The organism is Blastococcus carthaginiensis, from assembly GCF_030731085.1.
Classification (GTDB): Bacteria; Actinomycetota; Actinomycetes; order Mycobacteriales; family Geodermatophilaceae; genus Blastococcus; species Blastococcus carthaginiensis.
In genome coordinates, this window is the sequence record NZ_JASNFN010000001.1 from 57,672 (window position 1) to 282,812 (window position 225,141).

A 225,141-nucleotide genomic window follows, 5' to 3' on the forward strand; every position below is an offset into this window, starting at 1 on the left:
ACGTCGCCACCGCCGGGGGCGCCGTCGAGGGCATCACCTTCCCCGAGGCGGCGCGGGCGGTGAACCACTACCCGATCTGCGTGCTGGCGGACGCACCCGCCCCCGAGGCGGCCCGCGCCTTCGTCGACCTGGTCCTCTCCGACGAGGGGCGGGCCGCGCTGGCCGACGCCGGGTTCCAGCAGCCGTGAGCCGCGCCCGCGAGGGCACGCGGGTACCGGCGCCGCTGCTCGTCCCCGCCGCCCTCGGCGTCGCCTTCCTGGTGCTGCCGCTGCTCGGCCTGCTGGTGCGCACCCCGTGGTCGCAGCTGGCCACCCAGCTCGCCGACCCGGCGGTGGGGGAGGCGCTGCGGTTGTCGCTGGTGTCGGCCACGCTCGCCACCGCGCTGTCGCTGGTGCTCGGCGTCCCGCTGGCCTGGGTGCTCGCCCGCTCCCGTGCCCGTGGCCGCTCGGTGCTCCGGGCGCTGGTCACCGTGCCCCTGGTGCTGCCGCCGGTCGTGGGCGGTGTCGCGCTGTTCCTCGTGCTGGGGCGGCAGGGGATCGTCGGCTCCTGGCTGGACGACGCCTTCGGGATCACCATCCCGTTCACCACCACCGCCGTCGTCATCGCCGAGACGTTCGTGGCGATGCCCTTCCTGGTGGTCAGCGTCGAGGGTGCGCTGCGGGCGGCCGACGCCCGCTTCGAGGACGTCGCCGCCACGCTCGGCGCCGGTCGCTGGACGACGTTCCGCCGCGTCACCCTGCCCCTGGTCGCGCCGGGCGTCGCCGCCGGCGCGGTGCTCTGCTGGGCCCGGGCGCTGGGCGAGTTCGGCGCCACCATCACCTTCGCCGGCAACTTCCCGGGCACCACGCAGACGATGCCGCTGGCGGTCTACCTGGCCCTGCAGCGCGACCCCGACGCGGCGATCGTGCTCTCGGTGGTGCTCCTGGCCGTCTCGCTGGCCACCCTGCTGCTCCTCCGCGACCGCTGGCTGGGCCGGACGGGCGCCGCGTGAGCCTGGCCGCGAGCGTCGACACCCGCCGGGGCGAGCTCCACCTGCGGCTCGACGTCGAGGTGGCCGACGGCGAGGTGCTGGCCCTCCTCGGCCCCAACGGGGCGGGCAAGTCGACGTTCGTGCGGGTGCTGGCCGGCCTGCTGCGCCCCGACCGCGGGCGGGTGGTGGTCGACGGCGAGGTCTGGGACGACGAAGGCACGTCGCGCCCGGCCCACCGGCGGGCGCTGGGCATGGTGTTCCAGGACGCCCTGCTCTTCCCGCACCTGAGCGTGGCCGACAACGTCGCCTTCGGCCTGCGCACCCGGGGCGTGCGCCGGGCGGAGGCGCGGGCGACCGCGGCGGGGTGGCTGACCCGCGTGGGGCTCGACGGGCTGGGCGACCGGCGACCCGCCGAGCTCTCCGGAGGTCAGGCGCAGCGGGCGGCGCTGGCCCGGGCGCTGGTCGGCGACCCGGCGCTGCTGCTGCTCGACGAGCCCTTGTCGGCGCTGGACGCGCGCACCCGGCTGACCGTGCGCGCCGAGCTGCGCCGGCACCTGGCCGGCTTCCGCGGCAGCACCGTGCTCGTCACCCACGATCCGGTGGACGCGATGGCGCTGGCCGACCGCGTCGTCGTCCTGGAGGAGGGACGGGTCGTGCAGGCCGGCACCCCCGCCGAGGTGGCCCGCCGGCCGCGCACCGACTACGTGGCCCGGCTGGTGGGGCTGTCGCTGCTGCCGGGCGCCGGTGAGGGCCGTCTGGTGCGGCTCGACGGCGGGGCGGCCGTGACGGTGGCCGAGGACGCCCGCGGCCCGGTGTTCGCGGCGGTCCGCCCGGAGTCGGTGGCCCTGTACGCCACGCGGCCCGACGGCAGCACCCGCAACCTGTGGCGGGAGCGGGTGGTGGGGGCGACCCCGCACGGCGCCACGGTGCGCTGCGAGCTCGACGGCGAGGTGCCGCTGGTCGCCGACGTCACCGCCACCTCGTTCGCCGAGATGGGGCTCGCCCCCGGCGCGGAGGTGTGGGCGGGCGTGAAGGCCTCCGAGATCGCCGTCTACGCCCGCTGAGGCCGGGAACGCGCCTGGGAGAGTGGCGGCATGACCACAGCCGCCGTCGTCCTGGCCGCCGGGGGCGGCCGTCGCTACGGGATGCCCAAGGCGCTGGTCGAGTACGAGGGCAGCCTGCTGGTCGAGCGTGCGGTGCGGACGGCGCGCGCGGCCTGCGACGTCGTCCTCGTCGTGCTGGGCGCCCGGGCGGTCGACGTCTGGCGCACCGCGGACCTCGCGGGGGCGACGGTGCTGGCCAACGCGGACTGGGAATCGGGCATGGCCTCCTCGCTGCGCACCGGCCTGGACGGGCTGCGCGCCTTCCCGGGGACGGTGGACGCCGCGCTGGTCACCCTGGTCGACATGCCGGGCCTGACCCCCGAGGCGCTCGCCGCCGTCGCCGCCCACGCGGCCCCGGATGTGCTGGCGACCGCCACCTACGAGGGCGTCCGCGGCCACCCGGTGCTGCTGGGGCGCGACCACTGGGCCGGCGTCGCGGAGTCGGCCACCGGCGACGAGGGCGCCCGCCGCTACCTGGCCGCGCACGACGTCGTCGAGGTCGACTGCACCGGCCTCGCCGATCCGGTGGACCTCGACGTCCCGCCGCCGGGGGTAGCGTCGGCGCCGTGATCGCCAGGGTCGTGGACGCGCCGCTGTCCGTCGCCGAGCACGAGGACGCCGTCTCCGTCGCGGCCGCCGGCGCGGTCGTGTCCTTCGCCGGGGTCGTCCGTGACCACGACGGCGGCCGCACGGTGACCGAGCTCGAGTACGTCGGCCACCCGAGCGCGCCCGACGTCCTCACCGAGCTGGCCGAGGAGTTCGCCGCCCGCCCCGAGGTGCACGCCGTGGCGGTCAGCCACCGCATCGGGCTGCTCGGCATCGGCGACGTCGCGCTCGCCTGCGCGGTCAGCGCCTCCCACCGCGGCCAGGCCTTCACCGCCTGCGCCGAGCTCGTCGACGAGGTGAAGAAGCGGCTGCCCATCTGGAAGCGGCAGGTCTTCGGCGACGGCGAGCAGGAGTGGGTCGCCTGCCCGTAGGCGGCCTCCGTCAGCCGGCGAACGCGCGGGCCGGCTGCCCGCGCACGCCGACGTCCACGGTGAACAGCGACCCCGCCACGCCGTCGTCCAGCCCACCCTCGGCCGACGTGGTGACGAACAGCCGATCCAGCCCGGGCCCGCCGAGGGTGCAGGCGGTCACCTGGGGCGTGGGCAGCTCGACCACGGCGTCCCGCCGGCCGTCGGCGTCGTAGCGGTGCACCTCGCCGCTGCCGTAGAGGGCGACCCAGATGCCGCCCTCGGCGTCGACGGTCAGGCCGTCGGGGTTGCCGTCGACGGGGAAGCGCACGAACGGGCGGCGCCCGGTCAGCCCGGCGTCCCGGTCGTAGTCGAGGACGTCGATGCGGTGGGTGGCCGTGTCGGCGTAGTAGGCCAGCGACCCGTCGGGGCTCCACGCCAGCCCGTTGGAGACGGTGACGCCGCCGACGACCTCGTGCACGCCGCCGTCGGGGTCCAGCCGGTACAGCGCCGCGGCGCCCGGCGTCTGGTCGTAGGCCATGGAGCCGCACCAGAAGCGGCCGTCGGGGTCGCAGTCCCCGTCGTTCATGCGCACGCCGGGGTCGGTCCACACCGGGTCCAGCGCGCTGACCGCGCCGTCGGGATCCTCCAGCGCGAACCCGCGCTCCAGGGCGATGACGGCGCCGCCCCCGCGACGCGGGCGGAGCGCGGCCGCGACCGCACCGACGTGCCGGCGCACCACCGCGCCGTCCTCACCCACCGTGAGGACGTCGCCGGCGAGCATGTCCACGCAGCGCAGGCCGCCCCACGCCGGCGACCACACGGGCCCCTCGCCGTGGTGCGTCACCGCGTCGGTCAGCCGCCGGGCCTTCACCGGAGGTCCGTCCGGGTGGGCGCGGGCAGATCGGTGGCCAGCAGGGTGTTCAGCATCCGCGCAGTGTGCTCGACGACCGGCAGCTCGCGGCTGGCGCTGCGCGGCTTGGCGCGGAAGGCGATGCCGCAGAGGGTGCCGAACAGCTCGAGGTCCCGCGTCACCAGGGGGACGCCCACGTAGGCGGCGATGTCGCGGATGGAGCCGTAGGACCGGGAGGCGTAGGCCGGCACGGCGGCGGTCACGGTGGCCACCCGCGGTGCGTTGCCCTCGATCATCTGGCGGCAGAAGCTCTGCGCCCACGGCAGCTCGGTGCCCGGCCGCACGAGCGACTCGGGGAAGGAGCGCACGATGATCTGCCGGTCGTCCTCGACGTGGGTGACCACCCACAGGTCCCAGCCGACGTACCCGTGGAGGAAGCGCAGCGCCCCCTCCGCCGCGGAGAGCCAGTCGCCCCACGGCGCCACGTCGGCGACCCCCGACGGAACCATGTCGGACGGATTCCCACCCGGCGGGCCGGTCAACCGTCGGCGCGGGGGTCAGCGGGCCCCGGCGAGCCCGTCGTCGTCGGTCCGCTCGTCGTGCTCCAGCTCGGCCTCCTCGGCCTCGGCCTCCAGCCGGTGGGCCTCCCCGTCGACCTTCGCCGCGGCGTCGCCGTGCGACTCCCCGTACAGCTCCTCGGCCCGGCCGTACAGCTCCTCGGCCTTCGCCTTCGCCTTGTCGAAGATGCTCATGACTCCATCCTGGTGGGCGGGGCACCCCGCGGCAAAGCGCGGTTCACCCTCCGGCGAAGGGCGGGAGGACGTCGACGACCGCGCCGGCGGGCAGCGGGGCCGCCCGGTCGCGGGGCTGGGCACCGTCGACCAGGAAGGAGCAGGCGGTGAGCACCCGCTCCAGCCGCTCGCCGTGGGCGCCGGAGACCCGCACGACGAGCTCGTCGAGGGTGTCGGCCTCGCAGGGCTCGGTGTCGACGCCGGCCGCGGCGCGGGCGCCGGCGAAGTAGCGGACGATCACGGCGGGCATCTCAACCCCCGATCGCCGACATGGGACGGCTCGGCTGCAGGAAGCTCGGGTCGTCGATGCCGTGGCCGGGCAGCTTCCCCAGGGTGGCGATCCGCCAGCGGTCGGCCAGCTCGGCGTCGGTGGCGCCCTCGCGCAGCGCCGTGCGCAGGTCGGACTCCTCGCGGGCGAACAGGCAGTTGCGGATCTGCCCGTCGGCGGTGATCCGGGTGCGGTCGCAGCTGCCGCAGAACGACCGGGTCACCGAGGCGATCACCCCGACCGTGGCCGGGCCGCCGTCGACCAGCCAGCGCTCGGCCGGCGCGGAACCCCGCTCCTCGCTGTCGGGTGTGAGCTCGTGTGCCCCCGTCAGCCGCTCCAGGATGTCCTCGGCGGTGACCATGCGACCGCGGGTCCAGGCGTGGTGGGCGTCGAGCGGCATCTGCTCGATGAAGCGCAGCTCGTAGCCCTGCTCCAGGCAGTAGTCGAGCAGCGGCACCGCGTCGACGTCGTTGATCCCGTGCAGCAGGACGGCGTTGACCTTCACCGGCGTGAGCCCGGCGTCGCGCGCGGCGGCCAGCCCGGCGAGGACGTCGTCCAGCCGGTCGCGGTGGGTGAGCTGCTTGAAGCGCTCGCGGTCCAGCGTGTCCAGGCTGACGTTGATGCGGTCCAGCCCCGCCTCGGCCAGCGCCGGCGCCGTCCGGGACAGCCCGATGGCGTTGGTGGTGAGGCTGACCTCGGGCCGCGGGTGGAGCGCCGTGGCGGCGGCGACGATGCCCACCAGGCCCGGGCGCAGCAGCGGCTCGCCCCCGGTGAAGCGCACCTCGCGGATGCCCAGCTGCTCCACCCCGATGCGCACCAGGCGGGCGACCTCGTCGTCGGTGAGCTGCTCGACCTTGGGCAGCCACTGCAGGCCCTCGGGCGGCATGCAGTACGTGCAGCGCAGGTTGCACCGGTCGGTCAGCGACACCCGCAGGTCGGTGGCGGTGCGCCCGTACCGGTCGACCAGGCCGCCGGACCCGGGGGCCACCGCGCCCACGGCGCGGCGGACCGCGGGATCGGGGAGGTCGGCGCCGGTCATGGCCCGAATGTAGCCGCGACCGGCGACACGTGGCCGGGTGGAAATGCCCGGGCGTCGCCGGGGAGCCGTTGCTACCGTGCCCTCGCCACCCGAGAGACCGGCGGAGGACGTCCCGCACTCGCCTGTGGCCAGGAAGCGCGAGAGAACCGTGTCGGCCCGCACCGTCTTCAGCCCCTACAGCCGCCTGTTCGCCGTCCCCGGCTCCGTGGCCTTCTCCCTGGCCGGGTGGGTGGGGCGGCTCCCCGCACCCATGCTCGGCCTGGGGGCGGTGCTGCTCGTCTCGCAGGAGACCGGCAGCTACGGCCTCGCCGGCGCCGTCTCCGGCGCCCTCGCCCTCAGCTACGGCGTCGCCGGGCCCCAGTGGGCGCGGGCCATGGACCGCCGCGGCCAGGGGCCGGTGCTCCGCCTGGCGATGGTCGTCTTCGCGCTCTCGGGCGTCGCCTTCGTCGCCGCGGTGGTCGGCGGGGCGCCCCGCTGGAGCTGGTTCGTGCTCGCGGCGGCGGTCGGGGGCAGCAGCCCCAACATCGGCTCGCTGGTTCGCGCGCGGTGGGCCGCGGTGCTCGACCGCGCCGGCCGGCAGACCGCGTTCGCCTTCGAGGCCGTGGCCGACGAGGTGGTCTTCGTCGTCGGCCCGCCGCTGGTGACGCTCCTGGCCACCCTCCTGGCCCCGCCCGTCGGCTTCCTGACCGGGGTCGTGCTGGGGGCGGTCGGCGGGCTCTGGCTGGCCGCGCTGCGCGACACCGATCCGCCGCCGCACCCCGTCGCCGGACCCTCCACCGCCCGGTGGTGGGCGGTGCTGACGCCGACCCTGCTGGTCGTCACGGTCACCTACCTGGCGGTGGGCACCGTGTTCGGCGCGATCGACGTCGTGGTGGCCGGCTTCGCCGAGGCCGAGGGCGCACCGGCGCTCTCCGGGGTGGCCCTCGCCGTCTTCGCCGCGGGCAGCCTGCTGGCCGGCCTGGTCTACGGGCTCGCGCGGCTGCCCGGCACGCTGGCCACGCGGTTCGTGGCGACGGCGGTCGCCTTCGGCCTGGCCGCGCAGCTGCTGTGGGGCGTCGGGTCGCTGGCCGTGCTGGTCGGCGTCGGCTTCCTCGCGGGGCTGACGATCGCGCCGGTGCTGGTCTCGGGCACCTCGCTGGTGGAGTCCCGCACGGCGCCCGGCCTGCTCACCGAGTCGCTGGCCTGGACCATCTCCGGACTCACCCTCGGCGTCACCGTCGGCTCGGCGGTGGCGGGGGCCGCGGTGGACGCCTGGGGCGCCGAGACGGCGTTCGCCGTGCCCGCGGTCGCGGCCGCCTTCGTGGCGCTGCTCGGGCTCGGCGGCGCGGCGCTGGTCGCCGACCGGCCGGCGCCCGCGGGGTTGGTTGACGACCGCACCACCGGGTAGGCGGGGTGCGGGCCGATCGCGCACGACCGATCGTGCGGCTCGCGGCCCTCCCCCGAACCGGAAGGATCAGCCTGTGGCCACCGTGCCCTCTCTCGCACTCAACAACGGCGTCCAGATCCCGCAGCTGGGGTTCGGCGTGTACCAGGTCCCGCCCGAGGAGACCGCCGACACCGTGGCGACCGCGCTGGAGGTCGGCTACCGGCACATCGACACCGCCGAGATGTACGGCAACGAGAAGGGCGTCGGCGAGGCCGTCGCCCGCTCCGGCATCGACCGCGGCGAGATCTTCGTGACCAGCAAGCTGAACAACGGCTTCCACAGCCGCGACGACGCGCTGCGCGCCTTCGACCGGACGCTGGCCGAGCTCGGCTTCGACCAGCTCGACCTGTTCCTCATCCACTGGCCGCTGCCGGGCATCGACGTCGACTACGTCGAGACCTGGAAGGCCCTGGAGGAGATCTACCGCGACGGCCGCTGCCGCGCGATCGGCGTCTCGAACTTCAAGCCGCACCACCTGCAGCGGCTGTTCGACGAGACCGAGATCGTCCCGGCCGTCAACCAGATCGAGGTGCACCCCTACCTCGCGCAGGACGACGTGCGCGCGTTCGACGCCGAGCACGAGATCGTGACCGAGGCCTGGTCGCCGATCGCCCAGGGCAAGGTGCTGGACGACCCGGCCATCACCGCGATCGCCGAGCGCCTCGGCCGCACCCCGGCCCAGGTGGTGCTGCGCTGGCACGTGCAGCGCGGCGACGTCGTCTTCCCCAAGTCCTCCTCGCGCGAGCGGATGGCGGAGAACTTCGCGCTGTTCGACTTCGAGCTCGAGACCGGCGACCTGGCGACGCTGACCGGCCTCGACCGCGGCGAGCGCACCGGCCCCGACCCGGACAGCTTCAACTACATCCCGGGCTGAGCCGCCCGTCCTGGCTCACCGCACGGGGTCCTGGCTCGCCGTCGACCGTGAGCCAGGATCCCTGGTGATCAGGTCACCTGATCATCGGCCGGGAGCCGACACGGAACCGGGGGGTCTTGCCTGGGCCATACCGCGTATGCATACTCCGTATCCATGTCCATCCGACACGGTCTGCTCGCCCTCCTCCAGCGCGGGCCCAGCCACGGGTACCAGCTGCGCGCCGAGTTCGATGCCGCGACCGGGGCGACCTGGCCGCTGAACGTCGGGCAGGTCTACTCGACCCTCGACCGGCTCGAGCGGGACGGCCTGGTCGTCCAGGACGGTGCCCCGGACGCCGACGGCCGGATCGCCTACCGCCTCACCGACGCCGGCCGGGCCGAGGTGAGCGGCTGGTTCGGCTCGCCGGTCAGCCCGAAGGGGGCGCCGCGGGACGAGCTGGCGATCAAGCTGGCGCTCGCGGTCACCACGCCGGGGGTCGACGTGCTCGCCGTCGTCCAGACCCAGCGGACCGCGACCATGACCGGCCTCCAGCAGCTCACCCGGCTCAAGGCCCGGGCGGGCGACGGTGCCGAGGACCTCGCCTGGTCGCTGGTGCTCGACTCGCTCGTCTTCCGCGCCGAGGCGGAGAGCCGCTGGCTGGACCACTGCGAGGCCCGCGTGGCCCGCGCCGCGACCCGTCGCCCCGCCCCCGGGCCGGCCACCGCGGCGACCGAGGCCCCAGCGGTCGAGCGGAGCCGGCGATGAGCGCGCCGCTGCTCGAGCTGTCGGGCGTGACCCGCGAGCACCGCCAGGGCGACGTCGTCGTCCAGGCGCTGCGCGGGGTGGACCTGTCCGTCTCGCCGGGTGAGTTCGTCGCGGTCATGGGCCCGTCGGGGTCCGGCAAGTCCACGCTCCTGCAGCTGGCTGGCGGGCTGGACTCGCCGACCGGCGGCCGGGTGTGCGTCGAGGGGCGGGATCTCGCCGGCCTCTCCCCCGCCCAGGTGGCGGCCGTCCGACGGCGCAGCGTGGGCTACGTCTTCCAGGACCTGAACCTGCTGCCCTCGCTGACCGCGGTCGAGAACGTGGCGCTACCGCTGGAGCTCGACGGCGTCCGCGGCGGCGTGGCCCGCCGAACCGCGCGGGCGGCGCTGGAGGAGGTCGGCGTCGGTGCTCTGGCCGGGCGCTTCCCCGACGAGATGTCCGGCGGGCAGCAGCAGCGGGTGGCCATCGCCCGGGCGCTGGTCGGGCCGCGCCGGCTGCTGCTCGCCGACGAACCCACCGGCGCGCTGGACTCCACGACCGGCGAGGAGGTGCTGCGGGTGCTGCGAGCCCGCTGCGAGGCCGGGGCGGCGGGCGTGCTGGTCACCCATGAGGCCCGGCACGCCGCCTGGGCCGACCGGGTCGTGTTCCTGCGGGACGGTGTGATCGTCGACCAGAGCGGTCCGGTCGCGCCGGCCGAGTCGCTGCTCGCCGCCGGCGGGGCGTGATGGGCCGCTGGCTCACCCGCTGGCGCCTCGCTGTCCGGATCGCCCGTCGCGACGCCCGCCGGGCGCGGGGCCGCACCGCCCTGGTCCTGCTCATGATCGGGCTGCCGGTGCTCGCGGTCTCGGCGGCCGACACCTTCGCCCGGACCGTGGACGTCAGCGCGGAGGAGGCGCGGCCCGCGCTTCTGGGTGGCGCGGACGCGCGGATCACCGCCGCCTTCCGCAGTCCCGTCTGGGTCGACCCAGCCAGCGGCCAGCTGGTGGGCAGCGACGGGCCCCCGGCCCAGGAGCCGTGGAGCCGCGCGGAGGTCGCCGCCGCCCTGCCAGAGGGGTCGCGCGTCGTGGAGGCGGTCAGCGGGCGCACCCGGTACCGGACCGACTCCGGCTACGCCCGCGTGAACGCGCTGGCCGCCGATCCGGGCGACCCGCTGCTCGCCGGCACGCTGGAGCTGGTCGAGGGCCGGCTGCCCAGCCGCGCCGGGGAGGTGGCGATCAGCCCGCAGCTGGCCGAGCGCGGCCTGGTGGTCGGCCAGGAGCTGGCGCTGACCCGCGACGACGTGCCGGCGCGGATCGTCGGCGTCGTCCGGCAGCCGCGCCAGTTCACCGGCGTGCTGATGCTGCTACGCGCCGAGCGGGCCGACCTGCTGGTGCGCACCGGCGCCACCTTCTACGCCGACGTCCCCGGCGGCCTGGAATGGGCGGCCGTGCAGGACCTGAACGAGCAGGGGCTCGCCGTCCTCTCCCGGGAGGTCGCCGAGGACCCGCCGCCGGCGGAGGCGTGGCAGCCGGGCGGTGGGTGGGGGACCGGTCCGGACGCGGGGGTCGCCGTCCTCGCCCTGATCGGGGTCTCGATCCTCCTGGAGGTGGTGCTGCTGGCCGGGCCGGCCTTCGCCGTGGGGGTGCGCCGGCAACGGCGCGACCTCGCGCTGCTGGCCGCCGGGGGCGGCGCCCCCGGGGACCTGCGCCGGGTGGTGCTGGCCTCCGGCCTGGTCCTCGGCGGGGTCGGCGCCCTGCTCGGCGTCGGTCTCGGCACCGGGCTGGGGCTGGTGCTCGTGCCGGTGATCGGCGCGTTCGTCGAACTCGGCGCCGGCCCGGCGGAGGTGCCGGTGCTCGACCTGGTCGGCCTGGTCGCCGTCGCGGTGCTGGCCGGGCTGGCCGCAGCTGCCGTCCCGGCCCGGCAGGCGGCACGCATGCCGGTCGTCGACGCGCTGGCCGGGCGGCGGGGGCAGGCCCGCACCTCGTGGCGCTCACCCGTGCTGGGGCTGGTGCTGGCGGCGGTCGGCCTGGCGCTCGTCGTCCTCGGCACCCGGGGCACCGAGCTCGGGATCGCCGGGGGCGCCGTGCTGCTGGTCCTCGGGGTGGTGGCCGCGACCCCGTGGCTGCTGGGCCTGCTGGCCCCGCTGGCCCGGCGGCTGCCCATCTCCGGTCGGATCGCCGTGCGTGACGCGACCCGCAACCGGGGCCGCACCGCACCGGCGCTGGCGGCGGTCATGGCGACCGTCGCCGGGATCACCGCGCTGCTGGTCGGCAGCGCCAGCGACAGCGCCCAGGACCGGCGGGACTACCAGCCAGCGGCCGTCGAGGGCGCCGGCATCGCCTACCTGGGCGGCCTGGACGAGCAGAGCCGCGCCCAGGTGGCCGAGGCGCTCCGCGATCAGGTCCCCGGCCGCGACGTGCACCTGGTCCGGGTGGCCGACACCGGGGGCGCGGACGGCTGGCGGGAGCTCGCGCCCGTGACCCCGGGGTGCACGACCGGGCCGGTCGACTGCACCTGGTTTCCCGACGTCTCGGGGGCCGTCTCTGCCGGCGGCTCGCTCCTCGTGGTCGAGGCCGGCGGGGCCGAGGCGCTGACTCCCCGCGGACTGCCGGAGACGGCATCCCGTGCGCTGGCGGAGGGCACGGCGGTCGTGTTCGGCTCGGGGGCCGTGGACGAGCGCGGCGAGGTGCAGCTCGCCGCGGTGGCCTACGACGAGAACGGGGAGAGGCGGGTCACCTCGACGGCGGCGCTGCCCGCCGTCGAGGTCCCGATCCCACCGCCGAACGACGGCGGGCTGACCAGGATCCCTGCCGCCGTGCTCGTGCCGCCGTCCCTGGCCGACCGGCTGCCGGTCGAGTTCACGCCGATCGAGCTGGTCGTCGGCGGGCCGGGGGACCCGGTCACCCCCGAGCAGGAGCGGCGGGCCGACCGGCTGCTGAGCGCCCTGGGCGCTGGTGAGCTCCGGGTCGAGCGGGGGTGGAGCGACGACCTCGCGTTGCCGCGGTTGGTGCTGCTCGCGCTCGGTTCGGTCCTGGTCCTGGTGGCCACCGGCACCGCGACCGGGCTGGCGCTGTCCGACGCGCGGCCGGACTTCGCCACCCTCGCGGCCCTGGGGGCCGCCCCGCGCACCCGCCGGTTCGTGGCGATGGGCTCGGCGGCGGTGATCGCCGGCGGGGGAGCGCTGCTCGGGACCCTGGTGGGGCTCGCGCCGGGGATCGCGGTCGCCTACCCGCTCACCAGCACCGACTACGGGGCCGGGGTGAACCCGGTGGTCGACGTCCCGTGGCTGCTGCTGGCGGCGGTCGCCTTCGCCGTCCCCCTGATGGCGGTGGCCGTCACCGGGCTGGTCGTCCGGTCCCGCCTGCCGATGGTGTCGCGCCTGCCGGGGTGACCGCGGTCGGCGTCCTCCCTCGCGGCGCGGCGTCCTCCCTCACCGCACACCGTGGGGGAGGACACACCATGATCAGGTTCCCTGATCGTGGCCGGGGTCAGTCGGTGGTGACGAAGTCGATGAGCTCCTCGACGCGGCCGATGAGGGTGGGCTCCAGGTCGGTCCAGACCTTCACGCGGGCCAGGATGCGCTGCGCCCAGACGTAGCCGGTGTCGTCCTCCCAGCCCAGCCGGCGGCAGACGCCGGTCTTCCAGTCCTCACCCTTCGGCACGGTCGGCCAGGCCTTGATGCCGACGACGGAGGGCTTCACCGCCTGCCAGATGTCGATGAACGGGTGGCCGACCACGAGCGCGTGGTCACCGGTGATCTGCCCGGCGATGCGCGACTCCTTGGACCCGGTGACCAGGTGGTCGACCAGCACGCCGAGGCGCCGCCCCGACGCCGGGCGGAACTCGCGCACGATGCCCGGGAGGTCGTCGACGCCGTGCAGCGGCTCCACGACGACGCCCTCGATGCGCAGATCGTGGCCCCAGACCTTCTCCACCAGCTCGGCGTCGTGCTTGCCCTCCACGTAGATGCGCCCCTCGCGGGCCACCCGTGCGCGGGCGTTGGCGACGTAGGTCGAGCCGGAGGCGCTGCGGGCGGGCCCGGCCGGCGCGGCCGGCTTCGGCCGCACCAGCACGACCGGCCGCCCGTCGACCCAGAAGCCGGGCCCGAGCGGGTAGGCGCGCACCTTCCCGAACCGGTCCTCCAGGTGGACGACGTCCTTCTCGCAGCGCACCACGGCGCCCACGAACCCGGAGCTCGGGTCCTCCACCACGAGGTCGCGCTCGGCCTCGACCTGCGGCACCGGCTTCTTGACGGTGCGGGGGTGGACCAGGTCGTCGTACGGCGAACGGGGAGGCACGCGACGACGCTAGGCAGGTCGGGCGCGCGGTCGTGGACGACGCGCCGGGGAGGGTGTGCCGGACCGATCCCGCATGACACGCCCGAGCGGCCGCACAACACGGAGAGTCACGGCCGATACCGCTGGTCACGCGTGCGGCCGGGCAGTGCCGGTACGCCCGGGACAGCAGGTGTGACCTGCGCAGACGCGTGCCGGGAGGCCCGGAGCGGCTCGGCGCCGGCTCTGGCGGGCGGTGGCGGCGCCGGATCCGGCCGCTGTTGATCTCGGCTCGGTCGTTTCGCGGCCACCGTGCCGGTCACCCATCCCAGCGACGAACATCCCCCGAGCTCAGTTGGGAGCGACAACGACGATGATCGGCACCGAGACCATCAGCCGCGTGATCGGCCAGGACGTCTACGACACCGAGGGTCAGAAGATCGGGTCCGCCTCCGAGGTCTACCTCGACGACGAGACCGGCCAGCCGGAGTGGGTGACCGTCCGCACCGGGCTGTTCGGGACCAAGGAGTCCTTCGTCCCGATCCGCGACGCCGACCTGACCGACGACGGCGTGCGGGTAGCGGTCAGCAAGGACCGCGTCAAGGACGCACCCAAGATCGACACCGACGGTCACCTCTCCCCGCAGGAGGAAGAGGAGCTGTACCGGTACTACGGCCTGGGCACCGGGACGACCGGCCGCACGGAGACCGTCACCACGACCGAGACCACGGGCATGGCCGGGACCGCCGGGATGGTCGACACCGACCGCACCGACACCGCGCGCACCGACACCCGGGGCACGGTGGGCCACGACACCTCGGGCCCGACCACCGACAACGCCATGACCCGCTCGGAGGAGCGGCTGGACGTCGGCACCCGCTCCGAGGAGACCGGTCGCGCCCGGCTGCGCAAGTACGTCGTGAGCGAGAACGTCAGCGAGACCGTTCCCGTGTCCCACGAGGAGGTCCGGGTCGAGCGCGAGCCGATCACGGACGCCAACGTCGGCGACGCCATGGATGGGCCGGCGATCAGCGAGGAGGAGCACGAGGTCACCCTCCGCGCCGAGAAGCCGGTGGTCTCCAAGGAGGCCACGCCGGTCGAGCGCGTCCGCCTCGACAAGGAGACCGTCAGCGACAACGTGCAGGTCGACGAGACCCTCCGCAAGGAGGAGATCGAGGTCGACGGCGCGGACGACGCCAACCGGCGCATGTGAGCGCGCCCCGGCTCCGGGCCGGGGGCACCTGACGCGCGGCGGCCGACCGAGACCAGACTCCGGTCGGCCGCCGTCGTCGTGCGCTGCGGGCGGCTCAGTCGCCCAGGCAGGCGGTGAGGGCGCCGACCATCAGCGGGACGTCGTGGGCCGAGGCCAGCTCGCGGCAGGAGTGCATGGCGAGCATCGGGGCGCCGACGTCGACCGTGGTGACGCCCAGCCGCGTCGCCGTCAGCGGCCCGATCGTGCTGCCGCAGGGCAGGTCCGCCCGGGTGACGAAGGTCTGCACGGGAACCCCCGCCTCGTCGCAGCGCTCGGTGAACCAGCCGCCCGACGCCGCGTCGGTGGCGTAGGCCTGGTTGGCGTTCACCTTGAGCACCGGACCGCCACCGAGCTCGGGCCGGTGCGCGGGCTCGTGCCGCTCGGCACGGGTCGGGTGCACGGCGTGGGCCATGTCGGCCGACACGAGCACCGAGCGGGCGAGCGCCCGGTGCGCCGCCTGCGGGTCACCGGGGTCGGTCGCGGCGGCCAGCCGGCGGACGACGTCCTCGAGGAAGCTGCCTCGGGCGCCGGACATCGAGCCGCTGCCCACCTCCTCGTGGTCGTTGCAGACCAGCACCTGCGTGCGCGCCCCGGCCGGTGCGGCCAGCAGCGCGAGCAGCCCGGAGTGGCAGCAGGCGAGGTCGTCCAGCCGCGGCGCGGCCACCCAGGTGCCGTCCGCGCCGGCGCGCGCCGAGGGCTGGGTGTCGGCCAGCACCAGGTCGGTGCCGACGACGTCCCGCAGGTCCACGCCGGCGGCGTCGGCCAGGGCATCGGCGAGGCCCGGACCGGTGCCGAGGTCGCGGTCCCACACCGGCACCAGGTGCTGCTGCGGGTCGAGGGTCAGCCCCTCCCGGACGCTGCGGTCGAGGTGGATCGCCAGCGATGGCAGCCGCAGCGGGGCGCCCGGCAGCCGGACCAGGGCGGTGCGCCCGCCTCGGAGGACGAGCCGGCCGGCCACGGTGAGCTCTCGGTCCAGCCAGGTGTGCCACAGGCCGCCGCCGTAGGGCTCCACGCCCACGAGGCGGTAGCCGGACTGCCGCACCTCCCAGCGCGGGCGCACCTTGAACGTGGGGGAGTCGGTGTGCGCGCCGACCAGCCGCAGCCCGGTCTCGGCGAGCGGGCCGCTGCCCAGGCGGAACGCGATCACGCTGCCGTGCCGGACGACGAAGTGCCGGCCGCCCGGGGCCGGTGCCCAGGCGTCGGCCTCCGCGAGCTCGGTGAAGCCGGCGGCACCCAGCCGGCGCACCAGCTCGGCGACCGTGTGGGCGGGGGACGGCGAGGCGTCGACGAAGGCGCGCAGGTCGTCGCCCAGGGCCAGCGGATCGGGAGCGGCGGTCGGCATGCGGTCATCGTGCCCGACGCCGGGACCCGGTGCGGGCGCGGTCGCCGGCGGCGGGGTGGGATGCTGCTGCGTGTGAGCGAGCGCACGGTGCCCGGGAGCCCCGACCAGCTGTCCGCCGCGCTCGAGGGCACCGGCTACCTCGCCGACGAGGGGCTGGCCACCGCCGCGCACCTGGCGCTGGCCATGCACCGGCCGCTGTTCCTCGAGGGCGAGGCCGGCGTCGGGAAGACGGCGTTGGCCCAGGCGCTGGCGCAGATCACCGACCGGCCGCTCTACCGGCTGCAGTGCTACGAGGGGCTGGAGGCCAGCCAGGCGCTGTACGACTGGGACTTCGGCCGCCAGCTGCTACACCTGCGCGCCGCCGAGGCCGCGCACGCCGCCGACGACCCCGCCCGGCTGGAGGCGTCCCTCTACGACCGCCGCTTCCTGCTCGCGCGGCCGCTGCTGCAGGCGCTGGAGGACGCCCCGAGCGTGCTGCTCGTCGACGAGGTGGACCGCGCCGACGACGAGTTCGAGGCGTTCCTGCTGGAGATCCTCTCCGACTTCACGATCTCCATCCCCGAGCTCGGCACCGTGCGGGCGGAGATCCCGCCGCTGGTCGTCCTCACCTCCAACCGCACCCGCGAGGTGCACGACGCCCTTAAGCGCCGCTGCCTCTACCACTGGCTCGCGCACCCCGACTTCGACCGCGAGGTGGCGATCCTGCGCCGCCGGCTGCCGCAGGTCACGGAGCAGCTGGCCCGGCAGGTGGCCCGGGCGACGGCGACGCTGCGCACCCTCGACCTGCTCAAGCCGCCCGGGGTCGCCGAGGCCATGGACTGGGCGACCGCGCTGCACACCCTCGGCGCGCGGGACCTGGACCCCGACCTGGCGGCGCGGACCCTCGGCGCGGTGCTGAAGTACCGGGAGGACACCGAGCGGGTGCGGTCGCTGACCCCGGAGGCGCTGCTCGGTGGCTGAACTCGGCGGCGCCCCAGGCGCTGAACTCGGCGGCGCCCCAGGCATAGGAAGCTTTACCCCCGCTCACGGGGCTCGGGACGTAGGTAAAGCTTCCTATGCCTCGAAGGAGCCGGCGCGGGACGTTGTCGACACGGTGCTGGGTTTCGCCCGGACGCTGCGGCACGCGGGTGTGACCGCCTCCCCGGACCGGGTGCAGGCCATGCTCGGCGCGCTCGGCTACCTCGACGTCCTGCGCCCCTCGGCGGTCTACTGGGCCGGCCGGCTCACCCTCTGCGCCGGGCCCGACGACCTCGACCGCTACGACGTCGCGTTCCTGGCCTGGTTCTCCGGACGCCGCCCGCGCCCCGCCCCCGCGGCGCAGGCGCGGCCGCGGCTGGCCGCGAGCGCGCCGCTGGACGCCGGCACCGGCGAGGGCGACGAGGACACCGACGCCCCCGACCTCGCGGCCCGGGCCAGCGCGGACGAGGTGCTGCGGCACCGCGACGTCGCCGGGCTGACCGACGCCGAGCGGGCCCACCTCCGGCGGCTGTTCGCCCTGCTGGTCCCCGCCGCGCCGATGCGCCCGGCCCGGCGGCGGCGCCCGGCCGCCCACGGCTCGGTGGACCCCGCGCGCACGGTGCGGCGGGCGCTGCGCGACGGAGGGGAGGTCAGCCGCCTGGTGCACCGCCGGGCGCGGCCACGCCCGCGGCGGGTGGTGCTGCTGGTCGACGTCTCCGGGTCGATGACCCCCTACGCCGACGCGCTGCTGCGCTTCGCGCACGCGGCGGTCCGGGCCCGGCCGGCCTCGACCGAGGTGTTCACGATCGGCACCCGGCTCACCCGCGTCACCCGCGAGCTGCGGCTGCGCGATCCCGACCGGGCGCTCGCCGCCGGGGGCGAGGCGATCCCCGACTGGTCGGGCGGCACGCGGCTGGGCGAGGTGCTCAAGGCATTCCTCGACCGGTGGGGCCAGCGCGGCACCGCGCGCGGGGCGGTCGTCGTCGTCTGCAGCGACGGCTGGGAGCGCGGGGACACCGCGCTGCTGGCCGAGCAGATGGCGCGGCTCAAGCGGCTGGCGCACACCGTGGTCTGGGTCAACCCGCACAAGGGCCGCACGGGGTACGAGCCGCTCACCGGCGGGATGCAGGCCGCGCTGCCGTCGGTCGACAACTTCGTGGCCGGGCACAGCATGGCCGCGTTCGAGGAGCTATCAGGAGTGATCCAGCGTGCCTGAGTCGTTGCACGTGGAACAACGCGGACCGGAGGAGTGGTCGAATGCGTGACGTCCTGGACGACCTCGTCGGCTGGTGGCAGGCGGGGGAGACCGTCGGCGTGGGCACGGTGGTGGGGACATGGCGCTCGGCGCCGCGGCCGGCCGGCGCCTCGATGCTGGTCGGGCCGGACGGCACGGCGGTCGGCAGCGTGTCGGGTGGCTGCGTCGAGGGCGCGGTGTACGAGGAGGCCAAGGACGCGGTCGAGACCGGCGAGCCGGTGCTGCGCCGCTACGGCGTCAGCGACGACGACGCGTTCGCCGTCGGGCTGACCTGCGGCGGCATCCTCGACGTCTTCGTCGAGCCGGTGTCCCGCGAGTCCTTCCCCGAGCTGGGCGAGGTCGCGGAGTCGGTGGGGCGGCACGAGCCGGTCGCCGTCGTCACCGTGGTGGCCGGGCCGGAGGACCGGCTGGGCCGCCGGCTGGTGCTCTGGCCCGACCGGTCCTCGGGCACGCTGGGTTCCCAGCGGTTGGACGACGCCGTCGCCGACGACGCCCGCGGCATGCTGGCCGCCGGCCGCACCGCACTGCTGCACGTCGGCCACGACGGCGAACGCCGCGGCGACGACCTCACCCTGTTCGTGAACTCCTTCGCCCCGGCGGCCCGGATGGTGGTGTTCGGGGCCATCGACTTCGCCGCCGCCGTCGCGCGGGTCGGGGCGTTCCTCGGCTACCGGGTGACCGTCTGCGACGCCCGGCCGGTGTTCGCGACGCCGAAGCGCTTCCCGGAGGCGCACGAGGTCGTCGTCGAGTGGCCGCACCGCTACCTGCAGGCCGAGGTCGACGCCGGGCGGATCGACGAGCGCACCGTGCTGTGCGTGCTCACCCACGACCCGAAGTTCGACGTCCCCCTGCTGGAGGTCGCGCTGCGCAGCCCCGTCGCCTACGTCGGGGCGATGGGCTCGCGGCGCACGCACGACGAGCGCCTCGCCCGGCTGCGCGAGGCCGGGCTGACCGACGGTGAGCTGGACCGGCTCGCCTCGCCGATCGGCCTGGACCTCGGCGCCCGCACCCCCGAGGAGACGGCGGTGTCGATCGCCGCGGAGATCATCCAGGGCCGGTGGGGTGGGACCGGCCGACGGCTGGCCGAGGTGGAGGGCCCCATCCACGAGACGGCCGACCGCTGAGCCACCGCTACGACGTCGAGGTGGTGGGGATGCTCGCCTCGCCGGTGCACCGGTACGACGGGCGGCCGGGGATGGCGGTGCCCGCGCAGGCGGCCGACCGGCGCGAACGGCTGGGAGTGCGGGCCGGCGTGGGGATCGTCGGCGACCGTTACGCCGGGAAGCCCGCCCACCGGGACGCGCAGGTGACCGTGCTGGCGGTGGAATCGCTGGAGGAACTTGCCGCCGAGCTGGGCGCCGGGCCGTTCGACCCGCTGCTGGCGCGGCGGAACGTCGTGCTGCGCGGCGCGGAGGTGGAGGCGCTGCGGGGCCGGGAGTTCTCCCTCGACTGCGGGGAAGGGCCGGTGCTGCTGCGCGGAGGGCGTGCCGCCAACCCGTGCGCGTGGATGGACCTGGTGCTGGCGCCGGGCGCGCACCGCGGTCTGCGCGGGCGCGGGGGCGTGCGCTGCGCGGCGCTCTCCGACGGCGCGCTGCGGCTGGGCCCCGCCGTGCTGCACAGCCCCGTGCCGCTGGATCCCGCGGCCGCCGGGCGGGCCCGGCCGCTGCTCCCCCGGCGGTCGCCCGGCCCCTGAGCGGTGGGCACGCCCACCCGGTGGCGGCCGCGCGCGCCGGCGCCCGGCACGATGGTGCCCGGCGGGGCCGTCCGGCGCCGCCGGACACGAGGGGAACCATGCGCATCCGACGTCTCGCCACGGTGGGCGCCGCCGCCCTGCTGCTCGCCGGTTGCGGCGGCTCCGAGGACGCCGGCACCGCATCGCCGGCCACCACCAGCGCCGCCGAGACTGGGAGCTCGCTGGCCGAGCAGGACGCCGCCGGGGTGGTCGACGCCGCCTTCAGCGCCCTCGAGGAGGCCGGCGCCGCGCACGTCGTCGGCTCGATGCAGGAGAGCGGCTCGACCCAGGAGCTCGACCTTCAGCTTCAGGGCGAGGACGCCCAGGGCACCATCACGATGGACGGCACGCTCGTCGAGCTCGTCTACACCGCCGGCGGCGCCTACGTCCGGGCCCCGGCCGACTTCTGGGCCGCCTTCGGCATGCCCGCCGAGTTCGCCGGGCAGCTCGAGGGCCAGTGGGTGCTCATGCCCGAGGAGGCGGCGGGCTCGTTCAGCACGCTGACCCTCTCCGGGCTCGTGGACGAGCTGCGCGCCTCGGGTGGGGACGAGATCACCGGCGAGGTCACCAGCGAGGAGGTGGACGGCGAGCCCGTCGTCGTCGTCACGCAGGAGGACGGCAGCACCCTCACCGTCGCCGACGGCGAGGGCGCCCCGTACCCGCTGCGGATCGAGGACAAGGGCGACGCCCCGGCCACCGTCGAGTTCAGCGAGTTCGGCGAGACGGTCGAGATCACGGCCCCGGAGAACCCGGTCGACCTGAACACCCTCGGCGGCTGATCTGCCGTAGCGTCCGGCCGGGGCCCGCTGAGGGTTCCCGGCCGGACGCGCGGCCCCGGTGGGGTCGTGGCGCAGAGGGTCGTGGCGCAGGAGAGGAGCCCGGTGAACGACGGTCCCCCGGTCCCCGCCCCGGTCGTCGGGCTGCGGCGCGAGCGCGAGGTGCTCACCGTCGCACTGCAGACCCACCGGCACGTCGTCCTGGAGGGGCCGCCCGGCACGGGCAAGTCCACCCTGCTGCGGGCGGTCGCCGGCGAGGTGGGCCGCGACGTCGTCTTCGTCGAGGGCAACGCCGAGCTGACCCCGGCCCGGCTGGTCGGCTCCTACGACCCGGCTGCGGTGATGGCCGAGGGGTACGTGCCCGGCAGCTTCACCGACGGCCCGCTGCTCACCGCGATGCGCGGCTCGGGGCTGCTCTACCTGGAGGAGCTCAACCGCATCCCGGAGGAGACCCTCAACGTCCTCATCACGGTGCTGACCGAGGGCGAGATCGCCGTCCCCCGGCTGGGCACGGTGCGGGCGGCCGCGGGCTTCCGGCTGATCGCGGCGATGAACCCGTTCGACGCGATCGGCACCGCGCGGGTGGGCCAGGCGATCGCCGACCGCATGTGCCGGGTGGTGCTCGGCTACCAGGACGAGGCCGCCGAGCGGGAGATCGTCGCCTCGGTGACCGGGGCGCGGTCCCGGCCGGTCGCCCTGGCCGTGGCCCTGGTGCGGGCCACCCGCGAGCACCGCGACCTGCGCACCGGTTCCTCCGTGCGCGGGGCGATCGACCTGGTGCTGCTGCTGGACGGGCTGCTGCGGCTCCGCGGGCTGGCCCAGCTCGAGGCCGCCGGTGCCCGCGAGGCGGCGCGCGACGCCCTGCACGCGGCGCTCTCCGGCCGCATCCGGGTCACCGAGGGAGTGGAGCGGACCCCGGAGGCCGTGCTCGACGAGATCCTGGAGCAGGTCTGGCCGGCCGAGGCCGGACCGCCACCGGACCCGTCACCCGGGGCGCCGCCGTCGCCCGCCGGGGACGGCCCGGGAAAAGCGGGGGGCCTGCCGCCTGAGGCGGCAGGCCCGGATGCCGGGGCTGCCCGGCGTGAGCGGCCGGCCCGACGGGGCCCGCGGCAGACCGCGCGCCGGGAGCTGCAGCTGCGGCACGCCGCCTTCGACGAGATCAGCCCCGAGGTGGGGGAGCTCGACGAGGAGGCGTTCGCCGGGCTGATGGGCGCCGACCCCGACGCGGCGGCGGCGCTGCTCGCCGACCTGGCGCTGGCCACCGACCGGGAGCTCCGCGCGGCCGCGCGCCGACTGGCGGCCCGGGTATTCGTGCAGGTGGGCCGGGTGGGCGCTGCCCGGGCGCGGGGCACCCGGCGGCTGGTCACCGCCCGCGGCGGGGACGGCGAGCTGGACCTGGACCGCACGCTGGAGCGGTGGAGCGGGCCGTGGCCGCCGGCCCCCGAGGACGTCGCGACCCGGCGGTGGACCGGCTCCCGGCGGGCGGTGTGCCTGGTGGTCGACCGGTCGGGCTCGATGAGCGGGCTGGGGGTGGCGATCGCCGCGGTGGCCGCCGCCGGCGTCGTCCTGGCGGCCGGGGAGCGGCTGGGCACCAGCGTGCTGGCGTTCGCCGACCGCGTGGAGGTGCTGCAGCAGCACGGCAGGCACCGGTCGGCGGAGGACCTGGTGCTCGCGCTCGTGGGCCTGCGGGGGCACGGCACCACCGACCTCGCGGCGGCGCTGCGGGCGGCGGCCGCGCAGCTGCGGACGGCGGCGCACGCCGACGAGCGGCTCGTCGTCCTCCTCTCGGACTGCCTGGCCACCGCCGGGGACGACGCCGCCTCGGCGCTGGGCGGCATCGACCGGCTCGACGTCTTGTGCCCGTTGCCCGGGGGGACGGCGGAGGAGGAGGCGCTGGCGGCGTCGCGGGCGCTGGCGGCGCGCGGCGGGGGCTCGGTCGCCCCGGTGCGCTCGCTGGCCGACCTGGGCCCGGCGCTCACCCGTCTGCTCGCCTGAGGGCCCGCGCGGCCGGGCGGGGGGTCGCGACCGGGGACGTCAGCTGCTCCCCCGGGGGGAGGTCGCTCTCTGCCCACTCCTGCGGGGCAGAGGCGAGGCGGGCGGAGACCGTGGCTCCGGCGCAGTCCGTCTCTGCCCACTCGGGGTGGGCAGAGACGGACTGTCACGGGAGACCTACCGGGGCCGGTCGTCCCGCGAGCTCAGCGGTCGGCGTCGGTGTAGACGATCATGCCGCGGATGTTCTTGCCGTCCCGCATGTCCTGGTACCCCTGGTTGATGTCCTCGAGGGCGTACTTGGTGGTCACGAGCTCGTCGAGTTTGAGCTGGCCCTCCTGGTAGAGCGAGAGCAGCTCGGGGATGGCGTTGCGCGGGGCGAGGCCGCCGAAGATGGCACCCTGCAGGTCCTTCTGCAGCAGGGTGAGCTCGAACAGGCTGAGCTTGACGTCGATGTTCATCGCGTTGCCCATGCCGGTGACGACGGCGCGGCCGCCCTTGCCCGTGACGCTGAGCGCGGCGGCGATGTCCTCGCCCTGGATGTCGCCGACGGTGATGATCGTCTTCTCCGCCATGCGGCCCCAGGTGAGCTCGTTGATCGCCGGGGTGGCCTCCTCGATGTTCGCGAACGCGTGGGTGGCGCCCATCTCCATGGCCCACTCGCGCTTCTGGGCGACCGGCTCGATGACCATGACCCGCTTCGCGCCGGCCGCGGCGGCGCCCTGGACGGCGTTCATCCCGACACCGCCGACGCCCATGACGACGACGTTCTCGCCGGGGCGGACGTCGGCGACCCTGGTGGCCGATCCCCAGCCGGTGGTGACACCGCAGCCGACGAGGGCGGCGACCTCGAGCGGGATGTCCGGCTCGATCTTCACGACCGAGGCCTGGTGCACCGTCATGTACGGGGAGAAGGTGCCCAGCAGGCACATCGGGATGACGTCCTTGCCGCGGGCCTGGACCCGGTAGCTGCCGTCGGAGATCGCCGTGCCGGCCAGCAGGTTGGCGCCGAGGTCGCAGAGGTTCTGCTGCCCGCGCGAACAGGGCGGGCACGTGCCGCAGGCCGGGATGAAGGCGGTGACGACGTGGTCGCCCTCCTTCAGCCCGGTGACGCCGGGACCGACCTTGGTGACGACGCCGGAGCCTTCGTGGCCGCCGATGACGGGGTAGGAGGCCACCGGGGTGCCGCCGGTGACCAGGTGCTCGTCGCTGTGGCACAGACCCGAGGCCGTGAGCTGGACCTGGACCTCGCCCTCCCGCGGATCACCGAGCTCGATCTCCTCGACCGACCACTCCTCGCCCACGCCCCACAGGACCGCGCCCTTGGTCTTCACCCGGCATTTCCTTCCGTCTGCCCGCGTCGTCGCGGGTGGCCCGCGCACACGTCGGTACGTCGTGTGCAGTGCATCACAGACTGCTGAGCGGCGACCCGCCGCGTCAAGGCACTCGGTGCCGCGTGCAACGTGCTGCACCCCGCGGCGCGCCGTCGGTAAGACTGGCGCCATGACGGGTGGGCCGGTGGTCGTGGTGGGCGCCGGTCCCGTGGGGTTGACCGCGGCGCTGCTGCTGGCCCGCCGCGGGCTGGAGGTCGTCGTCCTGGAGCGGCACGCCGCGCCCTACCCGCTGCCCCGGGCGGTGCACCTCGACGACGAGGTGTTCCGGGTGCTGCAGGCAGCCGGCGTGGCCGACGACGTCGCCGCGCGGTGCCGGCCCATGGCCGGGCTGCGGCTCCTGGACGGTGCGCACCGCGTGCTCGCGGAGTTCCGCCGGGCCCCGGACGCCGGCACGCACGGCTGGCCGCAGGGGTCGTTCGTGCACCAGCCCGACCTCGAGGAGGTGCTGGCCGGCGCCGCGGCGGCGACGTCCGGCATCGCGCTGCACCGGGGCTGCGAGGTGACCGGGCTGACGCGGGACCGCGCCGGGGTGACCGTGCGGCTGACCGACCGGGCGACGGGTGCGGAACGGTCCGTCCGGGCGGCGGCCGTGCTGGGGTGCGACGGCGCCAACAGCACCGTGCGGGAGCTGATCGGGGCGCGGATGGTCGACCTCGGCCCCGCCGACCGCTGGCTCGTGGTCGATGCGCGGGCGCCGGCACCCCTGCCCGTCTGGCCCGGAGTGCACCAGGTGTGCGACCCCCGCCGGGCGGCGACCTTTCTGCCGGTCACCGGCGACCGCTACCGCTGGGAGTTCCGCCTGGCGCCGGGGGAGACGGCCGAGGAGCTCTCCGCCCCGGAGCGGCTGGCCGCGCTGCTGGCGCCGGTCGCGCGCGCGGCCGACGTCGAGGTGCTGCGCGCGGTCGAGTACACGTTCCGGGCCCAGGTCGCCGACCGCTGGCGCGACGGGCGGGTGCTGCTGGCCGGCGACGCCGCCCACCTGACCCCGCCGTTCGTCGGCCAGGGGCTGGGCCTGGGGCTGCGCGACGTCCACCAGCTGGTCTGGAAGCTCGCCGCCGTCCTCCGCGGGGAGGCGCCGGAGGCGCTGCTGGACACCTACCGCGCCGAGCGCGAGCCGCACGCCCGCGCGCTGATCCGGGTGGCTCTCCTGCTGGGGCGGCTCATGACCGGTGGTGGACGCGGGGGAGCGGTCGCCCGGCGGGTCGTGCTGACGGCGGTCCGCCGCATCCCCGCCGTCGCCCGGCTGGCCACCGACAGCCGCACCCCGCCGCTGCGCCGCGGCCCCCTGGTGGCGCGCCGGGGCCGGGCCGGCCGCCGGCTGGCCGGGACGCTCCTCCCGCAGCCGGAGGTGCTCGTCGACGGGCGCCCCCGCCGGCTGGACGACGTCCTCGGCGACGGCTACGTCGAGATCACCGCGGACCTGCGGATCCGCCGGCCCGACGGGACCGCCGTGCCGATCGAGGACCCGACCGGCACCCTCCGGCGCTGGCTGGGCGGCGCCGCCCTGGTGCGCGTGCGCCCCGACCGCATCGTCCGCTCCGTGCGGGTGTGAGCGTTCGTCAGCCGCGGCCCGGCCGGCCGATGCCGATCGCGTAGAGCGTGCCCAGCACGGCGCCCGGAGGCAGCGCCACGTAGAGCCACCACGGGTGGATCCCGCCCACGGTGCCCTCGAGGATCCCCCAGACGGCGAGGTTCACCAGGCCCAGGCAGAGCCAGATGGTGGTGAGCACCTTCATCGCGGTGCCGGCGTCGTCGTCGCCGAACACCCGGCGTGGGCCGGGCGGCGGCGGCAGCGCCGGCAGGTCGGCGGTCACCCGGGCCAGGTCGCCGCGGGTGCGCGCCGCCCACACGGCCCGCACCCGCTCGTCGAACTCCGCGAGGTCGAGCTGGCCGGCGTCGTGGGCGCGCTGCAGCCCCGCCGCGACGGCCGCGCGCTCGGCGTCGGAGATGCGGAGGTCCTCGGACCGGACCGGCTCGCTCACGCCGGTCATCCTCGCAGGACGACCGGCGGGCGTGGCCGCTCCGGCGTGCGGGCGGGTCAGGCCTCGCGCCGCCGGCGGGCGGGCGAGGTGGCCAGCAGCGCGTTCTCCACGGCGGTGTCGCCCAGCGCCCGCTCGAAGCCTGGCGGGACGACGAGGTCGTCGCGGCAGAGCCCGGAGACGTCGGGCCGGCCCAGGCCGACCATCGCCGAGCCGAGCCCGTCGCGCAGCAGGTCCAGCACGTTCTCCACGCCGGCCTGGCCGTTGGCCGCGAGGCCCCACAGGTAGGCGCGGCCGATCATGACGGCCTTGGCGCCCAGAGCCAGGGCCTTGGCGACGTCGCCGCCCCGCCGGATGCCGCCGTCGAGCAGCACCTCGATCTGGTCGCCCACCGCGTCGGCCACCGCGGGGAGCGCGCGCACCGAGGCCGGCGTCCCGTCGAGGTTGTTGCCACCGTGGTTGGAGACCGAGATGGCGGTGACGCCGGCGTCGACCGCGCGCTGGGCGTCGTCGACCCGCATGACGCCCTTGAGCATGAACGGGCCGTCCCACTGCTCGCGCAGCCAGGCGACGTCCTCCCAGGTGGGCATGGGCGACTGCTGCCACATGCCGTAGGCGCCGAAGAAGGTCGGCGCCGGGTCGCCCGGCGTCGCCACCATGTTGGGCACCGTCAGGTCGGGGAGCTTGCGGGTCCGGGCGAAGTCGAGCAGCCAGCGCGGCTTGACCAGCACCTGGGGCGCGTACTTCCGGGCGGCGTCGAGGTCGATCTTCTCGGGGATGAAGGGGCTGCCCCAGTCGCGGCCGTACGCGAACGACCAGTCCAGCGTGGCGATCATGCCGACGGCGCCGGCCCGCCGGGCCCGGTCCATGCGGGCGAGCATCTCCTCGCGGGTGCCCACCCAGTACATCTGGAAGAAGGTCTGCGGGTTGGCCGCCGTGACCTCCTCGATCGGCTTGCTGGCGAACGAGGAGAGCCCCATGGCCACCCCGCGGGCGGCGGCGGCCCGCGCGACGGCGACCTCGCCGTCGGGGTGCACCGCCTGCACGCCGGTGGGGCTGATCAGCACCGGCATCGACATCGGCTGGCCCATGACGGTGACGGTCATGTTCCGCTCGTTCGCCAGCCCCGCCGTGTGCGGGGAGAAGCCGAGCTCGGCGAAGGCGGCGAGGTTGTCCTCGAGGGTCAGCCCGCGCTCGGAGCCGGCGACCAGCGCGCCGTAGACGCCCTTGGGCAGCCGCTTCTTCGCCCGGCGCTGGGCCTCGGCGACCGACTCGAACCACGCGTTGGCCATGGGGATCTCCTTCGTCCGGCCCGGTCGACCGGGCGGTGGGCCGGCGCGGCGGCCGGTGGCACTGAGTGCCAGGCTAGCGCCGCAGGTGAGACGGCGACCACACCGGTCGCCCCTCCGGGTCAGCCGCGGAGGCTGGGGAAGCCCGCCGCCATCTCGTCGAACGCCAGGTGCAGGTGCCGGGTCAGGGACGAACCCGCCTCGGCGAGCCACGCCTCGAACGCCGTCGTCGCGGCGGCGCGGGTGCTCGCCGCGACCAGGCGCGGCAGCAATCCCGCGGGCGCCCCGCCGGTCCGCGCCGCGACGTGCCGGGCGACCACGCGGTCGACCTCGGCGAAGCGCAGCTGGCTGTGCGCCAGCAGGGCCGGCTCGGTGAGGATCAGCCGCATGCGCTCGCGCAGCAGCGGCAGCTCGGTGTCCGGGTAGTCGTTGACCTCGACGTAGGCGGCGCAGACCGAGGTGAGCACCGGCTGGGCCGGGTCCGCGTCGGCGAGCAGCCGCTCCAGCCGGGCGACGTGTCCGGCGAAGTCGCCCCAGACGGCGTCGGCCTTGGTCGGGAAGTAGCGGAAGAAGGTCCGGCGGCTGATGCCCGCGGAGTCGGCGACCTCGTCGCTGGTGACCTGTTCGAACCCGCGCGTCGCGAAGAGGTCGAGCGCCGCGCGCTCCACGCGGGCCCGCCCGTCGGGGACGACCGGGGCCGCCGTCCTCGTCTCCGCCACGCGGGCATTGTGCCGGTCCGCCGGGCGCCGGCGAACCCGCTGTTGCTCCTGGCACCGGGTGTCACTAACGTCCGGCAGGTCCATGTGACCGCGTTCACGGAGGCTGCCATGCCCGAGACCACCCAGCCCGACGTCCCCGCCGTGGAGTTCCGGGCCCCGGAGGCTCCCGCGACCGAGGAGGCCCTCGTCGAGGAGTCGCTCGTCGAGGAGGTCTCCATCGACGGCATGTGCGGCGTCTACTGAGCTGCCCGCCCCGATGACCGCTCCGGCCGGGCCCGACGTGACAGCCGTGTTCGACCCCGCGCTGCCGTGGCAGAAGGCCCGGTCGGTCGCGCTCCGGCCGGAGCCGTTCGGTGCGCTCGTCTACCACTTCGGCAACCGGAAGCTCTCGTTCCTGAAGTCGAGGACGCTGGTCGCCGTCGTCGAGGCGCTGGCCGACCACCCCAGCGCCGAGGCGACGCTCGTCGCGTGCGGCGTCCCCGAGGCCCAGCGGCCCGCCTACGTGAAGGCGCTGGCCGATCTCGCCCGCTCCCAGATGATCGAGGTGCGCGCATGACCGCCGTCCTGCCGTCCCGCCCCCAGCGCCCCACCGGTGGCCGGTTGGTCGACCAGTTCGAGTACGGGCTGGATGCGCCGATCTGCCTCACCTGGGAGCTCACCTACGCCTGCAACCTGGCGTGCGTCCACTGCCTGTCCTCCTCCGGACGGCGCGATCCGCGCGAGCTCTCCACCGCCGAGGCCGAGGCGGTGATCGACGAGCTGCAGCGGATGCAGGTGTTCTACGTCAACGTCGGCGGCGGCGAGCCCACGGTCCGGCCGGACTTCTGGCACCTGCTCGACTACGCCATCGGCCACGACGTCGGGGTCAAGTTCTCCACCAACGGCGTGAAGCTGGACAAGGCCCGCGCCGCCCAGCTGGCGGCCACCGACTACGTCGACGTGCAGATCTCCCTGGACGGCGCGACCGCCGAGGTCAACGACCGGGTGCGCGGCACCGGCTCGTTCGCCACCGCGACCCGGGCCCTGGAGAACCTGGCCGAGGCCGGGATGAAGGACTTCAAGGTCTCGGTCGTCGTCACGCGGGAGAACGCCGGGCAGCTCGACGCCTTCAAGGCGCTGACCGACTCCTTCGGCGCCCAGCTGCGGATCACCCGGCTGCGCCCGTCGGGCCGCGGGGCCGACGTCTGGGACGAGCTCCACCCCACGCAGGCCCAGCAGCGCGAGCTCTACTCCTGGCTGCTGGCGAACGGCGAGCAGGTGCTCACCGGCGACTCGTTCTTCCACCTGTCCGCGTTCGGCGAGGCGCTGCCGGGGCTGAACCTCTGCGGCGCCGGCCGGGTGGTCTGCCTGATCGACCCGGTGGGCGACGTCTACGCCTGCCCGTTCGCCATCCACGAGAACTTCCTCGCCGGCAACGTGCGCGACGAGGGCGGCTTCCAGCGGGTGTGGCAGCAGAGCGAGCTGTTCGCCGACCTGCGCAGCCCGCAGACCGGTGGCGCCTGCACGAAGTGCGCCCACTTCGACGCCTGCCGCGGCGGCTGCATGGCGGCGAAGTTCTTCACGGGCCTGCCGCTGGACGGCCCCGACCCGGAGTGCGTGCAGGGCTACGGCGAGACGGCGCTGGCCGCCCGCGACGCCGCGACGGTGAAGCCGAAGAGCCACCTGGACCACTCGCACACCGGGCCGGTCCGCGGGCAGCCCACGCTGCTCGGCATCCCCGCGATCCCGAGCAAGATCTGCGACGAGTCACCGCTGGCGGGCCTCGACCTGCGCTGATGGCCCGGCTCGGCGTGCCGGTCCGCTAGAGGTCGACCTTCTCGTTCTCCCCGGCGTCGATGCGCTCACCGGTGGCCTTGGCCTTGACGAAGCTGAAGGCGGTGGCCAGCCGGCCGCCCGGGCTGTCCCAGTACTCCGCCGAGTCCCCCTCGACCTTGACGAGGACGACGTCGGGGTCCTCGGGGCCGTTCGGGAACCACGCCTCGACGCCGCCGTTCCAGAGCTCCTTCTTCTTCGCGAGGTCGTCCACGACGCGCGCGTGGCCGGTCAGCGACACCCAGGTGCCGCCGGAACCGATGCCGACGTTCACCTGGGGCTGCGCGGCGATGTGGGCGACCGGGTGGGAACCGCGCTCGGCGTAGAACCACAGGTCGCCGTCGAACTCGACCTCCTGCAGCGTCATCGGCCGGCTGGTCAGCTTGCCGCCGGGGGCGATGGTGGTGAGGAAGCCGAAGCGCTCCCCCTTGATCAGCTCGGCGACCTTGCGGGTGTCCTCTGCACTCATGCCCGGCTCGTGCCCAGCGGGCCGGCCCGCGACACGCGTCAGCGGCCGTCGACGTATCGCCAGGCGCCGTCCTCCCGGGCGAAGCGGCTCACCTCGTGCTGCTCGCCGTCCGCACCGCCGGACCGGAACCGGGCGACGAACTCGACGGTCCCCTCGGCGGCGAGCAGCCCGCCGCCGGTGGTGGCGAGCACCTCGAGGCCGGTCCAGCGCACCGCGGGGTCGAGGTCGAGCGCCGGCGGCCGGGTGGCGGGGTGCCAGGTGCGCAGCAGGTAGCCGGTGTCGCCGACGGCGAAGGCGCTGTAGCGGGAGCGCATGAGCTGCTCGGCGGTCGCCGCGGGCGCCGAGCCGTCGTGGCGCGGGCCGCAGCACTCCACGTAGGGCAGACCGGTCCCGCAGAAGCAGCGACGTGGGGGCACGCCCGGATCCTGCCCGAGCCGCTGCCGCGGGCGGACTCGGCTCACGCCGGCCGGTCCGCTGCCGATGACTGTGCTGGACGGCGGCGCCGTGGGTGCCGCGGAGCGGAGCGCCGGTGCGGTGCGGACGAGGCAGGAGGACGCCGTGGCGAAGGTGCTCGTGGTCGAGGACGAGGTCTCCGCCGGCTGACCGGGGCCTAGGGTGCGGCGGTGACCTCCCTCGGCGCCGTGACCTGGCCGGAGCTGCCCGAGCGCCCGCTGCTGGTCGTCCCGCTGGGTGCCGTGGAGCAGCACGGCCCCCACCTGCCGCTGACGACCGACACCGCGGTCGCGACGGCGGCCGCCGGGGCTGCCGTCGACCGGCTGCCCGGGGCGCTGCTGGCCCCCGCGCTCGCCTACGGGGCCAGCGGTGAGCACGAGGACTTCCCCGGCACGGTCTCGCTGGGCACCGAGGCGCTGACCGGGCTGCTCGTCGAGTACGGGCGCTCGGCCTGCCGGTGGGCCGGGCGGGTGCTGATCGTCAACGGGCACGGCGGCAACCTCGACGCGCTGCGGACGGCGGTGCCGCGGGTGCGCGCCGAGGGCCGCGACGTGGCGTGGTTCCCGTGCGGCTTCCCGGGCGGCGACGCGCACGCCGGCCGCACCGAGACGTCGCTGATGTTGCACGTGGAACCGGAGCAGGTCCGGCGAGACCGCGCCGTGACCGGCGAGACCGCGCCGATCGGGGAGCTGCTGCCGCGGCTGCGGGCTGAGGGCGTGCGCGCCGTCAGCCCGAACGGGGTGCTCGGGGATCCCGGCGGTGCCAGCGGCGCGGAAGGCGAGGCCCTGCTGGCGGGCCTGGTCGGGCGGCTGGTCCCGGGCGTTGCCGCCTGGCGGGTGGACGACGACGGACGGCTCCGGAGCTGACTCCGGAACCGCCCGTCGGACGTGCTGGTGATCAGCCGCCGAGCGCGTCCGCGAACTGCGGCACGGTGGCGTCGATCGCGTACAGCAGACCCGGGGCCGACGCGCTGGAGAACGCGTTCAGCACCGTGAGGTCCTCCAGGACGACGGCGCGCCCTTCCTGGACGGCGGGCAGCGCCTGCCACAGCGGGTTGCCGGTAAACTCCGAGGCCTCCACGAAGATGGGGAAGACCACGGTGAGCTCGGCGTCGAGCAGGGAGAGCTGCTCCTCGCTGACCGGCACGAAGAAGTTCTCGGTCGCCAGGGCCTCGATCTCGGCCTTGTTCTCGAAGCCGAGCTGCTCCATGAACTGGACCCGCGAGTCCCCGCTCACGTAGGCCCCGAAGCCCTCGGAGGTGTACGCGCCGACGGCGACCTCGGTGCCGTCGAACTCCGGGTGCTCGGCGGCGGCGTCGGCGAACGCCTGCTCGACCTGCGCCGCGAGCTCCTCGGCCTCCTCGGTCTTGCCGAGCGCCCGGCCGACCATCTCCAGCTGCTGCTGCCAGGTGGTCTGGTACGGGCCCACGCCCTCGGGCTGGCCGATCGTCGGGGCGATCTGGCTCAGCAGCTCGTAGCGGCTCTCCTCGCCCGACGAGCGGGTGTCGAGGATGAGGTCCGGCTCGAGGGCGGCGATCGCCTCGAAGCTGGGCTCGAGGGTCTCGATGAGCACCGGCGGCTCGTCGTAGCCCTGCTCGACCCAGTCGCCGAGGCCGTCCTCCCCGCCGACGGCGAGCCAGTCGCTGGCGCCGACCGGCTCCACGCCGAGCGCGAGCGCCGTCTCGGCGTCGGACCAGCCGAGCGCGACCACGCGGGTGGGCTCCTCCTCGACGGTGACCTCGCTGAAGGCGGTCTCCACCGTCACGGGGAAAGCCGACGACGACGAGCCACCGGTCGCCTCGCTCTCGGCGGGGGCGGGTTCGTCGCCCGCTCCGCAGCCGGTGGCGACGAGTGCGGTGGCCGCGAGCGCGACGGCGCCGCGGAGGGCAGGACGGACGAGCATGGGATCTCCTCGGACGATCAGGTAAGGCTGACCTAAGCAGAGCACACGGACCTGGGAAGCCGGCGGCCGGGACCGGATCGTTACTGTCGGAGGCCCCGCGGGCCGCGGGCGGGACGCACGAGGGAGCCGGGCATGGACGGGGCGAGCGCGGGGCACGAGGGCTGGCTGGTCGTGGTCGACCTGCAGCACGTCTTCGGCGAGCAGGACTCGCCCTGGACCGCGCCGCGGTTCGAGGAGGTCCGCCCGCGCATCCGCCGGCTGGTCGAGGCCTTCGGCGAGCGCGTGGTCTTCACCCGTTTCGTGGCGCCTGCCGAGCCGGTCGGGGCGTGGAAGGAGTACTACGCGAAGTACGACTTCGCGCTTCAGCCGCCCGACGCGCACTGCTACCAGCTCGTCGAGGACCCGGGCGGACGGCCGGTCGTGGACGCCACCACGTTCGGCAAGTGGGGGCCGGAGCTGGCCGCGGTGGTCGGCGAGGGGCCGCTCACCGTCGTCGGCGTCGCCACCGACTGCTGCGTCGTCTCCACCGTCCTGCCGGCCGCCGACGCCGGCGTGGCCGTGCGCGTGGTCACCGACGCGTGCGCCGGGGCGGGCGACGAGGAGCACGAGCGGGCGCTGCAGGTTATGGCCGGTTACGCGCCGCTGGTGTCCTTCGCGACGACCGACGAGGTCCTGGCGGAGGGGTGATCCCCGCCCCGCCGGAGCGCCGCCTGCCCGACGGGTTCGCCGTCCGGCTCGACCCGCGCACCCGCCGCCGCGACGGCGGCGCCACCCTGCTCGGCGGGTCGCCGCTGCGGCTGCTCCGGCTCGCCCCCCGCGCCGCCGGCCTGCTCGCCACCGATCGGCTGGCGGTCCGCGACGCGACGAGCGCCGCGCTGGCCGCCCGGCTGCTGGACGCCGGCCTCGCCCACCCCGACGTGCCGGCCCACCCCGACCTGCCCGCGGACGCCGACCCGGCCGGCGTGACCGTCGTCGTCCCCGTGAAGGACCGCCCGGCCGGGCTGGCCCGGCTGCTCGCCGCGCTGCGCGCCGACCCCGCCACCGCCGGCCTGCCGGTCGTCGTCGTCGACGACGGGTCGGCGGTGCCGGTGATGGCGCCGGAGGGCGTCCGGGTGCTGCGGCACCCGAGCGCCCGGGGGCCGGCCGCCGCGCGCAACGCCGGGCTGGCGGCCGCGATGACGGACCTCGTCGCCTTCCTCGACTCCGACTGCGTGCCGCTGCCCGGGTGGCTGGCCCGGCTGCGCCCGCACCTGGCCGATCCGCGGCTGGCCGTCGTGGGTCCCCGCATCGTGCCGCTGGCCGGCGCGGCGCGCGGCTGGACGAGCCCCTACGAGGAGGTCGCCGGCGCGCTCGGCATGGGCCCGCACCCGGCGGCGGTGCGGCCGCTGTCGGCGGTCTCCTACCTGCCCAGTGCGGCGCTGCTGGTGCGCCGGGCGGCGATGGGGGCGGGGTTCGACGAGGCGATGCGGGTGGCCGAGGACGTCGACCTGGTCTGGCGGCTGACCGCCGCGGGCTGGCGAGTGCGGTACGAGCCGGCGGCCGCGGTCGCCCACGAGCACCCGGCGCGCACCGCCGACTGGCTGCGCCGCCGCGCCTTCTACGGCACCGGCGCCGCGCTGCTGGCCGCCCGGCACGGCCCGGCCGTGTCGCCGCTGGTGATCGCGCCGGAGACGGCGGCCACCTGGGCACTGCTGGTGGCCGGGGGGCGCTGGGGGAGGGGTGCCGGCATCGGCCTGCTCGGGTGGACCACCGCCCGCCTCGCCCGCCGGCTGGCCCGCCCCGGAGAGCCCGCCCCGGCCGCGCTCGCCGCCGGCCTGGCGGTGCGGGGCCTGGCCGCGTCGGGGCAGGCGCTGGCCCGGGCGGTCACCCGGCACCACTGGCCGCTGGCCGCGGCGGCGGCCGTGGGGTCGCGGCGGGCCCGCCGGGGGCTGCTGGCCATCGCCGTGGCCGACGCGCTGGTGAGCTGGTGGCCGCACCGGGGCCGGACCGGACCGGTCCGTCACGGCCTGGCCCGGCGGCTGGACGACCTCGCCTACGGCACCGGGCTGTGGGCCGGCGCGGTGCGCGCCCGCGACGCCCGCGCCCTCCTGCCGGTGCGCCCGCCGCGGTGACGGACCGCCCGGTCGCGGAATGCCCGGCGGCCCCGGCGCCTTGAGAGGCGTCGTACCGCGGTCCGACCAGCGTGGGTCCCGCTCAGCACCGATCGACGGGGAAGCCGTGACCCCCACCCAGGAACGCACCGCGCCCGCAGCCGCCGCATCCGCCCCCGACCGCCCGGGGGCCGCGCGCACCGCGCTGACGCTGGGCGCCTTCGTCGCGCTCGGCCCGCTGACCATCGACATGTACCTGCCGGCGCTGCCGAGCATCACCGACGACCTGCTGACGACGTCGGCGACGGTGCAGCTCACGCTCACCGGCACCCTGGTCGGCCTCGCCTTCGGCCAGCTGGTCATCGGCCCGCTGTCGGACGCCTGGGGCCGGCGCCGCCCGCTGATCGCCGGGACGGCGCTGCACGTGCTGGCCTCGCTGCTGGTGCTGCTCGCCCCGACCATCGCCGTGCTCGGCGCGCTGCGCTTCCTGCAGGGCGTCGGCGCGGCTGCCGGCTCGGTGATCGCGCTGGCCGTGGTGCGCGACCTCTACGACGGCCGGGCCGCGGCGACGATGCTCTCCCGGCTGTTCCTCGTGCTGGGCGCCGCGCCGGTGCTGGCGCCCACCATCGGCGGGGAGCTCCTGCGCTTCACCAGCTGGCGCGGCGTCTTCGCCGCCCTCGCCGCCTACGGGCTGGTCATGGTGGTCGTCGGCTGGCTGACGCTGCGCGAGACACTGCCGCCGGAGCGGCGGCGCAGCAACGGGGTGCGGGGCACGCTGCGGATCTACGGCGGCCTGCTGCACGACCGCGTCTACGTCGGCCTCGTGCTCGTCGCGGGGCTGACGATGGCCGGGCTGTTCAGCTACGTGTCGGGCTCCTCGTTCGTCTACCAGGAGGAGTTCGGCCTCGACGAGCAGCAGTTCGGCCTGCTGTTCGGCGCGGGGGCGTTCTGGCTGATCGCGGCCACCCAGCTCAACCCGCTGCTGCTGCGCCGCTGGTCCCCGCAGCGGCTGCTCGTCGCCGGCACGGTGCTCGGCGCGCTCGCCGGGGCGGGGCTGGCCGGGCTCGCCGCCACCGGCACCGGCGGCCTCCCGGCGGTCACCGGCGCGCTGTGGGTCGTGCTGTTCGCCTGCGGCCTCGCGTTGCCCAACGCCCCCGCGCTGGCGCTCTCCCGGCACGGCGAGGCCGCGGGCAGCGCCGCCGCCCTGCTCGGCGCGGTGCAGTTCGGCGTGGGGGCGGTCGTCTCCCCGGTGGTGGGGCTGCTCGGCAACGACTCGGTGGCGATCGGGCTGGTGGTCGTCGCGGCCCTGTCGCTCGCCCTCGTCGTCCTGGGCACCGTCGTGCGGCCGTGGCAGCTGCGCTGACCCGCGATTCCCGCTCTGGTGGAAACCGCCGCTAGCGGCCACGATGACCGGGAGATGAGCGACTTCCCGTGGCCCGGCCGGTGACGACCGCCGTCAACCCGTGGCTGGCGCTGCCGGACGGGCCGCCGTCCGCCGCCCGCACGCGTCGGCTGCGCGCGGCGCACGAGCGCCTCGTCACCGCCAGCGCGCTGCCCGCCGACGACGCGGTCCGCCCGGTCGTGCGCGACTCGTGGCGGCGCTCCCTCGGCAGCGGCGTGGACCCCGACGGCGGGCTGCCCCCGGTCGAGCTCCTCGACGCCGAGCTGCGGGCCTACCGGGCCGCCCACCCGCTGGCCCCGGTGCTGCCGGTGATCCGCCGGCTGCTGGTGCAGGACGCCGAGGCCGACCGGATGATCGTGGCGGTCAGCGACGCCGCCGGCCGGATGCTGTGGGTCGAGGGCGACCGCGGGCTGCGCGCGCGGGCGGGGGCGATGAACTTCGTCGAGGGCGCCCGGTGGTCGGAGGAGGTCGCCGGCACCAACGCCCCGGGGACGGCGCTGGCGGTCGACGCCGCCGTGCAGATCTACGGCAGCGAGCACTTCCGCCGGTCGGTGCAGCCCTGGAGCTGCTCCGCCGCCCCGGTGCACGACCCGGTGACAGGGGCGCTGCTCGGCGCGATCGACGTCACCGGCGGCGACCACGTGGCCAGCCCGCACGTGTTCACCCTCGTCCGCGCGACGGTGGCCGCCGTGGAGTCCGAGCTCCGCTGGCTGCACCGGGAGCGGCTCGCCGTCGGCCCGGTGGCGGCCGGGCCGGCGCCGGCGGAGGCCCGGCTGGAGGTGCTGGGCCGGGAGCGGGCCCGGCTGACGCTGCCGGGCGGGCCGCTGGAGCTCTCGGTCCGGCACTCGGAGCTGCTGTTCCTGCTCGCGGAGGCCGCCGCCGCGGGGCAGGGGCGCGACGCCGCCCAGCTCGCCGCCGAGGTCCACGCGGGCGCGGCGGCCACGGTCACCGTCCGGGCCGAGCTGTCCCGGCTGCGGCGGCTGGTCGGGGGTGACCTGCTCGAGTCCCGCCCGTACCGCCTGGTCGGCCGGGTGCGCACCGACGCCGAGCAGGTGCGCGGGCTCGTCGCGCGGGGCGAGCTCGCCGCCGCGCTCGAGCACTACGCGGGGCCGGTGCTGCCCGGTTCGCAGGCGCCGGGGGTCCGGCAGGCCCGCGACCGGCTGCTCGGCCTGCTCCGGCGGGCGGTGCTCACCACGCGCCGCCCCGACCTGCTGCTGCGCCTGGCGCAGCTGCCCGAGCTGCGGGAGGACGCCGGCGTCTGGCAGGCGTTGTGCGAGGTCCTGCCCGCCGGCTCACCGCGCCGGGCGGCCGTGACGGCGCACCTGCACCGCCTGCGGCTGGCCGGCCGGGTGCGCTGACCCGCCCGGCGCGGGAATGCTGAGGGCGGCTCACGACTTCGCAGCTGGAGTGATCGCCCCGCCCCTCGCCGACCGCCCACCCCTGTCCACCGGGAGGCTGGTCGCCGCGGTCGTGGCCCTCGGGCTCGGCGGGTTCGCCATCGGCACCACCGAGTTCGTCACCATGGGGCTGCTGCCCGACCTGGCCGAGGGCGTGGGCATCACCATCCCCACCGCCGGCCACCTCATCTCCGCCTACGCGCTCGGCGTCGTCGTCGGGGCGCCGGTGATCGCCGCCCTGGCCACCAAGCTGCCGCGCCGGGCGGTGCTGCTCGGGCTCATGGCGGCCTTCATCGCGGGCAACGTCCTCACCGCGCTGGCCCCGGGGTACGGGTCGCTGCTGGCCTCGCGGTTCCTCTCCGGGCTGCCGCACGGGGCCTACTTCGGCGTCGCCTCCCTGGTGGCCGCCTCGCTCGTGGCGCCGCGCCTGCGCGGCCGGGCGGTGAGCTCGGTGATGCTGGGCCTCGCCGTGGCCAACGTCGCGGGCGTGCCCTCGGCGACCTGGCTCGGGCAGCAGTTCGGCTGGCGCACCGCCTACTGGGCGGTCGCGGTGCTCGCGCTGCTCACCATCGCCGCCACCGCCTTCGTGGTGCCCGCCGCGCCGGGCAACCGCGGGGCCACGGTGCGCACCGAGCTCGGGGCGCTGCGCCGCCCGCAGGTGCTGCTCACGTTGCTGGTCGGCGTCGTCGGCTTCGGCGGCATGTTCGCCGTGTACAGCTACATCGCGCCGCTGGTCACCGAGGTCACCGGCATGTCCCGCGGCGCCATCCCCCTGGTGCTGCTCGCGTTCGGCGTGGGTGGCGTGCTCGGGACGGCGGTGGGCGGCCGGCTCGCCGACCTGGCGCTGTTCCCCTCGCTGGTCGGCGCCAACGTCGTCACCGGCGTGCTGCTGGCGCTGGTGCCGGTGGCCGCCCGCACCCCCGCCACGATCGTCCTCGCGATCTTCCTGTTCGCCGCCAGCGCGTCGGTCCTGGTGGTCTGCCTGCAGCTGCGGCTGATGGAGGTCGCCGGGGAGGCGCAGATGCTGGGGGCGGCGCTGAACCACTCGGCGCTGAACGCGGCCAACGCGCTCGGCGCGTGGCTCGGCGGGCTGGTCATCGCCGCCGGCCTGGGCTACACCGCGCCGGGCTGGGTCGGGGCGGGGCTCGCCGTGCTCGGTCTGCTGGCGCTCACCGCCTCGGCGCTGCTGCGGCGCCGCGAGCTGCGCGCGGCCGCCGCGGGGGACATGGTGCCGGGCCTCAGGGCGGAGCCGGCCGGCGTGCGCTGACCGCGAGGCGCCGGTCAGCGCAGCAGGGCGGCCAACTGCTCGGCGTGGTCCCGCTGGTGGCCGGGCAGGAAGTCCAGGACGTCGCCGAGCGTCAGCGCGCCGTCGGTGGCGTGCCGCCCGGTGCGCGCCCGCTCGGCGTCCGGCACGCCGCGGACGGCCGCCAGCAGACCGGCCTGGGCCTCGCGCAGCTCGTCGAGCAGGCGGGACGTCGGGACGGCGGCGTACCCGGCCACCCGGTCGGCCGCGGTGGGGTCGAAGTCGGGCAGCAGCGGGTCGTCCTCGGTGCGCAGGCGCGCGACGCGGGCGGTGAAGACCCGGGCGCTGTCACGCAGATGACCCGCCACCTCGTGCGGCGTCCAGGCCAGCTCCGCGGCGTAGGCGGGGAAGTGGCCGGAGCCGACCAGTCGCACGTGCTCGGCGTCCGGCAGGCGCCGGGAGCGGAGCGCGGCGGCCGGGGCGGCGGTCAGCAGCTCGGCCACCCGCTGCTGCTGGGCGGCCAGGGCGTCGGCGGGGCTGCGGGGCGGGGCGGTGGTGAGCACCCGGGAACCGTCGCCCACCGCCGGTCGGGGCACCAGACCCCCGGCTGCCAGGAAGCGCGGCGATCCCGCCTGCAACGGCCGTGCAACGTGCCGGGACCCTGCTCACCAGGGCCTTCACGAGGCCCGGACGGAGAAATCGCGCAGGTAAGCGTGGCCTAAGTCACACCTTTCGGGTCAGACTCCGCTCGGGCCCGCGGCCGACCGCGGGCGCAGCGACCCCTGCAACGAGGCGGAGGACTGATGACCCGGATCAGCGTGCGGGTGGACGGGGCGTCCTACCAGGACGACGTCGAACCGCGGACCCTGCTCGTCCACTACCTGCGCGAGCAGCTCGGCAAGGTCGGGACCGTGGTCGGGTGCGACACCAGCAACTGCGGCGCCTGCACCGTGCACCTCGACGGCGAGGCCGTGAAGAGCTGCACCGTGCTGGCGGTCCAGGCCGACGGCGCCGAGGTCACCACCATCGAGGGCGTGGCCCGCGGCGGCGAGCTGCACCCGGTGCAGAAGGCCTTCCACGAGATGCACGGGCTCCAGTGCGGCTTCTGCACCCCCGGCATGATCATGGCCTCGATCGACCTGCTGCAGGACAACCCCGACCCCAGCGAGGACGAGGTGCGCGAGGGCATCGAGGGCAACCTCTGCCGCTGCACCGGCTACCAGAACATCGTCCGCGCCGTGCAGCAGGCGGCCGGCGAGCTGCGGGGCGATGGCTCCGGCCCACCCGCCAACGGCTCCGCGTCGCCCGCCGCCGTCGACACCGCCGCCGCGCCGCACGTGGTGGGGCAGTCGTGACCGCCGTCGAGGACCGCACCGGGGCCCCGTCCCCCGAGATCGGCAAGGCGCGGAAGCGCAAGGAGGACGCGCGGCTCATCACCGGCCGCACCACCTGGACCGACAACATGGTGCTGCCGGGGATGCTGCACCTCGCCGTCGTCCGCAGCCCGGTCGCGCACGCCCGCATCACGAACGTCGACGTCACCGCGGCCCGCGAGGCGCCGGGCGTCGTCGCCGTCTACACCGGTGCCGACCTGGCCGAGGAGCAGGGGTCGCTGCCCTGCGCCTGGCCGGTGACGCCGGAGATGGTCAACCCCGGCCACCCCTCGATCGCCGTCGACCGGGTCAACCACGTCGGCGAGGCGGTCGCGGTGATCGTCGCCCGCAGCAAGACCGCGGCCCAGGACGCCGTCGAGCTGGTCGACGTCGACTACGACTCCCTGCCGGTCGTGCTCGACATGGAGGAGGCGGTCAAGGACGGCGCCGACCTCGTGCACGACCACCTCGAGTCCAACACCAGCTACCACTTCGTCTTCGATGCCGGCGAGATGGGCACCGGGTCGGACACCGACCAGGCGTTCGCCGACGCCGACGTCGTGGTCAGCCGGCGGCTGATCCAGCAGCGGCTGATCCCGGCGTTCATGGAGCCGCGCTCGGTCGTCGTCCAGCCGCAGGGCGAGAACTACACGATGTGGTCGGCGACCCAGATCCCGCACATCCTGCGGGTGATGGCGGCGATGGTCACCGGCATCCCCGAGCACAAGCTGCGGGTGGTGGCCCCCGACGTCGGCGGCGGGTTCGGCGGCAAGCTGCAGGTGAACCCGGAGGAGATCCTCTGCCTGTTGATCGCCCGCCGGCTCGGCAAGCCGGTGAAGTGGACCGAGACGCGCAGCGAGTCGCTGATGACCGCCCACCACGGCCGCGACCAGATCCAGTACGTGGACATCGCCGCCGACCGCGAGGGCAACGTCAAGGGCCTGCGGGTGCGGCTGCTGGCCGACATGGGCGCCTACCTGCGGCTGATCACGCCCGGCGTCCCGGCGCTCGGGGCCTTCATGTACCCCGGCATCTACAAGTTCCCGGCCTACCGTTTCGAGTGCGACGGGGTGTTCACCAACAAGGTGCCCACCGACGCCTACCGCGGCGCCGGGCGCCCGGAGGCCACGTTCGCCATCGAGCGGATCATGGACGAGCTCGCCGTCGAGCTGGGCATGGACCCGATGGAGCTGCGGCGGAAGAACTGGATCAACGCCGACGAGTTCCCGTTCACCACGGTGGCCGGGCTCGCCTACGACAGCGGCGACTACGAGACGGCGACGCAGCAGGCGCTGGAGCTGCTCGGCTACGACGAGCTGCGCGCCGAGCAGCAGCGGCGGCGGGAGTCCGGCGACCGCGTCCAGCTGGGCATCGGCATCTCCACCTTCACCGAGATGTGCGGCCTGGCCCCTTCGCGGGTGCTCGGCTCGCTCTCCTTCGGCGCCGGTGGCTGGGAGCACGCCGCGATCCGCATGCTGCCCACCGGCAAGGTGGAGGTCGTCACCGGCTCGACGCCGCACGGGCAGGGCCACGAGACGGCGTGGAGCCAGCTGGTCGCCGACTCCCTCGGGGTGCCCTTCGAGGACGTCGAGGTGCTGCACGGGGACACCGCCATCTCCTCCCGCGGGCTGGACACCTACGGCTCCCGGTCGCTGGTCGTCGGCGGCTCGGCGGTCGTGAAGGCGGCGGACAAGGTGATCGCCAAGGCCCGGAAGATCGCCGCGCACCTGCTGGAGGCCAGCGAGGACGACCTGGAGTTCAGCGGCGGGCGGTTCTCGGTGCGCGGCACGCCCGGCGCCGGGCTCGGCATCCAGGAGATCGCGCTGGCGATCTTCGCGGCGCACGACTACCCGGAGGGGGTCGAGCCGTCCATCGACGCCGAGGCGACCTTCGACCCGGAGAACTTCTCCTTCCCGCACGGCACGCACCTCTGCGCCATGGAGGTCGACACCGAGACCGGGTTCGTGAAGATCCGCAAGTACGCCTGCGTGGACGACGTCGGCACGATCGTGAACCCGCTGATCGTCGAGGGCCAGGTGCACGGCGGCCTGGCCCAGGGCATCGCGCAGGCGCTCTACGAGGAGGCCGTCTACGACGCCGACGGCAACCTCACCACCGGCACCTTCGTCGACTACCTGGTGCCCTCGGCCGCGGACCTGCCGCACTTCGACACGGGCAACACGGTGCACACCGCGCCGGGGAACCCGATCGGCGCCAAGGGTGTGGGCGAGGCCGGCTGCATCGCCTCGACGCCCGCGGTGGTCAACGCCGCGCTGGACGCCGTCCGTCACCTGGGCGTCACCGACATCCGCATGCCGCTGACGCCCGAGCGCGTCTGGCGGGCCATCCACGCCGGCGGGGACGGCGGAGATCGCGCCACCGCCGGCTCCAACGCCTACGGCGGGGCGCAGACCGAGACCACCACCGGGGTGTCCACCGAGGCTTCGTCGCTGGGAGGGGACCGATGATTCCCGCACCGTTCGAGTACGCCCGCCCGACCACGGTCGACGAGGCGCTTCAGGCGATCGCCGCCGGCGGCGAGGACGTGAAGGTCCTCGCCGGCGGGCAGTCGCTCATCCCGGTCATGCGGCTGCGGCTGGCCGCGCCGGAGACCGTCGTCGACCTGGGCCGGGTCACCGAGCTGCGGGGCGTGCGGGAGGACGGCGACGCGCTGGTCATCGGCGCGATGACCACGCACTCCGACGTCCTCGCCGACCCGCTGATCGGGCAGCACGCGCCGCTGATCGCCGAGGCCACCGCCACGGTGGCCGACCGGCAGGTGCGCCACCGGGGCACCTTCGGCGGCGCGCTGGTGCACGCCGACCCCGCGGGTGACCTGCCCGCGGTGGCGCTGGCGCTGGACGCGGAGTTCGTCATCGCGGGAACCGGCGGGCGCCGCACCGTGCCGGCGAGCGAGTTCTTCGTCGACTACCTCACCACCGCCGTCGGCGAGGAAGAGCTGCTCGTGGAGGTGCGGGTCCCGAAGCTCGACGGGCAGTGGGGCATGCGGTACGAGAAGTTCAACCGCGTCGCCCAGGCGTGGTCGATCGTCGCGGTGGCCGCCGCGGTACGCCGCGAGAACGGGCACATCGCCGAGGCGCGGATCGGGCTGACCAACATGGGGCCGACGCCGCTGCGCGCCGGCGCGGTGGAGGCGGCGCTCGCCGGTGCGGAGGCGACGCCCGAGGCGATCGCCGCGGCCGCCGCGCACGCCGCCGAGGGCACCGAGCCCAGCAGCGACCTGAACGCCCAGGCCGACTACCGGCAGCACCTGGCGACCGTCCTCACGCGCCGGGCGGTGACGGCCGCCGCCGGGCTGTAGCGCGATCAGGACCCGGTCCGTACGCATGTCCGGCACCGGTACGTGCGTACGGACCGGGGTCCCTCCTCGGGCTGAAGATCAGCCGATCACCGCTGTGGCCTCGACCTCCACCAGTGCTCCGGGCGCGGCCAGCGCAGGCACGCCGATACCCGTGAGCGGCGGGGTGGGAGTGAGGCCGAGCGCGGCGGACGCCCGCGCGACGCCCTCGACGATGGCACCCATCTTCTCCGGCGCGTAGTCGACGATGTACACGGTGAGCTTCGCGACGTCGGCGAACGATGCCCCGACGCCGGCCAGCGCGGTGGCCACATTGAGGTAGCACTGCTCCACCTGCGTAGCCAGGTCTCCTTCCCCGACCAGGTGGCCGCTCGCGTCCCACGCCACCTGCCCGGCGACGAAGACGAGCCTGGAGCCGGTGGCGACGGAGACCTGTCGATGGCTGTCCACCACCGGCAGTCCGTGCGGGTTGACCAGATCGAGCGGCATGCGGCTTTCCCTTCGGCGGCTGATCCCCGGAGTTGTGCGCGGGAACCGTGAACATGAATACAGATTCAGAGTAGCGGGCCCGGTGTCCGGCGGTCGGGCGTTCCACTTCCGCCCTGGTGCCGCGCGGGGGCCGCCTGTCGCAACAGCTATCGTCGGTCCCGACGTCACGACCAGGAAGGCTTAGATGGCGAGCGCCGACACGTCCGGCAGCGCCGGCGCGGCGTCGGAGCGCCAGCTGCCGAAGACCGCCCGCGGGGCGAGGACGCGGGCTCGTCTGGTGGCGGCCGCGCGCCAGGTGTTCGAGCGCGACGGCTACCTGGACTCCCGGATCGCCGACATCACCAAGGAGGCGGATTCGGCCGCGGGGTCGTTCTACTCCTACTTCGACAGCAAGGACGAGATCTTCCGAGCCGTCCTCGACGAGGTGCAGGAGGAGATGCTCCACCCGCACCTCGATGGCATGTCCTCGTCGAACGACCCGCTGGCGGTCATCGAGGCGAGCAATCGGGCATACCTGGTGGCGTACCAGCGCAACGCAAAGCTCATGCGCCTGCTCGAGCAGGTCGCCACCATCGACGACGACTTCCGGGAGTTGCGCAAGCGTCGCTCGGACACCTTCATGCGCCGCAATGCGCGGGTCGTCAGGGAGCTGCAGGCGAGAGGGCTCGCCGACCCGTCGCTGAACCCTCTGCTCGCGGCCGGGGCGCTGTCCGGCATGGTGTCGCGGATGGCCTACACCAACTGGGTGCTGGGCGAGAACTGGGAGCTCGAGGAGCTGGCCGACACGCTCACCCGGATCTGGGCGAATGCGCTGCGGATCCCGCAGGGCGCTCCGGGGTCGCCCCCCGGAGGAAGCCGGTCCTAGCGTTCCTCGCCCCCCGCTTCTCGGCACCCGCGGCGGGATCGAGCCGCCGCCGTCGGAACTGTACTTGAATCCGGTTTCGGATCAGCCTACGGTCGGTCGGTCGCGTCCGCTGCGACGGCCCGTCGTGGCCACGTCGGGCCCGTGCCGGGCCGTGGTAGCGCGCCGGCGTCGCTCCGCCGTCGGCAGACGAGGAGGCATCGTGGACGCGATTCCCCGCGGCACCGCCGATCGGGCACGGGCCGACCTACTGCCGGCGGGGCGACCCGCTGCGCAACTGATCCAGATCTGCTTCGTCGTGTCAGACCTCGACGCGTCGCTGAGGCGCTTCTCCGCCACCTTCGGGGCAGGTCCCTGGTTCCTCGCGACGACGCCGGCCGGTCGGGCCGACCCGACGGTGTACCGGGGGCGACCGACTCCGCTCGATGCCGAGATCGCCCTCGCGTATGGCGGGGACGTCATGTACGAGCTGGTGCGGCCTCGGCCGGGATCGGTGTCAGTCTTCCGTGAGGGGGTCGACCGGAGCGGCCTGGGGATCCACCACCTCGGCTTCGCGACGGAGGACTTCGACGCGACGCTGAGCCGTCTCGGCTCCGAGGGCCGCGAGCTGCTGTGCACGTCCGTCACCCCGAGGGGCGCCCGGGTCGCCATCGTCGGAGGCGGGCCACCGCTCGGCGTGCTCGAGGAGTACATCGAGCTCACCCCCGCCACGCGGGAGTTCTACGCCCACATGCGGGCCCGCGCGGCGGAGTGGGACGGTCGCGAGCTGGTCTGTCAGGGGTGACAGTCAGCGGGGTGCGGGTTGCCGCCGCCAAGTATTGAATCCGGATTCGGATTCGCTTACTCTGCTTTGCTAGAGGCCGGTAGGCGGCTGAACTAGGAGGAGCGCGCATGAGCCAGCCGTTGCAGGGGCGAGTCGCGATCATCACCGGCTCCAGCCGCGGAATAGGGCGCGAGTTCGCGCTCCGGTTGGCGAAGGAAGGCGCTCACGTCGTCATCACCGGCAAGAGCGACACGGACTCGCCGCGCCTGCCCGGCACGATCCACTCCGTGGCACGGGAGGTCGAGGATCTCGGCGGACAGGCGCTCGCACTGCGTGTCGACGTCCGTGACGAACAGAGCGTCGAGGAGATGGTCGAGCGCACCGTGCAGCGCTTCGGGCGCCTCGACATCCTGCTGAACAACGCCGGCGCCCTCTGGTGGGAGCGCGTCTTCGACACGCCACCGAGCCGGGTCGCGTTGATGTTCGAGGTCAACCTGCGCGCCTCGTACCTCGCGACTTACCACGCGCTGCCGCACATGATCGCCGGCGGCTGGGGGCACATCGTCATGAACTCCCCGCCCATCAGCACGGTCGCGACACCGGGTCACGCGATGTACTACTGCATGAAGATGGGCATGACGCGGCTGGCCATCGGCGTCGCCGCAGAGCACGCCGCTGACAACGTCGCCGCCAACAGCCTGTGGCCGGCCACCCCCATCGAGTCCTACGCGACGTTGAACTGGTCCGCGGACAAGATGGGCCGCCCGGACCAGTGGCGGCACCCGTCCATCATGTGCGACGCGCTGATGGAGATCCTGCGGAGCGACCCCGGCGACCTCACGGGCCGTCAGCTCATCGACGAGGTGCTGCTGCGGGAGAGGGGCTGGACCGACGCCGACATCGACAGCTACTGGCTCGCCGGCAAGGCGCCGGACGACCCGATGTGGATCGACGAGCGCTCCTACCTCGCGGGGACCGGCCGGTCGTGACCGTCGGCGGGAGTGCTTGCACGCCGAATCCGGATCCGAATCCCGTCGGATCCACGTCCTGCGGCCCCGAAGGGAATCCGATGAACCAGTCACCCGTCCGCACCGTGCAGGCGCCGGCGTGCGCCGTCCGGTCGCCGCGTCGCGAGGCCCGCGTCGCCGGCGCCCCGGGGCGGCAGCAGTGAGCGCCGAGCTGTTCGTGGCCGACAGCGGCGAGGCCGAGCTGCCGGTGATGCTCTGCCTGCACTCGCTGTTCATCGACCACACCATGTTCGACGAGCTGGCCGCTGCGGCTGCCGGGCGTTTCCGGGTCGTCCGGCCGGACTTCAGGGGACAGGGGCGCAACCCCGACGTCACCGGCATCGTGACGATGGACCAGTGCGCCGACGACATCGTCGAGCTCGTCGACCGGATGCACCTCGGCACCGTGCACATCGTCGCCCAGTCGATGGGCGGCGACGTCGCTGTCCGCGTCGCCGCACGCCGGCCCGAGCAGGTCGAGCGCATGGTGCTGCTCGGCTCGTCGGCGCGGGAAGAGCCGGCCGAGCACCTGGAGGCGTTCCGGCCCATCGCCGACGAGGTGGCTCGCAAGGGATTCGTCGACGACCTGCTCGACACGACGACGCACATCATGTTCGGGGAGACCTGCCGCAACGATCCGGCGCGTGCTCATGTCGTCGACCACTGGCGAGCCCACTTCGCGGGGCTGTCGAAAGGTCTGGCAGCGCCCATCCGCGGCGTCGTCGAGCGGCCCAGCGCCGTGGACCTCCTTCCGTCGATCAGGGCAAGGACGCTCGTCGTCAGCGGCGGCGAGGACGCGGCGCGCCCGCCGGCCTGGTCCGCCGAGCTGGTCGCCGGAGTACCGGACGCGGAGCTCTGGAGCCTTCCCACCACCGGTCACAGCGTCATTCTCGAGTCGCCCGACGTCGTGATCCCACGAGTCATGGCGTTTCTCGAGGGCGACAACGAGCGGCGGTGACGTCCGCGCCGCCGGTCATGCCGCACCGGCTCGGGAGAGGCCGGGCGAGCCGGGGCGGGCAACGCGGCGCCCCGGGTTCCCAGCGACCGCTCAAGCCCGTGCGCGTGATCTCCGCAGCCGGGCGTCCAGGGCCGGGACGAGGACGGGCGGCTGAGCAGGCGACGTCGGCGGCCTGCGGGCTGTAGCGTCCAGAGGGACCCGGGATCGCCCCGCGCCCGCACGTGTGGGCGGTGTCGTGAACGGGGCCGCAGGGTCCGCAATCGTCCGTTCCCGGACGGCCCGCCCCTCCGGGGTGGGCCGGCCGAGCGTCCCTCCAGGAGGTCCCGTGCAGCTGGAGAACTCGTTCACCGTGCCCGTACCGATCGACGAGGCATGGCGGGTGCTCCTCGACATCGAGCGGATCGCCCCGTGCATGCCCGGCGCTGCGCTGGATTCCGTCGACGGCGACGACTTCACCGGTCGGGTGAAGGTCAAGCTCGGGCCGATCAACCTGACCTACCAGGGCAAGGCGTCGTTCATCGAGAAGGACGAGGCGGCGCACCGGGCGGTCATCGACGCCCGGGGCAAGGACCAGCGGGGCAACGGGACGGCGGCGGCGACGGTCACCGCGAAGCTCCGCGCCGAGGGGTCGGTGACGCGGGTCGACGTCCTCACCGACCTGAACATCACCGGCCGGCCGGCGCAGTTCGGGCGCGGCGTGATGACCGACGTCGGCAACAAGCTGCTCGGGCAGTTCGCCGACAAGCTCGCGGCCCAGCTTGGCGAGGGCGACGCGCAGGGCGACGCGGACCGGGCGGCCGCCTCGGCGGACGCCGGTCCCGCGGCGAAGGCGGCGGCGACGGCCACCGGCGTCGTCGAGGAGGTCGCCGCCTCGGCGGAGCAGGCCGCCGGTGAGGGCACCGCGGCCAAGAAGGCGGCGGCGGCGACGAAGAAGGCCGCCGCCTCGGCCACCGACAAGGTGAGCGAGCCGGCCGACGCATCCCCGGCGAAGAAGGCGGCGCCCGCGAAGGCAGCGCCCGCCAAGGCCACCCCGGCGAAGAAGGCGGCCCCGGCGAAGGCCGCCTCCGGCAAGGAGACGGCGACCACGGAGACCCCGGCCAAGGAGACCGCGGCCAAGGTCACCGCCGAGAAGGCCGCCGACACCGCCCCCGCCGGCAAGGCGCCGAGCTCGCCGCCCAGCGGCAACACCGCCCCGCCCGGACGGCCCTCCACCGGCGCTCCGCTGCGCAGCGTGCCCGGCAGCGGCCCGGCGGAGCGGCCGCGTCCCGCGCAGTCCGAGCCCGAGCCGATCGACCTGCTCGAGGTGGCCGGCGGGGCGGCGCTGACCCGCTACGCCGCGCCCGCCGCGGGGGTCGCCGCGCTGGTGCTGGTCGTCGCACTCGTGGTCAGGCGCCGCCGCCGGCGCTGAGGCGTGCAGGACCGATCCGTCACGGTGCCGGGTCCATCCTCTGGGCCGGCGCCTGGTCGCTGGTCTCGCGCGCTTCTTCGCGCCCTGAGCAGTGCCGCTAGGGGTGACGCGCTGGAGTCATGTCCGCACCGGGTTGGACGTCCGCGGGAGCTCGGGCCGTGAGCGCGTCACCTGGGGTGACGGAGCGGGTGGGGGGCGCAGGACAGCTTCGCCGGTACGCCCGCCGTGGGACCCTGACTCTCGTGCCCCGGCCGAAACCCGTGACGTGGCGCCGCCGCAGCCGGTGGGGTTGGCCGGCATCGCCACCACCGACGGTGCCGCCCGAAGGCCCGCCTCGGTTCAAGTGCCCGAACTGCGGTGCGCCGCTGGGGACGGAAGGTCACTGCGGTGCCTGCGGCGCCGACCCGCGGGAACTGTTCACGAGCCACTAGAAGCGGGATGTTGATCTGACGTGCTCGTCCCGCCCTGATCTGCAGAAACTGTCACACCCCCCGCCTAGCCTGCGGTCATGTCGGTGGTGGGCGGGTTCGCGGTCGGGGTGACGGTGTCACCGGTCGGCCCGTTCCCCTCGCCGTGGGAGCTGGCCGATCCCGATCCGCAGCGGTGGGACGAGCCGTTGTCCGCGTGGCTGCCCGCGCGGCGCGGGGCGGTGGAGGCCGCCGACCTGCTCGGCCAGATCGTGGTCGCGGAGGCGAAGCTGGCCGCGTTGCGGGTGGAGCTGGTGATGGACCTCGCGGCCGCCCGGCCGGCGCCTTCCGATCCGCCACCTGGGGGTGAGCGGGCCGGGGACCGCGGCCCGGCGGGGGCGAGTGAGTTCGTGCCCGACGAGTTGGCCATGGTGCACAACTGCAGCCGGACGGCGGCGGTGACCCTGCTGGAGCACGCCGATGTGCTCGCCACCCGGCTGCCGGGCACCTTCGCGGCGCTGCGGCTGGGGTTGCTGGACTGGCCGCGGGCCCGGGCGATCGCCGCCGAGGTCGCCGCCGCCGGGTCCGACACCGACCCGGGAGTGATCGCCGGGGTGGAGGCCGCGGTGCTGCCCGGCGCGACCGGCCTGGGGGTGGGCAAGCTGCGCGAAGCGGTGCGCGCGGAGCTGCTGGCCCGCGACGCCGAGGCCGCCGAGCGGCGGCGGGAGACCCGGCAGCGTGGGGCGGATGTGACGGTGCGCCCGGTCGGGGACGGGATGAGTGAGCTGCGCGCCCTGCTGCCCCATCCCGAGGCCCGCGCCTGCCGCGACGCCGTGGATCGGCATGCCCGGGCGGCGAAGGAGGCCGGCGACGAGCGGCCGATCGGCATGTTGCGCGCCGGCGCGATCGCCGATCTGCTGCTGCGGCCCTGGCAGGAGCGCCCGGCGGTGACCGCGCAGCTGACCGTGGTGGCCCCGCTGACCGCCCTCACCCCCGCGGGGTTCCTCGCCGCCGGCGCGCCGACCCCGGCCGCCTTCACCCCACCCGGCACCTCACCCGGCACCCGGCCGGGGGTTGCCGAGCCGGTCGGGGAGGACGACGGGGAGCCGATCACCGCCGCCCACCTGCGCGAACTGCTCGCCCAACTGGGCGCCTGCAACCTGCAGGCACCACCGGCGGGCAGCCTGCAGATCGCGATCACCGACGCCACCGGCGCGCTGCAGGCGGTCACCGGCCGGGCGGAGCTGGCCCGGCTGGCCCGCACCGGCTGCCCCGACCACCCCACCGACCCCGACCACCCCACCGACCCCGACCACCCCGACCGTCCGGACTCATCGTGCGGCTGCCCGCTGCTGGGCCGCCCCGACCCGGTGGATGGCTACCGACCCTCGGCCGGCCAGCAGCAGTTCCTCCGCCTGCGCGACCGCACCTGCCGCCACCCCGGCTGCACCGTGCCCGCCGGCTGGGCCGACCTGGACCACGTCATCGCCCACGCCGCCGGTGGGGCGACCGCCTGCGAGAACCTCTGCTGCCGGTGCCGCCGCCATCACCGGCTCAGGACCTTCGCCCCCGGCTGGACCCACACCCTCGACCCCGACGGCGTGCTCACCGTCATCACCCCCACCGGCGTCACCCGCACCAGCCGACCACCCGGCTTCCGCGTCCTCACCGCACCACCGCAACCACCACCGGACCCGGACCCGGACTCGAACCCGGACCGGCAGCTCGACCTGGACGACGACCCACCACCGTTCTGACCGCTCCGGTCAGCCGGGGAGCACCTCGGCCAGCCAGGAGGCGGCGGCCGCCCCGACGAGGTCGGGGTTCTTCTTCAGCGAGTGGTCACCGGGCACGGCGTACACGGAGGCGTGCGCCCGCCCGGCCAGCACCGCGGCCACCGCGGCCGGTGCACCGAATGCGTCCGTCTCCCCCTGCACGACCACGACCGGCACGGTGACGGACGTGAGCTCCGCGGCGCGGCTCTTCTCGGGCCGGCCGGGCGGGTGCAGCGGGAACGCCAGCGTCAGCACGCCGTCCGCCCCCACCTGCGCGGCGGTGCGGCAGGCGACCCGCGCACCGGCGCTGCGCCCGCCGACGACGAGCGCCCCGGTCAGGTGGCCGGTGCCCGACAGGTGCGCCACGACCGCCCGCCAGCCCTCGTCCAGGCGGGCCGGCGCGGGGGCGATCCTCTTCCCCGCCACCCGCCAGGGCTGCTCGACCCGCAGCACGCGCCACCCGCCCTCAGCGGCGTCCCGGGCCACCGCCAGCAGGTCCGCGGACTCCACCCCGCCACCGGCCCCGTGCCCGAGCAGCAGCGTCCCGCGGGACCCGCCGTCGGTGAGGTGGGCGCGGGCCGGGCCGTGCGGCGTCTCGATGTCGAGCGCGGTCACCGGGGCGGGAGGGCCAGCAGGGCGTCGACCGCGCCGGCGAGGTCGGCCCCGGCCACGTCGGGCTCGCCGTACACCGCCGGGAACACCCGCTCGCGGCGCGGGAACCACGCGCCGGTGAGGCCCGCCCGCCCCGCGCCCAGCACGTCCCAGCCGTGCGACGCGACCAGCGCCATCCGCTCCGGGGCCACGTCGCAGAGGCCGGCCGCCCACAGGTAGACCTCGCGCGAGGGCTTCCAGGCGCGGATCGTCTCGCTGGTCATGCTGCGCTCCACCAGCGGCGTGATCCCGCCCCGCTCCAGGCCCGCCTCGGCCACGCCGGGGGAGCCGTGCGACAGGGTGACCACCCGGACCCCGGCCTCGGTCAGCCGGCGCAGCGCCGGCTCCACGTCGGGGTGGGGCGACAGCTCGCCGAAGGCGTCGGCCACGCTCGCGCGCTGGTCGGCCGAGAACCCGGTCTCCTGGGCGAGCGCGGCGTCGAAGGCGTCCCGGAAGCGGCACCACGAGCCGACGGCGGCCGCCGCGAAGCCGGTGAGCAGCGTGCGGGCGAAGACCGTGCCCAGCAGCGGCGCCGGCTCGCCGAGCTCCACCAGGGTGGCGCGGACGGGCGCGAGGTCCAGCAGCGTCTCGTCGACGTCGAACGCCACCACCTCGGGGCGGCGCCGGGTCACGACGTCGGGTCCCAGTCCTCGTCCAGGTGCTTGCCCGCGTCCGGCGGCCGGCGCAGCTTGCCGGTGGCCTTCTTGTAGACGAACCACCCCACGCCCAGCACGACGGCGACGACGAGGGCGTAGTCCAGGTAGCGCAGGTTGTCCTGGATGAAGTCACCGGCCACGACGCCCAGGGTGATCAGGACGGTGTTCCAGATCAGGCTGCCGGCGGCGGTGAACAGCAGGAACTGCCAGAACGGCATCCGCACGACCCCGGCCGGCACCGAGATGAAGCTCCGCACGATCGGCACCATCCGGCCGAAGAACACCGCGGCGCGGCCGTGCCGCTCGAACCAGGCGAAGGTCTTGTCGACGTCCTCGGTCTCCACCAGGGGCAGCCGGTCGAGGAAGGCGTGCGACCGGCGAGGGCCGAGGGCCATCCCGACGTAGTAGAAGAAGATCGCCCCCAGCAGCGAGCCGAGGGTGGCGAAGACGATGACCGGGACGATCGACATCCGGCCGTCGTTGATCAGCACGCCGGCGAGCCCGAGAACCGCCTCGCTGGGGATCGGCGGGATGACGGTCTCGAGCAGGATCGACAGCCCGACCCCGACGGGGCCGAGCGTCTCGACCAGGTCGAGCAGGAAACCGGTGATGCCCCCCTCGTCGGAGGATGCGGCGGCGAGGAAGGACATGGGCTCCACGGTATCGGCGCCCCCAGCCCGCCGCCGCGCCCCCGGGCCGGGGCGGAGCTAGGTTCGGGAACCATGCGGCAGCGCTTCACCGCCCGGGCCCTCGTCGTCGGCGACCGCGCCGGGACGGTCGTCCCCGACGGCGTCCTCGACGTCGTCGACGGCGCGATCGCCTGGGTGGGCCCGGCCGCGGAGGCGCCCCCGCAGGGGGACGCCGAGGTCGTCGCGCTGCCCGGCGTCCTCACCCCCGGCCTGGTCAACGCCCACTCGCACGCCCCGATGGTGCTGTTCCGCGGCCAGGGGGAGGGGCTGCCGCTGGACCGCTGGCTGCAGGAGGTCATGTGGCCGCGCGAGGCCCGCCTCACGCCCGAGGACGTCGAGGTCGCCATGACCGCGGCGTCGGCGGAGATGCTCGGCAACGGCATCACCACCAGCGTCGAGATGTACTTCCACCCCGAGCGGATCGCCGCCGCCGTCACCACCACCGGCGCGCGCGCGGTGATCGCCACCCCGCTGCTGCCCCTGCCGGGCATGCCGCCGATGGCCGAGCAGCTCGACGCCGCCGTCGCCCTGGCCGCCGGTGCGCCCGCCGACGGCACGGTCGAGTACGGCATCGGCCCGCACGCGGCCTACACCGTGCCGCTCCCGGTGCTCGCCGACGCGGCCCGCGCCGCCCGCGAGCACGACCTGCTGCTGCACCTGCACGTCGCCGAGACCGCGACCGAGGGCGCCGACCTGCTGGCGGCGCACGGGCTGTCGGTGCCGGCGCTGCTCGCCTCCTACGACGTCCTCGGCGGGCGCGTGCTGGCCGCGCACTGCGTGCACCTGGACGACGGGGACCTCGAGCTGTGGCAGGAGTTCGACGTGGCGGTCGCGCACTGCCCGGCGAGCAACGCCAAGCTGGCCAGCGGGGTGGCGCCGCTGCGGCCGATGCTCGACCGCGGTGTCCGGGTCGGCCTGGGCACCGACGGGCCGGCGTCCAACGACTCGCTCGACCTCCTCGCCGACCTGCGGCTGGCCGCGGGCCTGGCGCGGCTGCGCGAGCGCTCGGCGACCGCGCTGACCGCGGCGGAGGCGTTCTGGCTGGCCACCGGCGGCGCGGCCGAGGCGCTGGGGCGCACCGACCTCGGCCACCTCGTCGCCGGGCGGCGGGCCGACCTGGTGCACGTCGACACCCGCGACCTGGTCTTCGAGCCGGTCGGCGACCCCGCGGACGTGCTGGCCCACCTGGTCTGGTCCGGCGCCGGGCGGCACGTGCGCGACGTCTGGGTGGGCGGCCGCGCCGTCGTCCGCGAGGGCGCCTCGACCACGGTCGACGCCGCGGCCCTGCGCGCCGACGTCGCCGAGCGGGCCGCGCGGCTCGCCGCGGGCTGACTCGGCCGGCCTCGGGGCCGGGGACGATGGGCTCGATGAGCGAGCAGCCGACGGCGGTCGACGTCCTCGTGGTCGGGGCCGGGCAGGCCGGGCTGGGCACGGCCCACCACCTGCTCCGCGTCGGCGTGACCGACGTGCTGGTGGTGGAGGCCGCCGGCGCGATCGGCCAGGTGTGGCGGGACCGCTGGGAGAGCCTCCGGTTGTTCACCCCGCGCCGGTTCAGCTCGCTGCCGGGCATGCCCTTCCCGCCCGGACCGACGCGGACGCCGTCCCGGCTCGAGATGGCGGACTACCTGGCGGCCTACACCCGCCGGTCCGGGCTGCCGGTGCGCACGTCGGCGCCGGTGGTGCGGCTCGGGCGCGACGGCGGGGCGTTCGCGGTGCGCACCCCGGACGGCGTCGTCCGCGCGCGCCACGTGGTGGTCGCGACGGGGGCCTACCGCCGGCCGCTGGTGCCGGCCGCCGCCGAGGACCTGGACGGCTCGGTGCACCAGGTGCACTCGTCGTCCTACCGGCGGCCCGGTGAGCTGCCGGAAGGGCCGGTCCTGGTGGTGGGCGGCGGCAACTCGGCCGCCCAGCTGGCGCTGGAGCTGGCCGGGCGGCACGAGGTCACCGTGGCCGCACCGACGGAGCCGCGCTTCCTGCCCGAGCGCGTGCTCGGCGTGAGCATCTACTGGTGGCTGCTGCTCGGCGGCGTGCTGAACGCGGGGGCGTCGACGCCGGTGGGCCGGTTCCTGCGCGCGCGCCCCGAGGCGGTGCTGGGCCGCCGGCTCCGGCGAGCGGTGCGGGAGGGGGCCGTGCGGCTGATCGCCTCGCCGGTGGTCGCCGCGGACGGGCCGCGGGTACGCCTGGCCGACGGCACGGAGCTCCGGCCGCGGACGGTGCTGTGGTGCACCGGTTTCGCCCCCGACACCGGGTGGGTCGACGTCCCGGGTGCGCTGGCGGAGGACGGGTCACCCCGCCACGCGCGCGGGGCCTCGCCGGTGGCGGGCCTGCACTGGATGGGCCTGCCGTGGCAGACGCGGGTGAACAGCTCGCTGATCGACGGCGTCGACCGGGACGCCCGGCGCACGGCGCGCCGCATCGCGGCGGAGCTGCGCGTCAGGCGCGCAGGCTGATCGTCTCGCCCCGGTGGGCGGGGCGCAGTTCACCCGGCAGCTCGCGGCGGGCGACCTCGGTCACGAAGTCCCCCAGCGGGCTCTTGAACAGGCTGTAGTCGTCGTAGTGCACCGGCACGGTGACCGGCGGCTTCAACAGCTCTACCAGGTCCGCACCCTGCCGGCCGTCCATGGTGACCGTCAGGCCCAGCACCTTGGTGCCGCCCAGGTGCGGGATGACGACGTCCAGCGGCCCGCAGCGCTCCAGCACCTCGCCCAGGAACGGCCGGTAGAGGGTGTCGCCGCTGATGTAGCCCCGCCAGCTCACCTCGCCGTCGCGCACCAGCTCCAGCACGCTGCCCATCACCTGCGGCAGCACCCGGGCCAGGGGACCCGGGCCGTGGACGCCCGGCACCGACGTCACCCGCAGCTCCTCGGCGTCGCGGGTGAAGGTGTGCGTCTGCCACGGGCGCAGGTCGGCGGTACCGGTGAAGCCGCGGTCGGCCAGGCACTTCGAGGCCTCCGGCGTGGTGACGACGGGCGTCTCCTTCGGCAGCTCGCGGGTGGCGATCCGGTCCCAGTGGTCGCCGTGCATGTGCGAGAGCAGGATGCCGTCGAGCTCGGGCAGCTGGGCCGGCAGCAGCGCCGGATCGGTCAGCCGTTTGCTGCGCAGCCCGTAGCCCAGGTGTGCGCGCTGGCCGCGGTGCAGGAAGTTCGGGTCGGTGAGCAGCGTGAAGCCCCCGATGCGCAGCAGCATCGTCGCGGTGCCGCCGAAGGTCATGGTCACGTCGTCCGCCGCCGGTTCCATGCGGAGGCGCTTACCCCGGGCTTCCCCGCTCACCCGTGGGCGCGCTGGTGGGCGGCAGGTTGGAACGTCTCCCGCAAAGGGGTTCAGCTGGGAATCTGGATTGCCGATGGGACGCTAAGCGTGTGTACAGTGTCCACACTGACTAGGGAGGTCAACGGTGGCAGCCGCAGAGGTCATCAACATGCGCACGGAGCCAGAGGTCAAGGAGCAGCTCCGTGTCGCAGCCGAGCTCAGCAAGGTCTCGCTGTCGAAGTTCGTGCTCGACGCTGCAAGCGCACGCGCTGATGAGGTCCTTGCAGATCTGCGATCCACGGCGTTGCCGGAGGAGTTCTTCGACGAGTTCTTCGCGGCGATCAACGAGCCGGCGCCCGAAGCGCTCGCTGCGCTGACGGAGCGTCAGCGGCCTTACCGGCGACGGTGAGTGCGCCGGGGACTGGGTACGAGTCACAACGGTTCGATCCCGACAACCATCAGGTCGAAGGCTTCTGCTGCGGTGGTGACGAGAGCCTCGATAGATGGCTTCGTGAGTCAGCCGCCAATGAGGCTGCGAGAGGGATGTCCTCGACGTTCGTCTGGACGCCAGACGGCAGCGACCAGGCGGTCGGGTACTACTCTCTCGTGGCTCACACCGTCACGCGAGGCAGCCTGCCCAGCAAGCTGCGAAGCGGGCGACGGGACCCAATCCCCGCTGCGCTGATCGGCAAGCTTGCCCTCGCTGGCGAACTGCACGGCGAAGGTCTCGGCGGGCAACTCCTGCGGGATGCTCTGGAGCGTCTCGTCGTCGCCAGTCGCTCGGGGCCTGCTTTCAGGGTCATCGTCGTTGATGCGGTCGACAAGGCGGCGGAAGGGTTCTACCAGCACTACGGGTTCCAGCCGGTGCCGGATCGACCCTCGCGCCTCGTCATCCATGTGGGTCGGGTGGCCGAAGCACTGGGAATGAACGCGGCCAGGCAGTAGCCGCTCAGGCAAAGGGCGCGGGGCGCTTCCCTTGCCTGAATGCGCTCGGAAGCCGCGAATGTCAGCAGATCACGGCGTGGCGTACTGGTCCGCCGGAACGGCTGTCCTGGGCTGGTAGACAGGCGGCGTGCCAGGAACCCGCACGATCGACGAGACCTTCCTCGCGCTCCCGCTGTCCGCGCTGACCGACGCCGCGCTGACCCGCGCGGTCGACCTGGGCTGCTCGCACGCCGACCTGCGGGTCGAGCGCATCCGCACCCAGACGATCAGCCTGCGCGACGCCCGGCCCGAGGCGTTCACCGACGGCGAGGACCTCGGGCTGGCCGTCCGCGTGGTGTTCGAGGGCACCTGGGGGTTCGCCGCCGGCGTCGTCCTCACGGCGGCCGAGGCCGTCCGGCTCGCCGAGGAGGCCGTGGCCGTGGCCCGGGTGGCGGCGGCCCTCAACTCCGACCGCGTGGAGCTGGCGCCGGAGCCGGTGCACCCCGAAGCCGAGTACGTCTCCGCCTACGACGTCGACCCGTTCACCGTGCCGGACGCCGAGAAGACGGCGCTGCTCACCGAGCTGTCCGAGCAGCTGCTGGCCGGGGACGGCGTCGAGCACGTGCAGGCCACCTGCATGCTGGTCAAGGAGCAGAAGTACTACGCCGACACCTCCGGCACCCGCACCCGGCAGCAGCGGGTGCGGGTCAACCCGGACCTGACCGCGCTCGCCGTGGACCGGGTCACCGGCTCCTTCGAGAGCATGCGCACCCTCGCCCCGCCGGCCGGCCGCGGCTGGGAGTACCTCACCGGCACCGGCTGGGACTGGCCCGCCGAGCTCGCGGAGATCCCCGAGCTGCTGCGCGAGAAGACCAAGGCGCCCTCCGTGCAGGCCGGCCGGTACGACCTCGTCGTCGACCCCTCGAACCTGTGGCTGACCATCCACGAGTCGATCGGGCACGCCACCGAGCTGGACCGGGCGCTGGGCTACGAGGCGGCCTACGCGGGGACGTCGTTCGCCACGCCCGACAAGCTGGGCTCGCTGCGGTACGGCTCGCCGATCATGGACGTGACCGGTGACCGCACCGCGCTGCACGGCCTGGCCACCGTCGGCTGGGACGACGAGGGCGTCGCCGGCCAGCAGTGGGACATCGTCCGCGACGGCGTGCTGGTGGGCTACCAGGTGGACCGGAACATGGCCCGGCTGCAGGGCATGGAGCGCTCCAACGGCTGCGCCTACGCCGACTCGCCCGGCCACGTCCCGGTGCAGCGCATGGCCAACGTGTCGCTGCGCCCCAGCCCGGACGGGCCCTCCACGCAGGAGATCATCGGCGGGGTCGAGCGCGGCATCTACGTCGTCGGCGACAAGAGCTGGTCGATCGACATGCAGCGCTACAACTTCCAGTTCACCGGCCAGCGCTTCTACCGGATCGAGGGCGGCCGGCTCGCCGGGCAGGTCCGCGACGTCGCCTACCAGGCGACGACGACGGACTTCTGGGGCTCCATGCGCGTGGTCGGCGGCCCGCAGACCTACGTCCTGGGCGGGGCGTTCAACTGCGGCAAGGCGCAACCCGGCCAGACCGCGGCGGTCAGCCACGGCTGCCCCACCGCCCTGTTCGAGGGCGTGACCATCCTCAACACCGTCGAGGAGGCCGGGCGATGAGCCGGTTCCAGCGCCCGCAGGAGATCGTCGAGCAGGCGCTGGCCGCCTCGACCGCCGACGGGCAGGTCGCGTTCGTCGTCGAGGGCGCCGAGGCGAACCTGCGGTGGGCCGCCAACAGCCTGACCACGAACGGGGCGATGCGGTCGCGCTCGGTCGTCGTGATCTCCTTCGTCGACGGCGGCGCCGGGATGGCCGCGGGCACCGTGAGCCGCTCCGGCGCGCCCGACGTCGCCGCACTGGTGGCGGCCAGCGAGCAGGCAGCCCGCGACGCCGGGCCCGCCGAGGACGCGATGCCGCTGATCGCCGACGCCCCGCCCGGGGCCGGGGACTGGGACGCCGACCCCGCGGAGACCTCCATCGAGGTGTTCGCGGAGTTCGCGCCGGCGCTGGGCCAGGCCTTCGGGGAGGCCCGCGACCGCGGTGAGCTGCTGTTCGGCTTCGCCGAGCACTCGATGCGCACCACCTACCTGGGCAGCTCCACGGGCCTGCGGCTGCGGCACGACCAGCCGTCCGGGCGCGTGGAGCTCAACGGCAAGACACCGGATTTCGGCCGGTCGGTCTGGGCGGGCACGGGCACCCGCGACTTCGGCGACGTCTCGGTCGCCGACCTCGCCGCCGACGTCCGGCGGAAGCTGGCCTGGTCCCAGCGGCGGGTGGACCTGCCGGCCGGGCGCTACGAGACGCTGCTGACGCCGTCGGCCGTCGCCGACCTGATGATCTACCTCTACTGGACGATGGAGGCGCGCGACGCCGACGAGGGCCGCAACGTCTTCGCCCGCACCGGCGGGGGCAACCGCACGGGGGACCGGCTGGCGACCCTCCCGCTGACGCTGCGCAGCGACCCGCACGCCCCGGGCCTGGAGGCGGCACCGTTCCAGGTGGTGGGCGCGTCGTCGGGCGCGGCCTCGGTCTTCGACAACGGCATGGCGACGCCGGCGGTGGACTGGATCTCCGGCGGGGTCCTCGCCAACCTGGTCCGGCCGCGGGCGTGGGCGCTGAAGACCACGGCGCCGACCACGGCCGCCGTGGACAACCTCATCCTCGAGGACCCGGCCGCCACCGCGTCGCAGGCCGAGATGGTGGCCGCGACCGACCGGGGCCTCCTGCTCACCACGCTCTGGTACATCCGCGAGGTCGATCCGCAGACGCTGCTGCTCACCGGTCTGACCCGGGACGGGGTCTTCCTGGTGGAGGGCGGCGAGGTGACCGGCGCGGTGAACAACTTCCGGTTCAACGAGTCCCCGGTCGACCTGCTCGGCCGGGCGGTGCAGGCCGGGGTCACCGAGCGCACCCTCCCGCGGGAGTGGAACGACTGGTTCACCCGCACGGCGATGCCGACCGTGCGGGTGCCGGACTTCAACATGAGCAGCGTCAGCCCCGCGAGCTGAGGCCTCCCCGGCGGGTCGGGGCCGTTCCGTCACAGTTCCGCCAAGTCGATCTCCCGCACCCTGGCGGAAACTGACGGCGACGACCTGTATCCGTCGCACTACGCTCGGTTGCGGTACCAGAGCCGATGGAGCGCTTTACCCAGCCGCGGGTTCTGCCGAAACATCTGCTGGCCCGAGAACCGGGTACCGCACGCGAGCCCCGCTTCCCACGGGGCTGTCGAGGGGAGGACTCCGTGACCAGGAGTCGCAAGCCGTCCGTCTTCCAGGTGGGCAAGGTCCGCGACGACGGGCACACCGTCGTCATCTCCGGCTGGGGCCTGGGCCTCTGCGCCGCCGGGTGCACCTGCCACCGCCATCCGTCCGCCGGTCACCTCGCCATCGCCGAGGACCAGGCAGGAGGCTCCATCGGCCTGGTCAGCTTCCGCGAGGGCGGCTGCGACTGCTGCGAGCCGTGGACCTCCGAGGAGCTCTCCAGCATCCTGCGCGACTTCCAGGCGCTCGCCGGCCTCGAGGTGCAGGAGCCCCTCGCCGGTTGAGGCCCCTCACCCCGGCCCGCTCCGCTCGGGCCGGGGCCCGGCGAGCGGGCCGTTCCACCACGTCACCTGCCGGTCCGTGTGGGACGGCGCTGCGCTGCGGGGCGTCCTGGCCGGCTCGCCAGCGTCGTCGCGATGCCACTCGACGGGTAGAAGGACCCCCTGCCCCCGCCCTTCGCGCGCTCGCGGCGGCGCCGCGCGCGGCATCTGGGCCGCCAGCGGCCTGCGCGGCGTCTGCTCCCCGCGCGTGGGCGATCCCGTGCCGTCACCGGCCGACGATGTGCGCTGGCGCCCGCTGCTGGTCCTTGGAAGTGTGCGTCGGCGCCCATCATCCGATGCGTGATCGCCCGACCGGCTGCCCGACGGCGCCGCGGCCGGGCCCCGCCGGCGCTGATCCTCCCGTCGGGACGGCGGCGCGCTCCCGGGACGCGTGTGACGGACGGGGTGAACCCGCGACCGCCCACCCGCGCGCCCCCCACTACTTGTCGATACCGAATCCCTACGTTCCGTGCTGACGCGCATGGTTGCGGCCCCTTCCCCGGGCCCGGCGCAGGTGATCGGAGGCCAGGGTGCACGCGCAGCGCACGACCACCCGACGCCGCTCGCGTGCCGTCCTCGCGGTCGGCGCCGCGGTGGTGGCGGCGGCGACGGCGGTTCTCCCCCCGACCGCGGCCTCCGCCGACCCCGGCTCGGTGGCCGAGGCGGCGGAGCTGATGGCGGAGGCCGCCCAGCAGCTGACCGCCATCGAGGCGCAGGTGCACGAGGCCGAGGAGATCGTCGCCTCGCACCAGCAGGCCGCCGCGGCCGCCGCAGACCAGGCCCGCGCGGCCCGGGAGGCGCTCGCCGTCCACGAGCCGCAGATCCGGGCCATCGTGCAGAGCAGCTTCACCGGCCAGGCGCAGTCCCGGGTCGCCGTCTTCCTCACCAGCGACTCCGCGGACGAGCTCGTCCAGCAGATGACGACGCTGGACATGATCGCCACGCACACCAACTCGGTCATCACCACCGTGGCCGCCGCCCGCGCGGCCGCCGACGAGGCGCAGGCGGTCGCCGACCAGGCCGCCGCCACCGCCCAGGCGGGCCTCGCCGAGCTGCAGGCCCAGCAGGCCGAGGTGGAGCGGCGGGCCGCCGAGTACCAGTCGGACTACGCCCGGCTCTCCGCGGCCGAGCAGGACCGGGTCTCCACCATGGTCGCCGGGCCGAAGCTGGCGGCGCCGACGGTCGCCGAGCTGCCGGTCGCGCCGGGCAGCGCGGCGGCGACCGCGATCCAGGTGGCGCTGTCCCAGGTGGGCGCCCCCTACCGGCGCGGCGCCACCGGCCCCGACGCCTTCGACTGCTCGGGGCTGACCTCCTACGCGTACGCCGCCGCCGGCATCACCCTGCCGCGCACCAGCAGCGGCCAGTCGAAGATCGGCCCGCAGCTCTCCCGCGGGGAGCTCCAGCCCGGCGACCTGGTCTTCTACTACTCGCCGATCAGCCACGTCGCGCTCTACATCGGCAACGGGATGATCGTGCACGCCCGCACGTACGGGACGCCGCTGTCGGTGACCACCGTCGACCAGGGTGGGTTCCGCTTCGGCGTCCGTCCCACCGCCTGACCGCCCGGCCGCAGGGCTGTCTCAGGCACACCCCCCGGAGCCGCCACTCCGCCGCCCCGTACGTTGCTCCCCGTCGGTGACGCACGGTCGGAGGAGGTCGGCATGAGCGGCGAGGTTCCCGCCAAGGTCCAGGGCATCTACGAGGAGGTCCTGCGCCGCAACCCCGGCGAGACGGAGTTCCACCAGGCGGTCCGAGAGGTGCTGGAGTCGCTGGCCGTCGTCCTGGACCGGCACCGCGAGTACACCGAGATGAAGACGGTGGAGCGGATCTGCGAGCCGGAGCGGCAGATCATCTTCCGTGTGCCGTGGCAGGACGACCGCGGCGAGGTCTGGATCAACCGCGGATTCCGGGTGGAGTTCAACTCCGCGCTGGGGCCCTACAAGGGCGGCCTGCGGTTCCACCCCTCGGTGAACCTGGGCATCGTCAAGTTCCTCGGCTTCGAGCAGATCTTCAAGAACGCGCTCACCGGCATGCCGATCGGCGGCGGCAAGGGCGGCTCGGACTTCGACCCCAAGGGGCGGTCCGACGCCGAGGTGATGCGCTTCTGCCAGTCGTTCATGACCGAGCTGTACCGCCACCTGGGCGAGTACACCGACGTCCCGGCCGGGGACATCGGCGTCGGCGCCCGGGAGATCGGCTACCTGTTCGGGCAGTACAAGCGGATCACCAACCGCTACGAGTCCGGCGTCCTGACCGGCAAGGGCCTGGGCTGGGGCGGTGCCCTCGTGCGCACCGAGGCCACCGGCTACGGCGCTGCGTTCTTCGCCGAGGCGATGATGGCCGTGCGCGGGGAGACCTTCGAGGGCAAGCGGGTCGTCATCAGCGGCTCGGGCAACGTCGCCGTCTACGGCATCGAGAAGGTGCACCAGCTCGGCGGGACGGCGGTGGCCTGCTCCGACTCCAGCGGCTACGTCGTCGACGAGAAGGGGATCGACCTCGACCTGCTCAAGCAGGTCAAGGAGGTCGAGCGCGGGCGGGTGGACACCTACGCGCAGCGGCGCGACTCCGCCACCTTCGTCGCCGGCGGCAGCGTCTGGGACGTCCCCTGCGACGTCGCGATCCCCAGCGCCACGCAGAACGAGCTGGACGGCGACGCCGCGGCCGTCCTCGCCCGCAACGGCTGCCGCTACGTCGTCGAGGGTGCCAACATGCCTGCCACGCCGGCCGCGGTGAAGGTCTTCCGCGACACCGGGATCGGCTTCGCCCCCGGCAAGGCGGCCAACGCCGGCGGCGTGGCGACCTCGGCGCTGGAGATGCAGCAGAACGCCTCCCGCGACCGCTGGACGTTCGAGCACAGCGAGGCCCGGCTGGCCGAGATCATGCGGGACATCCACGCCCGGTGCCACGAGACCGCCGAGGAGTACGGCTCACCGGGGGACCTCGTCCTGGGGGCGAACGTGGCGGGCTTCCTGCAGGTGGCCGAGGCGGTGCACGCGCACGGCCTCATCTGAGGCTCAGAGCTCGGCGCGCAGGATCTCGGCGGCCAGCGCGAGCGACCGCATCTTGCCCGCCGCGGACTCCCGGGGCAGGTACTTCAGCCCGCAGTCGCTGGTGAGCACCAGCCGGTCGACGTCCACGTCGTCCAGCGCCCGGCGCACCCGGTCGGCCACGACCTCGGGCGTCTCCACCTCGGGCGTGGACAGGTCCAGGACGCCGAGCGCGATGCCCTTGCCGCGGAGCGGGCGCAGCGTGGCCGGGTCGAGGTGGGACTGCGCGGTCTCCACGGCGACCGTGTCCACGGGGGTGTCGGCCAGCTCCGGCAGGAAGGAGTAGCCCTCGGGCCGCTCGGAGACCATCGCCGCGTAGCCGAAGCAGAGGTGCAGGTGCACCGGCCCGGGAGCGCCCTCCACCGCGCGGGTCACGGCCTCCGCGCCGTACTCCCGGGCCACCTCGGGGCGGGCCTGCAGCCAGGGCTCGTCGATCTGGACGACGTCGGCGCCCGCGGCGAACAGGTCGGCGATCTCCGCCCGGACGACGTCGGCGTAGGCCAGGGCCAGCGCGCGGCCGTCGCGGTAGTGCTCGTCCTGCGCCTGCTGCGCCATCGTGAACGGGCCGGGGACGGTCATCTTGACCGTGCGGTCGGTGTGCGCCCGCAGGAACCGGACGTCGTCGGCCTGGACCGGGGCCGGCCGGCCGATGTCGCCGACCACGCGGGGCACCGGGATCGGCTTGCCGGACCGGTTGAGGATGCTGCCGGGCTGGTCGACGTCGACGCCGCTGAGCGCCGTCGCGAAGTGGTTGGAGTAGGACTCCCGCCGGATCTCGCCGTCGGTGACGACGTCGAGCCCCGCCTCCTCCTGCGACCGGATCGCCAGCAGGGTCGCGTCGTCCTGCGCCCCGGCGAGGAGCTCCGGCGGGATCCGCCACAGCTCCGCGGCCCGCACCCGCGGCGGGAACTGGTGGGCGAGGCGGTCGCGGTCGATGAGCCAGTCCGGCTGGGGCAGGCTGCCGACGATCGACGTGGGCAGCGGCGGCAGGGGTGCGGCGGGCATGCAGGGGAGTCTGCCGAGCATCCGGCCCGTGCGCCGCGTCCGGGGCTGTGCTGTGCTGACGGGCGTGGCAGACAACTACATCGCGGAACTGCCCTTCGGGGCCCCGGCGATCGACGACGCGGCCTTCGTGGCGCCGACCGCCGTGGTGGTGGGGGCGGTCAGCATGGGGCCGCGGTCGAGCATCTGGTACGGCGCCGTGGCCCGGGCCGATCAGGAGACGATCGAGATCGGGGCGGGGTCCAACGTCCAGGACGGGTGCACCCTGCACTCCGACCCCGGGTTCCCGCTGGTGGTGGGCCGGGACGTGACGGTCGGGCACCGCGTCGTGCTGCACGGCGCCCGGATCGACGACGAGGTGCTGGTCGGCATGGGCAGCGTCGTGATGAACGGGGCGCACATCGGCAGCGGCTCGATCGTGGCCGCCGGGGCCGTGGTCACCCAGGGCAAGCAGTTCCCACCGCGGTCGGTGATCGCCGGCGTCCCGGCCACGGTCGTGCGCGAGGCCACCGACGACGACCTGCTGCACATCCGCGGGAACGCGGCCGCCTACTCGGAGCGGCTGCCCGAGGCGCGCAAGGTGCGGCCCGTCGTGCGCCGCGCCCTGCCGTCCGCCGGGCACCTCCCCGGCGACGACATGCCGTAGGAGTCAGCGGACGGCGAGCCACTCCCGGAGGCCGGTGAGCAGCCGGTCGACGTCGTCGGCGTCGCTGTAGGGGGCCAGGCCCACCCGCAGGCCACCGGTGTCGCCGAGCCCGAGCCGCCGGCTGGCCTCGATCGCGTAGAAGGAGCCCGCCGGCGCGTTGACGCCCCGCTCGGCGAGGAAGCGGTAGGCGTCGGCGGCGTCGCGCCCCTCGAAGGTCAGCAGCAGCGTCGGCGTGCGGTGCGCCGCCCGCGACCGCAGCCGCACGCCGGGCAGCTCGGCCAGCCCCGCCTCCAGCCGCTCGCGCAGCCGGTCCTCGTGCTCCTCGATCGCGGTCATCGCCGCGACCAGCCGCTCCCGGCGGGAGCTGCCGTCGCCCAGCGCGGCGAGGAAGTCCACGGCGGCCGTCGTCCCGGCCAGCAGTTCGTAGGGCAGCGTACCGAGCTCGTAGCGCTCGGGCACGGCGTCGGAGCTCGGCAGCAGCTTCGCCGGGCGCAGCGTGGTCAGCAGCGCCGGGTCGGCGGCCATGACCCCGCAGTGCGGGCCGAGGAACTTGTACGGCGAGCAGGTGAAGACGTCGGCGCCGAGCGCGGGGACGTCGACCGGCGCGTGGGCGGTGAGGTGCACGCCGTCGACGACGAGCAGGGCGCCCGCCGCGTGCACCCGCGCGGCGATCTCCTCGATCGGCGGCCGGGTGCCGATCAGGTTCGACGCGCCGGTGACCGCGACCAGCCGCGTGCGGTCGGAGAGCACGGCGGCGACGTCGTCGGCGGTCAGCTCGCCGCTGTCCGGGTCGAACGCCGCCCACCGCACCGTCGCACCCACGGCTTCCGCGGCCACCACCCACGGCCGGATGTTGGCGTCGTGGTCGAGCCGGGTGACCACCACCTCGTCACCGGGGCCCCAGCCGGCGGCGAGCGTGCGGGCCAGGTCGAAGGTGAGCGCGGTGGCGCTGCGCCCGAACACGATGCCGCCGGGGTCGACCCCGAGCAGGTCGGCCATCGCCGAGCGCGCGGCCAGCACCGTCTCGTCGGCGAACCGCTCGGCGGCGGTGACCGAGCCGCGGTTGCTGATCGGCGCGGTCAGCGTCGCGGCGACCGCCCGGCCCACCGCCTCGGGCACCTGGGTGCCGCCCGGCCCGTCGAAGTGCGCGGTGCCGCTGGCCAGCGACGGGAAGCAGGAGCGGAGCGCGGCGACGTCGAGACCCATGGTCGCCGACGCTAGCCGCCGCCCGTCAGGCCTCCCCGGCCAGGGCGGCGACGGCCGCCCGTGCCTCCTCCACCGGCAGCGCCAGCGTCGCGTCGCCCACCGGCAGCTCCACCCGCACGGCGCCCGGGTCGCCCGTGACCGCCGCCTGCGACCAGGTCCACAGGCCCTCGTCGGCGGCCAGCCGGCGGGCGACCGCGGTGAACGCCTCCGGGGTGGTGCGCAGCAGCAGGTGCAGCATCGGCGTCTGCGGCGGGTCGGGGACGACGGTGACGCCGGGCAGGTCGCGCACCGCGGCGGCGATCTCGCGGGCGCGCGCCAGGTAGGCGGGCATCAGCGGCAGCCGCCGGCGCAGGCAGGCCAGCGCCGACGCCGCCCCCGGCCAGAGGCCGAACAGCGTGCCGCCCAGGCGGCGGCGCCACTCGCGGACCTCGCCCACGACGTCGGCCGGGCCGGCCAGGCAGCACCCGGCGAGCGCCCCGATGCCCTTGTAGAAGCTGACGTAGGCGGTGTCGAACAACCCCGCGATCTCGGCCGGCGTGCGGTCGTAGCCGGCCGCGGCCTCCCACAGCCGGGCGCCGTCCAGGTGCGCGGCCGCACCGCGTTCCCGTGCCCAGGTCACCTGCGCGACGAGGTCGTCCCACGGCGGCATGGGGCCGCCGAGGTCGCGCTGCGGCAGCTCCACCAGCAACGCGGCGGGCTGCTCGGCCACGGCATCGAGGTCGGCGCGCAGCAGCAGCCGGTAGCGGTTGCCCGCCGGGCGGAGCAGCATGCCGTGCAGCCGCTCGAACGCCTGCTCCTCGTGCCGGATCAGGTGGCTCTCGGGGTGGCAGACGACGGTGCGCCGGCCGCGCCGCTCCGCGTGCACCCGCAGCGCCGCCTGCTGGGCCATGACGCCGCTGGGCAGGTACACCGCCGCGGGCACCCCGAGCAGCTGCGCGACCTCGGCCTCCAGCTCGGCCACCACCCCGCCGTCGCCGTACCGGTCGGGCGCGGTGCCGGGCGGGACCGTCGCCAGCAGGTCGGCCGGCCGCCACGCGCCGTGCCCGGTCAGCGAGCGGGTGCAGCCCTCGCGCAGGGCGAGGAGGTCGTCGTCCACCCGGCCAGTCTCGCCCGCGGGCTGCTCAGTGGTGGCGCCGCCCCTCGGCAAGCATCTGTACGGCGGCGGCGATGCGCTTCGCCCGGCCGGCCGGGGTGACGGCGGTGTGCACCCGCCACAGGACGGCGTAGCGGTTCTGCCCGTCGAGGGCGTCGAACGCGGCGCGCGCCCCCGGCTCGGCGTCCAGCGCCGCGGCGAGGTCGTCGGGCACGGTGATGGTCGCCGCACCCGGGTAGGCGCGTTCCCACCGGCCGTCGGCCCTCGCCGCCTCCACCGCCGCCAGGCCGGCCGGGCGCATCCGCCCCTCGGCGGTCAGCCGTTCCACGGTGGCGACGTTCTTCTGCGACCAGACGCTGCGCGGGCGGCGCGGGGTGAGCCGCAGCAGGTGGTAGGAGTCGTCCAGCCGCAGGCCCCGCCCGTCGATCCAGCCGAAGCACAGCGCCGACTCGACCACCTCCGCCGAGGTGATCGAGGCGATGCCCGAGCTCTTGCGCGCGATCTGCACGTAGAGGCCGGGCGCGGTGGCGTGCTCGGCCTCCAGCCAGGCCTCGAAGGCGGGCTGGTCGCGGAACGGCAGCATCGGCAGGTCCGTCGGCACGGGCACGCCACCATCCTGGACCCGGGGTACGACGTTCCCGGCGCCGTCAGCCCGCGAGCAGCTCGCGCAGCAGCGCGTCGACCACCGCCGTCTCGACGAGGAAGCCGTCGTGCCCGTAGGGGGAGCGGATCAGCCGCAGCGGGACGCCGAGGGCGTCGGCCACCCGCTGCTGCTGCTCGACCGGGTACAGCCGGTCGCTGTCCACGCCGGCGACCAGTGCGCGGGCGGTCACCCGGCCGAGCGCCGCCTCCACGCCGCCGCGGCCCCGGCCGACGTCCCAGGTGTTCATCGCCTCGGTCAGCACCACGTAGCTGCCGGCGTCGAACCGGCCGGCGAGCTTCGCCCCGTGGTGCTGCAGGTAGGAGGCGACGGCGAAGCGGCCGTCCTCCTGCAGGCGCGGCCCGAAGCGCGCCTCCAGCTCCGCGGCGCTGCGGTAGGTGAGATGGGCGATCCGGCGGGCGACGTCGAGGCCGTCCACCGGGGGGGCGTCCAGCGGGTAGTCGCCGTCCCGCCAGCGCGGGTCGCCCCGCACGGCGGCCTGCTGCGTGGTCTGGGTGCCGATCTGGTCGGCCGAGGCGACGGCGGTCGAGGCGAGGAAGAACAGCCCCGCCACCCGGCCGGGGAACCGGACCGCCCACTCCAGCGCCCGCATGCCGCCCATCGAGCCCCCGGCCACGGCGGCGAAGCGCTGGACGCCCAGCGCGTCGGCCAGCGCCGCCTCGGCCCGCACCTGGTCGCCGACGGTCACCTCGGGGAAGCGCGCGCCCCAGGGCCGGCCGTCCGGCGCCGCCGACGACGGCCCGGTCGTCCCCTGGCAGCCGCCGAGGACGTTCGCGCAGACGACGAAGAAGCGGTCGGTGTCCAGCGCGGCGCCGGGGCCGACGACGCCGCCCCACCAGCCCGGCGTCGGGTGGCCCGGGCCGGCCGCGCCCACGACGTGGCTGTCGCCCGTGAGCGCGTGCTCGACCAGCACGGCGTTGCCGCCGTCCGGGGCGAGCGTCCCCCGGGTCTCGTAGGCGATCCGGATCCCGGGCAGGCTCCCGCCGCGCTCCAGCTCGAACGGGGCGGGCAGGTCGAGGAACCGCCGGTCGCCCGCCGGATCCCCCTCGACCCACCCGCCCATGTCAGGCGGACTTGGCGGCGCGGAACCCGGCCTCCAGGTCGGCGAGGATGTCCTCGATCCCCTCCAGGCCGACGGCGAGGCGCACCAGGCCCGGCGTGACGCCGGCGGTGAGCTGCTCCTCCGGGGTCAGCTGCGAGTGCGTCGTCGAGGCCGGGTGGATGACCAGGCTGCGCACGTCGCCGATGTTGGCGACGTGGCTGTGCAGCTCGAGGGCCTCCACGAACCGCTTCCCGGCCTCCACGCCGCCGTGCAGCTCGAAGGTGAGCACGGCGCCGGCGCCCTTCGGGGCGTACTTCTGCTGGGCCGCGTGCCACGGGGAGGAGGGCAGGCCGGGGTAGTTGACCCGCTCGACGGCGTCGTGGGCCTCGAGGAACTCGGCCACCCGCTGGGCGTTCTGCACGTGCCGCTCCATGCGCAGCGACAGCGTCTCGATTCCCTGCACCACCAGGAAGGCGTTGAACGGGGAGACCGCCGGCCCGAGGTCGCGCAGCAGTTGCACCCGCGCCTTGAGCGCGAACGCCGGCGCGCCGAGGTCGGCGTAGACGACACCGTGGTACGTGGGGTCGGCGGTGGTGAACATCGGGTGCCGGCCGCCGGTCCAGTCGAACGAGCCGCCGTCGACGATCAGCCCGGCGACGACCGTGCCGTGGCCGCCGAGGTACTTGGTGGCCGAGTGGACGACGACGTCGGCGCCGAACTCCAGGGGCCGCACCAGGTACGGCGTGGCGATGGTGTTGTCGACGATCAGCGGGACGCCGTTGCGGTGGGCGACCCCGGCGACGGCCTCGATGTCGAGGATGTCGCCCTTGGGGTTGCCGATCGACTCGGCGAAGAACGCGCGGGTGTTCTCCTGGACGAGCGACTGCCAGTTCTCCGGGTCGTCGGGGTCCTCGACGAAGGAGACGGTGATGCCCATCTTCGGCAGCGAGTGGTGCAGCAGGTTGTAGGTGCCGCCGTACAGCGACGCGGAGGCCACGATGTGGTCGCCGGCCTCGGCGAGGTTGAGGATGGCGAGGGTCTCCGCGGCCTGGCCGGAGGCGACGGCGAGCGCGGCGACGCCGCCCTCCAGCGACGCCACGCGCTGCTCGAGCGCGTCCTGCGTCGGGTTCATGATCCGCGTGTAGATGTTGCCCATCTCGGCCAGCGCGAAGAGGTCCGCGGCGTGCTGGGTGTCGCGGAACTGGTAGGCGGTGGTCGCGTAGATCGGCAGCGCGCGGGCGCCGGTCGTGGGGTCGGGGCTCGTGCCGGCGTGGATCTGCCGGGTCTCGAAGCTCCAGCTCTGCGGGTCGGTCATGCGCCGTCTCCTTCGCTCGCGGGAGATCCCGCGGCGCACGGGAACTCCGTCCTTGCCGGTGGCGGGACGCCGGCCGGCCGGCTCTTCCCCTGGAGCACCTCAGACGGAGTTGAGGTTGCCGGGCAGCCAGCCAGGTGCTTCGCGCTGCCTCTCAGGAGCCGACGTGATCGTAGGACGCGCCGCAGAGCACCGCACACCCGCCCCGGCCGGCGCAGCGATGTCCCACGTGGAACACCGGCCCCAGCGGCCTACGAGCCGGGCGCCGTCTCCCCGCCCGCGCCGCCGGTCGGCGCGGGGGCGGTCGTCTCCGGTGCCGTCGTGGTGGCGCCCGGCGAGGAGGGGGCGGTGGTGGTCGGTCGAGGCGTCGGCTCGGACTGCTGCGTCGTCGTCGCCGGCTCCTCCGTCGGCTCCGCCTCCTCCGTCTGCGTCGGCTCGGTGGTGCCCGCCGGGTCGGTGGGCTCGGTGACGCCGGTGTCCTCGGCCGGCGGGGTGGCCCCGGGCACCGGCGGCTTGACGTTGAGCCAGAGCGCGAAGACCGCGACGAAGAGCACGGCGAGCACGACGGTGGAGGTGCGGGCGCGGCCCAGCCGGCGGGGGATCGCCGCCCACCAGCCGTGCCGCGGCGCCGGCGACGCGCTGTCGGCGGGCGAGCCGGGCGCGGCGGCGGGGGCGGTGCTGACCGTGGGCTCCTCGGAGGCCCGGGCGGTGGGGTCGCGACGCTCGTCGGACGGGGTCACCGGGCTCCCTCCTGGACGGCCGTCGCGCCGTCCTGCGCCATGACCGCGGTCGTGGGCTGCGGCACCTGCATGCCCTGGTTGCGGAAGGCCTGGACGATGCGGGCGCGCAGGTCGCGCCCGACCTCGAACTGCTTGCCGGGCAGCGTGCGGGCGACCACCCGGACGTTCACCTCGTCCAGGCCGAGGGTCTCGACGCCCATCACGGTGGGCGGGTCGAGCAGCAGCGGCCGCATCGCCGGGTCGCGGAACGCCTCCCGGCCCACCCCGCGCAGGATCTCGTTGGCCCGGGTCACGTCCACGGTGGTCGGCACGGGGACGTCGACGACGGCGCGCGCCCAGTCGCGGGACAGGTTGACGACCTTGACGATCTGGCCGTTGGGCACGGTCACCACCTCGCCGTCGGGGGAGCGCACGCGGGTGACCCGCAGGGTGACGTCCTCGACCGTGCCGTTGGCCGGGTCGCCGCCGCCGACCACCTGGATGGAGACGACGTCGCCGAACCCGTACTGGCGCTCGGTGATGATGAAGAAGCCGGCCAGCACGTCGCCGACGATGCGCTGCGCGCCGAAGCCCAGGCCCACGCCCAGCACGGTCGCCGGCGCGACGAGGCCGGTCACCGGGATGCCGAGGCGGTCGAGGATGAAGAACACCGAGATCGAGTAGATGAGCACGACCAGGGCCCAGGTGAGCACCTGGGTCAGCGAGTGGCGGTGCTTGGCCGCCTCCGACCGGACCAGCGCGTCGCCGCCGGTGGAGTTGCGGTCGATCCGGTCGGTGATCCTGCCGCCGACCCAGCCCACGAAGCGGGCCAGCAGGACCGAGCCGAGGACGATGAGCACGACCTCGAGACCCCGCCCGGACAGCCAGTCGAGCACGTCTCTCAGCGCGTCCACGGGGCAGCACTCCGATCGTCGGGGGAAGCGACCCTCCCACCTTGCGCACCGCCGGGCGGCGATGCCAACCGGATCCGGAGCGTACCGCCGCGCCGACCGGCGGACGCGCCGCTGACCTGCGGCACAGCGCCCGTGGAGAGATCCCTCACGGCCCGCTCACCGCGGCTCGACGAACAGCGACTGGCTGGACCGGCCGATGGGCCCGTCGGCGTCGAAGAGGAGGGCGTTGCACTGCGCGGCGCCCGCGCCGCCGTGCACGGTCGCGGCGTCCATCCCCAGCCACTCCCCGCGCGGCGGCCGCTGCAGGGCCACCGAGAGGTCGACGTTGGCGAACGTCGCCCGCGTCCAGTCCAGGGTGGCCGAGATGCCGCTCGCGGCGTCGGTCATGACCAGCAGGTGCTGCAGCGGCGTCATCGGCTCCCCGGCGACGAGCGCGCACTCCGCGCGGGTCCACGCCGTGGCCGGGCCGGGCCCGTTGAACGTCCCCGCGGCGAACCGCCAGTCCAGCGCCCGGTGGTAGGCCACCTCGCTGGTGAAGAACGCCGCGCGCTCGGGGCGGCTCTCCTCCGGCCCGGCCGGCGCCGGGTGCGGCAGCGGGGTCTCGGGCGCGGCGTCGTCGCGGGAGCGCATCCGCCAGGCGGACAGCCGCATGAGCGGCGGGCCCCCGGCGTCGAGGACCGCCTCCACCAGCTCGATCCGCCGGCCGGGCCGGACGACCGACGTGCGCACCCGCACCGGGCCGACCGGTACCGGCGCCAGGATGTCGTAGGCCATCCGGACCGTCTGCCCGCCCTCGATGCCGCCGGCCTCCTCGGCGGCGCGGAGCAGCAACGCGGCCGGGGGGCCGGCGTGCTGGTACCCGTTGTCCCACGGGCCGATGGTCAGGGCGGTGGCGGTGAAGCCGTCGCCGTCGGGCAGGTAGAGGGCCTCCGGAACGTCCACGGGAGGAGTCTGCCGCCCCCGGTCGCCGCCCGGTCGGGCCGGTAGGTGTCTCGGTCGCCGTTGCCCGCTACCGTGCGCGCGTGCCCCGCACCGTCCGCCCTGCCCTCGGCTACGCCTTCACCCTGGGCGCGGCGGCCTTCTTCGCCGTCAACGGCACGGTCTCCACGCTGGCCCTCCAGGCGGGCGTGTCGCCGACCCGGCTGACCGCGCTGCGCTGCACCGGCGCCGCGCTCGTGCTGCTGGCGGTGCTCGCGCTCGCCGCCCCGGGCCGGCTGCGGGTGCGGCCCCGCGAGCTGCCGCTGCTCGCCGTCTTCGGCGTCGTGGGCGTCGCGCTGACCCAGTTCCTGTACTACGTCGCCATCGGGCGGCTGCCGGTCGGCATCGCGCTGGTGTTCGAGATGACCGCGCCGGTCTTCATCGCGCTCTACGTCTGGCTGGTGCGCCGCGAGCGGGTGCGCAGCCGGCTGTGGGCGGCGCTGCTGCTCTCGTTGTCCGGGCTGGTGCTCGTCGCGCAGGTGTGGGAGGGCGGCGGGTCGCTGGACGCGCTGGGGGTGGCGGCGGCATTCGGCGCGGCGCTCTGCCTGGCCACCTACTACCTGGTGGGCGAGCGCGGGACCGCGAGCCGCGACCCGGTCACCCTCACCTGCTGGAGCTTCGTGGCGGCGGCGCTGTTCTGGGCGGTCGCCGCGCCGTGGTGGGAGTTCGACGCCGGGGTGCTCGCCGAGCCGGTGCCGGTCTCGCTGGGCGACCTTCGGGTGCCGCTGTGGCTGCTCGTCGGGTGGATCGTCGTGCTGGGTGCGGCGGTGCCGTTCTGGTTGTCGGTCGCGGCGCTGCCGCACCTGGCGCCTACCACGGCCGGCTTGGTGGCGACGGTCGAGCCGGTGTTCGCCTCCGTCGTCGCCTGGCTGTGGGTGGAGCAGGTGCTCACCGGCTGGCAGGTCGCGGGGGGCCTCGTCGTGCTCACCGGGATCGCGCTGGCCCAGACCGCGCGCACCGGCCGGACGCCGTCGGCTCCCCCGGTGCCGGAGACCCCGGCCCCGCTGTCGACGTGACGCGGGGCCGGGGTCCCGGGGGGCGCGCTACGGGGTGACGTCCTCGGCGTCGGCGAGCCAGCCGGCCAGCTCCTCCATGTACTCGGCCTGCGCGACGTAGTCCATGCCGATGTACTTCCACGGGTGCACCTGGCCGGCCTGGACGGCGGGCAGCAGGCCGTACGTGGGCTGCGTGGCCATCTCCTCGGGGGTCATGGCGCCGCGCAGCGAGTACAGCAGGACGTCGCTCGGGTGCTGGGGCACGTTCTCCCAGCTCGCCGTCTCCCAGTAGTAGCCCTCACCGCCCGGGTCGACGAACCGGACGCCGAGGTCGGCGTACATGCGCAGCGAGGGCTCGTCCCGCGCCTTGGCCATGTAGAAGCCCTCGTCGGCGTAGGCGGCGACGGGCAGCACGGTCACGCCGCCGGCCGCGGCCTCGGTGAGCTCGGCGGAGGCCGCCTCGAACTCCTCGCGGGCCCGCGCCACCTCCCCGCCCTCCAGGTCGGCGCCCAGCGCCCCGGCGAGCTCGGCGGTGCGGTCGATGACGTCGGCGGCCGAGCCCTTCCAGGCGATGGCGATGATCGGCGCGATCTCGGCGACCTGCTCCTGCTGCTCCAGGCTCTCGAAGCCGTAGAACGGCTGGGTCTGGTCGATCGTCCCCTCGCGGTCGGTGGGGTAGACGCTGGTGACGATGACGTCCGGGGCCGCCGCGGCCAGCTGCTCGAGGTCGATCTGGCCGTAGCTCTCGCCCACGATCTCCACCTCGGAGAGGTCCTTGCCCTCGAAGGCGACGTCGTCGGCCGTGGCGGTCTGGCCGAAGGTGGCCACCGGCTCCACGCCGTAGTTCCACAGCGAGGAGACGACGTCGTTGAGGCCGGCGACGCGCTCGGGAGCGGCGTCGAGCTCGACGGTGTTGCCCAGGTCATCGGTGAACTGCCAGCCGCCCACGGCGGCGGCCGGGGCGGTGCCCTCGGTGGCGACGTCGTCCCCGCAGGCGCTGACGCCGACGGTCACGACCAGGGCCAGGAGGCCGCCCAGCAGGCGGCGAGAGGTGCGGTGCAACGGAACTCCCTCGGGTGAGGGGATGCGTGATCATCCCCGGTCGACGAGGAAGGTTAGCCTGTCCTAAGTTGGCGCGCCGAGAGGGGCCCGCTCAGCGGAGCCGGCGCACCGGGACCACCATCGGCGTCCCGGTGACCGGGTCGGCCAGCACCCGGGCCTCGAGGTCGAAGACGCCGGCGAGCAGCTCCTCGGTCAGCACCTCGGCGGGGGTGCCCGAGGCCACCAGGGCGCCGTCCTTCATCGCCACCAGCCGCTGGGCGTAGCGGGCGGCCAGGTTCAGGTCGTGCAGCACCAGGACCACGGTGCGGCCGCGCTCGGCGTGCAGCCGGGCCACCAGGTCCAGCACGTCGATCTGGTGGGAGAGGTCCAGGTAGGTCGTCGGCTCGTCCAGCAGGAGCAGGTCGGTGCCCTGGGCCAGCGCCATCGAGATCCAGGCCCGCTGCCGCTGGCCGCCGGAGAGCGCGTCGACCGGCCGGCCCGCGAGGTCGGACATGTCCGTCCAGGCCAGCGCCTCGGCGACCACGGCCTCGTCGTCGCGGGACCACTGCCGCAGCCAGCTCTGGTGCGGGTGCCGGCCCCGGACGACGAGGTCGCCGACGGTGAGCCCCTCCGGCGCGACCGGGGTCTGCGGCAGCAGCCCGAGCACCTTGGCGACCTCCCGGGTGGACGTGCGCGCGATGGCCCGCCCGTCCAGCAGCACCTGCCCGCTCGTCGGCCGCAGCAGCCGGCCGAGCGCGCGCAGCAGCGTCGACTTGCCGCAGCCGTTCGGCCCGACGATCGCGGTGAACGAGCCCTCGGTCAGCTCGAGGTCGAGGTCGTCGACCACCACCTGCTCGTCGTAGGCCAGCCGGACGTGCTCGGCGGCGAGCCGGACCCGCCGGGGCTCGGCGGGGGCGACGGCGTGGTGCAGCAGTTCGGTGCCGATGTCGAGGGTCACAGCGTCGCTCGCCGCCTTCCACGGACCAGGAGCCAGAGCAGGTAGGGGGCGCCGAAGACGGCGGTCAGGATGCCGACGGGCAACGCCTGGGGCAGCGCGGTGCGGGTGATCAGGTCGGCGGTCACCACGAGGAGGGCGCCGAGGATGCCCGAGGCCAGCAGCGGTGGCCGCGAGCCGCCGGTGAGCCGGACGGCGATCTGCGGGACCACGAGGGCGACGAAGGTGATCGGCCCGGCGGCCGAGACTGCGAAGGCCACGAGGAACACGGCGAGCAGGACGACGGCGGCCTGCGCCCCGGCTACCCGCACGCCCAGCCCCCGGGCGGTGTCGTCGCCGAACTGGAGGACGGCGAGCACGCGCCCGGCGGCCAGGGTGAGCGGCAGCAGCACGGCGACAGCGACGCCCAGCGGCAGGGCGTTCTCCCACGTGCGGGCGTTGAGCGAGCCGGTGATCCAGACGTAGGCCGACGCGGCGTCGTAGATCTCGGCGTTGGTGAGCAACCAGTCGGTGAGCGCGGTGCCGGCCGACCACAGGGCGATGCCGATGAGGACCAGCCGGTACCCGTCGACCCCGGCCCGCCAGGTGAGGGCGAACAGCAGCACCCCGGTGACCAGCGCGCCCAGGAGGGCGGCCAGCGGGACGCCCAGCCCGCCGAGGATCGCGCCGGTCGAGGAGCTGCCGCTGAGCACGATCGCGGCCACGGCGCCCACCGAGGCGCCCATGGTGATGCCGAGGGTGTCGGGGGAGGCCAGCGGGTTGCGGGCGAAGGTCTGGAACAGCGCGCCGGCGACGCCGAGGGCCAGCCCGACGAGCGCGCCGACCACCACCCGCGGGGCCCGCAGCTCCAGGATGATGAACGGCTGCGGCCCCTCACCGAGGCCGACCAGCGTGCGCAGCACGTCGCCGACGCCGATCGGGAAGTCGCCGCGGCCCATGCTCAGGGCCGCCGCCAGCACCAGCACGGCGAACCCGGCCACCGGCACGACGACCTGCCGCCAGTGCAGCCGCCCCGAGACGGGGCCCGCGCGGAAGGCGCGCCCCTGGCGGAGCCGGGGAGGCGGCGCGCTCGTCGGGCGGGCCGGGGCGTCGACGCTCACAGCCCCACCGTCCGGCTGCGGCGCACGAGCGCGATGAAGAAGGGGGCGCCGACCAGCGCGAGCACGATGCCCACCTGCAGCTCGCCGGGGCGCGCCAGGACGCGGCCGAGCACGTCGGCGACCAGCAGCAGCGCAGCGCCGGCGAGCGCGGAGCAGGGCAGCAGCCACCGGTGGTCGGGGCCGGTGAGCGCGCGGACGGCGTGCGGCACGACCAGCCCCACGAAGGCGATGGGCCCGGCGGCGGCGGTGGCGGCGCCGCAGAGCAGCGTGATCGCGGCCAGCCCGACGGAGCGGGCCAGCCAGATGCGCTGGCCCAGCCCGCGGGCGACGTCCTCGCCGAGCCCCAGCAGGTTCAGCGCGGGCGCGTTGACGAGGGCCAGCACCAGCCCGACGGCGAGGAAGGGGGCCACCTGGGCGGCGACGGTGGCGTCCCGCCCGGCCAGCGAGCCGACGACCCAGAACCGGAAGCTGTCCAGCGTCTGCTGGTCGCTCACCAGGATGGCGCGGACCAGGCCGTAGAGCAGGGCCGACAGCGCCGCGCCGGCGAGGGCCAGGGTGACCGGCGTCGCCCCGCCCCGCCCGGCCGAGCCGATCGCGTACACCAGCACGGTGCCGATCAGCGCGCCGGCGAAGGCGAACCAGACGTAGCCGCCGGGGGTGCCGACGCCCAGCAGCGTGATCGCCAGGACGACGGCGAGGCTCGCGCCCGCGGTCACGCCGAGGAGCCCGGGATCGCCGAGCGGGTTGCGGGTGTGGCCCTGCATCAGCGCCCCGGCCAGGCCCAGCGCCGCACCCACCATGAGGCCCAGCACCGTGCGCGGGACGCGCAGCTGCCGGACGATCACCGCTTCCTCGCCGGACAGGGAGGAGTCGAGCAGCGAGCGCCAGACCTCGCCGAGGCCGATGGCGCGGGTGCCGATCGCGATGCTGGCCAGCGCGGCGGCGACGACGAGCACCAGCAGCAGGACCAGCGTGCCCAGCCGCCGGGCGCGCAGCGGGGGTGCCGGAGGTCGTGCCGAGCCCCGTGCCGGGACGTCGACCGTGGTGGCCACGAGCAGCTCCCGGGACGGACGGCAGATCAGATAAGGCTTACCTTAGCCCGCTCTGCCGCTCCCGTCAGGGGCGCGCTGCGCACGGCCCCCCTCCCGGGAGCTCAGCGCTCCTGCCGGCGGCTGCCGCCGTGCCAGTCCTCCTGCTGCCCGACCTCGCCGGGCTGCACGCCGAACGCGGGCAGCTGCGGGCGCTCCCGCAGGCTGCGCTTGAGCTCGGCGAACCCGGGGAACGAGGCCAGCCCGACGACGTGGTCCCAGAGCGCGACGGCCTCGTCGTCGGCCGGCAGTCGGCTGATGACCGGCCCGAAGAAGGCGACGCCCTCCGGCGGCTGGAAGTGCAGGATCGGCGTTCCGACGTCCTTGCCGGCCAGGCCGAGCGCCTCGTCGGTCTCGGCCTGGATCTGGGCGTCGCGACCGCCGTCCTCCAGCGCGTCGGCGAGCCCGGCTGGCAACCCGGCGTCGGCGAGCACGGGGGCGGCGAACTCCGCCGTCCCCCGCTCCGCCCGGTCGCCCTCCGGGCCGCGCTCGAAGACGTGCTGCCCGCACGCCTCGTAGAACCGGGCGACGCCCTCGTTCCCGTGCTGGTCGCGCACGTGGGCGGCCACCCGGAGCAGCCGCAGGCCGGCGGTGTGCCCGGCCTCGTACTCGGGCGGGAAGTGGGTGGCGTAGTCGACGTGGGCGTTGAGCAGCCGCAGCGAGATGAACCGCCACTCGACGGCGTACTCCCGCTGCGCGCTCACCTGCCGGACCCACGTGCTGGTCATCCAGGCGAAGGGGCAGACCGGGTCGAACCAGAAGCGCAGATCGGCCATGCCGCGAACCTAGGTGCTGGTGCCCGACCCCGCCGGGCGACGTCGTCCCTGCCCCGACGACGTCGACCGCGCCTGGTGACGTCGACCGCGGCGCGCGTCCGCCGGCCACGCCGTGTGCCGCGGGGTCAGCTCCCACACCGCGAGGTCGGCCGCCTGGCGTCAGGCCGGGAGGACCGACTCGATCGCCGCGCGCACCTCGGAGGCGTCGGGTCCGGTCCGCGGGCGGAACCCGGCGACGACGCGGCCGGTCTCGTCGAGCACCCACTTCTCGGAGTTCCAGGGCCGATCACATCTTCGGTAGGGGCCAGGCGCGCAGCTTGAGTTCGACTAACGGGTTTGCTGTGACCAGGTGAACGCGATCTCGTTCGGTAGGCGCGGCCTACGGCCGATGGTGTCGCTCCAGTGCAGATCGACCGCAGGCACCTCTGGCGGCGCAAGAGCTGCTGCGAGCGCCAACGCGCCCTCTGCTGGCCAGGTCACATCGGGCGGGATAACGAGAGTCCGAGCCAGCCCTCCTCAAGATCTCCGTCGGTCTCGCACACGATGTCCACGGTCATGATCGCCGTGCCGGCGTCTCCAGGCTGCACGGATGCCACGAAGTCCTTGCGAACCTCGTCGCCGGGGAAGGCGCGGGCTTCTCCTAGCAGCTGAGGCGCGAGTTCGCGAAGGGCGTCAATCAGGGTGCTCGGCGTCTCGCTGAGCAGGTTCTCGAAGTCGTCCGCAGTCGGGGCGAGTCGGTCGGCGCCGTCCAAGCGCTTGAAGTACTCGTAGACGTCCTTGCGATCACCTGCGGCGTGGTACTCGTGATACCCCACCAGCCAGCACGTCTCGAACTCCTCGTCCCAGTACGTGGCACCGCGACCGCGACCGGTATGCAGGCTTCGATACGCGCCGAAGGGGACAAGAGACTGGATCGTCTCGCCCGTGTCCGGAGCCGTTTCGCGCAGGTCAACAAACTTGCCCACAGCTGGATGCCGGGTGCAGTACTCCCGGGCGTCTCGCATGGCGAAGAGCTCTGGGCTAAGCCCAAGGTCCTCTTGAAGGCAGCGCAGAGTCACCCGTAGGTGTCGGGCGCGCACTCCTGCTCAGGCGGGGCGGAAACGTGCGGCAGCGCGCTCTGCGCGCTCGCGGCGTGAGAGCCGCTGGCGTTCGACGATCTCGGCGGAGGACGACTTCCGGGCTCGATCGATCTGCTCCGCGATCTGAACCCGATCCATGCCCCGGACCTCCTCGACGATACCTGCGCCGGGAGAGCCGTTCGTGGACTGCACGCGCTGAAGCGTGGCCAACGTCCTCCCCTTCCTTTGCTAGGCCAGCAGAGCTGAACCTGCGACGGATGTACCACCATGTTGTCTAACGGCAGATCCGTCAACTTGTTCCACCCCACTGTGGGATGAAGTTGCACGGAGCATGACACAGGCCCGTAGGCCTGGCCGTAGTGGCTACAGCCCCGCGCCAGGCTACGCGCCCGCCGCAGCGGTTAGGCTCCGACGGCTGCTCAGGGCTTTGGTCGGAGCCAAACCGCTGCGGCGGACAGTCCGGCAAACCTGCAGGTCAGAGCCGTGTTGCGCGAGACGAGTTCTACTCAGTCGCCCCTTCGCCCGCGAGCAGACTCTCGATCGCCGCGCGCACCTCGGGGGCGTCGGGCTCGGTCCGCGGGCGGAAGCGGGCGACGACCCGGCCGGTCCCGTCGACGACCCACTTCTCGAAGTTCCACTGCACGTCGCCGGCGGCGCCGTCGAGGTCGGGCACCGCCGTCAGCCGCTGGAAGAGGGGGTGCGCGCCGGGGCCGTTGACCTCGGTCTTCTCCGTCAGCGGGAAGGTGACGCCGTAGGTGGCCGAGCAGAACTGCTCGATCTCCTCGGCGGTGCCGGGCTCCTGGCCCATGAACTGGTTGCACGGCACGCCGACGACGGTGAAGCCGCGGGGGCCGTACTCCTCGTGCAGCGCCTCCAGCGCGGTGTACTGCGGGGTGAGCCCGCACCGGCTGGCCACGTTCACCAGCAGCGCCGGCGTCCCACCGGTGAGCTCCCGCAGCGTCGTGGCGGTTCCCTGCAGCGTGGTCACGGGCGTGTCGAGGAGGTCCTCCATGCCGCCCGCAGCGCCCCGGGCCGGGCGTTCATTCCGGCGGGCCTACTCCAGGCCGCTGGCGTCGTCGGGCACGTCGACGGCGTACTGGCGCAGCGCCTCGAGCGGCACCACCTCCAGGGCGCGGGCGTTGGTGGCGGCCAGCACCACGCCCGCCGCGGCCCCGGCCTGGTAGGCCTGCAGCCAGCGGGTGGCGACGACGCACCAGCGGTCACCCGGCCGCAGCCCCGGGAAGCCGTACTCGGGACGCGGGGTGGAGAGGTCGTTGCCCAGCTCCCGCTGCAGCGCCAGGAACTCGGTGGAGACGACGGCGCAGACGGTGTGCCGGCCGAGGTCGTCGGGCCCGGAGGTGCAGTGCCCGTCGCGGTAGAAGCCGGTCACCGGGTCGGTCGAGCACGGTTGCAGCGGTCCACCGAGCACGTTCCGCTCGTCGGCGGGGTCGGGCAGCACGGGCGCTCCTCGAGTGGGCGTGGTCGGCGCGGGCCCAGGATGGCATGGTGCGGGCGTGACCGAGAGCACCGAGATCCTCTGGCGCCCCACCGCCGCGTCGATCGCCGGCACCCGCGTGGCTGCCTTCGCCGACCACGTGGCCGCCCGCCGGGGCGTGTCCTTCGGCGACCCCGTCGACTACGACGCGCTGTGGCGCTGGTCGATCGGGCACCTCGACCAGTTCTGGGGTGACCTCGCGCGCTGGACCGGCGTGCTCGACGTCCCCGACGACCGGGTGCTCACCTCCCGCGAGATGCCCGGCGCCGTCTGGTTCCCGGGGACGACGGTCAACTACGCGGAGCAGGTGTTCCGCCAGGCCGCCGACGACCGGCCCGCGCTGATCGCCGTCGCCGAGGACACCGAGCCGGTCGAGATCCCGTGGGCGGACCTCCGTGCCCAGGTGGGCGCGTTCGCCGCGACCCTGCGCCGGCTGGGCGTGCGCCCCGGCGACCGGGTGGCCGGCTACCTGCCCAACGTGCCCGAGACCGTCGTCGCCTTCCTCGGGGCGGCCGCGATCGGCGCGGTCTGGTCCTCGTGCGCCCCCGACTTCGGCACCCGCGCCGTCCTCGACCGGTTCGCGCAGATCGAGCCGACCGTGCTGGTCGCCGTCGACGGGTACCGGTTCAACGGGCGTGCGCACGACCGGCGCGAGGTCGTGGCGCAGCTGCGCGAGGCGCTGCCGACGGTGCGGACGACGGTCGCCGTCCCGCGGCTGTTCCCCGACGAGGTGCCCGACGGCGCGCTGGCCTGGGCGGACGCCGTCGCCGATGCCCAGGACCCGGTGTTCGAGCCGACGCCGTTCGACCACCCGCTGTGGATCGTCTACTCGTCGGGCACCACCGGCCTGCCCAAGGGCATCGTGCACGGGCACGGCGGCGTGGTGCTGGAGCACCTCAAGTGGGGGCTGCTGCACCAGGACCTGGGCCCGGGCGCGCGCTTCTACTGGTACACCTCCACCGCCTGGATGATGTGGAACGTCGTGGCCTCCTCGCTGCTGTCGGGCGCGACGGCGGTGCTCCACGACGGGGCGCCCGCCTACCCGACGGCGGACGCGCAGTTCGCCCTCGCCGCGAAGGTCGGGATCACCCTGCTGGGCACGAGCCCGGGGTACCTGGCCGCCTGCCAGAAGGCCGGCGTCCGCCCCGGCGACGACCACGACCTCTCCGCGTTGCGCGTGCTCGGCTGCACCGGCTCCCCGCTGCCCGACGCCTCCTACCACTGGGTCTACGACGCCGTCGGCAGGGACCTGCAGCTGGTCTCCGCGTCGGGCGGCACCGACGTCGCGACCGGCTTCATCGGGAGCTCGCCGCTGCTCCCGGTCACGGTGGGCGAGCTGCAGCGGCCCATGCTGGCCGTGGCCGTGCAGTCGTGGGACGAGCAGGGCCAGCCCGTGGTGGGCGAGCTCGGGGAGCTGGTGGTCACCGAGCCGATGCCCTCGATGCCCCTGTACTTCTGGAACGACCCGGACGGTGACCGCTACCGCGCGGCCTACTTCGAGCCGTGGCCCGGGGTGTGGCGGCATGGCGACTGGCTGGAGATCACCGGGCGCGGCACCTGCATCATCACCGGCCGGTCGGACTCCACGCTCAACCGCGGCGGGGTGCGGATGGGCACCGCCGACATCTACGCCGCCGTCGAGGCCTTCCCCGAGGTGCTCGACTGCGTCGTCCTCGGGGTCGAGCTGCCCGAGGGCGGCTACTGGATGCCGCTGTTCGTCCAGCTCGCACCGGGGGAGGAACTCACCGACGAGCTGGTCGGGCGGTTGCGGGCGGCCATCCGGGAACAGGCCAGCCCGCGGCACGTGCCCGACGAGGTGATCGCCGTCCCCGGGGTGCCGCACACGCGCACCGGCAAGCGGCTGGAGGTGCCGCTCAAGCGGCTGTTCCAGGGCGTCGACCCGGCGAAGGCGGTCAACACCGGCACCGTCGACGACGCCTCGCTGGTCGAGCACTACGTCCAGCTCGCCCGGCAGCGCGGCTCCAGCCGCGCCGGCTGACGTCTGGCCGCGCCGCGGCACGGCCAGACGTCCTCCGACCCGGCCCGATGGGGAAGTGAGACCGGTCACCTCCACGGGTGGGGGCGGCGCCCAGGGGGAACAGGCCGTGATCATCCGCTGACCGAGGAGGGCGACAGTGCCGTCGACCGAGACCGAGATCCTCGAGCCGCAGCCGCCCGTGCTGCTGCCCCCGTGGCACACCCCCGAGCGGGAGGCGCTGCAGGAGCAGGCCCGGCGGTTCGCGATGGACCAGGTGCTGCCGGTCGCGAACGAGCTCGACCCGCAGAAGGGCCTGATCCCGGCGTCGCTCCTCTCCGGCATGGCCGAGCGAGGCTGGTTCGGCATCACCGTCCCCGCCGAGCAGGGCGGGTTGGGCCTCGGCGTCTTCGAGTACTGCATGGTCAGCGAGGAGCTCGCCCGCGCCTGGATGTCGACGGCGAGCATCCTGGCCCGCGCCCAGGGGCTGGGGACGGCGGTGCCCGACGCCGACCGCCGGCACGAGCTGATGGCCCGCAGTGCCCGCGGCGAGTGGATCGGCGCCATCGCGCTGTCCGAGCCCGACGCCGGCTCCGACCTCGCCGGTGTCTCCACCCGCGCGGTCCTCGACGGCGACGAGTGGGTCGTGACGGGGCGCAAGCGCTGGTGCGGCAACGCCGAGGCCGCGGACTTCATCCAGGTGCTGGTGCGCGAGCGCGGCCCGGAGCCCGGGGAGTCGCGGTCGGCCGGGCTGCTCAACCTGCTGCTGGAGAAGGAGCGCGGGGAGTTCCCCGAGGGTCTCTCCGGCTCCCCGATCGACAAGATCGGCTACCACGGCTTCCTCACCTGGGACCTCGCCTTCGACGGCGTCCGCATCCCGGAGGGCAACGTGATCGACCAGGCCAAGGCCGCGCGCGAGGACAGCGACGCCGAGGGCGAGGAGGCGGAGCAGGCCGGGTTCGCCGAGGCGCAGAAGTTCCTCAACACCGCCCGCGTGCACACCGCGGCGCGGGCGGTCGGGCTGGCGCGGGCGGCGCTGGAGGACTCGATCCGCTACCTGCAGGAGCGCGAGCAGTTCGGCCACCCGATCGGCGACTTCCAGGCGCTGCGGTTCGCCGTCGCCGAGATGGCGTCGCAGATCGAGCAGTCGCGGGCCTTCTACCGGCAGGTCGCGCACCTGCTCGACCTCGGGATGCCGGTCGCCAAGGAGGCGTCGATGGCGAAGCTCGAGGCCACCGAGATGTCGGTGCGGGTGACCAACCAGGCCATGCAGCTGCACGGCGGCAACGGCTACACCACCGAGCGGCAGGTCGAGCGGCACTGGCGCGACGCCCGGCTGACCACGATCTTCGAGGGCACCAGCGAGATCCAGAAGCGGATCATCAGCGACCGCCTGCTGCCACGGAGCCCGCTGGCCTGAGGAGTTTCCCGGGCGCTGACCCCGTACCGGCCATTCCGGGGGGCGGAATGGCCCACTGGGGGACAACGCTCGGGGAGTCGGGCTGGCTCCGCCGGGTAGGGCTCGGCGATGAAGCTTTCCGCGCACCGCGCTGGCTCCGGCCCACCCCTCGTCCTCGTCCACGGTCTCGGGGGATCGTGGCGCACGTGGGAGCCCGTGCTCCCGGGGCTGAGCGCGCACCGCAGCGTCGTCGCCGTCGACCTCCCGGGCTTCGCCGGGGACTCCCCGTCGCTGCCCGACCCGTCTCTCGCCGGGCTCAACGATGCGCTCCAGGAGTGGCTGGTCGAGGAGGGCTTGGCCGACGTCCCGCTGGTCGGGAGCTCCCTGGGCGCCCGGATGGTGCTGGAGCTCAGCCGCCGCGGGATCGGCCGGGACAACGTCGCGCTCGACCCCGGCGGGTTCTGGACCGACCGCGAAGCAACCGTCTTCCGCGCCAGCATCGCCGCCTCGGTCGCCCTGCTCCGCCGGATCCGCCCCGTCCTGCCCGCCCTGCTGGGCAGCGCGGCCGGCCGGACCGCCCTGCTGGCCCAGTTCTCCGCCCGCCCCTGGGCCCTGGACGGCGACGTCGTCCGCACCGAGCTCGAGGGCTACCTCGACTCGCCGTCCTTCGACCCGGTGCTGGACGACCTGGCCCGGGCCCCCCGGCAGCAGGGCGCGCCGGCCGGCACCGTGCCCGGGCGCCTGACCATCGGCTGGGGCCGCCGCGACCGGGTCACCCTGGCCCGCCAGGCGGCCCGTGCCGCCGAGGCGTTCCCCGATGCCGAGCTGCACTGGTTCGCGCGGTCCGGCCACTTCCCGCTGTGGGACGAGCCCGAGGAGACCATCCGGCTGGTGCTGGACCGCACGTCCTGACCGGGCTGAGCTCGGCCGGGTCGTGCCGGTGCGCCACGGCCCGGCGGATCTCGGCCAGCGGCATGCCCACCCGCCGGAGCCGGGCCACCAGCCGGGCGACGACGACCTGCTCGTCGCTGTACCGACGGTCGGGCCTCGACCGGGTCGAGGGTCGAGGGTCGAGGGTCACGCGTCGTCCCGGTGCTCCGCCGGCTCCCGCGGGCGCACGGCGGTCAGCGAGCGGCGGACGTTCTCGATGATGTTCCCGGCCTCGAACAGGTCGTCGTCGGTGGTGGCCCGCGACCGGCGCAGCTCGGTGGCGAACGCGGCGACGGCGGCGTCGGCCCGGCGGACGACCTCGGGGTCGGCCGCCGCCCCGTCGACCGAGCGGAGCACCTCGGCCAGCGCGGCCAGTGCCCCGGACGCCGAGGGGCGCAGAGTCGGCCCGAGGGCGACCCGCTCGTTCTCCGCGATCTCGGTCTCGGCGATGACGAGGGTGAGGTCCTCGACCAGGAGGGTGAGCCGCTCCAGCGCACGGGCCTGCTCGTACAGCCGGTCGGCGGCCGGCCGGAAGCGGGCGGCCCGGCGGTTGCCGCGGCGGGCTTCGTCGGCCTCCTGGACCGCCGCTCGCATCTGGGCGAGCAGCGGGTCGATGGTGTGCATCCGGCCCCGCCACTCGTCCTGCGTCGGCGGGTGCTCCTGGCGCAGCCCGCCGACGAGGTCGTCCAGCTGCCCGGCGAGCGTCTCGCGCAGCTCTCCCAGCGTGGCGTCGGCGGGGGCGAGCGGCAGCGGTGGGAAGGCCGCGGCCACGAGGATGCCGACGAGCGCACCGGCGAAGGTGAGCCCGGCGAAGCCGAGGACGTAACCGGTGGGGTTGCCCTGCCCGAGGATGAGCGTGAACAGGGCCGCCGTCGGCAGCCAGCTGCTGCCGCTGCCCAGCCGCCGCCAGCCGGCCAGGAGCACCGCGGTGGCGACGACCAGCGCCAGGGCCAGCAGCTGCGGGCCGACCAGCGCGTCACCGGCGAAGGCGACCGCGGCGCCCAGGGCGATCGAGGCCACCGTCTGCATCGACTGGCGCACCGAGCTGGCCAGCGTGGAAGCCGTCGTCGCGACGACCGCGCCGAGCGGTGCGTAGTAGGGGTAGTCGGCGAACGGGCCGGGGATCAGCAGGGCCAGCGCCCAGGCCGCCGTCGCCGCCACGGCCGCCCGCAGGGCGAGGCCGATCCGGGGGTGGCGCGCCCAGGTGCGCCGCACCGCTCCGGGCCGGTGGGTGCGGCGGCCGGGCCCGGGGGCGGTGCGGGTGGTGCCCTGCTGCATCGTCGTCCGTCCGTTCCCCGTGGCTGCCCGACCTGGCATTGCACCACGGTCAGCCCGCGGGGGGCACGTCCTCGTCGGCGTGCGCGATGTGCGCCAGCTGCTTCCAGATGAGCACGAGGATGACCGCCGACCCCGCGAAGGCGAACCAGAACGGGCCGGTGATGCCCCAGGCCCGCGCGATCAGCCCGCCCGCCGCCTGCCCGACGACGATCCCGCCGAAGACCCCGAGGTAGTAGAGGCTGCCCACCCGCCCCTGCAGGTGCGCGGGGACGGCACGCATGCGCACGGTGCGCGACGTCGTCCCCCACACGAACGCGTGCGCGCCGAACACGAACAGGATCGCCGCCGCCACCCAGGGGGTCGTGGTCAGCGCCAGCCCGAGGTGCGTGAAGGTCTCGATGACCAGGCCGATGCGCATGAGCAGGGCCAGGCCGGCGCGCCGGGCCAGCCAGTCGTAGGACGCCGTGCCGAGCAGGCCGCCCACCGCCGTCACGGTGCTGAGCAGCCCGAACCCGATGGCGCCGAGGTCGAGCCGGTCGGTCGCGTAGAGCACCAGCACCGACCACGCGGCGCCGTAGGTGACGTTGAAGGTGACGATCGTGATCGTGAGCGTGCGCACCGGCCCGCTGCCCCAGGTCCAGCGCAGCCCCTCGACGATCTCCCGGCCGACGTGCCGTTCGCCTGGGGTGCGGGGGAGCGGGGGCAGCGCCATGCGCACGAGCAGCAGCGCGCCGAGCGCCACGCACAGCCCCTGCACCAGGAACGGCCACGCCGAACCCGCCGCGAACAGCACCGCGCCCAGGGCCGGGCCGGCCATCTGGTTCATGGTGAGCGCGCCGGCCATCAGCCGGGCGTTGCCGACGCCGAGATCGGCGCGGCCGACGACCATCGGCAGCAGCGTCCCGGAGGTGGTGTCGGCGAAGACCTCGGCGGTGCCCAGCAGGAACATCGCGGCCAGGACCACCCCGACGGTCACCTGCCCGGTGACGAGGGCGAGCGTCAGGACGCCGAGGACGACGGCGCGCGCCACGTCGACGGCGATCACCAGCAGCCGGCGGTCGACGCGGTCGGCCAGCACCCCGGCGTAGAGGCCGAACAGCAGCCAGGGCAGCCGCTGCAGCAGGGCGGCGAGCGCGACGAGGAAGGGGTCGCTGGTCTGCGAGGCCACCAACAGCGGCCCGGCGGCCAGCGCGATCCCGTCGCCGAGGTTGGTCACCCAGGAGGAGCCGACCAGCCAGCGGAACGGCGTCCCCATGCGCGCCGGGAGCACTGCTTCGACGACCCGGCCCACGGGGAGAGGAGCTTAGGCGGGCCGGGGAGGTCGGTGGCGGGGGCGGGCTGGTCCCGCCGCCCGGTCAGCGGGCTGCTGCCTGCCCGCCGTGGTGCTCCAGGACGGCGTCGATCCAGAAGCGCAGCTCGTCGTCCTCCGCGAGCGCCTCCCGGTCGACGGCGATCCACCCCTCACCCATGGAGCGCCCCGCGCCCATCTCCGCCCGGCGGGCTCCCGCCACCCCGAGGTACTCGGCGTCGCGGTCGCGGGACACCCGCACCAGCAGGGCGCCGCCTCCGGCCGAGACGCAGGCCACCATCTTGTCGTCGACCATGAAAGCGAGGCCGCCGAACATCTTCACCTCGCGAACGGCCTTCTCCCCGGGAAGCGCGTCGCGGACGCGCTCTGCGAGCTCGGCGTCGTAGGCCATGTGCGGTCCTCTCATCGGCGAGGTCGGCAGCGTAGGGCCTGCGGTCACCGTTCGGACGGGCTGCGCTCCTCCCGGCCCCGGCCCCGGCCCCGGCCCCGGCGCCGAGCCGGTCGCGCCAGCCGTGCGCGTACGACCGGGACGCCGTCGCCGTCGAGGTGGTCGAGCGCGGTGGTGCGGCCGGTCAGCGCCAGCAGGAGCGCGTCGGCGTCCCCGCGGACGGCCGGACCGCTGCCGTGCGCCCAGTCGAGGTCGGCCGCCTCGAACCGGAGCCCGTCCAGCGCGCCCTTGGGGACGAAGCCACCGCCGGTCAGGAAGGTCAGCGACGTGCGCAGGCGCGCCTCGGGGATGTCGCGCAGGATGCCGAGCGGCCGGCGGATGTCCAGGCCGTGGACCAGGAGGTCGGTGAGGGGCGCCTCGGGGCCCGCACCGGGTGGGGTGAACCGCGAGCCGGCCTTGCGGTGCAGCACCTCGACGAGCTCGCCGAAGGGCCGGCGTGCCTGCTCGCGGGCCACCCGGACGTTCGCCCGGTCGAAGTTCCCGCGGCACGCCAGCATCGCCAGCAGGAACGTCGGCGTGCTCACCTCCAGGGGCACCACCAGGTGCGCGACCACGTCGTGCACAATCCACTCGCTGCACAGGCTCTGCGTCGCCCGCTGCTCGGCGGTCAGGCCCGACAGGAGCGCGGCCAGCTCGCGGCGCTCGTCGGCGATCTCCGCGAACGTCTCCTCCACGTGATCATCCTGGCAGGGACGGGCCCGGACCGGGGGCCTGTCCTCGCCCGGGACGGCCGCCACGCGCGCACCAGGAGCCGCAACGCGAGCAGCACCTCGCCGAGGAAGTCCGCCGGAACCGCCTCGACGACGATCGAGTACTCGTCCTCGCGCGTGTGCAGGTGCGCCGACACGTAGGCGCCCACCGCGAACGGGTGCTCGACCACGGCCAGCGAGGCGCCGGTATCCGCACCCCACAGCTTGAAGGCGACGCCGACGCCGTCCCCCAGGTCGGCCGTGCGCCCCTCACCCGGGCGCACCACGGTGAGCGGTGGCGGCTCGTCGTCCATGGCCCCTCCCGGGTCGCACCGACGATGCTGGCTCGACCGCGGCGGCGTGTCGAGGGCTTGCCGCACCGCCGACGCGAACCGGGGCGTTGCCCCTCCCGGGGCGTTGCCCCTCAGGAGGACAGCCGCGGGCCACGAATGTCCTCCTCCGGGCCGATGCCGGCCCGAAGGCGCCGCTGGGTCCGCGCCACCGGGTCGGCGCCGGCCGGGTCACGGCAGGCGCAGGACGCGGGCCTCCCAGGGGCGCAGCTCCGCCGGCTCGTCGTCGGGCAGGTTGCCGAGCACCAGCTCGGCGGCCGGGGCCTCGGGCAGCAGCTCGGCCAGCCGGTACGGCGTCCGCGACAGGTTGCAGACGACGAGCAGCTCGGCCCCGTCCAGCGAGCGGGTGAACGCGTACACCTCGTCGTGGTCGGGCAGCAGCATGGTGAAGTCGCCCAGTGCCACGACGTCGTCGGTGTGCCGCAGCGCGATCAGCCGCCGGTAGTGGGCGAGCACCGAGTGCTCGTCGTCCCGCTGCGCCGCTGCGTTCCACTCCACGTGGTCGGGGTGGACCGCGAGCCACGGCGTCCCGGTGGTGAACCCGGCGTTCGGCGACCCGTCCCACTGCACCGGCGTGCGGGCGTTGTCCCGGCTCATGCAGCGCAGCGCGGTCATCACCTCCGCCGGATCGTGGCCGGCGGAGACCGCGTGCACGTGGTGGTTGAGCGACTCGACGTCGGCGAACTCCTCGAGCGAGGTGAACGGGTAGTTCGCCATCCCGAGCTCCTCGCCCTGGTAGACGTACGGCGTCCCCCGGTGCAGGTGCAGCAGCGTGGCCAGGCAGGTCGCGGAGTCGCGCCGGTACCGGGGTGAGTCGTCGCCGAAGCGGGAGACGGCGCGCGGCTGGTCGTGGTTGTCCCAGTAGAGGGAGTTCCAGCCGACGTCGGCCAGGCCGGCCTGCCAGCGCCCGAACGAGGCCTTGAGGTCGCGCATCCGCAGCGGGTGGATGTCCCACTTCGAGGTGCCGTGGTCCAGCCCCACGTGCTCGAACTGGAACACCATGTCCACCTCACCCCGCGCCGGGTCGGTGAACAGCCGGGCCTGCTCCACGGTCACGCCCGGCATCTCGCCGACCGTCAGCAACGCGCCGTCCCGCCCGGCGAAGACCTCGCGGTGCATCTCCTGCAGGAACTCGTGGATCCGCGGTCCGCACAGGTAGGACGCCGAGCCGTCACCCAGCGCGGAGCCCGCCAGTGGCGGACCGTCGTGCAGGTGCCCGTCCGGGCCGACGTCCTTGCTGATCATGTTGATGACGTCCATGCGGAAGCCGTCGACCCCGCGGTCGAGCCACCACCGCATCATCGCGTGCACCGCCTGCCGGACCTCCGGGTTCTCCCAGTTGAGGTCGGGTTGCCGGCGGTCGAACAGGTGGAGGTAGTACTCGCCGGAGGCCTCGTCGAGCTCCCAGGTCGGGCCGGAGAAGAACGACTGCCAGTTCGTCGGCTCGGCGCCGGGGTCGCCGGGCGCCATGCCCTCCCGCGGTGGGCGCCACCAGTACCAGTCGCGCTTGGGGTCGTCGGTCGACGAACGGGACTCCAGGAACCAGGGGTGCTGGTCGCTGGTGTGGTTGACGACCAGGTCCATGACCAGCTTCATGCCGCGGGCGTGCAGCGCGGCGATGAGCTCGTCCAGCTGCTCCAGCGAGCCGAACAGCGGGTCGATGTCCTGGTAGTCGCTGATGTCGTAGCCGTTGTCGGCCTGCGGTGACGGGTAGACCGGCGAGAGCCACAGGACGTCGACGCCGAGGTCGGCCAGGTGGTCCAGGTGCAGCAGCACGCCGCCGAGGTCACCGATGCCGTCGCCGTCGGAGTCCATGAACGAGCGCGGGTAGACCTGGTAGACGACGGCACGGGTCCACCACGGCGGCTGCTCGACAGGCATGCGCCCAGCCCAGCACGCCGGGCCGCCGCCCGCAGGTCAGGGCCCCCCGTGGTGGACCGCCTCCACGTTGTTGCCGTCGGGGTCGCGCAGGAAGACGCCGTAGTAGCCGGGGTGGTACTCGGGCCACACCCGCGGCTCGTGCAGGATCTCCGCGCCGGCCTCGCGTGCGGCGGTGAAGACGGCGTCGACGGCCTCGCGGGACGGCGCGCCGAGGGCCAGGTGCACCGGGCGGTGGCCGGTGTCCTCGGCGGGGCTGGTCCACAGCTGCGGCTGCCCGTCGGGCCCGCACAGTCCGATCACCGGCCCGTGCGGGGTGTCGATGCGCATCGCCTCGCGCAGGCCGCAGGCCGCGAAGACGCGCTGGTAGAAGGCCGCCGCCGCCTCGGCGTCGGTGCACTGCAGACCCAGGTGGTCGATCATGGCGCGGACCGTAGCGGCGAGGACCGACGATCTGGACCGGTTCCGCCCCCGGGGAAACCACGTGCGTCCTGTCGTACCCGTGACCCACCATGAGCGCGCCCACCACCCACGGAGGAGAGCGATGACGCTGCCACGCGCCCTGGCTCCGCTGCGGCACCGCTCCTACCGGCTGCTCGCGGCGGCGATGGCGCTCTCGCTGCTCACCCAGGGGCTGTGGGCGATCGCGATGGTGTGGCAGGTCGTCGCGCTCGACGGCGGCCCCGGCGCGCTGTCGCTCGTCGCCGCGCTCGGCTCCGGCGGCATGCTCGTCATGACCCTGCTCGGCGGGGCGCTGGCCGACCGGGTGCCGCAGCGCCACCTGCTGCTGCTCGTGGCGCTGCTGCAGGGCGGCGCGACCTCCGTCGCCGCCGGCCTCTCGCTCACCGGCGTCCTCGAGCTGTGGCACCTGGCCGTGGTCGCCCTGGTCGACGGTGCGGCGCTCGGGCTGTTCTACCCCGCGTACTCCGCGCTCGTGCCGGCGCTCGTCCCCGAGGGCGACCTGCTCGCGGTGAACGGGCTGGAGGGGGCGGTGCGCCCGGTACTGGGCCAGGCGGCGGGGCCGGCGGTCGCCGGGTTCCTCGTCGCCGCGTGGTCCCCGGGCGCGGCGATGGCCGGCACCGCCGCGACGGCGTTCCTCGCGGCCGGCTTCCTCCTCGCGCTGCCGCTGACGCCGGTGCGCCGCGAGCACGCCGACGGCGCGCCGCCGCCGGGCCTCGTCGCCGACGTCCGCGAGGGCGTCCGTTACGTCGTCGCCACCCCCTGGCTGCTGGCCACGCTGCTGTTCGCCGCCGTCATGCTGCTGGCCTTCATGGGGCCGTTCGAGGTGCTCGTCCCCTTCGCCATCGAGGACGCCGGCGGCGGGGCGAGCCAGCACGCGTGGGTGCTGGCCGCCTTCGGGCTGGGCGGGGCGCTGGGCTCGCTGCTGGTGGCCTCGTGGCGGCTGCCGCGGCGCTACCTCACGGTGATGAACCTGCTGTGGGGCGTGGGCTGCGTGCCGATGGTCGTCTTCGGGTTCACCACCGACCTCGGGATCATGCTCGTCGCCGCGGCGGCCGTGGGCGCGACCTTCCAGGCGGGCATGGTCATCTGGGGGACGCTGCTGCAGCGCCGGGTGCCAGCCGCCCTCCTCGGTCGCGTCTCGAGCCTCGACTTCTTCGTCTCGCTGAGCCTCATGCCGCTGTCGATGGCGCTCGCCGGGCCGCTCAGCGAGCTGGTCGGGCGGTCCGGGGCATTCCTGGTGGCCGGCCTCGCCCCGCCGGTGTTCGCCGTCGTCGCCATCTGGGCCGCGCGGCTGCCCGCCGACGAGCTCGCCCACCCGCTCGACGTCGGCCGGCCCGAGCCGGAGCCTTCGAGCGCTGCTTGGATGGGGGACGACGGCGCCGGGACCGCCCCGGCGCGGGAGGGAGAACCGTGGCTGAGCTGACCCGACCCGAGGTCGAGCCGCCGACCGGACCGGCCCCCGACGACCTGGTGATCGAGGACCTCGTCGTCGGCGACGGCGACGAGGCCAAGGCCGGCGACCTGGTCAGCGCCCACTACGTGGGCGTCACCCACGAGGGCGGCGAGCAGTTCGACGCCTCCTGGGACCGCGGCGACCCGCTGGAGTTCCGCGTCGGCGTGGGCATGGTCATCCAGGGCTGGGACGAGGGCATCGTCGGCATGAGGGTCGGCGGCCGCCGCCGGCTGACCATCCCGGCGCACAAGGCCTACGGCGACCGCGGCGCCGGCGGCGTCATCAAGCCCGGCGCGACGCTCGTGTTCGTGGTGGACCTCGTCGGCGTCCGTTCCTTCACCGGCGGCTGATCCGGCGGAAGGATCGAGGCGGCGACGACGTTGGGCCGGGCATGCAGGTAGAGGTCTGGTCCGACGTCGTCTGTCCGTGGTGCTACATCGGCAAGCGCCGGCTGGAGGCCGCGCTGGAGAAGTTCCCGCACCGCGACCAGGTCGAGGTCGTGTGGCGCTCCTTCCAGCTCGACCCCACCGCCCCCGAGGGCGAGACGCACCCGACGCTGCCGGCGCTGGCCCGCAAGTACGGCACGAGCGTCGAGCAGATGCGGGCGAACATGGCGCAGGTCGAGCAGGTCGCCGCCGGTGAGGGCCTGGAGTACCACCTGACCGACGCCGTCAGCGGCAACACGCTGCTGGCGCACGAGCTGCTGCACCTGGCTGCCGAGCACGGGAAGCGCAACGAGCTCAAGGAGCTGCTGCTGCACGCCTACTTCGAGGAGGGCCGCTCGGTCTTCGACGTCGACTCCCTCGTCCCCCTCGGCGTCCAGGTGGGCCTGGACGAGGCGGAGGTGCGCTCGGCGCTGACGGATCGGCGCTACCTCGCCGCAGTCCGCCAGGACAGCGCCACCGCGCAGTCGCTCGGCGCCACCGGCGTGCCGTTCTTCGTCATCGACCGCACGTACGGCGCCGCGGGCGCTCAGCCGGCCGAGCTGCTGCTGCAGGTGCTCGAACGGGCGTGGGCGGACGCGAACCCGCTGGTCACCGTGCCGCCCGCGGACGGCTGCACGGACGACAGCTGCTCGGTCTAACTCAGCAGCCCCGCCACCGCGCGCAGCGCCAGCTCGGCGCCGGCGTCCAGCTCCCGCACCACCTCGGTGGCCGAGCGCTCCGTGGTGACCAGGCCGACCGCCTCGCCCGCGTAGACCGGGGCGGTCGCCGGGTCCCCGGTCCGTCGGCCGTCCACGACGAGCTGCCGGGCATCGGCGTCGTGCACGAGCTCGTCCTCGCGCCCGTGCCAGACGCGGGAGAAGTCATTGACCAGCGCCCGGCCGGGCCAGCGCTCCGGCCAGGCGACGCCTTCCGCGACGTCGAAGGCGCGGGTCAGCACGGTCTCCTCGCCGGTGGCCGCCCGCACCCGCTGGCGGGCCTCGGGGGAGTTGAGGCCTTCCGGGCAGGACAGCAGCGGCGTGCCGATCCAGACGCCGGCCGCGCCCGCGGCCAGGGCGGCGGCCATCCCCGCGCCGGTCGCGATCCCGCCGGCGGCCAGCACCGGTCGGTCGGTCAGCGCGAGCACCTCCTGCAGCAGCGGCAGGGTGGCGCGGTGCCCGGTGTGACCGCCGGCCTCGCTGCCCTGCGCCACGACGACGTCGACCCCGGCGATCAGCGCTCGGTGCAGGTCGACCACGGTGTTGACCTGTGCCGCGACGGCGATCCCGGCATCGTGCAGGCGCGGGACCCAGGGCGCCGGGTCGCCGAACGAGACCGAGACGAGGTCCGGGGTCGCGGCGATGGTGGCTTCGAGCAGCTCGGGCCGGTCGGGGAGCACCCAGGCCATCAGCCCGACCCCGAACGGCAGCCCGTCGCCGCGCGGGATCGCGCCCTGCTCGGTGACGAACGACGCCGGCGTCGCGCTGCCGACGCCGATCATCCCGAGCCCGCCGCCGAGCGACACCGCCCGCGCGAGCGCGCCCCCGGCCACGCCGGCCATGGGTGCTCCGACGACCGGCGTGGCGAGGGCGAAGCGGCGGGTGAACGCGGTCGTGATCACGACCGCATCCTGCCCCTGCTACTGCGTGGCCGGGCCACCCTGCGAGGTGCCCTGGAGCCGGCCGAGGAACTCGTGGCACCGCTTGGCGCGGTTCGAGTCCTGGTCCATGACCTCGCGGAAGAACGCCGCGACGTCGTCCAGGCCCGCGTTCTCGGCGTCCCGGACGTACTGGCCGTAGTCGTGCCCGGCCTTGAGCGAGTGGTACTGGACGGAGACGAGGTCGTAGAAGACGTCCTCGAAGCCGGTCTCACCGGTGGCCATCGGTCCTCCTCGGTGCGGGTGGGTGGGTCGAGGCCGCCATACCCGGGGAGGACCGGTCCGTCACCCGGTCACTCCGACGGGTTTCCGCCGAAGGCGCCGCCGGTGACGTCGCCGCCGCCCGCCTCGTCCGCCAGGTCCTGGCTGGTGGGCAGCTCGTCCTCGCCGGTCGACGTCGCATCGTCCTCCGTGGAGGCCAGGTCGGCGCCCTCGCCGTAGGCCCCCGGGTCGGCCTGCAGGGTGCGGGGGTCGTTGAGCGGGTCGGGGGTGTCCGGATCGGTGACGGTCATGGACGGCTCCTTTCCCGTGCCGTCGCGCGCCAACCCCTCGACCAATGCGTAACCCGTGTGTTACGCATCTACCCGTGGAGGCGATGCAGGCGCTGGCGGATCCGACCCGGCGGGAACTCGTGGCGGTCCTGGCCGGCGGTGAGCGGACGGCGGGGGAGCTCGCGGCGCCTTTCCGCGCCAGCCGGCCGGCGATCAGCCGGCACCTGCGGGTGCTGCGCGAGGCCGGGCTGGTGAGCGTGCGCGCCGACGGGCGCGAGCGCCGCTACTCGCTCGACCCGCGGCCGCTGCGGGAGATCGACGACTGGCTGGAGCCCTACCGCGACCTGTGGGCGCAGCGGCTCGATGCGTTCGACACCGAGATCGCCCGCGGCAGGCGGGCGCGCAGAGAGGGAGGACCGGCATGACCGAAGACCTGGACACCCGGCGGGGCACCGTCACCACCGAGGACGACGGCCGGCGCCGGCTGGAGTTCCGCCGCAGCTGGCCCGATCCGATCGACGACGTCTGGGCCGCGCTCACCGAGCCCGACCGCATGGCCCGCTGGATCGGCACCTACGAGGGCGAGCGGCGGCCCGGCGGCACCGGCACCTTCACGATGACCCACGAGGACGAGGCGGTCGGCGAGCCGATGACCGTCGTCGAGTGCGACCCGCCCCGGCGGCTGGTCGTGCAGTGGGTGCAGGAGCAGGAGGGCTCCGGCGTGTGGCGGGTCGACCTCGACCTGTCCACCGAGGGTGACCGGACCGTCCTGCGCTTCGTCCAGTTCTTCGCCGCCGGCGCCGACGTCACCGACTACGCGATGGGCTGGCACTGGTACCTGGACAAGTTCGATGCCGAGGTGGGCGGGCGCCCGGTGCCCGGCGACTGGGACGCGTTCGCCGCCGAGGTCGGCCGGACCTACGGGCGGGGATGATCCGCTGCTGCTGGACGGTCAGCGCTGATGCGCAATTCCAGTCGGCGGAGTGCGCATCAGCGCACATCATCGGGCGACGGGCGGGCGCGCACCGGAGGCCTGATCCACCACCTGCACCCGGTCGGGGGCCTGCCCGCGGGTCGAGCCGGCCGAGCAGTCGTTCGCGGGAGGCCGGCCGGGGCCCGGCCTGCACCGGGTAGGCGTCGTGGGCGGCGAACCGGCCGAGGTGCACGAGGTGGTAGTCGCCGACGTGGCCGTCGGTGACCGAGTACTGGCACATCGGGGCCACGGCGAGGCGGTTGCGCAGGGTGACGTCACGGAGACGGAACAGCGGGAGGAGGGCACGAGGCCTCACCAAGTGTGGCGAATGCCGCCATCCGAGAGGCTGTTCCGAGCTGAGCGGTAGACGTCCTATACGTAACATTTGTCTCGGTTACAGGCGCATGTCGGCGCTTGTACCCTGACCCGATCCGCACGGCCGTTCCAGCGGCCGCGGCTCGCAGGGCACCACCGTCGGAGCGGGAGTCCGCCCCGGCGACGCAGAGGATGGAGACGCCGTGACCACCGTGGCCACCCCAGGTCTGGAGAACGCCCCGACGACGCACGCCCGGCTGCTGGCCTGGGTGCGGGAGATGGCCGAGCTGACGACTCCGGACCAGGTGGTCTGGGTCGACGGCAGCGACGACGAGTGGGAGCGGCTCACCCGCAAGCTCGTCGACGCGGGCACCTTCACGCCGCTGGAGAAGAAGCCCAACTCGTTCCACTGCGCCTCCGACCCCCGCGACGTCGCGCGCGTCGAGGACCGCACCTACATCTGCTCGGTCGACGAGGCCGACGCGGGTCCCACCAACAACTGGATGGACCCGAACGAGATGAAGTCGGTCATGACCGAGCTGTACCGGGGGTGCATGCGCGGCCGGACGATGTACGTCATCCCGTTCTGCATGGGCCCGGTCGAGGCCGAGAACCCGATGTTCGGCGTCGAGCTCACCGACTCCGAGTACGTCGTCGTCTCCATGCGGGTCATGGCCCGCATCGGCACCCACATCCTCGAGGCCATGGGCACCGACCGGCCGTTCGTGCCGGCGATGCACTCCCTCGGCGCCCCGCTGGAGCCCGGCCAGGCCGACGTGCCGTGGCCGTGCAGCGACACCAAGTACATCGTCCAGTTCCCCGAGGAGCGGATGATCTGGTCCTACGGCTCCGGCTACGGCGGCAACGCGCTGCTGGGCAAGAAGTGCTACTCGCTGCGCATCGCCTCGGTCATGGCGCGCGACGAGGGCTGGCTGGCCGAGCACATGCTGATCCTCAAGCTCACCAACCCGCAGCAGAAGACGTACTACATCGCCGCCGCCTTCCCGAGCGCCTGCGGCAAGACCAACCTGGCGATGCTCGAGCCGACCATCCCCGGCTGGAAGGTCGAGACCCTGGGCGACGACATCGCCTGGATGCGGTTCGGCGAGGACGGCCGCCTCTACGCGCTCAACCCCGAGTACGGCCTGTTCGGCGTCGCCCCGGGCACCGGGTGGGACACCAACCCCAACGCCATGCGCACCATCGACAAGGGCAACTCGGTGTTCACCAACGTCGCGCTCACCGACGACGGCGACGTCTGGTGGGAGGGGATGACCGACGAGCCGCCGGCGCACCTCACCGACTGGAAGGGCCGGGACTGGACGCCGGAGTCCGACGAGCTGTCGTCGCACCCGAACTCGCGGTTCTGCACCCCGATCACCCAGTGCCCGATCCTCGCGCCGGAGTACGACGACCCGAAGGGCGTGCCGATTTCGGCGATCCTCTTCGGCGGCCGCCGCAAGACCACGATCCCGCTCGTCAGCGAGGCGCGAGACTGGAACCACGGCGTCTTCATGGGGGCGACGCTCTCCTCGGAGACCACCGCCGCCGCCACCGGCGCCGTCGGTGTCGTCCGCCGCGACCCGTTCGCCATGCTGCCGTTCATCGGCTACAACGCCGGTGACTACTTCGGCCACTGGGTGAACACCGGCAAGCAACACGACGCCAGCAAGCTGCCGAAGATCTTCTACGTGAACTGGTTCCGTCGCGACGAGGACGGCGGCTTCCTGTGGCCGGGCTTCGGTGAGAACAGCCGCGTGCTCAAGTGGGTCATCGAGCGCCTCGAGGGCACCGCAGCCGCCGTCGAGACGCCGGTCGGCCACGTGCCCACGCCGGACTCCCTCGACGTCTCCGGCCTGGACATGACCTCCGAGCAGGTCGAGCAGGCCCTCGCGGTCAAGCCCGAGGAGTGGCGCGAGGAGATCCCGCAGATCACCGAGTGGTTCGAGAAGTTCGGCGAGAAGCTGCCCAGCACCATGTGGGACGAGCTCGAGATCCTCAAGAGCCGCCTGGCCTGAGGCGTCGCCCGGGGGGCCCCCCCCCCCCCCGGGGGGGGGGGGCCGCGGGGGGGCCGCCCCGCCGCGGGGGGCCGGGCCCCGCCCTCGTCCCTGTCCCGCCGCGCCCCGCGGCCCCGCCCCGCCGCCCCCCACCCCACCCCGCCGCCCCGCGACCCTGGTCATCGCCGGGAGGTGGGCGGCGGCACGGGTCGCCGTCGCGGCGCGCGCGGCCACCGTCGGTTAGCGTGGCTGGGCCCCTTCCCGTTCCCGGAGGCAACCCCCCTCGTGCCGAATCCCTACCTGCAGGTGCTGCGGACGCCGCACGCCCTGCCGATGGTGCTCGCTGCCTTCATCGGCCGGCTGCCCCTCTCGATGGTCGGGCTGGGTTCGGTCCTGCTGGTCGCCTCGGAGACGGGCTCCTACGGCCTCGGCGGCGCCGTGGCCGCGGTGGGGGCGGTGACGACGGCGGCCGCCGGCCCGCTGCTGGGGCGGTGGGCCGACACGCACGGCCAGCGGCGCGTGCTGCTGCCGGTGCTCGCGGTCTTCGTGACCGCCGGGCTGGTCTTCCTGTTCTCCGTGCGCCGGGACTGGCCCCTGCTGATCGTCTTCCTCTCCGCGGGGCTGGCGGGGGCCTGCATCCCGCCGGTCTCCTCGATGATCCGCGTCCGCTGGACCCACCTCCTGCGCGGCAGCCACCGGCTGCACACGGCGCTGTCGATGGAATCCGTGGTGGACGAGTTCGTCTTCATCGTCGGCCCGGTGCTGGTCACCTTCCTCTCCACCACCGGGCACGCGACCTCCGGCGTGGTGACGGCGTTCGCCCTCGCCACCGTGGGCAGCCTGCTGTTCGCGGCCCAGCGCCGCACCGAACCGGAGCCGCACGGGCACGCCAGCCGGCAGGGTCCGTCCGCGATCCGGACGACGGGGCTGCGCGTGCTGTTCGTCGTCGGGGCCGCGGTCGGCGCCATCCTCGGCACCCTGGAGATCGCCCTGGTCGCCTTCGCCGACGAGCAGGACGCCATGGCGTTGTCGGGCGTGCTCATCGCCAGCCTGGCGGTGGGGTCGATGGCCAGCGGCATCGGGTGGGGCGCCATCCACTGGCATCTGCCGCTCCGCCTCCGGCTGGTCGGCGCCCTGGCGCTGCTCACCCTGCTGGTCGTCCCGCTGCTGTTCATCGACGACATCTGGGTGATGGTGCCGTTCGTGATCGTCGCGGGCATCGCGGTCTCGCCCTCGCTGATCAGCTCCTTCACCCTCGCCGAGCTCCTGGTGCCCCGGTCGGCGGTGACGGAGGCATTCACGTGGATCGGCACGGCGCTGGGCCTGGGGGTCGCCGTGGGCGCCTCGGCCGCCGGCAAGATCGTCGACGTCGCCGGCGCCAACCGGGCGTTCGTCGTCGCGATCGTCGCCGCGGGCATCGCCGCGGTCGTCGTCGGCGTCTACCAGCGGCTGCTGCACGTGCCGGCCGAGCACGCCGCCGAGCCGGCGCTGGCCCGCTGACCGGGCCCGCCGTGCAGGAGTACGCGCTCCCCGCGGCGCACGTGCGCGACCGCTCGGTGACCGTGCCGCTGCACTGGAACGCGCACGGAACCGGCGGCACCCTGGACGTCTTCGTCCGCGAACTGGTCCACCCCGACCGGCGCGGCGACGACCTCCCGCTGCTGCTCTTCCTGCAGGGCGGCCCGGGCGGCAAGTCGCCGCGGCCGACCCGGGGCGGCTGGATCGACCGCGCCCTGCGGGACTTCCGGGTGGTCCTGCTCGACCAGCGCGGCACCGGACGCAGCTCCCGCGTCACCGGCGCCGGGATCAGCCGGTTCCCTGACGCCGCCTCGGCCGCCCGCCACCTGCTGGCCTTCCGCGCGGACTCGATCGTCGCCGACGCCGAGCACATCCGGACGACGCTTTACGGCGGCCGGCGCTGGACCACGCTGGGGCAGAGCTACGGCGGCTTCGTCACGCTCACCTACCTCTCGCAGGCACCGGAGGGGCTCACCCGCTGCCTGGTCACCGGTGGGCTGGCGGGCCTGCACGCCGACGCCCGGGAGGTCTACCGGCGCACCTACCCGCGTGTCGCGGCGAAGACCCGGCGGTTCTACGCGCGGTACCCCGGCGGCGTCGAGCAGGTCGCCGCCGTCGCCGACCGGCTGGCCGGCGAGCCCGTGGCGCTGCCTGACGGCGACCGGCTCACCGTCCGCCGGCTGCAGACCGTCGGCCAGGCCTTGGGGACGCGGGATGGCGCCGAGGAGCTGCACTGGCTGTTCGAGGAGGCCCTCGACGACGACGGCGGGGTGTCGGACACCTTCCTCGACCAGGTCGCCCGGCGCACCGCCTACTGGGACAACCCGCTCTACGCGGCCCTGCACGAGAGCATCTACGCGCAGGGGGCCGGCCCGGTCGGGTGGGCGGCCCAGGACGAGCGCGGCCCGAAGTTCGACGGGAGCCGCCGGCCGCTGCCGTTCACCGGCGAGATGGTCTACCCCTGGATGTTCGAGGAGATCGCCTCGCTGCGGCCGTTCGGCCCGGCCGCGCACGCGCTGGCCGAGGTCGAGGAGTTCCCCGCGCTGTACGACCCGGCGCGGCTGGCCGCCAACGGAGTGCCGGTCGACGCCGCCGTCTACTTCGACGACATGTACGTCGACGCCGGGCTGTCGCTGGAGACCGCCGAGGAGGTCGGGAACGTGCGCACCTGGGTGACCAACGAGCACGAGCACGACGGGCTGCGGGTGGGCGACGTGCTCGACCGGTTGCTCGGCCTGCGGTCCCGGTGACCCGCGCCCGGCCCGCCGCCGGCGGTGGGCGGCAGCTCGGGGTGGCCCCCGAGCGGCTGGGCCGGTGGCTGGACGGCGTCGCCACCCGGCACGGCGCGTTCACCGCGGTCGAGCCGGCCGACGACGGGCTGCGGATCACCTGCGCGGACACGACGAGCGTCGTGCTGCGCGCCCCGTTCGGCTGGACGCCGGAGGTCCCGCTGCTCGGCAGCTTCAGCGCCGCCGCGGGCCGGCCGCGGCGGGCCGCCGTGCTGCTGGTCCGCCGCGGCCGGTGGGCGGTCGGTGTCTTCGACGGCGGCCAGCTCGTCGTCTCCAAGGTCGACGCCCGCCAGGTGCAGGGCCGGACGGCGGCCGGTGGCTGGTCGCAGCAGCGGTTCGCCCGCCGGCGGGCCAACCAGACCGATGCCGTCGTCGGGCACGCGGTGGAGACCGCCGTCCGGGTGCTGCTGCCGCACGCCGACGGGGTGGCCGCGCTGTTCACCGGCGGCGACCGGGGGCTGGCCGACGACGTGCTGGCCGATCCCCGGCTGCGCCCGCTGACCGCCCTGCGCCGCGACCCCGCCCTGGACGTGGGGGAGCCGACGAAGGCGGTGCTGCTGGAGACGCCGAAGCAGTTCCGCGCGGTGCAGGTGCTCATCCGCGAGCCTGAGTAGTCCGGTCGCGCCGAGTGGGCCCCGGAGGGGTCCGCGCAGGCGCGACTCAGCGGCTCAGCGGCGGTGGGGACGGCACCTGGCCGCGGTGTCGTCCGGAGGACGACGGTGTCACGGCGTGATGACCAGGCGGATGGGGTCGCCCTCCTTGCGGGCCAGCCGCTCGACGCCGTCGGCCGCCTCGGCCAGGGGCAGGGTCCCCGAGATCGAGCGGGACAGGTCCAGCCGGTGGTGGCGGACCAGCGCGACGAGCTCCTCGACGTGGCCGGGCTCCGAGCCGTAGTGGCCGAGGATCCGCTGCCCGAAGTAGCTGAACTGGGTGCCGTTGCGGATCTCCAGCGGCTGGTCGGTGAGGCCCACCAGCACCAGGGCGCCGTCCCGCTCCAGGCAGCGCACCGCCTGCTCGCGCACGGGCGCGACGCCGGCGAAGTCGAAGGCGAACGCCAGCCCGGCGCCGCCGGTGAGCTCGCGGACCCGGGTGGCGATGTCCTCGGACGGGTCCAGCGCGAGGTCCGCGCCGAAGTCCAGCGCCCGCTGCCGGGCGGCCGGCACCGGGTCGACGGCGACGATCGGCGCCGCACCGGCCAGCCGCAGCAGCTGCACCGCGTGGGCGCCGAGCCCGCCGATGCCCCACACCCCCACCGGCTGGGCCGCCCGCACCTGCGCCGTCCGCACGATCGAGGCCCAGGGCGTCGACACCGCGTCGGGCACGATGCAGGCCTGCTCGAACGGCAGGTCGTCGGGGATGGGCACGACCGTCTCCGCGGTGGCCACGGCGTACTGCGCCCAGCCGCCGTCGTAGTCGACGCCGCGGGTGTGGATCCAGCCGTCCTTCTCCTCCCCGGCCTGCAGCAGCACCCGCCGCCCCTCGGCCCAGCCGGTCACGCCATCGCCGAGCTCGGCGACGGTGCCGGCCACCTCGTGGCCGAGCGTCACCTCGTCGCCGGCCAGGAACAGCGGCGACAGCTGCCCCTCGATCAGGTGGACGTCGGACAGGCAGATGCCCGCGGCGGCCACCTGGATCAGGACCTCGCCGGGGCCGGGTGCGGGCTTGGGGACCTCCTTCACCACGAACTCACGGGTGCGGACGTTCAGCCGGCCGGCCAGCATCGAGTCAGGCATGCCCCCATCCAACGCCGTGGACGCTGCGCCGACGAGCCGGGCCGCCCGGCGGCAGGGAGAGCCGCGTGTGGCGGGCGGGAACCGGGAGGCGGACGGGACGGTTCCGGTTGCGTCACGGCCCGCGCGGGTGGTTGTGGATCGTGATCATCCCTGCTGAGCTGGGCGTTCACGTGGAGGAGGGTCATGGAGTCGCGCACGGGGACGGGTCGCACGCTGCTCAGGCTCGCGTGCGCCGTCCTGCTCGCCGGTGCCCTGGTGGCCGGTCTCCTGCTGCCCTGGGTCGGCGGTCCGGCCCTGGCCGCGCGCGGCTCCTCGGCCCTGCTCGGCGACCCCCCGGAGGAGTTCTCCGTCGAGGTCCCCGCCCGCAACACCGTGGTGCTCGCCGCCAACGGCGAGGTGATCACCTCCTTCTACCGGGAGAACCGCGAGCCGGTGGAGTTCGACCGGATCGCCGAGGTCATGCGCCAGGCCCTGGTCGCCGTCGAGGACGCGCGCTTCTACGACCACGGCGGGCTGGACGTGCAGGGCACCGCGCGGGCCCTGGTCACCAACATCGCCGCCGGCGAGGTGGAGGAGGGCGGCTCCACCCTGACCCAGCAGCTGGTCAAGCAGACCCTGCTGCAGTCCGCGCGCACCCAGGCCGAGCGGGACGCCGCCACCGAGAAGACGTTCGGCCGCAAGCTGCGCGAGGCCCGGCTGGCCCTGGCGATGGAGTCGGCCTACACCAAGGACGAACTGCTCACCCGCTACCTCAACATCGTCTACTTCGGCCAGAACGCCTACGGGGTGCAGCCCGCGGCCCGGGCGTTCTTCGGCGTCGACGCCGCCGAGCTGACCCTGCCGCAGGCGGCGCTGCTGGCCGGGCTGGTGCAGAGCCCGAAGGACCACGACCCCTTCACCGACCCCGAGGGCGCCACGATCCGGCGGAACCTGGTGCTGGCCCGCATGGCCGAGCAGGGCTACATCAGCCCCGAGCAGCAGGCGGAGGCCTCGGCCGCCCCGCTCGGCCTCGCCCCGGCGCCGGCGCCGCGCCGCGGCTGCGTCGAGGCGTCCGTGGGGGCCTACGTCTGCGACTTCGTCCAGCAGTACCTCATCGAGGAACTCGGGCTCACCCAGGACGACCTCGAGCGCAACGGCTACGTCGTCCAGACCACGCTGGACGCCGATCTGCAGCGCGCCGGGGACGCCGCCGTGCTGGCGAACCAGCCGCTGGAGAGCTCGCTGGCCGCCACCTTCACCGCGGTGGAGCCGGGCACCGGCCACCTGCTGGCCATGAGCGTCAACCGCATCTACGGCCACGACGAGGGCGACCTGCGGCAGGAGTCGGTCAACCTCAACGCGCTGCCGAGCCGGGGCGCCGGGTCGACCTACAAGGTGTTCGTGGCCGCCGCGGCGCTGGCCCGCGGCTACTCGACCGAGTACACGCTCACCGCGCCCAGCCCGTACGTCTCCCGGGTCTACCGGGAGGGCGATGGCCCCTACGACGTCCGCAACTCCGGCAGCTACCGGGCCTCGCTGGACCTGACGACGGCGCTCTACCAGTCCTCCAACACCTACTTCCTCGCCCTCGAGGACGCCCTTGGCAGCGTCGAGGAGCCGGTGCGCATGGCCGAGCGCATGGGCCTCTACGCCCACGGCCCCTCCGGCCTGGCGCAGCGCACGATCGACGAGAACAACGGCTCGTTCGCCTTCGGCCCCGAGGCCACCAGCCCGCTCGGCCTGGCCAGCGCCTACTCCACGCTCGCGGCCTCGGGCACCCGGTGCGACATCGTCCCGGTCACCGCGCTGCTCGACCGCGAGGGAGAGCCCGTGCTGGGCCCGGACGGCGAGCCGCTGGTCGACGGGGACCGCTGCACCCCCGAGGCCATCCCGCCCGGGGTCGCGGACACGCTGAACCAGATGCTCCGCAAGGACGTCGAGCCCGGCTACGGCGGCCAGACCGGCCGGCGGGCGTACGTGCCGGGCCACCAGATCGCCGGGAAGACCGGCACCACCCAGCAGAACGTCTCCGTGGCGTTCGTCGGGTACACCCCGGAGATCGCGGCCAGCGTGATGGTGTTCAACCCCAAGGAGGCCGAGGACGTCGGTGGCTTCGGCGGCGGCAAGGGCGCCACCATCTGGCACGACGCGATGGCGCCGATCCTCACGGCGCGCGGCAGCAGCGACTTCCCGCCCGCGGACCCCGCGGTGGTGCGGGGCAACACGGTCCGGGTGCCATCCTGCGGGGACCCGTCCGAGTGCGAGGGCGTGCTCGGCGACACCGGCTTCCTCGACCGCGTCTTCCGGGTGGACAGCGACCTCGCCCCCGGCGCGCTCGTGGGCACCAGCCCGCCCGCGGGCGGCCGTGCCGTGCCGGGCCAGGTCATCGCCATCCTGGTCAGCAACGGCTCCCGCTACGTGCCGCTCCCGCCGCCACCGCCGCCGGCACCCGAGCCGCCTCCTGCGCCGGTGCCCGACCCGGCGCCCGCACCCCCGGCTCCGCCGGTGCCGCAGGAGCCGGGCGCCCGGCCCGGTGGTCCGCAGGCACCCGACGAACCGGTGTCAGCCGACGCCTGGTTCGACCGGTTCCCCTACCCGCCGCCGCGGCGCTGAGCGGTCGCCGGCCAGTTCGTCCAGCGTCTGGGTGGTCAGCCAGCCCAGCAGCACGATCAGGTGGAGCAGGAACAGCCACAAGGCCAGCGCGACCACGCCGCCGACGACGTCCAGGTCGCCGAACGGTGCGCCGAGGTCCAGCGGCAGCGCCAGGAACAGCACGAAACCCTGCAGGAAGCCGGACAGGCAGGCGGCGGTGAACAGCGCCCCGACCAGCAGCGACCGCCACCGCGCCCGGCCCCCGCCGACGACCCGGAACCCCCAGGCCAGCGGCAGCGTCAGCGCCGCCAGCACCGCGTAGTAGCCGAGGGCCACCTGGCCGATCGTGGCCGCGACGCCCCCGCGGTCGGCGAGGTCGGCCATCTGCGCCGCGGCGAGCAGCAGCGGGTACAGCAGCACCGGCGCGAGGAGCAGCAGCGGCAGCGCGGCGAGCCGGCCGCGCCAGGCGGTGTGGCCCTCGTGCCGCTCGGAGAACCGCAGCAGGGCGCGCCGGAGGCCCTCGCCGTAGAGCGACATGGGCAGCAGGGCCAGCAGCGCCCCCAGCGGGTCCAGGCCGGCGCCGGCCTCGACCAGCCGGTCGACCGCCGCCGGCGCCCCCAGTTCGGAGGGCAGCAGGTCGCCGACGCGCTCGCCGAGCTCGCGCACCCGCTCCGGTGAGGTGATCCAGGCGGTGAGCCCGAACGACAGCACGAGCAGCGGGACGACGGCGATGCCCGCGTAGAAGGTCAGCCCGGCGGCGATCAGCATGAGGTCGCGTCCCCGGAGGCGGGCGCGCACCCCCCGGGGTAGGCCGCGCAGCACGGCGGCGACCCGGGAGGACCGGCTCACGCGCTGCGGATCACGGGCGGGGCTCACGGCGATCCATCCTCCGGTAGTGGTCGCGCGGGGCCGCACCGAAACCGGTCCCGGCGGGGCTCCCGACGCCTCTTCGGGGCGAACGCGCAGGTGGCTGGGGCGGCTGTGACGGGGCGCGCAGGGAGAACTACACGAATGTGGTTCCGGGCATTGTCACGACCGGGTCACGCCGCCTACGGTGAGTGTGTCCGTCGGGGCTTTCCGTCACTGCCGAGTGACCTCCGCCGGGCGCCGTCGAGCGAGCCGGGCACCCGCCACAGGAGCGGTTCCCGGACCGGGACCACCGCGGCACCGATCTGGGACGGACCCTTCCGTCCCGACGTGCGAGCGTGCGCCCGGCCGGGCCCCGGATGACGGCCGTGGACGAGATCGGAGAGCCGCCGCACCATGGCGACCCCCCTGCGCCCGCCCGCCCGCCGCCGCACCGCCGGCCGGGTGGGGCTGGCCCTGGCCGGCACCGTCGGCATCCTGCTCGCCACGGTCCCCGCGTCCGCGGACCCCGGCTCGCCCGCCACGTCGGGCGAGGCCGCCCGGCTGGTCGCCGAGCGCGGCCACCAGCTCGAGGTCGTCACCGAGCAGTTCAACGAGGCGCGCGACGCGCTGACGGCCCAGCAGGCCACCGCGGAGGCCGCGGCCGCCCAGCTGCAGCAGGCCACCGCCGACCTCGCCCGCGCCCAGGATCAGGTGCGCGGCATCGCCCGCAGCGCCTGGACCGGCGAGGGCCTGGGCTCCTTCCAGGCCCTGCTCACCAGCGACTCGGCCGACGAGTTCGTGAGCCGCGTGAGCATGCTGGAGACGATCTCCGGGCACCAGGGCGTGGTGCTGGCCCGGGCGGCCGAGGCCAACGTCGCCGCCGCGCAGGCCCAGGCCGCCGCGCAGGAGGCCGCCGCCCAGGCGCGGGCCACCTACGACTCCATCGCCGCGCAACAGGCCGAGCTGCAGGCGCAGGTCGACGAGTTCCGCGCCCAGTTCGACCGGCTCAGCGTCGCCGAGCGCCAGGCCGTGGCCGAGGCCCACCACGCCGAGGAGCGCGGCGGCGAGCCGCAGCGCGCCAGCCGCGGGGACCGCGAGGCGCCGGCACCGGCGCCCGCCGCCCCGGTGGTGGCCGACAGCGCCGCCGCGCAGAAGGCCGTGGACGCCGCCATGGCCCAGCGCGGCAAGCCCTACGTGTGGGCGGCCTCGGGGCCGGGCGCCTTCGACTGCTCCGGCCTCACCTCCTACGCCTACCGCGCGGCGGGGATCTCCCTGCCCCGGGCCAGCCGGAACCAGGCGGGCGCCGGCCGGGCGGTCTCCCGCGCCGAGCTGCGCCCCGGTGACCTGGTGTTCTTCTACAGCCCGATCAGCCACGTGGGCATCTACATCGGCAACGGCCAGATGGTGCACGCGCCGACGTCGGGCGACGTGGTCAAGGTGGCGAGCATCGATTCGATGGGCGGCTACGCCGGGGCCCGGCGCGTCGCGGGCTGACGCCCGGGGCTAGTACTGCGGCCGTCAACGTTCGCCTGCATGGCGGCCGCCTTCCCGAGACCGCGGCTGATGGCGACGGAGTGCGCAGATGGTCAGTTCTCGGCACGGAAATGGCGCGTCTGCGCACACTGTCCCGACGCGAAGCGCTAGCCGGCCCAGCTCGAACCAGTCGAAGGTTGCGTGACGCGGTACTAGCCCGCGCCCGGCCCGCCGACCTGCTGGAGCAGCCCCCAGACGAACACCGCGCGCACCCCGCCCGGCAGCAGCACCTCCGAGCGGGTGGGCACGCCGGTCTCGACGCCGCGCGCGCCCGGGAGCCCGGCGACGTCGTCGAGCACGTGCTGCCACACCAGCAGCCGGTGCGGGCCGGCCGCCGGCACCGGTGAGCCCGGCGCCCGGGCGAGGTGCTCGTGCAGCACGGCGCCCCCGGGCCCGCTGACGACCTCCCACCACTGGTGCGGCCACAGCGGCAGCGGCCAGCGCCGCACCTGGATGTCCAGGTCGCCGACGCGCCGGTCCTCCAGCTCCTCGGGCGGGCCGAGGACCGCCGTCCGCAGGGCCAGCCCGCGCGGGGCCCGCCGGGAGTGCTGCAGCGCCTGCCAGCGGGTGTGCGCTGCGTGCGCCTCGCCCCGGGTGGCGCCGAGCCGGGGTAGCGCCTGTGCGGTCAGGTCGGGCCGGACGTCGGCCATCCGGCGCAGCAGCACGAGGCAGAACTCCCGCCGGGCCAGACCGCGCACGGGAGTGACGCCGCCCGCTACCGCATCAGCGGCTAGCAGCCCGCCGGGCCAGACCGCGCACGGGAGTGACCCTGCCACCGCGCCGGCTGCCGCGAACGTCACACCGTATGCGGGGACGCCGCCGGCCGCCCGGTCGTTGACGTCCCGGACCCCACCCCCGGACCCGAGGACGCCCGTTGAGCCCGCGCACCGTCACCACCGCCTTCCGCCTCGTCGCCGTCGCCGAGGCGATCACCTGGGTCGGCCTGCTGGCCGGGATGTTCGTGAAGTGGGTGCTGCAGACCTCCGAGGTGGGCGTCCAGGTGTTCGGGCCCATCCACGGCGGCGTCTTCGTCGCCTACGTCCTGGTCGCCCTCGTCGCCGCGCGGGTGCTGCGCTGGTCGCTGCCCACGACGCTGCTCGCGCTGGCCGCCTCCGTGCCGCCGCTGGCCACCGTCTGGTTCGAGCGGCGGGCCACCCGCACCGGTGCGCTGCCCGCTCGCGAGGCGCTGGCCGCCTGATCCGCCGGGCGGGGGCGGTCGCTACGGTCGCCGTCATGCCCGAGCCCGTGCTGCCCTCGACCGCCCGCCTCCTGCTGGCCCGCACGGCGCGGGTGCAGCGCGACGGACGGGCGCCCGGCCTCGTCGCCGGCGTCGTCCGCGACGGCGGGCTGGCGTGGTCGGCCGGCCGCGGGGAGGTGCCCGGGCCGCACACCGACGTCCAGTACCGGCTCGGTTCGATCAGCAAGACCGTGACGGCGGTCGTCGTCATGCGGCTGCGCGACGAGGGGCTGCTGCGGCTCGACGACCCGCTGGAGCGCCACCTGCCCGGGACGCCGTTCGGCGACCGCACGGTCGGGCAGCTGCTCTCGCACCTCGCCGGCGCCTCCGCGGATGGCCCCGGCGGCTGGTGGGAGCGCACGCCGGGCGGCTCGCTGGACGACCTGGGCCTGGCGGAGACCGACGTCGTCCTCGGCGCCGCGCGCCGGTTCCACTACTCCAACCTCGGCTTCGGCCTGCTCGGCGAGCTCGTCGCCCGGCTGCGCGGCCGCTCGTGGGACGACGCCGTCGCCGCCGAGGTGCTGGCGCCGCTCGGCATGGCCCGTACGACACCGCGGCCGGTCGCGCCGGCCGCCGAGGGCCGGGCGGTGCACCCGTGGGCCGACGTCGTGCTGCCCGAGCCCGAGCACCACGCCGGCGTGATGGCCGCAGCCGGGCAGCTGTGGGCCTCGCTGGCCGACCTCGGGCGGTTCGCCGCGTTCCTGCTCGGCGACACCGCCGACGTGCTCGACCCGGCGACGCTGGAGGAGATGACGGTGCCGGCCGGGGTGGACCCGTCGGCGCCCGGCTGGTCGGCCTACGGGCTGGGCCTGCAGGTGCTGCGGGTCGACGGGCGGACGCTGGTCGGCCACGGCGGCTCGATGCCCGGCTTCCTCGCCGGCGTCTTCGTCGACCGCGAGGAGCAGACGGGCGCGGTGTCGCTGGCCAACACGACCAGCGGGCTGGACCCGCTGGTCTTCGGGCTGCTGGCCGATCTCCGCGGCGCCGAGCCGCGGATCGCCGAGCCGTGGGTGCCCGCGCCCTCGCCGGTGCCGCTGGAGAGCCTGGGCGTGTGGTTCTGGGGGCCGTCGCCGTACGTGCTGCGCTCGGTCAGCGGCGGGCTGCTGCACCTCGGTCCGATGCCCGGCCGCAGCGGCCGGGCCAGCCGGTTCTCCCGTCGCGACGACGGCACGTGGGGAGGGCTGGACGGCTACTTCGCCGGGGAGACGCTGCGCATCGCCGCCGACCACCTGGACCTCGACACGTTCGTCTTCACCCGCACGCCCTACGACCCGGCCGCCCCGGTGCCCGGCGGCGTCGACGAGCACGGCTGGCGCTGACGCAGCTCCCGCCCGCCCCGGGGCCACGATCAGCCTCCCTGATCACGCGGTGTCCTCCCTCACCGTGGGCGGTGAGGGAGGACGCTCCCCGATCAGGTGGGTTGATCATCGCCAGAAGGGAGGGAGGGAGGGAGAACGGGAGGGTCCGCGGACGGCTCCGCTCAGCTCGCCGGGTACAGGCCGGCCGAGTACTGCTGGCCGTAGTGGCGCTCGATGTCCTCCAGCCGTTCGCCGCGGCGCTCCAAGGCCTGGGCGATCCGGGGCCGGGACGGCACGTCGTGGGCTTCCCAGGTCTCCGGCTCCCAGAGCCCGGAGCGGAGGAAGGCCTTGGCGCAGTGGTGGAACACCTGCTCGACCTCGACGACCATGGCCAGCAGCGGGCGATGGCCTTTCACCACCATGCGCCCGAGCAGCTCGTCGTCGCGGACGAGGCGGGCCCGCCCGTTGATCCGGAGGGTGTCGCCCCGCCCGGGCAGCAGGTAGACCAGCCCGACGTGTGGATTGGCCAGGACGTTGCGGAAGCCGTCCGCCCGCCGGTTGCCGGCCCGCTCGGGGAGGGCGATGGTCCGCTCGTCGAGAACGAGGGTGAACCCGGGCGGGTCACCCTTCGGCGAGACGTCGCACGTGCCGTCCGCGGCGCTGGTGGCCACCAGGCAGAACGGCGAGGCGGCCAGCCACTGCCGATCGAACTCGTGCAGCGCCGTGCGTTCCTTGGCGACGGCGGCGGGGGCCGGCTCGCCGAGCAGCTCCCGCAGCTCGTCCTCGCTGGTGATCTCGTGCACGGGGGCATCCTGCCCCGCAGCGGTCAGGGGCGGTCGAAAGCGTCGATCGTGTTCTTGACGACCACCCCGTAGGCCAGGTGCGGCACCAGGTCGCTGAGCCAGGACGACGCCGACCAGCTGCGGGGGTCGGTGACGCCCAGGACGGTCATCGGCCCGTTCCCCGCCACCATCGCACCCAGCCCGGTCAGCAGGATCCCGACCGGCTTCGCCGAGACCAGGCCGGACGCCCGGGCCAGGCCGCCCACCACGCCCACCCCGACGCCGGCCACCAAACCCGTCATCGGCCCCAGCCCCTGCACGCGGTTCTGCCGCGTCTGCTCGTCACCGGGGATGGGCACGTGCGCCGCCTCGGCGAGCTTCTCGACGGTCTGCTCGGGGGTGGAGCTGCTGCCGCGGCCGCGCACCACCATGTCCAGGTAGGTGACGGCGTTGAGCGCGGTGGTGCCCGCCGCGCCGGCGGCCGCACCCCGCAACGCCCACCCGAGGGTGCTGATCCCGCGCTTGCCCTTGCCCGTACGTCCCAACGGGGTCCGCTTCGCCATGGGCGGTGCCGTACCCGCCGGCTGCCACGGCACACCCGACCGCAGGCTCAGCGAACGCGCTCCCCGCGGAAGGTCCCACCGAGGTCGCCGTCGCCGGAGAGGGTGAGCTCGGCGAAGGGCAGCGTCACGTCGAGGGTGACCTCGCCGGTCCCGCCGTCGGCGACCGTGGCCACGCCGTCGACCGGCACCCCCGGCGTCCAGGCGCAGCCGTCCAGCGCGATGCGCACCGCGCCCGCCATGGTGATCCGGTACCCGGCGCTCCCGCCGGCCGGGCAACCGAGGTCGAGGGCGTCCGTGCCGGGCCAGGCCTCGAAGGAGGGGCCGAGGAGCTCGGCCAGCAGGAGGTCGACGGTCTCCCACGGGTCGTCGTAGCCCGCGGCGGACGCGGGCGGCAGCGGGACGTAGGCCTCGGCCAGGCTGTCGGTGCAGGTGGTGACGGGCCGGGCGGGCAGCCGGCCGGTGGTGACCAGCCGGGTGACCGCCCGGTCGACGCAGGCGTAGCCCCAGCCGTAGAGGACGTGCGGGCCGCCGGTGAGGACGAGGAGCGCGGCGTCGGTGGGCGCCCGCTCGAGCACCCGCCGCGCGTTGCCGGCCGGGGTGTTCGGGTCGGTGTCGGCGGTCAGCAGCAGCAGCGGGTACGGCGGGTCGGCGATCGCCGCGGGCGGGGGCACCGGCTCCTCCCCGCGCGGCCAGAACAGGCAGGGCAGGTCGCCGTAGTAGACGTCGTCCAGCCGCACCCCGGCGACGCCGTCGGCGGCGGCGGAGTCCAGCCAGCGGTCGAGCTCCGCCCGGCCGTTGCTGCCGTCGGGCACGGTCGGGTAGTCCTGGCACTCCACCGCGTAGAACAGCGCGGGGGAGAAGGAGGGGTCGACGGCCACTTCCCCGGTCTCCGGATCGGCGCCCGCGCTGGCCGCGGCCAGCCGGGCCAGCGGCAGCTCGTCGCCGCCGGCCGCGGCGTTGAGCGCCCGCTGCAGCTGGCGGCGGGCGTGCGGGCTGCTCAGCGAGGCCATCGCCGCGCCCTCGAGCTCCTCGAGGGTGAGCTCGCGCTCCTCGGTGCCGCCGTCGGCCAGGGGGTGGTCGTAGGGCCGGGGTGCGGCGCGGAGCTCGGCGGCCAGCGCGTCGTAGGCGGCCGCCGATGCGCCCGGGCCGTCCTCGGCGCACACGGGCTCGGCGTCGCAGCCGGCCAGGGTGGCGGCCAGCACGTCGCTGTAGGCCCGCGCGCTCTCGGCGGCGAAGGACCGCAGGGGGGTCTGCAGGTCGACGACGCCGTCGAGCACGAGGCTCTCGACGCGGTCGGGGTGGGCCGCGGCGTAGGCCTGCTGGAACTGGGTGCCGTAGCTCTCGCCGTAGAGCACCAGCCGCTCCGCGCCGTACCAGCGGCGGAACACCTCGAGGTCCTCCGCAGCCTGCGCGGTGGCGAACAGGGGTGCGTCGGAGGGGGCGACGCCGGCCTCGGCGAAGCAGTTCCCCGCGAACCGCTCGGCCGCCGCGGCGTAGCCGTCCCGCTCGCCGGCGTCGGCCGAGGCGTCGAGCACCTCCTCGAAGGAGGAGAGCGCGCGGTCGCAGACGAACGGCTCCGACCGGCCGATGCCCCGCTGGTCGAAGAAGACCAGGTCGTAGTGGTCGGTGATCGCCGGATCCATGGCCGAGGTGTAGAGGTCGGCCAGCGCGATGCCGCTGGAGCCGGGGCCGCCGGTCGCCGTCACCAGGACCCCGCGGGCCTCGACGTCGGCCGGGCGCAGCGCGAAGGTGACCTCCCAGGCGGGTGACGCGGCCGCACGGTGGTCCGCCGGCACGGTGAGGGTGATGCACTCGAACTCGCTCGCCGGGCAGGGCGCCCGGCCCACCAGGTCGCCACCGGTGCTGGTGAAGGGCTCGATGGTGCCGTCGACGACCTCCGGGGCGCACCCCGCGAGGCCCAGCACGGCGACGAGGGCGACGACGAGCAGCGACGCGGCGCGGCGCGGCCGGCGGAGGGGCACGGCGCACCCTAGATCGGGCCCCGCGGGCCCACCTCGCCCTCCGGGGTGACGCGCCGGGCCTGGGGCGGGTGGGTCAGCCGGGAGGCGGCCCGGCGGCGCGGTGCAGCAGCGGGCCCACGCGCCGCTCGACGAACCGGCGCATCGCCAGCGCGGTGTCCACCCGCTGGACGCCCGGGATGGCCAGCACCGCCTCGGTGATGCGCCACAGGTGGTCGGCGTCGGTGGCCACCACGTGGACGAGCAGGTCGGTGGCCCCCGACAGGCCGGTCACCTCGAGGACCTCGGGGAGCCCGGCGAGCGCATCGCTGACCTCGGCCAGCCCGCGCTGCGCCACCTGCACCGACATGTAGGCAGCCAGCCGGTGGCCCAGGGCCTCCGGGCGGACCCGCTGGTCCAGCGGGCCGAGGACGCCGTTGCTCTCGAGCCGGGCGAGCCGGCTCTGCACGGTGTTGCGGGCGAGGCCCAGCCGCTGCGAGAGCGCCATCACGCTGGCCCGCGGGTCCTCGGTGAGGGCCAGCAGCAGTCGCGCGTCCGTGGCGTCGATCTCCGGCACGCTGCGCAGTCTGGCAGCTCCGGACCGCGCGTGGGCACCTTTCTGCGCAACCTCCCGAGGGAGCCCTGTGCAGATCGTCGTGCCGCGGGGGTGGCGAGCGGCCGGGCGGCCGTGCCAGGATGTGTGAGGACCGCCACACCCGGCGGGCCGGAACGTCCAGCACCACCGCGCCGCCGGTGACCCCGGCGGCGGTGGCCGACGGCGAGGAGCGCGACCGGTGACAGCGTTGCCAGAGACCACCGAGATGGTCGACCCCGTCCCGGGGGCCGACGCCCCCCACCTGCCGCAGCGGTCCCAGCTGGTCCAGCTGCTCACGCCCGAGGGCGAGCGGGTCGAGCACCCCGACTATGCGCTGGAGATCTCCGACGAGGAGCTGCGCGACCTCTACCGCGACCTGGTCCTGGTCCGCCGGTGGGACGTCGAGGCGACCGCCCTGCAGCGGCAGGGCGAGCTCGGCATCTGGGCCTCGCTGCTGGGCCAGGAGGCGGCGCAGGTCGGCGCCGGCCGCGCGATGGCCGCCTCCGACATGGCGTTCCCGACCTACCGCGAGCACGGCGTCGCCTGGACCCGCGGGGTGGACCCGCTGCACGTCATCAGCCTGTTCCGCGGCGTGGACAACGGCGGCTGGGACCCGGTGGCCACCGGCTTCAACCTCTACACGGTGGTCATCGGCGCGCAGACCCTGCACGCCACCGGCTACGCCATGGGCCTGCAGCGCGACGGCGCCGAGAACGCGACGCTGGCGTTCCTCGGTGACGGCGCCACCAGCCAGGGCGAGGTCAACGAGGCGATGATCTGGGCGGCGAGCTTCTCCGCCCCCGTCGTCTTCTTCTGCCAGAACAACCAGTACGCGATCAGCGTCCCGCTCGAGCGGCAGTCGCGGGTCCCGCTGTACCAGCGGGCGGCCGGCTTCGGGTTCCCGGGCGTCCGCGTCGACGGCAACGACGTCCTCGCCGTCCTGGCCGTGACGCGCCAGGCGCTGCAGGCGGCGCGCGAGGGCCAGGGCCCGACCTTCATCGAGGCGTTCACCTACCGCATGGGCGCGCACACCACCTCCGACGACCCCACCCGCTACCGGCTGGCCAGCGAGCTGGAGGAGTGGAAGCTGCGGGACCCCATCGCCCGGCTGAAGGCGCACCTCTCCCGGCAGGACAAGGCCGACGCGGCGTTCTTCGACGCGGTCGAGCGCGAGGCCGACGAGCTCGCCGAGCGGATCCGCAGCGGCACCGTCGACATGCCCGACCCGGACCCGGCGTCGATGTTCGACACCGTCTACGCGGAGCAGACCCCGTGGCTGGCCGCCCAGCGCGACGAGTTCGTCGCCTACCGCGCGAGCTTCGAGGAGGCCGGCGAATGAGCACCGAGACCCTGACCATCGGCAAGGCCCTCAACCTCGGTCTGCGCAAGGCGATGGAGGACGACGCCAAGGTCGTGCTCATGGGAGAGGACATCGGCAAGCTCGGCGGCGTCTTCCGCATCACCGACGGCCTGCAGAAGGACTTCGGGGAGGCCCGCGTCGTCGACACGCCGCTGGCCGAGGCCGGGATCCTCGGCACCGCCGTCGGGCTGGCGATGCGGGGCTACCGGCCGGTCTGCGAGATCCAGTTCGACGGGTTCGTCTTCCCCGCCTACAACCAGATCGTCACCCAGGTGGCGAAGATGCACGCCCGGTCCAAGGGCCGGCTGCCGATGCCGATCGTCATCCGCATCCCCTTCGGCGGCGGTATCGGGGCCGTCGAGCACCATAGCGAGAGCCCCGAGGCCTACTTCGCGCACACCGCCGGGCTCAAGGTGGTCGCCGTCAGCAACCCGGTCGACGCCTACTGGGGCATCCAGCAGGCCATCGCCCACCCCGACCCGATCGTCTTCCTCGAGCCCAAGCGGCGGTACTGGGAGAAGGCCGAGGTCGACACCGACGCCACGCCCGACCCGCTCTTCGCCTCCCGCGTCGTCCGCGGCGGGGACGACGTCACCGTGCTGGCCTACGGCCCCATGGTGAAGACGGCGCTGCAGGCCGCCGAGGCGGTCGCCGGGGAGGGGCGCTCCCTGGAGGTCGTCGACCTGCGCACGGTCTCGCCGCTGGACCTGGAGCCGGTGTTCGAGTCGGTGCGCCGCACCGGCCGCTGCGTCGTCGTCCACGAGGCGCCGGTGACCCTCGGGCTGGGCGCGGAGATCGCCGCCCGCGTGACCGAGGCCTGCTTCCACTCCCTGGAGGCGCCGGTGCTGCGGGTCGGGGGCTTCGACACGCCCTACCCGCCGTCGAAGCTCGAGGAGGAGTACCTCCCCGACCTCGACCGGGTGCTGGACGCCGTCGACCGCGCGATGGAGCTCTGAACCATGACCCAGCGACAGTTCAAGCTGCCCGACGTCGGGGAGGGGCTCACCGAGGGCGAGATCCTCCGGTGGATGGTGGCCGTCGGCGACACCGTCACGGTCAACCAGCCGCTGTGCGAGGTGGAGACGGCCAAGGCCGCCGTCGAGCTGCCCTCGCCGTGGGCCGGCACCGTCGTCGAGCTGCTGCACGAGGCGGGGACGATGGTCGACGTCGGTGCGCCGATCATCACCATCGACACCGGCGGGGTGGGTGGGGGAGACGCCGGTGGTCAGGCCCCCGCGGCGGAGCCGGCCGACGAGGGGGCCGCGACCGCCCAGGAGCCGGCCGCGGGGCTGATCGGCGGGGCCGCCCCTGGAGGCCGGACCGCCGTCCTGGTGGGCTACGGGCCGCGCACCACCGAGGCCCGCCGCCGGCCGCGCCGCTCGGGTGCCGCGGCGGCCGCCCGCGCGACCGCGCTGCCCGGTGCGGACTACGGCTCGGGCGGGACCGACCGGCCTCCGCTGCCCTCCGACGACGGCCCGCCGCTGCTGGCGACCGCCCCCGACATGCGCAGCAAGCCGGTGCGCCACGGCGGGCTGGAGGTCGGCCGGCAGGCCGAGGCAGCCGCGCGACGGGAGGACGCCGCACCGGGGCGAGGCTCCGCGCCCGGCCGGCGGGGCCCCCGCCCGCTGGCCAAGCCGCCGGTGCGCAAGTACGCCAAGGACCTCGGCGTGGACCTCACCACCGTCCCGGGAACGGGCACCGACGGGTGCATCACCCGGGCCGACGTCGATGCCGCGGTCGCCGCGCGCTCCGACGGCACCGCTGCCGCCCAGGCTCCTGTGGCGGCCACCGCCGGCGAGCAGCGCATCCCGGTGAAGGGCGTCCGCAAGGCCACCGCGGCCGCGATGGTGGCCAGCGCCTTCACCGCGCCGCACGTCACAGAGTTCCTCACCGTCGACGTCACCCGCATGATGAAGCTGCGCGCCCGGCTCGCCGCCCGGCCGGAGCTCGCCGGGGTGAAGGTCAGCCCGCTGCTGTTCGTGGCCAAGGCGGTGCTCCTGGCCGCGCGACGGCACCCGGTGGTGAACAGCTCCTGGGACGAGGCGGCGCAGGAGATCGTCGTCCACGGGCAGGTCAACCTCGGCATCGCCGCGGCCACGCCACGCGGGCTGATCGTCCCCAACATCAAGGACGCCGGGCGGCTCACCCTGGCCGAGCTGGCGGGCGCCCTGGCCGAGCTGACCGAGACCGCGCGGGCCGGCCGCACCGCGCCGGAGGACATGGCCGGCGGCACGCTGACCATCACCAACGTGGGCGTCTTCGGCGTCGACACCGGCACGCCCATCCTCAACCCGGGGGAGTCGGCGATCCTGGCCTTCGGTGCCGTGCGCGAGATGCCGTGGGTGCACAAGGGCACGGTGCGGCCGCGGCAGGTGACCCAGCTGGCGCTGAGCTTCGACCACCGGATCGTCGACGGCGAGCTGGGCTCGCGGTTCCTGGCCGACGTCGGCGCGCTGCTGCACGATCCGGGCGCGGCGCTGGCGTTCTGATCGGGGGGCGGCAGGCTGACGGCTGCGGACGCAGCCCGTGCCGCGTCCCCGGGCTGGTCCTGCGGGCCGGAGCCACGGCCGGTCCAGCGGGTGCCGACGGGAGCGCGCGCCGCGCCGCCCGCTGGACGGATCCGTCCAGCGGGCGGGTCAGCCGGCGGCCGGGGAGACCTCGACGGTCTCGGCGAAGACGAACGGAGCACCCGCGTACTGCTCGAACAGCGGATCGTCGAGTTCGAAGTCCGGCATCTGCTCGACGGCGCCCGTCTCGAGGGCGTCCTCGAGGGTGCCGGTCACCGTGACCGGGACGCCGTCCGCGATCTCCGGAACCGCATCGCGGGTCACCACGAGGATCGGTGCGATCCCCGGGTCGTCGGCCGCGGTCATGGCGAAGACCCCATCGGTCAGCAGGTCGGCGACCTCACCGGAGAGCACGACCGGGAGCTCCAGGTAGGAGTCGATGTCGGCCAGGAACTCGTCATCGTAGAGACCGTCGAAGGCGGGCTCCACGAGTTCGTCGCCGGGGATCTCATCGAACGGGATCTCCGGTTCCTCCTCGGGTGCCTCGTCCTCGGCGACGTCCTCGAGCACGTTGTCGACGGAACCCTCCGCCGCCGGTTCGTCCTCGCCGCAGCCGGTGAGCATCAGCCCCGTGGCGGCGGCGAGGGCGACCACCGCGGCGCGGCTCCCGGACGTGTGGGTGCGACTGCTTGCCATGATCGTCCCCTTTCGACTCCTTGCCCCTGTGAGTTCCCCGTCCGTCGGCCGACCACCGCACGGCCCGGCTGCTTCGTCATCGACCTGACATGCGCGACGTGGTAGGCCAGGCCACGTGACCGACCTCCACGGGCTCTTGGACTTCGCGGCGCGCTCCCGGCTGCCCGACGGGTTCGGGTACCTCGGCTCGGACGGGACGGTGCTGCCGCGACCGCAGGAGACGTGGATCGTCGCGCGGATGACCCACGTGTTCGGGCTGGCCACCCTGCTGCGCCGGCCCGGCGCGGACGAACTGGCCCGTCACGGGGTGGCCGCGCTGCGCGGTGGGCCGCTGCGCGACGCCCGCCACGGCGGCTGGCGCGCGGCGGGCGACGACGGGACGAAGGCGGCCTACGTCCACGCGTTCGCCGTCCTGGCCGGCGCAACGGCCACCACCGCCGGCGTCGACGGCGGTCGGGCGCTGCTCGAGGAGGCGCTCGCCGTCTGGCAGGGCCGGTTCTGGGACGCCGACGCGGGGCTCGCGGTCGACGAGTGGGACGCCGGCTGGACGAGGTTGTCGGGGTACCGCGGCGCCAACGCCAACATGCACGGCGTGGAGGCGGTGCTCGCCGCCGCCGACGCGGTGGACGACGCGGCGCTGGCCGACCGGCTGCGCGGGCAGGCGCTGCGCAGCACGGAGCGCGTCGTGCACGGCTTCGCCCGCGCGCGCGACTGGCGGCTGCCCGAGCACTTCACCTCCGCGTGGGAGGCGCTGCCCGACCACAACCGCGACCGCCCGGCCGACCCGTTCCAGCCCTACGGCGTCACGGTCGGGCACCAGTTCGAGTGGGCCCGGCTCGCCCTGCACCTGCGCGCGGCCCTGCCCGACCCGCCGGCCTGGCTGCTCGACGACGCGGTGGCGCTGTTCGACGCCGCGGCGACGCGGGGGTGGGCCGCCGACGGGGCCGACGGCTTCCCGTACACCCTCGACTGGGACGACCGGCCGGTCGTCGGCGCGCGGATGCACTGGGTCCTCTGCGAGGCGGTCGCGGCCGCCGCCGTGCTGGCCCGGGTCACCGGGGAGGTGCGGTACCGGCAGCTCGCCGACCGCTGGCGGGCGCACGGCGAGGAGCGGTTCGCCGACCCCGTCACGGGGAGCTGGCACCACGAGCTCACGCCGTCGGGGGAGGTCGCCGAGGGTACGTGGGCGGGGCAGCCCGACGCCTACCACCTGGCCCAGATGCTGCTCGTGGCCGACCGGCCGGTGCGGGGCAGCATCGCGGCCGCGCTGCGCTGACCGGCGGCTGCACGTGTCGGCCCCTCGGCGCAGGGGTAGGTGGGCCCACGACCGAACCCAGCGATACGAGGAGCTGAGAACGTGGCCAGCGTGCAGGAGTCCGTCGACGTCGACGTCCCGATCCGCGTCGCCTACGACCAGTGGACGCAGTTCGAGACGTTCCCGAAGTTCATGGGCGGGGTCGAGAAGATCACGCAGATCGACGAGACCCACACCCACTGGGTCACCAACATCGACGGCGTCAAGCGCGAGTTCGATGCGGAGATCACCGAGCAGCACCCCGAGGAGCGGGTGGCCTGGACCAGCACCAGCGGCGAGGCCAAGCACGCCGGTGTGGTGACCTTCCACCGCCTGGACGACGCGAAGACCCGCGTGATGATCCAGATCGACTGGGAGCCCGGGGGCCTGGTCGAGAAGGCCGGCGCGGCGCTCGGCTTCGACGACCGGCAGATCAAGGCCGACGCGAAGAAGTTCAAGGAGTTCATCGAGAGCCGGGGCACCGAGACCGGTGCCTGGCGCGGTGACGTGCAGCGCCCCAGCTGAGCGCGGGACGACGACGGCGCCCCCCCCCCCGGGGGGGGCGCCCGCGTGGTATACGGAGGGGCGGGGGCCGTGACGACAAAAACCCGAAGGGATGATGAACCTTCGGCCATGACTCATGCCGACCGACGTTTCGTCGGATTAGAGTGGTGAACGCCTGCGTTAGTACGGCTGCAGGCGTGACACTCCGACGAAAGAGGCAGTAGCGATGAGCAGCGTGACGACCAGCTGGCGGCGGCGTCGGCAGGTGGCGCGTACCCGGCGGGCCCTGGACAAGGCGCTGGCCCGCAGCAGCAGCCCGGCGATGCGCGACGAGCTCCTGACGATGGCCAACGGCAGCCACTTCCTCGGCCGCTGACCCCCGACCGCGCCCCGCGCGGCCCGGAAGGCCGACCCCGGTTCCACTCAGGGACCGGGGTCGCGTGCGTCCGGGGCAGGCGCCCGCGAGCCGGCTCACCCGAACCGGTCGGTTCCGCTCAAGCAGGCGTGCGGGTCCGCCGATCACCGATCCGTGGGCACAGGAGCACCGGGCAGCGACGGCACGACCGCCGCGCGACCGGCCGAGGCGCGGGAGACCCCGGGCATCACGATGGCCGGGGTGCTCACCTACGTCCGGCGCCACGGTGGTGACGACGCTGTCGCAGCGGTGCTCGACCGGGCGGGCCTGGGTGAGGTCGCCGACCAGGTCGAGGACCAGGCCCGCTGGTGGAGCTACGACACCCGGATCCGGCTGTTCACCGCCGCCACCGAGGTGCTGGGCGACCCGGACACGATGTTCCACGTGGGCGCGGCCGCGATGCGCAGCGGCCTGGGCCACTCCCTGCTGCTCGTCCTGCGTGCGCTGGGCACACCGCGCCAGGTGTTCCGCCAGCTGCCCCGGGCCGCGGCGAAGTTCACCACCGTGTCGCACATGGAGATCCGCGAGATCACCGCGACGTCGGCCACGGTCGCCCTCCACCTGGCCGACGGCTACGCCCACTCGGCGCTCGACTGCGCGTACGCCCGCGGCCTGGCGGTGATGATCCCGGCCATCTTCGGGCTGCCACCCGGCGTGCTCGCGCACACCGAGTGCTGCGTCGACGGCACCGGGACCTGCGTCTACCGCCTCACCTGGGAACGGCGGTCGCCGTGGCGCCGCCGACGGGCCGGCACGGCGCAGGCCGATCCGGAGCTGGCGGCGCTCCGGGGGCAGCTGCGCACGCTCCAGTCGGCCGCCGGCGACCTCGTCGCCGGCGAGGACCTCGACACGGTCCTGCACCGCATCGTGGCCCGCGCGGGCGAGGCCGTCCTCGCCCCGGCCCACCTGCTCGTCGTCGCCGCACCGGACGGCGGGCCACCGCTGGTGCACGGCGCCGGCATCCCCGGGGCCCGGCTGCCGGACCTGGCCGAGCGCATCCTGTCGGGGGACGACCTGGGCCGCACCGCCGTGGTCGTCGACGTCGCCTCGGCCCGCCGGCGGCACGGCAAGCTGGCTGCCATCTACCCGTCCGGCGACGGCGAGATGGCCGACGAGCACGCGATGCTGGCCGCCTATGCCGGGCACGCGGCCGCCGCGCTGGACCTGATCATCGCCCTGGAGGACGCCCGCACGGAGGCGGACCGGGCAGGTGCCCTGCTGGAGCTGTCCCACGAGCTGGCCGCCGCGGCGGATCCGGCCGAGGTGGCCCGGCTGGTCGCCGCAGCGCTCCTGCGCGTCGTCGGGTGCGCCCGCGCCAGCCTGCTGCTGTGGGATCCCGGCGCGGGGGTGCTGCGGGCGTCCGCGACCGCCGGCCTGTCCGACGAGCAGGCGGCGGTGATGCGCCGGACCGCGCTCCGCCCGGAGGAGACCCCGGAGGTGATGGTGCTGCTGACCGACCGGGAACCGCTGATCTTCGATGACGCCACGAGCAGCCCCACCCTCCGCGCGCTCCTGCGGGGCGTCGGTAGCGCGCGCGTGGTCGCCGTCCCCCTGCTCGCCGGTTCGGCGTTCCTGGGCGTGGTGACGGTCGGCTGGCAGCCCGGGGAGGCACCCGAGGAGCTCGGCGGGGACGTGCTGGCGCGGCTGCGCGGCGTCGGCGACCAGGCCGCCACGGCGCTGCAGAAGGCCCGGCTCCTCGAGACCGTGCGGCACCAGGCCACGCACGACGCGCTGACCGGCCTGCCCAACCGGGTGCTGTTCCTGGAGCGGCTGGAGGCGTCGCTCGCCGAGGCCGGCCCCGACGGTGGGCTCGGGGTGCTCTTCTGCGACCTCGACCGGTTCAAGGACGTCAACGACTCGCTGGGTCACGCGGCCGGCGACGAGCTCCTGCGCCAGGTGTCGGCGCGGCTGCGCGCCGCCGTCCGACCCGGCGACACGGTGGGCCGGCTCAGCGGCGACGAGTTCGCCATCGTCCTCCCGGACCTGGCCGACGCCGACCACGCGCGCACCCTCGCCGACCGGATCGCGGCCTGCTTCGACGAGCCGTTCCGCCTCGAGGGCACGCCGGTGCGGGTCGGCACCAGCGTCGGGGCGGCCGTGCTCGGTGCGGACCGGGGGCGCGACGCGGACGCCCTGCTCCGCGAGGCGGACGCGGCGATGTACCGCGAGAAGCAGCGGCGGGGCCGCTCGGCCCGCGCCGCCCGCTGACCCGTCAGCTCCGCAGCCGCGCCCGCAGCGCCGCCTGCTCGTCGGCGCCGAAGCCGTGCGCGTCCAGCCAGCCGACCGGGCCGTCGAACCGCTCGTCGAGCAGCACCAGCAGGCGGTCCATCGTCTCCGCACGCGGGGTGTGGCTGGCGACGTCGCGGGTGACCATGTCGTCGGCGTACGTGGGGGAGGCGGCCAGCTTCGCGACCAGCGCGTCGATGATCTCCGCGGTGAGCGCGTAGTCGGCGACGATCTCCTCGTGCGGCACCCCGGCGACCGCGAGCGCCAGGGCGCAGACCACGCCGGTGCGGTCCTTGCCGGCGGCGCAGTGGACCACGGACGCGCCTCCGGGGGCCCGGGTGAGCGCCCGCAGGGCGCCGACGACGTTCTCCGAGCGCTGGCCGAGGTAGCCCAGGTAGGACCGCACCGCCGGGGGCTCGCCCTCGTCGTGGGCCGCGACCTGCCGGGGCAGCAGCGACTCGGTCCACCCGGCCCCGAGCTCCAGTTGCGGGTCCTCCTCCTCCACCGCGAAGACGTCGGTGTGGTGCCCCCGCTCGGGCAGCAGGGTGAAGTGCCGGTGGGTGACCTCCGGGACGCCGCGCAGCGGGCCCCGGCCCTCGAGCAGGATCTCCGCGGTGGTGCGCAGGTCGACGACCTGGCGCAGCCCGAGCTCGCCGACCAGGCGCCGGACGTCGGCGTCGCTCAGCGTCTGCAGGTTGTCGCTGCGCAGGATGCGGCCGGTCGCCGTCCGCCCGCCGTCGGCGGTGGGCAGCCCGCCGAGGTCGCGCAGGTTCGTGGTGCCGTCCAGGCGGATCCAGCGGTCGGTGTGCGGAGAGGTCACGGCTGCGACGGTACGGCCTCCGCGGCCGGCTCAGCTCCCGGCGGGCTGGCCGGGGAGGTCGAACAGCGGCTCCCAGGCCTCCTCCGGTCCGATCGGGAACAGGGTTCCGGGGGCCGCGCCCCGGTTGGCCCAGCGCGCCTCGTAGGGGAGTCCGTCCAGGAACACCCGGGCGCCCCGCTGGTAGAGGGCGTCGGGGTTCCACACCTCCGTCACGTCGGTGACGGTCGGCACCGGCTCGGGGGCGGACTCCGACGTCTCCACCACGCCGAGCAGCGCCCAGGGGGACGGGACGCCGGCCGCGGCGGGCAGGGACGGGTCGACCCCCATGGCGTACCAGCGCGCCTGGTACACGTTGCCGTGCCACACGACCTTGTAGCCGGCCGGGTACTGGGCCTCGGCCCGCCAGATCGGGTAGGGACTCGTGGCGGGATCGTCGACGACCGGCTGCCTGCCGGCGTCCTCCACGGTGTCGCTGATCCGTACGGCGGGGCCGTCGCCGCCGAGGCCGGCGAACTCATCCACGAAGGCGAGGGCCTCCTGGTCGACGCCGCTGCAGGTGTTCGAGTGGACGGCGACGTCGGCGAAGCTCGCGCCGCACCCCGCGTCCCGGTTCAACGACCACAGCGACACCCGCCCGAGGCCGGTGGCCCGCGCGAAGGAGCTGAGGGCCGCGGCGTCGTCGAGGGTGAAGACCTCGCCCTCGACGTCGTTCTGGCCGATCATCGGGGTCGCGCCGATCCGGCTCCAGACCTGCCTGTCGCGCAGCGTCGTGCCGATCTCCTCGTACAGGGCGCGGACCTGTTCCGCCGCGGCCCGGAGCGCCTGCTCGGTCGCCTCGATCATGGACTGCTCCGCGGGCTTGGCGCCGCCGTAGTCCATCGTCATCACGTTGACGCCCATCAGCTCCACGCCGCCGGCCAGCGTGGCGCGCACGAGGTCCACGCCCTCGGCGGTCATCCCGGTCGGGGCCACCGGCACGGTGAGCCACACGGCGAGCGGGGATCCGTCGGCTGCCCGCTCGCGCTGCAGGTCGGCCAGGGCCGCGGCCCTCCGGCCGGCGGCGGCGAGGTCGGCGACGGCGGTGCCCTCCACGTCGAGGTCGACGGCGGACAGGTCGTAGCGCTCCACGACGTCGCGGTAGGCGTCGGTGAGGTCGCCGGTGTCCGTGCAGGTGATGGCGAGCTCGTCGTTGACCAGCCCGCCGAAGCTCACCATGACGTCACCGCCGGCGGACCGCAGCTGGTCGATCCGGCGGTCCAGCTCCAGGTCGGTACCGGCCTCCTCGAGGGAGTAGTAGCCGCCCCAGCTGGGCGCGCAGCCGTCCTCCGGGTCGGCCACCACGAAGGCCAGGGCGACGGTGCGCGCGGGGTTGGCCGACGGGTCCTGGAACTGGAAGGTCGGGGTCAGGGTCACGTCGACGTAGGGAACGCTCCAGGACAGGGTCGTCGTCTCCGTCCGGTCCGCGGCCTCGGTCACCGAGACGAACGCCCCGCCGGCGACCGCCGCGACGACCAGCAGCAGCAGGCCCACGCGCGTCCAGGACAGCCGGCGGGCGACCGGCTGCTCCTCGTCCCGGGGTGCGGCGCCCGATGCGCCCATGGAGCCCTCGCTCTCGTCGAAGCAGTACCGGCCGGGACTGCGGGTGGGTGGCTCGATCTCGCACAGCCTGCCCTGGGAACGCCCCCGGACGGTCACCACCCGGTAAGGGGCTCACCACGAGGGGTGAGCGGGGGCAGCGGCCGGGGTCGTCGCGGCCGCAGGATGCGGGGCGACGTGGGGGACGCCGGTCGGACGCCTGGCACCCGTCGGGCCCGATGAGCACGAAGGCGGAACAGATGCGACGCACCCTTGCCGATCCGCGCCGACCGGACGTCCGGCGGCAGTGGGGGAGCGACCGGCGACGGGAGCCGCTCCCGCTGGTGCCCGCCAAGGTGTCCGAGGGACGGATGGCGATCGGCCGGCTGTCCATCGTCCTGACCGTCTCGGCGTGGGCGGTCTACGTGGCCTTCACCATCGAGCAGCAGTTCATCGAGGGCAAGGCCGACAGCGCGCGGCTGGTCATCGAGGCGATCGTCTACCTGCTGATGATCACCGGGCTGGCCACCTCGGCCATGGCGTACCTGATCACCCGGATCGGCTTCTTCTACCGGAGCCGGGTCCACGCCCGGGCGTCGCGCGCGGTCCTCGACGCCTTCTTCGACCAGCCCGCGGCCCCGGTGACGGTCCTGGTGCCCTCCTACCAGGAGGACGAGCGGGTCATCCGGACGACACTGCTGTCGGCAGCGCTCCAGGAGTACCCGGCCCTGCACGTGGTCCTGCTCATCGACGACCCGCAGAACCCGACGACGAAGCGGGCCCGGGCACTGCTGGAGGACGCCCGGGCCCTCCCCGGCAGCATCATGGCCGAGCTCGAGGTGCCCGCCGGTCGCTTCCGGGACGGCCGCGCCGCCTTCGAGCGGGCGGTGGCGGACGGATCCGGCCGGGCGACGACGGTCGACGACGTCCGGGCGCTGGCCGGGCACTACCGGTTCGCCGTCGAGTGGCTGGACGAGCTGGGTGCCCGGCACGAGATCATCGACCACACCGACGTCTTCTTCGTCGACCACGTGCTCGGCGCGCTGGCCGCGGACCTGGGCACGGTGGGCGAGGCGCTCGCCAGTGCGGCCCAGGAGGGCGCGGTGCTCCCCGCCGACCGGCTGCTGCAGCTCTACCGCCGGCTCACCGCCACCTTCGGTGCACGCGTCACCAGCTTCGAGCGCAAGCGCTACCGGTCGCTCTCGCACGAGCCGAACAAGGCCATGAACCTCAACAGCTACATCGCGCTCATGGGGGGCAGCTACCGGGAGGTCCATACGCCGGTGGGGTTGGCGCTGGTCAGCTCGGCGGCGCGGGTCGCCGACCTGACGGTGGAGGAGTCGGAGTACGTGCTCACCCTGGACGCCGACAGCATGCTGCTACCGGAGTACGCCGCGCGGATGGTGCACCTGCTCAGCCAGAGCGCGCACAGCCGGGTCGCCGTCGTGCAGACGCCGTACAGCTCTTTCCCGGGGTCGGCGACCCGGCTGGAGCGGATCTCCGGTGCCTCGACGGACCTGCAGCACATCGTCCACCAGGGCATGACCCAGTACGACGCGACCTTCTGGGTCGGCGCGAACGCGGTGCTGCGCAAGCGGGCGCTCGACGACATCGTCGAGGTCGACTACGACGGCGACTTCGAAATCCGGCGCTACATCCAGGACCGCACGGTCATCGAGGACACCGAGTCCACCATCGACCTCGGGGTGCACGGCTGGTCGCTGCTGAACTACCCGGAGCGGCTCGCCTACTCGGCGACCCCGCCGGACTTCGGCTCGCTCTGCATCCAGCGCCAGCGGTGGGCCAACGGCGGGCTGCTGATCCTCTCCAAGCTGCGTCAGCAGGTGCGGGCGCGGCGGGCCCGCGGGGAGCGCAACCGCTTCGGCGAGCTCTTCCTGCGGGTGAACTACATGGCCTCCATCTTCTGGAGCTCCGTGTGCCTGGTCGTCATGCTCTTCTACCCGTTCAACGCCGAGCTGCTCAACCCGCTGCTGCTGCTGGTGTCGGTGCCGTACTTCCTCATGATGGCCGGCGACCTGCGCTCCACCGGGTACCGCCGGACCGACGTGCTGCGGATCTACGGGTTCAACCTGATCCTGCTGCCGGTCAACCTGTCGGGCTCCTTCGCCTCGATGCTGCAGCTGATCACCGGGGAGAAGAGCGCCTTCAAGCGAACCCCGAAGGTCCGTGACCGCACGACGGCAGGAGCCGTCTTCCTGCTCGCGCCGTTGGCGCTCGTCGCGTTCTCCGCCTACACCGTCGTCGTGGACATCCGGTCGCAGCACTGGGGCCACCTCGTCTTCGCCGCGCTCAACACCGCGCTGGCCGGCTACGCCATGGTCGCGTTCGTGGGGCTGGGTAACACGGCGGTGGACCTGTGGGTGCACCTGCGGGACTGGCTCTACCGCCCGGTGGAGCCGCGTCGTCAGGCGGAGGTCCGCGCGGGCCGGCCGTCCCGGTCGCCCGGGGCCGCGCGGCCCCGAACCGTCGCTGTCCCGTCGACCCCCGACTGGGCTTCGGTCCTGCACTACGGCATCCCCGGCACCCCGGGTGGCGTCGCCGTGCCCACGGCCGGTGCCGGCGGGCGGGACGTCACCCCGGTGCCTGCCCCACGGTCGGCTCCGCCCGTCGAACCGGACGACAGCGCCGTGGTGGCGGCGTTCCGCGACTTCATCTTCTTCACCGTCTTCCAGCCGATCGTCGACCTCAGGACCGGCGAACCGGTGGGGTACGAGGCGCTGTGCCGGTTCGCCGACGGGCGGGCTCCCCAGGAGCGGCTGGACGCGGCGACCGATCGCGGCATCGGCGTGGACCTCGACGGCGCGCTCCTCCGGGCCTCGCTGGCCGCGGCCGCCTCGCTGCCCGAGGGCGCGTGGGTGTCGGTGAACGTCTCGTCGGCGCTGTGGAACTCGCCGCGGGAGCTCTCCTCCATCATCAGCCGCTCGGCCTGCCCCGTGGTCCTGGAGTCCGGCACCCTGGTCGCGGGCAGCAGCCTGTCCGCGACCGAGTTGCCGATCGGTGTGCAGGTCGCGCTGGAGAACCCGCTCGTCGGCTACGACAGCTTCCGTTGGGTGGAGGAGCACCGGCCGGCGTTCCTCAAGCTCGGGCGGGAGACCACGGCAGGCATCGAGCACGACGCCGCGCGCCGCGCCCTCCTCGGGGCGCTCGTGCCCTTCGCCGAGGACCGCGGGTGCCGCGTGGTGGCCTCCGGGGTGGAGACCGCCGCGGAGCGGGACGCGCTGCGGACGAGCGGGGTGCAGCTGGGGCAGGGCTTCTTCCTCGGACTCCCGGCGCCCGCCCGCGTGCTCGACCGGCAGACTTCCGGTCCCGGCCTGGCCGAGGTCGCGTCCGGGCGGTGACCCCGGGGCTGTGGCTCCACCCCACAGTGCCGCCCATCGCTATGGGTCCGCTCCACATGGGCACATGATCAGCTCGTCAATACGGTGTGGTGCAGACCACTCGTGCACCCGCACACCGGAGGAGATCACCATGTCCCGCACCCGTTCCCGGTCCCGGACCGCCAGCACCGCGGCGGCCGCCGGTGTCCTCGCGCTCACCGCCGCGTGCGGCAGCCCCGGCGCTCCCGGCGGCGGGGCGGGCAGCGGAGGCGGTGCCGGCGAGGAGGGCGCCCCGGTCCAGGTCGGCGTCATCACCTCGACGTCCGGACCGCTGGCCTCCTACGGGGCGCAGTACCTCCAGGGCTTCGAGGCGTGCCTGGACCACCTGACCGACGGCACGGGTGAGGTCGGCGGCCGGCCGGTCGAGGTGATCCAGCGCGACGACGCCGGGGACCCGGCCAAGGCCGTCGCGGAGGCCACCGACCTGATCGGCCAGGGGGTGCAGATCCTGGCCGGCTCGGCGTCCTCCGGCGTCGCCACCCAGGTAGCGCCGCTGGCGGAGCAGAACGACGTCCTGTTCATCTCCGGCCCCGCCGCCACGGACGCGCTGACCGGGGTCAACGGCAACACCTTCCGCTCCGGCCGCCAGACCTACCAGGACGTCAAGACGGCGGAGTCCTTCATCGGCGACGCCGCCGGCAAGGACGTCCTCGTCTTCGCCCAGGACAGCGCCTTCGGCCAGGCCAACGTCGCCGCCGTCACCTCGATCCTCGGCGGTGCCGGCGCCACCGTGACGCCGCTGCTCGTGCCGGCCGGCGCCACCGACCTGACGCCGTTCGCCGCACAGGCGCGCGACGCCGGCGCCGATCTGACCTTCGTCGCCTGGGCCGGGGAGACCGCGCCCGCGATGTGGCAGGCCATGGGCCAGCAGGGCGTGTTCGACGCGACGAACGTCGTCACCGGCCTGGACCTGCGCGCGTCGTACCCGACCTACGGCGACGAGGTGGTGGGGCAGCTGAACTTCCTGTCGCACTTCTTCGCCGAGGCCGTGGACAACGAGATGAGCCAGGCGATGGCCGAGGGCGTCGAGGCCGCCGGTGGCGAGGTGGACATCTTCACGCCCGACGGTTGCAACGCCGCGCAGATGATCGTGCGCGCGGTCGAGGAGAGCCCCGACGACGTCGCCGGGATGATCTCCGCGCTCGAGGGGTGGACCTTCGACGGGGCCAAGGGCGAGATCACCATCCGGGAGGAGGACCACGCCATGCTCCAGCCGATGTTCCAGGCCCGTCTCGAGCAGCAGGGCGGCGAGTTCGTCCCGGTGCTGGTCGACACGCTGGCCCCGGAGGACACGGCTCCTCCGGTCGCCACCGCCTGACCGGCCCGGAGGACCCGTTGTCCACCAGTGCCACGACGGCACCGGCCACCCACCCCGCGGAGGGTGCGCCGGTGCTGCAGGTGCGCGGGCTCAGCTGCGCCATCGGCGGGGCGGTCATCGTCGACGACGTCACCTTCGACGTCGCCCCCGGTGAGTTCGTCGCGGTCATCGGCCCCAACGGCGCGGGCAAGACGTCGCTGTTCAACCTGCTCTCCGGGCTGCTCCCCGCGACCGGCGGCAGCGTGACCCTCTCCGGGGCGGACATCACCGGGGCCTCGCCGTCGGCGCGGGCCCGGCGGGGCCTGGGGCGCACGTTCCAGGCGTCGTCGGTCTTCGCCGGCCTGAGCGTCCGCGAGAACGTCCGGCTGGCCGCGCAGGCCCGGCTGGGCGGGAGCATGCGCCCCTGGCAGCTGGTGCGGCCGGGGGACGCGGCGCAGGAGATCGCCTCGCGCTCGCTGGCCCGGGTCGGGCTGGCCGGTCGCGGCGACGACCTGGCCGGGGCACTGTCCCACGGGGACAAGCGCAAGCTCGAGCTGGCGATCCTGCTGGCCACCGACCCCGCCGTCGTCCTGCTGGACGAGCCGATGGCCGGGGTGAGCATCGAGGACGTCGCCGGGCTGACCGAGGTGATCGCCTCGGTGCACCGCGAGGAGGGCAAGACGGTGCTGATGGTCGAGCACCACATGGACGTCCTGCTCGGCCTGGCCGACCGGGTCGCGGTCATGCACCACGGCAAGCTGCTGGCCCTGGACACCCCCGAGCGCGTGACCGGCGACCCGGCCGTGCAGCAGGCCTACCTGGGGGAGGCGCTGTGAGCGGCGAGGGCGGCGGCGCGCCGCTGCTGCGGATGTCGGACGTGCACGTCCGGCTGTCGGGCAGCCACATCCTCCAGGGCGTGGACCTCACCGTCCGCCGCGGCGGGGTGACGGCCCTGCTCGGGCGCAACGGCGCCGGCAAGACGACGACGGTCAAGGCCGTGCTCGGGCTCGTGCCGTCCACCGGCGTCATCGAGTTCACCGGCGGCGACGGCCGGACGGAGCGGATCGACGGCCGGCGGACCCACGAGATCGTCCGCCGCGGGATCGGCTACGCACCGGAGGACCGGGAGGTCTTCGCCGGCCTGACGGTGGCGGAGAACCTGGCGCTGGCCGAGCGGCGCGGCTCCGACCACCACCACGACCGGGTCTACGAGCTGTTCCCCGAGCTGCAGAAGCGCAGCCGGCAGCTCGCCGGCACGCTTTCCGGGGGCCAGCAGCAGATGGTCGCCATCGCGCGCCTGCTGCTCAACGACAACCAGCTGCTGCTCATCGACGAGCCGACCAAGGGGCTGGCGCCGCTGCTGGTGGCCGAGGTCGCCGACGTGCTGGCCCGCGCGGCCGAGGAGGTGACGATCCTGCTCGTCGAGCAGAACCTGACCGTCGTCCAGCGGATGGCGCAGGACGCCGTCGTCATCGACCAGGGGCGGGTCGCCTGGTCGGGGCCGGCCGACGACCTGCTGACCGACGCCGACCGGACCCGCGAGCTCCTCGGTGTGGCCGCCAGCGGGGGAGGTGACCACCGGTGACCACCTTCGTGCTGCTGGCGATCACCGGCCTCGGGCTCGCGGCGCTGTACTTCCTGGTGGCCTCCGGGCTGTCGCTGATCTTCGGCCTCATGGACGTGCTGAACTTCGCCCACGGCGCCTTCCTCACCATCGGGGCCTACGGGACGTGGTGGGCCGCCGGCAACCTCCCCGGGGCCGGGTCCACCGGCTGGGGCTTCGTCCTCGCCGTGGCGTTCGGGGTCGGCGTCGGCACGCTGGTCGCGGCCCTGATCGAGCTGCTGCTCATCCGGCCGCTGTACCAGCGGCACATCGAGCAGGTCCTCGTCACGGTGGGCCTCAGCCTCGCCCTGGTCGCCCTCGTGCGGGCTGTCTGGGGCTCCGACCCCCGGCCGTTCCCGCGCCCGGAGTGGGCGCAGGGCACCACGTCGGTGCTGGGCGCCAACGTGCCCAACGACCGGTTCCTGCTCATCGTCAGCGCGGTGGTCGTGCTGGTGTCGGTGCTCGCCTTCCTCCGCTTCACCCGCGTCGGCCTGATCATCCGGGCCGGCGTGGAGAACCGGACCATGGTGACGGCGCTGGGCATCGACGTCCGGAAGGCGTTCACCCTGGTCTTCGCGATCGGCGGTGCCTTCGCGGCCCTGGCCGGGGCGCTGGGCGGCATCTACCTGGGCTCCATCTCCCCGGGGCAGGGCACCTCCCTGCTGATCTTCGCCTTCATCGTCGTGGTCATCGGCGGCATGAGCTCGATCACCGGTACGGCCGCCGCCGCGGTGCTGGTCGGTCTGGTGCAGCAGTTCGCGAACTACTACGCCGCGAGCGGGGTGGGTGACCTGTCGGTGGTGCTGCTGCTGGCGGTGGTGCTCCTGGCCCGGCCCAGCGGCCTGAGTGCGAGGTTGGCGTGAAGGACGGGGCCGTGAACCGGAGGAACGTGCGGCGGCTGGCTCCGCTGGTGGTGCTGGTCGTCCTGGCGCTGCTGCCCTACTCGACCTTGAACCTGCCGGGGCTCTTCGACGGGGTGCTCAACAGCCCGGGCACGTTGCAGCTCCTGGCGCTGTGCCTGGTGTTCGGCGGCGTCGCCCTCTCCTTCGACCTGCTGTTCGGCTTCACCGGGCTGCTCTCCTTCGGGCACGCCCTCTACTTCGCGGCGGGCACGTACGGGGCCAACCTGCTGCTGACCGAGCTCGGCTGGGGGCTGGGTGCGGCGATCGCGGCGACGACGGTGCTGGGCATCGTGCTCCCGCTGGTGATCGGCAGCGTGGCGCTGCGCGTCTCCGGCATCGCCTTCTCCATGGTCACCCTCGCCACCGCCCAGGTCGGCTCGATCATCGTGCTGCAGGACCCCGGCGGGCTCACCGGCGGCGAGGAGGGGCTGGCGGTCGACCGCACCCCGATCCCCGACGCGTTCGTCGGCGTCTTCAACACCGTGAACAAGTACTGGCTGGCGCTGGCCTACCTGGTGCTGGTGTACGCGGTGGTGACCTGGGTGACCCGCTCCCGGGCGGGGCGGGTCTGGCAGGCGATCCGGGAGAACGAGCGGCGGGTGGAGGTGCTGGGGCTGCGGCCCTACCGATTCAAGCTGCTCGTGTTCGTGCTGGCCGGGCTGCTGGCCACCCTGGGCGGCATCGTGCACCTGCTGCTGCTGGGTGGCTCCACGCCCCGCGTGACCACCGCCGACTTCACCATCGGGCTGCTGGTCATGGTGGTGCTCGGCGGCGCCGGCAGCCGGTGGGGTGCGGTGCTCGGTGGCGTGCTCTACACCTACCTGGACAGCCGGCTGACCGACCTGGCGTCCTCGCCGGCGGTGCAGGACCTGCCCGCCTGGCTCCGGGTGCCGTTGTCCGAGCCGCTGTTCATCCTCGGCACGTTGTTCATCCTCGTCGTCCTCTTCGTGCCCGGCGGCATCGCCGGGCTGGTGGACCGGCTGGGCGAGCGCCGTCGCGGCCGCCGCCGCCCGGCCGAGAACCCGCCGCCCGGCCGGGCGGTGGAGCGGCTCCGGGACGAGATCGGTGCCGGGGTGGGCGGCAACCGCCCGCACGACGGGGTCTGATCGACGCCGGCGCTGCCCCCCCGCCGGCCCTGATGATCAGGTCACCTGGTCATCCGGGGTCCTGGCTCACGGTCGACGGTGAGCCAGGACCCCGCGGGGTGAGCCAGGACGTGCGTCGAGCCCCGGGGCAACCGGGGGCGCGCCCCGGGGGCGCTGCGGGCCCGGGGGGGGGGGGGGGGCGCCCCCCCCCCCCCCCGCGCGCCCCCCCCCCCCCCCCCGCGGGGTGAGCCAGGACGTGCTTCGAGCACAGGGTCAACCGGCGGAGAGCACCTGGTCGCAGACGTCGATGAGGCGCTGGCGCAGCACGGCGCCCCGGGCGGCGAACTCCCGCTGCGCGGCCACGTACTCGGCCTTGCCCTCGGGCGTCTCGATCGCCACGGGGGCGTAGCCGTGGTCGCGCAGGTCGTACGGCGAGGCGCGCATGTCCAGCTCGCGGATCGCCACGGCCAGCTCGAAGCAGTCGGCGACCAGCTCGCCGGGGGTGGCGGGGCTGAGCTTGTAGGCCCACTTGTAGAGGTCCATGCCGGCGTGCAGGCAGCCCGGTTGCTCCAGCTGCGGCTGGCTCCCGCGGGTGGGCTGCAGCCGGTTCCGCGGCGCCGCGGCCGGGGTGAAGAACCGGAACGCGTCGTAGTGGCTGCACCGCACCGGGTGCGCCTCGACGACGGCGTCGGTGCCCTCCTGCCCGAGGCGGAGCGGGATCGGGTGCCGGGTGCCGGTGTCGCGGTAGACCATCGCCCACTCGTGCAGGCCGAAGCACCCGGTGAACGCCGGGCGGGCGGCGGTGGCCACGAGCAGCCGGCGGACGAAGCGGACGGTGTCCCCGCGGTCGGCCAGGAAGGCGCCGGTGTCGAGCCGCACGGTCGCGCCGTCGGTGGCGTACCAGCGCCGGCCCTCGTACGGCGCGGGGGTGGCGAGGGCGACGTCCGCGCCGGGGTGCCAGCGGCGCAGCCGGCCCGGGGTCTCGGAGTAGTAGGTGAACAGGAAGTCCAGGACCGGGTGCGTCTGCCCGCGGAGGCGGCGGTCGCGGTGGGGGCCTGCCCAGCGGTCCACGCGCCCCTCGTGCGCAGCGGCCCGCGCCCGCCACTCCTCGACCGGCAGGACCGTCGGCTCGGTGAGGGGCGGCTGCACGCGCCCAGGGTAGGAGGCCGCCCCCGGCGGGCCGGCGGCGCACGGCGGCGTCTCGCTCAGCCGGGGTCGACGCGGGTCAGCCGGTGCAGGCGGAGCGCCAGCTGCACCTCCAGGGCGCGGGCCGGGGAGGACCACTCGCGACCGAGCAGCCGGCCGATCCGGTCCAGGCGCTGGGTGACGGTGTTGACGTGCACCTGCAGGCTCTCCGCCGCCCGGGCCGGTGAGCTGCCCGCCGCGAAGAACGCCTCCAGCGTCCCCTCCAGGTCCGTGCCCCGCCTCGCGTCGTACTCGAGGACGGGGCCCAGCGTCGCCCACACGAAGGCCGGCACGTCGCGCCCCTCGCCGACCAGCAGGCCGAAGAACCCCAGCTCGTCGGCGCTCGCCGCGTCCCCCTCGCGGCCGAGCGCCACCAGGGTGGTCGCGCAGCGGGCCGCCTCCGCGTGGGCCGCGGCCACGGCCCCGGGGCCGACGGCCGGTCCGGCGCCGCCGACGGTGACCGCACCGGCGCCGGCGGCCCCGAGCTCGCGACGGACGGTGGCCGCCGCGGGGCCGGGCTCAAGGCCGGGCAGGCAGAGGACGACGCAGCCCCCGTGCAGGCCGGCCAGCCCGCCGCGGGTCGCCGCCAGGTGGGCCGCGGCGGCCAGGGCCCGCGGCCGGCACCGGGCCTCGACCCGGGCGACGACGACGGCGTGCGGGCGGTCCAGGTCCGCGCCCAGCCGGCGGGCGCGCTCCCGGAGCCCGTCGGGATCCCGGAGACCGGGGCTCAGGAGCGCCTCGAGCAGCTCCCCGCGCACCCGGTTCTCCGCCTCGCCCGCCGTCCGCCGGATCAGCAGCAGCAGCGCGGTGACGAGCGCGGCGCGCTCCAGGATCCGCTGGTCGGAGTCGGCGAGCTCCTCCTCGCGGTGCAGCACCAGCCCGCCCAGCAGCTCGCTGCCCACCGTCACGGCGGCGGTCCACCAGCTACCGTCCTGCACCGTCCGGCCGGTGGCGCGGGCCAGGGTCAGCGCGCCGGCGGGGTCGGGCGGCAGCTCGGTGGCCGCATCGGCACCGGGCGAGACGGCCCGGCCCTCCTCGTCGAGCACGGTGATGCTGCCCCCGAGGGCCTCGGTGACGGCCGCGGCGACGTCCTCCACACCGCCGCCGCGCAGGACGACGTCGATGAACCGGTCGTGGGCGCCCGCCGCCCGCTCCACCGATGCCGTGTGGGCGCGCAGCCGGCGGGTGGCCGCCGAGAGCTCGTCCAGCGCCGACCGGGTCTCCTCGAGCAGCCGGGCGTTGTCGAGGGCGATGGCGGCGTGGGCGGCCAGCGACCCCAGCAGGGACACCTGCGACCGGTCGAAGGTGCGCTCGGTGCGGTCGGCGGCGAACAGCACGCCGATGACCTGGGCGCCGCGGACGAGAGGCACCCCGAGGATCGCGACGAGCCCCTCGTCGTGGACGCCGTCGTTGATCTCGGTCGTGTGCCGGAACCTCGGGTCGGCGAAGTAGTCGGCCGTGGCGTAGGGGGCGGCGGTCTGGGCGACGAGCCCGCCCAGCCCCGCGCCCATCGGCAGCCGGAGCCCCTGGAACCGGGCCGAGACCGAGCCGTCGGTGACCCGCATGTAGGTGTCGCCCCGTGCGGGGTCGTTCAGCGTCAGGTAGGAGACGTCGCTGCCCAGCAGCTGCCGGGCCCGCCGGACGATGGCGGTGAGCACCGAGTCGACCCCGCGCAGCGCCGCGAGGTCGTTCGCGGTGTCGAAGAGGGCGGTGAGCTCGGACTCCCGCCGGCGCCGGGCGGCGAACGCCTCGCGGACCTCCAGCGCCAGCAGCTTGACCCGGTCGAGCTCGGCCAGCTCGTCGGCGTCGGCCCCCGCCGCCCGCGCCCGGACCAGGGGGCGTTCGTACTCGATCGCCGCGGCGTCGCCCAGCAGCAGTTCGAAGTACTCCGCTGCCCGCCCCACGGCCGGGCGCGGACCGTCGCGGTCGGGGACGGGCGGGGACGGGGGCACGACCGGCATTCTGGCCGGTCGCGCGGTCACCGTGCGGTCCACCCGCCGTCCATCACCAGCGAGGTGCCGGTGACCGAGGCCGCGGCGGGCGAGCACAGCCAGGCGACCGCGTCGGCCACCTCCGCCGGCTCGATGAGCCGCTTGACCGCCGCCGGCGCCAGCATGACCTGCTCCACGACCTGGTCCTCCGACAGGCCGTGCGCCTCCGCCTGCGCGGCGATCTGCCCCTCCACGAGCGGCGTCCGCACGTAGGCGGGGTTCACGCAGTTCGACGTGACGCCGCGGGCGGCGCCCTCCAGGGAGACGACCTTGGACAGCCCCTCCAGGCCATGCTTGGCCGTCACGTAGGCGGCCTTGTAGGGGGAGGCGCGCAACCCGTGGACGGAGCTGATGTTGACGACCCGGCCCCAGCCGCGGTCGTACATGTGCGGCAGCGCGCCGCGGACGAGCCGGAACGGCGCCTCCACCATGAGCCGCAGGATGTGGGAGAAGCGGTCGACCGGGAACTCGTGGACCGGTGCCACGTGCTGCAGGCCGGCGTTGTTGACCAGGACGTCCACGGCCAGGTCGAGGCGGTCGACGGCGGCGAGGTCGGACAGGTCGGCCGTGACCGCGGTGCCGCCCACCTCCGCGGCCACGGACCGCGCAGCCTCGGCGTCCCGGTCGACGACCACGACGTCGGCGCCGTCGGCCGCCAGCCGGACGGCGCAGGCGCGGCCGATCCCCGACGCCCCACCGGTGATGAGTGCCCGCCGCCCGACCAGGGGACCGTTGACCGCCATGGTGGGAACGCTAGGCCGCCAGTGCGACGTGCCCCACGGTTGCCACCCACACAGCCCGCCCCGACCTGGTGGTGCGGCGGCACACTCACCGGGCGAGCCCGCGACCCGCGGCCGTGGGTTCCCTCAGTCGGCCTCGTTGCCGGGGCGGGTGACCGAGTCGTCCCGCTGGGCCTCGTCGTCGGTGGTCAGCGTGACGTCGTCGGCGTCCTTCGGGGCGGCGGCGTCGTTGGTGGTCTCGGGGGACTCGCGGTACCCCGTCGGCTGCGATTCGCTCATCGGCCGTCGTCTCCTGATCGTTCGGTCGGACCCGCGACCTCGCCGGAGGCGCCGGCGCGGGTGGCGCGGGCGACGTCGCCGTCCGCACGCGCTGGCAGGTCGTCCCCCTGCGCGGCGTCCCGCTCGACGCCTTCCTCGGCGGTGAGCGGCACGTCGTCGAAGGAGGAGGCCAGGTCGCTGTTGGCCCCCGTACCCGATGCGGTCGGTACGTCCTGCTGGATGCGGTCGCTGCCCTGCGGGTCGCTCACGGGGTCCTCCTGGGGATCGACGTCTCTGGCCCATGCCCCTCTCGCCGACGCCGAAACGGCCGACGACCGCTTCCCCGCAGCGGGGGAGGCAGCCGCCGGCCTGGCGCTCGAGGTCAGCAGCTTCGGTCGATCACTCGGCCGCCGCCTGCTCCGGGGCGAAGGGCTGGTCCTCGGCCCAGTCCAGGATCTCCTCGTTGGCCTCCCGCGCCTCCTCGAGGATCATCGCGTGGGACCCGTCGTCGATGATCTCCAGGTCGGCTCCGGGGATGGCTTCGGCCATCTGCTGGGAGATGCTCACCGGGTAGATCGTGTCCTGCAGGCCCACCATGACCAGGGTGGGCACGTCGATCTCCGGCAGCAGTGGCCGGAAGTCCGGCCGCGTGGCCAGCGCCTCCGCGCCGGCGATGTACGCCTGCTTCGAGGCCTCGTCCATGAGGCCGGTCACGTAGTCGACGAGCTCGGGCTCCTCCAGTCGCGCCTCTCCGGTGAGCATCTCGTCGATGATCAACGGCGGGACCGCCTCGGTGCCCTGCTCGTTGACGACCTCGATGAGACCGCGCCAGACGCCCGCCTCCGGCGGGGGCGCCGGGGCTGCCACCGTGTCGATCAGGATGATCCCCTCGAACCGGTCCGGTGCCTGCTGGTACATCGAGAAGACGATCGGCCCGCCCATCGACATGCCGCCGATGACGGCCGACTCCACCCCGAGCTCGTCCATGACCGCGAGCACGTCTCCGGCGTAGCTCTCGATCGACCCCTCGGGCTGCTCACCCAGCGCCCCGCTGCGGCCGTAGCCGCGCAGGTCCACGGTGATCACCCGGTAGCCCGCCTCGACGAGCGCCTTCCGGTTCTCGGCGAAGAGGTCACCGTTCAGCGGATAGCCGTGGATCAGCAGGATCGGCTGCCCCTCGCCCTGGGTCTGGTAGAAGATCCGTGCGCCCTCCACCTCGACGAAGCCCTCCTCGCCGGCGGACGTGCTCTCGACCGGGCCCGGCGCGGCCTCCGGTGCGGGATCGGTGCCGGCCGCCGCCATTCCGAGCGGGGCCATGCAGGCGGTGGTCAGGCCGAGGGCGAACAGGCTGCGGCGCAGCAGCATGAGGACTCCTGGGATAGCGACGGCCGACGACGGGCATCCGTCACCGGATCGGGGAACCCTGGTCTACCCCTCGCCCCCGAGAACGAATACGACGTTCTGATGACCGCCGCACGCACGGCGGAAGGCCGCTCCCCGAGGACGAGGAGCGGCCTTCCGGTCGGGCTGAAGTCAGAGAACCTCTTCCGCGACCTCCATGAGGGCGTTGTCGGTGGCCTCGACGATGGCCCGCTCGGCGGTGAGCTTCGGCAGCACCTGGGTGGTGAAGAAGCGGGTGGCGGCGAGCTTGCCCTCGTAGAAGTGGCGGTCCTTCTCGCCCACCTCGCCCGAGAGCGCGGCCAGGGCCACCTCGGACTGGCGGACCAGCAGCCAGGCGGTGATCAGGTCGCCGGCGGCGAGCAGCAGGCGGGAGGTGTTCTGCCCGACCTTGTACAGGTTGGCCATGTCCTCCTGCGCCGAGGTCAGCTGGCCGAACATCGCCGTCAGCATGCCCTGCACGTCCTGGAGCGCGGTCGCCAGCAGCGCTCGCTCCTCCTTGAGCCGCCCGTTGCCCGCCTCGGCGTCGATGGTGGCCTGCACCTGGCCGGCCAGCCAGGTCAGCGCGACACCGCCGTCCTTGACGATCTTCCGGAAGAAGAAGTCCTGGCCCTGGATCGCCGTCGTCCCCTCGTAGAGGGTGTCGATCTTGGAGTCGCGGATGTACTGCTCGATCGGGTAGTCCTGCAGGTAACCCGAGCCGCCGAGGGTCTGCAGCGACTCCTGGGTCAGCAGCTGGGTGGCCCGCTCGGAGCCGAAGCCCTTCACGACCGGCAGCAGCAGGTCGTTGACCCGCTCCGCGAGCCCGGCCTCCTCGCTGTCGGCGGTGCCGGCGGCCTGCGCCTCGGTGACCTGGTCGCGGAAGCTCGCGGCGTAGAGGTACAGGGCGCGCATGCCCTCGGCGTAGGACTTCTGCAGCATCAGCGAGCGGCGGACGTCGGGGTGGTGGGTGATGGGAACCCGCGGGGCGTCCTTCGACGTCGCGGTCAGGTCGGCGCCCTGGACGCGGTTCTTCGCGTAGTCCAGCGCCACCTGGTAACCGGCCGAGAGGGTGGCGATCGCCTTGGTGCCGACGAACATCCGGGCGTACTCGATGATCTTGAACATCTGGGCGATGCCGTCGTGCACCTCGCCGACCAGCCAGCCCTGGGCGGGGACGGGCCCGTCGCCGAAGGTGACCTCGCAGGTCGTGGAGACCTTGAGGCCCATCTTCTTCTCGACGTTGGTCACGTAGGCGCCGTTGCGCTCGCCCAGCTCGCCGGTCTCGAGGTCGACGTGGAACTTGGGGACGACGAACAGCGACAGGCCCTTGGTGCCGGCCTTCGCGCCCTCGGGGCGGGCCAGCACCAGGTGGACGATGTTGTCGCTGAGGTCGTGCTCGGCGGAGGTGATGAAGCGCTTCACGCCGGTGATGTGCCAGGACCCGTCGGCCTGCTGCACGGCCTTGGTGCGGCCGGCGCCGACGTCCGAGCCCGCGTCGGGCTCGGTGAGCACCATCGTGGCGCCCCACCCCTTCTCGATCATGAGCCGGGCCAGCTTCTTCTGGTCCTCGGTGCCCAGGTCGAACAGGGTCTGGGCGAAGCCGGGGCCCGAGCCGTACATGAAGACGGCGGGGTTGGCGCCGAGCACCATCTCGTAGGCGGCCCAGGTCAGCGCCGCGGGGGCGCCGAACCCGCCGAGCTCCTCGGAGAGGTCCAGCCGCCACCACTCGCCGTCGGTGAGCGCCTTGACCGACTTCTTGAACGACTCCGGCAGGGTCACGGAGTTGGTCGCCGGGTCGAACACCGGCGGGTTGCGGTCGGCGTCGGCGAAGGAGGCGGCGATCGGCCCCTCCGCCAGTTTGCGGATCTCGGCCAGCACGCCGCGCGCGGTCTCGGTGTCCATCTGGCCGAACGGCCCGGTGCCGAGGCGGTCCTTGGTGTCGAGGAACTCGAACAGGTTGAACTCGAGGTCCCGCAGGTTGGCGGTGTAGTGCGTCATGGCGCTCTGGCTCCCGTGCTCCGTGCCGGCGTGCGGCCTGTTGCTACTCGCGAGTAACAAAAGCTATTACTCGCGAGTAGCAACGGCAAGCACCCCGCCGGTGAACACTCCGGAACCGGGCGCCTGACCCGGAGGGGTCAGCGCTTGCGGCGCCGTGCGCGCATCACCGCACCGGCCAGCCACACCAGCAGGCCGCCGAGCGCCGCGGCGACCAGCAGGGCGACGACCAGCGGGCCCTCGACGTCGGTGAAGACGAGGCTGATCTGCACCGACTGGCCGTTGAAGACCACGAACAGCACCAGCACGACGGTGACGAAGATCAGCAGGGCCAGCGCCAGCGACCGGCCGATGGCCTTCCCCGTGTGCCGTTCGCGGGTCGGGGCCGGTTCGGCCGGCCCGTCGGCGGTGCGGTCCGGTTCGGCGGCGGGGTCGCCCGAGGAGGGGGAGCCCAGGCCGACGCTGAGGGGATCCCGCTCCGCTCCTGCGGGCTCCCGTCCGGGCCCGGTCACCGGGCGTCCGGTTCGGTGTCGGCGGGCGGGTAGGCCGGGCCGGCGATGCCGTCGGCCGGCCCCTCCGTGGCGCCCAGGGAGTCGCGGTCCTCGCCGGGCGCCTGCTGCGCGCCGAGCGGCTGGGCCTCGCGGTCCGAGCCTGCGTTGTTCTCGTCCGGCATGGTCATCGCAGCATTGTCGCCCGCCGGTCGACACCGCGGCCAGTTGCCGTCCCCGGTGGGCGGAGCCGCTGCCCGTGTCCCGGTCGGGGAGCCTCCGGCCCCCGCGACCGGCCCACCTCCGGACGGGTGGGGGGTGGCGCTCACTCGTCCAGCGCGGGACCGGCCTCGTGCGCGGGGTGGCCGGCGGTGCGCTCGCGCTGCTTCATCCGGGCCTCGAACACGTGCCGGTCGCCCCCGGCGAGCTCGTCCCGGGCACGGGCGTCGTAGGCGCGGAAGGTGGCCCAGTAGTTCTCGTCGAAGTCCTCGACGACCTGGAACGTCCACCGGTCGGCGATGACGTTGCGCCCGACCAGGTCGCGCTCGAGGTCGGCGGCCAGCGGCGTGGCCCCGGCCTCGCGGAACAGGTCGACGGACTCCTGCAGGAGCCGGTCGGCCTTGCCGGTCAACTGGTGGAAGGCGTACAGGAAGCCGCGCGCCTGGTCGACGGTCTCCAGGGCCTCGGACAGCTTGCCGAGCGCCTCCACGGTCTGGTCGTCGAGGTCGGGCCGCGTGCGGTCGTCGGTCACCGGCCCATCCTGCGGTCAGGCGCGGGCGGCCGCGATCTCGATCAGCCGCTCGGCCAGCTGCCGGCCGTGGGCGGCGGGGCCGTCGGGGCCCAGCAGGCCGCCGGAGAGGTACATGCCGTCGATGATCAGGTGGACCTGCGCGGCGAGGTCCTCGCCGTCGCCCGGCACGATCTCGTCGGCCAGCCGCTCCAGCCGGGCGTGCAGCTCGAACTTGTAGTCGGCGGCGGCGCTGCGGGCGGGGTGCTGCGGGTCGTCGTACTCGCTGCTGACGTTGGTGAACGGGCAGCCGCGGAACCCGGTGCGGGTGACGTCGCGCTCGACGGCGTCGACGACCGAGAGCAGCGCGGCGCGCGGGTCACCCTCGAGCCGGTCGAGCTCGGCGTCGATGAAGGCCAGCACGGTCGCCGCCTTGCGGCTGAGGTAGGCGCCGACGAGGTCGTCCTTGCTCTTGAAGAGCCGGTAGACCGTCATCTTGCCCAGCCCGGTCTCGCGGACCAGCTCGTCCATGCCGACGCTGCGGGAGCTGCGCCCGGCGAAGAGCCGCTCGGCGGTGTCCAGCACGATCGCCTGCCGCTCGGCGCGGCTGCGGCGAACCGGTGCCGTGGCGTCGTCGGCGGCGGACAGGGGCATGGCGGCGGTCACGTCAGCGATGGTGCACCAGCACGTGACGGAGCAGTTCGCGGCACGCCGGGCCTGATCGCTCTGGGTGACGAGGGGCGCCCGGGCTCCGCGGGACGCCGGGGAGCGGAGGTGAACGTGTGACGACGCAGCGTGACTGCGGCGTCTGCCGGGTCAGGCCCGGCGGGTGCGGCGCGGGTTGGCCAGCAGCCGGGCGACGGCCCGCGACGCGGTCTCCGCGGAGGAGTCGGCCCGCGCTCCGTCGGTCGACTCGTGGGTGGTCCGGGTGTGGTCCAGGTTGTCCTCCATGCGCCGGTGCCTGCCCGTGCCGTGGCGGTGGGAAACCGGCGCGCGACCGGTCGGGGCTGAGACGTCGGTCACCACGGCGCCGGGGATCAGGTGTCGGGAGTGTCGGCGCCACCGTCGGCGGTGTCGGCACGGCCCTCGGCCGGCTCCTCCGGGTGCGGCGTGCGGCCGCTGCCGGGCTGCTCGCCGGCCGGGTCGCCCTCGGCGCGTTCGGCGCTGCGGGGCGTGCGGTGGGATTCGCTCATCGCGGGTTCCTCCTCGGTTCGGTCGGGGAGCCTGTGCCCGGTCCGCCGTCGGGGAAACCGGGGGTCAGCCCACCGGGCCGGCCGGGGGAACCCGCGGGAGGAGGTCGCGCACGGTCTCCTCGTCGGGCAGCGCGCCGCGCGCTCCCGGGCCCGTGGTGGAGGCCGCCGCCGCGGCGACGGCCTGGCGGACGGCGTCGGCGAGGACGGCGCCACCGGCCAGCGCCTGCCCGAGCGCACCGCAGAAGCAGTCCCCGGCGCCCGTCGTGTCGACGGCGGCGACCGGCGGCGGCGCCTGCAGCAGGGCCGGGCCCTCCGCGGGGACGACCAGGGCGCCGCGCGCACCGAGGGTGACCACGACCGCGCCCGTCGTCACCCGGCGGGCGAGCTGCACCAGCTCGGCGGGTGAGCGGTCGCCGGGCTCGGCGTCGGCCAGCAGCGCCAGCTCGTGCTCGTTGGGGACGAGCACGTCCACCCGCTGCAGCAGCGCGGCGGGCAGCGGGGCGGGCGGCGCCGGCGTGAGGACGACGGTGCCGGACGCGGCCCGGGCCGCCGCCTCCACCGCCGGCAGCGGCACCTCGAGCTGGAGCAGCAGCACCCGGGCCGACCGCACCGACGGCACGTCGACGTCCTCGGGCGCCAGCTCGGCATTGGCACCGGGCACGACGACGATCAGGTTCTCGCCGCTGCCCGCCTCCACGGGGATGGTCGCCGTGCCGGTGGGCGTGCCGATCGTGCGCAGCACGCGGCTGACGTTGACCCGGGAGGAGGCCAGCGCGGCCAGCTGCCGGTCACCGGCGGGGTCGTCGCCGACCCGGCCCACCATGTGCACGCCGCCCCCGAGGACGCCGGCGGCGGCGGCCTGGTTGGCGCCCTTCCCACCCGGGGCGAGCGCCGAGTCGCGGGCCACGACCGTCTCCCCCCGGCCGGGCAGCCGGTCGACGGACACGAGCACGTCCTCGTTCAGGCTGCCGACGACGGTGACGGACACGGGGACCTCCGGGGACGGGACAGGGGTACCAGCAGTACCAGACGCCCGGTTTCCCCCGGCCGGCGCGGCGGTACCGGGGAGGGCGACCGACCGAGCGGAGGAAGCATGGCGAGCGACGACCCCGACACGATCCGGCGGGAGTTCGGCGAGGCGGTGAACATGACCGCGGGCGAGCTGGAGAAGTGGCTGGAGACCGAGGAGTCGCAGTCCGTCGGGCAGAAGGACGGCGACGGCGAGTCCACCGGCCACGCCTCGGGGCGGCGCATCGTCGAGCTGCTGCGCAAGAAGAAGGGCGACCTGGACGACGGCGACCTCGCCCACATGCGCAAGGTGCACGGCTACGTGGCGCGCCACCTCGCCCAGCAGCCGGCCCAGGAGGACGTCGAGAGCTCCCGGTGGCGCTACAGCCTGATGAACTGGGGGCACGATCCGCTGAAGAAGGGCTAGGCCTCCGTGCGAGACACCGTCCTGCCGCGCAACGACCCCGCCCAGTACGACGACCTCGCCGACCAGTGGTGGCAGCCCGCGGGCGGTTTCGCCGCCCTGCACTGGCTGGCCGCCTCCCGGGCCGAGCACATCCCGCCGGCGAGCGGGAGCGGGCTGCTGGTCGACCTCGCCTGCGGTGGGGGGCTGATGGCCCCGCACGCCGCCCGGCTCGGCTACCGGCACGTCGGCGTCGACCTCGGCACGGAGGGGCTGCGGACCGCCCGGGCGCACGGGGTGCTGCCGGTGCGCGGTTCGGTGCTCGCCGTCCCGCTGGCCGACGGCTGCGCGGACGTCGTCGTCGCCGGCGAGATCCTCGAGCACGTGGCGGACGACGTCGCGGTGCTGGCCGAGTGCGCCCGGCTGCTGCGGCCGGGCGGCGTCCTGGTCGTCGACGCGCTGGCCGCCACCCGCATCGGCCGCTTCCTCATGGTCACCGTGGCCGAGCGGCTCCCCGGCGGCCCTCCTCCGGGCATCCACGACCCGGCGCTCTTCGTCGACCGCGACCGGTTGCTCACGGCCGCCGACCGGCTGGGCCTGGAGCTGCGCCTCGTCGGTCTCCGCCCCTCGCTGCGCGACGCGATCGCCTGGCGGCTGGGCCGCCGCGACTCGGTGCGCATGAAACCGATCCGGTCCACGGCCGTCGTCTTCGCCGGTTACGGCCGGAAGCGGTGACCGGGCGACGCGACGGCGGCGCACGTACCGTCGGCGGCATGATCCCGATCAGGGCGGCCGTGGAGCCGCGGTCGTGACCGCCGCCGTCCTCACCGGGGCGGGGGCCGCGCTGCCCAGCACGCTGGACCAGGAAGCCGCCTGGGACGGGTTCTTCTCGACCCACTACGCGGGGGTGCGCGCCGCCCGGCGGATCTTCCTGGGCGCCGGGGTCCGCCGCCGGCACGCGGTGGCCAACCCGATGGACGAGGACCTCAGCGGCTGGGGCACCGGCGCGCGGATGGCCCGGTACATCCAGGAGGCGCTGCCGCTGGGCAAGCAGGCCGTGGCCGGCGCCCTGGACTCCGCCGGGCTCGCCCCCGGCGACGTGGGGCTGTTCGCCGTCGCCACCTGCACCGGCTACGCCACCCCCGGGCTGGACATCCGGCTGGCCAGCGACCTCGGCATGCCGCCGGGGCTGCAGCGGCTGCTGGTGGGGCACATGGGTTGCTACGCGGCCATCCCCGGGCTCGCGGCCGTCGCCGACTTCGTCACCGCCCGGTCCCGGCCCGCGGTGCTGCTCTGCTGCGAGCTGACCAGCCTGCACGTGCAGCCGGCCCAGGCCGACCTCGAGCAGGTCGTCGCGCACGCGCTCTTCTCCGACGCCGCCGCGGCCGTGGTCGTCGAACCCGGCGCCGGGCGCGGGCGCCGGCTGGCCGGGGTCGTGGCGCGCACCGACGCCTCCACCGCCGACCACATGACCTGGGACGTCACCGACCTCGGCTTCCGCATGGGGCTGTCCCCGCGGGTGCCCGACGTCCTGGCGCGGCACGTGGGCGACGTCGTCGGCGAACTGCTCGCCGGGGCCGGCCTGCGCACCGAGGACGTCGCCGGCTGGGCCGTCCACCCCGGGGGCCCGCGCATCATCGACGTCGTCCGCGACGAGCTGGGGCTGCGCGAGGAGCAGGTCGGGGCCTCGCGCCGGGTGCTGGCCGAGCACGGCAACTGCTCGTCGGCGACCGTGCTGCTGGTGCTGCAGGAGCTCGCCGACGTCGACGGCCCGATCGTGGCCATGGCGTTCGGGCCGGGGCTGACCCTGTACGCCGCGCTGCTGCTCCCGGCGTAGGGAAGGGCCCCCCGCACGCCCGGTGCGGTGCCCTGGAGGGGGTCACGGGTCTAGCGTTGGCACGTGGAGCGTGCAGCGGGCCCGCCACCGACCGTGCGGGTCTTCCTCGTCGACGACCACGAGGTGGTGCGCCGCGGCGTGGCCGACGTCCTCGAGGACGACCCGGTCATCTCCGTGGTGGGGGAGGCCGGCTCGTGCGCGGAGGCGCTGGCCCGCGCGCCCGCCGTCCGTCCCGACGTCGCCGTGCTGGACATGCGGCTGCCCGACGGCGACGGCGCCGGGCTCTGCCGCGACCTGACCGCGCGCCTCCCGGGCCTGCGGTGCCTGGTGCTGACCAGCTACGCCGACCGGGCGGCCCGCGACGAGGCGGTCCGGGCCGGCGCGGCGGGGTTCGTGCTCAAGCAGGTGCGCGGCTCGGCGCTGGTGCAGGCGGTGCGCACCGTGGCGGGCGGCGGCACCCTGGCCGAGCCCGGCCCCCCGCCCCGACCGAGGTCCGGTGGTGACCGGCTGGCGGTGCTGACCGACCAGGAGCGCACCGTCCTGGCGCTCATCGGTGAGGGGCTGACCAATCGCCAGATCGGCGAGCGGATGGGGCTGGCCGAGAAGACGGTGAAGAACTACACCAGCCACCTGCTGGCCAAGCTGGGGCTGGAGCGTCGCACCCAGGCCGCGATCCTGGCCACCGAGCTGCGCGACGTCCGCCGCTGACGGAGGCCCCGCCGGTCAGGCCGGCAGCGGCACGGTCCACCGGATCTCGGTCCCCGACGTCCCGGTGGAGATCGCCAGGCGCCCGCCGCGGCGCTCGGCGCGGTCGGCGAGGTTGGCCAGCCCGCTGCGCACGGTGACCGCCGGCAGCCCGCCCCCGTCGTCGGTGACGACGACGCCCACCTCGTCGCCCAGGGCCACCGCCACCGTCACGCGGGTGGCGCCGGCGTGGCGCACCACGTTGGTGACCAGCTCGCGGACCACGGCGACCACGTCGCCGGCCAGGTCCGGCGGCAGGTCCTCGACCTCGCTGCGCACGCGCAGGTCGGGGCGCACGCCGTGCCCGTCGGTCACCGACCGCACCACTTCGGCCAGCCGTCGCCGGACGGCGTCCGACGAGGAGTCCTGCGCACCGTGCAGCTCGAAGATCGACGCGCGGATGCGGGCGATCGTCCCGTCGAGCTCGTCCACGTGCCCCGCGATCCGGCCGGCGACGTCGGGAGCGGTCTCTCCCAGGGAGCGGCCCAGCCGGTCCAGCGCCAGGGCGGTGGCGAAGATCCGCTGCACCACGTGGTCGTGCAGGTCGCGGGCGATGCGGTCGCGATCGGCCTGCACCTGCAGCCGCTGCTCCCGCTGCTGGCTGCGGACCAGGCGCATGGCGACGGTCGCGTGGGTGGCGAAGGCCGCGGCCGGCTCGAGCACGGCCGGGTCGAAGGGTGGTCGGCTCCGCAGGCGCAGCGCGACCAGGGTGGTCGGCGGCGAGGGGCCGCCCAGCGGCAGGAACAGGGCCGGGCCGTACCGGTCGGTGAACTCCCCGATCACCGCGGCGTGGACGGTGCCCGGCTCCTGCGGGATGGCGACGTCGTCGACCAGCACCGGGGTGCCGGAGCGGTGCGCGTCCCCCAGGCGGGTGCCCGTCAGCGGGATGCGCACGCCCTCGGAGTCGGCGGCCTCCGGACCGACGGCGGCGGTGACGGTCAGCGTCCCCTCGTCCCCGGGCAGGGGCGCCAGGATGCCGACGGCATCGGCGCCGGCCAGTTCGGCGACGCCGGCCGCCGCGGCGCGCAGCACCTCGCCGGTCGGGCGGCCCGACAGCAGCGCCGTGGCGATGTCGGTACCGGCCTGCGACCACGCCCGGCGCTGCTCCGCGTGCTCCAGCAGGCGGGCGTTCTCGATGGCCAGCCCCGCCACCGCCGCCAACCCCTGGGCCACCTCGAGGTCGGCGTCGGTGAACGCCGTGCCGGTGCGCTTCTCGGTGAGGTAGAGGTTGCCGAACACGGAATCGCGGACCCGGACCGGCACGCCCAGGAAGGACCGCATCGGCGGGTGCCCGGGCGGGATGCCGACGGACGCCGGGTGCCGCCCCAGGTCGGCCAGCCGCAGCGGCGTCGGGTCCTGGACCAGGAGGCCCAGGATGCCGGCGCCCGCGGGCGGCCGGCCGATGCGCTCGTGGTCCTCCTGGTCCATGCCCACCGTGACGAACCGGTCCAGGGCGCGCCCGTCGGGGGTGAGCACGCCCAGGGCGCCGTAGCTCGCGCCCACGTGCTGGACGGCCGCCTCGACGATCTCCCGGAGGGTCGCCTCCAGCTGCCCGCCGGAGGCGGCGGCACGCAGCGCAGCGGTGAGCGCCGCGGCGTCGTCGCTCACCGGTGGTGCCGGCGGTCGGGCGGGGGCACGGCCTGACCGTAGGAGCGCGACCCGCCGGGGGGAAGCGCTGCGGCCATGGTGGGGCACGATCCGTTCGTCCCCCAGGGACCAAGGGCCCGGTTCCGTTCCGTGAATCGGCCGGTGGGAGGCCGCAACGCACCGAGGCCCCGGTCGCTGCGACCGGGGCCTCGGGAGTGGAGCGGGTGACGAGAATCGAACTCGCACTGTCAGCTTGGGAAGCTGATGTTCTACCATTGAACTACACCCGCGGACGGCGCCGAGACTACCTGGTCGCCCCGCCGCCGCGACAGCGGCCTCCTCAGCGCCGCATCTCGGCCAGGAAGCCGGTCGCCTCCGACCGGTTGCGTCCGGTTCCTCGGCAGGCGCATCCCCGGCCGGTACGAGGGAGACGACACCGCGCCCCGTCCGCATGGGGAAGTCGGACGGGGCGCGGTGGCTCAGGGGCGCCGGGGCGGCGCTGCGGGCGTCAGAGGGCGACGCCCGTGCAGGAGGAGGCGCAGTCCACCGACCAGATGCTGCCGAGCGCGCGGAACCGGTCGGAGCGGACGAGCCGTTCGCCGGCCGGACCCTCGCGGACCACCGGCCCGCTGCTCGGAGCCGGCCCGCCGGGCGTGGTGCCGCCCGGAGCGGGCGTGCCGGGAGTGGTGCTCCCACCCGGCGTGGTCGGCTCCGGAGCTGTGCCGTCCGGGGTGGTGTCCTCGGGCGAGGTGCCGTCCGGGGCCGTCCCGGACGGCGCCTCCGGTGCGGGGGCGACCTCCTCGGCGTAGGTGAGCGCGTTGCTCAGCACGGTCGACCGGCCGTCGGGCGCGTAGACCGAGACGTCGTAGACACCCGCGACCCGTGCCGGCACCCGGAAGACGACGCTGCCGCTGTCGCCGTGCACGACGGTCGCGGTGGTGGTCGCCCCGATGCGCACCGTGGGGTCGGCGGGCAGGGCGCGGCCGGTGATCGTCACGAGCGTGCCGCCGTCGGTGCCCACCAGGTTCGGGCTGAGCGACGTGATGCGGAAGACGCCGACCTCGGGGTACGTGGTCGTCCCGGGTGTGCCGCCGTCGGGCGTGGTGCTCCCCGGGCTCGTGCCGTCCGGGGTGGTCGCCTCGGGTGTGGTGCTCCCCGGGCTGGTGCCGCCGGGGCTCGTGTCGTCGGGGCTCGTGCCGTCGGGGGTGTCCTCGGGGGCGGTGCCGTCGGGAGTGCTGCCCTCGGGCGTGGCCTCCTCGGGGGTACCGCCCTCGGGGGCCGTGCCGTCCGGCGTGGTGCCGTCGGGGGTGCTGCCGCCGTCCGGGGTGGTGCCCGGCGTCGTCCCCGGGAGGCCGGGGGAGCCGGTCGCCGGCGGAGGCGTGGTGCCGCCCGGAGCGGGGCTGCTGTCCCCGGGCGTCGTGCCGTCGGGGGTCGTGCCGTCCGGCGTGCTGCCGTCGGGTGCGGGATCCGGCGCGGGCGCGGCCGGCGTCGTGCCCGTCGCCGACACGAGCAGCGGGGCAGCGTGGGTGCGGCCCAGCGGCTCCCCGTCGCGGTACAGCTGCACGGCCAGGACGTAGCGCCCGTCGCCGAGCTCCACGGCGGGGGAGAGCCCGATGCCGTCGAAGTCGTCCAGGGCGCCGAGGTCGAAGACGGCGTCACCGGCGTCGTCGGTGGGGACGGTCACCCCGTCCAGGGTCACCGGCTTCTGCGAGAGCGCCCAGATCTCACCCGCGTGCTCCATGCCGAGGCCGATGGCGACCGAGTACCGGCCGGGCCCGGCGGAGCCGCTCACCCCGATCGCCGGCGTGACGGTGCCCGGCGGAGCGGTCATGGAGGTGAAGGCGTAGCGGGGGGCGCCCGCGAGGACGTCCCCGACCCGGCTCAGCGTGAGCCGCCCGCCGGTCACCGACCGGCCGACGAACGCGGGCACGGATTCCACGTCGGCCAGCAGCGCGGCCTTCAGCTCGGCGGCCGACGCCGAGGGCAGCACCGCCCGGTACAGGGCGACCGCGGCGGCCACGTGCGGCGCCGCGATGGACGTGCCGTCGACCAGGCGCATGCCGCCGTCGTTCCAGGTGGTGGCGACCCTGTAGCCGGGGGCGAACAGGTCCACCGAGGCGGCGCCGTAGGCGGAGTGGCCGGCGAGCGTGTCGGCCGCCGTCGAGCTGCCGACGGTGACCACGTTGGCCTCGGTCAGGCTCGCCGGGTACATCGGCGTGGTGTCGCGGTCGGCCGAGTCGTTGCCCGCCGCCGCGACCACCAGCACGCCGTGCGCCTCGGCGTAGGCGATGGCCGAACGCAGCTCGTCGAGCGCCGGGCCGCTGAACGGCCCGCCCCACGAGGCGTTGACGACGTCCGCCCCGTGGTCGACGGCGTACCGGATGGCGAGGGCGCACAGGTACACGTCGACGGTCTCCCCGCCGCCGGCGACCAGCGGCATGATCCGCACGTCCGGTGCGACGCCGGCCGAGCCCGCGCCGTTGCCGGCCCGGGCACCGATCACGCCGGCGACGCTGGTGCCGTGGGTTCCCATGGCGCCGTTGTCGACGTCCGCGTTGTCCGCGTAGAAGTTCCACCCGTGGCAGTCGCCGGCCAGGCCGTTGCCGTCGGTGTCGGCCGTGCCGCACGGCTCGTCCGGGTTGGTCCACAGCGAACCGGCCAGGTCGGGGTGGTCGGAGTCGAAACCGGTGTCGACGACGGCGACGACGCGGCCGGCGCCGGTACCGCTGTCCCAGCCCGCGGTGGCGTCCACGTCGGCGTCGGCGACGGCCGTCTGCAGGTAGGCGTTGCTGCCGGTGTTCTCCAGGTTCCAGCCGTACTGGGGGAAGAACGGGTCGGTGACCGTGCCTAGCACGGGGACCGACGGCGAGAGCTCGACGTCGGCCACCCCGGGCACCGCGCGCAGCCGCTCCGGCGTCACGCCGCCGACGGCCACGAGGGCGCGACCGCCCCCGACCCACTGGGCGCTGGCGACGCCCGGCACCGCCTCGAGGGCGCCGAGCAGGTCGTCCGCGGCGCCCGCCTGCGCGGTGAGGGCGTAACGGGTCAGCCCGTCGCCCGGTCCGAAGCCGGTCGCCTCCTCGATGGTCGGGGCGGCCCAGGCCGACCAGAACGCCGCACCCGCGTAACCGGCTACGACCGCGCCGGTCAGCACGGCACCCAGTACCCGCTTGCTCGTCATCCCTGCGTCCTCCGGCCCGCGCTGGCCCGGCCGGTCACGGCGGGGCTCTCCGGGGCGGCTACGGCGCCGGCCGGCTGCTGCTTGAAGGCCGGACGGCGGCCTTCACCCGGACGGAGGGGGGACGGCGTTCCCTAGACTCCGCGCCATGCTGCTGAGCGACCGCGACATCACGGCCGCGATCGCCGGGGGACGCCTCGGCATCGAGCCCTACGACCCGGGGCTGGTGCAGCCGTCCAGCATCGACGTCCGGCTGGACCGGTTCTTCCGCGTCTTCAACAACGCGCGGTACACCCACATCGATCCGGCGAAGCAGCAGGACGACCTCACCACCCTCGTCGAGCCCGAGGGCGACGAGCCGTTCGTGCTGCACCCGGGGGAGTTCGTGCTGGGCTCCACGCTCGAGGTGGTCAGCATCCCCGACGATCTCGCAGCCAGGCTCGAAGGAAAATCGAGCCTTGGCCGTCTCGGATTGCTCACCCACTCGACGGCGGGCTTCGTCGACCCGGGCTTCTCCGGGCACATCACGTTGGAGCTCTCCAACGTGGCGAACCTGCCGATCACCCTGTGGCCGGGCATGAAGATCGGCCAGCTCTGCCTGTTCCGTCTGACCAGCGCGGCCGAGCACCCGTACGGTTCGGCGGTCTACGGCTCCCGGTACCAGGACCAGCGCGGGCCCACGCCGTCGCGCTCCTTCCGCAACTTCACCCGCGCGGAGACCCGGCGCTCCTAGTACCGCGTCACGCAACCTTCGACTGGTTCAAGCTGGGCCGGCTAGGGCTTCGCGTCGGGACAGTGTGCGCAGACGCGCCATTTCCGTGCCGAGAACTGACCTTCTGCGCACTCCGTCGCCATCCGCGGCGGTCTCGGGAAGGCAGCCGCCAGGCGGGCGAACGTTGACGGCCGCAGTACTAGCCGCGCGGTGGCGGGATGTCGTCGACGTGGGCGGCGGCCGGGATCTCGACGCCGGCGCTCTCCAGCACCTCGGAGCAGCGCCCCGCCGGTGACCAGCCGGGTACCGACCGGTCCACCTCGTCGTCGACGAACACCTGCCGCGTGGCGATCCACCCCGCGACGGCGAGCACCGCGACGCCCGTGAGCACGATGACGAACATGCCGTCGTAGCTGCCGGTCGCCCCGCGCAGCACGCCCACGAGCAGCGGGCCGGCCCCCGCGACGACGTAGCCCCAGCTCTGGCTCACGGTGGAGAGCGCGGAGACGGTCTCGGGCGTCCGGGCGCGCAGGCCGATCAGGGTCAGCACCATCGAGAAGGTGCCCATGCCGACGGCGATCAGCACCATCCACAGCCACGGCGCTGCGGTCGGCGCCGTCCAGAGGCCCACCCAGCCGGTCACGTAGCTGGCGATGAAGACCACCAGCAGCGGGCGCTGCAGGCGCGGCCGGACGGTGAGCGACGGGATGACGGCGCTCAGCGGCAGGCCGACGACGGAGTTCAGGCCCAGGAGCAGCCCCGCCGTCGCCGCGCTGAGCCCCGAGTCCCGCAGGTACTGCGCCGACCACCCGATGACGACGTAGGCCTGCAGCGCCTGGACGCCGAAGAACGCGGTGATCGCCAGCGCCGTCGGGCTGTGCACCAGCGCCCGCATCCGGACGGCCGAGTGGCTCTGGCGGGAGACGTCGGGAGCGGCCGGGACGGCGAGCCACACGCCGGCCGCCACGAGCGCCGGCAGCGCCCAGACGACCAGCGCCCAGCGCCACCCCCCGCCGTCGGTGCCCGCCGCGTCGGCGATGGGCTGCGCGGCGACGGCGGCCAGGGTCGCGCCCAGGCCCATCGCCGTGCTGTACGCGCCGACCAGCGGGCCGGTCCGCCCCGGGAAGTGGCGCTTCACCAGGCCCGGGAGCATGACATTGCCGAGGGCCCCGCCGGCCATGGCCAGCGCCGTCCCGGCGAGGAAGACGGGGAAGGCCTCGGCCAGGCTGCGCAGCGCGAGCCCGGCGGTCATCGCGATGAGGGCGCCGGCGAGCACGTGCGCGTCGCGGTAGCGCGCCGACAGCGCCGGGCCGGCGAACCCGATCAGCGCGAAGCAGAGCACCGGCATGGTGGTGATCACCCCGGCCAGGCCGCTGGAGATGCCGAGCCCCCGCTGGATCTCCTGCAGGACGGGGCCGACGCTGGTGACCGCGGTCCGGAGGTTGAGCGCCGTGAGCACGATGGCGACGGCCATGAGGCCGAGACCCCGACGACGATCGGTGCCGGTGCTGCTGCGGTCGGGGGCGGTGCGGGTCACCCGGCAAGCGTCCTCCATGACGTGCCGCACACCGGCCCCGGGTCGGTGCGCAGGGCAACCACCTCGGGCCCGGCCGGCGTCCCCGGAACGACGACGGCGCGCACCCCTCGGGATGCGCGCCGTCGCTGCCCTGCCGGCCCGTCCAGAGGCTCGTCCCGAGCGTGCGAGGGACGAGGAGGACGGGGTCCTGCCGCTACTTCGGGTCGTGATCCGTGGCGGCGGAGTCGAGGCCGACGACGTCGTCGCCCTTGGTCCCGACGTCGGCACCCTGCTCGGCGCCCTGCGCGCCGACGGCGACCGGCTGCATCGAGCGCAGCAGGATCTGGCTGACGTCGAGCACCTCGACGTGCTCGCCGGCCTCACCGTTCTGCTTCTTGCTGGTCAGCGCGTCGCTGAGCATCGTGATGCAGAACGGGCACGCGGTGGAGATGACGTCGGGATCGAGCTCGAGGGCCTCCTCGGTGCGCTCCATGTTGATCCGCTTGCCGATCTTCTCCTCCATCCACATGCGGGCACCGCCGGCGCCGCAGCAGAAGCCGCGGTCCTTGCAGCGGTGCATCTCCTGCGTGGACAGGCCCTGGACGGAGTCGAGGATCTCCCGCGGGGGCGTGTAGACCTTGTTGTGCCGGCCCAGGAAGCACGGGTCGTGGTAGGTCACCTTGCGGTCGACCGGGGTGACCGGGGTGAGCCGGCCCTCCTCCACGAGCTGGCCGAGCAGCTGGGTGTGGTGCACGACCTCGTACTCGCCGCCGACCTGCGGGTACTCGCGGCCCAGCGAGTTGAAGCAGTGCGGGCAGGTCGCCACGATCTTGCGGGTGCCCGGGACGCGTCCCTCGAAGACGCCGTCGAGGGTCTCGACGTTCTCCATGGCCAGCTGCTGGAACAGGAACTCGTTGCCCATGCGGCGGGCCGGGTCGCCCGAGCAGGTCTCCCCGTTGCCGAGGACGGCGAACTCGACGCCCGCGGTGTGCAGCAGCTCCGCGACGGCCTTGGTGACCTTCTTGGCGCGGTCGTCCACGGCGCCGGCGCAGCCGACCCAGAACAGGTACTCGACCTCGTGGGGGAGCGGGCCGTCGGCGACGCGGACCTCGAAGTCCAACTCCTTGATCCAGTCCTCGCGGACGTTGCCGCCCATGCCCCACGGGTTCCCGCGCTTCTCGAGGTTGGTCATCATGACCCCGGCCTCGGACGGGAAGTTGGACTCGATCAGCACCTGGTAGCGGCGCATGTCCTCGATGTGGTCGATGTGCTCGATGTCCACCGGGCACTGCTCCACGCAGGCGCCGCAGTTGGTGCAGCTCCACAGGACGTCGGGGTCGATGACCCCGCCCTCCTCGAGGGTGCCCACCAGCGGGCGGTGGGCCTGGGCGTCGTTGGTGCCCTCGATGCGGGCGTAGCCCGACGCCCACACCTGCTCGTCGGAGGGCTTGAGCACGTCGTAGTCCGGCGCGGTCTCCGACGCCGCCTTCTCACCGAGGAGGTAGGGGGCCTTCGCGTAGAGGTGGTCGCGGAGGTCCATGATCACCATCTTGGGGCTGAGCGGCTTGCCCGTGTTCCACGCCGGGCACTGGCTCTGGCACCGCCCGCACTCCGTGCAGGTGGTGAAGTCGAGCATCCCCTTCCAGGTGAAATCCTCGATCTTGCCGCGGCCGAAGACGTCGTCCTCGCCCGGGTCCTCGAAGTCGATCGGCTTGCCGCCGCTGGTCATGGCCGGCAGCGGGCCGAGCGCCTGGCGGCCGTCGGCCTCGCGCTTGAAGTAGATGTTGAAGAAGGCGCTGAACCGGTGCCAGGCGACACCCATGTTCAGGATGCGGCTGATGACGACCAGCCAGGTCAGCGAGACCGCGATCTTGATGAACGCGACGATGCTCAGCAGGTCGGGGCTGTCGGGCAGCACGGTGGCCAGCGCGCCGGAGACCGGGTGCGACCAGGCCGGGGCGTCGGTCAGGTCGGAGGAGACCTTGAGCGACCGGATCAGCAGGATGGCGACCCCGACGGTGAGGACGACGGCCTCGACGAAGTAGCCGCGGCCCTCGTTGGTGCCGGCGAAGCGGCTCTTGCGGCCCTGCCGGCGCGGGTGGTCCTTCTGGCGCCGGTAGATCAGGTAGAGGATCCCGAGGATCGTGCCGGTGCCGATGATGTCGGCGAACAGGTTCCACAGCGCCCACTCGCCGATCAGCGGCAGGTGGAACGCGGGGTTCCAGACCTCGCCGAAGGCCTCGACCAGCGTCAGGAACAGGCCGTAGAACCCGACGAACACGAACCAGTGGGCGACGCCGATGCTCGACCACTTGAGCATGCGGGTGTGGCCCAGCGACTCGACCAGCAGCGTCTTCAGGCGGCTCTTGACCGGGCCGAAGCGGGTGCCGTCGGGCTGTCCGGTGCGGATGATCCGCACCATCGCCCGCACGGCCCGGTAGGCCATGACGCTGGCCACGATCAGGAACAGGATGCTGATCGTCCCCAGGACGATCTGCAGCGGGCCCGTCATCTCTTCCCCTCCCGTACGCCTGGCGGCGTCGGTCGTCCCCGATCCGCCACGGAGGGGACCGGAGCTGTGTGTGGTGCGCGCGCCAACCGCGCCGGCCCTGGAGCCGGCGCCCGGATCGCGTGCGGGCAACTCGCCGCACTGCGTCGCACGATAGCTGGCGCACCAGGAGGCTATTCACGGGTAACGGGGGCGCTGCGCCTCGATGTCCACCGCTCCCGTGATGCGCCGCGCCCACCGGCGGGTGTCTGCGGTGGCGAGGTTTCTCCGCGGTTCCGTGTGACACCGCTGTCATCTCTTGATCGGGGGGCGCGGGAGCGAGGCCGGGTCCGGGTTCGGAGACACGCCGGTTCCGCCGTCGGACACGCCGGTAGGAGGTCCGGGGCCGAAGACAGTAGGCGGGCAATCCGCGTTGCGGCATCGCGAATTCGTGGCCCGTCACGGGATCGTCATCCAGCGGATTGCGGGCGTGACAGATCGGCGTCCTGCCGAGTTGCATCCCGGTGAGCGGGGCAGACGTCGGAGGACCGACGCTCGACCGGAGCTCGGCAGTCGAGAGAAGGATGTCGCCCGATGCGCACGAGATACCTGTCCGCCGCCGCACTCGCCTTCCCCCTGGCGCTCGCCACCGCCGGCACGGCCGCCGCCGCGGAGAGCGCCACGATCGATCTGGGGGCGCTCAACGACAGCGGCGCCTCGGGTACCGCCGAGCTCGTCCTCGACGAGGAGGCCAACACCCTCACCGTCAACATCGACACGATGGGTGTCGTTCCGGGCCTGCCCCACGCCCAGCACATCCACATCGGCGGCCAGAACATCTGCCCGCCCATGTCCGCCGCCGGTGACGACGGGGTCCTCAGCACTCCCGAGGGACAGCCCTTCTACGGCGGCATCCAGCTCTCGCTCACCACCGAGGGCGACTTCGGGCCCGACAGCGCGCTCGCCGTCGAGCGGTTCCCCGTGGCCAGCGACAGCGGTGAGGTCTCCTACGAGCGCACCTTCGACCTGAGCCAGATCGACGGCGACATCAACCTCGCCGACGTCTCCGTGGTCCAGCACGGCATCGACTCGATCAGCCCGAACGGTCAGTACGGCCCGCCGCCGCCGGCCAGCCCGCTCAACCCGGACCTGCCGCTCGAGGCGACCGCGCCGGCTCTCTGCGGCGCCACCGACCAGATGGGTCAGATGCCCTCCGGCGGCGTCGACGCCGGTGGCGGTGGCACCGCCGGCATCGAGAACGAGGCTCTCTTCGCCCTCGGTGCGGCCGGTCTCGCCGGTGCCGGTGCGCTGGCCTACCGCCGTCGTACCGCCCGCGGGGACGTCTGACCGTCGCAGATGGGTCGACACTCTCGTGCCGATGGCCGCCCTCGCCTCGCGAGGGCGGCCATCGCCGCGCTCTCCTTCGGCGGCGCCGCGCTGATCGGCGCGGGTCTGGTCACCCAGGAGTCGATGCCGACGGTCCCCTCGGCCGCGGCGGCGCCCATGCCGCCCTCGGCCGCTCCGCCCTCCGCCGGGCCGTCGCCCGGGGGGGCGGCGACCGCCCCGGCACCCGCCCCGGCACCGGCCGTCGTGGGCCCGGTCCTCGCCGAGGCGGAACCGCTCGCGGTGACCATCCCCTCCATCGACACGGCGACCCCGCCGCTGGCGTCACTCGGGCTGCTGCCTGACGGCTCGCTCGAGGTACCGGCGGACTACGACGTGGCCGGCTGGTACCGCGGCGGCCCGGCCCCGGGCGAGCTGGGCCCGGCGGTCATCGCCGGGCACGTGGACTCGGCGGCCGAGGGGCCGGCGGTCTTCTTCCGGCTGGCCGAGCTGCAGCCGGGCGCCGAGATCCTCGTCGACCGCGCGGACGGCACGACGGCGGTCTTCACCGTCGACCGGGTCGCGCGGTACCCCAAGGACGCCTTCCCGACCGTCGAGGTCTACGGCGACACCGCTCACGCGGCGCTGCGCCTGATCACCTGCGGGGGCTCCTTCGACCGCGCCAGCGGCAGCTACCGCGACAACGTCGTCGTCTACGCGCGGCTCGCCGGCGTCCGCTGACCGGTCCGTCGCGTCCCCCGCCCCGGCGGTGAGGACGGCGGATGAATGGGCGGCGCCGTTCCGCGTCAGCCGTCCGGCGATCAGCCGGCACCTGCGGGTGCTGCGCGTGGCCGGGCTGGTGCGAGGCGCGGATGGCGGCCCGGACGCGAGGGCGGCGTCGGTCGGGGAGGGGGCGGCTCCCTCGGGAACACGACCGGCCGGACTGCCGTTAGGGTGGGCAGGAAAGTTGAGCGGACCCCGCGCAACGCGAAGGGCTCGACTCCTCACACGGACCAGTACCACCCCAGCACACGGAAGAGAGGCCATCTCCATGGCTCGAGCGGTCGGTATCGACCTCGGCACCACCAACTCCGTCGTCACCGTCCTGGAGGGCGGCGAGCCGACGGTCATCGCGAACTCCGAGGGCTCGCGCACCACCCCCTCCGTCGTCGCCTTCGCCAAGAACGGCGAGGTGCTCGTCGGGCAGTCGGCCAAGAACCAGGCGGTCACCAACGTCGACCGCACCATCCGCAGCGTCAAGCGGCACATGGGCACCGACTGGAAGACCGAGGAGATCGACGGCAAGCGCTACACGCCGCAGGAGATCAGCGCCCGGACCCTGCAGAAGCTGAAGCGGGACGCCGAGACCTACCTGGGCGAGCCGGTCACCGACGCCGTCATCACCGTCCCCGCCTACTTCGAGGACGCGCAACGCCAGGCCACCAAGGAGGCCGGTGAGATCGCGGGCCTCAACGTCCTGCGCATCGTCAACGAGCCCACCGCCGCCGCGCTCGCCTACGGCCTGGACAAAGGCGAGACCGAGCAGACGATCCTCGTCTTCGACCTCGGTGGCGGCACCTTCGACGTCTCCCTGCTCGAGATCGGGGACGGCGTCATCGAGGTGAAGGCCACCGCCGGTGACAACCACCTCGGTGGTGACGACTGGGACGAGCGCGTCGTCAAGCACCTGGTGCAGACGTTCAACGCCTCCAACGGCATCGACCTGTCCAAGGACAAGCTGGCCATGCAGCGGCTCCGCGAGGCCGCCGAGAAGGCCAAGATCGAGCTGTCCGGCGCGCAGTCGACCAACGTCAACCTGCCCTACATCACCGCCGGTGCCGAGGGCCCGCTGCACCTGGACGTCACGATGACCCGTGCCGAGTTCCAGCGGCTGACCCAGGACCTGCTCGACCGCGCCCGCGCACCGTTCAACCAGGCGATCCGCGACGCCGGCATCTCCGTGGGCCAGATCGACCACGTCGTCCTCGTCGGTGGTTCCACCCGCATGCCGGCCGTGAGCGACCTGGTGCGCGAGCTGACCGGCGGCAAGGAGCCCAACAAGGGCGTCAACCCCGACGAGGTCGTGGCCATCGGTGCCGCGCTCCAGGCCGGTGTCCTCCGCGGCGAGGTCAAGGACGTCCTGCTCCTCGACGTCACCCCGCTGTCCCTGGGCATCGAGACCAAGGGCGGGATCATGACCAAGCTCATCGAGCGCAACACCACGATCCCGACGAAGCGCTCGGAGATCTTCACGACGGCCGACGACAACCAGCCGTCCGTGCAGATCCAGGTGTTCCAGGGCGAGCGCGAGATGGCGATGTACAACAAGAAGCTCGGCATGTTCGAGCTGACCGGTCTGCCCCCGGCGCCGCGCGGCGTCCCGCAGATCGAGGTCGCCTTCGACATCGACGCCAACGGCATCGTCCACGTCCACGCCAAGGACCTCGGCACGGGCAAGGAGCAGTCGATGACGATCACCGGCGGCTCGGCGCTCCCGAAGGACGACATCGAGCGGATGATGAAGGACGCCGAGGCGCATGCCGAGGAGGACAAGAAGCGCCGCGAGGAGGCCGAGACCCGCAACCTGGCCGAGTCGCTGCAGTACCAGACCGAGAAGTTCCTGGCCGAGAACGGCGACAAGATCCCGGCCGAGAAGAAGGACGAGCTCGGCGAGGCGCTGACCGAGCTGCGCAGCGCGCTGGGCGGCTCCGACATCGAGGCCATCAAGTCCGCGCAGGAGAAGGTGGCCCGGGTCTCGCAGGAGGTCGGCGGGGCGCTCTACGCCCAGCAGGCCGAGGCGGCCGGCGGGGCGCCGGGCGCCGAGGCCGGCGCGGGTGCCGGTGACGGTGCGACGGGCAGCCAGGCCTCGGGTGACGACGACGTCGTCGACGCCGAGATCGTCGACGAGGACACCGACCGCCGATGAGCCAGGGGGACGAGCAGCCGCGGGTCGTGATCCGTGACAGGCGGCGGATCGACCCCACCGGCGCAGTGCGGACGCCGGCCGGCGAGCAGCCGGCCGGCGTCCGGCCCGGTACCGACCTCCCAGGGGAGCAGATGAGCGAGCACGACACCCCGGCCGCCGACACCGCGGGCCCGGAGCAGGGCACGGCCGCCCAGCAGGGCACCGCGCCGCAGCAGGGCACCGCGCCGCAGGACGCCGCCGCACCGCAGCCCGGTGCCGACGGCGACCTGTCCCAGCAGCTGGCCGAGCGCACCGAGGACCTGCAGCGGGTCACCGCCGAGTACGCCAACTACCGGCGGCGGGTCGACCGGGACCGCTCGCTGGTCGTCGACCAGGCGGCCGAGCGGTTCGCCGCGCAGCTGTTCCCGATCGTCGACGACATCGAGCGGGCACGCGACCACGGCGACCTGAACGGCGCGTTCAAGGTGGTCGCCGACCGCATCCTGGGGCTGCTCGACGGCCTCGGTGCCGAGGCGTTCGGGAAGGCCGGCGACGAGTTCGACCCGTCGCTGCACGAGGCCGTCATGCACGACACCTCGGCCGAGGTCACCGTGCCGACGGCGACGACCGTGCTGCGGCAGGGCTTCCGCCGCGGCGAGCGGGTGCTGCGCACCGCCATGGTCGCCGTCACCGAGCCGGAGTCGCCGGTTCCGGCGGAGGAGCCCGAGGGCTCGCCCGACCAGGCCGCCGGCTGAGCGGCGACCGACCGAGCACGAGAGGGGGCCGGATGATCCAGCCGGAGGCTTCCGGTTCCTCACCGGAGGTGGGTCGATGAGCACCCGTGACTTCATCGAGAAGGACTACTACGGCGCGCTCGGCGTCCCCCAGGACGCCGACGCGGCCGCGATCAAGAAGGCCTACCGCAAGCTGGCCACGGAGCTGCACCCGGACAAGAATCCGGGCAACACCGAGGCCGAGGCGCGGTTCAAGGAGGTCTCCGAGGCCTACGACGTGCTCTCCGACCCCAAGCGGCGCGGCGAGTACGACGACGCGCGACGGCTGTTCGGCGCCGGGGGAGCCGGTGCCCGCGCCGGCTTCCCCGGCGGCGGGTTTCCGGGTGGGGGTTACACAGCGGGCCCCGGTGGCCAGCCCTTCGACCTCGGCGACCTCTTCGGGGCGGCCGGGGCCGGGGCCGGCGCCCGCGGGGCCGGCGGGCTGGGCGACATCCTCGGCGGCCTCTTCGGCGGCGCCGGGGGTGGCGGAGCGCGGGCGCGCAGCCAGGCGGCGTCCGGGCCCGCGCGGGGTCAGGACGTCGAGACCGAGGCGACCCTCTCCTTCGAGGAGGCCGTCCTCGGGGTGACGGTGCCGCTGCGGATGCAGAGCCCGGGCAGCTGCCCGACCTGCGCCGGCAGCGGCGCCCGCCCCGGCACCACCCCGCACACCTGCCCGGTGTGCCAGGGCGCCGGGGTGACCAGCCGGAGCCAGGGCGCGTTCGCCTTCTCGGAACCCTGCCGCAGCTGCCGCGGCAGCGGTCAGGTGGTCGACGATCCGTGCCCCACCTGCGCCGGCAGCGGGATCACCAGCCAGACCCGCACCATCACCGTGCGGATCCCCGCGGGGGTCAAGGACGGGCAGCGCATCCGCCTGCCCGGCAAGGGGGCTCCCGGGCGGCGGGGCGGCCCGGCCGGCGACCTGTTCGTCGTCGTCCACGTGTCCGAGCACCAGCTGTTCGGCCGCAAGGGCGAGGATCTGACGCTGAGCGTGCCGATCACCTTCGCCGAGGCGGCGTTGGGCACCACGCTGACCGTGCCGACCCTCGACGGCACGGTGTCGCTCAAGGTGCCGGCCGGCACCGCGAGCGGCCGCACGCTGCGCGTGCGCGGGCGGGGCGTGCCCACCAAGGGCCGCACCGGTGACCTGCTGGTCACGGTGGAGATCGCCGTCCCCGTGCGGCTGACCCCGGCGCAGCGCAAGGCCGTCGAGAACCTGGCCGAGGAGATGGACGAGGACCCGCGCCCGCAGATCACCGCCGCGGTGCGGGCGGGAGGTGAGGCATGACCAGGCCACCGGCAGGGCCGCTGGGCAACGCGGCTCCGTCCGTCGCCGACGACGCACCGGTGTTCGTGATCTCCGTGGCGGCCGAGCTGGCCGGCATGCACGCCCAGACCCTCCGGCAGTACGACCGGCTGGGGCTGGTCAGCCCGGGCCGCACGCCCGGGGGAGGCCGGCGGTACAGCCCCCGCGACGTCGCGCTGCTGCGCGAGGTGCAGCGGCTGTCCCAGGAGGACGGCGTCAACCTGGCCGGCATCAAGCGGATCATCGAGCTGGAGTCGCAGGTCGAGGCGCTGCAGGCCCGGGTGCACGAGCTGCTCGAGGAGCTGCAGCACTCCGAGAACCGTCGCATGGCCGCGGAGGCTGCGGTCCCGGCGGTCTACCGCGCGGACCTGGTGCCCCACCGGCGGCAGAGCTCCGCCCTCGTGGTGTGGCGTCCCGGAGGGGCCCGGTGAGCGGGTCGGAGGTCGACGTCCACGCGGCCTTCGTCGCGCTGGAACGGGAGATCGGGTTGCTGCTGCGCCGGTCCCGGGCCATCTCGACCCGGCTGGCGCGCGAGCTGCACCCCGACCTGGACGGCGCCGCGTACGGGCTGCTGGCCCTGCTGCAGGACGCCGGGCCGCTGCGCGCCAGCGACCTGGTGGCGCGGCTCGGCCTGGACAAGAGCACGGTCAGCCGGCAGCTCTCCAGCCTCGTGGAGCTCGGCCTGGTCGACCGCGCCGCCGACCCCGACGACGGCCGGGCGCAGGTTCTGACGCCCTCGGCCGAGGGCGCGGCGCGGCTGGCCCGCATCCGGACAGCCCGGCGGGCCCGCTGGGAGAGCGACATGTCGGGCTGGCCGGCCGAGGACGTGGCCACGCTCGCCGTGCTGCTGGAACGCCTCAACCGGATCGGCGAGGCGCGCGAGGCCGAGTCCGGGGACTGACCCACCGGCCGGTCACCCGGCCGGCGGAGTCGTCACGGGCGCCCGAGGTCGTCCAGCACCGCACGGGCCAGGGCACCGAGGTGGTCGCCGTCGCCCGCCCCGGGGTCCAGCAGCGCCGCCAGGGTGCCGTCCCGGAGCGCCGGTGGCACCAGGTCCCCGACGTTGCTGCGGAACTTGTCCGCTACCTCGGCCGGGGACAGCGGGGTGGCGGGGTTCCCCCGCGCGTTGCGGGTCGTGGCGGACCACGTCCGGCCGTCCCGCGCCCGGACCGTCACCTCTGCCGGGCGCTCGCCCGGCAGCGCCGCCGAGAACTCCGGCCGCTCGCGCACCACGACCCGGCGCGCCAGCTCCGCCACCGCCGGGCGCCGCAGCCGCTCCGGCAGGAACGATCCCGCGTCCAGCCCGCCGTCGGCGAGCAGCGTCGCGACACAGTACGGCAGCGAGAAGCGCGCGTGCATGTCCGACCGGACCTCGGCCCCGGCCAGCGACGCGGCGAAGGCGAACGTCGCCACCTCCACGCCCTCGACGTCCTCGGGGCGCAGCCGCGCGCCGTCGGTGGCGGCCCGCGCGGCGTCGAGGGCCGGCTGGATCCAGCGGGCGCAGGCATAGGGCTTCAGGTAGCTCTGCGTGATCTGCCAGCGCCGGCCGAGGCCGCCGGCGAGCTCGTCCTCGGAGAGGTCGGTGCAGACGGCGGAGCCGAACAGCGCCCGGTAGGTCTCGTCGCTGCCCCGTGCACCCGTCTCCCGGACGCGCCGGCCGGCCAGCGCGCCGTAGCAGGCCCCCAGCCCGGTCCAGAGGTTCCGCACCGTGCCGCCCTGCACCGGCACCGCGAGCGTGGCGGCCAGCGGCAGGGCCGAACCGAGCAGGAACGCCGACGTCAGCTCCTCGGCGGAGCCGTCGTGCAGCAGCACCTCGGCCAGCGCCGCCGCGGCGGGCCCGTGCACACCGTGCGGGTGCATGCCCGGGCGCAGGGACGTCGCCGTCCCGCCGCGCAGCCCGACCTCGGTGGCGACCAGGAAGATCTCGAGCAGCCGCCGGTCGCCGACGTCCCCGGTGGCCGCGGCGTGCAGCAGCACCGGGAGGGCGTGCGGCGCCGGGTGCGCCGTCGGCACCGGGGGCAGCCGGTGCCCCTGCGGGTGGAAGGAGCCGCCGGAGTCGGCGTCCAGCCACGTCGCGGCGGCGCCGAGGGTCACCAGCGTCCCGGCGGCCGGGCCACCGGGGCGCTCCTCGTGGGTGCCCATCGCCCGCGCCAGCGCCCGCACCGGCGGATAGCGCAGCCCGCCGAGCAGCGCGCCGAGGGTGTCGGCCAGCAGCAGCCGGGTGAAGGCAACGACGTCGCCGGGGACGTCGTCCAGCCGCGTGCCGGCCGCGAACTCGCCGAGGGCCCGGTACGGCTGGTCGGGTGCGGTCACGCCGCCTCCTCCAGCCCGGCCCGGACGGCGGGGACGAGTTCGGCCAGGTGGTCCTGCACGCCGGCCACCGCGCCGGCCAGGACGACACCGGCGATGTCCAGGCCGGCGAGCGGGCGCAGCCGGGCGGTGATCGCGGTGGGGTCGCCGGTGAGCAGGAAGCGGTCCCGCACCCACCGGTCCGCGGGGGTGACCGCACCTCCGCGGGCCGCCGCCGTGCCGTGGCGGGCGTAGTCGTGGGACCCGGCCACCTCCCGGGCGGAGGCTACCTCGTCGGCGTCCAGCCCGTACCACTCCGTGGCCGACACCAGCCGCATCGCGCACGACCCCAGGACGGGCTCGGCGGCCGCTGCGGCCTCGGCGTCGGTGGCGGTGACCGTGGCGCGCAGGAACAGCCAGACGGTGGCCGCGGGGTCGGCCTCGCGGGCGAGGGCCGCTGCGCGGGTGACCACGCCGGGATCGGCGCCGGCGTCGACGAGCACCCCGCCCAGCGCGGCCGCCGTCGCCGAGATGGTCCGCGGGCCCGACGCCGCGCCCAGCAGCCGGCCGGCCAGGTCGGCGTCGCCCACGGCCTCGCGCAGGGCGGCGAGGGTGGCGGTGTACTCGCGCAGGGGCGGCAGGTCCAGCCCCTCGTTGCGCACCGAGCTCTCCCCGCGTCCGACGACGGTGAGCACCCGGCCGGGGTGCAGCCGCTCGAGCGTGCGGACGGCGCCGGCCAGCGGCGCGGGGTGGCGCAGCCCGAGGCTCGCCACGCAGGGCCCGGCCAGCCGGGCCCCGGTGCCGGCCAGGACGCGTTGGGTCTCGACCAGGCAGTCGGGGAACAGCCGGGGGCTGTCGGCGAGCCCCACGCCGTCGGCCCCGGCGGCGAGGGCGTGCTCCGCCGTCGCGACGGCGTCGCCGGCACCCCACGGCGCGGCGGAGTTCAGCAGGACGGCGGTCACGACAGCGCCGCCAGGAGGTCGGCGGCGCGCTCGCCGCGACCGGCGGGCACCGGGGAGGGTTGCGGAACGCTGACCGGTTCCGCGGGGCGCCCCGTCACCGTCTCCAGCGTCGGCAGCAGGGCGTCGGGCATGCCGATCAGCCCCGCCCCGAGCGCCCGGGGGGCCAGCCAGCCGGCGGCGAGGCAGTGCCCCCGGGCGAGGGCCGCCTCCGCCACCGTCCCGTCCTCGACCGGCTGCACCACCATGAGCCCGGCGGCGAGGTCCAGCACCGGGCCGAGGTCCGTGATCCCCGCGGCGACGGCGGCGCAGGCCGCGGCGGCGACCACCCCCGTCGTCGGCCGCGCCAGGAGGGTCCCGCCGTCGGTGCCGGCGGCCAGGTCGGCGTCCAGCGCGAGCCCGGTCACCACCGCCTGCTCGAGCAGCTCCACCGGGGCGTCGGCCGCCGCGGAGGCGAGCGCGACGAGGGTCAGCCCGTCGGCGTCCGGTGCCCCGGCGAGGTGCAGCCGGGCCCCGTTCCACAGCAGCGCCGGGTAGTGCGCCGCGCGGCGGCCGGCGCCGAGCAGCGGGAGCGGCCCGTCGTCGCTGCCCGTCGAGGCCGCCCAGGCGAGGAGGTCGGCGGGCACGGGCGCGGTGGCGGCCGCCGCCAGCCGCGCCAGCGCCGGCCGCACGGAGCCGGTCAGCGGGTGACCTCCGTGCTCTCCGTGACCAGGTAGAACTTGAACTCCGTCCGCCCCGCCGGGCCGCGCTCGGCCGGGATGGGGTGCTCCGCGAACCACGCCAGGTAGTCGGCGTAGGCCTGCTCGTCGGCGAAGTGCATCTCGGCGATGCGGTAGAACGTCAGCCCCTCCGGCACGTCCGCGGTCCCGCCCGAGGCCTGCCGCACCGGCCGGAGCACCTTGTTGAACACGATGCGGTCCAGGTGCGGGTTGGCCAGCAGGTCGGGCGCGTGCACGTCGAACAGCCAGGCCTCGTACTCCTCGGCGCTGACGCCGGGCTGGATCTCGTAGCCGAGGATGGTCGTGATGCTCATGTCTCTCCCTGGATCGGGCGGACGGCGTCCGCCGGGCTGGACGGGGCGTCGGGGTGGGTCCAGTCGAAGGCCTGGGCACCCGCGCCGAATCCTTCGAGGCGGATCCGGTACGGGGTCACGTGCACGCCCACGAGGTCCTCGACGACCTGCTCGGGGCTGCGCAGCGGGGCCTTCGTGAAGCCCTGCGCCCGCTGGCGTCCGACGTGGTGCCGGTAGAGCGAGATCGTCGCCGCGTCGTCGAGGAAGGCCGCGGTGCCCCGCACGTAGACCGCGCGCGGCGGCAGCCGCCCGATGTCGAAGACGTGCGGGCGCTCGTTGGTGGCGCCGGGCGCCGGGTCGCCGACCCAGGTGACCAGCAGCCGGGGGTCGCGGCGCAGCTGGGCCAGCCGGGCGTGGGTGCGCCGCTGCACGAGGTCGACCGACCAGTCGGGGTTGAGGAACGCCGTCATGGAGCGGCCGACCGGGAAGCCGAGGCGGTCGATCGTCGTCAGCTGGGCGAAGCCCGCCTCCTCCAGCACGAAGGCGAGCGCGGCGCGCCGGACGGCCGCCTGCTGCTCGTCCCCGGTCACCGCTGCACCCCGTCCGCGGGGACCAGCCGCCAGGAAACGGTCGACCGGCGGGCCCGCCGCACCCGGTCCGCCAGCTCCGCGTGGCTCCACTCGCGGTCGGGCACCACCACGCGCTCGACCGCGACCTCCTGCGGCGCCCGGAAGGGGAAGGGGTCCAGCGCCGCCGTCCCCGGGGCACGGGCGGACACGGTGACGGCGACCCGCTCGCCGCCGGGGCGCAGGGGCACCGGGGGCAGGACGACGGGCCCGGTGCCGTGCTCGAGCCGCCGGAGCTGGGGGCCCCACGGCTGGGGCGCGGCCCCCACGGTGCCCGGCTCGTCCGGCGGGGTCACCGCGAGGTACAGCGAGAGCAGGTCCCAGAACTGGAGCAGCTCGTAGTTGTGCCACAGCTGGGTCTCGAAGACGCTCCGCGGTTCGTCCGAGGTCCAGGCGCGCCGCTTGGCGTCGATCCAGCGCAGCTCCTCGGCCGCCACGACCTCGTCCTGCAGCCGCCGGTCCTCCGCCGAGCGGCCGACGCGGGCGGCCGCACCCGGCGCGGCCCAGCGCCCCCGGTAGAGCCCGGTCCAGTGCATGCCGACCAGCACGCCGGAGTAGAGGTCGGCCAGCGAGACCTGCTCCACGCCCTGGCGGTACAGCCGCACGTGCTCGCCCGCGTCGATGTCGGTGAAGTGCAGCGGGCGGCGCTCGGCCTCGTCGAACAGCACGCGCGCGTCCCAGGCGCGCCAGCCCTCGTCGTGGCGGGCCGCGGCGGTGCGGACGGAGTGCAGCGGGGTGGGCACCTCGAACGCCGCGTTGCCCCAGGCGCCGGCGAGCTCGCCCGCGATCCGGCCGTGCTCGACCTGCTCGACGAGCTGCAGCGCGCCCCCGCGGCGGGTGACGATCACCGGGCACCCCCATCCGCCGCCCGCCGCAGGGCCGCGCCCAGCCCGCGCGGGGTCCCACCGTCGGCGAGGGCGTGCACGGCGGCGAGCAGCTCCGGGCCGCCGGCGCCGAAGCGGGCGCCCAGCAGCCGGCCGGCCTTGGCGGCCAGCTCGGTGCGGGGGAAGGCGCGGTCGGCGTCGCCGCGCGGCCGGCCGGCCTCCGCGTGCTGCTCGGTGCCGTCGGTCAGCTCGACGCGGACCCGGGCCGGCCGTCCCGCGGGGTAGCCGGCGTCCAGCGCCGGGTCGTGCACGACGCGGACCCGTCCGGCGAGCTCGCGCACCTCCGGGGCGGTCACGGTGGCGGCGTCGAGGGTCGTCTCGTCGAGCCGGCCGGTCACCAGGGCGACGGCCACGGACGTCGGCACGCTGAACCGGGCGGCGAGCTCGTCCTCGGCGACGTCGGCGAAGGCGGCGGCCCCGGCGGAGGCGCGGACCTCCACCGCGCGCACCTGCGGACCGCGGAGGCCCCGGGCGACCAGGTCGGCCACGGCGTCGTTGACCCCGTGGAGGTGGGCGCAGGTGGGGTGGGCCTTGACGTAGCCGGCGAGGACCTCGTGCTCCGGCCACGGGTCGCCGGTGCCCGCCAGCAGCGGCGCGGGGTCCCAGGCGCGGGCCGCCACCGACCCCAGGTGGCGGTCCAGTGTGCCCTCGGCGGGGGCGAGACCGGCCACGGCGGCGCCGCCCAGCGACATCCCCAGCTGCACCGACGCCCCGAGGAAGGCGTGCGAGCCGGTGGTGCCGGCGAAGACGGTGCGGGCGTCGGCGAGCAGCACCGCGGCGGCCGCGAGCTCCAGGGCGCGGACGGCGGCCGCGGCGTCCCCCGGGGCGAGCAGCCGGGCGACGGCGGCGGCGACGGCGACCTGGCCCCAGGTCCCGATGTCGTGGACGCCGTCGGGCGTGCCGCCCATCGCCCGGCCCACCCGCACGCCGGCCTCGTAGCCGGCCAGCACCGCGGCCAGCACCTCGGCGCCGGAGGAGCCCCGCTCCTCGGCCAGCGCCAGGACGGCGGGGACGACGTGCGAGGCGGGGTGGCCGCGGGCGAGCCGGTGCCCGTCCTGGAGCTGGTCGGCGGCGACGGCGCAGCCGTTGAGGAAGGCCGCCGTCGAGGACGGCCACCCGCGGGCCGAGCCGACCACCGTCGCGAACCCCTCCGGCGCCCCCGGTGCGGAGGCGTCGACGAGAGCCGCCAGCTCCGCGCGGCGGGACCCGAGGGCGGTGACGGCGACGCAGTCGGCGACGAGGTCCACCACGCGGTCGCGGACGGCCGCAGGGGCGTCCGCCCACGTCGTCGTCGCCACGGCGGCCCCCAGCGCAGCGGCCCCGGTCACCGCCGTCCCCCGACGGCGGCGGCGAGGCCGCGCACCGAGGCGGCGTCCGGCAACCCGGTGCACCAGGCCAGGACGGCGTCGGCGGAGTCGTCGCGCAGCGCCCGCGTCAGCAAGGTCCGGTGCTTGGCCGCGATCCCGGCGGCCGGGTAGGGGCGTGCGGGGCCGCCCGGCGGGTCGTCCTCGGTGGCGGTCAGGGTCCGGCCGTCCCGCAGCCGCAGCGTGACGCGGGCTCCGCGCACCGCGGGCGCCGCGGCGGTCATGGCCGGGTCCTCGACGACGGTGACGCGGGCCATCAGGGCGCGCAGCGCCGGGTCGGTGGCGGCCTCGTCGGTGTAGGCGTCCGTCCCGTTGTCCCGTCGCACGAGGCGCGCGGCGACGGAGTAGGGGATGGAGTGCTTGCCCGCGAAGCCGGTGGGGGCGTCGCGCCCGTCCAGGCGGGTCGCGGGGTCGTAGGTCGCCACCTGCACCTCGACCACCTCGTCGGCGCGGATGCCGTGCTCGGCCACCAGCTGCCCGGTGGCCTCGATCGGCGCGTGGTTCCACCGGCTGCAGGCGTGCAGCTTGAGGTATCCGGTGGTCAGGTAGCGGAGCCTGCCCAGCTCGTCGTCCAGGTGTCCGGTGTCGAAGGACGAGCCGAGGACCTCGCCGAACACGATCTCCGGCGCGCGGGGGTCCCCGGTGGTCCCGGTCGCGGCCAGCTCGACGGCGAGCACCCCGTTCGACGCGGTCACCCCGGTGAGCGCGTTCCGCACCGTCGCCCCGCTGTTGGCCGCGTGCTGGGTGGACGCCGGCGCCAGCGCGGTGGCGATCAGCACGGCCTGGACGGCGGTCGCCAGGTCGCAGCCGCGCAGCCGGGCCACGCCGACGGCCGCACCGCAGGCCATCGCGGTCCCGAACGGGTGCACGGCCGGCCGCAGGCGCAGGCCGCGGGCGAAGCGGACGGCGACCTCGTAGGCGGCGGCCGCCGCGGCCAGCAGCTCCGGGCCCGACGCGTCGACCTCCTCGGCCACGGCGAGCACCGCGGGCAGCGTGTGCGCGCTCGGATGGTTGGCCGCGTGCGCGTGCCCCTCGTCGAGCTCCAGGCGGACGGCGCCCAGCCCGTTCACCAGGGCGGCCGCGGCCGGGCTGGTGCCCGCGCCGGAGGCGAGCACGGTGGCCGGACCGCGACCGCCGAGGCGCGGGGCGACCAGGGCCGCCTGCCGGACCTCCGGCTCGACCGAGGCACCGATGACCGCCGCGAGCGTGTCGGTCACGACGGTCACCAGGTGCCCGGTGTCCTCCGGCCGCAGCACCTCCGGGCCGAGCGCCCACTCCACGAGGCGCTCGACGCGGCTCGCGGACGGCCCCGGCCCGGCCGGGGTCATCCCCGGACCCCCGACATGAGGGTCCGGACGTCGGCTGCGTGCGGCAGGTCGAGCGCGGCGTCGGCGACCTCCCGGGCGGTGCCGTCGTCGAGCAACCGGATGGCGTTGAGCCGGAACTTCTCCGCGACCTCCGCCGACGACAGCGGGTTGGCCGGCCCGCCGCGGTTGGCGTCCACCCGGACTTCGTGCCGCGTGCCGTCCCGGGTCTCCACGCGCAGCACCGCCGGGAACTGGTGAGGGAAGATCTCGTCGCAGCGGGCGTCGGGCACGCACCGCACCAGCGCCGCCAGCCGTAGCCGGTCGGGGTCGGCCGCGGCCTCGTCGGTGAAGTCCTCGTGGAACAGGCCCAGCCCGCCGCCGCCGGTCAGCGCCGCGGCAACGGTGTAGGGGCCGCTGAACGCGGCGTGGTAGCCCGAGCGCGGCCGGGCCTTCTCCTCCGCGGGCTCGCCGATCGTGCGCAGGACGGCCGTCGGCGCGCCCAGCTCGATGGCCGTGACGTCCTCGGGGCGCACCCCCCGCGAACGCAGCTCCAGCGCGGCGTCCACGCCGGCGTGGGTGAAGTGGTTGCACGGGTAGGGCTTGAAGAAGATGCCCGGCAGCTCCCAGTGCTCGCCCAGTCGGTCGACGACGGCGTCGACGTCGGCCCGCTCCCCGCAGAACGCGTGGAGGAAGCCGAACCGGCCCTCGATGACGGTGGGCGGCCCGGTGAGGCCGTGGCGCGCCAGGTCGGCGGCGACCACGCCGGCGTGCGCGGCCCAGCCGCAGTGCACGCGCTTGACGGTGCCCCCGGTGCGGTTGGCCTCGATCAGCCCCGAGCCCATGGAGGCGGCGATGCCGGCGGCGTGCGCGATGCCGTCGGCGTCCAGGCCGCCGACGGTCGCGGCGGCGACCGCGGCGCCGATGGCCCCGCAGATGGAGGTGGCGTGCTGCCCGCGCTCGAAGAACTCGGAGTTGCCGAGCTCGGCGTCGTAGCCGCCCATGCCCAGCCGCACGGCCACCTCGATGCCGACCCCGGCGGCGTCGAGCAGCGCCGGGCCGGTGGCACCGGTGGCCTCCGCGACCGCGAGCGCGGCGGCGACCACCGAGGAGGAGGGGTGTAGCACCGAGGGCAGGTGCGTGTCGTCGAAGTCCAGCGAGTGCGCCAGCGTGCCGTTGACCAGGGCGGCGGCCGCGGCCGGGACGCGCAGCCCCGTGCCGATGGCGGTCGCGTCCTCGGGTCCGCCCCAGCCGCGGACGACGGCGGTGACCGCCGACGCCGACACCTCGCCGGTGGCGGCCAGGCTGTTGCCCAGCAGGTCGAGCACCCGACGGGCGACGTCGTCGCGCATGCCCTCGGGCAGCCCGTGCTCGCGGGTGTCGGCCGCCAGCCGCGCCAGCCGCTGGACGATCGTCGGTGCGGTCACGCCTGCACCGCCGCCACCGGGCGGACCGGGGAGCCCGTGCCGCCGACGATGCGCAGCGGCGCCATGACGAAGACGAACTCGGTGAGGCCCTGCTCCGCGGCGGCCTCGAGGTCGAGGTGCTCGATGATGTAGATCCCGGATTCCACGAGCAGGATGCGGTGCACCGGCAGGATGCTGTGCCCGGCGCCCGGCTTGATCTGCTCGAACGCGGTGGTGTCCGCGCCCGTCGCCTGCACCCCGGCCGCCGCCAGCCACTCCCCGGCGCCGGTCGTGGCGCCCGGCACGCCGTCGGACTGCCCGAGGTAGACGGCGGGTTCGCCGAAGTTCCGGGCCCAGCCGGTGCGGATCAGCGCGACGTCGCCCTTCCCGGGGCGGGCCCCGGCGCGCGCGGCGGCCTGCTCCAGGTCGTCGGCGGTGACCCCGTAGCCGGCGGGGAGGACGTCCACCCCGTGGACCGCCGCGACGTCGAGCAGCACGCCGCGGGTGAGCATCGCCGGGGTGTGCTCGGCGCCGTGCTCGGCGAAGCGGCCGCCGGTCTGCGCCTGCGCGGCGTCGACGCCCCCATGCAGCAGCCCGTCGTGGCTGACGTGGGAGAGCGCGTCGACGTGGGTGCCCACGTGCCCGCCGGTCACGATGATCTCGTTGGAGGCCGAGCCGCCGTCGGGCCGCACCATGTCGCCGTGCCGGCGGATGAGGGTCATCCGGAAGCCGGGGTGGTTCGGGGAGCACGGCATGCCGGTGAAGAAGGGCTGGCCGAGCTCGACGAGGCGGACCCCGCCGCGGACGGCGCCGAGCAGCGCGTCCGTGGCCGGTGCGGTGGTGGCCGGGGTGGTCATCTGGTCTCTCCTGACGAGGGGGCGGGGGCGGGCTGGTCGGAGGGGGCGGCGCGGTCGAGGACGGTCCGGGCGCGGGCCACGACGGCGGGGTCGACGAACCGGCCGTCGGCGTCGAGGACGGCGGACTCGCCGCGCTGCGCCGCCGCCGCGGCGGTGGCGACGACGCGCTCGGCGGCCGCCCGCTCCTCCGGCGAGGGGGTGTAGACCTCGTGCACCGGCCCGAGCTGCCTCGGGTGGACCACCGAGCGGCCGAAGAACCCGGTGACGCGGCCGGTGCGGCTGCTGGCCCGCAGGCCGTCGAGGTCGCCGACGTCGGTCCAGACGCTCTGCACCGGCGAGGGGAGGCCGGCGGCCCGCGCCGCGACGACGACCGCGCCGCGGGCCCAGTGCAGCCCCTCGTCGCGGTCGACGAGCAGGTCGGCGGCGAGGTCGGCTTCGCCGAGGCCGATGCCGGCCACGAGCCCGTGCGCCGCGGCCAGCTCGTGCGCCCGCCAGAGCCCGCGGGCGCTCTCGAGCAGCAGCTGCATGGGCAGGCCCAGCCGGTCACCGACCGCCCGCACGGCGTCGGGGTCCTCGGCCCTCGGCACGCGGACGCCGTCGGCCCGCCGGCCTGCCAGCGCGGCGAGGTCCCGCTCACCGGCCTCGGTGCCGGGCGGGTTGATCCGCACCCAGAGCTGCGGTCCGCCGGGCCGGTGCTCGTCGAGCAGGGCGGTGGTGAGCTCCCGGGCCCGGTCCTTCTGCGCGGCGGGGACGGCGTCCTCGAGGTCGACGACGACGGCGTCGGCGCCGGCGGTCAGCGCCTTGGCCACCCGGTCGTCGCGGTGCCCGGGCACGTAGAGCCAGGACCGGGGGACCGCGTTCACAGCGCCCCCTTGCTCCGCAGCACCGCCACCTCGTCCGCGTCGATGCCGAGCTCGCCGAGCACCTCCTCGGTGTGCTGGCCGATGCTCGGCCCCGCGCTGACCACGGCGCCGGGGGTATCGGAGAGCCGGAAGATGACGTTCTGCATGAGCACCGACCCGAGCTCCGGGTCGGGCACCCGGACGAGGCTGCCCAGCGCCTGGAACTGCGGGTCGGCGAGCACGTCGCGGACGTCGTAGATGGGTGCGACCGCCGCGTGCGCCTCCTCGAAGGCGCGGACCACCTCGTCGCGGTCGCGGGCGGCGATCCACGAGCCGACGGCCTCGTCGAGCTCGTCGGCGTGCTTCGCCCGCTCCGCGCCGGAGGCGAACCAGGGCTCGTCGATGAACTCGGGGCGGCCGACGAGGTGCATCACCCGCTCGGCGATGCTCTGCGCGCTGGTGGAGATGGCCACCCAGCGCCCGTCGCGGGTGCGGTAGGTGTTGCGCGGCGCGTTGTTGGCCGAGCGGTTGCCCGTGCGGGGCTGCACCTCGCCCACCGCGTCGTAGACCGTCGGCTGGGGGCCGAGCAGGGTGAGGATCGGCTCGATGATCGCGAGGTCGACGACTTGGCCGCGGCCGGTGGTGTCGCGGGCACGCAGCGCCGTCATGGTCGCGAAGGCGGCGGCCAGCGCCGAGATGCCGTCGGCGAGCCCGAACGGGGGCAGCGTCGGCGGGCCGTCGGGCTCCCCGGTGATGGCGGCGAATCCGCTCATCGCCTCGGCCAGCGTGCCGAAGCCCGGCCGGCCCGAGTACGGGCCGAACTGGCCGAAGCCGGTGACCCGGACCAGCACCAGGCCCGGGTTGATGCGGGAGAGCTCGTCGTAGCCCAGGCCCCAGCGCTCCAGGGTGCCCGGGCGGAAGTTCTCGATGACGACGTCGGCCGTGGCGACGAGCTTCCGGAAGACCTCCTGCCCCTCCGGGGAGCCGAGGTAGAGGGTGATCCCGCGCTTGTTGCGGCCCACGACCTTGCCCCAGAGGCCGACGCCGTCCTTGCTCGCGCCGTGGTAGCGGACCGGGTCACCCTTGGGGTGCTCGATCTTGATCACCTCGGCGCCGAAGTCGCCGAGCATGGTGGCCGCCAGCGGACCGGCGAAGAGGGTCGAGACGTCGAGGACCCGGAGCCCGGCGAGTGCGAAGGTCATGCGGAGACCCGTCCTTTCGTGGCGGGGAGGCCGCCGCGCCACCCCATGTCGCGGGAGATGCGGTCGGCGGCGGAGATGAGGAAGGGGACGAACCGGTCCCGGGCGGCGGAGTCCACGCGGGCGGCCGGGCCGCACACGGAGATGGCGCCCACGACCGATCCGTCGAGGCCGAAGATCGGCGCGGCGACCGAGCCGGCGCCCTGCTGCCGCTCCCCGTCGGAGCAGGCGTAGCCCCTGCGCCGGATGTCCTCGATCCGGCCGCGGAGGTCGCGGGGGTCGGTGATGGTGCGGTCGGTGAGCAGGTCCAGCGAGCTGTCGAGCACGGCGTCGATCTCGTCCTCGGGCAGGAAGGCGAGGATGCACGTGCTGGAGCTGCCGGCGTGCAAGGGGAACCGGCGGCCGATCTCGACGGTCATCTTGATCTCCTGCCGGCTCTCCACCTGGTCCAGGTAGACGCGGCCACCGGGTACGCGCGCCGACACGGTGGTCGTCTCCCCGGTCACCTCCTGCAGGGACCGGAGGACCGGGAGGGCCGCGCCACGCAGGTCCAGGCCGCGGAGGGCGCGGGCGCCGAGCGCCGCGGCCGCCGGGCCCAGCCGGTACTCCCGGGTGCCCGCGTCCGCGGTCAGGAACCCGCGCTGCACGAGGGTCTGCAGGATCCGGTGGACGACGGCCTTGGAGAGGTCCAGCTCGCGGGCGAGAGCGGAGACGCCGAGGGACCGCGGCCCGTCCAGGAACGCCAGCAGGACGTCGGCGACCCGCCCAGCGCCCTCGGTACCCCCGTTGTCGGCCATGTCCCTGCCCTCTCCGGTGCTGTCATGTCTGCGTGCGACGTCCGAGACGCCCCTGTTCCTCTTGGCGGAACGGTAGGACGGTCCGGTTATGCGCCGCAACCGAGTGCTGTTGCGCCGCAACATAACGGCAACAACGGAATGGTGTCGAGATGTTGCGCACATCCGACGGCTGCTGTCAGAGTGGCGAGCTACCAAGGCGTTCCGTGCAGAGGAACGCCGTCGAGGTCGGGAGACGAGATGCGCAAGCCCTGGATCGCAGCGGTCGCAGTCGCGATGCCGTTGACGCTCGCCGCCTGCGGCGGCTCCGCGCCGCCCGGCACCGAGGGCACCGGCGGGGGCGGTGGCGCCTCCGGCGACGCCATCACCATCGGCTCCCTGCACCCGCTCAGCGGCGCCTTCGCCGCCGACGGCCAGCAGATGGACAACGGCGCGCAGCTCGCCGTGGACGCGGTCAACGAGGCGGGCGGGATCGAGTGCCTGGACGGCGCCCAGCTGGAGCTGGCCAGCGGTGACACCCAGGGGGCGCCCGAGGTGGGGCAGAGCGAGGCCCAGCGGCTGATCCAGGAGGGCGCCGTCGCCCTGGTCGGCACCTACAACAGCGCGGTCAGCCAGAACGTGGCAGCGGTGGCCGAGCGCAACCAGGTGCCCTTCGTCATCGACGTCTCCAGCGCCGACGAGATCCTCCAGCAGGGCTACGAGTACACGTTCCGCCTGCAGCCGAGCGCCGCGGTGCTCGCCCAGCGGGGTGCCGAGTACCTCGCCGAGGTCTCCGAGCAGGCCGGCGCCCCGGCCCAGCAGGTGGCGATCCTGCACGAGCAGGGGCCCTTCGGCACCGCGATCGCCGAGGGCTTCACCGCCGAGGCGGAGGCCCAGGGCATGACGATCGGCCCGGTCATCAGCTACGACCCGGCCAGCGTCTCGGACTTCACCACCCAGGTCACCGCCGTCCGGGAGTCCGGGGCCGACGTGATGATGGTCGCCGGCTACTACCGGGACGGCGTGCTCGTGGCCAACGCGGTGGACACCGTGCAGCCCGGCCTGGACGCGGTCTGGGGCGTGGCCAACGGCGCCTTCGACACCCCGCAGTTCCCCGGCGAGGTGGGCGAGGCCGGCGAGGGCTTCTTCGACGCCAACTACCGCCTGGACATGACCAACCCGGAGACCCAGGAGCTCGCCGAGCTCTACCGCGAGACCCACGGGGACGACATCCGCACCGCCGCCGTGCTCTCCTACGACGCGGTCCGGGTGATCGCCGACGCGCTGGGCCGGGCGTGCTCCACGGACCCGACGGAGCTGCGCGACGCCATCGCCGAGACCGAGCTCGACTCGCTCATCGCCCAGGACGGGCCGATCGCCTTCGACGAGTCCGGCGAGAACACGAACGCCGCGCCGATCCTGATGCAGGTCCTCGACGGCACGGTCCAGCAGGTGTTCCCGTCCGAGTACGCCGAGACCGAGCCCGTCTACCCGGCTCCGTGACCGATCCGACGAAGGCGCACGGCTCCCCCGCCCCCGGCGGGGGTGCCGTGGCCACCGAGGACCCGCCCGAGACCACGATGGTCACCACCCCGTCCGGCGGACGGGCGCGGGCCGTGCTGGTCCGGGTGGGGATCGTGCTCGCCGTCGCTGCCGTCGCCCTGGGGCTGGCGTACTGGCGGACCGGCAACGAGGTGGTGGTCACCCAGGCGGTGCTCACCGGGCTGATGATCGGCGGGGTCTACGGCCTGGTCGCCATGGGCCTGACCCTCATCTTCGGCGTGCTGGACATCGTCAACTTCGCGCACGGCGCCTTCCTGGCGGTGGCCCTCTACATCACCGTGGTGATGGTCGGCCGGTTCGGGGTCCACCCCTACCTCGCCCTGCTGGTGAGCGTCCCGCTGATGTTCCTGCTGGGCGCCGCCGTCCAGCGGTTCGTCCTCGCCGGCGCCATCGGCAAGCCGCTGGAGAACCAGCTGCTCATCACCCTCGGCCTCGCGCTGCTGATCGACAACGGGCTGCTGCTCTTCTTCGGCCCCAACCCCCAGTCGGTCGGGCTCCCCGGCGACACCGGGATCGACGTCTTCGGTGCCGTCGTCACCGTGGGCCGGCTGCTGGCCTTCGCCGTCGCGCTGGTCCTGGCGGGGCTCCTCTACCTGCTCCTGCAGCGCACCCGGCTCGGGACGGCGATCCGCGCCGTGGCGGCGAACGACACCGGCGCCCAGATGGTCGGCATCGACACCCGGCGCATCTACATGGCCACCTTCGCCATCGGGACCGCCGTCGCCGGTGCGGCCGGTGTCCTGGTCGCCCCGCTGGTGACCATCGAGCCGACCACCGGCGAGCTGTTCAACATCGTGGCGTTCGTCGTCGTGGTGCTCGGCGGCATGGGCAACGTCGTCGGCGCGCTCGTCGGCGGCCTGCTGATCGGCCTGACCGAGCAGCTCGGCGCGCTGTACCTGCCGGGCCAGAGCCCGCTGCTGTCGGTGTTCATCGTCTTCGTCCTGGTGCTGTTCCTGCGTCCCCAGGGCCTGTTCGGGAGGAAGGCATGAGCACCGCAGTGCAGAGCTCCGCGGAGCCCCGGGCGCTGCCCGCGCCCCCGTGGGGGAAGCACCTGGCGGCGGTGGCCGTCCTCGCGCTGGTGCTGGCGTTCCTCCCGCTGGTCCTGCCGCCGGCGCAGCAGGCCGTCGCCGTGCGGGTGCTGATCTTCGCCATCCTGGCGCTCGGCTGGAACGTCATGAGCGGCTTCGGCGGGATGTTCAGCTTCGGCCACGCCGCGTACTTCGGCATCGGCGCCTACGTGAGCGTGTGGCTGCTGGTCGAGCTCGGGGTCTCCCCGTGGATCGGGATGCTGGCCGGGATGGTGGCGGCCGCGCTGTTCGCCGCCCTCATCGGCTTCCTGGCGCTGCGGTACAAGTTGAAGGGCGCCTACTTCGCGCTCTCCACGTTCGCCTTCGCGGAGATGCTGCGGCTGCTCGCGATCAACAGCGACCTGGTGAACCGCGCGGTCGGCTACAACGTCCCACTGCGGCCCGAGTCGTCCTGGTGGTTCATCCAGTTCGAGCCCGGCTCGGCGAACTACTTCTGGATCGCCCTGGCGCTCACCGTCGCGGCCCTGGTGACCACCATCGTGTTCCTGCGCTCGCGGATCGGCCGGTTCACCCTGGCGGTGCGGGACGACGAGGACGCCGCGGCGGCCCTCGGCATCCCGGTGATGCGCACCAAGCTGATCACGATCATGCTCTCGGCCGCGATCACGTCCGTCGCCGGCACGTTCTACGTGCAGTACTACTTCTTCGTCGACCCCGACGTCGCCTTCGGGTCGAGCGTCTCGATCCAGGCGATCCTGCCCGCGGTCATCGGCGGGGTCGCGACGATCTGGGGGCCGGTCATCGGCGCGGCCATCCTCGGCCCGCTGAACGACCTGACGGCCACGCTGTTGCGCGACCCGCCCGCCGGCCTGGAGTTCCTGCAGGGCCGCGCCGGGCTGGACGTCATGGTCTACGCGGTGCTGCTCATCCTCATCGTCCTGGTGCTGCCGCAAGGCGTGTACGGGGCGATCCGCGAGAGGTGGGAACGGCGATGAGCCTGCTGCAGGTCGACAACGTCACCAAGACCTTCCGCGGCCTGCGGGCCGTCGACGACGTCTCGTTCACCGTCGAGGAGGGCACCATCCTCGGCATCATCGGGCCCAACGGCGCCGGGAAGACCACGCTGTTCAACTGCATCGCCGGGGCGATCGCGCCCGACACCGGCACCGTCCGGCTCGGGGGCGCCGACGTCACCGGGGCGGCGCCACACAAGGTGTCGCGGGCCGGCATGGCGCGAACCTTCCAGCTCATGAAGCCCTTCGGCAGCATGAGCGTGCTGGAGAACGTCGCGGTGGCGGCGATGGCCCACGGCACCTCGCGGCGCACGGCCACCGGCACGGCGGCCGACGTCGTCGAGCGGGTCGGGCTGTCGCGGTGGCGCGATGCCCGCAGCGACGGGCTGCCCACCGCCGGGCTCAAGCGGCTGGAGCTGGCCCGCGCGCTGGCCTCCCGGCCCCGGGTGCTGCTGCTGGACGAGGTGCTCGCCGGGCTGCTCCCGGCCGAGCGCCTGCCGGTGATGGAGCTGCTGGAGACGCTGCGCTCCGACGACGGCGTCACCCTCGTCTTCGTCGAGCACATCATGGCCGCGGTCATGCGGCTGTCGGACTCGGTGCTCGTCCTCGAGCAGGGGCGGGTGCTCACCTCCGGCTCGCCCGCGGAGGTCACCCAGGACCCGCGGGTGATCGAGGCCTACCTCGGAGAGGAGCCGGCCGGTGCTGGTTCTTGATGGTCTCTGCGCCGGCTACCACGGGCTGCAGATCCTGCACGAGCTCGACCTGCGGGTGGAGGCCGGCGAGATCGTGGCGCTGGTCGGGGCCAACGGCGCGGGCAAGACGACGACGCTGCGGGCCGTCTCCGGCCTCGTGCCGACGAGCTCGGGATCGGTCAGCTTCGACGGCGAGCGGGCCGACGGCGTCCGCACCGCCGAGCTGGTCCGCCGGGGGCTGGTGCAGGTGCCCGAGGAGCGCGCGCTGTTCGGGCCGCTGACCGTGGAGGAGAACCTCCGCATGGGCGGCTGGACCCAGAAGGCGCCCGACATCCAGGCGTCCCTCACCGAGGTGTTCGAGCTGTTCCCCATCCTCGAGGAGCGGCGGCGGCAGGCGGCGGAGACGCTCAGCGGCGGACAGCAGCAGATGCTGGCGATCGGCCGGGCGCTCATGGCCCGGCCCAAGCTGCTCATGCTCGACGAGCCCTCGACCGGGCTCGCGCCCAAGCTGACCTGGTCGGTGCTCGAGGCGGTGCGGACCATCCGCGACCGCGGCGTCGCCGTCCTGCTGGTCGAGCAGAACGCCGCGCAGGCGCTGCGGATGGCCGACCGGGCCTACGTCCTGGAGAGCGGCAGCTGCGTGCTCTCCGGCTCCGGGCCGGAACTCGCCGAGGACGACCGGGTGCGCAGCGCGTACCTGGGTCTGTGACGGCAGGAGGACCGGTGACGGCCGCCGCGGTCCGCTCGCCCGCCGACGAGGCGCGCGAAGCGACGCAGTCCCTGGGCCGGTGGGTCGCCGGGCTGCGGTGGGCCGACGTCCCGGCCGACGCACGCGAGCGGCTGCGGCTGGTGCTGCTGGACTCCTTCGGCGTCATGGTCCTGGGGGCGCGCCAGCCCGAGCAGCGGGCCCTCGTCGCGGCCTGGCGCCCGGGGGCCGGGCCGGCGCCGCTGGTGGGCGGCGGGCTCTCGACGACGGTCGAGGCCGCCGCCTGGCTCAACGCGAGCGCGCTGGTGCGGCTGGAGCTCGACGAGGGTCACAAGTACGCCAAGGGCCACCCCGGCGCCCACGGCCTGCCGGCCGTCCTGGCGCTCGCGGCCGACCTGCGGGCTCCCGGCGCCGACACCGCCGCGGCGCTGGTGGCCGCCTACGAGGTCGCCGCCCGCTTCGGCCGCGCCACCCGGCTGCGCCCCGGCATGCACCCGCACGGCAGCTGGGGGGTGGCCGGTGCGGCCGCGGGCTGCGCCCGGCTGCTCGGCCTCGACGCCGACGGGGTGGCCGCCGCCGTCGACACCGGGGCGGGCATGCCCGTGGCGGGGCACTTCGACTCGGCGCTGGACGGCAACCCGGTGCGGGACGCGTGGATGTCGGCGTCCAACGTCTCGGGGCTCGCCGCCGCGCGCATGGCCGCCGCCGGGGTGGCCCGCAACACCGGCACGGCGGCCGGCTCGCTGGGGGAGCTGCTCGGCTCCTTCGACGCCGCGGTCCTGACCGAGGCGCTCGGCCAGCGGTGGGACGTGCGGCACGGCTACTTCAAGCGGCACGCGTCGTGCTCCTTCACCCACCCGGTGGCCGACGCGGTGCTGCGGCTGCGCCCGGAGCTCGCCGACCCCACCGACGTCGACGAGGTCGTCGTCGAGACCCACTCGATGGCCGCCGGCCTGGCCCGCACCTCCTGGGACTCCCGCCTCGGCGCGCTGTTCAGCGTGCCGTTCGTGGTCGCCGCCGCGCTGGTGCACGGGCACGTGAGGCCGGAGGCGTCCGCGGCGGACGCGCGCTCGGACGCCCGCGTCACCCGCCTGGCCGGCCGGGTCCGGGTCGTGCGGGCCGACGACCTCGATGCGCGGCTGCCCGACGAGCGCGCCGCGCGGGTGACCGTCCGGGCGGCCGGGCGCGAGCTCGTGCTGGAGGTCCCCAACCCCGTCGGCGACGCCGCGTACCACCCGTTCGCCGAGGACGACGTGCTCGCGCTGCTCTCCGCCCTGCTCGGGGACGACGAGGTGGTGGCCACCGTCCGCGACGTCGCCGCCGGCCTGCCCGACGCCCCCGACGTCGCCCCCCTGCTCGGACGGCTGTCCGGATGACCGGCCCGTCCGACCGATCCCCGAGGAGTTCCGTGCGCATCTACGCCGTCACCCCGATCCACGTCCCCGCCGAGGAGCTGGCCCGGCGGCAGGCGCGCTACGACGCCCTCTGCCCACCAGGTCTGAGCGTGGAGCTGCACGACATCGGTGCGGAGGCGCCGCGCGCCCTGGACACCGAGCAGCAGGTGCGCGACAGCGAGGGCATGGTCACCGAGGCGCTGCGCCAGGCACCGGACGGGGCCGACGCGCTGCTGCCCGACTGCGTGCTCGACCCCGGCGTCCCCGCGCTGGCCGGGACGCTGGGCCGCCCGGTGTTCGGCCTGCTGCGCACCAGCATGACGTGGAGCGTGCTCGCCGGGCGCTCCGTCGGGGCCGTCACCCGCAACCGGCCGATCGCCGACGAGCTCGCGCGGCAGGTCGACGTCTACGGCCTGGGCGGCTCCTTCACCGGGGTGGAGGTGCTCGACCTCGACGTGGACGCCATCCACCAGGCCGACCGCTGGGGCGCGTCGCTGGAGGCGGTGGTCGGCCGGATGGGCCGGGCCGGCGCCGGCGACCTGGTCAACGGCTGCAGCGCCGTCGACCTGCCGGCGGAGGCGGCGGCCTGGCCGGTGCGCGTGGTCGACCCGACCGCCCTGGCGCTGCGGCTGATCGCGGCGGGGGAGGCGGCGTGAGCGACACCGGGCCCGACCTGGTCGTCGCGGGCGCCGGCGGGGGCCTGGCGGCCGCGCTGCGGGCGGCGCAGCACGGCCTCGACGTGCTGGTCGTCGAGGTCAGCGAGCACTTCCGCCGCGGCAACAACACCTCGATGTCGACGGCGATGATCCCCGGCGCGGGATCCCGCTTCCAGCGGGAGGCCGGCATCGAGGACTCGCCCGAGCTCTACGTGGAGGACATCCGGCGCAAGACGAATGGGGAGGCCGACGAGCGGCTGGCGCGGGCCCTCGCCGAGGTGAGCGCGCCGCTGGTCGAGTGGCTGGCCGACGACGTCGCGCTGCCGCTCGCGCTGGTCACCGACTTCCACTACCCGGGCCACACCGCCGACCGCTGCCACACCATCGAGGGCCGGCACGGCACCGTCCTGCTCGACCACCTGGTCGCCGCGGTGAAGGCCGAGGAGCGGATCGACCTGCTGGTTCCCGCCAAGCTGGTGGAGGTGCGCCTCGACGACGAGGGCCGGGTGCGCGCCGCGGTCATCGAGACTCCAGACGGTGCCACGGAGGAGGTCGAGACGCCGGCGGTGCTCCTGGCGACCAACGGCTACGGCGCCGACCGCGAGCTGGTCGGCCGCCACCTCCCGGAGATCGCCGACGCGGTCTACCACGGCAGCGAGGCCTCCCGGGGGGACGCGCTGCGCATCGGCGCGGAGCTCGGGGCGGGCACCGCCTACCTCGACGCCTACCAGGGCCACGGGGCGCTGGCGGCGCGGTCGTCGACCCTGGTGGGCTGGGCGACGGTCATGCACGGCGCGGTGATCGTCGGCCAGGACGGGCGGCGCTTCGGGGACGAGACGTCGGGCTACTCCGAGTACGCCTCGGTCATCGCCCGGCAACCCGGCGCCACGGCCTGGATCGTGCTCGACCGGCGGATCCACGACGCCTGCCTGCCCTTCACCGACTTCCGGCAGACGATCGAGGGCGGCGCCCTGGTCTGGGCCGACGACGTCGCCGGGCTGGCCGCGGCCACCGGCCTACCGGCCGACGCGCTGGCCGACGAGCTCGCCGGGGCCGCGGCCCTGGCCCGCGGCGAGGCCGAGGACCGGCTCGGCCGGACCTCCTTCGAGGCGGAGCTCGCCCCGCCGCTGGCCGCCGTCCGCGTCGTGCCGGCGCTCTTCCACACCCAGGGCGGTCTCGTCGTCGACGAGCACGCCCGCGTCACCCGCACCGACGGCTCGGTCATCCCCGGGCTCTACGCAGCCGGCGGGGCGGCGGCCGGGATCTCCGGTCACGGCGCCGCCGGCTACCTGGCCGGCAACGGCCTCCTGCCCGCCCTGGGCCTGGCCTACCTGGCCGCCGACCACGTGGCCGCGGGCCACGGCCGGCCGGCCGCCACCACCTCCGAGGAAGGAACCGCATGACCCGCCTCCAGACCCTTGTCAAGAACGTCACGGTCGTCCGGCCGGACGTCTCCGGCGCCGAGGACGGCGAGGCGCTCGACCTCGGCGTCGTCGACGGGAAGTTCGTCCGGGTGGAGCGGGACATCCCCGCCGAGGACGCCGACGAGGTCGTGGACGGCCGCGGCCGGGTGGCCTTCCCCGGCGTGGTGGACGCGCACCAGCACTGGGGCATCTACAACCCGCTGGGCGAGGACGCCGGGACCGAGAGCCGGGCCAGCGCGCAGGGCGGCGTCACCACCGGGCTCACCTACATGCGCACCGGGCAGTACTACCTCAACGAGGGCGGCCCCTACCGGCAGTTCTTCCCCAAGGTGCTCGCGGCGTCCGAGGGCCGCTCCTACATCGACTACGCCTTCCACCTGGCGCCGATGGCGCAGGAGCACATCGGTGAGATCCCCGAGCTCATCGAGGAGTTCGGCGTCACCTCGTTCAAGATCTTCATGTTCTACGGCGGGCACGGGCTGCACGGCGCGTCGTCCGACCAGAGCTCGTTCCTGATGATCCCGCAGGGGGAACGCTACGACCTGGCGCACTTCGAGTTCGTCATGCGCGGCGTCCAGGAGGCGCGGGAGAAGCTGGCGGACAAGGCGCCGCACGTCTCGCTGTCCCTGCACTGCGAGACGGCGGAGATCATGACCGCCTACACCCGGATGGTCATGAAGGAGGGGACGCTCTCGGGCCTGGCCGCCTACAGCGCCTCCCGGCCCCCGCACTCGGAGGGGCTGGCGGTCACGATCGCGTCCTTCCTGGCCGACGAGACCGGTCTGCCGAGCATCAACCTGCTGCACCTGTCGTCGCGGAAGGCCCTGACCGCCGCCCTGCGGATGGCGAAGGTCTTCCCGCACGTGGACTTCCGCCGCGAGGTCACGATCGGGCACCTGCTCGCGGACATCGACACCGCGCACGGGCTGGGCGGGAAGGTGAACCCGCCGCTGCGGCCGCGCGAGGACGTCGAGGCGCTCTGGGAGCACGTGCTCGCCGGTGACGTCGACTGGGTGGTCAGCGACCACGCCTGCTGCAAGGACGAGCAGAAGTTCGGCGAGCGGCGGGACGACATCTTCCTGGCCAAGTCCGGCTTCGGCGGGGCGGAGTACCTGCTGCCCGGCCTGGTGAGCGAGGGCCGGCGCCGCGGGCTGAGCTACCGGCGGATCGCGGAGCTGACCTCCTGGAACCCGGCCCAGCGGTACGGGCTGCCGGGCAAGGGGACGATCGGGGTCGGGTACGACGCGGACTTCTGCCTCGTCGACCCGTCGGCGACCTGGACGGTCGAGGCGGCGAAGTCGGAGTCGACGCAGGAGTACACGCCGTTCGAGGGCTTCGAACTCGGCGCCAAGGTGACCGACACCTGGGTGCGCGGCAACCATGTGCTCGCCGACGGCGCGATCACCGGCAGCCCGGCCGGGCGCTACCTGCACCGGCCCTACACCGGCTGAGCCCGGCACCTCCCGACCACGGCGCCCGGACCCCGCCCGGGGTCCGGGCGCCGTGCCGTTCCGGGCACCCGAGGCATCGTTGCAGACCCCAACCAACCAGGCGTATGGTTTCGGTCTGCAAGCAGTTGCCTTCCCGAGGACGTCGTCATGCCCCTCAGCCTCCCGATGCGGGACCGCCTCATGGCGAGCGTCGCCCAGCTCATCCGCGCCGGACGCCACCTGAGCTCGCGCGCCGCCACCCACCTGCACGGTGACCTGCCGTCGTTCGGCTGGGCACTCCTGCTCCCGCTCGAGCGCGACGGCGACCTCCGCTGCAGCGCCCTCGCCGCGCTGGCTGGGGTCGACGGCTCGGTCGCCAGCCGGCAGCTCGCCGCGCTGGAGCGGGCCGGCTACGTCGACCGCCACCCCGACCCGCGCGACGGCCGCGCCGCCCTCTTCCACATCACCGACCGCGGGGCCGAGGCGCTGGCCACCTCGCGGGCGCTCCGCTCCGCGTGGGCGCTGACCGCCCTGGGCGACTGGGACGACGACGACGCCGAGCGGCTCGCCGGCCTGCTCGAGCGCCTGGTCGGCGACATCGACGTCGTCGGCGCGCCGGCGAGCGCCGAGCATGCAGGAGCCGCCCGGTGACCGCCCGGCGCCCGCTCCTCCCCCACCCCGCACGCCAGCCGTCCAGGAGTTCCGTGACCACCGTCCAGACCCCCGCCGCCGAGGCGCCCGTCGAGCAGCAGGGGCGGATGACCCACCGCCAGGTGCTGGAGGCCCTCTCCGGCATGTTGCTCGCGATGTTCGTGGCGTTCCTGTCCTCGACCGTCGTCTCCAACGCCCTGCCGACGATCATCACCGAGCTGCGCGGCACGCAGAACCAGTACACCTGGGTCATCACGGCGACCCTGCTGGCCTCGACGGCGTCCACGCCCATCTGGGGCAAGCTGGCCGACCTGTTCAGCAAGAAGCTGCTCATCCAGCTGTCGATCGTGGTGTTCATCGCCGGGTCGATGCTGGCCGGGCTCGCGCAGTCGGTGGACACGCTGATCGCCTGGCGGGTGCTGCAGGGCCTGGGGCTCGGCGGTCTGCAGGCGCTGGTGCAGATCGCGATGGCCGCGATGATCAGCCCGCGCGAGCGCGGCCGCTACTCCGGTCTCCTGGGCGCGGTCATGGCGGTCGCGACCGTCGGCGGCCCGCTGCTGGGCGGCCTCCTGGTGGACACCAGCTGGCTGGGCTGGCGCTGGTGCTTCTACGTGGGCGTGCCCTTCGCCGCCGTCGCGCTGGTGCTCCTGCAGCGCACGCTGCACCTCCCGGTCACCCGGCGGGACGTGACGATCGACTACCTCGGCGCGACCTTCCTGACCGCCGGTGTGTCGGCCCTGCTCATCTGGGTCACGCTGGCCGGCGGCAGCTTCGGCTGGGCGTCGGTCGAGACGGCGCTGTTCCTCGGCGGGGCGGCCCTGGCGGTCGTGGCCTTCCTGGTCACCGAGGTGCGGGCCGCGGAGCCGATCGTGCCGCTGCGGCTCTTCCGCGACCGCACCACCGCGCTCGCGATCATCGCCAGCGTCGCCGTCGGCATGGCGATGTTCGGCTCCACCGTGTTCCTCGGCCAGTACCTGCAGATCTCGCGGGGGTACTCGCCCACCGAGGCCGGGCTCCTGACCATCCCGATGGTCGGTGGCCTGCTGATCTCCTCCACGGTGTCCGGGCTGCTCATCACCCGCTACGGCCGGTGGAAGGCCTACCTCACGGCCGGCTCGGTCCTGGTCGTGGCCGGCTTCGCGCTGCTGGCGACGATCGACCACGAGACGGGCATGGTGCCGTTCAGTGCCTTCCTGTTCGTGCTCGGCGTGGGCATCGGCATGAGCATGCAGAACCTGGTGCTCGCGGTGCAGAACACCGTGGCGGCCCGCGACCTGGGGGCGGCCAGCTCCGCGGTGGCCTTCTTCCGCAGCCTCGGCGGCACGATCGGCGTCTCGGTCCTCGGTGCGGTGCTGAGCAATCACGTCGGCGACCTGATCCGCGAGGGCATGGTGCGGAGCCCGGGGGCCGCGGAGGCGGCGGCCGCCGGGGGAGGGGATGTCGGTCTGGCCGATTTTGCCGACGCGCCCGCGCCGGTGCAGGAGCTGATCCGGCTCTCCTACGGGGACGCGACCGGGCGGGTCTTCCTGATCTCGGCCGTGGTGGCGCTCGTCGCCGTCCTCGCCGTCCTCTTCATCCGCGAGGTCGCCCTGCGGACGGAGACCGGGGACGAGCGGGAGCGGACCGAGCGGGCGCCTGCGGTGCGCATCGACACCGACGCGATCGAGGGCCGCGACGCCGACGGCGAGCGCACCGGCGAGGTGGCGCACGCCGCAGCGGTTCCGACCCGCTGAGCGGGCACGGCCGGCGGCCCGTCTCCCCCAGGGGGAGACGGGCCGTCGGGCGTTCAGCCGGAGGTCACCCCTCCAGCGCGGCGTCGAGGGTGATCTCGGTGCCGGTCAGCGCCTTGCTCACCGGGCAGCCGGCCTTGGCGGCCTGGGCCGCCTTGTCGAAGCCGGCGGCGTCGAGCCCCTCGACCTCACTGCGCACGGTCAGCTTGATGCCCGTGATCGTCGGGGCGCCGTCCTGCTGGCCGAGCGTGACGTCGGCGGAGACCTCGAGGGACTGCGGCGTACCGCCGGCCTTCCCGATCTCGCTGGAGAGCGCCATGGCGAAGCAGGCGGAGTGAGCCGCCGCGATGAGCTCCTCGGGGCTGGTGGTGCCCCCGGCCTCGTCGGCGGCGCGCTTGGGGAAGGACACCTCGTAGGTGCCGACCTTGGAGCTGGAGAGCTCCACCTGCCCCGAGCCCTCCTGCAGGGTGCCGTTCCAGGCGGTGCGGGCGGTACGAGTGGGCATGCTGCCCCTTCCGGGCCGTGGCCGCCTCTGGCTCGGGCGGCGCTGTGCCGGCCCTCCTACCCGCCGCGAGCGCGGGCTACCGCGGGGGTCAGGCCTGGTCGGGGATTCCGACCGACCCGTTGACCCGGTCGGTGAGCAGCCGGAGCCGGGCCTTGAGGTCGTCGAACTCGCTCGTGTCGAAGCCGATCGCGCCGATCATCTCCTCGGAGATGGCCACGGCCTTCTGCTCGAGGGCCCGGCCGGCGTCGGTGAGGGCGATGGACACCGAGCGCTCGTCCTCGACCCGCCGGTGCCGGGTGACCAGCCCCGCCGCGGTGAGCCGCTTGAGCAGGGGCGAGAGGGTGCCGCTGTCGAGGGCCAGCCGGGAGCCGAGCTGGCCGACCGTCTGGTTGTCCTGCTCCCAGAGCAGCAGCATCACCAGGTACTGCGGATAGGTCAGACCGATGGCGTCGAGCATGGGGCGGTACCGAGCGGTCACCGCGCGGGACGCGGCGTACAGCGCGAAGCACAGCTGGTCGTCGAGCGCGACGCTCGGAGCCGGCATGGCGGTCATGCCGCCAGTCTAGGGGCTTCCGGGCTGAGGAACCGGGACGTTCCGCCCTGGGCTTGCCCTCGGAAGAGGCCTGGTGGTGGCGGTTGGCGCCCGGGCAGGATGGATCGGCGTGGCAGAGTTGAGCGGAACAGACTCAACCCGCGGCTCGTTGCAGGGAGCGATGACGCCGCCCACGGAGGGACGGCGTGCCCGAGAGAAAAGGACGTGCCCCCCGGCATGGAGAGCAAGCTCACGACCCGCTCGCAGGAGGCCGTCGCCGGCGCTCAGCGCCTCGCCGTCGGCCGGGGTCAGGCGGCCCTCGAGCCGCTGCACCTGCTCGTGGCCCTGCTGGAGCAGGCCGACGGCATCGCGGGCCCGCTGCTCACCGCGGTCGGCGCCGACCCGGCCGACGTGCGCAGCAAGGCCGACGCCGCCCTGCGCCGCATGCCGAGCGTCAGCGGCGCCACGGTTCCGGCGCCCGCGCCCTCGCGCGAGTTCCTCAGGGTGGTCAACGCCGCCTCGGAGCAGGCGGGGGCGCTCGGTGACGAGTACGTCTCCACCGAGCACCTGCTGGTCGGGCTGGCCGGGTCCGAGGGCGAGGCCGCCGCCGTCCTCACCAGCGCGGGCGCCACGCGCGACGCGCTGCTCGCGGCCTTCCGCACCGTGCGGGGCAACCGCAAGGTCACCACCGCCGACCCGGAGGCCACGTACCAGGCGCTGGAGAAGTTCGCGGTCGACCTCACCGAGCGCGCGCGGGAGGGCAAGGTCGACCCGGTCATCGGCCGGGACACCGAGATCCGCCGGGTCGTGCAGGTGCTCTCGCGCCGCACCAAGAACAACCCGGTCCTCATCGGCGAGCCGGGCGTGGGCAAGACGGCGATCGTCGAGGGACTGGCCCAGCGCATCGTCGCCGGCGACGTCCCGGAGAGCCTCAAGGGGAAGCGGCTGATGGCGCTGGACCTCGGCGCGATGGTCGCCGGCGCGAAGTACCGCGGTGAGTTCGAGGAGCGGCTCAAGGCCGTCCTGCAGGAGATCACCGAGGCCGAGGGCGAGATCGTCACCTTCATCGACGAGCTGCACACGATCGTCGGGGCGGGCGCGACCGGCGACGGCGCCATGGATGCGGGCAACATGATCAAGCCGATGCTGGCCCGCGGCGAGCTGCGCATGGTGGGGGCCACCACGCTCGACGAGTACCGCGAGCACATCGAGAAGGACCCGGCCCTGGAGCGCCGCTTCCAGCAGGTCTTCGTCGGCGAGCCCTCGGTCGAGGACACGATCGGCATCCTGCGCGGGCTCAAGGAGCGCTACGAGGTGCACCACGGCGTGCGCATCACCGACGGCGCGATCGTCGCGGCGGCCACGCTGTCGGACCGGTACGTCACGTCCCGGTTCCTGCCCGACAAGGCGATCGACCTGGTCGACGAGGCCGCCAGCCGGCTGCGCATGGAGATCGACAGCCGCCCCGTCGAGGTCGACGAGGTCGAGCGCGCGGTGCGCCGGCTGGAGATCGAGGAGATGGCGCTGGCCAAGGAGGACGACCCCTCGTCCCTGGAGCGACTGGCCGGGCTGCGCGAGGACCTCGCCGACAAGCGCCAGGAGCTGGCCGAGCTGACCGCCCGCTGGCAGCAGGACAAGAGCGCCATCACCCGGATCCAGCAGGCCAAGGAGGAGCTCGAGCGGCTGCGCACCGAAGCCGAGCGCGCCGAGCGCGACGGCGACCTCGCCCGCGTGGCGGAGCTGCGCTACGGCCGGCTCCCGCAGCTGGAGAAGGCGCTGGCCGAGGCGGAGGCGTCGGTCGAGGAGCAGGCCTCCATGCTGAAGGAGGAGGTCGGCCCCGACGACATCGCCGAGGTCGTCCAGGCCTGGACCGGCATCCCTGCCGGGCGGCTGCTCGAGGGCGAGACCCAGAAGCTGCTGCGCATGGAGGAGGAGCTCGGGCACCGGGTCGTCGGGCAGCCCGACGCGGTGCGGGCGGTCGCCGACGCGGTCCGGCGGGCGCGCTCCGGCGTCGCCGACCCCGACCGGCCGACCGGGTCGTTCCTGTTCCTGGGCCCCACCGGCGTCGGCAAGACGGAGCTGGCGAAGGCGCTGGCGGAGTTCCTGTTCGACGACGAGCGGGCCATGGTCCGCATCGACATGAGCGAGTACTCCGAGAAGCACTCGGTGGCCCGGCTGGTCGGGGCGCCGCCCGGCTACGTCGGCTACGAGGCCGGTGGGCAGCTCACCGAGGCGGTCCGGCGCCGTCCGTACACCGTCGTGCTGCTCGACGAGGTGGAGAAGGCCCACCCGGACGTCTTCGACGTGCTCCTGCAGGTGCTCGACGACGGCCGGCTCACCGACGGCCAGGGCCGGACGGTGGACTTCCGGAACACCATCCTGATCCTGACGTCGAACCTCGGCTCCCAGCTCATCGCGGACCAGTCGGTGGCCGAGGACCGGCGCCGCGACACGGTGATGGGGGTCGTCCGGGGCCACTTCAAGCCCGAGTTCCTCAACCGGCTGGACGACGTCGTGGTCTTCCGGGCGCTCGGCAGCGAGGAGCTGACCGGGATCGTCGACATCCAGGTCGGCGTCCTGGCCCGCCGGCTGGCCGCCCGCCGGCTGACCCTCACGGTCACCGACGCGGCGCGCGAGTGGCTGGCACTGAACGGGTTCGACCCGGTCTACGGCGCCCGGCCGCTGCGCCGGCTGGTGCAGTCGGCGATCGGCGACCAGCTGGCGAAGGCGCTGCTCTCCGGCGAGATCCGGGACGGCGACGAGGTCGTCGTCGACTGGCCCGGCGGCGACGTCGAGGGGCTGCTGGTCACCCGCGGGGCGTAGCCGTGCGCACCCTGCCCGCCGGGCCCTCCGGGGCCCGGCGGGCGCACCGCCTGATCGGGTGGCACCGCGTGCCGTGCTGGTTCCCCGGCAGGGCGTCGTCGATGATCGCGGGCGACGACCGGAACCGAGAGGCGGAGACGCGATGACGGCGGGCCAGGACGACCAGCACGGTCGGCAGCAGGGGCAGCCCGAGGGGCAGGGCGGCCAGCAGCCGGGGTGGGGTCCGCCGCCGGGGCAGCCGCCCTACGGGCAGCCGCAGGGTGGTCAGCCGCCGTACGGGCAGCCGCAGGGTGGTCAGCCTCCGTACGGGCAGCCGCCGCAGAACCCCTACGGCCAGAATCCCTACGGCTACGCCCCCGCGCCCGCGGCGCCGCAGGGCTGGGGCCCGGGTGCGCCCGAGCCGATGGAGCGGCCGCTGACGGTGCGGGCCGGGATCGGCGCCTTCCTCGGCTCGCTGGTGCTCAGCGCCGTGGCGGCCGTCGTCACCCTGCTCAACTGGGACGAGCTGCTGGCCTGGACCGTCGACCAGGCGGGCGCGGACCTCCAGGGCCCCGAGTTCGAGGGTCTGGACCCCGAGGCGTTCGCCGAGCTCATGGCGCAGGCGACGATCGGCTTCACGGTCCTCGTGCTCCTGCTGGAGTTGCTGTTCGTGTGGTTCGCCTGGCAGGGGCGCAACTGGGCGCGGATCGTGCTGTGGGTCCTGGGCGGCCTGGCGCTGCTGACCGGCCCGTTCAGCGCCGTCGCCAGCGGGCCGCTGCCCTTCGTCACCACGCTCTCCTGGTTCCAGCTCGCCCTGACCGCAGCCGGGGTGGTGCTGCTGGCGATGAAGCCGTCCAACGACTGGTACCGCTTCCGCAAGTGGCAGCGCGCCACCGGGCAGGGCTGAGCCGGGCCGCGCTCAGGCCCGGCCGGCGGCCAGCCAGTCCCGCGTCGTCCGCGCGACCAGGCTGGCCGCCGCCCCGACCGACAGCACCAGCAGCAGCAGCGCGACGACGGTGACGCCACCGGCGGTGAGCATCGTGGACAGCAGCACCAGCGCCAGGACGACGGTCGAGACCACGCCGGTCCACAGCCCCCACCGGCGGCGGCCGGAGACCGCCCACGCGGAGACCGCGTAGGCGATGCCCAGGACCAGCGGGGCGGTGATGTTGACCAGCAGGAACTGCTGGGCCTCGTCCGCGGTCAGGCCGGCCTCGGTCAGCGCCTGCCGGACCCCGTCGCGGCCCAGCCAGGTGATCGTCACGTACAGCAGGAGCAGCACGGCGAGGGTCGCCAGCAGCGCCATGGCGACCCGCGCCGACGGCGGTGTCTGGGGGGTCGCGTCTCCGTCGACGGGGCGGGGGCGGGGATCGGCCGGCACCCCTCCAGCCTGGCAGACCGTCGGCCCGCCGCCGGGACGGTGTTCGAGTTTTTCCGCCCGGGTCGAATCCGGATCGGCACCGGCCCGCGAACACCCTCCGTGACCACGACCGAGCAGGACGTCCGGGTGCAGCCCGGCGGACCGGCGCACCCGGTGCCCGGCCGCGGCGTGCGGCGCCTGCTCGCGGCGCTGGCCGGGCTGGTCGCCGCCGCGGTCGCCCTCGGGGTGGCCGAGCTCGTGGCCGCCGCCGTCGGCCGCGCCGCCGCGCCGGTCGTGGCCGTCGGCGACGCCGCCATCACGCTCACGCCGGAGGCGGTCAAGAGCTTCGCGATCCGCACGTTCGGCGAGGCGGACAAGATCGCCCTGGTGGTCGGGACGCTCGTCGTCGTGGCGCTCTACGCGCTCCTCGTCGGGCTCGTGGGGCTGCGCCGCCGCCGTCTGGGCGCCGCGGGCGTCGTCCTCTTCGGGTTCGTCGGGGTCGCTGCGGCGGTCACCCGCCCGGCCGCCGGCCTGCTCGACGGGCTGCCCTCGCTGGTCGGCGCCGCCGCCGGCGTGGTCGCCCTGCTCGCGCTGCTGGTTCCGCTGCAGGCGCCGGTCGAGCCGGCGCCGGCTGACCCTTCGAACGCACCGGCCGACGTCCCGCTCAGCGACCGGCTCCGCGAAGCGCTCGCCGGCGGTGACCGCAAGGGGGCCGGGATGGACCGGCGCCGCTTCTTCCTCACCGGGGGCGTGGCCGTCGGCGTGGCCGCGGTGGCCGGCGGTGGCGGCCGCCTGCTCCAGCAGCGGTTCGACGTCGCCGCCGAGCGCAGCGGGCTGGTGCTCCCGCGGCCGGCCTCGCCGGCACCGGCCCTCCCCGCAGGGGGCCGACCTCGCCCGCCGGGTGGAGGGGCTGACGCCGCTGTTCACGGGCAACCGCGACTTCTACCGGGTGGACACGGCGATCACCGTGCCGCAGATCCGCCCCGCGGACTACCGGCTCACCCTCACCGGGATGTTCGACACGCCGCGCTCCTACACCCTCGACGACCTCCTCGGGCGCGACGACCTCGTCGAGCGCGACATCACCCTGACCTGCGTCTCGAACGAGGTGGGGGGCCGCCTGGCCGGTACCGCCCGCTGGCTCGGCGTCCCGCTCGGCGCGCTGCTGCGGGAGAACGGCGTGCGCCCGGGCAGCACCCAGCTGGTGTGCCGCTCGCAGGACGGGATGACGATCGGCGCCCCGACGCGGTCCGCGCTGGAGGTCCAGGACGCGATGCTCGCCCTCGGCATGAACGGCGAGCCGCTCCCCGTGGAGCACGGCTTCCCGGTGCGCATGCTCATCCCGGGCCTCTACGGCTACGTCTCGGCCTGCAAGTGGCTCACCGGCATCGACGCCACCACTTTCGAGGCCGTCGACCCCTACTGGGTGGAGCGCGACTGGGCCGCCCGGGCGCCGATCAAGGTCTTCTCGCGCATCGACACCCCCGCGCCGCTGCGGTCGTTCCCGGCCGGCCGCCGTCCCGTGGCCGGCGTGGCCTGGGCGCAGACCCGGGGCATCGCCCGGGTCGAGGTGCGGGTCGACGACGGGGACTGGGTGCCGGCCGAGCTGTCCCCGCAGGTCGACGCCGACCTGTGGCGGCAGTGGGTGCTCCCCGTCGACTTCGCCCCCGGCCGGCACTCGGTCGCCGTCCGCGCCACCAGCGCCGACGGCGAGGCGCAGCCCGAGGAGCGGGCGGCCCCCTTCCCCAGCGGTGCCACCGGCTGGCACACCGTGCAGGTGGTCGCCGCGTGACCCGCCGTCCGGGCACCGACCCGGACTCCCCGACCCGTCCCGGCCCCGCCGATGACGACCCACCGGCCGTACCGCGGCCGCGCCCCACCTCGGATCGACCGCCACCCAGCCGTCGCGCTGGACAAGGAACAGGAGCACCACCATGACGCGCGCCCTCACCCGCGGGATCCTGCTCACCGCCGTCTCGAGCCTGGCGATCACGCTCAGCGCCTGCGGCTCCGACGACACCGCCGCCGAGAGCACCGCCGCCACCACCCCGAGCACCAGCAGCTCCGCGCCGGAGAGCACCGCCGCCGCCGCACCGGTCTCCGACGAGCCGTTCGGCGAGGGCTGCGCGGCGGTGCCCACCGAGGGGCCGGGCAGCTTCCAGGGCATGAGCGCCGACCCGGTGGCGACCGCCGCCGGCAACAACCCGGCGCTGTCGACGCTGGTCCAGGCGGTGCAGGCGGCCAACCTCGTGGACACGCTGAACACCACCCAGGACATCACCGTGCTGGCCCCGGCCAACCCGGCGTTCGAGGCCGTCCCGGCCGACGCGCTGCAGGGGCTGCTCGCCGACACCCCGGCGCTGACCGCGGTGCTGACCCACCACGTCATCCCGGGCCGCCTCGCCCCCGACGAGCTGGCCGGTACGCACACCACGCTGAACAACGACGAGGTGACGATCGAGGGCTCGGGCGAGGACTTCACCATCGGCGCGGACGGCACGGTCGTCGGCATGGAGGCCTCGGTGATCTGCGGCAACGTGCAGACCGCCAACGCCACCGTCTACATCATCGACCAGGTGCTCCAGCCGGCCGCCGGCTGACGCCGCACCCCTCCGCGAGCGGGAGGGGACCGCACCGGGCCGCGGTCCGACCTCGCGTCGGGCCGCGGCCCTGCGGCGTCTCCGGGCCCGTGTCTAGGGTTTCGGGCCATGACGGCTCCCACCGCCCTGCCCGACCGCGACCGGCTGCTCCAGCTGATCCTCGACCTCGCCGTGGTGCACGGGAAGGTCACGCTCTCGTCCGGGCAGGAGGCCGACTGGTACATCGACATGCGCCGGCTCACGCTGCACCACGAGGGCGCTCCGCTGGTGGGCCGGGTGATGCGCCAGCTCACCGGCGACCTGCGCTACGACGTCGTCGGCGGGCTCACCCTCGGCGCGGACCCGGTGGCCGCGGCCATGCTGCACGCGGCTGCGGCGGGGGAGGGCTTCCTCGACGCCTGCGTGGTGCGCAAGGCGGGCAAGGCGCACGGCCTGCAGCGGCGCATCGAGGGGCCGGACGTCGCCGGGCGCGCCGTCCTGGTGGTCGAGGACGTGTCGACCACCGGCGGCAGCCCGCTGACCGCGGCGGGGGCGCTGCAGGAGGCCGGCGCCGAGGTGGTGGCCGTCGCGGTGGTCGTCGACCGGGGCGGGCGCACGGCGGTCGAGGAGGCCGGCTTCGAGTACCGGGCCGCCTTCACCCTCGCCGACCTCGGCCTCGTCTGACCCGCCCGAAATGATCAGGTGAGCTGATCATTCCGGGTCCTGGCTCACCACCGGTGCTGAGCCAGGACCCCTGACGACCAGGTGACCTGATCATCGCCGGAGGTCCTACGGTGTGACGGTGACCACGACGACGGCGACGTGGCTCGCCGAGCTGACCGACGCGCTGGGCCCCGACAGCGTGCTGACCGACCCCGACGTGACGGCGGCCTACGCCCGCGACCAGGCGATGATGGCGCCCGCCGGCACGCCCGCGGCCGTGGTCTTCCCGCGTCGCACCGACGACGTCGCCGCCGTCCTGCGGGTCGCCTCACGGCACGGCATCCCGGTGGTGCCGCGCGGTGCCGGCTCCGGGCTCGCCGGCGGCAGCAACGCCGTCGACGGCGGGATCACGCTCGTGATGACCCGCATGGACGCCGTGCTGGAGGTCTCCACCGCCGACCGGCTGGCCGTCGTGCAGCCGGGCGTGGTCAACAAGCAGCTGCGCGACGCGGTCGCCGGCAGCGGGCTGTTCTACCCGCCGGACCCCTCCAGCTACGACTGGTGCACGATCGGCGGCAACCTCGCCACCAACTCCGGCGGCCTCTGCTGCGTGAAGTACGGCGTCACCACCGACTACGTGCTCGGCCTGGAGGTGGTGCTGGCGGACGGGCGCGTGCTGCGCACCGGCCGGCGCACCGTCAAGGGCGTGGCCGGCTACGACCTCGCCCGGCTGTTCGTGGGCTCCGAGGGAACGCTCGGCGTCATCACCGAGGCCACGCTCGCGCTCCGCCCCGCCCCGAAGGCGCCGGTCACCCTGGCCGCCTCCTTCGCGACGACGGCGCAGGCCGGGCAGGTCGTCGAGCGGGTGGTCACCGCCGGGCTGGTGCCCAGCCTGCTGGAGATCATGGACGGCACCTGCATCCGCACCGTCGACCAGGTGCTCAAGGCCGGCCTGGACCACGACACCCGGGCGCTGCTGGTCGCCCAGTCCGACACGGGGGGCGCGGCCGCCGCCGAGGAGATCGCGGTGCTCACCGCGCTGTGCGAGGAGGCCGGCGCGCAGTTCGTCCACTCCACCGAGGACCAGGCGGAGGGCGACCTGCTGCTCGCGGCCCGGCGCATGGCGCTGCCCGCCCTGGAGCGGGTCGGGGGCGCGGTGCTCATCGACGACGTCGCCGTGCCCCGCTCGCGGATCGCCGGGTTCCTGGACGGCTGCGACGCCATCGCCGCCGACCGCGACGTCGTCATCGGTGTCGTCGGGCACGCCGGCGACGGCAACATGCACCCGACCGTCTGCTTCGACGCCGGTGACGCCGACCAGCGGCAGCGGGCCTACGCGGCGTTCGACGACATCCTGGCGCTGGGGCTGTCGCTGGGCGGGACGACCACCGGCGAGCACGGGGTGGGCACCATCAAGCTCGACTGGCTGGAGCGGGAGATCGGCCCGGTGGCGCTGGACGTGCACCGCTCGATCAAGTCCGCCCTCGACCCGGCCGGCCTGCTCAACCCGGGGACGGTGTTCCGCAGCACGCCGGCGGGTGCCACGCTGGGGCGATGAGCAGGGAGCGGTTCGTCGTCATCGGTGGCGATGCGGCAGGCATGTCGGCGGCGTCGCAGGCGCGCCGGCTCCGGGACGCGGACGACCTGGAGATCGTCGTGCTGGAGCAGGGTGACGTGGTCTCCTACTCCGCCTGCGGCATCCCGTACTGGATCGGCGGCCAGGTCGAGGACCGTGCGCAGCTGATCGCCCGGACGCCGGAGCAGTTCGCCGCCCGGGACATCACCGTGCACACCGGCACGCGGGCGGTCGGGATCGACGCCGACGCGGGCAAGGTCGTCACCGCTACCGGCGAGCGGATCGGCTACGACCGGCTGCTCATCGCGACCGGCGGCCGCCCGAACCGCCCGCCGATCCCCGGCCTGGACGCCCCCGGCGTCTTCGGCGTGCACCGGCTCGACGACGGCGCCGCCATCCGGGCCGCCCTCGACGCCGGCCCGCGCCGCGCCCTGGTGCTCGGGGGTGGCTACATCGGGCTGGAGATGGCCGAGGCGCTGCAGCGCCGCGGGCTCGAGGTCACCGTGGTGCTCGCCGACCCCCTGCCGATGCAGCTGCTCGACAGCGACATGGCCGAGCGGGTCTGCGCCGGCATGGGCGCCATGGGCATGGAGATGCACCCCGACCAGGCGGTGCGGGAGATCCTGGTCGACGACTCCGGCCGCGCCCGGGGGGTGCGCACCGACGCCGGCAGCTACGACGCCGACCTCGTCGTGCTGGGCCTGGGCATGGGGCCGGAGGTGGCGCTGGCCGAGCAGGCCGGCATCCGCCTCGGCACCACCGGCGCCATCGCCGTCGACCGCACCCAGCGCACCCGCTCGCACCCGCAGATCTACGCCGCCGGGGACTGCTCGCAGACCTTCCACCGGGTCACCGGCGAGGCCACCCACGTCGCGCTGGGCACCCACGCCAACAAGCAGGGCCGGGTGGCCGGGTCGGTGATCGGCGGCCAGGCGGCCCGCTTCGCCGGGGTCCTGGGCACCGCGCTGACGAAGGTCGGCGAGCTGGAGATCGGCCGCACCGGGCTGTGCACCACGGAGGCCGAGCAGGCGGGGTTCGACTACCGCACCGACACGATCGAGGCGACGACGCGGGCCGGCTACTACCCGGGCGCCGAGGAGATCGCGATCAAGCTCCTCAGCGAGGCCGGGTCCGGGCGGCTGCTCGGTGCCCAGATCGTGGGCGGGCCCGGCAGCGGCAAGCGGATCGACGTGCTCGCCGCCGCCATCTGGGCGGGGATGACCGCCGAGGACCTCGCCGGCTCGGACCTGTCCTACGCCCCGCCGTTCTCGCCCACGTACGACCCGGTGGTCGTCGCCGCCCGGGTGGTCAGCCGCATCGAGCAGGGCTGAGCCGGGGTGCCGGGATGGCCGACCGCGAGCACGGCGTCCCGCCGCCGGCGACGGAGGCCTCTCGGCGGTCGACCCGCGCACGGTCGAGCCGAGCGGCGCGCAGGTCGACGTCACCCGGGCGGTGGTCCTGGTGACCACCTCGGGGCTCCGCGTCCGCCCCGACGCCCCGGACCGAGCGCCCCGGCGCGATACTGCTCACCGACATCCGCACGTACAGCGCCGTACAGCCGTTCCCGACGGAGGAGTGCCGCATGCCCATCGCCAGCCCCGAGGTCTACGCCGACATGATCAGCCGGGCGAAGGAGGGCGGGTTCGCCTACCCGGCGATCAACTGCACGTCCTCGGAGACCGTCAACGCGGCGCTGCGCGGGTTCGCCGACGCCGGCAGCGACGGCATCATCCAGTTCTCCACCGGTGGTGCGGAGTTCGGCTCCGGCACCCGGGTCAAGGACATGGTCACCGGCGCCGTCGCGCTGGCCGAGTTCGCCCACGTCGTCGCCGAGAAGTACCCGGTCAACGTGGCCTTGCACACCGACCACTGCCCGAAGGACAAGCTCGACTCCTACGTGCGCCCGCTCATCGCCCTGTCCAAGGACCGGGTCGACGCCGGTCAGGAGCCGCTGTTCCAGTCGCACATGTGGGACGGCTCGGCGATCGAGCTCGGCGAGAACCTCGACATCGCCGAGGAGCTGATGGAGAAGTCGGCGGCGGCCAAGATCGTCCTCGAGCTCGAGATCGGCATCGTCGGCGGCGAGGAGGATGGCGTCGTCGCCGAGATCAACGAGAAGCTCTACACGGCCGACGGCGACTTCCTGCGCACGGCGCAGCAGCTCGGGCTGGGGGAGCGCGGGGTCTACCTGCTCGCGGCGACCTTCGGCAACGTGCACGGCGTCTACAAGCCGGGCAACGTCAAGCTGCGCCCCGACGTGCTGCAGCGCGGCCAGGCGCTGGTCGCCAAGGAGTTCGGCCTGGGGGAGGACGCCAAGCCGTTCAACCTGGTGTTCCACGGCGGGTCCGGCTCGGCCGAGTCGGAGATCCGCGAGGCGCTCTCCTACGGCGTGGTGAAGATGAACGTCGACACCGACACCCAGTACGCCTTCACCCGGCCGATCGCTGGCCACATGTTCGGCAACTACGACGGCGTGCTGAAGATCGACGGCGAGGTCGGCAACAAGAAGACCTACGACCCGCGCAGCTACCTCAAGGCCGCCGAGACCGGCATGGCCGCCCGCGTCGTCGAGGCCTGCGAGCACCTGCTGTCGGCCGGCCAGTCGCAGGGGGCGTGACCGTGAGCCACTCCCACGGGAACCTGCTGGGCGAGCCCGATCCGACCCTGCTGCCGCCGACGCCGGAGGCCGACGCCGAACTCGCCGAGGGCGCCACGCTGGCCGAGGCCGCCGCGCACCACCCCACGGTGAGCGGGGTGTGGGCGGGCCTGGCCGAGGAGGCGATGAGCCGACCCGAGCGGGCGCTCGTCGACACGGTCCAGGCGTACGCCTTCGCCCGCACCGGCTACCACCGCGGGCTGGACGCGCTGCGCCGCAACGGGTGGAAGGGCTACGGCCCCGTGCCGTGGTCGCACGAACCGAACCAGGGGTTCCTGCGCTGCGTCACCGTGCTCGCCCGGGCGGCCGAGGCGATCGGTGAGACGGCGGAGGCCGAGCGGTGCACCCAGCTGCTCCGGGACTGCGATCGGACGTTGGCGATCTGATCGTTCACGATCGGTAACGGGAGGTCCGCGAACGCAGACCCCCCCGTCGCCAGCCCTACCAGCACTTTCGGGTCTCCGGGTTTGGATCACCGCGCTCCTGATCACTACGCAGAGTGCGCGGCGCCAGAAGGGCGCCCTGGAGAGGAGACCTCTGATGGCCACCTTGCTCTGGATCCTCGCCGTCGTCCTCGTGGTCGCCGGTGTCGTGGCGATCATCCGCAAGGAGATCGTGTGGGGCATCGTCCTGATCGTGGTCGGGCTGCTGGTGGGCCCGGGCGGGGTGAGCGTCTTCACCTGATCGGCCCCGGGCCCCCGCCGTCGCGGGGGTCCGGGGAGCTCAGCGCTCGCCGAGCTCCGGGTGGAGCGCGGTGAGCGCGTCGGTCAGCGTGGTGAGCTGGTCCCCGCCGGCCATCAGCGCGGTGAGGACGTCGGAGTCGACGTCGTCGCGGGTGAGGTTCCCCGCGATCTGCCCGTGGGCCAGCAGCAGGAACCGGTCGCCGATGAGGTGGGCGTAGCGCGGGTTGTTGGTGACGACGACGACCGCGAGCCCCCGGGCGCGGGCCGCCAGGACCGCCTGCCCGAACAGCGTCTGGCGCGCCACCGTCATGGGCGTGACGGGCTCGTCGATGACCAGGGCCCGGGCGCCGAAGTGCAGCGCCCGGGCGACCGCCAGGCTCTGCCGCTCACCGGCCTGCAGGGCGCTGGCCGGCTGGTCGGGGTCCAGCCCGGTGACGCCCACCCGCGCCATCGCACGCATCGTCGTCTCGCGCGCGCCGTCCAGGTCCAGCCGGCGGAACGGCCACACCCCGCGGGTGGGCTCGGCGCCGAGGAAGAAGTTCCGCCACACCGCCAGCAGCGGGGCGACGGCGAGGTCCTGCCACACGGTGGCGATCCCCGCCTCCCGGGCCTGCCGGGGGGAGCGGAAGCGCGTCGGCGCGCCCCCGACCAGCAGTTCGCCCTCGTCGTGGCGGCGTAGCCCCGAGAGCACCTGCACGAGGGTGGACTTGCCCGACCCGTTCTCCCCGAGGACGCAGGTGATCTGCCCAGGGAGCAGGGCGACGGTGACCCGGCTGAGCGCCGGCACGCTGCCGTGCCGCACGGTGACGCCGCGCAGCTCGATGACCGGGGTCGCGCCCTCGACCCGTTCCTCGACGGCGGGCGGGGTGGCGCTCACGACCGCGGCCTCGCACGGAGCCGCCGTCGCACCTCGCCGTTGGCCAGCAGCGCCACCAGCAGCAGCACCCCCAGGAGCGCCTGGAACCACCGGGTGTCCCAGTCGGCCAGCGTGATGCCCTCCCGGGCCACCGCGTAGAGCAGCGCGCCGACGGAGGCGCCGATCGCGGACCCGTAGCCGCCGGTCAGCAGGCACCCGCCGATGACCGCCACCACGATGAAGTCGATCCCGCTGAGGATTCCCACCGTCCCGCCGGCCTGGACGCTGGCCAGGCGGACGAGCGTCATGGTGCCGAGCAGCCACCCGGCCGCCGAGGTGAGGCAGAACAGCGCCACCGTGGTGCGCCGCACCGGCACGCCCAGCTCGCGGGCCGCCTGGCGGGCGCCGCCGCTGGCGAACACCGCGTTGCCGAACTTGGTGCGCCACAGCGCCCAGGTGGCCAGCGCCGTGAGGCCGAGCCACCACAGGATGCTCACGCTGAACCGGCCGTTGCCGAGCTGGACGGTCGCGTCGAAGACGGCGGTCGCCGAGGTCCAGCCCGGGGTCTCGTCGAGCCCGCTGACCCGCGTGCCACCCGCCACCGCCTGCGACCCGGCCTGGGAGGTGCCCTGCAGGATCAGGAAGGTCGCCAGCGTGACCAGGAAGCTGGGCAGGCCGGTGTTCACGACGAGGACGCCGTTGACCACGCCCACCGCGAGCGCGGCCAGCAGCGAGACCAGGAGCGCCGGCCAGGTGCTCCAGCCCGCGTAGCCGATCAGCAGCGCCGTCAGCAGCGAGCTCGCGACCGCGACGACCCCCACCGACAGGTCGAACTGACCGGCCACCAGCAGGAGCGCGACCGCGACGCCGCCGATGCCGAGCAGCGCCGCGGTGTCCAGGACCGTCGCCAGCCCGAAGGGGCTGAGCAGGTCGGGCATCCGCACGGCGAAGAAGGCGACGACGACGACCAGCCCCACGACGGCGGGCAGGCTGGGTCGCGCGAACGCGCGCGCCAGGAAGCGGCGGCCGGCGGGCACCTCGGCGATCCGGGCGCCGAAGGCCGAGCGCGGGTCGGAGATCACCGGCACGGCGACCCGGTGGGGTGGCAGGACGTCGGCAGCGGGTCCTCCTCGGGCGGGTCGGGTGCGCTCCAGTGTCCACGACGCCCGCCGCCCGCCGCAGCCGCCCGCGCCGAGCCTGCCGGCGTGCTGGAACGGCCGCCCTGTCAGGGATCCAGGCGCCACCGCACCCGGTCGTCGGCGTACCAGGTCCACCGGTCGACGGGCCGCACGTAGGGCACCCCGTCGCGGACGATCCGCGCCGGGTCGGAGGCGACCTGCAGGGCGCGCCCGCTGGTCTGCCGGATCGGCCGCAGCGGCTGGGTCATCACCGTCACCGCGATGGTGTCGACGGCGGTCCAGTCCGGCCGCACGTCGATCCGGGTGATCTCGCCGTCGGCCACCTTGATGTCGTCGTGGTAGGCCTGCAGGCCCAGCCGGCGCGAGAGGGAGCGGCGGCCGTCACCGGAGGCCTCGAGGCGCCCGTGGTGCAGCAGCACGCCGCCGTGGTCGTCGCGGACGAGGCCGAGGTCCCGCGGTTCGCCGCTGCCGATGCCCAGTGCGCGGGCCAGCGCGGTCGAGGCCTTGTCGGCGGCCGGTTCCCACGCCACGGGCACCTCCGCCGTCCGCCCGGCCTTGAGCAGCGCCGCCAGAGCCCCCGACAGGCCGGCGACGGGGCCCCGCACCACCAGCCGTCCGGCCGTGGCGACCGGCTCCAACTGACTGCGCAGGGGTGCCTCCGCAGGGCCCAGGCGGCGGAGGTCCAGCTCGACCGAGGACATGCCGATACCCTGTCACCCGTCCCACCCCACCGCCCCGGCCGACCTGCCGGACGGATCGACCCGGGTGTCGAGCTGCAGATCCGCGCCGCCACCCCGCCCGACAGGAGAGCTACGAGCCGATGCCCGCTGTCGTGCTGATCGGTGCCCAGTGGGGCGACGAGGGCAAGGGCAAGGCCACCGACCTGCTCGGCGGCCGCGTCCCCTACGTCGTCCGCTACCAGGGCGGGAACAACGCCGGGCACACGGTGATCACGCCCGACGGCGAGAAGTACGCCCTCCACCTGATCCCCTCCGGGATCCTGACGCCGGGCTGCACGCCGGTCATCGGCAACGGCGTCGTGATCGACCCGGAGGTGCTCATCCGCGAGCTGGCGGGCCTGGAGGAGCGCGGGGTCGACACCTCGCGGCTGGTGATCTCCTCCGACGCGCACCTGATCATGCCGCACCACCGGGCCCTCGACAAAGTCACCGAGCGGTTCCTGGGCAAGCGCAAGATCGGCACCACCGGGCGCGGCATCGGCCCGGCCTACGGCGACAAGGTCGCCCGCGTCGGCATCCGCGTCCAGGACCTGCTCGACCTGTCGATCCTGCGACAGAAGCTCGAGGGGACGCTGCAGGAGAAGAACCAGGTCCTCGTCAAGGTCTACAACCGCAAGGCCATCGACGTCGACGAGGTCGTCGAGGAGTACGCCGGCTACGCCGAGCAGCTCAAGCACCGCATCGCCGACACCCGCCTGCTGCTGGGCAAGGCGCTGGACGCCGGCGAGTGGGTGCTGCTGGAGGGGTCGCAGGGCACCCTGCTCGACGTCGACCACGGCACCTATCCGTTCGTCACGTCGTCCAACCCGACCGCGGGTGGGGCGGCCGTCGGCGCCGGGGTGGGCCCCACGCGGATCGAGCGCGTCGTCGGCATCCTGAAGGCCTACACGACCCGCGTGGGCTCGGGCCCGTTCCCGACCGAGCTGCACGACCAGTGGGGCGAGTACCTGCGCAAGCACGGCGGCGAGGTCGGCGTCACCACCGGGCGCGACCGGCGCTGCGGCTGGTTCGACGCCGTCGTCGCCCGGTACGCCAGCCGGGTCAACGGCATCACCGACTTCTTCCTCACCAAGCTCGACGTGCTCTCCGGCCTGGAGACGGTGCCGATCTGCGTCGCCTACGAGATCGACGGGGTCCGGCACGACGAGATGCCGATGACGCAGACCGACTTCCACCACGCGACGCCGGTCTACGAGGAGATGCCGGGCTGGTTCGAGGACATCCGGAACTGCCGCACCTTCGACGAGCTGCCCGCGGCCGCCCAGGCCTACGTTCGGCGGCTGGAGGAGCTCTCCGGCGCCCGGATCAGCGTGATCGGCGTCGGTCCCGGTCGCGACGAGAACGTCGTCGTCCGGGACTTGCTCTGAGTGACCTGTCGTCCTCCGGACGACACCGCGACCAGGTGGCGTCCCCTGGTGCACTGAGCCCTGCCCGGGCCTCCTCGGGGAGGCCTCCGGGCAGTGACATCGTCGTCCTCCGGACGACACCGCGGCCAACGGCCGTCCCCCGCCGCGCTGAGCCGTTGCGTCGCGGCTGCGCGGAGGCCTCCGGCCCCCACTCGCCACGACCGTGCAGTGCCCGGAAATTGGCGCGACAGGCCTCCGCCGTAGCGGGAGCATGCCGCGCGTGGAGCTGACCGATCTCGGCTGGACGCCGGACCGCGCCGCCGCGCTGACCGCGGGCTGCGAGCCCGGCCGGGTGGTGCGCGTCGACCGCGCGCGGCTGACCGTGCTGGCCGCCGACGGCGAGCGCCGGGTCCACCCCGCGCCCGCCCTGCACGACGACGCCACCGGCGGCCCCGCGGTCGGTGACTGGGTGGCCCTGCGCGGGGAGCTGGCGGTGGCCGTGCTGCCCCGGAGCAGCGCCTTCACGCGCACCGCTGCCGGCCGCACCTCGGCCGCGCAGGTGGTGGCCGCCAACGTCGACACCGTCCTGGTGGTCGACGCGCTGATCGGGCCCGCCCGGCTGCGCCGGGTGGAGCGCTACCTGGCCGTGGCGTGGAGCAGCGGTGCGGCGCCCGTCGTCGTCCTCACCAAGGCCGACCTGTGCCCCGACGTGCCGGCCGGGGTCGCCCAGGTCGCCGACGACGCCCTGGGCGTCCCGGTCCTGGCGGTCAGCCCGGTCACCGGGGCGGGGCTGGACGCCGTCCGGGCGCTGGTGCCGCCCGGGACCACGGCCGCCATGGTGGGCCCCTCCGGGGTCGGCAAGTCCAGCCTCGCCAACGCGCTGGCCGGGCAGGCGGTGGCCGGTACCCGCGAGGTCCGCGACGACGGCCGGGGGCGCCACACGACCACGGCGCGGGAGCTGCACCGGCTGCCCGGCGGCGGGTCGCTGATCGACACCCCGGGCATGCGGGAGCTGGGCCTCCACGACGACGCGGACGGCGTCGACCGCGCGTTCGCCGACGTCGCGGAGCTGGGGACGCAGTGCCGCTACCGGGACTGCGGCCACCGGGGGGAGCCCGGGTGCGCGGTCGCGGCCGCGATCGCCGACGGCCGGCTCGACCCCGCCCGCTTCACCTCCTGGCGCAAGCTCCAGGCCGAGGCCCACCGCCAGCAGCTCCGCGTGGACGCCCGGGCGCGACGACACCGTCGTCCTCCGGACGGCACCGCGGCGAGGCAGCGGGCGGGCTCGCGCTGAGCCGCTGCGTGGACCGCGCCGGGAGCCCTCCGGGCCCCGGGTCGCGTCCCACCCGCCGCTGTCAGACCAGTTGGGCGGTGACCGCCGTGCGGGCGCGGACGGCGTGGTCGGGGGAGTCGCTGATCAGGCCGTCGACCCCCAGCGCGAGCAGCGCCATCGCGTCACCGACGGCGTCGCCGAGCCCGTCGGGTGCCGTGCCGCGCCTGAGGTGCTCGGGCAGGAAGGCGTTCTCCGCCCGCAGCGTCCAGCAGAACACCGCCAGCTCGGCCGCGTGCGCCTGCTCCACCAGGTGGGGCGTGCCGGTCAGCGCCTGCGCGGCGGCGCTGGCCAGCACGCGTTCCCGGCTCGGACCGATCACCTGCGCGTACGTGGAGACCTCGCGCAGCCCGGCGGGCGTGACCATGGCGTCGCCTGCGGGGAGGTCGGCGACGAGCTGGCCCAGCTGCGGGCCGTCCTCGCCGAGCAGCGCGCGCAGGCGGCGGAGCACCGCCGGGTCGAACGACTGCAGCACGACGTCTCCATCGGCGCGGTCGGCCCCGAGTCGGCGCAGCTCCTCGGCGACGAGGCCGGCCATCGAGCGGCCCGCCTCGGTGCACTCGGCGTGCTTGAGCTCCGCGAGCACGCGGACGCGGCGGTCGGCGGTGGAGCGGCAGCGCGCCAGCTCGACGACCTCGCCCAGCGTCAGGATGCCGAACCGGCCGTCGTAGGCGGTGTTCAGCGGGCGCAGTGCGGGCATCCGCTCGACCGCGCGCAGCGTGCGCAGCTCGGCGTAGGCGAAGTCCTCGGTGAACCAGCCGGTGCACAGCTCGCCGTCCACCACCTTCGTGGTCCGGCGGTCGGCGAACTCCGGGTGGTCGGCCACGTCGGTGGACAGGGAGAGCTCGGTCTCGTGCCGGACGACGAGCACGCCGTCGCGGCTGAGCACGACGTCGGGCTCGATGAGGTCGGCGCCCAGGTCGACGGCCAGCTCGAAGCTGGCCCGCGTGTGCTCCGGCCGGTAGGCCGGGGCTCCGCGGTGTCCGATGACGACGGGCCGGGGAAGGCGTGTCACTGGCCGGTCGGTCAGCGACTCGGTCGCGCGCATGGCACCCACAACACATGAATCGGATGAATCGAGGGCGAACTGGAGGGGACGGATTGCGCACGATCGAGCGGCCACCGCGCTGACCAGCGGAGGCCCGGAGCCGGCGTGGGCGATCTCACACGGTGTGTCTGTGACGGGTGGGACTGCGCCCCTGCCTGGGGGCCGTCGGTGTGCGGCATCGGTAGGGTCGCGGATCGTGCGCGTGCTGGTGATCGGCTCCGGTGCCCGGGAGCACGCCCTGTGCGTGGCTCTGCAGTCCGACCCCGCGGTGGGCGCGCTCGCCTGCGCCCCCGGCAACGCCGGCACGCGCGGCACCGCACCGCCGCCTCCCGGAGGGGGGCAGCTCGCCGCGGCCGACCCGCTCGCGGTGGCGGCGCTGGCGCGCGACTGGCGGGCCGACCTCGTGGTGATCGGCCCCGAGGTGCCGCTGGTGGCCGGGGCGGCGGACGCCGTGCGCGAGGCGGGGATCGCGTGCTTCGGCCCCTCGGCGCAGGCCGCGCAGCTGGAGGGCAGCAAGTCCTTCGCCAAGCACGTGATGAGCGCGGCCGGCGTCCCGACCGCGCGCTCGTGGCCGGTCGGTGGCCCGGCCGAGCTGGAGACGGCGCTCGACGAGGTCGCGGCCCTCACCGGCGGCGCGCCCTACGTCGTGAAGGACGACGGGCTGGCCGCGGGCAAGGGCGTCGTCGTCACCCCCGACCGGGAGGCCGCCGCCGCGCACGGCCGGCGGGTGCTCGACGCCGGTGGCGCCGTGCTGGTCGAGGAGTACCTCGACGGGCCGGAGGTGTCGCTGTTCGCCGTCACCGACGGGACGACGGTGCTGCCACTCGTCCCCGCACAGGACCACAAGCGCCGCGACGACGGCGACGCCGGCCCCAACACCGGCGGTATGGGCGCCTACGCCCCGCTGCCGTGGGCCCCGGCGGGGCTGGTCGACGAGGTGCTGGCCACCGTGCTCCAGCCGACCGTGGACGAGCTGGCCCGCCGCGGCGAGACCTTCACCGGCCTGCTCTACGCCGGGCTGGCCCTCACCTCGCGCGGCGTCCGGGTGGTGGAGTTCAACGCCCGGTTCGGCGATCCCGAGACCCAGGTCGTCCTGCCGCTGCTGGAGACGCCGCTGGGTGGGCTGCTGCACGCCGCGGCCACCGGCACCCTCGGCGAGCACCCGCCGCTGCGCTGGCGCGAGGGTGCCGCGGTCACCGTCGTCGTCGCCGCGCCGGGGTACCCCGAGGCGCCGCGCACCGGGGACCCGGTCACCGGCGCCGACGGCGAGGGCGTGCTGCACGCCGGCACCGCGCTCGCCGACGACGGCACCGTGCTCTCCGCCGGCGGGCGGGTGCTGGCCGTCACCGCGACCGGCGACGACCTCGCCGCCGCGCGGCAGGCCGCCTACGAGCGGGTCGCCGGCGTGCGGCTGGCCGACGCGCACTGGCGCACCGACATCGCGCTGGCCGCGGTCGAGGGCCGGATCGCCCTCGCTTAACCCGCCGCGACCACGGGACGGGCGCGCTCGGGCCGGGGCTCGGGTGGCCGCGGGCCCTCGTGCCGGCGGCTGAGGTAGGTGCCCGCGACGTTCACGCAGGCCACCGTGGGGACGGCGATGAGCGCGCCGAAGATGCCGCCGATCAGCAGGCCCGCGGCGATCGCGAGCACCACCGCCAGCGGGTGCACCCGCACCGCCCGGCCCAGCAGCAGCGGCTGCAGGACGTGCCCCTCGAGCTGCATGACGCCGATGACGACGGCGAGCGTGATCAGCGCGGTGATCGGGCCGTTGGAGACCAGCGCCACCAGCACCGCCACCGTGCCGGCCAGGAACCCGCCGATGATCGGCACGAAGGCGCCGAGGAACACCAGCGCGGCCAGCGGGATCACCAGCGGCACCCCGAGCACCGCCAGCCCGATCCCGATGCCCACCGCGTCGACCAGCGCCACCACGACGGTCGCGCGGACGTAGGAGATGAGCGTGCGCCAGGAGCGCCGGGCGGCCTCGTCGACGTAGGCGCGCGAGGGGGCGGGGAAGAGGCCCACCAGCCACAGCCAGATGGACCGGCCGTCCTTCAGGAAGAAGAACAGGGTGAACAGCGCCAGCACGATGCCGGCGACGACCTCGCCCACCGTCGCCGCGGTCGTCAGCGCACCGGAGGCCAGGGTGTCCTGGTTGTCGATCAGCACGTCCTGGGCCTGGGTGAGGAGGTCGGCGAGCTGCCCCTCGGTGATGGGGAAGCTGCGGACGACGAACGTCTGCACCTGCTCCAGCCCCTCGCTGACCTGCTCGGCCAGGTCGGCGAAGCCCGCGGTGAACCGCTCGACGACGAGCGTGATGATGCCGGCGACCACGGTCAGGCCGACCAGCAGCATGGTGAACGCGGCCAGGGAGGGCGGCCACCCGCGCCGGACCAGCCCTGCGGCGCCCGGCTGCAGCAGCGCGGAGAGCAGCAGCGCCACGAGCACCGGGACGATGACGACCGCGAGGTGGGCCGCGGCCCAGAGCAGCACGGAGAACCCGGCGATCACCACGATCAGCCGCCACGACCAGGCCGCCGCGGTGCGCAGCCCGAACGGGACGACGTCCTCCGGCCCGCTGCGGTGCGCGCCGGGCACGTGCCCGTCCAGGTGCGGCGCCGGGGAGCCGGGCGCGGGCGGGCCGCTGACCCCGCCCGGGCCCAGCGCGCCGTCGAGGTACGGGGCGCCGGGGGCCGGGCTGCCCAGCGGGAGCGGGGCGCCGGCGTCGTCCCGGCCGGCGCCGTCGGCGTGCGCGCCGTCGCCCCGGATGCCGACCGGGTACGGGTCGGGCGGGCCGTGGTGGTGGTGCCAGGCGTGCGGATCGTGCTCCCGCGCGGCGCGGATGCGCTCGCGAGCCCGCGTGGCGAGATCCCGGGCGCGACGCCGCATCGATCACCTCCGGTAGGGGCCGTTCGTGATCACGCTAGCCCTGCGGGAGACTGTCCCCGTGCTGCGACGAGCTGACCGGTGGCGGGCGGTACCCGCATGATCGAGCGCTACACCCTCCCCGAGATGGGCCGGGTCTGGAGCGACGCCCACAAGTACGAGCTGTGGTGCCGCGTCGAGACGCTCGTCCTGGAGGCGCACGCCGCCGCGGGCCGGGTGCCGGCCGACGTCGTCGAGCCGGTGCGGGACGCGCCGCCGCCCTCGGCCGAGCGGGTCGCCGAGATCGAGGAGACGACGCAGCACGACGTCATCGCCTTCCTCACGGCCTGGGCGGACAACACCGAGCCGCGCTCGGCCGCCGCGTTCGTGCACCACGGCATGACGTCGTCGGACCTGCTGGACACCGCGCTCGCCGTGCAGCTCACCGAGGCCACCGACATCCTGCTGGCCAAGGCCGACCGGCTGGTGGCGGCGCTGCGCGACCACGGCCTGGCGCACCGCGGCACCATCAAGGTGGGCCGCACCCACGGCGTGCACGCCGAGCCGGACGTGTGGGGGCACCGGGTCGCCGACCTGGCCTTCGCCGCGGCCCGGTCGCGGGACCGGCTGCGGGCGGCGCGCGAGCGGGTCGGCGTCGTCGCCATCTCCGGCGCCGTCGGCACGTACTCGCTGATCGACCCCTCGGTCGAGGTCGCCGTCGCCGAGGCGCTCGACCTGCAGCCCGCCGACGCCTCCACCCAGGTGGTGCTGCGCGACTCGATCAGCGAGTGGGTCTCCGCGCTGGCGATCATCGCCACCGTCTGCGAGGCGGTCGCCCTCGAGGTGCGGCACGGCCAGCGCACGGAGGTGCGCGAGCTGTCCGAGGCGTTCGGGTCGGGCCAGAAGGGCTCGAGCGCGATGCCGCACAAGAAGAACCCGATCCGCTCCGAACGGATCGCCGGGCTGGCCCGCGTCGTGCGCGCGGCGATCGTGCCGGTCATGGAGGGCATCCCGCTCTGGCACGAGCGCGACATCTCGCACTCCTCCACCGAGCGGGTGTTCCTGCCCGACTCCGCGATCACCACCGACTACCTGCTGCACCTGACCACGGGCCTGGTCGAGAACCTGGTCGTGGACGCCGAGCGCATGCGGGCCAACCTGGAGTCCACCGGCGGGCTGATCTACACCTCCTCGGTGCTGCTCGAGCTGGTCGAGGGCGGGCAGTCGCGCGAGGACGCCTACGCCCTCGTCCAGTCGGCGGCCATGGAGACGTGGAACTCCGGTGTCCCCTTCCGCTCGACGCTGCGCTCCCGTGCCGATGCCTCCGGGGTGGCGCTGGACGAGGGGCGGCTGGACGAGATCTGCCGGCCGGAGCAGTACGTGGCGAACCTCGGTCCGCTGTTCGACCGGCTGGCTGCGCTCTCGTGAGCGTGGATCTCCCGCTGGTCGCCCGCGGCAAGGTGCGGGAGATCTACGACGCCGGCCCCGACCGGCTGCTGCTGGTCGCCTCGGACCGCATCTCGGCCTACGACTTCGTGCTGCCCACGCCGATCCCGGACAAGGGCGCCGTGCTGACCCGGCTGTCGGTGTGGTGGTTCGAGCAGCTGACCCCGGTGCTGTCGTCGTTCGGCGCGACGCACCACCTGGTGTCGGCGTCGGACGTGCCGGCGGACGTCGCCGGTCGCGCGATCCTCGTCCGGCGGCTGGAGATGCTGCCGGTGGAGTGCGTGGCCCGCGGCTATCTCAGCGGTTCGGGGACGAAGGAGTACGAGCGCACCGGCTCGATCCGCGACGTCGCCCTGCCCGCGGGCCTGGTGGAGGGCTCGCAGCTGCCCTCGCCGGTGTTCACGCCGTCCACCAAGGCGGAGATGGGCGAGCACGACGAGCCGATCGACTTCCCCCGCGTGATCTCGCTGGTCGGTGCCTCCCGGGCGGAGGAGCTGCGTGAGCTGACCCTGGCGCTGTACCGGCGCGGGGCGGAGATCGCCGCCGACGCGGGGATCGTGCTGGCCGACACGAAGTTCGAGTTCGGGGCGGCGGGGGACTCCCTCGTCCTGGGCGACGAGGTGCTCACCCCCGACTCGTCCCGCTTCTGGCCGGCCGACACCTGGTCGCCCGGGGCGGTGCAGCCGTCGTACGACAAGCAGTTCGTGCGCGACTGGCTGACGTCGTCGGGGTGGGACCGCGTGTCCGAGCCGCCCGAGCTCCCGGAGGACGTCGTCGCCGCCACCCGCGAGCGCTACGTGACCGCCTACGAGCGCCTCACCGGCCAGACCTTCGCCTGACCCGACCCGACCCGACCCGACCCGACCCGACCCGACCCGACCCGCCCCGCTCCGCCGCCCCGCCCCGCTCCGCCCCACCACCCCGCCGTGCTCCGCCGCGAGTGCGACGAACTCGTGGCCATCAGCCGCTGATCGCCACGAGTTCGTCGCACTCGGTCCGCCTGTGGACGACGCCAGCGGGCCTTCGCGGCGTCCGGGCAGGCTGCCCGGGTGCCGACCCCGCCCGTTCCGCCGCGCATCCACGCGCCGACCGACCGACGTGGAGCCCGCTCGACCGGGGTGAGCGACTGGCAGCTACGGCATGACGGAATCATCCGGACGTCGAGGGACACGTACCTGCCGCGAGATGCGGGACGGATGCTGCGGCAGCGCATCGACGCCGTCCTCCTGGGTGCTCCCGCCGGCTCGGTGCTCAGCCACCGGACGGCGGCGGAGCTGTGGGACCTCGAAGTCCCGCTGGTCGACGACGACCGGCGGGTGCACCTCACCGTGCCGCCGGGTGCCCGTGTCCGATCGCGGGCGGACCGGGTGGTTCACGCCTCGGTCGTGCCCGCCCCCGAGACGCGGCGCATCGACGGCCTGCTCGTGACCTCGCCCAGCCGGACCTGGATCGACCTCGCCGGTGCGGTGCCGCCTGCGGCGCTCCTGGCGGTCACCGACCAACTGCTCGCCCAGGGCTACCCGGCCGACCAGTTCGCGCACGTCGTCCGGCGCTACCGCGGACGGCGGGGAGCCGCTCGCGCGCGGGCGGTGATGGGACGGGGCGACCGCCGTGCGGGCTCCCCCATGGAGTCGGTCCTCCGGTGGGCGATCCTCGACGCGGGACTGCCGTGCCCGGTTCTCCAGCACGAGGTCCGTGACGAGCGGGGCCGCTTCCTCGCGGCCGTCGACATGGCCTGGCCGGAGCGGCGGGCGCTGGTGGAGTTCGACGGCGACGTGCACCGCGAGCGGCGGGTCTTCGTCAACGACCTGCGCCGGCAGAACGGCCTCGTGCTGGCCGGGTGGCAGGTGCTGCGGTTCAGCTCGGCCGACGTTCTCGGTCGGCAGGCGGGGATTCTCCGGTTGCTCACCCGAGCGTTGACGGGCAACTGAGCGCGAGTGCGACGAACTCGTGGTTATCGGGCCGCGATGGCCACGAGTTCGTCGCACTCGGCGAGGCGGTGGGCGGGGAGAGCAGGGTCACGCCGGGTGGGTGAGCCGCCCCGGTAGGCTCGTCGGCGTGTCCCGCGTGGTCGTCGACGTCGTCCTGAAGCCGGAGATCAGCGACCCCCAGGGTCAGGCGGTGCTCGGCGCGCTCGGCCGGCTCGGCCACGATTCCATCCGGAGCGTCCGCCAGGGCAAGCACTTCGTGCTCGAGGTCGACGGGACGCCCGACGAGGCCGAGCTGAAGCAGATCGCCGAGACGCTGCTGGCCAACCCGGTCATCGAGGACGTCGAGCTGCACCTGGGAGCCTGAAGCCATGCGCATCGGTGTCATCACCTTCCCGGGCTCCCTGGACGACGTCGACGCCGCGCGCGCGGTACGGCTGGCCGGTGGCGAGCCGGTCGCTCTCTGGCACGCTGATCACGACCTGCGGGGCGTCGACGCCGTCGTCCTCCCCGGCGGTTTCTCCTACGGCGACTACCTGCGTGCCGGCGCCATCGCCGCCCGCTCGCCCCTGATGCAGGACGTCGTGGTCGCGGCGAACGGCGGCCTGCCGGTGCTGGGCATCTGCAACGGTTTCCAGGTGCTCTGCGAGGCGGGCCTGCTGCCCGGGGCGCTCACCCGCAACAGCCACCTGCACTTCCGCAACCGCGACCAGGTGCTGGCCGTCGAGCGCGCCGACACCGCCTGGACGCAGGACTACGAGGTCGGCCGGCGCATCGTCATCCCGGTCAAGAACGGCGAGGGCCGGTACGTGGCCGCCGACGCCGACCTCGACCGGCTCGAGGGCGAGGGCCGGGTGGTGTTCCGCTACGTCGGCGGCAACCCGAACGGCTCCAGCCGCGACATCGCCGGGGTGGCCAGCGACAGCGGGCGCGTCGTGGGGCTCATGCCGCACCCCGAGCACGCGATCGAGGACCTCACCGGGCCGTCGACCGACGGCCTCGGCTTCTTCACCAGCGTCCTGAAGGCGGTCGTGAACGCGTGAGCGACGACGTGACGGCGGGCCGGGCCAGCGCCACCGCAGGGCTCTCCGAGCTCGACACCGGCCCCGGCCGGCTGGCCCACCGGCTGGACACCGTCGAGCTCGCCGCGAGCACGCCGGACGACGAGCAGCCCTACGCCGAGCTCGGGCTCGGGGCCGACGAGTACGCCCGGATCAAGGGCATCCTCGGCCGCCGCCCCACGACGGCGGAGCTGGCGATGTACTCGGTCATGTGGAGCGAGCACTGCTCCTACAAGTCCAGCAAGGTGCACCTGCGCCGGTTCGGCGACCTCCCGCCCAGCGATGCGCTGCTCGTCGGCATCGGCGAGAACGCGGGCGTCGTCGACGTCGGCGACGGCTACGCGGTCACCTTCAAGGTGGAGAGCCACAACCACCCGAGCTACGTCGAGCCCTACCAGGGCGCGGCCACCGGTGTGGGTGGCATCGTGCGCGACATCCTGACGATGGGCGCCCGCCCGGTCGCGGTCATGGACTCGCTGCGCTTCGGCCGCGCCGACGCCCCCGACACCGCCCGCGTGCTGCCCGGCGTCGTCGCCGGCGTCGGGGGCTACGGCAACTGCCTGGGGCTGCCCAACATCGGCGGCGAGGTGCTCTTCGACGACTGCTACGCCGGCAACCCCCTGGTCAACGCGCTGTGCGTCGGTGTGATGAAGCACGAGGACGTGCGGCTGGCCAAGGCCGAGGGCGCGGGCAGCAAGGTCATCCTGTTCGGCGCCCGCACCGGCGGCGACGGCATCGGCGGCGTGAGCGTGCTGGCGTCGGAGACCTTTGACGCCGAGGGGCCGGCGAAGCGCCCGTCCGTCCAGGTCGGCGACCCGTTCACCGAGAAGCTGCTCATCGAGGCCTGCCTGGAGATCTTCGCCCAAGACCTCGTCACCGGGATCCAGGACCTCGGCGGCGCCGGGCTGTCCTGCGCGACCTCCGAGCTGGCGAGCGCCGGCACCGGCGGCATGCACGTCGACCTCGACACCGTCCCGCTGCGGGACAGCACCCTGACGCCCGCCGAGATCCTGATGAGCGAGTCGCAGGAGCGCATGTGCGCGATCGTCGAGCCGGGCAAGGTGGATGCCTTCCTCGCGGTCTGCGCGAAGTGGGACGTGCTGGCCACCGTCATCGGTGAGGTCACCGACGGCGAGCGGCTCACCGTCGACTGGCACGGCGAGCGGATCGTCGACGTCCCGCCGCGCACCGTCGCGCACGAGGGCCCGGTGTACGAGCGGCCGATGGCCCGCCCCGCCGACCTCGACGTGCTGCAGGCCGACGACGCCGCAGGGCTGCCCCGCCCCACCACGCCCGAGGAGCTCCAGGCGCACTGGCTGGCCGTCGTCAGCAGCCCGGACGGCGCGGACAAGACCTGGATCACCGAGCAGTACGACCGCTACGTCCGCGGCAACACCGTCCTGGCGCAGCCCGACGACGCCGGCGTGGTCCGCATCGACGAGCAGAGCCACCGCGGCATCGCCCTCTCCCTCGACGGCAACGGCCGCTACGCCCGCCTGGACCCCTACACCGGCGCGCAGCTCAACCTCGCCGAGGCATACCGCAACGTCGCCGTCTCCGGCGCGAAGCCCCTCGCCGTCACCAACTGCCTCAACTTCGGCTCCCCGGAGAACCCCGAGGTCATGTGGCAGTTCGCCGAGGCCGTCCGCGGCCTGGCCGACGCCTGCCGCGAGCTCGGCCTGCCGGTCACCGGCGGCAACGTCAGCCTCTACAACCAGACCGGCGATGTCGCCATCAACCCGACGCCGGTGATCGGTGTGCTGGGCGTGCATGAGGACGTCCGCACCCGGGTGCCCAGCGGCTGGCGGGCGGCGGGGGAGACGGTGCTGCTGCTCGGCGAGACGCGGCCGGAGTTCGGCGGTTCGGCGTGGGCGTCGGTCGTGCACGGCCACCTCGGCGGGCGGCCGCCGGCGGTGGACCTGGCGGCGGAACGCAAGCTCGCCGACCTCCTCGCCGCGCTGACGAAGGCAGGCCTGGTCGGCTCCGCGCACGACCTGGCCGACGGCGGTCTCGCCCAGGCGCTGGCCGAGTCGGCGCTGCGCCACGGCGTCGGCGCCCGCCTCGAGCTGGGCGAGGACCCGTTCACCGCGCTGTTCAGCGAGTCGACGGCGCGCGTCGTCGTCACCACGTCCGACCCCGGCGGCGTGAAGACCACCGCCCGCTGGGCCGGCGTGCCGGTGACCGAGCTCGGGACCACCGGTGGCGACGCGCTGTCGGTCGACGGGCTGGCCGAGCTGCCGCTGGACGAGCTGCGGGCCACCTGGAGCGCCACCCTGCCGGCGCTGTTCGGAGCGCCCGAGGACGCGGTCGGCACCGTTCCGGCGGGCACCGTCCCGACCTCCTGATGCCGGCCCCCATCCCGGCCGACGAGCTGCGGGCGGTGGTCGACCCGGTGCGGGCCTGGCTGGCGGGCGAGGCCGAGCGGCCGCCCCGGGCGGTGCTGGGTGCGGCGGTGAAGACGAGCGCCCGCTGGCTGGCCCAGCAGGTGCCGGGACGCTCCGTGGAGCTGCGGGTGCCCCCGTTCGTCGCCGTGCAGTGCATCGAGGGGCCGCGGCACACCCGGGGCACCCCGCCCAACGTGGTGGAGACCGACGCCGCCACCTGGCTGCGGCTGGCCACCGGTCAGGTCACCTGGGACGAGGCGCTCGCCGAGGGCGGGGTCAGCGCGAGCGGCAGCCGCGCCGATCTCGGCGCCCACCTGCCGCTGAGCCCCCTGTCGCCCTCCGGGCGACACCGCGGCCAGGCGCCGTCCCCGAGCTGAGCGGAGCCCCTCCGTCGCGCCCGCGCGGAACCCTCCGGGGCCCCACTCGGCACGACACCGCTGCCAGGAGCCGTCCCCGAGCTGAGCGGAGCCCCTCCGGGCCCCACTCGGCACGACACCGCGGAACGGCAGACGCCCCCGCCCGCGGGATGCGGACGGGGGCGCCGGTGGTGCTGAGGAGCGGTCAGCCGGTGAAGAGGGCGCTGGCCGCCTTCACGGTGTTGTACAGCCCGTAGACGAGCGGGATGCCGACCAGCGCCCAGGCGAAGGCGATGAAGCCCCCCGGGGTGCTCGAGGCCGGCTGCTCACCGGTGGAGGACGTCGAGCTCATCGGATGGTGCTCCTCTCGGGTTCCGCTGCAGCGGTGGGGATGTCGGTGTTCTTCGGCTCGAAGTACTTCTCGGAGACCGGCTTGATCAGCAGGTTGGCGACGAAGCCGACGCCCAGGATGCCGACCATGATGAACAGGGCGGGCCGGTAGTCGGAGGCGACCAGGTTCCCCGGCTCCCCCTGCGCGTCCAGGATGCCGTTGATGATGAGCGGTCCGGCGATGCCCGCCGCCGCCCACGCGGTCAGCAGCCGGCCGTGGATGGCGCCGACCTGGTAGGTGCCGAACAGGTCGCGCAGGTACGCCGGGACGGTCGCGAACCCACCGCCGTAGAAGCTGATGATCACCGCGGCCAGCGCGACGAACAGCCACACCGCGCTGCTGCCGATGGTGGCCAGCCCGATGTAGAGCACGATGCCGACGCCCAGGTACACCATGTAGATCGGCTTGCGGCCGATGTAGTCCGACGTGGTCGACCACGCGAAGCGGCCGGCCATGTTGAACAGCGACAGCAACCCGACGAAGCCGGCGGCGGCGGCGGCCGCCACGGCAGAGGTCCCACCCTCGCGGAAGAAGTCCTGGATCATCGGGGCGGCCTGCTCGAGGATGCCGATGCCCGCGGTCACGTTGCAGAACAGGACCGTCCACAGCAGCCAGAACTGCGGCGTCTTGATCGCGTTGCTGGCGGAGACGTTCTCGGTCGTGACCAGGGCCTTCTGCTTGACCGTCGCCGGGTCGAAGCCGTGCGGCCGCCAGTCGGCTGCGGGCACCCGCACGATGAGGGCGCCGAACAGCATGAAGACCAGGTAGAGCAGGCCGAGGGTGAGGAACAGGAGGGCGACGGAGTTGCCGCTGGCGACCTCACCGGCCGCGCCGGTGTAGTCCTCGTCGTACCAGTTCATCAGCTGGCGGGACAGCGGCGAGGCCACCATGGCGCCACCACCGAAGCCCATGATCGCCATGCCGGTGGCCAGGCCCGGCCGGTCGGGGAACCACTTGATCAGCGTGGAGACCGGCGAGATGTAGCCGATGCCCAGGCCGATGCCGCCGAGGACGCCGTAGCCGAGGTAGACCAGCCAGAGCTGGTTGGTGAAGATGCCGAGGGAGCCCACGAGGAAGCCGGCCGACCAGAAGACGGCAGCGGTGGCCATCGCGGCGCGGGGGCCGTTCTTGTCGACCCACGTGCCGAAGAGCGCGGCGGACACGCCGAGCATGACGATCGCCAGCGAGAAGATGATGCCGATCGCGGTGAGGCTGGCGTCGAAGTGCTCGACGAGCGCCACCTTGTAGACGCTGGTGGCGTAGGCCTGGCCGATGCTCAGGTGCACGGCGAGCGCGGCGGGTGGGATCAACCACCGGTTGAAGCCTGGCTTGGCGATGATCCGCTCACGCGCCAGGAAGCTGGGTACTGCCACGGGGACAACCTCCGGGGACGGGACCGGTACGGCCGGTTGGCCGCGACCGGGACGCGCCCGATGATCTGTGATCTGGGTCGCTATCGCGTGGCACCGTACGTGGTGCGCCAGCAGATTGCGCGTTCAACAGGCGGCTGTGACCAGGGTGTGACTCACCGTCCATGGGCTGGATGGCCCGGGAGTGCATCCCAGGGGTGGCCCTAGGCTTCGTCACATGGCGTACGAGGTGCGAGGTGTGGTGGCCCGCGGCAAGGGCCTGCCGGTGTCGGTCGAGACGATCGTGGTGCCCGATCCCGGTCCCGGTGAGGCGGTCGTGGACGTGCAGGCGTGCGGGGTGTGCCACACCGACCTGCACTACCGCGAGGGCGGCATCAACGACGAGTTCCCCTTCCTGCTCGGTCACGAGGCGGCCGGCGTCGTCTCGGCCGTGGGGGACGGTGTGACGAACGTGGCCGTGGGCGACTACGTGGTGCTGAACTGGCGGGCGGTGTGCGGGGAGTGCCGCGCCTGCCGCAAGGGTCAGCTGCAGTACTGCTTCAACACCCACAACGCCGCGCAGAAGATGACGCTCACCGACGGCACGGAGCTCTCCCCGGCGCTGGGCATCGGCGCGTTCGCGGAGAAGACACTGGTCCACTCCGGGCAGTGCACCAAGGTCGACCCCGCAGCGCCGCCGACCGCGGCCGGGCTGCTGGGCTGCGGTGTCATGGCCGGCGTCGGCGCGGCGATCAACACCGGTGGCGTGCAGCGCGGGGAGACCGTGGCCGTGTTCGGCTGCGGCGGCGTGGGGGATGCCGCGGTGGCCGGCGCGAAGCTGGCCGGCGCGACGACGATCATCGCCGTCGACATCGACGACCGGAAGCTGGAGTGGGCCGAGCAGTTCGGCGCCACCCACACGGTCAACTCCCGGGAGACCGACCCGGTCGAGGCGATCAAGGCGCTCACCGGCGGGTTCGGTGTGGACGTCGCGATCGACGCCGTGGGCCACCCGAAGGTGTTCGAGCAGGCGTTCTACGCCCGCGATCTCGCCGGCCGGGTTGTCATGGTGGGCGTGCCGACGCCGGGGATGGAGATCACCCTGCCGGCGATCGAGGTCTTCGGCCGCGGCGGCGCGGTGAAGTCCTCCTGGTACGGCGACTGCCTGCCCAGCCGCGACTTCCCGATGCTGGTGGACCTCTACCTGCAGGGCCGCTTCGACCTCGACGCCTTCGTCTCCGAGACGATCGGGCTGGACGACGTCGAGCAGGCGTTCGGGAAGATGCACCACGGTGAGGTGCTGCGCTCGGTCGTGGTGTTCGACCGGTGAGCGCACGCATCGAGCAGGTCGTGATCCCGGGCGTCTTCTCCCTGGACGGGCAGGACTTCGACGTCGAGAACAACGTCTGGCTGGTCGGGGACGACGAGCAGGTGCTGGTCATCGACGCCCCGCACGACGCCGCGCCCGTCGTGGCGGCGATCGGCGGCCGAGAGGTCACCGCGATCGTCCTCACCCACGGGCACAACGACCACATCACCGCCGCTCCCGCGCTGCGCGAGGCCACCGGCGCCCCGATCTGGTTCAACGCCGCCGACCGGATGCTGTGGGACATGACCCACCCGGACGCCGGGCCCGACCGCGACCTCCGGCCGGGCACGGTGTTCACCGTCGCCGGCACCCGGCTGGTCGCGCTGCACACCCCGGGTCACTCGCCGGGCAGCACCTGCCTGCACGCCCCGGACCTGAGCACCGTCTTCACCGGCGACACGCTGTTCTGCGGCGGGCCGGGCGCGACGGGCCGGTCCTTCAGCGACCACCCGACGATCCTGAGGTCGATCCGTGCGCAGCTGCTCAGCCTGCACGGCGACACCGTCGTGAAGACCGGGCACGGCGACGACACCACCATCGCCGCGGAGCTGCGCAACATCGGCTGAGCCGAGACCCGGGCATAGGAAGCTTTACGTGTGGAACTGGCCTCGAAACCGTAGGTAAAGCTTCCTATGCCCCGGGTCAGCGCGGGACCCGGGCGGCCGCCGAGGCGATGCCCAGCCAGGTGTGCCGGTTGCCCGCCCAGCACCAGCCGACCTTGGGGGCGCCCCGGCGCTCGCGCCCGTCGCGTCCGGTGCCGTTGCTGATCCACAGCGCCGGCGTCCGGGCGTCGAGGCGGCCGTCGCTCTTCCGCAGCCGGGAGCCCACGGTCATGAAGCAGGCGTTGCGCTCGAGCACCTCGGGGCACTGCAGCAGCCAGTGCACGCCCTCGCCCAGCGTGAGCGGGGTCCGGCCGGCGGCGCCGAGGGCGGGGAGCGCTTCGTCGGGGCTCCAGTTCCGCATCCCGTCACCCCGGTCGAGC

Annotated in this window: 222 protein-coding genes, 1 tRNA gene, 2 pseudogenes and 1 riboswitch (2 of these 226 running past the window's edge); of the genes and pseudogenes, 123 read left to right on the top strand and 102 right to left on the bottom strand. The window is 74.7% G+C overall.

The genetic code is table 11. The annotated features are described in order from the left end of the window. The 5 genes in view from modA to QOZ88_RS00245 are tightly spaced (at most 30 nt apart) and all read left to right on the top strand, a layout consistent with a single transcriptional unit that may run on beyond the window. On the top strand, nt 1–188 hold the end of the coding sequence (modA, locus tag QOZ88_RS00225; RefSeq protein WP_305997830.1) for a molybdate ABC transporter substrate-binding protein. 583 nt of this gene lie to the left of the window's left edge; only the last 188 of its 771 coding nucleotides appear in the window; its start codon lies off the left edge, out of view; it ends in the stop codon at nt 186–188. Then, nucleotides 185–991: an ABC transporter permease gene (locus QOZ88_RS00230; protein ID WP_305997831.1), complete on the top strand. Its 807-nt coding sequence runs from the start codon at nt 185–187 to the stop codon at nt 989–991. Before modA ends, QOZ88_RS00230 begins: the two co-directional genes overlap by 4 nt. Next, nucleotides 988–2,034, top strand: coding sequence for an ABC transporter ATP-binding protein (locus QOZ88_RS00235; protein WP_305997832.1), 1,047 nt, complete (start codon nt 988–990; stop codon nt 2,032–2,034). The genes QOZ88_RS00230 and QOZ88_RS00235 overlap by 4 nt, the downstream gene beginning before the upstream one ends. A 30-nt stretch (nt 2,035–2,064) precedes the next feature. Beyond that, complete coding sequence (locus tag QOZ88_RS00240; protein WP_305997833.1) at nt 2,065–2,643, top strand: nucleotidyltransferase family protein; 579 nt, start codon at nt 2,065–2,067, stop codon at nt 2,641–2,643. Then, the gene (locus tag QOZ88_RS00245) at nt 2,640–3,050 is read left to right on the top strand and encodes a molybdenum cofactor biosynthesis protein MoaE (protein WP_305997834.1); all 411 of its coding nucleotides are present in this window, start codon (nt 2,640–2,642) and stop codon (nt 3,048–3,050) included. The genes QOZ88_RS00240 and QOZ88_RS00245 overlap by 4 nt, the downstream gene beginning before the upstream one ends. Before the next feature lie 10 nt (nt 3,051–3,060). Here QOZ88_RS00245 and QOZ88_RS00250 read toward each other — a convergent pair whose 3' ends face one another. Genes QOZ88_RS00250 through moaA form a run of 5 tightly spaced genes read right to left on the bottom strand, consistent with a single transcriptional unit; the run spans nt 3,061 to nt 5,977 of the window. Continuing rightward, nucleotides 3,061–3,900: an SMP-30/gluconolactonase/LRE family protein gene (locus QOZ88_RS00250; RefSeq protein ID WP_305997835.1), complete on the bottom strand. Its 840-nt coding sequence runs from the start codon at nt 3,898–3,900 to the stop codon at nt 3,061–3,063. Beyond that, nucleotides 3,897–4,388: a histidine kinase gene (locus tag QOZ88_RS00255; protein ID WP_305997836.1), complete on the bottom strand. Its 492-nt coding sequence runs from the start codon at nt 4,386–4,388 to the stop codon at nt 3,897–3,899. The genes QOZ88_RS00250 and QOZ88_RS00255 overlap by 4 nt, the downstream gene beginning before the upstream one ends. A gap of 48 nt (nt 4,389–4,436) precedes the next feature. Continuing rightward, on the bottom strand, nt 4,437–4,631 hold the full coding sequence (locus QOZ88_RS00260; RefSeq protein WP_091935137.1) for a hypothetical protein: 195 nt from the start codon (nt 4,629–4,631) through the stop codon (nt 4,437–4,439). Nucleotides 4,632–4,674: 43 nt separating this feature from the next. Continuing rightward, nucleotides 4,675–4,920, bottom strand: coding sequence for a MoaD/ThiS family protein (locus tag QOZ88_RS00265; protein WP_091935140.1), 246 nt, complete (start codon nt 4,918–4,920; stop codon nt 4,675–4,677). Nucleotide 4,921: 1 nt separating this feature from the next. Next, nucleotides 4,922–5,977, bottom strand: a complete 1,056-nt coding sequence (gene moaA, locus QOZ88_RS00270; RefSeq protein ID WP_305997837.1) for a GTP 3',8-cyclase MoaA — start codon at nt 5,975–5,977, stop codon at nt 4,922–4,924. A 148-nt stretch (nt 5,978–6,125) separates the two neighbouring features. Between moaA and QOZ88_RS00275 the strand changes: the two genes are divergently transcribed. The 5 genes from QOZ88_RS00275 (at nt 6,126) to QOZ88_RS00295 (ending at nt 12,388) form a co-directional block, all read left to right on the top strand. Continuing rightward, nucleotides 6,126–7,364 carry an MFS transporter gene (locus QOZ88_RS00275; protein ID WP_305997838.1) on the top strand — a complete coding sequence of 413 codons (1,239 nt, stop codon included), beginning with the start codon at nt 6,126–6,128 and terminating at the stop codon, nt 7,362–7,364. A gap of 82 nt (nt 7,365–7,446) precedes the next feature. Further along, nucleotides 7,447–8,277 (top strand): aldo/keto reductase, encoded by an 831-nt coding sequence (locus QOZ88_RS00280; protein ID WP_454970285.1) that lies wholly within the window; start codon nt 7,447–7,449, stop codon nt 8,275–8,277. Nucleotides 8,278–8,430: 153 nt separating this feature from the next. Then, nucleotides 8,431–9,021, top strand: coding sequence for a PadR family transcriptional regulator (locus QOZ88_RS00285; protein WP_305997840.1), 591 nt, complete (start codon nt 8,431–8,433; stop codon nt 9,019–9,021). Beyond that, entirely contained in the window at nt 9,018–9,743 is a 726-nt protein-coding gene (locus tag QOZ88_RS00290; RefSeq protein ID WP_305997841.1) for an ABC transporter ATP-binding protein, read from the top strand. Before QOZ88_RS00285 ends, QOZ88_RS00290 begins: the two co-directional genes overlap by 4 nt. After that, nucleotides 9,743–12,388: an ABC transporter permease gene (locus QOZ88_RS00295; protein ID WP_305997842.1), complete on the top strand. Its 2,646-nt coding sequence runs from the start codon at nt 9,743–9,745 to the stop codon at nt 12,386–12,388. The genes QOZ88_RS00290 and QOZ88_RS00295 overlap by 1 nt, the downstream gene beginning before the upstream one ends. Nucleotides 12,389–12,485: 97 nt before the next feature. On the opposite strand, the gene QOZ88_RS00300 is transcribed toward QOZ88_RS00295, so the two are convergent. Then, nucleotides 12,486–13,295, bottom strand: a complete 810-nt coding sequence (locus QOZ88_RS00300) for a DUF3097 domain-containing protein (protein WP_305997843.1) — start codon at nt 13,293–13,295, stop codon at nt 12,486–12,488. 349 nt (nt 13,296–13,644) lie between these two features. On the opposite strand from QOZ88_RS00300, the gene QOZ88_RS00305 reads away from it, so the two are divergent. Continuing rightward, a complete protein-coding gene (locus QOZ88_RS00305) occupies nt 13,645–14,484 on the top strand; it encodes a PRC and DUF2382 domain-containing protein (protein WP_305997844.1) in 840 nt (279 codons plus the stop codon). A gap of 94 nt (nt 14,485–14,578) precedes the next feature. Here QOZ88_RS00305 and QOZ88_RS00310 read toward each other — a convergent pair whose 3' ends face one another. Further along, nucleotides 14,579–15,865, bottom strand: coding sequence for a M18 family aminopeptidase (locus QOZ88_RS00310; protein ID WP_305997845.1), 1,287 nt, complete (start codon nt 15,863–15,865; stop codon nt 14,579–14,581). 72 nt (nt 15,866–15,937) lie between these two features. Between QOZ88_RS00310 and QOZ88_RS00315 the strand changes: the two genes are divergently transcribed. The 6 genes from QOZ88_RS00315 to QOZ88_RS00340 all read left to right on the top strand — a co-directional run bounded on the left by QOZ88_RS00315 (nt 15,938) and on the right by QOZ88_RS00340 (nt 22,580). Next, the gene (locus QOZ88_RS00315; protein WP_305997846.1) at nt 15,938–16,825 is read left to right on the top strand and encodes an AAA family ATPase; all 888 of its coding nucleotides are present in this window, start codon (nt 15,938–15,940) and stop codon (nt 16,823–16,825) included. A gap of 169 nt (nt 16,826–16,994) precedes the next feature. Next, nucleotides 16,995–18,038, top strand: coding sequence for a vWA domain-containing protein (locus QOZ88_RS00320; RefSeq protein WP_305997847.1), 1,044 nt, complete (start codon nt 16,995–16,997; stop codon nt 18,036–18,038). 41 nt (nt 18,039–18,079) lie between these two features. Continuing rightward, complete coding sequence (locus tag QOZ88_RS00325; RefSeq protein WP_305997848.1) at nt 18,080–19,201, top strand: XdhC family protein; 1,122 nt, start codon at nt 18,080–18,082, stop codon at nt 19,199–19,201. Between the two features lie 29 nt (nt 19,202–19,230). After that, nucleotides 19,231–19,770 (top strand): MOSC domain-containing protein, encoded by a 540-nt coding sequence (locus QOZ88_RS00330; RefSeq protein ID WP_305997849.1) that lies wholly within the window; start codon nt 19,231–19,233, stop codon nt 19,768–19,770. A 98-nt stretch (nt 19,771–19,868) separates the two neighbouring features. Then, nucleotides 19,869–20,588, top strand: coding sequence for a hypothetical protein (locus QOZ88_RS00335; protein WP_305997850.1), 720 nt, complete (start codon nt 19,869–19,871; stop codon nt 20,586–20,588). Between the two features lie 102 nt (nt 20,589–20,690). Continuing rightward, the gene (locus QOZ88_RS00340; RefSeq protein WP_305997851.1) at nt 20,691–22,580 is read left to right on the top strand and encodes a MoxR family ATPase; all 1,890 of its coding nucleotides are present in this window, start codon (nt 20,691–20,693) and stop codon (nt 22,578–22,580) included. A 200-nt stretch (nt 22,581–22,780) separates the two neighbouring features. Here the strand turns inward: QOZ88_RS00340 and QOZ88_RS00345 are convergent, their stop codons facing one another. Beyond that, on the bottom strand, nt 22,781–23,908 hold the full coding sequence (locus QOZ88_RS00345; RefSeq protein WP_305997852.1) for an NDMA-dependent alcohol dehydrogenase: 1,128 nt from the start codon (nt 23,906–23,908) through the stop codon (nt 22,781–22,783). Nucleotides 23,909–24,077: 169 nt separating this feature from the next. On the opposite strand from QOZ88_RS00345, the gene QOZ88_RS00350 reads away from it, so the two are divergent. Next, nucleotides 24,078–25,520, top strand: a complete 1,443-nt coding sequence (locus QOZ88_RS00350; RefSeq protein WP_305997853.1) for a bifunctional 3-(3-hydroxy-phenyl)propionate/3-hydroxycinnamic acid hydroxylase — start codon at nt 24,078–24,080, stop codon at nt 25,518–25,520. Nucleotides 25,521–25,527: 7 nt separating this feature from the next. On the opposite strand, the gene QOZ88_RS00355 is transcribed toward QOZ88_RS00350, so the two are convergent. From QOZ88_RS00355 to QOZ88_RS00365, 3 genes are all read right to left on the bottom strand, one after another. After that, nucleotides 25,528–25,950 carry a DUF1707 SHOCT-like domain-containing protein gene (locus tag QOZ88_RS00355; RefSeq protein WP_305997854.1) on the bottom strand — a complete coding sequence of 141 codons (423 nt, stop codon included), beginning with the start codon at nt 25,948–25,950 and terminating at the stop codon, nt 25,528–25,530. A gap of 56 nt (nt 25,951–26,006) precedes the next feature. Beyond that, nucleotides 26,007–27,239, bottom strand: a complete 1,233-nt coding sequence (mftD, locus tag QOZ88_RS00360) for a pre-mycofactocin synthase MftD (protein ID WP_305997855.1) — start codon at nt 27,237–27,239, stop codon at nt 26,007–26,009. A 119-nt stretch (nt 27,240–27,358) separates the two neighbouring features. Then, nucleotides 27,359–27,955 carry an acyl-CoA-like ligand-binding transcription factor gene (locus tag QOZ88_RS00365; protein WP_305997856.1) on the bottom strand — a complete coding sequence of 199 codons (597 nt, stop codon included), beginning with the start codon at nt 27,953–27,955 and terminating at the stop codon, nt 27,359–27,361. A gap of 108 nt (nt 27,956–28,063) precedes the next feature. On the opposite strand from QOZ88_RS00365, the gene mftA reads away from it, so the two are divergent. From mftA to mftC, 3 genes are read left to right on the top strand one after another with little or no spacing between them, the layout of a single operon-like run. Then, complete coding sequence (mftA, locus tag QOZ88_RS00370) at nt 28,064–28,198, top strand: mycofactocin precursor MftA (RefSeq protein ID WP_305997857.1); 135 nt, start codon at nt 28,064–28,066, stop codon at nt 28,196–28,198. A gap of 13 nt (nt 28,199–28,211) precedes the next feature. After that, complete coding sequence (mftB, locus tag QOZ88_RS00375) at nt 28,212–28,511, top strand: mycofactocin biosynthesis chaperone MftB (protein WP_305997858.1); 300 nt, start codon at nt 28,212–28,214, stop codon at nt 28,509–28,511. Continuing rightward, nucleotides 28,508–29,731, top strand: a complete 1,224-nt coding sequence (mftC, locus tag QOZ88_RS00380; protein WP_305997859.1) for a mycofactocin radical SAM maturase — start codon at nt 28,508–28,510, stop codon at nt 29,729–29,731. The genes mftB and mftC overlap by 4 nt, the downstream gene beginning before the upstream one ends. 25 nt (nt 29,732–29,756) lie before the next feature. Here mftC and QOZ88_RS00385 read toward each other — a convergent pair whose 3' ends face one another. Continuing rightward, nucleotides 29,757–30,236, bottom strand: coding sequence for a pyridoxamine 5'-phosphate oxidase family protein (locus QOZ88_RS00385; protein WP_305997860.1), 480 nt, complete (start codon nt 30,234–30,236; stop codon nt 29,757–29,759). Between the two features lie 38 nt (nt 30,237–30,274). Then, a complete protein-coding gene (locus tag QOZ88_RS00390) occupies nt 30,275–30,652 on the bottom strand; it encodes a YchJ family protein (RefSeq protein WP_305997861.1) in 378 nt (125 codons plus the stop codon). Nucleotides 30,653–30,716: 64 nt separating this feature from the next. On the opposite strand from QOZ88_RS00390, the gene QOZ88_RS00395 reads away from it, so the two are divergent. Together QOZ88_RS00395 and mftE are read left to right on the top strand one after the other, a co-directional pair. Next, complete coding sequence (locus QOZ88_RS00395; RefSeq protein ID WP_305997862.1) at nt 30,717–30,839, top strand: hypothetical protein; 123 nt, start codon at nt 30,717–30,719, stop codon at nt 30,837–30,839. A gap of 20 nt (nt 30,840–30,859) precedes the next feature. Then, nucleotides 30,860–31,555, top strand: a complete 696-nt coding sequence (mftE, locus tag QOZ88_RS00400; protein WP_305997863.1) for a mycofactocin biosynthesis peptidyl-dipeptidase MftE — start codon at nt 30,860–30,862, stop codon at nt 31,553–31,555. 31 nt (nt 31,556–31,586) lie between these two features. Here mftE and QOZ88_RS00405 read toward each other — a convergent pair whose 3' ends face one another. Continuing rightward, nucleotides 31,587–32,591, bottom strand: a complete 1,005-nt coding sequence (locus tag QOZ88_RS00405) for an iron-siderophore ABC transporter substrate-binding protein (RefSeq protein ID WP_305997864.1) — start codon at nt 32,589–32,591, stop codon at nt 31,587–31,589. A gap of 132 nt (nt 32,592–32,723) precedes the next feature. Between QOZ88_RS00405 and QOZ88_RS00410 the strand changes: the two genes are divergently transcribed. From QOZ88_RS00410 to QOZ88_RS00430, 5 genes are all read left to right on the top strand, one after another. Next, nucleotides 32,724–33,278: a cysteine hydrolase family protein gene (locus QOZ88_RS00410; protein WP_305997865.1), complete on the top strand. Its 555-nt coding sequence runs from the start codon at nt 32,724–32,726 to the stop codon at nt 33,276–33,278. Next, nucleotides 33,275–34,702 carry a mycofactocin biosynthesis glycosyltransferase MftF gene (mftF, locus tag QOZ88_RS00415; RefSeq protein WP_305997866.1) on the top strand — a complete coding sequence of 476 codons (1,428 nt, stop codon included), beginning with the start codon at nt 33,275–33,277 and terminating at the stop codon, nt 34,700–34,702. The genes QOZ88_RS00410 and mftF overlap by 4 nt, the downstream gene beginning before the upstream one ends. A 106-nt stretch (nt 34,703–34,808) precedes the next feature. Continuing rightward, the gene (locus tag QOZ88_RS00420) at nt 34,809–36,044 is read left to right on the top strand and encodes a multidrug effflux MFS transporter (RefSeq protein WP_305997867.1); all 1,236 of its coding nucleotides are present in this window, start codon (nt 34,809–34,811) and stop codon (nt 36,042–36,044) included. Between the two features lie 80 nt (nt 36,045–36,124). Next, the gene (locus tag QOZ88_RS00425; protein ID WP_305997868.1) at nt 36,125–37,441 is read left to right on the top strand and encodes a sigma-54-dependent transcriptional regulator family protein; all 1,317 of its coding nucleotides are present in this window, start codon (nt 36,125–36,127) and stop codon (nt 37,439–37,441) included. A 49-nt stretch (nt 37,442–37,490) separates the two neighbouring features. Beyond that, nucleotides 37,491–38,747, top strand: a complete 1,257-nt coding sequence (locus QOZ88_RS00430) for an MFS transporter (protein WP_305997869.1) — start codon at nt 37,491–37,493, stop codon at nt 38,745–38,747. A 14-nt stretch (nt 38,748–38,761) separates the two neighbouring features. Here the strand turns inward: QOZ88_RS00430 and QOZ88_RS00435 are convergent, their stop codons facing one another. Then, nucleotides 38,762–39,286, bottom strand: a complete 525-nt coding sequence (locus QOZ88_RS00435) for a DinB family protein (protein ID WP_305997870.1) — start codon at nt 39,284–39,286, stop codon at nt 38,762–38,764. Nucleotides 39,287–39,526: 240 nt separating this feature from the next. Between QOZ88_RS00435 and QOZ88_RS00440 the strand changes: the two genes are divergently transcribed. Genes QOZ88_RS00440 through QOZ88_RS00450 form a run of 3 tightly spaced genes read left to right on the top strand, consistent with a single transcriptional unit; the run spans nt 39,527 to nt 43,418 of the window. Further along, complete coding sequence (locus tag QOZ88_RS00440; RefSeq protein WP_305997871.1) at nt 39,527–40,078, top strand: (2Fe-2S)-binding protein; 552 nt, start codon at nt 39,527–39,529, stop codon at nt 40,076–40,078. Beyond that, the gene (locus QOZ88_RS00445) at nt 40,075–42,564 is read left to right on the top strand and encodes a xanthine dehydrogenase family protein molybdopterin-binding subunit (RefSeq protein ID WP_305997872.1); all 2,490 of its coding nucleotides are present in this window, start codon (nt 40,075–40,077) and stop codon (nt 42,562–42,564) included. The genes QOZ88_RS00440 and QOZ88_RS00445 overlap by 4 nt, the downstream gene beginning before the upstream one ends. Next, the gene (locus tag QOZ88_RS00450) at nt 42,561–43,418 is read left to right on the top strand and encodes an FAD binding domain-containing protein (RefSeq protein ID WP_305997873.1); all 858 of its coding nucleotides are present in this window, start codon (nt 42,561–42,563) and stop codon (nt 43,416–43,418) included. The genes QOZ88_RS00445 and QOZ88_RS00450 overlap by 4 nt, the downstream gene beginning before the upstream one ends. A 78-nt stretch (nt 43,419–43,496) precedes the next feature. Here QOZ88_RS00450 and QOZ88_RS00455 read toward each other — a convergent pair whose 3' ends face one another. Beyond that, nucleotides 43,497–43,904, bottom strand: coding sequence for a RidA family protein (locus tag QOZ88_RS00455; RefSeq protein ID WP_305997874.1), 408 nt, complete (start codon nt 43,902–43,904; stop codon nt 43,497–43,499). A 184-nt stretch (nt 43,905–44,088) separates the two neighbouring features. Between QOZ88_RS00455 and QOZ88_RS00460 the strand changes: the two genes are divergently transcribed. From QOZ88_RS00460 to QOZ88_RS00485, 6 genes are all read left to right on the top strand, one after another. Then, a complete protein-coding gene (locus tag QOZ88_RS00460; protein ID WP_305997875.1) occupies nt 44,089–44,769 on the top strand; it encodes a TetR/AcrR family transcriptional regulator in 681 nt (226 codons plus the stop codon). Between the two features lie 199 nt (nt 44,770–44,968). Then, nucleotides 44,969–45,550 (top strand): VOC family protein, encoded by a 582-nt coding sequence (locus tag QOZ88_RS00465; RefSeq protein WP_305997876.1) that lies wholly within the window; start codon nt 44,969–44,971, stop codon nt 45,548–45,550. Between the two features lie 107 nt (nt 45,551–45,657). Beyond that, nucleotides 45,658–46,518 (top strand): SDR family oxidoreductase, encoded by an 861-nt coding sequence (locus tag QOZ88_RS00470; RefSeq protein WP_305997877.1) that lies wholly within the window; start codon nt 45,658–45,660, stop codon nt 46,516–46,518. A 178-nt stretch (nt 46,519–46,696) separates the two neighbouring features. Beyond that, the gene (locus QOZ88_RS00475) at nt 46,697–47,494 is read left to right on the top strand and encodes an alpha/beta fold hydrolase (protein WP_305997878.1); all 798 of its coding nucleotides are present in this window, start codon (nt 46,697–46,699) and stop codon (nt 47,492–47,494) included. A 325-nt stretch (nt 47,495–47,819) separates the two neighbouring features. Continuing rightward, a complete protein-coding gene (locus QOZ88_RS00480) occupies nt 47,820–48,902 on the top strand; it encodes an SRPBCC family protein (RefSeq protein ID WP_305997879.1) in 1,083 nt (360 codons plus the stop codon). A gap of 508 nt (nt 48,903–49,410) precedes the next feature. After that, a complete protein-coding gene (locus QOZ88_RS00485) occupies nt 49,411–51,066 on the top strand; it encodes an HNH endonuclease signature motif containing protein (RefSeq protein WP_305997880.1) in 1,656 nt (551 codons plus the stop codon). A gap of 9 nt (nt 51,067–51,075) precedes the next feature. Here QOZ88_RS00485 and QOZ88_RS00490 read toward each other — a convergent pair whose 3' ends face one another. The 3 genes from QOZ88_RS00490 to QOZ88_RS00500 are packed head-to-tail and all read right to left on the bottom strand — an operon-like array spanning nt 51,076 to nt 53,041. Beyond that, nucleotides 51,076–51,699 (bottom strand): alpha/beta hydrolase family protein, encoded by a 624-nt coding sequence (locus tag QOZ88_RS00490; RefSeq protein ID WP_305997881.1) that lies wholly within the window; start codon nt 51,697–51,699, stop codon nt 51,076–51,078. Beyond that, the gene (locus QOZ88_RS00495) at nt 51,696–52,367 is read right to left on the bottom strand and encodes an HAD family hydrolase (protein ID WP_305997882.1); all 672 of its coding nucleotides are present in this window, start codon (nt 52,365–52,367) and stop codon (nt 51,696–51,698) included. Before QOZ88_RS00495 ends, QOZ88_RS00490 begins: the two co-directional genes overlap by 4 nt. Next, on the bottom strand, nt 52,364–53,041 hold the full coding sequence (locus tag QOZ88_RS00500; protein ID WP_305997883.1) for a DedA family protein: 678 nt from the start codon (nt 53,039–53,041) through the stop codon (nt 52,364–52,366). Before QOZ88_RS00500 ends, QOZ88_RS00495 begins: the two co-directional genes overlap by 4 nt. Before the next feature lie 72 nt (nt 53,042–53,113). Here QOZ88_RS00500 and QOZ88_RS00505 point away from each other — a divergent pair, with 72 nt between their 5' ends. Together QOZ88_RS00505 and QOZ88_RS00510 are read left to right on the top strand one after the other, a co-directional pair. Next, entirely contained in the window at nt 53,114–54,412 is a 1,299-nt protein-coding gene (locus QOZ88_RS00505; RefSeq protein ID WP_305997884.1) for an amidohydrolase family protein, read from the top strand. Between the two features lie 35 nt (nt 54,413–54,447). Beyond that, nucleotides 54,448–55,530, top strand: a complete 1,083-nt coding sequence (locus QOZ88_RS00510; RefSeq protein WP_305997885.1) for a flavin-containing monooxygenase — start codon at nt 54,448–54,450, stop codon at nt 55,528–55,530. On the opposite strand, the gene QOZ88_RS00515 is transcribed toward QOZ88_RS00510, so the two are convergent. After that, on the bottom strand, nt 55,514–56,317 hold the full coding sequence (locus QOZ88_RS00515) for an MBL fold metallo-hydrolase (protein WP_305997886.1): 804 nt from the start codon (nt 56,315–56,317) through the stop codon (nt 55,514–55,516). The genes QOZ88_RS00510 and QOZ88_RS00515 overlap by 17 nt on opposite strands. Nucleotides 56,318–56,474: 157 nt before the next feature. Here QOZ88_RS00515 and QOZ88_RS00520 point away from each other — a divergent pair, with 157 nt between their 5' ends. The 7 genes from QOZ88_RS00520 to gdhA all read left to right on the top strand — a co-directional run bounded on the left by QOZ88_RS00520 (nt 56,475) and on the right by gdhA (nt 63,887). Continuing rightward, complete coding sequence (locus QOZ88_RS00520) at nt 56,475–56,738, top strand: type II toxin-antitoxin system TacA family antitoxin (RefSeq protein ID WP_305997887.1); 264 nt, start codon at nt 56,475–56,477, stop codon at nt 56,736–56,738. A 134-nt stretch (nt 56,739–56,872) separates the two neighbouring features. Continuing rightward, on the top strand, nt 56,873–57,274 hold the full coding sequence (locus tag QOZ88_RS00525; RefSeq protein WP_305997888.1) for a GNAT family N-acetyltransferase: 402 nt from the start codon (nt 56,873–56,875) through the stop codon (nt 57,272–57,274). Between the two features lie 127 nt (nt 57,275–57,401). Beyond that, nucleotides 57,402–58,916 (top strand): TldD/PmbA family protein, encoded by a 1,515-nt coding sequence (locus QOZ88_RS00530; protein ID WP_305997889.1) that lies wholly within the window; start codon nt 57,402–57,404, stop codon nt 58,914–58,916. Continuing rightward, nucleotides 58,913–60,304, top strand: coding sequence for a metallopeptidase TldD-related protein (locus tag QOZ88_RS00535; RefSeq protein ID WP_305997890.1), 1,392 nt, complete (start codon nt 58,913–58,915; stop codon nt 60,302–60,304). Before QOZ88_RS00530 ends, QOZ88_RS00535 begins: the two co-directional genes overlap by 4 nt. Nucleotides 60,305–60,537: 233 nt before the next feature. Continuing rightward, the gene (locus QOZ88_RS00540) at nt 60,538–60,840 is read left to right on the top strand and encodes a hypothetical protein (RefSeq protein WP_091930258.1); all 303 of its coding nucleotides are present in this window, start codon (nt 60,538–60,540) and stop codon (nt 60,838–60,840) included. Between the two features lie 566 nt (nt 60,841–61,406). Then, entirely contained in the window at nt 61,407–62,435 is a 1,029-nt protein-coding gene (locus QOZ88_RS00545) for a C40 family peptidase (RefSeq protein ID WP_305997891.1), read from the top strand. 102 nt (nt 62,436–62,537) lie between these two features. Then, a complete protein-coding gene (gene gdhA / locus QOZ88_RS00550) occupies nt 62,538–63,887 on the top strand; it encodes an NADP-specific glutamate dehydrogenase (protein ID WP_305997892.1) in 1,350 nt (449 codons plus the stop codon). A 3-nt stretch (nt 63,888–63,890) separates the two neighbouring features. Here the strand turns inward: gdhA and QOZ88_RS00555 are convergent, their stop codons facing one another. Then, nucleotides 63,891–64,928: a uroporphyrinogen decarboxylase family protein gene (locus QOZ88_RS00555; protein ID WP_305997893.1), complete on the bottom strand. Its 1,038-nt coding sequence runs from the start codon at nt 64,926–64,928 to the stop codon at nt 63,891–63,893. Between the two features lie 64 nt (nt 64,929–64,992). On the opposite strand from QOZ88_RS00555, the gene QOZ88_RS00560 reads away from it, so the two are divergent. After that, nucleotides 64,993–65,571, top strand: coding sequence for a gamma carbonic anhydrase family protein (locus QOZ88_RS00560; protein ID WP_305997894.1), 579 nt, complete (start codon nt 64,993–64,995; stop codon nt 65,569–65,571). Nucleotides 65,572–65,574: 3 nt separating this feature from the next. Here QOZ88_RS00560 and QOZ88_RS00565 read toward each other — a convergent pair whose 3' ends face one another. The 8 genes from QOZ88_RS00565 to QOZ88_RS00600 all read right to left on the bottom strand — a co-directional run bounded on the left by QOZ88_RS00565 (nt 65,575) and on the right by QOZ88_RS00600 (nt 73,460). Further along, nucleotides 65,575–66,777 carry a cysteine desulfurase-like protein gene (locus QOZ88_RS00565; RefSeq protein WP_305997895.1) on the bottom strand — a complete coding sequence of 401 codons (1,203 nt, stop codon included), beginning with the start codon at nt 66,775–66,777 and terminating at the stop codon, nt 65,575–65,577. Nucleotides 66,778–66,802: 25 nt separating this feature from the next. Continuing rightward, entirely contained in the window at nt 66,803–67,873 is a 1,071-nt protein-coding gene (locus QOZ88_RS00570; protein ID WP_305997896.1) for a threonine aldolase family protein, read from the bottom strand. A gap of 25 nt (nt 67,874–67,898) precedes the next feature. Next, nucleotides 67,899–68,477, bottom strand: coding sequence for a YdeI/OmpD-associated family protein (locus tag QOZ88_RS00575; protein ID WP_305997897.1), 579 nt, complete (start codon nt 68,475–68,477; stop codon nt 67,899–67,901). Between the two features lie 40 nt (nt 68,478–68,517). Beyond that, on the bottom strand, nt 68,518–69,594 hold the full coding sequence (gene metX / locus QOZ88_RS00580) for a homoserine O-acetyltransferase MetX (RefSeq protein ID WP_305997898.1): 1,077 nt from the start codon (nt 69,592–69,594) through the stop codon (nt 68,518–68,520). A 1-nt stretch (nt 69,595) separates the two neighbouring features. Continuing rightward, nucleotides 69,596–70,888: a bifunctional o-acetylhomoserine/o-acetylserine sulfhydrylase gene (locus QOZ88_RS00585; RefSeq protein ID WP_305997899.1), complete on the bottom strand. Its 1,293-nt coding sequence runs from the start codon at nt 70,886–70,888 to the stop codon at nt 69,596–69,598. 43 nt (nt 70,889–70,931) lie between these two features. After that, nucleotides 70,932–71,047: riboswitch (SAM riboswitch) on the bottom strand. A gap of 89 nt (nt 71,048–71,136) precedes the next feature. Continuing rightward, nucleotides 71,137–71,625, bottom strand: coding sequence for a hypothetical protein (locus QOZ88_RS00590; RefSeq protein WP_305997900.1), 489 nt, complete (start codon nt 71,623–71,625; stop codon nt 71,137–71,139). Next, the gene (locus QOZ88_RS00595) at nt 71,622–72,518 is read right to left on the bottom strand and encodes a mechanosensitive ion channel family protein (protein ID WP_091930250.1); all 897 of its coding nucleotides are present in this window, start codon (nt 72,516–72,518) and stop codon (nt 71,622–71,624) included. The genes QOZ88_RS00590 and QOZ88_RS00595 overlap by 4 nt, the downstream gene beginning before the upstream one ends. A gap of 156 nt (nt 72,519–72,674) precedes the next feature. Then, nucleotides 72,675–73,460 carry a thioesterase family protein gene (locus QOZ88_RS00600; protein ID WP_305997901.1) on the bottom strand — a complete coding sequence of 262 codons (786 nt, stop codon included), beginning with the start codon at nt 73,458–73,460 and terminating at the stop codon, nt 72,675–72,677. Nucleotides 73,461–73,540: 80 nt separating this feature from the next. On the opposite strand from QOZ88_RS00600, the gene QOZ88_RS00605 reads away from it, so the two are divergent. Beyond that, nucleotides 73,541–74,512, top strand: a complete 972-nt coding sequence (locus QOZ88_RS00605) for an EamA family transporter (protein WP_305997902.1) — start codon at nt 73,541–73,543, stop codon at nt 74,510–74,512. 27 nt (nt 74,513–74,539) lie between these two features. On the opposite strand, the gene QOZ88_RS00610 is transcribed toward QOZ88_RS00605, so the two are convergent. The 9 genes from QOZ88_RS00610 to QOZ88_RS00650 all read right to left on the bottom strand — a co-directional run bounded on the left by QOZ88_RS00610 (nt 74,540) and on the right by QOZ88_RS00650 (nt 81,989). Further along, on the bottom strand, nt 74,540–75,553 hold the full coding sequence (locus QOZ88_RS00610) for an ABC transporter substrate-binding protein (protein ID WP_305997903.1): 1,014 nt from the start codon (nt 75,551–75,553) through the stop codon (nt 74,540–74,542). 91 nt (nt 75,554–75,644) lie between these two features. Continuing rightward, a complete protein-coding gene (locus tag QOZ88_RS00615) occupies nt 75,645–76,490 on the bottom strand; it encodes an ABC transporter ATP-binding protein (protein WP_305997904.1) in 846 nt (281 codons plus the stop codon). Beyond that, nucleotides 76,487–77,587, bottom strand: a complete 1,101-nt coding sequence (locus QOZ88_RS00620; RefSeq protein ID WP_305997905.1) for a FecCD family ABC transporter permease — start codon at nt 77,585–77,587, stop codon at nt 76,487–76,489. The genes QOZ88_RS00615 and QOZ88_RS00620 overlap by 4 nt, the downstream gene beginning before the upstream one ends. After that, on the bottom strand, nt 77,584–78,639 hold the full coding sequence (locus QOZ88_RS00625; RefSeq protein ID WP_305997906.1) for a FecCD family ABC transporter permease: 1,056 nt from the start codon (nt 78,637–78,639) through the stop codon (nt 77,584–77,586). Before QOZ88_RS00625 ends, QOZ88_RS00620 begins: the two co-directional genes overlap by 4 nt. A gap of 101 nt (nt 78,640–78,740) precedes the next feature. Then, a complete protein-coding gene (locus QOZ88_RS00630; RefSeq protein WP_305997907.1) occupies nt 78,741–79,451 on the bottom strand; it encodes a mycothiol-dependent nitroreductase Rv2466c family protein in 711 nt (236 codons plus the stop codon). Between the two features lie 476 nt (nt 79,452–79,927). Further along, on the bottom strand, nt 79,928–80,455 hold the full coding sequence (locus QOZ88_RS00635; RefSeq protein ID WP_305997908.1) for a hypothetical protein: 528 nt from the start codon (nt 80,453–80,455) through the stop codon (nt 79,928–79,930). Nucleotides 80,456–80,536: 81 nt separating this feature from the next. Continuing rightward, complete coding sequence (locus QOZ88_RS00640) at nt 80,537–80,722, bottom strand: hypothetical protein (protein WP_305997909.1); 186 nt, start codon at nt 80,720–80,722, stop codon at nt 80,537–80,539. Between the two features lie 310 nt (nt 80,723–81,032). Next, nucleotides 81,033–81,542, bottom strand: coding sequence for a glutathione peroxidase (locus QOZ88_RS00645; RefSeq protein WP_305997910.1), 510 nt, complete (start codon nt 81,540–81,542; stop codon nt 81,033–81,035). A gap of 42 nt (nt 81,543–81,584) precedes the next feature. Next, nucleotides 81,585–81,989 (bottom strand): DUF2237 family protein, encoded by a 405-nt coding sequence (locus QOZ88_RS00650; RefSeq protein WP_244523897.1) that lies wholly within the window; start codon nt 81,987–81,989, stop codon nt 81,585–81,587. A gap of 55 nt (nt 81,990–82,044) precedes the next feature. Between QOZ88_RS00650 and QOZ88_RS00655 the strand changes: the two genes are divergently transcribed. From QOZ88_RS00655 to QOZ88_RS00665, 3 genes are all read left to right on the top strand, one after another. Beyond that, complete coding sequence (locus QOZ88_RS00655) at nt 82,045–84,024, top strand: acetoacetate--CoA ligase (RefSeq protein WP_305997911.1); 1,980 nt, start codon at nt 82,045–82,047, stop codon at nt 84,022–84,024. Between the two features lie 136 nt (nt 84,025–84,160). Next, nucleotides 84,161–85,420 carry an acyl-CoA dehydrogenase family protein gene (locus QOZ88_RS00660; protein WP_305997912.1) on the top strand — a complete coding sequence of 420 codons (1,260 nt, stop codon included), beginning with the start codon at nt 84,161–84,163 and terminating at the stop codon, nt 85,418–85,420. Between the two features lie 108 nt (nt 85,421–85,528). Further along, nucleotides 85,529–86,311 carry an alpha/beta fold hydrolase gene (locus QOZ88_RS00665; RefSeq protein WP_305997913.1) on the top strand — a complete coding sequence of 261 codons (783 nt, stop codon included), beginning with the start codon at nt 85,529–85,531 and terminating at the stop codon, nt 86,309–86,311. Between the two features lie 46 nt (nt 86,312–86,357). Here QOZ88_RS00665 and QOZ88_RS23120 read toward each other — a convergent pair. The 8 genes and pseudogenes from QOZ88_RS23120 to QOZ88_RS00700 form a co-directional block, all read right to left on the bottom strand. Then, nucleotides 86,358–86,480: pseudogene (locus QOZ88_RS23120) on the bottom strand (MerR family transcriptional regulator); the annotation flags it as partial. After that, a complete protein-coding gene (locus QOZ88_RS00670; RefSeq protein WP_305997914.1) occupies nt 86,477–87,646 on the bottom strand; it encodes an FUSC family protein in 1,170 nt (389 codons plus the stop codon). The gene QOZ88_RS00670 and the pseudogene QOZ88_RS23120, both read right to left, overlap by 4 nt. Before the next feature lie 10 nt (nt 87,647–87,656). Then, entirely contained in the window at nt 87,657–88,898 is a 1,242-nt protein-coding gene (locus tag QOZ88_RS00675; RefSeq protein ID WP_305997915.1) for an MFS transporter, read from the bottom strand. 64 nt (nt 88,899–88,962) lie between these two features. Further along, nucleotides 88,963–89,322, bottom strand: a complete 360-nt coding sequence (locus QOZ88_RS00680) for a TfoX/Sxy family protein (RefSeq protein ID WP_305997916.1) — start codon at nt 89,320–89,322, stop codon at nt 88,963–88,965. Nucleotides 89,323–89,351: 29 nt separating this feature from the next. Then, nucleotides 89,352–90,038 carry a maleylpyruvate isomerase family mycothiol-dependent enzyme gene (locus tag QOZ88_RS00685; RefSeq protein ID WP_305997917.1) on the bottom strand — a complete coding sequence of 229 codons (687 nt, stop codon included), beginning with the start codon at nt 90,036–90,038 and terminating at the stop codon, nt 89,352–89,354. Then, nucleotides 89,972–90,367 carry a cupin domain-containing protein gene (locus QOZ88_RS00690; RefSeq protein WP_305997918.1) on the bottom strand — a complete coding sequence of 132 codons (396 nt, stop codon included), beginning with the start codon at nt 90,365–90,367 and terminating at the stop codon, nt 89,972–89,974. The genes QOZ88_RS00685 and QOZ88_RS00690 overlap by 67 nt, the downstream gene beginning before the upstream one ends. A 207-nt stretch (nt 90,368–90,574) precedes the next feature. Further along, nucleotides 90,575–92,284, bottom strand: coding sequence for a glycoside hydrolase family 13 protein (locus QOZ88_RS00695; protein ID WP_305997919.1), 1,710 nt, complete (start codon nt 92,282–92,284; stop codon nt 90,575–90,577). Nucleotides 92,285–92,320: 36 nt separating this feature from the next. Next, nucleotides 92,321–92,704, bottom strand: a complete 384-nt coding sequence (locus QOZ88_RS00700; RefSeq protein WP_305997920.1) for a VOC family protein — start codon at nt 92,702–92,704, stop codon at nt 92,321–92,323. Nucleotides 92,705–92,825: 121 nt separating this feature from the next. Between QOZ88_RS00700 and QOZ88_RS00705 the strand changes: the two genes are divergently transcribed. Genes QOZ88_RS00705 through QOZ88_RS00715 form a run of 3 tightly spaced genes read left to right on the top strand, consistent with a single transcriptional unit; the run spans nt 92,826 to nt 95,280 of the window. Continuing rightward, entirely contained in the window at nt 92,826–94,166 is a 1,341-nt protein-coding gene (locus QOZ88_RS00705; RefSeq protein WP_305997921.1) for an MFS transporter, read from the top strand. Next, on the top strand, nt 94,154–94,546 hold the full coding sequence (locus QOZ88_RS00710) for an FKBP-type peptidyl-prolyl cis-trans isomerase (RefSeq protein WP_305997922.1): 393 nt from the start codon (nt 94,154–94,156) through the stop codon (nt 94,544–94,546). The genes QOZ88_RS00705 and QOZ88_RS00710 overlap by 13 nt, the downstream gene beginning before the upstream one ends. 41 nt (nt 94,547–94,587) lie before the next feature. Beyond that, a complete protein-coding gene (locus tag QOZ88_RS00715) occupies nt 94,588–95,280 on the top strand; it encodes a DsbA family oxidoreductase (protein ID WP_305997923.1) in 693 nt (230 codons plus the stop codon). On the opposite strand, the gene QOZ88_RS00720 is transcribed toward QOZ88_RS00715, so the two are convergent. The 3 genes from QOZ88_RS00720 to QOZ88_RS00730 form a co-directional block, all read right to left on the bottom strand. Next, on the bottom strand, nt 95,277–96,239 hold the full coding sequence (locus tag QOZ88_RS00720; protein ID WP_305997924.1) for an NAD(P)H-dependent flavin oxidoreductase: 963 nt from the start codon (nt 96,237–96,239) through the stop codon (nt 95,277–95,279). The two genes, QOZ88_RS00715 and QOZ88_RS00720, sit on opposite strands and share 4 nt — an antisense overlap. 18 nt (nt 96,240–96,257) lie before the next feature. Beyond that, the gene (locus QOZ88_RS00725) at nt 96,258–96,500 is read right to left on the bottom strand and encodes an acyl carrier protein (RefSeq protein WP_305997925.1); all 243 of its coding nucleotides are present in this window, start codon (nt 96,498–96,500) and stop codon (nt 96,258–96,260) included. A gap of 68 nt (nt 96,501–96,568) precedes the next feature. Next, nucleotides 96,569–96,787 carry a hypothetical protein gene (locus tag QOZ88_RS00730; RefSeq protein WP_305997926.1) on the bottom strand — a complete coding sequence of 73 codons (219 nt, stop codon included), beginning with the start codon at nt 96,785–96,787 and terminating at the stop codon, nt 96,569–96,571. Between the two features lie 83 nt (nt 96,788–96,870). Between QOZ88_RS00730 and QOZ88_RS00735 the strand changes: the two genes are divergently transcribed. The 6 genes from QOZ88_RS00735 (at nt 96,871) to QOZ88_RS00760 (ending at nt 103,472) form a co-directional block, all read left to right on the top strand. Beyond that, entirely contained in the window at nt 96,871–97,191 is a 321-nt protein-coding gene (locus tag QOZ88_RS00735) for an ArsR/SmtB family transcription factor (RefSeq protein WP_319946863.1), read from the top strand. Continuing rightward, nucleotides 97,188–97,700 (top strand): SRPBCC family protein, encoded by a 513-nt coding sequence (locus QOZ88_RS00740; protein ID WP_305997928.1) that lies wholly within the window; start codon nt 97,188–97,190, stop codon nt 97,698–97,700. The genes QOZ88_RS00735 and QOZ88_RS00740 overlap by 4 nt, the downstream gene beginning before the upstream one ends. A gap of 557 nt (nt 97,701–98,257) precedes the next feature. Then, nucleotides 98,258–100,072, top strand: coding sequence for a phosphoenolpyruvate carboxykinase (GTP) (locus QOZ88_RS00745; RefSeq protein ID WP_305997929.1), 1,815 nt, complete (start codon nt 98,258–98,260; stop codon nt 100,070–100,072). Between the two features lie 264 nt (nt 100,073–100,336). Next, nucleotides 100,337–101,551: an MFS transporter gene (locus QOZ88_RS00750; RefSeq protein ID WP_305997930.1), complete on the top strand. Its 1,215-nt coding sequence runs from the start codon at nt 100,337–100,339 to the stop codon at nt 101,549–101,551. Between the two features lie 11 nt (nt 101,552–101,562). Continuing rightward, nucleotides 101,563–102,819 carry an alpha/beta fold hydrolase gene (locus tag QOZ88_RS00755; RefSeq protein ID WP_305997931.1) on the top strand — a complete coding sequence of 419 codons (1,257 nt, stop codon included), beginning with the start codon at nt 101,563–101,565 and terminating at the stop codon, nt 102,817–102,819. Then, a complete protein-coding gene (locus QOZ88_RS00760) occupies nt 102,816–103,472 on the top strand; it encodes an acVLRF1 family peptidyl-tRNA hydrolase (protein WP_305997932.1) in 657 nt (218 codons plus the stop codon). Before QOZ88_RS00755 ends, QOZ88_RS00760 begins: the two co-directional genes overlap by 4 nt. A gap of 108 nt (nt 103,473–103,580) precedes the next feature. Here the strand turns inward: QOZ88_RS00760 and QOZ88_RS00765 are convergent, their stop codons facing one another. Continuing rightward, entirely contained in the window at nt 103,581–104,591 is a 1,011-nt protein-coding gene (locus QOZ88_RS00765) for a zinc-binding dehydrogenase (RefSeq protein WP_305997933.1), read from the bottom strand. A gap of 183 nt (nt 104,592–104,774) precedes the next feature. On the opposite strand from QOZ88_RS00765, the gene QOZ88_RS00770 reads away from it, so the two are divergent. Continuing rightward, nucleotides 104,775–107,183 carry a transglycosylase domain-containing protein gene (locus tag QOZ88_RS00770; protein ID WP_305997934.1) on the top strand — a complete coding sequence of 803 codons (2,409 nt, stop codon included), beginning with the start codon at nt 104,775–104,777 and terminating at the stop codon, nt 107,181–107,183. On the opposite strand, the gene QOZ88_RS00775 is transcribed toward QOZ88_RS00770, so the two are convergent. After that, complete coding sequence (locus QOZ88_RS00775; protein WP_305997935.1) at nt 107,133–108,038, bottom strand: YhjD/YihY/BrkB family envelope integrity protein; 906 nt, start codon at nt 108,036–108,038, stop codon at nt 107,133–107,135. The two genes, QOZ88_RS00770 and QOZ88_RS00775, sit on opposite strands and share 51 nt — an antisense overlap. 387 nt (nt 108,039–108,425) lie before the next feature. On the opposite strand from QOZ88_RS00775, the gene QOZ88_RS00780 reads away from it, so the two are divergent. Next, nucleotides 108,426–109,505 (top strand): C40 family peptidase, encoded by a 1,080-nt coding sequence (locus QOZ88_RS00780; protein WP_305997936.1) that lies wholly within the window; start codon nt 108,426–108,428, stop codon nt 109,503–109,505. Nucleotides 109,506–109,696: 191 nt separating this feature from the next. Here QOZ88_RS00780 and QOZ88_RS00785 read toward each other — a convergent pair whose 3' ends face one another. Beyond that, nucleotides 109,697–110,242: a hypothetical protein gene (locus tag QOZ88_RS00785; RefSeq protein WP_305997937.1), complete on the bottom strand. Its 546-nt coding sequence runs from the start codon at nt 110,240–110,242 to the stop codon at nt 109,697–109,699. A gap of 176 nt (nt 110,243–110,418) precedes the next feature. Here QOZ88_RS00785 and QOZ88_RS00790 point away from each other — a divergent pair, with 176 nt between their 5' ends. Continuing rightward, nucleotides 110,419–110,742 (top strand): DUF3817 domain-containing protein, encoded by a 324-nt coding sequence (locus QOZ88_RS00790; RefSeq protein ID WP_305997938.1) that lies wholly within the window; start codon nt 110,419–110,421, stop codon nt 110,740–110,742. Between the two features lie 35 nt (nt 110,743–110,777). After that, nucleotides 110,778–112,100 carry a serine hydrolase domain-containing protein gene (locus QOZ88_RS00795; protein ID WP_305997939.1) on the top strand — a complete coding sequence of 441 codons (1,323 nt, stop codon included), beginning with the start codon at nt 110,778–110,780 and terminating at the stop codon, nt 112,098–112,100. A 161-nt stretch (nt 112,101–112,261) separates the two neighbouring features. Here the strand turns inward: QOZ88_RS00795 and QOZ88_RS00800 are convergent, their stop codons facing one another. From QOZ88_RS00800 to QOZ88_RS00815, 4 genes are all read right to left on the bottom strand, one after another. Beyond that, nucleotides 112,262–112,882 carry a pyridoxamine 5'-phosphate oxidase family protein gene (locus QOZ88_RS00800; RefSeq protein ID WP_305997940.1) on the bottom strand — a complete coding sequence of 207 codons (621 nt, stop codon included), beginning with the start codon at nt 112,880–112,882 and terminating at the stop codon, nt 112,262–112,264. A 23-nt stretch (nt 112,883–112,905) separates the two neighbouring features. Beyond that, nucleotides 112,906–113,424, bottom strand: coding sequence for a hypothetical protein (locus QOZ88_RS00805; RefSeq protein ID WP_305997941.1), 519 nt, complete (start codon nt 113,422–113,424; stop codon nt 112,906–112,908). Between the two features lie 47 nt (nt 113,425–113,471). Continuing rightward, on the bottom strand, nt 113,472–115,406 hold the full coding sequence (locus QOZ88_RS00810; protein ID WP_305997942.1) for an alpha/beta fold hydrolase: 1,935 nt from the start codon (nt 115,404–115,406) through the stop codon (nt 113,472–113,474). A 73-nt stretch (nt 115,407–115,479) separates the two neighbouring features. After that, nucleotides 115,480–115,959: an Lrp/AsnC family transcriptional regulator gene (locus QOZ88_RS00815; protein WP_091930178.1), complete on the bottom strand. Its 480-nt coding sequence runs from the start codon at nt 115,957–115,959 to the stop codon at nt 115,480–115,482. A gap of 217 nt (nt 115,960–116,176) precedes the next feature. Between QOZ88_RS00815 and pdhA the strand changes: the two genes are divergently transcribed. From pdhA to QOZ88_RS00830, 3 genes are read left to right on the top strand one after another with little or no spacing between them, the layout of a single operon-like run. Then, nucleotides 116,177–117,316 (top strand): pyruvate dehydrogenase (acetyl-transferring) E1 component subunit alpha, encoded by a 1,140-nt coding sequence (pdhA, locus tag QOZ88_RS00820; RefSeq protein ID WP_091930177.1) that lies wholly within the window; start codon nt 116,177–116,179, stop codon nt 117,314–117,316. Further along, complete coding sequence (locus tag QOZ88_RS00825) at nt 117,313–118,293, top strand: alpha-ketoacid dehydrogenase subunit beta (protein WP_305997943.1); 981 nt, start codon at nt 117,313–117,315, stop codon at nt 118,291–118,293. The genes pdhA and QOZ88_RS00825 overlap by 4 nt, the downstream gene beginning before the upstream one ends. Before the next feature lie 3 nt (nt 118,294–118,296). Continuing rightward, the gene (locus tag QOZ88_RS00830) at nt 118,297–119,826 is read left to right on the top strand and encodes a dihydrolipoamide acetyltransferase family protein (protein ID WP_305997944.1); all 1,530 of its coding nucleotides are present in this window, start codon (nt 118,297–118,299) and stop codon (nt 119,824–119,826) included. Nucleotides 119,827–119,973: 147 nt separating this feature from the next. Here QOZ88_RS00830 and QOZ88_RS00835 read toward each other — a convergent pair whose 3' ends face one another. After that, nucleotides 119,974–120,540, bottom strand: coding sequence for a hypothetical protein (locus tag QOZ88_RS00835; RefSeq protein WP_305997945.1), 567 nt, complete (start codon nt 120,538–120,540; stop codon nt 119,974–119,976). 115 nt (nt 120,541–120,655) lie between these two features. Between QOZ88_RS00835 and QOZ88_RS00840 the strand changes: the two genes are divergently transcribed. The 4 genes from QOZ88_RS00840 to QOZ88_RS00855 all read left to right on the top strand — a co-directional run bounded on the left by QOZ88_RS00840 (nt 120,656) and on the right by QOZ88_RS00855 (nt 124,961). Next, nucleotides 120,656–121,816 (top strand): AGE family epimerase/isomerase, encoded by a 1,161-nt coding sequence (locus QOZ88_RS00840; protein ID WP_305997946.1) that lies wholly within the window; start codon nt 120,656–120,658, stop codon nt 121,814–121,816. An 81-nt stretch (nt 121,817–121,897) separates the two neighbouring features. Beyond that, on the top strand, nt 121,898–122,359 hold the full coding sequence (locus tag QOZ88_RS00845) for an SRPBCC family protein (RefSeq protein WP_305997947.1): 462 nt from the start codon (nt 121,898–121,900) through the stop codon (nt 122,357–122,359). A 205-nt stretch (nt 122,360–122,564) separates the two neighbouring features. Further along, nucleotides 122,565–122,714, top strand: a complete 150-nt coding sequence (locus tag QOZ88_RS00850) for a hypothetical protein (protein ID WP_170852253.1) — start codon at nt 122,565–122,567, stop codon at nt 122,712–122,714. Nucleotides 122,715–122,867: 153 nt separating this feature from the next. Further along, the gene (locus QOZ88_RS00855) at nt 122,868–124,961 is read left to right on the top strand and encodes a sensor domain-containing diguanylate cyclase (protein ID WP_305997948.1); all 2,094 of its coding nucleotides are present in this window, start codon (nt 122,868–122,870) and stop codon (nt 124,959–124,961) included. A gap of 4 nt (nt 124,962–124,965) precedes the next feature. Here QOZ88_RS00855 and QOZ88_RS00860 read toward each other — a convergent pair whose 3' ends face one another. Together QOZ88_RS00860 and QOZ88_RS00865 are read right to left on the bottom strand one after the other, a co-directional pair. Next, entirely contained in the window at nt 124,966–125,799 is an 834-nt protein-coding gene (locus QOZ88_RS00860; RefSeq protein WP_305997949.1) for a tyrosine-protein phosphatase, read from the bottom strand. A 30-nt stretch (nt 125,800–125,829) separates the two neighbouring features. Continuing rightward, nucleotides 125,830–127,398 carry a chitinase gene (locus QOZ88_RS00865; RefSeq protein WP_305997950.1) on the bottom strand — a complete coding sequence of 523 codons (1,569 nt, stop codon included), beginning with the start codon at nt 127,396–127,398 and terminating at the stop codon, nt 125,830–125,832. A gap of 236 nt (nt 127,399–127,634) precedes the next feature. Between QOZ88_RS00865 and QOZ88_RS00870 the strand changes: the two genes are divergently transcribed. The 6 genes from QOZ88_RS00870 (at nt 127,635) to QOZ88_RS00895 (ending at nt 135,680) form a co-directional block, all read left to right on the top strand. Then, nucleotides 127,635–130,733, top strand: coding sequence for a glycosyltransferase family 2 protein (locus QOZ88_RS00870; RefSeq protein WP_305997951.1), 3,099 nt, complete (start codon nt 127,635–127,637; stop codon nt 130,731–130,733). Nucleotides 130,734–130,863: 130 nt separating this feature from the next. Then, nucleotides 130,864–132,090: a substrate-binding domain-containing protein gene (locus tag QOZ88_RS00875; protein ID WP_305997952.1), complete on the top strand. Its 1,227-nt coding sequence runs from the start codon at nt 130,864–130,866 to the stop codon at nt 132,088–132,090. A 17-nt stretch (nt 132,091–132,107) separates the two neighbouring features. Next, entirely contained in the window at nt 132,108–132,905 is a 798-nt protein-coding gene (locus QOZ88_RS00880; protein ID WP_305997953.1) for an ABC transporter ATP-binding protein, read from the top strand. Beyond that, complete coding sequence (locus tag QOZ88_RS00885) at nt 132,902–133,654, top strand: ABC transporter ATP-binding protein (RefSeq protein ID WP_305997954.1); 753 nt, start codon at nt 132,902–132,904, stop codon at nt 133,652–133,654. Before QOZ88_RS00880 ends, QOZ88_RS00885 begins: the two co-directional genes overlap by 4 nt. Next, nucleotides 133,651–134,535: a branched-chain amino acid ABC transporter permease gene (locus QOZ88_RS00890; protein ID WP_305997955.1), complete on the top strand. Its 885-nt coding sequence runs from the start codon at nt 133,651–133,653 to the stop codon at nt 134,533–134,535. The genes QOZ88_RS00885 and QOZ88_RS00890 overlap by 4 nt, the downstream gene beginning before the upstream one ends. An 11-nt stretch (nt 134,536–134,546) precedes the next feature. Further along, nucleotides 134,547–135,680, top strand: coding sequence for a branched-chain amino acid ABC transporter permease (locus QOZ88_RS00895; RefSeq protein WP_211435026.1), 1,134 nt, complete (start codon nt 134,547–134,549; stop codon nt 135,678–135,680). 252 nt (nt 135,681–135,932) lie between these two features. Here QOZ88_RS00895 and QOZ88_RS00900 read toward each other — a convergent pair whose 3' ends face one another. The 14 genes from QOZ88_RS00900 to QOZ88_RS00965 all read right to left on the bottom strand — a co-directional run bounded on the left by QOZ88_RS00900 (nt 135,933) and on the right by QOZ88_RS00965 (nt 146,604). Continuing rightward, nucleotides 135,933–136,808, bottom strand: a complete 876-nt coding sequence (locus tag QOZ88_RS00900; protein WP_305997956.1) for a 3-methyladenine DNA glycosylase — start codon at nt 136,806–136,808, stop codon at nt 135,933–135,935. Nucleotides 136,809–136,864: 56 nt separating this feature from the next. Continuing rightward, nucleotides 136,865–138,805, bottom strand: a complete 1,941-nt coding sequence (locus QOZ88_RS00905; protein WP_305997957.1) for a helix-turn-helix domain-containing protein — start codon at nt 138,803–138,805, stop codon at nt 136,865–136,867. Between the two features lie 17 nt (nt 138,806–138,822). Then, complete coding sequence (locus QOZ88_RS00910; RefSeq protein WP_091930165.1) at nt 138,823–139,578, bottom strand: 3-hydroxybutyrate dehydrogenase; 756 nt, start codon at nt 139,576–139,578, stop codon at nt 138,823–138,825. Nucleotides 139,579–139,701: 123 nt separating this feature from the next. Beyond that, nucleotides 139,702–139,854 carry a hypothetical protein gene (locus tag QOZ88_RS00915; protein ID WP_305997958.1) on the bottom strand — a complete coding sequence of 51 codons (153 nt, stop codon included), beginning with the start codon at nt 139,852–139,854 and terminating at the stop codon, nt 139,702–139,704. Further along, nucleotides 139,851–140,102: a hypothetical protein gene (locus QOZ88_RS00920; RefSeq protein WP_305997959.1), complete on the bottom strand. Its 252-nt coding sequence runs from the start codon at nt 140,100–140,102 to the stop codon at nt 139,851–139,853. The genes QOZ88_RS00915 and QOZ88_RS00920 overlap by 4 nt, the downstream gene beginning before the upstream one ends. A 130-nt stretch (nt 140,103–140,232) precedes the next feature. Then, entirely contained in the window at nt 140,233–141,198 is a 966-nt protein-coding gene (locus tag QOZ88_RS00925; RefSeq protein WP_305997960.1) for an alpha/beta fold hydrolase, read from the bottom strand. Nucleotides 141,199–141,366: 168 nt separating this feature from the next. Further along, nucleotides 141,367–143,211: an acyl-CoA dehydrogenase gene (locus QOZ88_RS00930; RefSeq protein ID WP_305997961.1), complete on the bottom strand. Its 1,845-nt coding sequence runs from the start codon at nt 143,209–143,211 to the stop codon at nt 141,367–141,369. 137 nt (nt 143,212–143,348) lie between these two features. Beyond that, complete coding sequence (locus QOZ88_RS00935) at nt 143,349–143,720, bottom strand: lipopolysaccharide assembly protein LapA domain-containing protein (protein ID WP_305997962.1); 372 nt, start codon at nt 143,718–143,720, stop codon at nt 143,349–143,351. Beyond that, nucleotides 143,717–143,887, bottom strand: coding sequence for a hypothetical protein (locus tag QOZ88_RS00940; RefSeq protein WP_170852251.1), 171 nt, complete (start codon nt 143,885–143,887; stop codon nt 143,717–143,719). Before QOZ88_RS00940 ends, QOZ88_RS00935 begins: the two co-directional genes overlap by 4 nt. Before the next feature lie 134 nt (nt 143,888–144,021). Further along, nucleotides 144,022–144,447, bottom strand: a complete 426-nt coding sequence (locus QOZ88_RS00945) for a hypothetical protein (RefSeq protein ID WP_305997963.1) — start codon at nt 144,445–144,447, stop codon at nt 144,022–144,024. Between the two features lie 15 nt (nt 144,448–144,462). Continuing rightward, on the bottom strand, nt 144,463–145,089 hold the full coding sequence (locus QOZ88_RS00950; protein ID WP_305997964.1) for a TetR/AcrR family transcriptional regulator: 627 nt from the start codon (nt 145,087–145,089) through the stop codon (nt 144,463–144,465). A gap of 150 nt (nt 145,090–145,239) precedes the next feature. Continuing rightward, nucleotides 145,240–145,374 carry a hypothetical protein gene (locus tag QOZ88_RS00955; RefSeq protein WP_305997965.1) on the bottom strand — a complete coding sequence of 45 codons (135 nt, stop codon included), beginning with the start codon at nt 145,372–145,374 and terminating at the stop codon, nt 145,240–145,242. An 86-nt stretch (nt 145,375–145,460) separates the two neighbouring features. Then, nucleotides 145,461–145,616, bottom strand: a complete 156-nt coding sequence (locus tag QOZ88_RS00960; protein ID WP_305997966.1) for a hypothetical protein — start codon at nt 145,614–145,616, stop codon at nt 145,461–145,463. Nucleotides 145,617–145,680: 64 nt separating this feature from the next. Beyond that, nucleotides 145,681–146,604, bottom strand: coding sequence for a ribokinase (locus QOZ88_RS00965; RefSeq protein WP_305997967.1), 924 nt, complete (start codon nt 146,602–146,604; stop codon nt 145,681–145,683). Between the two features lie 105 nt (nt 146,605–146,709). On the opposite strand from QOZ88_RS00965, the gene QOZ88_RS00970 reads away from it, so the two are divergent. The 4 genes from QOZ88_RS00970 (at nt 146,710) to QOZ88_RS00985 (ending at nt 149,572) form a co-directional block, all read left to right on the top strand. Then, nucleotides 146,710–147,051 carry a DUF3140 domain-containing protein gene (locus QOZ88_RS00970; protein WP_305997968.1) on the top strand — a complete coding sequence of 114 codons (342 nt, stop codon included), beginning with the start codon at nt 146,710–146,712 and terminating at the stop codon, nt 147,049–147,051. A 6-nt stretch (nt 147,052–147,057) separates the two neighbouring features. Then, on the top strand, nt 147,058–147,762 hold the full coding sequence (locus tag QOZ88_RS00975) for a methyltransferase domain-containing protein (protein WP_305997969.1): 705 nt from the start codon (nt 147,058–147,060) through the stop codon (nt 147,760–147,762). Between the two features lie 73 nt (nt 147,763–147,835). Next, complete coding sequence (locus tag QOZ88_RS00980; protein ID WP_305997970.1) at nt 147,836–148,864, top strand: type III polyketide synthase; 1,029 nt, start codon at nt 147,836–147,838, stop codon at nt 148,862–148,864. A gap of 63 nt (nt 148,865–148,927) precedes the next feature. After that, nucleotides 148,928–149,572, top strand: coding sequence for a response regulator transcription factor (locus QOZ88_RS00985; RefSeq protein ID WP_305997971.1), 645 nt, complete (start codon nt 148,928–148,930; stop codon nt 149,570–149,572). 15 nt (nt 149,573–149,587) lie between these two features. Here the strand turns inward: QOZ88_RS00985 and QOZ88_RS00990 are convergent, their stop codons facing one another. The 3 genes from QOZ88_RS00990 to QOZ88_RS01000 all read right to left on the bottom strand — a co-directional run bounded on the left by QOZ88_RS00990 (nt 149,588) and on the right by QOZ88_RS01000 (nt 154,376). Further along, nucleotides 149,588–151,216: a GAF domain-containing sensor histidine kinase gene (locus QOZ88_RS00990; RefSeq protein ID WP_305997972.1), complete on the bottom strand. Its 1,629-nt coding sequence runs from the start codon at nt 151,214–151,216 to the stop codon at nt 149,588–149,590. A gap of 195 nt (nt 151,217–151,411) precedes the next feature. Further along, nucleotides 151,412–151,485: transfer RNA gene (locus QOZ88_RS00995), tRNA-Gly, on the bottom strand. 218 nt (nt 151,486–151,703) lie between these two features. Continuing rightward, nucleotides 151,704–154,376: a S8 family serine peptidase gene (locus QOZ88_RS01000; protein ID WP_305997973.1), complete on the bottom strand. Its 2,673-nt coding sequence runs from the start codon at nt 154,374–154,376 to the stop codon at nt 151,704–151,706. 145 nt (nt 154,377–154,521) lie between these two features. On the opposite strand from QOZ88_RS01000, the gene dcd reads away from it, so the two are divergent. Further along, nucleotides 154,522–155,106 carry a dCTP deaminase gene (dcd, locus tag QOZ88_RS01005; protein WP_305997974.1) on the top strand — a complete coding sequence of 195 codons (585 nt, stop codon included), beginning with the start codon at nt 154,522–154,524 and terminating at the stop codon, nt 155,104–155,106. Nucleotides 155,107–155,284: 178 nt separating this feature from the next. Here dcd and QOZ88_RS01010 read toward each other — a convergent pair whose 3' ends face one another. After that, nucleotides 155,285–156,622 carry a CynX/NimT family MFS transporter gene (locus QOZ88_RS01010; RefSeq protein ID WP_305997975.1) on the bottom strand — a complete coding sequence of 446 codons (1,338 nt, stop codon included), beginning with the start codon at nt 156,620–156,622 and terminating at the stop codon, nt 155,285–155,287. Nucleotides 156,623–156,815: 193 nt separating this feature from the next. Next, a complete protein-coding gene (locus QOZ88_RS01015; protein WP_305997976.1) occupies nt 156,816–159,113 on the bottom strand; it encodes a (Fe-S)-binding protein in 2,298 nt (765 codons plus the stop codon). A gap of 570 nt (nt 159,114–159,683) precedes the next feature. Here QOZ88_RS01015 and QOZ88_RS01020 point away from each other — a divergent pair. From QOZ88_RS01020 to QOZ88_RS01055, 8 genes and pseudogenes are all read left to right on the top strand, one after another. Next, nucleotides 159,684–160,436 carry a CHRD domain-containing protein gene (locus QOZ88_RS01020; protein WP_305997977.1) on the top strand — a complete coding sequence of 251 codons (753 nt, stop codon included), beginning with the start codon at nt 159,684–159,686 and terminating at the stop codon, nt 160,434–160,436. 9 nt (nt 160,437–160,445) lie between these two features. Beyond that, nucleotides 160,446–161,153, top strand: a complete 708-nt coding sequence (locus tag QOZ88_RS01025) for a class F sortase (protein ID WP_305997978.1) — start codon at nt 160,446–160,448, stop codon at nt 161,151–161,153. A 28-nt stretch (nt 161,154–161,181) separates the two neighbouring features. Continuing rightward, nucleotides 161,182–161,268: pseudogene (locus QOZ88_RS01030) on the top strand (ArsR family transcriptional regulator); the annotation flags it as partial. 195 nt (nt 161,269–161,463) lie between these two features. Next, nucleotides 161,464–163,338 carry a molecular chaperone DnaK gene (gene dnaK / locus QOZ88_RS01035; RefSeq protein WP_305998275.1) on the top strand — a complete coding sequence of 625 codons (1,875 nt, stop codon included), beginning with the start codon at nt 161,464–161,466 and terminating at the stop codon, nt 163,336–163,338. Then, complete coding sequence (grpE, locus tag QOZ88_RS01040; RefSeq protein WP_305997979.1) at nt 163,335–164,072, top strand: nucleotide exchange factor GrpE; 738 nt, start codon at nt 163,335–163,337, stop codon at nt 164,070–164,072. Before dnaK ends, grpE begins: the two co-directional genes overlap by 4 nt. 76 nt (nt 164,073–164,148) lie before the next feature. Then, on the top strand, nt 164,149–165,375 hold the full coding sequence (gene dnaJ / locus QOZ88_RS01045) for a molecular chaperone DnaJ (RefSeq protein WP_305997980.1): 1,227 nt from the start codon (nt 164,149–164,151) through the stop codon (nt 165,373–165,375). Further along, nucleotides 165,372–165,824, top strand: a complete 453-nt coding sequence (locus QOZ88_RS01050) for a heat shock protein transcriptional repressor HspR (RefSeq protein WP_305997981.1) — start codon at nt 165,372–165,374, stop codon at nt 165,822–165,824. Before dnaJ ends, QOZ88_RS01050 begins: the two co-directional genes overlap by 4 nt. Further along, a complete protein-coding gene (locus QOZ88_RS01055; RefSeq protein WP_305997982.1) occupies nt 165,821–166,294 on the top strand; it encodes a MarR family winged helix-turn-helix transcriptional regulator in 474 nt (157 codons plus the stop codon). Before QOZ88_RS01050 ends, QOZ88_RS01055 begins: the two co-directional genes overlap by 4 nt. Before the next feature lie 32 nt (nt 166,295–166,326). Here the strand turns inward: QOZ88_RS01055 and QOZ88_RS01060 are convergent, their stop codons facing one another. The 13 genes from QOZ88_RS01060 to QOZ88_RS01120 are packed head-to-tail and all read right to left on the bottom strand — an operon-like array spanning nt 166,327 to nt 178,932. After that, nucleotides 166,327–167,706: an MmgE/PrpD family protein gene (locus QOZ88_RS01060; RefSeq protein WP_305997983.1), complete on the bottom strand. Its 1,380-nt coding sequence runs from the start codon at nt 167,704–167,706 to the stop codon at nt 166,327–166,329. Further along, nucleotides 167,703–168,644: an LLM class oxidoreductase gene (locus tag QOZ88_RS01065; protein WP_305997984.1), complete on the bottom strand. Its 942-nt coding sequence runs from the start codon at nt 168,642–168,644 to the stop codon at nt 167,703–167,705. The genes QOZ88_RS01060 and QOZ88_RS01065 overlap by 4 nt, the downstream gene beginning before the upstream one ends. Continuing rightward, nucleotides 168,641–169,312 carry a hypothetical protein gene (locus tag QOZ88_RS01070; RefSeq protein WP_305997985.1) on the bottom strand — a complete coding sequence of 224 codons (672 nt, stop codon included), beginning with the start codon at nt 169,310–169,312 and terminating at the stop codon, nt 168,641–168,643. Before QOZ88_RS01070 ends, QOZ88_RS01065 begins: the two co-directional genes overlap by 4 nt. An 8-nt stretch (nt 169,313–169,320) precedes the next feature. Further along, a complete protein-coding gene (locus QOZ88_RS01075; protein ID WP_305997986.1) occupies nt 169,321–169,674 on the bottom strand; it encodes a hypothetical protein in 354 nt (117 codons plus the stop codon). After that, on the bottom strand, nt 169,671–170,243 hold the full coding sequence (locus QOZ88_RS01080) for a pyridoxamine 5'-phosphate oxidase family protein (protein WP_305997987.1): 573 nt from the start codon (nt 170,241–170,243) through the stop codon (nt 169,671–169,673). Before QOZ88_RS01080 ends, QOZ88_RS01075 begins: the two co-directional genes overlap by 4 nt. Next, nucleotides 170,240–171,127: a DUF3891 family protein gene (locus tag QOZ88_RS01085; RefSeq protein ID WP_305997988.1), complete on the bottom strand. Its 888-nt coding sequence runs from the start codon at nt 171,125–171,127 to the stop codon at nt 170,240–170,242. Before QOZ88_RS01085 ends, QOZ88_RS01080 begins: the two co-directional genes overlap by 4 nt. After that, nucleotides 171,124–172,491, bottom strand: a complete 1,368-nt coding sequence (locus QOZ88_RS01090) for an MmgE/PrpD family protein (RefSeq protein WP_305997989.1) — start codon at nt 172,489–172,491, stop codon at nt 171,124–171,126. Before QOZ88_RS01090 ends, QOZ88_RS01085 begins: the two co-directional genes overlap by 4 nt. Continuing rightward, nucleotides 172,488–173,855, bottom strand: a complete 1,368-nt coding sequence (locus QOZ88_RS01095) for an MmgE/PrpD family protein (RefSeq protein WP_305997990.1) — start codon at nt 173,853–173,855, stop codon at nt 172,488–172,490. Before QOZ88_RS01095 ends, QOZ88_RS01090 begins: the two co-directional genes overlap by 4 nt. After that, a complete protein-coding gene (locus tag QOZ88_RS01100; protein WP_305997991.1) occupies nt 173,852–175,258 on the bottom strand; it encodes an MmgE/PrpD family protein in 1,407 nt (468 codons plus the stop codon). The genes QOZ88_RS01095 and QOZ88_RS01100 overlap by 4 nt, the downstream gene beginning before the upstream one ends. Beyond that, complete coding sequence (locus QOZ88_RS01105) at nt 175,255–176,094, bottom strand: cyclase family protein (protein WP_305997992.1); 840 nt, start codon at nt 176,092–176,094, stop codon at nt 175,255–175,257. The genes QOZ88_RS01100 and QOZ88_RS01105 overlap by 4 nt, the downstream gene beginning before the upstream one ends. After that, complete coding sequence (locus QOZ88_RS01110) at nt 176,091–176,957, bottom strand: HpcH/HpaI aldolase/citrate lyase family protein (protein WP_305997993.1); 867 nt, start codon at nt 176,955–176,957, stop codon at nt 176,091–176,093. The genes QOZ88_RS01105 and QOZ88_RS01110 overlap by 4 nt, the downstream gene beginning before the upstream one ends. Continuing rightward, nucleotides 176,954–178,138: a CaiB/BaiF CoA transferase family protein gene (locus QOZ88_RS01115; protein WP_305997994.1), complete on the bottom strand. Its 1,185-nt coding sequence runs from the start codon at nt 178,136–178,138 to the stop codon at nt 176,954–176,956. Before QOZ88_RS01115 ends, QOZ88_RS01110 begins: the two co-directional genes overlap by 4 nt. Then, entirely contained in the window at nt 178,135–178,932 is a 798-nt protein-coding gene (locus QOZ88_RS01120) for an IclR family transcriptional regulator (RefSeq protein WP_305997995.1), read from the bottom strand. The genes QOZ88_RS01115 and QOZ88_RS01120 overlap by 4 nt, the downstream gene beginning before the upstream one ends. A gap of 237 nt (nt 178,933–179,169) precedes the next feature. On the opposite strand from QOZ88_RS01120, the gene QOZ88_RS01125 reads away from it, so the two are divergent. From QOZ88_RS01125 to QOZ88_RS01175, 11 genes are all read left to right on the top strand, one after another. Beyond that, nucleotides 179,170–180,411 (top strand): ABC transporter substrate-binding protein, encoded by a 1,242-nt coding sequence (locus QOZ88_RS01125; RefSeq protein WP_305997996.1) that lies wholly within the window; start codon nt 179,170–179,172, stop codon nt 180,409–180,411. Continuing rightward, nucleotides 180,408–181,460 carry a branched-chain amino acid ABC transporter permease gene (locus QOZ88_RS01130; RefSeq protein WP_305997997.1) on the top strand — a complete coding sequence of 351 codons (1,053 nt, stop codon included), beginning with the start codon at nt 180,408–180,410 and terminating at the stop codon, nt 181,458–181,460. Before QOZ88_RS01125 ends, QOZ88_RS01130 begins: the two co-directional genes overlap by 4 nt. Then, the gene (locus QOZ88_RS01135; protein ID WP_305997998.1) at nt 181,457–182,494 is read left to right on the top strand and encodes a branched-chain amino acid ABC transporter permease; all 1,038 of its coding nucleotides are present in this window, start codon (nt 181,457–181,459) and stop codon (nt 182,492–182,494) included. Before QOZ88_RS01130 ends, QOZ88_RS01135 begins: the two co-directional genes overlap by 4 nt. Beyond that, nucleotides 182,491–183,225 carry an ABC transporter ATP-binding protein gene (locus QOZ88_RS01140; protein WP_305997999.1) on the top strand — a complete coding sequence of 245 codons (735 nt, stop codon included), beginning with the start codon at nt 182,491–182,493 and terminating at the stop codon, nt 183,223–183,225. The genes QOZ88_RS01135 and QOZ88_RS01140 overlap by 4 nt, the downstream gene beginning before the upstream one ends. Beyond that, nucleotides 183,212–183,913, top strand: a complete 702-nt coding sequence (locus tag QOZ88_RS01145; RefSeq protein ID WP_305998000.1) for an ABC transporter ATP-binding protein — start codon at nt 183,212–183,214, stop codon at nt 183,911–183,913. The genes QOZ88_RS01140 and QOZ88_RS01145 overlap by 14 nt, the downstream gene beginning before the upstream one ends. 14 nt (nt 183,914–183,927) lie before the next feature. Next, nucleotides 183,928–185,286: an MmgE/PrpD family protein gene (locus QOZ88_RS01150; protein ID WP_305998001.1), complete on the top strand. Its 1,359-nt coding sequence runs from the start codon at nt 183,928–183,930 to the stop codon at nt 185,284–185,286. A 32-nt stretch (nt 185,287–185,318) separates the two neighbouring features. Continuing rightward, complete coding sequence (locus QOZ88_RS01155) at nt 185,319–185,960, top strand: aspartate/glutamate racemase family protein (RefSeq protein WP_305998002.1); 642 nt, start codon at nt 185,319–185,321, stop codon at nt 185,958–185,960. Further along, nucleotides 185,957–187,363: an FAD-dependent oxidoreductase gene (locus QOZ88_RS01160; RefSeq protein WP_305998003.1), complete on the top strand. Its 1,407-nt coding sequence runs from the start codon at nt 185,957–185,959 to the stop codon at nt 187,361–187,363. Before QOZ88_RS01155 ends, QOZ88_RS01160 begins: the two co-directional genes overlap by 4 nt. After that, complete coding sequence (locus QOZ88_RS01165; protein ID WP_305998004.1) at nt 187,360–188,835, top strand: dihydroorotase; 1,476 nt, start codon at nt 187,360–187,362, stop codon at nt 188,833–188,835. Before QOZ88_RS01160 ends, QOZ88_RS01165 begins: the two co-directional genes overlap by 4 nt. A gap of 147 nt (nt 188,836–188,982) precedes the next feature. Beyond that, nucleotides 188,983–189,465 (top strand): MarR family winged helix-turn-helix transcriptional regulator, encoded by a 483-nt coding sequence (locus tag QOZ88_RS01170; RefSeq protein WP_305998005.1) that lies wholly within the window; start codon nt 188,983–188,985, stop codon nt 189,463–189,465. Between the two features lie 53 nt (nt 189,466–189,518). Beyond that, on the top strand, nt 189,519–191,198 hold the full coding sequence (locus QOZ88_RS01175; protein WP_305998006.1) for a DHA2 family efflux MFS transporter permease subunit: 1,680 nt from the start codon (nt 189,519–189,521) through the stop codon (nt 191,196–191,198). 64 nt (nt 191,199–191,262) lie between these two features. Here QOZ88_RS01175 and QOZ88_RS01180 read toward each other — a convergent pair whose 3' ends face one another. After that, entirely contained in the window at nt 191,263–191,700 is a 438-nt protein-coding gene (locus tag QOZ88_RS01180; RefSeq protein WP_305998007.1) for an OsmC family protein, read from the bottom strand. Between the two features lie 88 nt (nt 191,701–191,788). Continuing rightward, nucleotides 191,789–192,253 carry a MarR family winged helix-turn-helix transcriptional regulator gene (locus QOZ88_RS01185; protein WP_305998008.1) on the bottom strand — a complete coding sequence of 155 codons (465 nt, stop codon included), beginning with the start codon at nt 192,251–192,253 and terminating at the stop codon, nt 191,789–191,791. A gap of 216 nt (nt 192,254–192,469) precedes the next feature. Here QOZ88_RS01185 and clpB point away from each other — a divergent pair, with 216 nt between their 5' ends. After that, nucleotides 192,470–195,055: an ATP-dependent chaperone ClpB gene (gene clpB, locus QOZ88_RS01190; RefSeq protein WP_305998009.1), complete on the top strand. Its 2,586-nt coding sequence runs from the start codon at nt 192,470–192,472 to the stop codon at nt 195,053–195,055. A 142-nt stretch (nt 195,056–195,197) separates the two neighbouring features. Further along, nucleotides 195,198–195,941, top strand: coding sequence for a hypothetical protein (locus QOZ88_RS01195; RefSeq protein ID WP_305998010.1), 744 nt, complete (start codon nt 195,198–195,200; stop codon nt 195,939–195,941). 12 nt (nt 195,942–195,953) lie between these two features. On the opposite strand, the gene QOZ88_RS01200 is transcribed toward QOZ88_RS01195, so the two are convergent. After that, nucleotides 195,954–197,327 (bottom strand): hypothetical protein, encoded by a 1,374-nt coding sequence (locus QOZ88_RS01200; RefSeq protein WP_305998011.1) that lies wholly within the window; start codon nt 197,325–197,327, stop codon nt 195,954–195,956. Here QOZ88_RS01200 and QOZ88_RS01205 point away from each other — a divergent pair. The 8 genes from QOZ88_RS01205 to QOZ88_RS01240 all read left to right on the top strand — a co-directional run bounded on the left by QOZ88_RS01205 (nt 197,296) and on the right by QOZ88_RS01240 (nt 204,552). Further along, entirely contained in the window at nt 197,296–198,186 is an 891-nt protein-coding gene (locus tag QOZ88_RS01205) for a molybdopterin-dependent oxidoreductase (RefSeq protein WP_305998012.1), read from the top strand. The two genes, QOZ88_RS01200 and QOZ88_RS01205, sit on opposite strands and share 32 nt — an antisense overlap. 142 nt (nt 198,187–198,328) lie before the next feature. Next, on the top strand, nt 198,329–198,994 hold the full coding sequence (locus QOZ88_RS01210) for a fasciclin domain-containing protein (RefSeq protein WP_305998013.1): 666 nt from the start codon (nt 198,329–198,331) through the stop codon (nt 198,992–198,994). Nucleotides 198,995–199,102: 108 nt separating this feature from the next. Continuing rightward, nucleotides 199,103–199,657, top strand: coding sequence for an orotate phosphoribosyltransferase (pyrE, locus tag QOZ88_RS01215; RefSeq protein WP_305998014.1), 555 nt, complete (start codon nt 199,103–199,105; stop codon nt 199,655–199,657). A 118-nt stretch (nt 199,658–199,775) separates the two neighbouring features. After that, a complete protein-coding gene (locus QOZ88_RS01220; protein ID WP_305998015.1) occupies nt 199,776–201,194 on the top strand; it encodes an FAD-binding oxidoreductase in 1,419 nt (472 codons plus the stop codon). Continuing rightward, nucleotides 201,191–202,543: an FAD-dependent oxidoreductase gene (locus QOZ88_RS01225; RefSeq protein ID WP_305998016.1), complete on the top strand. Its 1,353-nt coding sequence runs from the start codon at nt 201,191–201,193 to the stop codon at nt 202,541–202,543. Before QOZ88_RS01220 ends, QOZ88_RS01225 begins: the two co-directional genes overlap by 4 nt. A 251-nt stretch (nt 202,544–202,794) precedes the next feature. Next, a complete protein-coding gene (gene fbaA / locus QOZ88_RS01230; RefSeq protein ID WP_305998017.1) occupies nt 202,795–203,829 on the top strand; it encodes a class II fructose-bisphosphate aldolase in 1,035 nt (344 codons plus the stop codon). Between the two features lie 2 nt (nt 203,830–203,831). Further along, on the top strand, nt 203,832–204,254 hold the full coding sequence (locus QOZ88_RS01235) for a DUF3151 domain-containing protein (protein WP_305998018.1): 423 nt from the start codon (nt 203,832–203,834) through the stop codon (nt 204,252–204,254). A gap of 154 nt (nt 204,255–204,408) precedes the next feature. Further along, entirely contained in the window at nt 204,409–204,552 is a 144-nt protein-coding gene (locus tag QOZ88_RS01240; protein WP_170852249.1) for a GPGG-motif small membrane protein, read from the top strand. A 39-nt stretch (nt 204,553–204,591) separates the two neighbouring features. On the opposite strand, the gene QOZ88_RS01245 is transcribed toward QOZ88_RS01240, so the two are convergent. From QOZ88_RS01245 to QOZ88_RS01255, 3 genes are all read right to left on the bottom strand, one after another. Then, nucleotides 204,592–205,428 carry an ATP-binding cassette domain-containing protein gene (locus QOZ88_RS01245; protein ID WP_305998019.1) on the bottom strand — a complete coding sequence of 279 codons (837 nt, stop codon included), beginning with the start codon at nt 205,426–205,428 and terminating at the stop codon, nt 204,592–204,594. Beyond that, a complete protein-coding gene (locus tag QOZ88_RS01250; protein WP_305998020.1) occupies nt 205,425–206,495 on the bottom strand; it encodes an ABC transporter permease in 1,071 nt (356 codons plus the stop codon). The genes QOZ88_RS01245 and QOZ88_RS01250 overlap by 4 nt, the downstream gene beginning before the upstream one ends. 137 nt (nt 206,496–206,632) lie before the next feature. Then, nucleotides 206,633–207,247, bottom strand: coding sequence for a hypothetical protein (locus tag QOZ88_RS01255; protein ID WP_305998021.1), 615 nt, complete (start codon nt 207,245–207,247; stop codon nt 206,633–206,635). Between the two features lie 119 nt (nt 207,248–207,366). On the opposite strand from QOZ88_RS01255, the gene QOZ88_RS01260 reads away from it, so the two are divergent. Together QOZ88_RS01260 and rsgA are read left to right on the top strand one after the other, a co-directional pair. After that, the gene (locus QOZ88_RS01260; RefSeq protein WP_305998022.1) at nt 207,367–208,653 is read left to right on the top strand and encodes an adenylosuccinate synthase; all 1,287 of its coding nucleotides are present in this window, start codon (nt 207,367–207,369) and stop codon (nt 208,651–208,653) included. A 259-nt stretch (nt 208,654–208,912) separates the two neighbouring features. Continuing rightward, a complete protein-coding gene (rsgA, locus tag QOZ88_RS01265) occupies nt 208,913–209,926 on the top strand; it encodes a ribosome small subunit-dependent GTPase A (protein ID WP_305998023.1) in 1,014 nt (337 codons plus the stop codon). Between the two features lie 61 nt (nt 209,927–209,987). On the opposite strand, the gene QOZ88_RS01270 is transcribed toward rsgA, so the two are convergent. After that, a complete protein-coding gene (locus QOZ88_RS01270) occupies nt 209,988–211,010 on the bottom strand; it encodes a glycerophosphodiester phosphodiesterase family protein (RefSeq protein ID WP_305998024.1) in 1,023 nt (340 codons plus the stop codon). 196 nt (nt 211,011–211,206) lie between these two features. Between QOZ88_RS01270 and purD the strand changes: the two genes are divergently transcribed. Further along, complete coding sequence (purD, locus tag QOZ88_RS01275) at nt 211,207–212,490, top strand: phosphoribosylamine--glycine ligase (protein WP_305998025.1); 1,284 nt, start codon at nt 211,207–211,209, stop codon at nt 212,488–212,490. On the opposite strand, the gene QOZ88_RS01280 is transcribed toward purD, so the two are convergent. Then, nucleotides 212,487–213,899, bottom strand: a complete 1,413-nt coding sequence (locus QOZ88_RS01280) for an AI-2E family transporter (RefSeq protein WP_305998026.1) — start codon at nt 213,897–213,899, stop codon at nt 212,487–212,489. The two genes, purD and QOZ88_RS01280, sit on opposite strands and share 4 nt — an antisense overlap. A gap of 96 nt (nt 213,900–213,995) precedes the next feature. Between QOZ88_RS01280 and purB the strand changes: the two genes are divergently transcribed. From purB to QOZ88_RS01315, 7 genes are all read left to right on the top strand, one after another. Beyond that, nucleotides 213,996–215,303 carry an adenylosuccinate lyase gene (gene purB / locus QOZ88_RS01285; RefSeq protein WP_305998027.1) on the top strand — a complete coding sequence of 436 codons (1,308 nt, stop codon included), beginning with the start codon at nt 213,996–213,998 and terminating at the stop codon, nt 215,301–215,303. Continuing rightward, nucleotides 215,300–216,160, top strand: coding sequence for a phosphoribosylaminoimidazolesuccinocarboxamide synthase (locus tag QOZ88_RS01290; protein ID WP_305998028.1), 861 nt, complete (start codon nt 215,300–215,302; stop codon nt 216,158–216,160). The genes purB and QOZ88_RS01290 overlap by 4 nt, the downstream gene beginning before the upstream one ends. Before the next feature lie 357 nt (nt 216,161–216,517). Further along, entirely contained in the window at nt 216,518–217,252 is a 735-nt protein-coding gene (locus QOZ88_RS01295; protein WP_305998029.1) for an endonuclease domain-containing protein, read from the top strand. A gap of 127 nt (nt 217,253–217,379) precedes the next feature. Next, nucleotides 217,380–217,616 (top strand): phosphoribosylformylglycinamidine synthase subunit PurS, encoded by a 237-nt coding sequence (gene purS / locus QOZ88_RS01300; protein ID WP_091930125.1) that lies wholly within the window; start codon nt 217,380–217,382, stop codon nt 217,614–217,616. A gap of 4 nt (nt 217,617–217,620) precedes the next feature. Then, nucleotides 217,621–218,292: a phosphoribosylformylglycinamidine synthase subunit PurQ gene (gene purQ / locus QOZ88_RS01305; RefSeq protein WP_305998030.1), complete on the top strand. Its 672-nt coding sequence runs from the start codon at nt 217,621–217,623 to the stop codon at nt 218,290–218,292. Next, nucleotides 218,289–220,655: a phosphoribosylformylglycinamidine synthase subunit PurL gene (gene purL / locus QOZ88_RS01310; RefSeq protein WP_305998031.1), complete on the top strand. Its 2,367-nt coding sequence runs from the start codon at nt 218,289–218,291 to the stop codon at nt 220,653–220,655. The genes purQ and purL overlap by 4 nt, the downstream gene beginning before the upstream one ends. Beyond that, nucleotides 220,655–221,071: a sterol carrier family protein gene (locus tag QOZ88_RS01315; RefSeq protein WP_305998032.1), complete on the top strand. Its 417-nt coding sequence runs from the start codon at nt 220,655–220,657 to the stop codon at nt 221,069–221,071. The genes purL and QOZ88_RS01315 overlap by 1 nt, the downstream gene beginning before the upstream one ends. Before the next feature lie 184 nt (nt 221,072–221,255). On the opposite strand, the gene QOZ88_RS01320 is transcribed toward QOZ88_RS01315, so the two are convergent. Together QOZ88_RS01320 and QOZ88_RS01325 are read right to left on the bottom strand one after the other, a co-directional pair. Then, the gene (locus tag QOZ88_RS01320; protein ID WP_170852248.1) at nt 221,256–221,402 is read right to left on the bottom strand and encodes an MFS transporter small subunit; all 147 of its coding nucleotides are present in this window, start codon (nt 221,400–221,402) and stop codon (nt 221,256–221,258) included. Continuing rightward, nucleotides 221,399–222,814 (bottom strand): OFA family MFS transporter, encoded by a 1,416-nt coding sequence (locus QOZ88_RS01325; protein ID WP_305998033.1) that lies wholly within the window; start codon nt 222,812–222,814, stop codon nt 221,399–221,401. The genes QOZ88_RS01320 and QOZ88_RS01325 overlap by 4 nt, the downstream gene beginning before the upstream one ends. A 214-nt stretch (nt 222,815–223,028) precedes the next feature. On the opposite strand from QOZ88_RS01325, the gene QOZ88_RS01330 reads away from it, so the two are divergent. After that, entirely contained in the window at nt 223,029–224,120 is a 1,092-nt protein-coding gene (locus QOZ88_RS01330; protein WP_305998034.1) for an S-(hydroxymethyl)mycothiol dehydrogenase, read from the top strand. Then, nucleotides 224,117–224,725 carry an MBL fold metallo-hydrolase gene (locus tag QOZ88_RS01335; RefSeq protein WP_305998035.1) on the top strand — a complete coding sequence of 203 codons (609 nt, stop codon included), beginning with the start codon at nt 224,117–224,119 and terminating at the stop codon, nt 224,723–224,725. Before QOZ88_RS01330 ends, QOZ88_RS01335 begins: the two co-directional genes overlap by 4 nt. 76 nt (nt 224,726–224,801) lie before the next feature. On the opposite strand, the gene QOZ88_RS01340 is transcribed toward QOZ88_RS01335, so the two are convergent. Next, nucleotides 224,802–225,141, bottom strand: the 3' end of a protein-coding gene (locus QOZ88_RS01340; RefSeq protein ID WP_305998036.1) for a DUF5701 family protein. The gene runs 359 nt beyond the window's last position; only the last 340 of its 699 coding nucleotides appear in the window; its start codon lies off the right edge, out of view; it ends in the stop codon at nt 224,802–224,804.

Coding starts and splice junctions, on each gene's coding strand:
- QOZ88_RS00585 (WP_305997899.1), bottom strand. CDS start 70,888: ATGACCGACCCGCAGAGCTGGAGCTTCGAGACCCGGCAGATCCACGCC.
- QOZ88_RS01135 (WP_305997998.1), top strand. CDS start 181,457: ATGAGCACCGCAGTGCAGAGCTCCGCGGAGCCCCGGGCGCTGCCCGCG.
- QOZ88_RS00770 (WP_305997934.1), top strand. CDS start 104,775: ATGGAGTCGCGCACGGGGACGGGTCGCACGCTGCTCAGGCTCGCGTGC.
- QOZ88_RS00385 (WP_305997860.1), bottom strand. CDS start 30,236: ATGAGTGCAGAGGACACCCGCAAGGTCGCCGAGCTGATCAAGGGGGAG.
- QOZ88_RS00630 (WP_305997907.1), bottom strand. CDS start 79,451: ATGGCCGATCTGCGCTTCTGGTTCGACCCGGTCTGCCCCTTCGCCTGG.
- QOZ88_RS00735 (WP_319946863.1), top strand. CDS start 96,871: ATGCAGGCGCTGGCGGATCCGACCCGGCGGGAACTCGTGGCGGTCCTG.
- QOZ88_RS00555 (WP_305997893.1), bottom strand. CDS start 64,928: ATGCCCGCCGCACCCCTGCCGCCGCTGCCCACGTCGATCGTCGGCAGC.
- QOZ88_RS00470 (WP_305997877.1), top strand. CDS start 45,658: ATGAGCCAGCCGTTGCAGGGGCGAGTCGCGATCATCACCGGCTCCAGC.
- QOZ88_RS01280 (WP_305998026.1), bottom strand. CDS start 213,899: ATGCGGCGTCGCGCCCGGGATCTCGCCACGCGGGCTCGCGAGCGCATC.
- QOZ88_RS01185 (WP_305998008.1), bottom strand. CDS start 192,253: ATGACCGCCATGCCGGCTCCGAGCGTCGCGCTCGACGACCAGCTGTGC.
- QOZ88_RS00325 (WP_305997848.1), top strand. CDS start 18,080: ATGCGTGACGTCCTGGACGACCTCGTCGGCTGGTGGCAGGCGGGGGAG.
- QOZ88_RS00795 (WP_305997939.1), top strand. CDS start 110,778: ATGCCCGAGCCCGTGCTGCCCTCGACCGCCCGCCTCCTGCTGGCCCGC.
- mftD (WP_305997855.1), bottom strand. CDS start 27,239: ATGGCCAACGCGTGGTTCGAGTCGGTCGCCGAGGCCCAGCGCCGGGCG.
- QOZ88_RS00395 (WP_305997862.1), top strand. CDS start 30,717: ATGACTGTGCTGGACGGCGGCGCCGTGGGTGCCGCGGAGCGGAGCGCC.
- QOZ88_RS00940 (WP_170852251.1), bottom strand. CDS start 143,887: ATGACCATGCCGGACGAGAACAACGCAGGCTCGGACCGCGAGGCCCAG.
- dnaK (WP_305998275.1), top strand. CDS start 161,464: ATGGCTCGAGCGGTCGGTATCGACCTCGGCACCACCAACTCCGTCGTC.
- QOZ88_RS00925 (WP_305997960.1), bottom strand. CDS start 141,198: ATGCTGCTGCGCCGCAGCCTGTTCGCCCTCGGCCTGACCACCGCCTGC.
- dnaJ (WP_305997980.1), top strand. CDS start 164,149: ATGAGCACCCGTGACTTCATCGAGAAGGACTACTACGGCGCGCTCGGC.
- QOZ88_RS00310 (WP_305997845.1), bottom strand. CDS start 15,865: ATGCCGACCGCCGCTCCCGATCCGCTGGCCCTGGGCGACGACCTGCGC.
- QOZ88_RS01295 (WP_305998029.1), top strand. CDS start 216,518: ATGCTGCGGCAGCGCATCGACGCCGTCCTCCTGGGTGCTCCCGCCGGC.
- QOZ88_RS00290 (WP_305997841.1), top strand. CDS start 9,018: ATGAGCGCGCCGCTGCTCGAGCTGTCGGGCGTGACCCGCGAGCACCGC.
- mftA (WP_305997857.1), top strand. CDS start 28,064: ATGCCCGAGACCACCCAGCCCGACGTCCCCGCCGTGGAGTTCCGGGCC.
- QOZ88_RS01025 (WP_305997978.1), top strand. CDS start 160,446: ATGGGTCGACACTCTCGTGCCGATGGCCGCCCTCGCCTCGCGAGGGCG.
- QOZ88_RS00690 (WP_305997918.1), bottom strand. CDS start 90,367: ATGGACGACGAGCCGCCACCGCTCACCGTGGTGCGCCCGGGTGAGGGG.
- QOZ88_RS01260 (WP_305998022.1), top strand. CDS start 207,367: ATGCCCGCTGTCGTGCTGATCGGTGCCCAGTGGGGCGACGAGGGCAAG.
- QOZ88_RS00240 (WP_305997833.1), top strand. CDS start 2,065: ATGACCACAGCCGCCGTCGTCCTGGCCGCCGGGGGCGGCCGTCGCTAC.
- QOZ88_RS01330 (WP_305998034.1), top strand. CDS start 223,029: ATGGCGTACGAGGTGCGAGGTGTGGTGGCCCGCGGCAAGGGCCTGCCG.
- QOZ88_RS01270 (WP_305998024.1), bottom strand. CDS start 211,010: ATGCGCGCGACCGAGTCGCTGACCGACCGGCCAGTGACACGCCTTCCC.
- QOZ88_RS01320 (WP_170852248.1), bottom strand. CDS start 221,402: ATGAGCTCGACGTCCTCCACCGGTGAGCAGCCGGCCTCGAGCACCCCG.
- QOZ88_RS00510 (WP_305997885.1), top strand. CDS start 54,448: ATGAGCGAGCAGCCGACGGCGGTCGACGTCCTCGTGGTCGGGGCCGGG.
- QOZ88_RS00695 (WP_305997919.1), bottom strand. CDS start 92,284: ATGCCTGTCGAGCAGCCGCCGTGGTGGACCCGTGCCGTCGTCTACCAG.
- QOZ88_RS00515 (WP_305997886.1), bottom strand. CDS start 56,317: ATGGAACCGGCGGCGGACGACGTGACCATGACCTTCGGCGGCACCGCG.
- clpB (WP_305998009.1), top strand. CDS start 192,470: ATGGAGAGCAAGCTCACGACCCGCTCGCAGGAGGCCGTCGCCGGCGCT.
- QOZ88_RS00910 (WP_091930165.1), bottom strand. CDS start 139,578: ATGGCGGTCAACGGTCCCCTGGTCGGGCGGCGGGCACTCATCACCGGT.
- QOZ88_RS01240 (WP_170852249.1), top strand. CDS start 204,409: ATGGCCACCTTGCTCTGGATCCTCGCCGTCGTCCTCGTGGTCGCCGGT.
- gdhA (WP_305997892.1), top strand. CDS start 62,538: ATGAGCGGCGAGGTTCCCGCCAAGGTCCAGGGCATCTACGAGGAGGTC.
- QOZ88_RS00905 (WP_305997957.1), bottom strand. CDS start 138,805: ATGCCGGTCGTGCCCCCGTCCCCGCCCGTCCCCGACCGCGACGGTCCG.
- fbaA (WP_305998017.1), top strand. CDS start 202,795: ATGCCCATCGCCAGCCCCGAGGTCTACGCCGACATGATCAGCCGGGCG.
- grpE (WP_305997979.1), top strand. CDS start 163,335: ATGAGCCAGGGGGACGAGCAGCCGCGGGTCGTGATCCGTGACAGGCGG.
- QOZ88_RS01140 (WP_305997999.1), top strand. CDS start 182,491: ATGAGCCTGCTGCAGGTCGACAACGTCACCAAGACCTTCCGCGGCCTG.
- QOZ88_RS01255 (WP_305998021.1), bottom strand. CDS start 207,247: ATGTCCTCGGTCGAGCTGGACCTCCGCCGCCTGGGCCCTGCGGAGGCA.
- QOZ88_RS00970 (WP_305997968.1), top strand. CDS start 146,710: ATGGCGAGCGACGACCCCGACACGATCCGGCGGGAGTTCGGCGAGGCG.
- purQ (WP_305998030.1), top strand. CDS start 217,621: ATGCGCATCGGTGTCATCACCTTCCCGGGCTCCCTGGACGACGTCGAC.
- QOZ88_RS00405 (WP_305997864.1), bottom strand. CDS start 32,591: ATGCTCGTCCGTCCTGCCCTCCGCGGCGCCGTCGCGCTCGCGGCCACC.
- QOZ88_RS00670 (WP_305997914.1), bottom strand. CDS start 87,646: ATGCCAGGTCGGGCAGCCACGGGGAACGGACGGACGACGATGCAGCAG.
- QOZ88_RS01210 (WP_305998013.1), top strand. CDS start 198,329: ATGACGCGCGCCCTCACCCGCGGGATCCTGCTCACCGCCGTCTCGAGC.
- QOZ88_RS00665 (WP_305997913.1), top strand. CDS start 85,529: ATGAAGCTTTCCGCGCACCGCGCTGGCTCCGGCCCACCCCTCGTCCTC.
- QOZ88_RS00645 (WP_305997910.1), bottom strand. CDS start 81,542: ATGGAGGACCTCCTCGACACGCCCGTGACCACGCTGCAGGGAACCGCC.
- mftC (WP_305997859.1), top strand. CDS start 28,508: ATGACCGCCGTCCTGCCGTCCCGCCCCCAGCGCCCCACCGGTGGCCGG.
- QOZ88_RS00930 (WP_305997961.1), bottom strand. CDS start 143,211: ATGACGCACTACACCGCCAACCTGCGGGACCTCGAGTTCAACCTGTTC.
- QOZ88_RS01125 (WP_305997996.1), top strand. CDS start 179,170: ATGCGCAAGCCCTGGATCGCAGCGGTCGCAGTCGCGATGCCGTTGACG.
- QOZ88_RS00835 (WP_305997945.1), bottom strand. CDS start 120,540: ATGGCAAGCAGTCGCACCCACACGTCCGGGAGCCGCGCCGCGGTGGTC.
- QOZ88_RS00825 (WP_305997943.1), top strand. CDS start 117,313: ATGAGCACCGAGACCCTGACCATCGGCAAGGCCCTCAACCTCGGTCTG.
- QOZ88_RS00740 (WP_305997928.1), top strand. CDS start 97,188: ATGACCGAAGACCTGGACACCCGGCGGGGCACCGTCACCACCGAGGAC.
- QOZ88_RS01015 (WP_305997976.1), bottom strand. CDS start 159,113: ATGACGGGCCCGCTGCAGATCGTCCTGGGGACGATCAGCATCCTGTTC.
- pyrE (WP_305998014.1), top strand. CDS start 199,103: ATGACGGCTCCCACCGCCCTGCCCGACCGCGACCGGCTGCTCCAGCTG.
- QOZ88_RS01225 (WP_305998016.1), top strand. CDS start 201,191: ATGAGCAGGGAGCGGTTCGTCGTCATCGGTGGCGATGCGGCAGGCATG.
- QOZ88_RS00450 (WP_305997873.1), top strand. CDS start 42,561: ATGATTCCCGCACCGTTCGAGTACGCCCGCCCGACCACGGTCGACGAG.
- QOZ88_RS00285 (WP_305997840.1), top strand. CDS start 8,431: ATGTCCATCCGACACGGTCTGCTCGCCCTCCTCCAGCGCGGGCCCAGC.
- purB (WP_305998027.1), top strand. CDS start 213,996: ATGATCGAGCGCTACACCCTCCCCGAGATGGGCCGGGTCTGGAGCGAC.
- QOZ88_RS00535 (WP_305997890.1), top strand. CDS start 58,913: ATGAGCCGGTTCCAGCGCCCGCAGGAGATCGTCGAGCAGGCGCTGGCC.
- QOZ88_RS00525 (WP_305997888.1), top strand. CDS start 56,873: ATGTCCTCGACGTTCGTCTGGACGCCAGACGGCAGCGACCAGGCGGTC.
- QOZ88_RS00505 (WP_305997884.1), top strand. CDS start 53,114: ATGCGGCAGCGCTTCACCGCCCGGGCCCTCGTCGTCGGCGACCGCGCC.
- QOZ88_RS00635 (WP_305997908.1), bottom strand. CDS start 80,455: ATGCGAGACGCCCGGGAGTACTGCACCCGGCATCCAGCTGTGGGCAAG.
- QOZ88_RS00680 (WP_305997916.1), bottom strand. CDS start 89,322: ATGAGAGGACCGCACATGGCCTACGACGCCGAGCTCGCAGAGCGCGTC.
- QOZ88_RS01000 (WP_305997973.1), bottom strand. CDS start 154,376: ATGACGAGCAAGCGGGTACTGGGTGCCGTGCTGACCGGCGCGGTCGTA.
- QOZ88_RS00805 (WP_305997941.1), bottom strand. CDS start 113,424: ATGGCGAAGCGGACCCCGTTGGGACGTACGGGCAAGGGCAAGCGCGGG.
- QOZ88_RS00410 (WP_305997865.1), top strand. CDS start 32,724: ATGGACGGGGCGAGCGCGGGGCACGAGGGCTGGCTGGTCGTGGTCGAC.
- QOZ88_RS01170 (WP_305998005.1), top strand. CDS start 188,983: ATGCCCCTCAGCCTCCCGATGCGGGACCGCCTCATGGCGAGCGTCGCC.
- QOZ88_RS00915 (WP_305997958.1), bottom strand. CDS start 139,854: ATGAGCGAATCGCAGCCGACGGGGTACCGCGAGTCCCCCGAGACCACC.
- QOZ88_RS00255 (WP_305997836.1), bottom strand. CDS start 4,388: ATGGTTCCGTCGGGGGTCGCCGACGTGGCGCCGTGGGGCGACTGGCTC.
- QOZ88_RS01020 (WP_305997977.1), top strand. CDS start 159,684: ATGCGCACGAGATACCTGTCCGCCGCCGCACTCGCCTTCCCCCTGGCG.
- metX (WP_305997898.1), bottom strand. CDS start 69,594: ATGGGCGGGTGGGTCGAGGGGGATCCGGCGGGCGACCGGCGGTTCCTC.
- QOZ88_RS00460 (WP_305997875.1), top strand. CDS start 44,089: ATGGCGAGCGCCGACACGTCCGGCAGCGCCGGCGCGGCGTCGGAGCGC.
- QOZ88_RS00260 (WP_091935137.1), bottom strand. CDS start 4,631: ATGAGCATCTTCGACAAGGCGAAGGCGAAGGCCGAGGAGCTGTACGGC.
- QOZ88_RS00865 (WP_305997950.1), bottom strand. CDS start 127,398: ATGGGCGCATCGGGCGCCGCACCCCGGGACGAGGAGCAGCCGGTCGCC.
- QOZ88_RS00500 (WP_305997883.1), bottom strand. CDS start 53,041: ATGTCCTTCCTCGCCGCCGCATCCTCCGACGAGGGGGGCATCACCGGT.
- QOZ88_RS00295 (WP_305997842.1), top strand. CDS start 9,743: ATGGGCCGCTGGCTCACCCGCTGGCGCCTCGCTGTCCGGATCGCCCGT.
- QOZ88_RS01075 (WP_305997986.1), bottom strand. CDS start 169,674: ATGAGCATCACGACCATCCTCGGCTACGAGATCCAGCCCGGCGTCAGC.
- dcd (WP_305997974.1), top strand. CDS start 154,522: ATGCTGCTGAGCGACCGCGACATCACGGCCGCGATCGCCGGGGGACGC.
- QOZ88_RS00330 (WP_305997849.1), top strand. CDS start 19,231: ATGCTCGCCTCGCCGGTGCACCGGTACGACGGGCGGCCGGGGATGGCG.
- QOZ88_RS00725 (WP_305997925.1), bottom strand. CDS start 96,500: ATGGCCACCGGTGAGACCGGCTTCGAGGACGTCTTCTACGACCTCGTC.
- QOZ88_RS00870 (WP_305997951.1), top strand. CDS start 127,635: ATGCGACGCACCCTTGCCGATCCGCGCCGACCGGACGTCCGGCGGCAG.
- QOZ88_RS01095 (WP_305997990.1), bottom strand. CDS start 173,855: ATGACCCCGGCCGGGCCGGGGCCGTCCGCGAGCCGCGTCGAGCGCCTC.
- QOZ88_RS00455 (WP_305997874.1), bottom strand. CDS start 43,904: ATGCCGCTCGATCTGGTCAACCCGCACGGACTGCCGGTGGTGGACAGC.
- QOZ88_RS01120 (WP_305997995.1), bottom strand. CDS start 178,932: ATGGCCGACAACGGGGGTACCGAGGGCGCTGGGCGGGTCGCCGACGTC.
- moaA (WP_305997837.1), bottom strand. CDS start 5,977: ATGACCGGCGCCGACCTCCCCGATCCCGCGGTCCGCCGCGCCGTGGGC.
- QOZ88_RS00955 (WP_305997965.1), bottom strand. CDS start 145,374: ATGGAGGACAACCTGGACCACACCCGGACCACCCACGAGTCGACCGAC.
- QOZ88_RS00565 (WP_305997895.1), bottom strand. CDS start 66,777: ATGGGTCTCGACGTCGCCGCGCTCCGCTCCTGCTTCCCGTCGCTGGCC.
- QOZ88_RS01315 (WP_305998032.1), top strand. CDS start 220,655: ATGCCGGCCCCCATCCCGGCCGACGAGCTGCGGGCGGTGGTCGACCCG.
- QOZ88_RS00850 (WP_170852253.1), top strand. CDS start 122,565: ATGAGCAGCGTGACGACCAGCTGGCGGCGGCGTCGGCAGGTGGCGCGT.
- QOZ88_RS01165 (WP_305998004.1), top strand. CDS start 187,360: ATGACCCGCCTCCAGACCCTTGTCAAGAACGTCACGGTCGTCCGGCCG.
- QOZ88_RS00960 (WP_305997966.1), bottom strand. CDS start 145,616: ATGAGCGAATCCCACCGCACGCCCCGCAGCGCCGAACGCGCCGAGGGC.
- QOZ88_RS00765 (WP_305997933.1), bottom strand. CDS start 104,591: ATGCCTGACTCGATGCTGGCCGGCCGGCTGAACGTCCGCACCCGTGAG.
- QOZ88_RS00780 (WP_305997936.1), top strand. CDS start 108,426: ATGGCGACCCCCCTGCGCCCGCCCGCCCGCCGCCGCACCGCCGGCCGG.
- QOZ88_RS01115 (WP_305997994.1), bottom strand. CDS start 178,138: ATGACCTTCGCACTCGCCGGGCTCCGGGTCCTCGACGTCTCGACCCTC.
- QOZ88_RS00440 (WP_305997871.1), top strand. CDS start 39,527: ATGACCCGGATCAGCGTGCGGGTGGACGGGGCGTCCTACCAGGACGAC.
- QOZ88_RS00705 (WP_305997921.1), top strand. CDS start 92,826: ATGACGCTGCCACGCGCCCTGGCTCCGCTGCGGCACCGCTCCTACCGG.
- QOZ88_RS00830 (WP_305997944.1), top strand. CDS start 118,297: ATGACCCAGCGACAGTTCAAGCTGCCCGACGTCGGGGAGGGGCTCACC.
- QOZ88_RS00265 (WP_091935140.1), bottom strand. CDS start 4,920: ATGCCCGCCGTGATCGTCCGCTACTTCGCCGGCGCCCGCGCCGCGGCC.
- QOZ88_RS00700 (WP_305997920.1), bottom strand. CDS start 92,704: ATGATCGACCACCTGGGTCTGCAGTGCACCGACGCCGAGGCGGCGGCG.
- QOZ88_RS00875 (WP_305997952.1), top strand. CDS start 130,864: ATGTCCCGCACCCGTTCCCGGTCCCGGACCGCCAGCACCGCGGCGGCC.
- QOZ88_RS00730 (WP_305997926.1), bottom strand. CDS start 96,787: ATGACCGTCACCGATCCGGACACCCCCGACCCGCTCAACGACCCCCGC.
- QOZ88_RS00305 (WP_305997844.1), top strand. CDS start 13,645: ATGATCGGCACCGAGACCATCAGCCGCGTGATCGGCCAGGACGTCTAC.
- QOZ88_RS00715 (WP_305997923.1), top strand. CDS start 94,588: ATGCAGGTAGAGGTCTGGTCCGACGTCGTCTGTCCGTGGTGCTACATC.
- QOZ88_RS01050 (WP_305997981.1), top strand. CDS start 165,372: ATGACCAGGCCACCGGCAGGGCCGCTGGGCAACGCGGCTCCGTCCGTC.
- QOZ88_RS00485 (WP_305997880.1), top strand. CDS start 49,411: ATGTCGGTGGTGGGCGGGTTCGCGGTCGGGGTGACGGTGTCACCGGTC.
- QOZ88_RS01105 (WP_305997992.1), bottom strand. CDS start 176,094: ATGACCACCCCGGCCACCACCGCACCGGCCACGGACGCGCTGCTCGGC.
- QOZ88_RS00335 (WP_305997850.1), top strand. CDS start 19,869: ATGCGCATCCGACGTCTCGCCACGGTGGGCGCCGCCGCCCTGCTGCTC.
- mftB (WP_305997858.1), top strand. CDS start 28,212: ATGACCGCTCCGGCCGGGCCCGACGTGACAGCCGTGTTCGACCCCGCG.
- QOZ88_RS00350 (WP_305997853.1), top strand. CDS start 24,078: ATGACGGGTGGGCCGGTGGTCGTGGTGGGCGCCGGTCCCGTGGGGTTG.
- QOZ88_RS01195 (WP_305998010.1), top strand. CDS start 195,198: ATGACGGCGGGCCAGGACGACCAGCACGGTCGGCAGCAGGGGCAGCCC.
- QOZ88_RS01180 (WP_305998007.1), bottom strand. CDS start 191,700: ATGCCCACTCGTACCGCCCGCACCGCCTGGAACGGCACCCTGCAGGAG.